The organism is Corynebacterium gottingense (genome assembly GCF_002285125.1).
GTDB lineage: Bacteria > Actinomycetota > Actinomycetes > Mycobacteriales > Mycobacteriaceae > Corynebacterium > Corynebacterium gottingense.
This window is the reverse complement of record NZ_NSGN01000004.1, coordinates 1-206,271: the sequence shown is the minus strand read 5'-3', so window position 1 is coordinate 206,271 and position 206,271 is coordinate 1. Positions and strand designations below refer to the sequence as shown.

The 206,271-nt window shown below is 64.3% G+C and carries 201 protein-coding genes, 10 tRNA genes, 1 rRNA gene and 1 pseudogene; 135 read left to right on the top strand and 78 right to left on the bottom strand.

What is annotated here, in order from left to right; all coding sequences use genetic code 11:
* Nucleotides 1-8 precede the first annotated feature (8 nt).
* A 5S ribosomal RNA gene (rrf, locus tag CKJ82_RS05965) occupies nt 9-126 on the top strand.
* Nucleotides 127-1,069: 943 nt separating this feature from the next.
* On the opposite strand, the gene CKJ82_RS05960 is transcribed toward rrf, so the two are convergent.
* From CKJ82_RS05960 to CKJ82_RS05950, 3 genes are read right to left on the bottom strand one after another with little or no spacing between them, the layout of a single operon-like run.
* Complete coding sequence (locus tag CKJ82_RS05960) at nt 1,070-1,423, bottom strand: FluC/FEX family fluoride channel (protein WP_095537403.1); 354 nt, start codon at nt 1,421-1,423, stop codon at nt 1,070-1,072.
* A gap of 2 nt (nt 1,424-1,425) precedes the next feature.
* Nucleotides 1,426-1,773, bottom strand: coding sequence for a CrcB family protein (locus CKJ82_RS05955; RefSeq protein WP_095537402.1), 348 nt, complete (start codon nt 1,771-1,773; stop codon nt 1,426-1,428).
* 20 nt (nt 1,774-1,793) lie between these two features.
* Nucleotides 1,794-3,212: an alanine/glycine:cation symporter family protein gene (locus CKJ82_RS05950; RefSeq protein ID WP_095537401.1), complete on the bottom strand. Its 1,419-nt coding sequence runs from the start codon at nt 3,210-3,212 to the stop codon at nt 1,794-1,796.
* A gap of 208 nt (nt 3,213-3,420) precedes the next feature.
* Here CKJ82_RS05950 and pgm point away from each other — a divergent pair, with 208 nt between their 5' ends.
* Nucleotides 3,421-5,079: a phosphoglucomutase (alpha-D-glucose-1,6-bisphosphate-dependent) gene (gene pgm / locus CKJ82_RS05945; RefSeq protein ID WP_095537400.1), complete on the top strand. Its 1,659-nt coding sequence runs from the start codon at nt 3,421-3,423 to the stop codon at nt 5,077-5,079.
* 111 nt (nt 5,080-5,190) lie between these two features.
* On the opposite strand, the gene CKJ82_RS05940 is transcribed toward pgm, so the two are convergent.
* Together CKJ82_RS05940 and CKJ82_RS05935 are read right to left on the bottom strand one after the other, a co-directional pair.
* On the bottom strand, nt 5,191-5,868 hold the full coding sequence (locus tag CKJ82_RS05940) for a DUF3800 domain-containing protein (protein WP_095537399.1): 678 nt from the start codon (nt 5,866-5,868) through the stop codon (nt 5,191-5,193).
* Nucleotides 5,869-5,895: 27 nt separating this feature from the next.
* Nucleotides 5,896-6,492 carry a class I SAM-dependent DNA methyltransferase gene (locus CKJ82_RS05935; RefSeq protein ID WP_095537398.1) on the bottom strand — a complete coding sequence of 199 codons (597 nt, stop codon included), beginning with the start codon at nt 6,490-6,492 and terminating at the stop codon, nt 5,896-5,898.
* 88 nt (nt 6,493-6,580) lie between these two features.
* On the opposite strand from CKJ82_RS05935, the gene CKJ82_RS05930 reads away from it, so the two are divergent.
* From CKJ82_RS05930 to CKJ82_RS05915, 4 genes are all read left to right on the top strand, one after another.
* Nucleotides 6,581-7,084 (top strand): MauE/DoxX family redox-associated membrane protein, encoded by a 504-nt coding sequence (locus CKJ82_RS05930; protein ID WP_267208563.1) that lies wholly within the window; start codon nt 6,581-6,583, stop codon nt 7,082-7,084.
* A gap of 114 nt (nt 7,085-7,198) precedes the next feature.
* The gene (locus CKJ82_RS05925) at nt 7,199-7,963 is read left to right on the top strand and encodes a DsbA family protein (RefSeq protein WP_095536529.1); all 765 of its coding nucleotides are present in this window, start codon (nt 7,199-7,201) and stop codon (nt 7,961-7,963) included.
* Nucleotides 7,964-8,104: 141 nt separating this feature from the next.
* A tRNA-Ala gene (locus CKJ82_RS05920) sits at nt 8,105-8,177 on the top strand.
* A 25-nt stretch (nt 8,178-8,202) separates the two neighbouring features.
* Nucleotides 8,203-8,275: transfer RNA gene (locus CKJ82_RS05915), tRNA-Ala, on the top strand.
* Nucleotides 8,276-8,453: 178 nt separating this feature from the next.
* Here CKJ82_RS05915 and CKJ82_RS05910 read toward each other — a convergent pair.
* Nucleotides 8,454-9,137 (bottom strand): hypothetical protein, encoded by a 684-nt coding sequence (locus CKJ82_RS05910; RefSeq protein ID WP_133064025.1) that lies wholly within the window; start codon nt 9,135-9,137, stop codon nt 8,454-8,456.
* A gap of 62 nt (nt 9,138-9,199) precedes the next feature.
* Between CKJ82_RS05910 and CKJ82_RS05905 the strand changes: the two genes are divergently transcribed.
* Both CKJ82_RS05905 and CKJ82_RS05900 read left to right on the top strand, forming a co-directional pair.
* Nucleotides 9,200-9,679 carry a methylated-DNA--[protein]-cysteine S-methyltransferase gene (locus CKJ82_RS05905; protein ID WP_095537395.1) on the top strand — a complete coding sequence of 160 codons (480 nt, stop codon included), beginning with the start codon at nt 9,200-9,202 and terminating at the stop codon, nt 9,677-9,679.
* The gene (locus tag CKJ82_RS05900) at nt 9,672-10,463 is read left to right on the top strand and encodes a fructosamine kinase family protein (RefSeq protein ID WP_095537394.1); all 792 of its coding nucleotides are present in this window, start codon (nt 9,672-9,674) and stop codon (nt 10,461-10,463) included. The genes CKJ82_RS05905 and CKJ82_RS05900 overlap by 8 nt, the downstream gene beginning before the upstream one ends.
* Here the strand turns inward: CKJ82_RS05900 and nadE are convergent.
* On the bottom strand, nt 10,460-11,305 hold the full coding sequence (gene nadE / locus CKJ82_RS05895; RefSeq protein WP_095537393.1) for an NAD(+) synthase: 846 nt from the start codon (nt 11,303-11,305) through the stop codon (nt 10,460-10,462). The genes CKJ82_RS05900 and nadE overlap by 4 nt on opposite strands.
* A 26-nt stretch (nt 11,306-11,331) precedes the next feature.
* Here nadE and CKJ82_RS05890 point away from each other — a divergent pair, with 26 nt between their 5' ends.
* The 5 genes from CKJ82_RS05890 to nrdE all read left to right on the top strand — a co-directional run bounded on the left by CKJ82_RS05890 (nt 11,332) and on the right by nrdE (nt 16,361).
* The gene (locus CKJ82_RS05890; RefSeq protein ID WP_095537392.1) at nt 11,332-12,708 is read left to right on the top strand and encodes a sugar porter family MFS transporter; all 1,377 of its coding nucleotides are present in this window, start codon (nt 11,332-11,334) and stop codon (nt 12,706-12,708) included.
* Nucleotides 12,709-12,815: 107 nt separating this feature from the next.
* Nucleotides 12,816-12,938, top strand: coding sequence for a type B 50S ribosomal protein L36 (gene ykgO, locus CKJ82_RS05885; protein WP_005511141.1), 123 nt, complete (start codon nt 12,816-12,818; stop codon nt 12,936-12,938).
* Between the two features lie 311 nt (nt 12,939-13,249).
* On the top strand, nt 13,250-13,480 hold the full coding sequence (nrdH, locus tag CKJ82_RS05880) for a glutaredoxin-like protein NrdH (RefSeq protein ID WP_095275361.1): 231 nt from the start codon (nt 13,250-13,252) through the stop codon (nt 13,478-13,480).
* 81 nt (nt 13,481-13,561) lie between these two features.
* Nucleotides 13,562-14,101: a class Ib ribonucleoside-diphosphate reductase assembly flavoprotein NrdI gene (gene nrdI / locus CKJ82_RS05875; RefSeq protein ID WP_095537391.1), complete on the top strand. Its 540-nt coding sequence runs from the start codon at nt 13,562-13,564 to the stop codon at nt 14,099-14,101.
* A 79-nt stretch (nt 14,102-14,180) separates the two neighbouring features.
* Nucleotides 14,181-16,361 carry a class 1b ribonucleoside-diphosphate reductase subunit alpha gene (gene nrdE, locus CKJ82_RS05870; protein WP_420838550.1) on the top strand — a complete coding sequence of 727 codons (2,181 nt, stop codon included), beginning with the start codon at nt 14,181-14,183 and terminating at the stop codon, nt 16,359-16,361.
* 103 nt (nt 16,362-16,464) lie between these two features.
* On the opposite strand, the gene CKJ82_RS05865 is transcribed toward nrdE, so the two are convergent.
* Complete coding sequence (locus CKJ82_RS05865; RefSeq protein ID WP_095537390.1) at nt 16,465-17,178, bottom strand: FadR/GntR family transcriptional regulator; 714 nt, start codon at nt 17,176-17,178, stop codon at nt 16,465-16,467.
* Nucleotides 17,179-17,305: 127 nt separating this feature from the next.
* Here CKJ82_RS05865 and nrdF point away from each other — a divergent pair, with 127 nt between their 5' ends.
* The 4 genes from nrdF to CKJ82_RS05845 all read left to right on the top strand — a co-directional run bounded on the left by nrdF (nt 17,306) and on the right by CKJ82_RS05845 (nt 22,483).
* A complete protein-coding gene (nrdF, locus tag CKJ82_RS05860) occupies nt 17,306-18,295 on the top strand; it encodes a class 1b ribonucleoside-diphosphate reductase subunit beta (RefSeq protein WP_095275364.1) in 990 nt (329 codons plus the stop codon).
* Nucleotides 18,296-18,651: 356 nt separating this feature from the next.
* Nucleotides 18,652-20,409 carry an aa3-type cytochrome oxidase subunit I gene (ctaD, locus tag CKJ82_RS05855; protein ID WP_095537389.1) on the top strand — a complete coding sequence of 586 codons (1,758 nt, stop codon included), beginning with the start codon at nt 18,652-18,654 and terminating at the stop codon, nt 20,407-20,409.
* 80 nt (nt 20,410-20,489) lie between these two features.
* Complete coding sequence (gene serB, locus CKJ82_RS05850; RefSeq protein WP_095537388.1) at nt 20,490-21,749, top strand: phosphoserine phosphatase SerB; 1,260 nt, start codon at nt 20,490-20,492, stop codon at nt 21,747-21,749.
* The gene (locus tag CKJ82_RS05845; protein ID WP_240510704.1) at nt 21,746-22,483 is read left to right on the top strand and encodes an aminoacyl-tRNA hydrolase; all 738 of its coding nucleotides are present in this window, start codon (nt 21,746-21,748) and stop codon (nt 22,481-22,483) included. The genes serB and CKJ82_RS05845 overlap by 4 nt, the downstream gene beginning before the upstream one ends.
* Here CKJ82_RS05845 and CKJ82_RS05840 read toward each other — a convergent pair.
* The 3 genes from CKJ82_RS05840 to CKJ82_RS05830 all read right to left on the bottom strand — a co-directional run bounded on the left by CKJ82_RS05840 (nt 22,461) and on the right by CKJ82_RS05830 (nt 26,418).
* The gene (locus CKJ82_RS05840) at nt 22,461-24,449 is read right to left on the bottom strand and encodes an ATP-dependent DNA helicase (protein WP_276291590.1); all 1,989 of its coding nucleotides are present in this window, start codon (nt 24,447-24,449) and stop codon (nt 22,461-22,463) included. The two genes, CKJ82_RS05845 and CKJ82_RS05840, sit on opposite strands and share 23 nt — an antisense overlap.
* Nucleotides 24,450-24,475: 26 nt before the next feature.
* Nucleotides 24,476-25,816: a nicotinate phosphoribosyltransferase gene (locus CKJ82_RS05835; protein ID WP_095537387.1), complete on the bottom strand. Its 1,341-nt coding sequence runs from the start codon at nt 25,814-25,816 to the stop codon at nt 24,476-24,478.
* Between the two features lie 65 nt (nt 25,817-25,881).
* A complete protein-coding gene (locus CKJ82_RS05830) occupies nt 25,882-26,418 on the bottom strand; it encodes a CAP domain-containing protein (RefSeq protein WP_095537386.1) in 537 nt (178 codons plus the stop codon).
* 156 nt (nt 26,419-26,574) lie between these two features.
* Here CKJ82_RS05830 and clpS point away from each other — a divergent pair, with 156 nt between their 5' ends.
* Genes clpS through CKJ82_RS05785 form a run of 9 tightly spaced genes read left to right on the top strand, consistent with a single transcriptional unit; the run spans nt 26,575 to nt 32,807 of the window.
* Entirely contained in the window at nt 26,575-26,874 is a 300-nt protein-coding gene (gene clpS / locus CKJ82_RS05825; RefSeq protein WP_173783196.1) for an ATP-dependent Clp protease adapter ClpS, read from the top strand.
* Between the two features lie 4 nt (nt 26,875-26,878).
* A complete protein-coding gene (locus tag CKJ82_RS05820; protein ID WP_095537385.1) occupies nt 26,879-27,418 on the top strand; it encodes a DUF2017 domain-containing protein in 540 nt (179 codons plus the stop codon).
* 4 nt (nt 27,419-27,422) lie between these two features.
* Nucleotides 27,423-28,466 (top strand): P1 family peptidase, encoded by a 1,044-nt coding sequence (locus CKJ82_RS05815; protein WP_095537384.1) that lies wholly within the window; start codon nt 27,423-27,425, stop codon nt 28,464-28,466.
* Nucleotides 28,467-28,511: 45 nt separating this feature from the next.
* A complete protein-coding gene (locus CKJ82_RS05810; protein ID WP_095537383.1) occupies nt 28,512-29,312 on the top strand; it encodes a rhomboid family intramembrane serine protease in 801 nt (266 codons plus the stop codon).
* A 30-nt stretch (nt 29,313-29,342) separates the two neighbouring features.
* The gene (gene murI / locus CKJ82_RS05805) at nt 29,343-30,206 is read left to right on the top strand and encodes a glutamate racemase (RefSeq protein WP_095537382.1); all 864 of its coding nucleotides are present in this window, start codon (nt 29,343-29,345) and stop codon (nt 30,204-30,206) included.
* A gap of 54 nt (nt 30,207-30,260) precedes the next feature.
* Nucleotides 30,261-31,025, top strand: coding sequence for an MBL fold metallo-hydrolase (locus CKJ82_RS05800; RefSeq protein ID WP_095535358.1), 765 nt, complete (start codon nt 30,261-30,263; stop codon nt 31,023-31,025).
* Nucleotides 31,026-31,054: 29 nt separating this feature from the next.
* Entirely contained in the window at nt 31,055-31,783 is a 729-nt protein-coding gene (rph, locus tag CKJ82_RS05795) for a ribonuclease PH (protein ID WP_095537381.1), read from the top strand.
* Nucleotides 31,777-32,406 carry an RdgB/HAM1 family non-canonical purine NTP pyrophosphatase gene (gene rdgB / locus CKJ82_RS05790; protein ID WP_095537380.1) on the top strand — a complete coding sequence of 210 codons (630 nt, stop codon included), beginning with the start codon at nt 31,777-31,779 and terminating at the stop codon, nt 32,404-32,406. Before rph ends, rdgB begins: the two co-directional genes overlap by 7 nt.
* Nucleotides 32,407-32,429: 23 nt before the next feature.
* Nucleotides 32,430-32,807, top strand: a complete 378-nt coding sequence (locus CKJ82_RS05785; RefSeq protein ID WP_095275375.1) for a hypothetical protein — start codon at nt 32,430-32,432, stop codon at nt 32,805-32,807.
* 37 nt (nt 32,808-32,844) lie between these two features.
* On the opposite strand, the gene CKJ82_RS05780 is transcribed toward CKJ82_RS05785, so the two are convergent.
* Both CKJ82_RS05780 and CKJ82_RS05775 read right to left on the bottom strand, forming a co-directional pair.
* Complete coding sequence (locus CKJ82_RS05780; protein ID WP_095537379.1) at nt 32,845-33,210, bottom strand: DUF3817 domain-containing protein; 366 nt, start codon at nt 33,208-33,210, stop codon at nt 32,845-32,847.
* Entirely contained in the window at nt 33,207-33,662 is a 456-nt protein-coding gene (locus CKJ82_RS05775; protein ID WP_095535360.1) for a hypothetical protein, read from the bottom strand. Before CKJ82_RS05775 ends, CKJ82_RS05780 begins: the two co-directional genes overlap by 4 nt.
* A 112-nt stretch (nt 33,663-33,774) precedes the next feature.
* On the opposite strand from CKJ82_RS05775, the gene CKJ82_RS05770 reads away from it, so the two are divergent.
* Nucleotides 33,775-33,856, top strand: a tRNA-Leu gene (locus CKJ82_RS05770).
* 64 nt (nt 33,857-33,920) lie between these two features.
* On the opposite strand, the gene CKJ82_RS05765 is transcribed toward CKJ82_RS05770, so the two are convergent.
* Nucleotides 33,921-34,478, bottom strand: coding sequence for an Ltp family lipoprotein (locus CKJ82_RS05765; RefSeq protein WP_095537378.1), 558 nt, complete (start codon nt 34,476-34,478; stop codon nt 33,921-33,923).
* A 169-nt stretch (nt 34,479-34,647) separates the two neighbouring features.
* The gene (gene bcp, locus CKJ82_RS05760; protein ID WP_095275379.1) at nt 34,648-35,133 is read right to left on the bottom strand and encodes a thioredoxin-dependent thiol peroxidase; all 486 of its coding nucleotides are present in this window, start codon (nt 35,131-35,133) and stop codon (nt 34,648-34,650) included.
* A gap of 76 nt (nt 35,134-35,209) precedes the next feature.
* Here bcp and CKJ82_RS05755 point away from each other — a divergent pair, with 76 nt between their 5' ends.
* Nucleotides 35,210-35,485: a DUF3618 domain-containing protein gene (locus CKJ82_RS05755; RefSeq protein ID WP_095535501.1), complete on the top strand. Its 276-nt coding sequence runs from the start codon at nt 35,210-35,212 to the stop codon at nt 35,483-35,485.
* A 96-nt stretch (nt 35,486-35,581) separates the two neighbouring features.
* Here the strand turns inward: CKJ82_RS05755 and CKJ82_RS05750 are convergent, their stop codons facing one another.
* Entirely contained in the window at nt 35,582-36,148 is a 567-nt protein-coding gene (locus tag CKJ82_RS05750) for an isochorismatase family protein (RefSeq protein WP_095537377.1), read from the bottom strand.
* Nucleotides 36,149-36,403: 255 nt separating this feature from the next.
* Nucleotides 36,404-36,476, bottom strand: a tRNA-Lys gene (locus tag CKJ82_RS05745).
* Nucleotides 36,477-36,682: 206 nt separating this feature from the next.
* Between CKJ82_RS05745 and CKJ82_RS05740 the strand changes: the two genes are divergently transcribed.
* From CKJ82_RS05740 to CKJ82_RS05730, 3 genes and pseudogenes are all read left to right on the top strand, one after another.
* Nucleotides 36,683-37,885, top strand: coding sequence for a L,D-transpeptidase (locus tag CKJ82_RS05740; RefSeq protein WP_095537376.1), 1,203 nt, complete (start codon nt 36,683-36,685; stop codon nt 37,883-37,885).
* 110 nt (nt 37,886-37,995) lie between these two features.
* Nucleotides 37,996-38,260 (top strand): annotated as a pseudogene (locus CKJ82_RS05735) (ammonium transporter); the annotation flags it as partial.
* A gap of 38 nt (nt 38,261-38,298) precedes the next feature.
* On the top strand, nt 38,299-38,472 hold the full coding sequence (locus CKJ82_RS05730; RefSeq protein WP_095537375.1) for a P-II family nitrogen regulator: 174 nt from the start codon (nt 38,299-38,301) through the stop codon (nt 38,470-38,472).
* A 63-nt stretch (nt 38,473-38,535) separates the two neighbouring features.
* Here CKJ82_RS05730 and CKJ82_RS05725 read toward each other — a convergent pair.
* The 7 genes from CKJ82_RS05725 to CKJ82_RS05695 all read right to left on the bottom strand — a co-directional run bounded on the left by CKJ82_RS05725 (nt 38,536) and on the right by CKJ82_RS05695 (nt 42,167).
* Nucleotides 38,536-38,611: transfer RNA gene (locus CKJ82_RS05725), tRNA-His, on the bottom strand.
* Nucleotides 38,612-38,661: 50 nt separating this feature from the next.
* Nucleotides 38,662-39,291 (bottom strand): oligoribonuclease, encoded by a 630-nt coding sequence (gene orn / locus CKJ82_RS05720; protein ID WP_255395997.1) that lies wholly within the window; start codon nt 39,289-39,291, stop codon nt 38,662-38,664.
* Nucleotides 39,292-39,293: 2 nt separating this feature from the next.
* On the bottom strand, nt 39,294-40,100 hold the full coding sequence (gene cmrA / locus CKJ82_RS05715) for a mycolate reductase (RefSeq protein ID WP_095275402.1): 807 nt from the start codon (nt 40,098-40,100) through the stop codon (nt 39,294-39,296).
* 19 nt (nt 40,101-40,119) lie between these two features.
* Nucleotides 40,120-40,446 carry a transcriptional regulator gene (locus CKJ82_RS05710; RefSeq protein ID WP_095537374.1) on the bottom strand — a complete coding sequence of 109 codons (327 nt, stop codon included), beginning with the start codon at nt 40,444-40,446 and terminating at the stop codon, nt 40,120-40,122.
* Entirely contained in the window at nt 40,439-40,921 is a 483-nt protein-coding gene (locus CKJ82_RS05705; protein ID WP_133064024.1) for a hypothetical protein, read from the bottom strand. Before CKJ82_RS05705 ends, CKJ82_RS05710 begins: the two co-directional genes overlap by 8 nt.
* A gap of 41 nt (nt 40,922-40,962) precedes the next feature.
* Nucleotides 40,963-41,520, bottom strand: a complete 558-nt coding sequence (locus CKJ82_RS05700; protein ID WP_233125578.1) for a roadblock/LC7 domain-containing protein — start codon at nt 41,518-41,520, stop codon at nt 40,963-40,965.
* Nucleotides 41,517-42,167 carry a hypothetical protein gene (locus CKJ82_RS05695; protein ID WP_095537372.1) on the bottom strand — a complete coding sequence of 217 codons (651 nt, stop codon included), beginning with the start codon at nt 42,165-42,167 and terminating at the stop codon, nt 41,517-41,519. Before CKJ82_RS05695 ends, CKJ82_RS05700 begins: the two co-directional genes overlap by 4 nt.
* Before the next feature lie 182 nt (nt 42,168-42,349).
* Here CKJ82_RS05695 and CKJ82_RS05690 point away from each other — a divergent pair, with 182 nt between their 5' ends.
* The 3 genes from CKJ82_RS05690 to CKJ82_RS05680 are packed head-to-tail and all read left to right on the top strand — an operon-like array spanning nt 42,350 to nt 43,540.
* Entirely contained in the window at nt 42,350-42,724 is a 375-nt protein-coding gene (locus tag CKJ82_RS05690) for a hypothetical protein (RefSeq protein WP_095275406.1), read from the top strand.
* Nucleotides 42,725-42,730: 6 nt separating this feature from the next.
* Nucleotides 42,731-42,982 (top strand): hypothetical protein, encoded by a 252-nt coding sequence (locus tag CKJ82_RS05685; protein WP_095537371.1) that lies wholly within the window; start codon nt 42,731-42,733, stop codon nt 42,980-42,982.
* Between the two features lie 9 nt (nt 42,983-42,991).
* Nucleotides 42,992-43,540 (top strand): LURP-one-related/scramblase family protein, encoded by a 549-nt coding sequence (locus tag CKJ82_RS05680; protein ID WP_095275408.1) that lies wholly within the window; start codon nt 42,992-42,994, stop codon nt 43,538-43,540.
* 25 nt (nt 43,541-43,565) lie between these two features.
* Here CKJ82_RS05680 and CKJ82_RS05675 read toward each other — a convergent pair.
* Nucleotides 43,566-43,639, bottom strand: a tRNA-Arg gene (locus tag CKJ82_RS05675).
* Nucleotides 43,640-43,743: 104 nt separating this feature from the next.
* On the opposite strand from CKJ82_RS05675, the gene CKJ82_RS05670 reads away from it, so the two are divergent.
* From CKJ82_RS05670 to CKJ82_RS05650, 5 genes are all read left to right on the top strand, one after another.
* Nucleotides 43,744-45,735, top strand: a complete 1,992-nt coding sequence (locus CKJ82_RS05670) for a bifunctional copper resistance protein CopD/cytochrome c oxidase assembly protein (RefSeq protein ID WP_095537370.1) — start codon at nt 43,744-43,746, stop codon at nt 45,733-45,735.
* A gap of 140 nt (nt 45,736-45,875) precedes the next feature.
* On the top strand, nt 45,876-46,529 hold the full coding sequence (locus CKJ82_RS05665; RefSeq protein WP_095537369.1) for a single-stranded DNA-binding protein: 654 nt from the start codon (nt 45,876-45,878) through the stop codon (nt 46,527-46,529).
* Between the two features lie 157 nt (nt 46,530-46,686).
* Nucleotides 46,687-48,357 (top strand): energy-dependent translational throttle protein EttA, encoded by a 1,671-nt coding sequence (gene ettA / locus CKJ82_RS05660; protein WP_095275411.1) that lies wholly within the window; start codon nt 46,687-46,689, stop codon nt 48,355-48,357.
* A 147-nt stretch (nt 48,358-48,504) separates the two neighbouring features.
* Nucleotides 48,505-48,975 carry an acyl-CoA thioesterase gene (locus CKJ82_RS05655; RefSeq protein WP_095275412.1) on the top strand — a complete coding sequence of 157 codons (471 nt, stop codon included), beginning with the start codon at nt 48,505-48,507 and terminating at the stop codon, nt 48,973-48,975.
* Nucleotides 48,976-49,608 (top strand): DUF8185 domain-containing protein, encoded by a 633-nt coding sequence (locus tag CKJ82_RS05650; RefSeq protein WP_095537368.1) that lies wholly within the window; start codon nt 48,976-48,978, stop codon nt 49,606-49,608. It abuts the gene before it with no gap.
* A 10-nt stretch (nt 49,609-49,618) separates the two neighbouring features.
* Here the strand turns inward: CKJ82_RS05650 and CKJ82_RS05645 are convergent, their stop codons facing one another.
* Together CKJ82_RS05645 and CKJ82_RS05640 are read right to left on the bottom strand one after the other, a co-directional pair.
* On the bottom strand, nt 49,619-50,026 hold the full coding sequence (locus CKJ82_RS05645) for a globin (protein WP_095537367.1): 408 nt from the start codon (nt 50,024-50,026) through the stop codon (nt 49,619-49,621).
* Nucleotides 50,016-51,032, bottom strand: coding sequence for a mechanosensitive ion channel family protein (locus CKJ82_RS05640; RefSeq protein WP_095275415.1), 1,017 nt, complete (start codon nt 51,030-51,032; stop codon nt 50,016-50,018). The genes CKJ82_RS05645 and CKJ82_RS05640 overlap by 11 nt, the downstream gene beginning before the upstream one ends.
* 180 nt (nt 51,033-51,212) lie before the next feature.
* Here CKJ82_RS05640 and CKJ82_RS05635 point away from each other — a divergent pair, with 180 nt between their 5' ends.
* A complete protein-coding gene (locus tag CKJ82_RS05635) occupies nt 51,213-52,349 on the top strand; it encodes a cystathionine gamma-synthase (RefSeq protein WP_095537366.1) in 1,137 nt (378 codons plus the stop codon).
* A 441-nt stretch (nt 52,350-52,790) separates the two neighbouring features.
* Entirely contained in the window at nt 52,791-53,516 is a 726-nt protein-coding gene (locus tag CKJ82_RS05630) for a GntR family transcriptional regulator (protein ID WP_095275417.1), read from the top strand.
* Between the two features lie 9 nt (nt 53,517-53,525).
* Here CKJ82_RS05630 and pepN read toward each other — a convergent pair whose 3' ends face one another.
* Entirely contained in the window at nt 53,526-55,934 is a 2,409-nt protein-coding gene (pepN, locus tag CKJ82_RS05625; RefSeq protein ID WP_095537365.1) for an aminopeptidase N, read from the bottom strand.
* A 69-nt stretch (nt 55,935-56,003) separates the two neighbouring features.
* Between pepN and CKJ82_RS05620 the strand changes: the two genes are divergently transcribed.
* The 3 genes from CKJ82_RS05620 to CKJ82_RS05610 are packed head-to-tail and all read left to right on the top strand — an operon-like array spanning nt 56,004 to nt 57,984.
* A complete protein-coding gene (locus CKJ82_RS05620) occupies nt 56,004-56,630 on the top strand; it encodes a mycothiol-dependent nitroreductase Rv2466c family protein (protein ID WP_095535388.1) in 627 nt (208 codons plus the stop codon).
* 39 nt (nt 56,631-56,669) lie between these two features.
* Nucleotides 56,670-57,155: a ribose-5-phosphate isomerase gene (locus CKJ82_RS05615; protein ID WP_095537364.1), complete on the top strand. Its 486-nt coding sequence runs from the start codon at nt 56,670-56,672 to the stop codon at nt 57,153-57,155.
* A gap of 22 nt (nt 57,156-57,177) precedes the next feature.
* Nucleotides 57,178-57,984: an N-formylglutamate amidohydrolase gene (locus tag CKJ82_RS05610; protein WP_095275420.1), complete on the top strand. Its 807-nt coding sequence runs from the start codon at nt 57,178-57,180 to the stop codon at nt 57,982-57,984.
* Between the two features lie 6 nt (nt 57,985-57,990).
* Here CKJ82_RS05610 and bioD read toward each other — a convergent pair whose 3' ends face one another.
* The gene (bioD, locus tag CKJ82_RS05605) at nt 57,991-58,665 is read right to left on the bottom strand and encodes a dethiobiotin synthase (protein ID WP_095537363.1); all 675 of its coding nucleotides are present in this window, start codon (nt 58,663-58,665) and stop codon (nt 57,991-57,993) included.
* Entirely contained in the window at nt 58,662-59,969 is a 1,308-nt protein-coding gene (locus CKJ82_RS05600) for an adenosylmethionine--8-amino-7-oxononanoate transaminase (RefSeq protein WP_095537362.1), read from the bottom strand. Before CKJ82_RS05600 ends, bioD begins: the two co-directional genes overlap by 4 nt.
* Nucleotides 59,970-60,039: 70 nt before the next feature.
* On the opposite strand from CKJ82_RS05600, the gene CKJ82_RS05595 reads away from it, so the two are divergent.
* Entirely contained in the window at nt 60,040-60,768 is a 729-nt protein-coding gene (locus CKJ82_RS05595; RefSeq protein ID WP_095537361.1) for a 6-carboxyhexanoate--CoA ligase, read from the top strand.
* Nucleotides 60,765-61,994: an aminotransferase class I/II-fold pyridoxal phosphate-dependent enzyme gene (locus CKJ82_RS05590; RefSeq protein WP_095537360.1), complete on the top strand. Its 1,230-nt coding sequence runs from the start codon at nt 60,765-60,767 to the stop codon at nt 61,992-61,994. The genes CKJ82_RS05595 and CKJ82_RS05590 overlap by 4 nt, the downstream gene beginning before the upstream one ends.
* Here the strand turns inward: CKJ82_RS05590 and CKJ82_RS05585 are convergent.
* The 5 genes from CKJ82_RS05585 to CKJ82_RS05565 all read right to left on the bottom strand — a co-directional run bounded on the left by CKJ82_RS05585 (nt 61,979) and on the right by CKJ82_RS05565 (nt 67,070).
* Nucleotides 61,979-62,818, bottom strand: coding sequence for an aldo/keto reductase (locus tag CKJ82_RS05585; protein ID WP_095537359.1), 840 nt, complete (start codon nt 62,816-62,818; stop codon nt 61,979-61,981). The genes CKJ82_RS05590 and CKJ82_RS05585 overlap by 16 nt on opposite strands.
* Nucleotides 62,819-62,870: 52 nt before the next feature.
* Nucleotides 62,871-64,349 (bottom strand): cytochrome b/b6 domain-containing protein, encoded by a 1,479-nt coding sequence (locus CKJ82_RS05580; RefSeq protein ID WP_095537358.1) that lies wholly within the window; start codon nt 64,347-64,349, stop codon nt 62,871-62,873.
* Between the two features lie 7 nt (nt 64,350-64,356).
* Nucleotides 64,357-65,295, bottom strand: coding sequence for an electron transfer flavoprotein subunit alpha/FixB family protein (locus CKJ82_RS05575; protein WP_095537357.1), 939 nt, complete (start codon nt 65,293-65,295; stop codon nt 64,357-64,359).
* A 13-nt stretch (nt 65,296-65,308) separates the two neighbouring features.
* On the bottom strand, nt 65,309-66,088 hold the full coding sequence (locus CKJ82_RS05570; protein ID WP_095535395.1) for an electron transfer flavoprotein subunit beta/FixA family protein: 780 nt from the start codon (nt 66,086-66,088) through the stop codon (nt 65,309-65,311).
* Between the two features lie 88 nt (nt 66,089-66,176).
* A complete protein-coding gene (locus tag CKJ82_RS05565; protein ID WP_240510703.1) occupies nt 66,177-67,070 on the bottom strand; it encodes a DUF1542 domain-containing protein in 894 nt (297 codons plus the stop codon).
* 115 nt (nt 67,071-67,185) lie between these two features.
* On the opposite strand from CKJ82_RS05565, the gene CKJ82_RS05555 reads away from it, so the two are divergent.
* Nucleotides 67,186-67,260 (top strand) — tRNA-Gly (locus CKJ82_RS05555).
* Nucleotides 67,261-67,299: 39 nt separating this feature from the next.
* On the opposite strand, the gene CKJ82_RS05550 is transcribed toward CKJ82_RS05555, so the two are convergent.
* Nucleotides 67,300-67,755: a hypothetical protein gene (locus CKJ82_RS05550; RefSeq protein WP_095537354.1), complete on the bottom strand. Its 456-nt coding sequence runs from the start codon at nt 67,753-67,755 to the stop codon at nt 67,300-67,302.
* A gap of 168 nt (nt 67,756-67,923) precedes the next feature.
* On the opposite strand from CKJ82_RS05550, the gene CKJ82_RS05545 reads away from it, so the two are divergent.
* From CKJ82_RS05545 to CKJ82_RS05530, 4 genes are all read left to right on the top strand, one after another.
* Nucleotides 67,924-67,997 (top strand) — tRNA-Pro (locus tag CKJ82_RS05545).
* Nucleotides 67,998-68,076: 79 nt separating this feature from the next.
* Nucleotides 68,077-69,474 (top strand): trigger factor, encoded by a 1,398-nt coding sequence (gene tig / locus CKJ82_RS05540; protein WP_095537353.1) that lies wholly within the window; start codon nt 68,077-68,079, stop codon nt 69,472-69,474.
* 198 nt (nt 69,475-69,672) lie between these two features.
* Nucleotides 69,673-70,263: an ATP-dependent Clp protease proteolytic subunit gene (locus CKJ82_RS05535; RefSeq protein WP_095275432.1), complete on the top strand. Its 591-nt coding sequence runs from the start codon at nt 69,673-69,675 to the stop codon at nt 70,261-70,263.
* A 33-nt stretch (nt 70,264-70,296) separates the two neighbouring features.
* Nucleotides 70,297-70,917 (top strand): ATP-dependent Clp protease proteolytic subunit, encoded by a 621-nt coding sequence (locus tag CKJ82_RS05530; RefSeq protein WP_095275433.1) that lies wholly within the window; start codon nt 70,297-70,299, stop codon nt 70,915-70,917.
* Nucleotides 70,918-71,006: 89 nt separating this feature from the next.
* Here CKJ82_RS05530 and CKJ82_RS11625 read toward each other — a convergent pair whose 3' ends face one another.
* Nucleotides 71,007-71,651 carry a hypothetical protein gene (locus tag CKJ82_RS11625; protein ID WP_133064023.1) on the bottom strand — a complete coding sequence of 215 codons (645 nt, stop codon included), beginning with the start codon at nt 71,649-71,651 and terminating at the stop codon, nt 71,007-71,009.
* Nucleotides 71,652-71,702: 51 nt separating this feature from the next.
* A complete protein-coding gene (locus CKJ82_RS05515) occupies nt 71,703-72,467 on the bottom strand; it encodes an alpha/beta fold hydrolase (protein ID WP_095537351.1) in 765 nt (254 codons plus the stop codon).
* A 197-nt stretch (nt 72,468-72,664) separates the two neighbouring features.
* On the opposite strand from CKJ82_RS05515, the gene clpX reads away from it, so the two are divergent.
* Nucleotides 72,665-73,942 (top strand): ATP-dependent Clp protease ATP-binding subunit ClpX, encoded by a 1,278-nt coding sequence (clpX, locus tag CKJ82_RS05510; protein WP_095537350.1) that lies wholly within the window; start codon nt 72,665-72,667, stop codon nt 73,940-73,942.
* A gap of 30 nt (nt 73,943-73,972) precedes the next feature.
* On the opposite strand, the gene CKJ82_RS05505 is transcribed toward clpX, so the two are convergent.
* Nucleotides 73,973-74,812, bottom strand: a complete 840-nt coding sequence (locus CKJ82_RS05505; RefSeq protein WP_095537349.1) for a TetR/AcrR family transcriptional regulator — start codon at nt 74,810-74,812, stop codon at nt 73,973-73,975.
* Between the two features lie 230 nt (nt 74,813-75,042).
* Between CKJ82_RS05505 and CKJ82_RS05500 the strand changes: the two genes are divergently transcribed.
* From CKJ82_RS05500 to CKJ82_RS05480, 5 genes are all read left to right on the top strand, one after another.
* Entirely contained in the window at nt 75,043-76,032 is a 990-nt protein-coding gene (locus CKJ82_RS05500; RefSeq protein ID WP_420838549.1) for a malate dehydrogenase, read from the top strand.
* Nucleotides 76,033-76,054: 22 nt separating this feature from the next.
* Nucleotides 76,055-78,796, top strand: a complete 2,742-nt coding sequence (locus CKJ82_RS05495; protein ID WP_095537347.1) for a valine--tRNA ligase — start codon at nt 76,055-76,057, stop codon at nt 78,794-78,796.
* Between the two features lie 10 nt (nt 78,797-78,806).
* Nucleotides 78,807-80,504, top strand: coding sequence for a bifunctional folylpolyglutamate synthase/dihydrofolate synthase (locus CKJ82_RS05490; RefSeq protein ID WP_233125581.1), 1,698 nt, complete (start codon nt 78,807-78,809; stop codon nt 80,502-80,504).
* A gap of 4 nt (nt 80,505-80,508) precedes the next feature.
* Complete coding sequence (locus tag CKJ82_RS05485) at nt 80,509-81,378, top strand: ATP-grasp domain-containing protein (RefSeq protein ID WP_165765394.1); 870 nt, start codon at nt 80,509-80,511, stop codon at nt 81,376-81,378.
* 68 nt (nt 81,379-81,446) lie between these two features.
* Nucleotides 81,447-81,926, top strand: a complete 480-nt coding sequence (locus CKJ82_RS05480) for a DUF4233 domain-containing protein (protein ID WP_095535399.1) — start codon at nt 81,447-81,449, stop codon at nt 81,924-81,926.
* Here the strand turns inward: CKJ82_RS05480 and CKJ82_RS05475 are convergent.
* A complete protein-coding gene (locus CKJ82_RS05475) occupies nt 81,923-83,362 on the bottom strand; it encodes a class I adenylate-forming enzyme family protein (protein ID WP_165765393.1) in 1,440 nt (479 codons plus the stop codon). The genes CKJ82_RS05480 and CKJ82_RS05475 overlap by 4 nt on opposite strands.
* A gap of 28 nt (nt 83,363-83,390) precedes the next feature.
* Between CKJ82_RS05475 and CKJ82_RS11790 the strand changes: the two genes are divergently transcribed.
* The 6 genes from CKJ82_RS11790 (at nt 83,391) to rpmA (ending at nt 89,540) form a co-directional block, all read left to right on the top strand.
* Nucleotides 83,391-83,714 carry a hypothetical protein gene (locus tag CKJ82_RS11790; RefSeq protein ID WP_165765392.1) on the top strand — a complete coding sequence of 108 codons (324 nt, stop codon included), beginning with the start codon at nt 83,391-83,393 and terminating at the stop codon, nt 83,712-83,714.
* Nucleotides 83,711-84,121, top strand: a complete 411-nt coding sequence (gene ndk, locus CKJ82_RS05470; RefSeq protein WP_095535401.1) for a nucleoside-diphosphate kinase — start codon at nt 83,711-83,713, stop codon at nt 84,119-84,121. The genes CKJ82_RS11790 and ndk overlap by 4 nt, the downstream gene beginning before the upstream one ends.
* A gap of 195 nt (nt 84,122-84,316) precedes the next feature.
* Nucleotides 84,317-84,913 carry a TetR/AcrR family transcriptional regulator gene (locus CKJ82_RS05465; RefSeq protein WP_158221619.1) on the top strand — a complete coding sequence of 199 codons (597 nt, stop codon included), beginning with the start codon at nt 84,317-84,319 and terminating at the stop codon, nt 84,911-84,913.
* Between the two features lie 266 nt (nt 84,914-85,179).
* Entirely contained in the window at nt 85,180-88,662 is a 3,483-nt protein-coding gene (locus CKJ82_RS05460; RefSeq protein WP_240510702.1) for a translation initiation factor IF-2 N-terminal domain-containing protein, read from the top strand.
* Between the two features lie 220 nt (nt 88,663-88,882).
* Complete coding sequence (gene rplU / locus CKJ82_RS05455; RefSeq protein WP_095275446.1) at nt 88,883-89,188, top strand: 50S ribosomal protein L21; 306 nt, start codon at nt 88,883-88,885, stop codon at nt 89,186-89,188.
* Nucleotides 89,189-89,213: 25 nt separating this feature from the next.
* Nucleotides 89,214-89,540, top strand: coding sequence for a 50S ribosomal protein L27 (gene rpmA, locus CKJ82_RS05450; RefSeq protein WP_095275447.1), 327 nt, complete (start codon nt 89,214-89,216; stop codon nt 89,538-89,540).
* 45 nt (nt 89,541-89,585) lie between these two features.
* Here rpmA and CKJ82_RS11620 read toward each other — a convergent pair whose 3' ends face one another.
* Nucleotides 89,586-90,380 carry a hypothetical protein gene (locus tag CKJ82_RS11620; RefSeq protein ID WP_133064022.1) on the bottom strand — a complete coding sequence of 265 codons (795 nt, stop codon included), beginning with the start codon at nt 90,378-90,380 and terminating at the stop codon, nt 89,586-89,588.
* Nucleotides 90,381-90,497: 117 nt separating this feature from the next.
* Here CKJ82_RS11620 and CKJ82_RS05445 point away from each other — a divergent pair, with 117 nt between their 5' ends.
* From CKJ82_RS05445 to CKJ82_RS05375, 15 genes are all read left to right on the top strand, one after another.
* Nucleotides 90,498-93,812: an AAA family ATPase gene (locus CKJ82_RS05445; protein WP_095537344.1), complete on the top strand. Its 3,315-nt coding sequence runs from the start codon at nt 90,498-90,500 to the stop codon at nt 93,810-93,812.
* A gap of 63 nt (nt 93,813-93,875) precedes the next feature.
* Complete coding sequence (obgE, locus tag CKJ82_RS05440) at nt 93,876-95,417, top strand: GTPase ObgE (protein ID WP_095537343.1); 1,542 nt, start codon at nt 93,876-93,878, stop codon at nt 95,415-95,417.
* Nucleotides 95,418-95,423: 6 nt separating this feature from the next.
* Nucleotides 95,424-96,548 carry a glutamate 5-kinase gene (gene proB / locus CKJ82_RS05435; protein ID WP_095535405.1) on the top strand — a complete coding sequence of 375 codons (1,125 nt, stop codon included), beginning with the start codon at nt 95,424-95,426 and terminating at the stop codon, nt 96,546-96,548.
* A 16-nt stretch (nt 96,549-96,564) separates the two neighbouring features.
* Nucleotides 96,565-97,494, top strand: a complete 930-nt coding sequence (locus CKJ82_RS05430) for a D-isomer specific 2-hydroxyacid dehydrogenase family protein (protein ID WP_095537342.1) — start codon at nt 96,565-96,567, stop codon at nt 97,492-97,494.
* Nucleotide 97,495: 1 nt separating this feature from the next.
* Nucleotides 97,496-98,797 carry a glutamate-5-semialdehyde dehydrogenase gene (locus CKJ82_RS05425; RefSeq protein ID WP_095537341.1) on the top strand — a complete coding sequence of 434 codons (1,302 nt, stop codon included), beginning with the start codon at nt 97,496-97,498 and terminating at the stop codon, nt 98,795-98,797.
* A gap of 16 nt (nt 98,798-98,813) precedes the next feature.
* Nucleotides 98,814-99,776, top strand: coding sequence for a cutinase family protein (locus CKJ82_RS05420; RefSeq protein WP_240510701.1), 963 nt, complete (start codon nt 98,814-98,816; stop codon nt 99,774-99,776).
* 75 nt (nt 99,777-99,851) lie between these two features.
* Entirely contained in the window at nt 99,852-100,472 is a 621-nt protein-coding gene (gene nadD, locus CKJ82_RS05415) for a nicotinate-nucleotide adenylyltransferase (RefSeq protein ID WP_095537340.1), read from the top strand.
* 70 nt (nt 100,473-100,542) lie between these two features.
* Nucleotides 100,543-100,998: a ribosome silencing factor gene (gene rsfS, locus CKJ82_RS05410; protein WP_095275455.1), complete on the top strand. Its 456-nt coding sequence runs from the start codon at nt 100,543-100,545 to the stop codon at nt 100,996-100,998.
* Nucleotides 100,999-101,084: 86 nt separating this feature from the next.
* Complete coding sequence (locus CKJ82_RS05405) at nt 101,085-101,726, top strand: histidine phosphatase family protein (RefSeq protein WP_095537339.1); 642 nt, start codon at nt 101,085-101,087, stop codon at nt 101,724-101,726.
* A complete protein-coding gene (locus tag CKJ82_RS05400) occupies nt 101,723-102,526 on the top strand; it encodes a DegV family protein (protein ID WP_095537338.1) in 804 nt (267 codons plus the stop codon). The genes CKJ82_RS05405 and CKJ82_RS05400 overlap by 4 nt, the downstream gene beginning before the upstream one ends.
* A gap of 114 nt (nt 102,527-102,640) precedes the next feature.
* On the top strand, nt 102,641-103,315 hold the full coding sequence (locus CKJ82_RS05395) for a ComEA family DNA-binding protein (protein WP_095537337.1): 675 nt from the start codon (nt 102,641-102,643) through the stop codon (nt 103,313-103,315).
* Between the two features lie 2 nt (nt 103,316-103,317).
* The gene (locus CKJ82_RS05390) at nt 103,318-104,973 is read left to right on the top strand and encodes a ComEC/Rec2 family competence protein (protein WP_095537336.1); all 1,656 of its coding nucleotides are present in this window, start codon (nt 103,318-103,320) and stop codon (nt 104,971-104,973) included.
* Nucleotide 104,974: 1 nt separating this feature from the next.
* Nucleotides 104,975-105,910: a DNA polymerase III subunit delta gene (holA, locus tag CKJ82_RS05385; RefSeq protein ID WP_095537335.1), complete on the top strand. Its 936-nt coding sequence runs from the start codon at nt 104,975-104,977 to the stop codon at nt 105,908-105,910.
* 12 nt (nt 105,911-105,922) lie between these two features.
* Nucleotides 105,923-106,339, top strand: a complete 417-nt coding sequence (locus CKJ82_RS05380) for an ankyrin repeat domain-containing protein (protein WP_095537334.1) — start codon at nt 105,923-105,925, stop codon at nt 106,337-106,339.
* Nucleotides 106,336-106,986, top strand: a complete 651-nt coding sequence (locus tag CKJ82_RS05375) for a LysE family translocator (protein WP_095275462.1) — start codon at nt 106,336-106,338, stop codon at nt 106,984-106,986. The genes CKJ82_RS05380 and CKJ82_RS05375 overlap by 4 nt, the downstream gene beginning before the upstream one ends.
* 47 nt (nt 106,987-107,033) lie before the next feature.
* Here the strand turns inward: CKJ82_RS05375 and CKJ82_RS05370 are convergent, their stop codons facing one another.
* From CKJ82_RS05370 to CKJ82_RS11520, 3 genes are all read right to left on the bottom strand, one after another.
* Nucleotides 107,034-108,119 (bottom strand): CE1 family esterase, encoded by a 1,086-nt coding sequence (locus CKJ82_RS05370; protein ID WP_240510700.1) that lies wholly within the window; start codon nt 108,117-108,119, stop codon nt 107,034-107,036.
* A gap of 191 nt (nt 108,120-108,310) precedes the next feature.
* Complete coding sequence (gene rpsT / locus CKJ82_RS05365; RefSeq protein WP_095275464.1) at nt 108,311-108,574, bottom strand: 30S ribosomal protein S20; 264 nt, start codon at nt 108,572-108,574, stop codon at nt 108,311-108,313.
* Between the two features lie 222 nt (nt 108,575-108,796).
* Nucleotides 108,797-109,408 carry a type II toxin-antitoxin system PemK/MazF family toxin gene (locus CKJ82_RS11520; RefSeq protein ID WP_240510699.1) on the bottom strand — a complete coding sequence of 204 codons (612 nt, stop codon included), beginning with the start codon at nt 109,406-109,408 and terminating at the stop codon, nt 108,797-108,799.
* 100 nt (nt 109,409-109,508) lie between these two features.
* Between CKJ82_RS11520 and lepA the strand changes: the two genes are divergently transcribed.
* Nucleotides 109,509-111,365 (top strand): translation elongation factor 4, encoded by a 1,857-nt coding sequence (gene lepA, locus CKJ82_RS05355; RefSeq protein ID WP_095537332.1) that lies wholly within the window; start codon nt 109,509-109,511, stop codon nt 111,363-111,365.
* On the opposite strand, the gene CKJ82_RS05350 is transcribed toward lepA, so the two are convergent.
* Entirely contained in the window at nt 111,349-112,140 is a 792-nt protein-coding gene (locus CKJ82_RS05350) for a CPBP family intramembrane glutamic endopeptidase (protein WP_095537331.1), read from the bottom strand. The two genes, lepA and CKJ82_RS05350, sit on opposite strands and share 17 nt — an antisense overlap.
* On the bottom strand, nt 112,137-113,705 hold the full coding sequence (locus CKJ82_RS05345; protein ID WP_095537330.1) for an aldose epimerase family protein: 1,569 nt from the start codon (nt 113,703-113,705) through the stop codon (nt 112,137-112,139). The genes CKJ82_RS05350 and CKJ82_RS05345 overlap by 4 nt, the downstream gene beginning before the upstream one ends.
* On the opposite strand from CKJ82_RS05345, the gene CKJ82_RS05340 reads away from it, so the two are divergent.
* Entirely contained in the window at nt 113,704-114,912 is a 1,209-nt protein-coding gene (locus CKJ82_RS05340) for an alpha/beta fold hydrolase (protein WP_240510698.1), read from the top strand. The genes CKJ82_RS05345 and CKJ82_RS05340 overlap by 2 nt on opposite strands.
* 180 nt (nt 114,913-115,092) lie before the next feature.
* Here the strand turns inward: CKJ82_RS05340 and CKJ82_RS05335 are convergent, their stop codons facing one another.
* The 8 genes from CKJ82_RS05335 to brnQ all read right to left on the bottom strand — a co-directional run bounded on the left by CKJ82_RS05335 (nt 115,093) and on the right by brnQ (nt 124,068).
* Nucleotides 115,093-116,058 carry a ribokinase gene (locus tag CKJ82_RS05335; protein WP_095537328.1) on the bottom strand — a complete coding sequence of 322 codons (966 nt, stop codon included), beginning with the start codon at nt 116,056-116,058 and terminating at the stop codon, nt 115,093-115,095.
* Nucleotides 116,055-117,497: an ATP-binding cassette domain-containing protein gene (locus CKJ82_RS05330; protein ID WP_240510483.1), complete on the bottom strand. Its 1,443-nt coding sequence runs from the start codon at nt 117,495-117,497 to the stop codon at nt 116,055-116,057. Before CKJ82_RS05330 ends, CKJ82_RS05335 begins: the two co-directional genes overlap by 4 nt.
* Complete coding sequence (locus CKJ82_RS05325) at nt 117,494-118,306, bottom strand: ABC transporter permease (RefSeq protein ID WP_420838547.1); 813 nt, start codon at nt 118,304-118,306, stop codon at nt 117,494-117,496. Before CKJ82_RS05325 ends, CKJ82_RS05330 begins: the two co-directional genes overlap by 4 nt.
* 2 nt (nt 118,307-118,308) lie before the next feature.
* Nucleotides 118,309-119,223 (bottom strand): ABC transporter permease, encoded by a 915-nt coding sequence (locus CKJ82_RS05320; RefSeq protein WP_205691388.1) that lies wholly within the window; start codon nt 119,221-119,223, stop codon nt 118,309-118,311.
* A gap of 92 nt (nt 119,224-119,315) precedes the next feature.
* Nucleotides 119,316-120,791 carry an ABC transporter substrate-binding protein gene (locus CKJ82_RS05315; RefSeq protein WP_095537326.1) on the bottom strand — a complete coding sequence of 492 codons (1,476 nt, stop codon included), beginning with the start codon at nt 120,789-120,791 and terminating at the stop codon, nt 119,316-119,318.
* A 30-nt stretch (nt 120,792-120,821) separates the two neighbouring features.
* Nucleotides 120,822-121,583 carry a GntR family transcriptional regulator gene (locus CKJ82_RS05310; protein ID WP_095537325.1) on the bottom strand — a complete coding sequence of 254 codons (762 nt, stop codon included), beginning with the start codon at nt 121,581-121,583 and terminating at the stop codon, nt 120,822-120,824.
* Nucleotides 121,584-121,668: 85 nt separating this feature from the next.
* On the bottom strand, nt 121,669-122,661 hold the full coding sequence (locus CKJ82_RS05305) for an LLM class flavin-dependent oxidoreductase (RefSeq protein WP_095537324.1): 993 nt from the start codon (nt 122,659-122,661) through the stop codon (nt 121,669-121,671).
* Between the two features lie 9 nt (nt 122,662-122,670).
* Nucleotides 122,671-124,068, bottom strand: coding sequence for a branched-chain amino acid transport system II carrier protein (gene brnQ / locus CKJ82_RS05300; RefSeq protein WP_095537323.1), 1,398 nt, complete (start codon nt 124,066-124,068; stop codon nt 122,671-122,673).
* A gap of 394 nt (nt 124,069-124,462) precedes the next feature.
* Here brnQ and CKJ82_RS05295 point away from each other — a divergent pair, with 394 nt between their 5' ends.
* The 3 genes from CKJ82_RS05295 to efeB are packed head-to-tail and all read left to right on the top strand — an operon-like array spanning nt 124,463 to nt 128,898.
* Nucleotides 124,463-126,406 carry a phospholipase C gene (locus tag CKJ82_RS05295; RefSeq protein ID WP_095537322.1) on the top strand — a complete coding sequence of 648 codons (1,944 nt, stop codon included), beginning with the start codon at nt 124,463-124,465 and terminating at the stop codon, nt 126,404-126,406.
* Nucleotides 126,407-126,421: 15 nt separating this feature from the next.
* Nucleotides 126,422-127,651, top strand: a complete 1,230-nt coding sequence (locus CKJ82_RS05290) for an EfeM/EfeO family lipoprotein (protein WP_240510697.1) — start codon at nt 126,422-126,424, stop codon at nt 127,649-127,651.
* On the top strand, nt 127,651-128,898 hold the full coding sequence (efeB, locus tag CKJ82_RS05285; protein ID WP_095537321.1) for an iron uptake transporter deferrochelatase/peroxidase subunit: 1,248 nt from the start codon (nt 127,651-127,653) through the stop codon (nt 128,896-128,898). The genes CKJ82_RS05290 and efeB overlap by 1 nt, the downstream gene beginning before the upstream one ends.
* 7 nt (nt 128,899-128,905) lie before the next feature.
* On the opposite strand, the gene CKJ82_RS05280 is transcribed toward efeB, so the two are convergent.
* The 4 genes from CKJ82_RS05280 to CKJ82_RS05265 are packed head-to-tail and all read right to left on the bottom strand — an operon-like array spanning nt 128,906 to nt 134,930.
* Nucleotides 128,906-130,072 (bottom strand): phosphotransferase, encoded by a 1,167-nt coding sequence (locus CKJ82_RS05280; protein WP_095537320.1) that lies wholly within the window; start codon nt 130,070-130,072, stop codon nt 128,906-128,908.
* Nucleotides 130,073-130,082: 10 nt separating this feature from the next.
* Nucleotides 130,083-131,837 carry a maltose alpha-D-glucosyltransferase gene (treS, locus tag CKJ82_RS05275; protein WP_095537412.1) on the bottom strand — a complete coding sequence of 585 codons (1,755 nt, stop codon included), beginning with the start codon at nt 131,835-131,837 and terminating at the stop codon, nt 130,083-130,085.
* A 6-nt stretch (nt 131,838-131,843) separates the two neighbouring features.
* The gene (locus CKJ82_RS05270) at nt 131,844-132,965 is read right to left on the bottom strand and encodes a MalY/PatB family protein (RefSeq protein WP_095537411.1); all 1,122 of its coding nucleotides are present in this window, start codon (nt 132,963-132,965) and stop codon (nt 131,844-131,846) included.
* A gap of 54 nt (nt 132,966-133,019) precedes the next feature.
* Nucleotides 133,020-134,930 carry an ABC transporter ATP-binding protein gene (locus CKJ82_RS05265; protein WP_095537319.1) on the bottom strand — a complete coding sequence of 637 codons (1,911 nt, stop codon included), beginning with the start codon at nt 134,928-134,930 and terminating at the stop codon, nt 133,020-133,022.
* A gap of 100 nt (nt 134,931-135,030) precedes the next feature.
* Between CKJ82_RS05265 and CKJ82_RS05260 the strand changes: the two genes are divergently transcribed.
* Together CKJ82_RS05260 and idi are read left to right on the top strand one after the other, a co-directional pair.
* Entirely contained in the window at nt 135,031-135,576 is a 546-nt protein-coding gene (locus tag CKJ82_RS05260) for a hypothetical protein (RefSeq protein WP_095537318.1), read from the top strand.
* Complete coding sequence (gene idi / locus CKJ82_RS05255; protein WP_095537317.1) at nt 135,576-136,127, top strand: isopentenyl-diphosphate Delta-isomerase; 552 nt, start codon at nt 135,576-135,578, stop codon at nt 136,125-136,127. Before CKJ82_RS05260 ends, idi begins: the two co-directional genes overlap by 1 nt.
* Here idi and CKJ82_RS05250 read toward each other — a convergent pair.
* Nucleotides 136,124-137,434 (bottom strand): carboxylesterase family protein, encoded by a 1,311-nt coding sequence (locus CKJ82_RS05250; RefSeq protein WP_095537316.1) that lies wholly within the window; start codon nt 137,432-137,434, stop codon nt 136,124-136,126. The genes idi and CKJ82_RS05250 overlap by 4 nt on opposite strands.
* Nucleotides 137,435-137,453: 19 nt before the next feature.
* On the opposite strand from CKJ82_RS05250, the gene CKJ82_RS05245 reads away from it, so the two are divergent.
* The 3 genes from CKJ82_RS05245 to CKJ82_RS11785 are packed head-to-tail and all read left to right on the top strand — an operon-like array spanning nt 137,454 to nt 139,853.
* Nucleotides 137,454-139,478 (top strand): M3 family metallopeptidase, encoded by a 2,025-nt coding sequence (locus CKJ82_RS05245; protein WP_476728489.1) that lies wholly within the window; start codon nt 137,454-137,456, stop codon nt 139,476-139,478.
* A 23-nt stretch (nt 139,479-139,501) separates the two neighbouring features.
* Entirely contained in the window at nt 139,502-139,705 is a 204-nt protein-coding gene (locus CKJ82_RS05240) for a hypothetical protein (RefSeq protein WP_095537315.1), read from the top strand.
* Nucleotides 139,706-139,709: 4 nt separating this feature from the next.
* Nucleotides 139,710-139,853, top strand: coding sequence for a hypothetical protein (locus CKJ82_RS11785; RefSeq protein ID WP_095275485.1), 144 nt, complete (start codon nt 139,710-139,712; stop codon nt 139,851-139,853).
* A 66-nt stretch (nt 139,854-139,919) separates the two neighbouring features.
* Here CKJ82_RS11785 and malQ read toward each other — a convergent pair whose 3' ends face one another.
* The gene (malQ, locus tag CKJ82_RS05230; RefSeq protein ID WP_240510696.1) at nt 139,920-142,064 is read right to left on the bottom strand and encodes a 4-alpha-glucanotransferase; all 2,145 of its coding nucleotides are present in this window, start codon (nt 142,062-142,064) and stop codon (nt 139,920-139,922) included.
* Between the two features lie 91 nt (nt 142,065-142,155).
* Here malQ and CKJ82_RS05225 point away from each other — a divergent pair, with 91 nt between their 5' ends.
* The 12 genes from CKJ82_RS05225 to pdxY (CKJ82_RS05170) all read left to right on the top strand — a co-directional run bounded on the left by CKJ82_RS05225 (nt 142,156) and on the right by pdxY (CKJ82_RS05170) (nt 154,792).
* Complete coding sequence (locus tag CKJ82_RS05225; RefSeq protein ID WP_095537314.1) at nt 142,156-143,994, top strand: AMP-dependent synthetase/ligase; 1,839 nt, start codon at nt 142,156-142,158, stop codon at nt 143,992-143,994.
* A gap of 129 nt (nt 143,995-144,123) precedes the next feature.
* Entirely contained in the window at nt 144,124-144,792 is a 669-nt protein-coding gene (locus CKJ82_RS05220; RefSeq protein ID WP_095275579.1) for a hypothetical protein, read from the top strand.
* A gap of 9 nt (nt 144,793-144,801) precedes the next feature.
* Nucleotides 144,802-145,953, top strand: coding sequence for a radical SAM family heme chaperone HemW (gene hemW / locus CKJ82_RS05215; RefSeq protein WP_095537313.1), 1,152 nt, complete (start codon nt 144,802-144,804; stop codon nt 145,951-145,953).
* A gap of 31 nt (nt 145,954-145,984) precedes the next feature.
* Nucleotides 145,985-147,004, top strand: a complete 1,020-nt coding sequence (gene hrcA, locus CKJ82_RS05210) for a heat-inducible transcriptional repressor HrcA (protein WP_095537312.1) — start codon at nt 145,985-145,987, stop codon at nt 147,002-147,004.
* 62 nt (nt 147,005-147,066) lie between these two features.
* Nucleotides 147,067-148,206 (top strand): molecular chaperone DnaJ, encoded by a 1,140-nt coding sequence (gene dnaJ, locus CKJ82_RS05205; RefSeq protein WP_095537311.1) that lies wholly within the window; start codon nt 147,067-147,069, stop codon nt 148,204-148,206.
* Nucleotides 148,206-148,904, top strand: coding sequence for a 16S rRNA (uracil(1498)-N(3))-methyltransferase (locus CKJ82_RS05200; RefSeq protein ID WP_095537310.1), 699 nt, complete (start codon nt 148,206-148,208; stop codon nt 148,902-148,904). Before dnaJ ends, CKJ82_RS05200 begins: the two co-directional genes overlap by 1 nt.
* Nucleotides 148,905-148,918: 14 nt before the next feature.
* Nucleotides 148,919-149,941, top strand: a complete 1,023-nt coding sequence (locus CKJ82_RS05195) for a PhoH family protein (RefSeq protein ID WP_095537309.1) — start codon at nt 148,919-148,921, stop codon at nt 149,939-149,941.
* Nucleotides 149,938-150,573, top strand: coding sequence for an rRNA maturation RNase YbeY (ybeY, locus tag CKJ82_RS05190; protein ID WP_095537308.1), 636 nt, complete (start codon nt 149,938-149,940; stop codon nt 150,571-150,573). Before CKJ82_RS05195 ends, ybeY begins: the two co-directional genes overlap by 4 nt.
* Before the next feature lie 7 nt (nt 150,574-150,580).
* Complete coding sequence (locus CKJ82_RS05185) at nt 150,581-151,909, top strand: hemolysin family protein (RefSeq protein ID WP_095537307.1); 1,329 nt, start codon at nt 150,581-150,583, stop codon at nt 151,907-151,909.
* Between the two features lie 41 nt (nt 151,910-151,950).
* A complete protein-coding gene (locus CKJ82_RS05180; protein WP_095537306.1) occupies nt 151,951-153,015 on the top strand; it encodes a 2,3-butanediol dehydrogenase in 1,065 nt (354 codons plus the stop codon).
* A gap of 80 nt (nt 153,016-153,095) precedes the next feature.
* A complete protein-coding gene (gene pdxY, locus CKJ82_RS05175) occupies nt 153,096-153,947 on the top strand; it encodes a pyridoxal kinase PdxY (RefSeq protein WP_095537305.1) in 852 nt (283 codons plus the stop codon).
* Nucleotides 153,947-154,792: a pyridoxal kinase gene (gene pdxY / locus CKJ82_RS05170; RefSeq protein WP_095537304.1), complete on the top strand. Its 846-nt coding sequence runs from the start codon at nt 153,947-153,949 to the stop codon at nt 154,790-154,792. Before pdxY (CKJ82_RS05175) ends, pdxY (CKJ82_RS05170) begins: the two co-directional genes overlap by 1 nt.
* Here the strand turns inward: pdxY (CKJ82_RS05170) and fmdA are convergent.
* On the bottom strand, nt 154,789-156,042 hold the full coding sequence (gene fmdA, locus CKJ82_RS05165) for a formamidase (protein WP_095537303.1): 1,254 nt from the start codon (nt 156,040-156,042) through the stop codon (nt 154,789-154,791). The genes pdxY (CKJ82_RS05170) and fmdA overlap by 4 nt on opposite strands.
* An 8-nt stretch (nt 156,043-156,050) precedes the next feature.
* Nucleotides 156,051-156,338, bottom strand: a complete 288-nt coding sequence (locus CKJ82_RS05160; protein WP_095537302.1) for an FmdB family zinc ribbon protein — start codon at nt 156,336-156,338, stop codon at nt 156,051-156,053.
* 129 nt (nt 156,339-156,467) lie between these two features.
* Between CKJ82_RS05160 and CKJ82_RS05155 the strand changes: the two genes are divergently transcribed.
* Genes CKJ82_RS05155 through CKJ82_RS05140 form a run of 4 tightly spaced genes read left to right on the top strand, consistent with a single transcriptional unit; the run spans nt 156,468 to nt 160,791 of the window.
* Nucleotides 156,468-158,243 (top strand): ABC-ATPase domain-containing protein, encoded by a 1,776-nt coding sequence (locus CKJ82_RS05155; protein ID WP_276291589.1) that lies wholly within the window; start codon nt 156,468-156,470, stop codon nt 158,241-158,243.
* An 11-nt stretch (nt 158,244-158,254) separates the two neighbouring features.
* Nucleotides 158,255-159,265, top strand: coding sequence for a GTPase Era (gene era, locus CKJ82_RS05150; RefSeq protein WP_095537301.1), 1,011 nt, complete (start codon nt 158,255-158,257; stop codon nt 159,263-159,265).
* Nucleotides 159,255-160,037: a DNA repair protein RecO gene (recO, locus tag CKJ82_RS05145; RefSeq protein WP_240510695.1), complete on the top strand. Its 783-nt coding sequence runs from the start codon at nt 159,255-159,257 to the stop codon at nt 160,035-160,037. The genes era and recO overlap by 11 nt, the downstream gene beginning before the upstream one ends.
* Before the next feature lie 7 nt (nt 160,038-160,044).
* The gene (locus CKJ82_RS05140; protein ID WP_095275501.1) at nt 160,045-160,791 is read left to right on the top strand and encodes an isoprenyl transferase; all 747 of its coding nucleotides are present in this window, start codon (nt 160,045-160,047) and stop codon (nt 160,789-160,791) included.
* Nucleotides 160,792-160,793: 2 nt separating this feature from the next.
* On the opposite strand, the gene CKJ82_RS05135 is transcribed toward CKJ82_RS05140, so the two are convergent.
* Complete coding sequence (locus CKJ82_RS05135; RefSeq protein WP_095537300.1) at nt 160,794-161,246, bottom strand: Fur family transcriptional regulator; 453 nt, start codon at nt 161,244-161,246, stop codon at nt 160,794-160,796.
* Nucleotides 161,247-161,266: 20 nt separating this feature from the next.
* Nucleotides 161,267-161,782 (bottom strand): ArsR/SmtB family transcription factor, encoded by a 516-nt coding sequence (locus CKJ82_RS05130; RefSeq protein WP_240510694.1) that lies wholly within the window; start codon nt 161,780-161,782, stop codon nt 161,267-161,269.
* A gap of 199 nt (nt 161,783-161,981) precedes the next feature.
* Between CKJ82_RS05130 and CKJ82_RS05125 the strand changes: the two genes are divergently transcribed.
* The 3 genes from CKJ82_RS05125 to CKJ82_RS05115 are packed head-to-tail and all read left to right on the top strand — an operon-like array spanning nt 161,982 to nt 164,301.
* Nucleotides 161,982-163,364, top strand: a complete 1,383-nt coding sequence (locus tag CKJ82_RS05125) for a glycine--tRNA ligase (RefSeq protein ID WP_095535447.1) — start codon at nt 161,982-161,984, stop codon at nt 163,362-163,364.
* Nucleotides 163,365-163,369: 5 nt separating this feature from the next.
* Entirely contained in the window at nt 163,370-163,876 is a 507-nt protein-coding gene (locus CKJ82_RS05120; protein ID WP_095275504.1) for a hypothetical protein, read from the top strand.
* Nucleotides 163,873-164,301 (top strand): hypothetical protein, encoded by a 429-nt coding sequence (locus CKJ82_RS05115; protein WP_095537299.1) that lies wholly within the window; start codon nt 163,873-163,875, stop codon nt 164,299-164,301. Before CKJ82_RS05120 ends, CKJ82_RS05115 begins: the two co-directional genes overlap by 4 nt.
* A 7-nt stretch (nt 164,302-164,308) precedes the next feature.
* On the opposite strand, the gene CKJ82_RS11780 is transcribed toward CKJ82_RS05115, so the two are convergent.
* Together CKJ82_RS11780 and CKJ82_RS05110 are read right to left on the bottom strand one after the other, a co-directional pair.
* Entirely contained in the window at nt 164,309-164,476 is a 168-nt protein-coding gene (locus CKJ82_RS11780) for a hypothetical protein (RefSeq protein ID WP_165765391.1), read from the bottom strand.
* 140 nt (nt 164,477-164,616) lie between these two features.
* Complete coding sequence (locus CKJ82_RS05110; RefSeq protein WP_095537298.1) at nt 164,617-166,644, bottom strand: TPM domain-containing protein; 2,028 nt, start codon at nt 166,642-166,644, stop codon at nt 164,617-164,619.
* Between the two features lie 56 nt (nt 166,645-166,700).
* On the opposite strand from CKJ82_RS05110, the gene CKJ82_RS05105 reads away from it, so the two are divergent.
* On the top strand, nt 166,701-167,972 hold the full coding sequence (locus CKJ82_RS05105; RefSeq protein ID WP_095537297.1) for a deoxyguanosinetriphosphate triphosphohydrolase: 1,272 nt from the start codon (nt 166,701-166,703) through the stop codon (nt 167,970-167,972).
* A gap of 6 nt (nt 167,973-167,978) precedes the next feature.
* Here CKJ82_RS05105 and CKJ82_RS05100 read toward each other — a convergent pair whose 3' ends face one another.
* The 4 genes from CKJ82_RS05100 to CKJ82_RS05085 all read right to left on the bottom strand — a co-directional run bounded on the left by CKJ82_RS05100 (nt 167,979) and on the right by CKJ82_RS05085 (nt 172,170).
* Nucleotides 167,979-168,908, bottom strand: a complete 930-nt coding sequence (locus tag CKJ82_RS05100; RefSeq protein ID WP_205691386.1) for an ArsA family ATPase — start codon at nt 168,906-168,908, stop codon at nt 167,979-167,981.
* Nucleotides 168,899-169,153 (bottom strand): cory-CC-star protein, encoded by a 255-nt coding sequence (locus CKJ82_RS05095; protein WP_095275508.1) that lies wholly within the window; start codon nt 169,151-169,153, stop codon nt 168,899-168,901. The genes CKJ82_RS05100 and CKJ82_RS05095 overlap by 10 nt, the downstream gene beginning before the upstream one ends.
* A complete protein-coding gene (locus tag CKJ82_RS05090) occupies nt 169,140-170,825 on the bottom strand; it encodes a carbon starvation CstA family protein (protein WP_095537296.1) in 1,686 nt (561 codons plus the stop codon). Before CKJ82_RS05090 ends, CKJ82_RS05095 begins: the two co-directional genes overlap by 14 nt.
* Before the next feature lie 109 nt (nt 170,826-170,934).
* The gene (locus CKJ82_RS05085; RefSeq protein WP_095537295.1) at nt 170,935-172,170 is read right to left on the bottom strand and encodes an esterase-like activity of phytase family protein; all 1,236 of its coding nucleotides are present in this window, start codon (nt 172,168-172,170) and stop codon (nt 170,935-170,937) included.
* Nucleotides 172,171-172,314: 144 nt separating this feature from the next.
* On the opposite strand from CKJ82_RS05085, the gene CKJ82_RS05080 reads away from it, so the two are divergent.
* Nucleotides 172,315-173,160 carry a hypothetical protein gene (locus tag CKJ82_RS05080; protein ID WP_095537294.1) on the top strand — a complete coding sequence of 282 codons (846 nt, stop codon included), beginning with the start codon at nt 172,315-172,317 and terminating at the stop codon, nt 173,158-173,160.
* Here CKJ82_RS05080 and CKJ82_RS05075 read toward each other — a convergent pair whose 3' ends face one another.
* Nucleotides 173,161-173,424, bottom strand: coding sequence for a hypothetical protein (locus CKJ82_RS05075; RefSeq protein WP_095537293.1), 264 nt, complete (start codon nt 173,422-173,424; stop codon nt 173,161-173,163). It abuts the gene before it with no gap.
* The gene (locus CKJ82_RS05070) at nt 173,417-173,818 is read right to left on the bottom strand and encodes a guanyl-specific ribonuclease (protein WP_095537292.1); all 402 of its coding nucleotides are present in this window, start codon (nt 173,816-173,818) and stop codon (nt 173,417-173,419) included. Before CKJ82_RS05070 ends, CKJ82_RS05075 begins: the two co-directional genes overlap by 8 nt.
* A gap of 23 nt (nt 173,819-173,841) precedes the next feature.
* On the opposite strand from CKJ82_RS05070, the gene dnaG reads away from it, so the two are divergent.
* The 3 genes from dnaG (at nt 173,842) to CKJ82_RS05055 (ending at nt 177,486) form a co-directional block, all read left to right on the top strand.
* Entirely contained in the window at nt 173,842-175,734 is a 1,893-nt protein-coding gene (dnaG, locus tag CKJ82_RS05065; RefSeq protein WP_095537291.1) for a DNA primase, read from the top strand.
* 108 nt (nt 175,735-175,842) lie between these two features.
* A complete protein-coding gene (locus tag CKJ82_RS05060) occupies nt 175,843-176,901 on the top strand; it encodes an HNH endonuclease signature motif containing protein (protein WP_095537290.1) in 1,059 nt (352 codons plus the stop codon).
* Nucleotides 176,902-177,003: 102 nt separating this feature from the next.
* On the top strand, nt 177,004-177,486 hold the full coding sequence (locus tag CKJ82_RS05055) for a hypothetical protein (protein WP_095537289.1): 483 nt from the start codon (nt 177,004-177,006) through the stop codon (nt 177,484-177,486).
* A 70-nt stretch (nt 177,487-177,556) separates the two neighbouring features.
* On the opposite strand, the gene CKJ82_RS05050 is transcribed toward CKJ82_RS05055, so the two are convergent.
* Entirely contained in the window at nt 177,557-178,192 is a 636-nt protein-coding gene (locus CKJ82_RS05050) for an 8-oxoguanine DNA glycosylase OGG fold protein (protein ID WP_095537288.1), read from the bottom strand.
* A 43-nt stretch (nt 178,193-178,235) separates the two neighbouring features.
* Between CKJ82_RS05050 and CKJ82_RS05045 the strand changes: the two genes are divergently transcribed.
* Entirely contained in the window at nt 178,236-178,838 is a 603-nt protein-coding gene (locus CKJ82_RS05045; RefSeq protein WP_095537287.1) for a MazG nucleotide pyrophosphohydrolase domain-containing protein, read from the top strand.
* Nucleotides 178,839-178,844: 6 nt separating this feature from the next.
* On the opposite strand, the gene CKJ82_RS05040 is transcribed toward CKJ82_RS05045, so the two are convergent.
* Complete coding sequence (locus tag CKJ82_RS05040) at nt 178,845-179,282, bottom strand: hypothetical protein (protein WP_240510693.1); 438 nt, start codon at nt 179,280-179,282, stop codon at nt 178,845-178,847.
* A gap of 161 nt (nt 179,283-179,443) precedes the next feature.
* Here CKJ82_RS05040 and CKJ82_RS05035 point away from each other — a divergent pair, with 161 nt between their 5' ends.
* From CKJ82_RS05035 to CKJ82_RS05005, 7 genes are all read left to right on the top strand, one after another.
* Nucleotides 179,444-180,256 (top strand): lytic transglycosylase domain-containing protein, encoded by an 813-nt coding sequence (locus tag CKJ82_RS05035; protein ID WP_240510692.1) that lies wholly within the window; start codon nt 179,444-179,446, stop codon nt 180,254-180,256.
* 132 nt (nt 180,257-180,388) lie between these two features.
* Nucleotides 180,389-181,666 carry a phosphopyruvate hydratase gene (gene eno / locus CKJ82_RS05030; RefSeq protein WP_095537285.1) on the top strand — a complete coding sequence of 426 codons (1,278 nt, stop codon included), beginning with the start codon at nt 180,389-180,391 and terminating at the stop codon, nt 181,664-181,666.
* A gap of 161 nt (nt 181,667-181,827) precedes the next feature.
* Nucleotides 181,828-183,876, top strand: a complete 2,049-nt coding sequence (locus CKJ82_RS05025; RefSeq protein WP_095537284.1) for a CAP domain-containing protein — start codon at nt 181,828-181,830, stop codon at nt 183,874-183,876.
* A gap of 100 nt (nt 183,877-183,976) precedes the next feature.
* Nucleotides 183,977-184,588 carry a hypothetical protein gene (locus CKJ82_RS05020; protein ID WP_095537283.1) on the top strand — a complete coding sequence of 204 codons (612 nt, stop codon included), beginning with the start codon at nt 183,977-183,979 and terminating at the stop codon, nt 184,586-184,588.
* 54 nt (nt 184,589-184,642) lie between these two features.
* On the top strand, nt 184,643-185,239 hold the full coding sequence (locus CKJ82_RS05015) for an FtsB family cell division protein (protein WP_095537282.1): 597 nt from the start codon (nt 184,643-184,645) through the stop codon (nt 185,237-185,239).
* A 203-nt stretch (nt 185,240-185,442) separates the two neighbouring features.
* Nucleotides 185,443-186,597, top strand: a complete 1,155-nt coding sequence (locus CKJ82_RS05010) for an ImmA/IrrE family metallo-endopeptidase (protein WP_095537281.1) — start codon at nt 185,443-185,445, stop codon at nt 186,595-186,597.
* A 3-nt stretch (nt 186,598-186,600) separates the two neighbouring features.
* Nucleotides 186,601-187,083: a DUF4411 family protein gene (locus CKJ82_RS05005; RefSeq protein WP_095537280.1), complete on the top strand. Its 483-nt coding sequence runs from the start codon at nt 186,601-186,603 to the stop codon at nt 187,081-187,083.
* Between the two features lie 199 nt (nt 187,084-187,282).
* Here the strand turns inward: CKJ82_RS05005 and CKJ82_RS05000 are convergent, their stop codons facing one another.
* A complete protein-coding gene (locus CKJ82_RS05000) occupies nt 187,283-188,143 on the bottom strand; it encodes a hypothetical protein (protein WP_095537279.1) in 861 nt (286 codons plus the stop codon).
* Nucleotides 188,144-188,229: 86 nt separating this feature from the next.
* Here CKJ82_RS05000 and CKJ82_RS04995 point away from each other — a divergent pair, with 86 nt between their 5' ends.
* Nucleotides 188,230-188,796 carry a DUF501 domain-containing protein gene (locus CKJ82_RS04995; protein ID WP_095537278.1) on the top strand — a complete coding sequence of 189 codons (567 nt, stop codon included), beginning with the start codon at nt 188,230-188,232 and terminating at the stop codon, nt 188,794-188,796.
* On the top strand, nt 188,793-189,749 hold the full coding sequence (locus CKJ82_RS04990; RefSeq protein ID WP_420838545.1) for a Ppx/GppA phosphatase family protein: 957 nt from the start codon (nt 188,793-188,795) through the stop codon (nt 189,747-189,749). The genes CKJ82_RS04995 and CKJ82_RS04990 overlap by 4 nt, the downstream gene beginning before the upstream one ends.
* Before the next feature lie 6 nt (nt 189,750-189,755).
* Here CKJ82_RS04990 and CKJ82_RS04985 read toward each other — a convergent pair whose 3' ends face one another.
* Entirely contained in the window at nt 189,756-190,028 is a 273-nt protein-coding gene (locus tag CKJ82_RS04985; RefSeq protein WP_095537277.1) for a hypothetical protein, read from the bottom strand.
* A gap of 125 nt (nt 190,029-190,153) precedes the next feature.
* Here CKJ82_RS04985 and wecB point away from each other — a divergent pair, with 125 nt between their 5' ends.
* The 11 genes from wecB to wecC all read left to right on the top strand — a co-directional run bounded on the left by wecB (nt 190,154) and on the right by wecC (nt 204,321).
* The gene (gene wecB / locus CKJ82_RS04980; RefSeq protein ID WP_095537276.1) at nt 190,154-191,302 is read left to right on the top strand and encodes a non-hydrolyzing UDP-N-acetylglucosamine 2-epimerase; all 1,149 of its coding nucleotides are present in this window, start codon (nt 190,154-190,156) and stop codon (nt 191,300-191,302) included.
* 368 nt (nt 191,303-191,670) lie between these two features.
* Nucleotides 191,671-192,969: a glycosyltransferase family 4 protein gene (locus CKJ82_RS04975; RefSeq protein ID WP_095537275.1), complete on the top strand. Its 1,299-nt coding sequence runs from the start codon at nt 191,671-191,673 to the stop codon at nt 192,967-192,969.
* A 4-nt stretch (nt 192,970-192,973) separates the two neighbouring features.
* Nucleotides 192,974-194,542, top strand: a complete 1,569-nt coding sequence (locus CKJ82_RS04970; RefSeq protein WP_133064021.1) for a glycosyltransferase — start codon at nt 192,974-192,976, stop codon at nt 194,540-194,542.
* 92 nt (nt 194,543-194,634) lie between these two features.
* Nucleotides 194,635-194,964, top strand: coding sequence for a hypothetical protein (locus tag CKJ82_RS11615; protein ID WP_133064020.1), 330 nt, complete (start codon nt 194,635-194,637; stop codon nt 194,962-194,964).
* Nucleotides 194,965-194,968: 4 nt separating this feature from the next.
* Nucleotides 194,969-197,611: a glycosyltransferase gene (locus CKJ82_RS04965; RefSeq protein WP_095537273.1), complete on the top strand. Its 2,643-nt coding sequence runs from the start codon at nt 194,969-194,971 to the stop codon at nt 197,609-197,611.
* A complete protein-coding gene (locus tag CKJ82_RS11610) occupies nt 197,604-198,470 on the top strand; it encodes a hypothetical protein (RefSeq protein WP_165765390.1) in 867 nt (288 codons plus the stop codon). Before CKJ82_RS04965 ends, CKJ82_RS11610 begins: the two co-directional genes overlap by 8 nt.
* Nucleotides 198,463-199,419, top strand: a complete 957-nt coding sequence (locus CKJ82_RS11605) for a hypothetical protein (protein ID WP_133064018.1) — start codon at nt 198,463-198,465, stop codon at nt 199,417-199,419. Before CKJ82_RS11610 ends, CKJ82_RS11605 begins: the two co-directional genes overlap by 8 nt.
* Nucleotides 199,420-199,422: 3 nt before the next feature.
* Nucleotides 199,423-201,066 carry a heparinase II/III domain-containing protein gene (locus tag CKJ82_RS04955; protein WP_095537271.1) on the top strand — a complete coding sequence of 548 codons (1,644 nt, stop codon included), beginning with the start codon at nt 199,423-199,425 and terminating at the stop codon, nt 201,064-201,066.
* A gap of 169 nt (nt 201,067-201,235) precedes the next feature.
* The gene (locus CKJ82_RS04950) at nt 201,236-202,183 is read left to right on the top strand and encodes an ABC transporter permease (protein ID WP_095537270.1); all 948 of its coding nucleotides are present in this window, start codon (nt 201,236-201,238) and stop codon (nt 202,181-202,183) included.
* Nucleotides 202,167-202,979, top strand: coding sequence for an ABC transporter ATP-binding protein (locus CKJ82_RS04945; RefSeq protein ID WP_165765389.1), 813 nt, complete (start codon nt 202,167-202,169; stop codon nt 202,977-202,979). The genes CKJ82_RS04950 and CKJ82_RS04945 overlap by 17 nt, the downstream gene beginning before the upstream one ends.
* 103 nt (nt 202,980-203,082) lie before the next feature.
* Nucleotides 203,083-204,321: a UDP-N-acetyl-D-mannosamine dehydrogenase gene (wecC, locus tag CKJ82_RS04940; protein ID WP_095537268.1), complete on the top strand. Its 1,239-nt coding sequence runs from the start codon at nt 203,083-203,085 to the stop codon at nt 204,319-204,321.
* A gap of 220 nt (nt 204,322-204,541) precedes the next feature.
* Here wecC and CKJ82_RS04935 read toward each other — a convergent pair.
* A tRNA-Asn gene (locus CKJ82_RS04935) sits at nt 204,542-204,617 on the bottom strand.
* 123 nt (nt 204,618-204,740) lie between these two features.
* Between CKJ82_RS04935 and CKJ82_RS04930 the strand changes: the two genes are divergently transcribed.
* Nucleotides 204,741-204,814, top strand: a tRNA-Ile gene (locus CKJ82_RS04930).
* A gap of 63 nt (nt 204,815-204,877) precedes the next feature.
* Here CKJ82_RS04930 and CKJ82_RS04925 read toward each other — a convergent pair.
* Nucleotides 204,878-205,315 (bottom strand): hypothetical protein, encoded by a 438-nt coding sequence (locus tag CKJ82_RS04925; RefSeq protein WP_095537267.1) that lies wholly within the window; start codon nt 205,313-205,315, stop codon nt 204,878-204,880.
* 204 nt (nt 205,316-205,519) lie between these two features.
* Between CKJ82_RS04925 and CKJ82_RS04920 the strand changes: the two genes are divergently transcribed.
* On the top strand, nt 205,520-206,271 hold a 752-nt coding region (locus tag CKJ82_RS04920), incomplete at its 3' end, for a DDE-type integrase/transposase/recombinase (RefSeq protein ID WP_165765388.1).

Genomic DNA, 206,271 nt, shown 5'->3' with positions numbered 1-206,271 from the left:
TTGGGTGTGTCGGTGGTTGATGGCGGCGGGGAAACGCCCGGTCCCATTCCGAACCCGGAAGCTAAGCCCGCCCGCGCTGATGGTACTGCACTCGGGAGGGTGTGGGAGAGTAGGTTACCGCCGACCCTAAACATGAGAGATAATTGAATAATTGTTTGTGCGCCCCGGCCCCGGGGGTGGTGGGATCATGTCTTGATCCGCACCGCCCTTTGTGGCCGGGGCGCTTCTTCGTGTGTGCGTAGCAGGGTGGGGGGGGGAGCCTGGCCCGCAGAGACGCGTAACCTGCCACCGGGGAGTAGCCGTTGTCAGCTGCCGTCTGTGACGGGCATCAATGGCGACGTCTCGGCCGACCCACGAGGCGTGCGCACATGGCGCTAGCTCCATCTACACCGACCGGACACATACGACCTGGGCTTTTACCGGTGAGCCGAGCGCGCATGGCGCTAGCTCCATTTGCGGCTACCAGTCGGATGCGACCAGGGCATTTTCCGGCGCCACCGTCCAAATGGAGCTAGCTCCATATAACGCAGCCCGCGCCGAAGCTGCACAACCATCGCAGAGCAAGCTGTGGCCGTGCCGGGGGCTTTACTCTGCCACCGCAGAGTAAATGGGGAGCGTGGACCGCCGTGGTGCCTACGCTGTCGTCGCAGAGTGCAACCCGGTTGAACACCCGTGCAAAGGCTTCGCGGTTATCCTCACCGCATGATCGCCCGGCGTTGCTGTTGCCACCCGGTTCACGCGTGCTGGCGCACCGCCCAGCCCCGCGTGCAGCCAGTTAGGCGGCTATTTGACGAGATCTCCTTGACGAAGATGCGAGACGAGGTCCGTGAGATCGTCACCCCCTTCTCGTCAAACACACACAGCTGCCATCAAACACATGGTCTTCTCGTCAAACACCCGACACCACACCCCACCGAAACACCGAGCCAGACGAAGGCCACCCCGAGCCGGCAACCACACCGGCGGCGCCCACCCCACCCACCCCGCCATAGCAAGGTCGACCGCCCTACCGAGCAGCCGTGGAGTTAGGAACCCGACGGCCCCGCGTCACGTCGAGGAGGGCCCAGTCCTACCCGAATGCGAGAGCGCCCCAGCGGAGCCCGAAACCGGCGGCGACGAGGCTCAGCACTGCCGTCGCTAAGGCGTAGCGGACCAGCTCGGACCAATTGTGGTCACGGATGAGCTGGCCGAGCTCCTTGGCCAGGGTGGACCAGGTGGAGAGGGCGCCGGCGAAGCCCGTGCCGATGGCCATCGCGACCAAGCCACCGTGGCCGGAGACGAAGCCGAGGATGGAGCAAGCGACCATATTCGCGGCCCACGTACCAACTCGAGGTGCGGGGATACGCGCTAGCGCCCACCGGGAAACGCCGCCGGCGAAGGCTCCCGCGAAGATGGCAACCGTGGTCCAGATCAGCAAAGCCATGCTCAGGGCCTTGCCTGTGTGCGGTAGGGGTGGGGGGACGTGGCGTCGGCAAGCAACCAAGCTCCGACGCAGACGATAAAACTAACCGCGACGATGCCGAGCGCCCAGATCGCGCTGGACGTGGCTGCGGCGACCGTCATCGCGGAAAAGGTGGTGAAGCCGCCGAGGGCACCGGTGCCAAGGAACGGTCCGGGCTTGAAGTAGCCCATGGCGAAGGATCCGGCGGCGTTGATGCCCAGCGTGGCAAGGGCAGCGGAGCCTGGGATGGCGGCGACAAGGGCGGCGCGCAAAAGCGCCCCCAGTGCGGCGCCGAGGCCGACGAGGAGCGCTTCTTTGAGTGGACCCTGCATGCCGCCAGTGTAGCAGGCGGCTAGCGCCAGTCCATGCGTTGCTGCTGGACGAAGCGGGCGACGTCCTCAGGCGACTTCTTGAGCTTGGGGTCGAACCTGAGGTATTCGCGGGTGTCGCGGGCGACGAGCCCAGAGAGGATGAGTAGGCCGATGAGGTTCGGGATGGCCATGAGCCCGTTGGCGAGGTCGGAGAAGGTCCACGCGAGTTCGAGCTCGGAGGTCGCGCCGACGAACGAGAGCGCGGTGAAGAACATGCGGTATGGCACGCTGATCCACTGGCCAAACAGCGCCACGATGGAGCGCTCGCCGTAGTAGGACCAGCCCAAGATGGTGGAGAACGCGAAGAAAATGAGGGAGATCGAGACGATCGTCCCTCCCCAGTGGCCGGGCAGCCCCTCGGTGAAGCCGGCCGCGGTCATCACCGCTGCCTCGTCGCGCCCCATCTGCCACGTACCAGAGGTGACGATGACCAGGCCGGTGATGGTGACAACGATGATGGTGTCAATGAACGTCTGGGTCATGGACACGAGGCCCTGACGCACGGGGTGCTCCGTCTTCGCGGCGGCGGCCGCGATGGCGGCGGAACCCATGCCCGACTCGTTGGAAAAGATGCCGCGAGCCACGCCGAACTGGATGGCCAGCATGATCCCGGAGCCGACGAAACCGCCAGCGGCGGCGGAGCCGGAGAACGCCCCGGTGAAAATCGCGCTCAGCGCCGCCGGGATCTGGTCGGCCATGGTGATGAGCACCGCGATACCGCCAACCACGTAAATGACGATCATCAGCGGTACGAACGCGGCCGTGATCTTGCCAATGCCCTCAATGCCGCCGAGTACGGCGGCGCCCACGCAGAGGAAGATGAGGATGCCGGAGACGACCGGGTCGACGCCGAACGCGTCCTCCATGCCGGCGGCAATAGAGTTGCCCTGGGCCAGGTTGCCGATGCCAAAGGACGCGAAAATGGTAAACAGCATGAATGCTGCCGCGAGCACTTTGCCCAGGCCACCGGGAATCCCGCGGCGCAGATAGGTCTGGGGTCCGCCCTGCTGCTTGCCGTGCTTGTCGGTCGTGCGGAAGCGAACGCCCAGGTAGGCCTCGCTGTACTTGGTGGCCATGCCGACGAGTCCGGTCACCCAGATCCAGAACAGCGACCCCGGACCGCCGATGGACAGCGCGGTGGCAACGCCAACGATGTTGCCCGTGCCCACCGTCGCGGCGAGCGCCGTGGTGAGTGCCTGGTAGTTGGAGATGTCGCCGGCGCCCTCGCTGCTCGTATCAATAAACGCGTGGCGCGTGGCGCGCCCAAGCGTGCGGAACTGGATGCCGCCGAGCCGGATGGTGAGGTATAGGCCGGTGCCGAGCAGCAGCGGCATGAGGACGAAGGGCCCCCAGACGACGGTGGACACCGCGCTGAGGACGTCATTCAACGATGAGGTCATAACTCCACGTTTCGGGCAGGAATTGAGGATAGGCTCACGCCGCAGTCGCGCTGCCGTGCGCAATGCGAACGGAACTTTGGACGTCAGAATAACCTGTCGAGTGATAAAAATACGAATCCTGGCAGAAATCGGTTGGAGCATGGAAGATGGGGGTGAGCAGGGGGCGTCGAGAAGCGGCGCGCCTGACGGAGACACAAGGAGCACGCACATGGCACACGAACGCGCTGGTCAACTCGCCCAGCCCGGAGACCTGATCGACATCGCCGCGCTAGTCACGGCTTATTACACGCGCGACATCGACGCGGAGGACCCCGACCAGCAGGTCAGCTTCGGCACCTCCGGGCACCGCGGGTCCGCGCTGGACAACGCGTTCAACGAGCCGCACATCCTGGCCACCACGCAGGCCATCGTGGATTACCGCCGCGCCAACTCCATCGGCGGCCCCGTCTACATCGGCCGCGACACTCACGCCCTCTCCGAGCCGGCGATGGTCACCGCGCTCGAGGTCCTCATTGCCAACGAGGTGCCAGTGCTTGTCGACGCCGCGGGGCGCTACACCCCCACCCCCGCAGTCTCGCACGCGATTCTGGCGCACAATGCCAAGCTCACCGGCGGCGTGACCGGCACGGACCCGCAGCGCGCGGACGGCATCGTGATCACGCCCTCGCACAACCCGCCGCGCGACGGCGGCTTCAAGTACAACCCGCCCAGCGGCGGCCCTGCTGGTGCGGACGCCACAGACTGGATCGCCGAGCGCGCCAACCAGTACCTCGCCCGCGGCCTGGAGGGTGTGCGCCGAGTCAACGTCACCGGCGTGCTGGATGACCGCGCCGAACGCTTCGACTTCCTGGGCAACTACGTCGACGATCTGCCGAATGTGGTGGACATCGACGCAATCCGCGGCTCCGGACTGAGCATCGGCGCGGACCCGATGGGCGGCGCGTCGGTGGACTACTGGGGCGCAATCGCCGAGCGTCACGGCCTGAACATGCAGGTAGTCAACCCGAACGTGGACGCCACCTGGCGGTTCATGACGCTGGATACCGACGGCAAGATCCGCATGGACTGCTCCAGCCCGAACTCCATGGCGTCGCTCGTGCACAACCGCGATAAGTACGGCATCGCTACCGGCAACGACGCGGACGCGGACCGCCACGGCATTGTTACCCCGGACGCCGGGCTGATGAACCCGAACCACTACCTGGCCGTGGCCATCGAGTACCTGTTCAGCCACCGCGACGGCTGGGCCGATGGCACCGCAGTGGGGAAGACGCTCGTGTCATCCTCCATGATCGACCGCGTTGTGGAGTCGCTTGGCCGCACGCTCGTCGAGGTCCCCGTCGGCTTCAAGTGGTTCGTGCCCGAGCTTATCGACGGGCAGATCGGCTTCGGCGGCGAAGAGTCCGCCGGCGCCTCCTTCCTGCGCAAAGACGGCACGGTCTGGTCCACCGACAAGGACGGCCTGATCATGGACCTGCTCGCCGCAGAGATCACCGCGGTGACTGGCAAGACCCCGTCGCAGCGCTACGCGGAGTTGGCCGAAAAGTTCGGGGCACCCGCCTACGCGCGTATCGACGCCCCCGCCAACCGCGAGCAGAAAGCGACCCTCAAGGCGCTCTCGCCGGACCAAGTCAGCGCGACCGAGCTCGCCGGCGAGCCGATTACCGCGAAACTCACCGAGGCGCCCGGCAACGGCGCTGCCATCGGTGGGCTCAAGGTGACCACGGAAAACGCCTGGTTTGCCGCGCGCCCGTCCGGCACCGAGGACAAGTACAAGATTTACGCGGAGTCCTTCAAGGGCGAAGAGCACCTCAAGCAGGTGCAGGAGGCGGCGAAGGCCGTTGTCGCCGACGTGCTGGGGGAGTAGGGGCTACACAGGGGTTGCCGTAGTCGAAGCTGCGCGACTAAGCTGTGGGTGAAACCGGCGATAAGTCCTCCAGGGGAGGACTTCCCACCTTCACAGGCGGGATAGCCGGTTTCAGTGATTTTCAGGCCGGCCCCAGGGGGTAAATAGCGTGGAGAGCGTTGGTTTAATACAAGGCTCGAACCATGTACATTTCTTGCCCTCGAGATGACGCTGAACTGCCCAAAGACCGTAATCCGCCACCTGGAGACCCCAAGAGGATTGCGCAGTCCATACGCAAAGTGTGATGTTTCTGTTGATCTGGTCGCAGACCTCTGCTACCGCTTCGGACGCAGCTTTCCGTATCTGTTTGGTGCCAAATTCTGCGACGACGACGTAGAGCTCATCGTCTGGCCGGGATACCTGTAGGGCGATTTTCTTAAGATGAAGAAACCACGCCATTTTGTAGAGTCGCAATGGTCCGTCGGCTTTGACGTATGGATATGCGTTCGCTTTGTATAAAAAAGTCGTGTCGAAACGTGGCGCTTGGCTCTTGATAAGTGAAAACATTTCGTTTCGAGTCTTGGCGGAATCGTCGACAGCGTGGAAACCCCTTGCGAGAGATATGCCTTCCTTGGAGCGACTCGCCCTTAGATGAAGGCCTTCGATGAGATCATCTCCGTGACGCGCCGTATCGAAGGTAGCTGTCCCGAAGCCGAAATACGTTGACGCGCCACCGCCTTTCGGGTTTGGGGAGCCTTTGTAGTCAAGGTTTCCAGTTTCGTCTGCGTAGAGGTATATGCGTCGAGACATTGAAGAAAATTGTGTAATGGTGCAGGGCTACTGTCCAGATGCTGGGCGCGCGAGCTGGGCAACCAAGAACGCCGAGTCCTGGGTGAACGGCTGGAGGTCCCAGCTCTCGTAGCAGTACTGGACCGCGAAGCCGGCTTCCTTGGCGGTGGCGAGGAAGTCGTCGAAGCTCCAGCCGCGGCCCGCGCCGAAGCCGACGAAGAGGCGGCCACCGGGGCGCAGGGCGCGGAAGATGTTTTCCAGCGCCGGCGCTCGGCCGGCGGGGTCAAGGAAGCCCATCACGTTGCCGGCGCACACGGCGACGTCGATGTCGCGGGCGGGGATCTCGTCCTCGGAGAGGTCGCCGACCAGCCAGGTGGCGTCGGGGAAGTCCTCCTTCGCGTGGCCGATGAGGATCGGGTCGAGGTCGGTGCCAATCACCTCATGTCCGCGCTGGGCGAGGTAGCCGCCGACGCGGCCGGTGCCGCAGCCTGCGTCGAGGATGCGTGCGTGGCGGGGCACGGTGGCGTCGATAAGCCTGGCCTCGCCGTCGATGTCTTTGCCTTGGGCGACGAATGCTTTCCATCGCTGTGCATAATTTTCGGAGTGGGCGGGATTCGCGGTGGTGATGTCTTTCCAGGTAGGCATGGTGCCGAGTATAGGCGAGTCACAGATCACACCATTAATCGGAGTGGAGGCTTCCCGCGGTATGCAGCGCTGCGCTACGCTGCTGGTTGTGACGACAATAGATGCAACGGACGCGCCCACTGAGCAGGTGGAGGCGAAGCGCAGCACGCGCGCGCTCGTGCTCGACGTGCTCTCGGCGGCGGCTCGCTTTTTCATGGCCTACGTGTGGATTAAGGCGGCGATCCCGAAAATCGGCGCTGTGCTGGACGTGACGCAAACCATCGCCGCGTACGAGATTTTTACGCGCGACTGGTCCTACCTACTCGCGCACATCATCGGCCCCCTCGAACTCGCGGGCGGACTCCTCCTGCTCCTGGGGATCAAGCTGCGGCCCGCGGGCTGGGTCTCCATCGGCGTGCTGAGCCTGTTTATTATCGGCATGCTCTCCGCGTGGCAGCGCGGCCTGATCATTGACTGCGGCTGCTTCGACCCCAACACTGAGGGCACCGAGGGGACAAACCTCCTGGCCACCGTGGGGCGCGACGTTATCTACATCGCGATCACGCTGTTCATGATCTATCGCCCGTTCAAGAAATTCGCCATCTACCCCTAGGGCCAGGTCGTGCCGTATAATCCGCGGGGTAGAGCGGCGCTTATCGACGCTACCGAAACCCGCGTGGCAGCGCCGACCGGCCACAACCGCTTCTGATATTGAGGAGAACCTACATTGACCACTCGTAAGGTCCAGAACCCGAACGCGAAGGGTGGCGCCGGCTTCATTTGGGCCATCGTCGCCGTCATTGCGATCGCCGCGATTGTGATTGGCATCATCGTCTTCAACGGTAAGAAGGACCGCAAGGACGCGATTGCCGAGGAGATGATTGACACGACCGGTATCACCTCTACCTGGGAGGAAGGGTCCGACGTGATCCACCTCGCCGCCGAGGGCGCGGAGGACGCTCCGGAGGCTGACCTGTTCGAAGACTTCTCCTGTTCCCACTGTGCCGAGCTGGAGGAAGCGACGGGTGATCAGGCGCTCGAGGCACTGAAGGCTGGCGAGATCCAGATTGAGCTGCGCCCAATGGTGGCGTTGGATGGCCGTGGCGACGCGTACTCGCCGGATCACTCCACCCGCACCCTGGCGGCGGAGCTGGCACTGTTCGCGCACAACGACACGAACGCCGCGCTCAACCTGCGCTACTACCTGTTTGGGAACCAGCAGGACGTGTACAAGAAGCTCGAGGCTGAAGACTTGGCCAAGCTGGCCGAGGACTACGGCGCATCCGGGGATGCCGTGCAGGAGATTCGCGACGGCAAGTACATGGACACCGCGAAGGAGGTCTCCGACGCGAACATTAAGCTGCAGGAGGACCGCACCAAGGACGCCCCGGCCGACCAGCAGGGCGCTTGGACTCCGCGCGTGATGGTCGACGGCAAGGACATCGAGGGCGACCGCGACGCTTGGGTGGAGACCCTGAAGAACAGCAAGTAGCCCTTGCGCACCCCGCCCGGTCCCGCTGGGTGGAGTTGCCCGAATTCGCGCCCGCAGGCGATTTGGTTCGCCAGCGGGCGCGCGTGTATATTGAGCAAAGTGCTTCGGGCCGGTCGCTGTCGGTCCATGCAATCCCAAACTGGGGCTATGGCGCAGTTGGTAGCGCACCACACTGGCAGTGTGGGGGTCACGGGTTCGAATCCCGTTAGCTCCACTCCTACAATTACATATTCACCTACGGGGCTATGGCGCAGTTGGTAGCGCACCACACTGGCAGTGTGGGGGTCACGGGTTCGAATCCCGTTAGCTCCACTTTGGCACGCTGCCCGGCTGACTCAGTGAGTTGGCCGGGCAGTTTTTCGTTGGCGCGGGGCGGAACGTGCCTGGCTCTGGCCGTGGTTGGCGGCGAGGTGCGGCCTGTTTGACGAGGACCGGATGACGAAGATGCGGGGGTGGGCGCGGCCCGGCGTAATCCCCACTGCCGGGCTGCCTACTGCGCAGCCTGGCGCATGCCCTCGAAGTGGGCGCTGCCGTCGGCCCCGGTGTAGCATGCGCTCGAGTCCACCGGCCAGAGGCTGCGCGCCTGCTCGCACGTCCACTCGGAGGCGTAGGGACCCATGGTGGCCCACTCCATGCTCGGCCCGCCCTGCTGCGGCGCGGGCTGGGCAGGAGCCTGTTGAACAGGAGCCTGCTGCGCTGGCGCCTCCTGCTGCGGAGCTTCTTGTACCGGCGCGGGTGCCGGCTCCGGTTCGGGCGCCTGCTGCTGGTTGCGCGCTTCCGCTGCGGCTGCCTCAGACGCTGCCGCCGCTGAATGCTCGGCCTCTTCGCGCGCCTGCGCGGAGCGGGACGCCTCTGCGGCTGCAGACTCGGAAGCTGCCGCTGCCGCGCTCGATTCGGACGCCGCTTGCTCCGCGGATTCCTTATCCATTCGGTCGCGTGCCGCGTCGAGCTCTTCCTGGTCAATAACGCCGTCGCCGTTCGCGTCGTCGGCATCCACCAGCTTGTGGCTCAAGTCGCGCATGTCGGATTCGCAGCCGGCGTCGCCGTCGCACACGGTGGCGTCGATAGGCGGGTTTGTCCCCGCGATCGTGTCGGAAGAGGAATCGCTGCACCCCACGAGCGCCGCGGCTGATGCAACGAGGAGAAGAGAAATGCTTGCAAGTTTCTTGGGCATAGCTTGGAGTGTATCGAATGCGCCCCCGGCGAGCAGGCCGTTTGCAGGTTACGGTGGGGCCCATGGACACGCTGCAGTTCCACCAGATCGATTCCCCAATTGGCCGCCTGGGCCTCGTCGTGACACCGAAGGGGTTGGCCAAGGTCCTCTTCGAGTGCGACGACATCGACGCCGAGCGCGACCGCGCCGACCGCCCCGCCGAAGTGCCGCTGGCCGCCCAACAGCTCACGGAGTACTTCGCGGGCCACCGCACGAGCTTCACGCTCCCGCTGGACTTTCGCTTTGCGTCGGGGTTTCGCACCGAGGTCCTCCGGGAGCTCGCCCGCGTCCCCTTCGGCGCCACCACCACCTACAAGCAGCTCGCCGGGCAGGTGGGAAACCCCAACGCCGTGCGCGCGGTCGGCGGCGCCTGCGCGCACAACCCGCTGCCCATCGTCGTGCCCTGTCACCGGGTGCTGCGCGCAGACGGCGGTCTCGGCGGCTACCGTGGCGGCACCGACGCGAAACGTTACCTGCTGGACAAGGAGGGCATTGATGTGTAAGGGCTTTACCAAGCACGGCAGCGCGCCGGGGTCCGCCGCCTCCGAGGCGGCGGGGCTTCGCTGGCTGCGCGAGGGGTCGCAGGCCGTGGTCGAGGTCTTTTCGCTTCACGACGCCACGAACACCCTCACCATCGAATCCGTCGAGCCCGCACGCCCAACTCGAGACGCCGCGCTCCGCGCCGGCCGCGAGTTGGCTGCGATCCACGCCGCGGGTGCCCCGGCGTTCGGCGCCCCGCCGACCGGGTGGGAGGGGCCGAACTTCATCGGTCGTCTCGAGCAGGACTGCGTGCCGGCGGACCGCTGGGCCGAGTTTTACGTCAACCAACGCGTGCTGCCGTTCGCGCGCTCGGCGCACGCCGTGGGCAACCTGGACGCGCACGGGCTCGTCGAGGTTGAGCGTGCCTGCGACGCGCTCCTGGCCGAGGACGAGGACGCCCCGCTCGCGCGCATCCACGGCGACCTGTGGGCGGGCAACCTCCTGTTTAGCCCGGAGGGGCCGAGGATCATCGACCCGGCCGCCCACGGCGGGCACCCACTGACGGACATCGCCATGCTGGAGCTCTTCGGTGCTCCGTACTTCGACGCGATCGTGGACGGGTACCTCGGCGCGGGCGGCACGCTTGGGTCAGGCTGGCGCGCCCGCATCCCGTTTCACCAGCTGCACCCGCTCGCGGTCCACGCCACCACCCACGGCCCGAGCTACGGCTCGGCGCTGGTTCGCGCCGCCCTCGACACCCTCGACGCCCTCGGCCCCCTCGGCACAGGGGCCGGAAAGAGCAGCTAGCGCCACCAGTTCTCGGTCGGCCCCGGCGGCAGGTGGCGCTTGTGTTGGCCGACGCGCCAGAGGTGTTCCAGGCGCGCTGCGGCGTCGGCGGGCACCTGCTTGCCTTCCAGGTAATCGTCGATAAGCGAATAGCTCACGCCGAGCGCCTCCTCATCGGGCAGCGCCGGGCGATCCTCCTCCAAGTCCGCGGTGGGCACCTTCTCCCACAGGCGCGGGGTGGCGCCGAGGTGCTGGAGCAGCGCGGCGCCCTGGCGCTTGTTCAGGCCGGCGAGCGGGAGGAGGTCGGCCGCGCCGTCGCCGAACTTGGTGAAGAAGCCGGTGATGTTCTCCGCCGCGTGGTCGGTGCCAATGACCAGGAAGCCGCGCTCGCCGGCGATGGCGTACTGCGCCACCATGCGCAGCCGGGCTTTTACGTTGCCCTTGTTGAAGTCGCCGAGGCCGTCCACCCCAATGGCGGAGGCAACCTGCGCGTTGAGCGCGTCGGTGGCGGGCTTGATGTCCACGGTGACGGTCTCGTCGGGGCGGATGAACTGGAGCGCGAGCTGCGCGTCGTCCTCGTCGGCCTGCACGCCGTGCGGGAGGCGGACCGCGACGAACGTGGCCTCGGCGCCCTCGGCGCGACGCCGCTCCACCGCGAGCTGGGCGAGCCTGCCCGCAAGGGTGGAGTCCTGCCCGCCGGAGATGCCCAGTACGAAGCCGTTCGCGCCCGTGGCTGCGAGGTAGTCAACCAGGAAGTCAACGCGGCGCGACACCTCCTCCTCTGAATCGATCAAGGGGCGCACACCCAGGGCTTTTATGATGTCTTGCTGCAGGTTTTCGTCGTGTTCAGACATGACATCCATCGTAGCCGTCAGCCATATTGGGGGACATGGTTCACAACACTCGGGCACCACGTTACGTGCGCACCGTCGCCGCCACGGCCGCGCTCGGCGGCCTCCTGTTCGGCTACGACACCGGCGTGATGAGCGGCGCGCTGCTCTTTATCACCCCTGAGTTCAGCATGTCTCCGGGGCAGGAGGGGCTGGTGACGTCCATGCTGCTCGTCGGCGCCGCCATTGGCGCCCTCGGCGGCGGTGCGGTTGCTGACGCGCTCGGCCGCCGCCGCACACTCATCGTCGGCGGCGCCCTCTTCGTCCTCGGCTCCGTCTGGTGCGCACTGGCCGGCGGCGTCGGAGCCCTCGCGGCGGCGCGCACCTTTCTCGGGGTAGCGGTCGGCGGTGTCTCCATCGTCACGCCCATGTACATCGCGGAGATGTCGCCGGCGAAGTTCCGCGGCAAGCTCGTCTCACTGAACACGCTCATGATCGTGGTCGGCCAGCTCCTCGCGTACCTGGTCAACTCGGTGCTCGCGCACACGGGCAGCTGGCAGTGGATGCTCGGCCTCGCCGCCGTCCCGGGCGCCGCGCTGGCGATCGGCATGTTCCTGCTGCCGGAAACCCCGCTGTGGCAGGCGCGTCGCGGGGCGCGTCGGCAGGCGGAGGAGACTGCGGCGCGCGTCGGCATGGACTCGGATGAGCTCGAGGAGCTGTTGCTTGACGACGCCCAGACGCGCCAGGCTGCCAGCGCCGGGGAATGGCGCACCCTCCGCCGTACCCCTTGGCTGCGCTCCACAGTCCTCGTCGCCGCGCTACTCGGTGTGACGCAGCAGGTCACCGGCGTCAACGCGATCGTCTACTTCGCGCCCACCATGATGGAGACCGTCGGGCTCTCCACCGAAAACGCCGTCTACACCTCCATCGTCATTGGACTGGTGTCCGTGGTCGCCTGCTGGGTTGGCTTGCAGGTGGTGGACCGGATCGGCCGCACGCGCCTGCTGCTCATCGGTCTGGCGGGCAACGTGGTCTTCCTCGTCGCGCTCGCCGTGATGTTCCGTGCCGCGGAGGGGAATGCGGCCCTGGCGTGGGTGGCGCTCGCCTGCATGGCGGGGTTCATCGCTTCGCAACAGGCCGCGGTCTCGCCGACGACGTGGCTGCTCATCTCCGAGCTGGTGCCCCCACAGGTCCGCGGCGTGGGGATGGGCCTGGTCGGGCTCGCGCTGTGGGTGATGAATTGGGTGGTCGCCCAGTTCTTCCTCCCGCTTGTCGACGCCACCTCTGCCACCTTCACCTTCTGCCTCTTTGCGATCTGCGGCGTGGTCGCCTCCGTCTTCGTGGCGCGCCGGGTCCCGGAGACGATGGGGCGCAGTCTTGACGACGTCGCCGCGGAGATGCGCCAGCGTTTTGGTGCTGGGCAGAAGAACGTGTAACCTTAACCGACGTGTCGCGACCCGGCACCGCGCAGCATGCTGGTAGCGTGCTGCGGCTGGGCATGAGGTCGCAGGTCAATGAAACCTCGAGAAGAAAGGAGCGCCCGATGAAGGTCCGCAAGTCGCTTCGGTCGCTGAAGAACAAGCCGGGCGCCCAGGTTGTACGCCGCCGCGGCAAGGTCTACGTGATCAACAAGAAGGAGCCGCGCTTCAAGGCTCGCCAGGGCTAGTTCACCGCCCGCCCAAACACCCCGCCACCAACCGGATTTCCGTCCGGCCGGTGGCGGGGTGTTGGCTTTTGTGAAATTAAATTGCACGGATGTAACCCGTTTGCTGGTGCGGGAGTGGTTATAGCGGACTACATGTGGGTAATTCCTGGGGCCTATCCTGGGAATACCAGCCCTGTAACTACTACATGTAGTATCACTTGCCAGAAATTGCCCCAAGGTATAGTGTTTCTTGGTGTTGCGCTGAGGTAGGAATCAGCGCCGAGGAAACCCCGTCATCTTCCCGTAAACGCGACAGAAAAGAGCTACAGGTTATGTCCATCACCGTGTACACGAAGCCCGCTTGCATGCAGTGCAAGGCAACCACCAAGGCCCTCGACAAGGCTGGCCTGGAGTACTCCCTCGTCGACATCTCGGTGGACGAGGAGGCTCGTGATTACGTCATGGCGCTCGGCTACCTGCAGGCACCCATCGTCGAGGTGGACGGTGAGCACTGGTCCGGCTTCCGCCCGGATCGCATCCGCGGCCTGAAGCCCGCCGCCTAAGCGGCTCCGCGTGAGCCACACGGCGCGCCCTAAGCGGAGCGCGCACCCCACCACCTGCACAATTCAACACCTGGAGCGAGCATGCTTGTCGTGTACTTTTCCTCGACGACGGAGAATACGAAACGTTTCGTGGAAAAGGTCGGGTTGCCCAGCGCGCGGATCCCGCTGCGCAGGGCGGAGGCGCCGCTCGAGGTGGACGAGCCCTTTGTGCTGGTGTGTCCGACGTACGGGGGAGGGGCGTCGATAAGCAATGCTCAATCACGGCCCGTGCCCAAGCAAGTCATCCGCTTCCTCAACAACCCGCGCAACCGGTCGCAGCTGCGCGGTGTGATCGCGGGTGGCAATTCGAACTTCGGCCCAGACTACTGCGTGGCCGGCGACATCATCGCGCGCAAGTGCAACGTGCCCTACCTCTACCGCTTCGAGCTGATGGGGACGTGGGACGACGTGGCGCACGTGCGCGGCGCGCTGATCCGCAACGCGGTGGCACTCGGGCTCGCGCCGTTGAGCGAAAGGCAACAGACGGCGCTGCAGCCGCTTCCCGCGGATAATGGGGACCGGCTCGACGCGCTGCGCGCCAAGTACCAGGCGAAATACCGGCGCGATCCGCGCAGCGCCTAGAGCGCGCCCTGCGCCCGAGCGCAAGAAACCTCAAACTTGTAACCTAGAGATCCGACAAACGTGAATGAAAGGCTCTGCTGTGTCCACCTACGCTTCTGCTTCGGATAAGCACGGGAAAGTCGTCCCGGAACCGGTGAATACCACCGACCAGTTGGATTATCACGCGCTCAACGCGCTGCTGAACCTCTACGATGAGGACGGCCACATCCAGTTTGATAAGGACCGGGAAGCGGCCAATCAGTTCTTCCTCCAGCACGTGAACCAGAACACCGTGTACTTCCACGACCTGGAAGAGAAGATGAAGTACCTGGTGGACAACAAGTACTACGAGCCGCACGTCGTGGACGCCTACGACTGGGAATTTGTGAAGGAGACGTTCAAGCGCGCCTACGGTTTCAAGTTCCGCTTTAAGTCCTTCCTCGGCGCGTACAAGTACTACACCTCCTACACCCTGAAGACGTTTGACGGCCGCCGCTACCTCGAGCGCTTTGAGGATCGCGTGGCGATGACGGCGCTCTTCCTCGCCGACGGCAATGAGGAGCTCGCGTCCGCGCTCGTGGACGAGATCATGACCGGCCGCTTCCAGCCCGCCACCCCGACCTTCCTCAACGCCGGCAAGGCGCAGCGCGGCGAGCTCGTCTCCTGCTTCCTCCTGCGCATCGAGGACAACATGGAGTCCATCGGCCGCGCCATCAACTCCTCGCTGCAGCTGTCCAAGCGCGGCGGCGGCGTCGCCCTGCTGCTGAGCAACATCCGCGAGTCCGGCGCGCCCATCAAGCACATTGAGAACCAGTCTTCCGGGGTCATCCCCGTGATGAAGCTGCTGGAGGACTCCTTCTCCTACGCCAACCAGCTCGGTGCGCGCCAGGGCGCGGGCGCGGTGTACCTGAATGCGCACCACCCGGACATCATGAAGTTCCTGGACACCAAGCGCGAGAACGCGGACGAGAAGATCCGCATCAAGACCCTCTCGCTCGGCGTGGTCATCCCGGACATCACCTTCGAGCTGGCCAAGCGCAACGACGACATGTACCTGTTCAGCCCGTACGACGTCGAGCGCGTCTACGGCAAGCCCTTCGCCGACATCTCCGTGACCGAGAAGTACGAGGAGATGGTGGAGGACCCGCGCATCCGCAAGTCCAAGATCAACGCCCGCCAGTTCTTCCAGACGCTGGCGGAGATCCAGTTCGAGTCCGGCTACCCGTACATCATGTTCGAGGACACCGCGAACCGCGCGAACCCGGTGAAGACCGGCCGCATCAACATGTCCAACCTGTGCTCCGAGATCCTCCAGGTCAACTCCGCCTCCGAGCTCAATGAGGACCTGACCTACCAGGAGGTCGGCCACGACATTTCCTGCAACCTGGGCTCGCTGAACATCGCGATGACGATGGATTCGGACAACTTTGCCCGCACCATCGAGACCGCCATCCGCGGGCTGACCGCCGTGGCGGACAAGACGGCCATCAACTCCGTGCCGTCCGTGCGCGAGGGCAACGACGCCTCGCACGCCATCGGCCTGGGCCAGATGAACCTGCACGGCTACCTCGGCCGCGAGCACATCCACTACGGCTCCGAGGAGGCACTCGACTTCACCAACGCCTACTTCGCCGCCGTGATGTTCCAGGCCATCCGCGCGTCCCACAAGATCGCGGTGGAAAAGGGCCAGGCGTTCGCTGACTTTGACAAGTCCGAGTACGCCACCGGCGAATTCTTCGACCGCTACGACCCGGCCGACTTCCAGCCCAAGACCGACAAGGTCAAGGCGCTTTTCGACGCTTCCAACATCGCCGCACCAACCGCGGAGGAGTGGCAGCAGCTGAAGCAGGACGTGGCGCGCGACGGCATCTACAACCGCTACCTGCAGGCGGTGCCGCCGACCGGCTCCATCTCCTACATCAACAACTCCACCTCGTCGATCCACCCGATCGCCTCCAAGATTGAGATCCGCAAGGAAGGCAAGATCGGCCGCGTCTACTACCCGGCGCCGCACATGGACAACGAGAACCTGGAGTTCTTCGAGGACGCGTACGAGATTGGCTACAAGGCCATCGTGGACACCTACTCGGTGGCGACCCGCTACGTGGACCAGGGCCTGTCGCTGACCATGTTCTTCAAGGACACGGTCACCACCCGCGACCTGAACCGCGCGCAGATCTACGCATGGACCAAGGGCATCAAGTCCCTGTACTACATCCGCCTGCGCCAGATGGCGCTGGAAGGCACCGAGGTCGAGGGCTGCGTGTCCTGCATGCTGTAGTCGGCAGAGCTGCAAGAGGTGCCAGTGGCACACGCCCGGGCCTTGACCCGAAAGGGGCCTGCACACCGACTTCGGCGGGCAGGCCCCTTTTTGTACCTCTTTATTAGATCGCCAGGAAGGTTTTGATCCCGGTGAGCAGGTCGCGGGAGGCGGCTTCGGAGGCGGAGGCGTCGCCGTCGCTAATTGCCTTTGCCAGGTCGACATGGATGCGCATTGCGGGCACTGAGGGATCGTCCGGCATGATGCCGTAGCGCGTGCGACCTTCGAGCACGTGCATGATCGGTTCCGCCAGGGTGGAAAACATCTCGTTGCCAGATGCATGCAGGATCAGCGTGTGGAACTCCTTGTCCGCGTCGAGGAACTCCTGCGTGTTGCCGGCGCCCGCCTCGGAAAGGTTGACCAGCAGCTCCCCGAGCTCGAGCAGGCGGGCCGATTGCGCAGACGTTGCGTGGCTGGCGGCCAGCAGCGCGGCGACCGGCTCGACGGCGGTGCGCAGCTCGTTGAGCGACGTAATCTGCGCGGGGCGCTGCTCGGCGCACGAGAGGCGCCACTTGATCACGGACTGATCGAACACCGCCCAGTGCTCGGGCGGCAGTACCTTAATGCCTACGCGGCGTGATGAGGAAACGAGCCCCATCTGCTCGAGCGCGCGCATGACCTCGCGGGCGACGGTGCGAGAGATGCCGAACCTGGAGGATAAGTCCTGCAATGTAAAGGTGTATCCGGGTTCGAGGGCGCCGGAAATGATTTGCTCGCCGAGGGTGTCAAGGATCGACGTGAGCAGGGGCTCCGCCGAAGGTTCCTGGGGTGCGGCCATGGAATTCAACCTCATATGGTGGGAAAACGAGAAATAGAACTACCATTATCCTAGTCCTCAACGGGGGTAAACAAAATCGCGTGACGCGCGGTGCGGGGGAAGAAGGCAATTGGTTAGGATGTGAGCCATGAGCGAGGAATATCAGGCATACCTGGATAGCCACCCGAACCCGATTAAGGCGATCAACTGGAATGAGATTCCGGATGATAAGGACCAGGAGGTGTGGGACCGCCTCACCGGCAATTTCTGGCTGCCGGAAAAGATTCCGGTGTCCAACGACATCCCGAGCTGGAACACGCTCAATGACGCGGAGCAGCTCGCCACTATGCGCGTGTTTGCGAACCTGACTCTGCTGGACACCATCCAGGGCACGGTCGGCGCGGTGTCGCTGATCCCGGATTCGCGGACCCTGCACGAGGAGGCCGTGTATACCAACATCGCCTTCATGGAGTCCGTGCACGCGAAGTCGTACAGCAATATCTATATGACGCTGGCGTCCACGCCGCAGATTAATGACGCATTCCGTTGGACCGAGGAAAACGCCCAGGTGCAGCGCAAGGCGAAGATCGTCAAGTCCTACTACCGCGGCGACGACCCGCTGAAGAAGAAGATCGCTTCCGTGATGCTGGAGTCCTTCCTCTTCTACTCCGGGTTCTACCTGCCGCTGAACTGGTCGGTGCACTCCAAGCTGACCAACACCGCCGACATCATCCGCCTCATCATCCGTGATGAGGCCGTGCACGGCTACTACATCGGCTACAAGTACCAGGTCGCGCTGCGCGAGGAGTCCCCGGAGCGCCAGGAGGAGCTGAAGGAGTACACCTTCGATCTGCTCTACGACCTCTACGAGAACGAGCAGCAGTACACCGAGGACATCTACGACCCGCTCGGCTGGACCGAGGACGTCAAGCGCTTCCTGCGCTACAACGCCAACAAGGCGCTGAACAACCTCGGCTACGAGGGGCTCTTCCCGGCGGATGAGACCAAGGTGTCGCCGGCGATCCTCGCGTCGCTGTCGCCGAACGCGGATGAGAACCATGACTTCTTCTCCGGCTCCGGCTCGTCCTACGTCATCGGCAAGGCGGAGGACACCGCCGATGAGGATTGGGACTTTTAGGGGCACGCTTATCGACGACCACGTGAGCGTCGATAAGCCTCAACCTTTCGTTTGATATACAACGGGGGAACTTAACGCGGGGTTGACCACGAATGGGGTCAACCGGCAATCTGTCGAGGTGTTTGGGCGTGTCGCGCCCACCTCGGCGGGGGAGTGGGCGCGCACGCGGGGCAATCCCGGCGGATCGCGCGTGGTGCTTTCGGACCGACGCGCACGATGTGACGCAAGGGCCTATTGTTTAACCTGTAGCTGGCCTGGGAGGGCTGGCAATTTCATGAGCCGATCACATATGATGATTCGGTATCTAACAAGGCCTCGCCGCCATTGCGGTGGCGAGCCGAAGTCAGGAGGATCGAATGACCGCTGTGGCGCCAAGGCTGGACAATCATGTCCCGCCGACACGTCCGGAGCCGACGGGACACGCTCGCCGTGGCTCCAAAATCTACATGCAGCTGACCACGACCGACCACAAAGAACTGGGCATCATGTACATCATCATGTCCTTCGTCTGGTTCTTCCTCGGCGGTTTCATGGCGCTGCTTATCCGTGCTGAGCTGTTCCACCCGGGCATGCAGTTCCTGTCCAACGAGCAGTTCAACCAGCTGTTCACCATGCACGGCACGGTGATGCTGCTGGCCTTTGGTACCCCAATCGTGTGGGGCTTTGCTAACTACATCCTGCCGCTGCAGATCGGCGCACCGGACGTGGCCTTCCCGCGCCTGAACGCCTTCGGTTTCTGGATCACCACCGTCGGCGTTGTCGCCATGCTCTCCGGCTTCATCACGCCGGGTGGTGCGGCCGACTTCGGCTGGACCATGTACATGCCGCTGGCTGACGCTGTCCACACCCCGTCCGTCTCCGCGAACCTCTGGATCGTCGGCGTGGGCGCAACCGGTGTTGGTACCGTCGCCTCCGCGATCAACATGCTCACCACCGTGCTGACCATGCGCGCACCGGGCATGACTATGTTCCGCCTGCCGGTCTTCACCTGGACCGTGTTCGTCACCTCCATCATCGTGCTGATGATCTTCCCGCTGCTGCTCGCCGCGGCACTGGGCGTGCTGTACGACCGCCTGCTCGGCGGCCACATCTACGACACCGCTAATGGCGGCTCCGTCCTGTGGCAGCACCTGTTCTGGTTCTTCGGCCACCCGGAGGTGTACGTCCTGGCGCTGCCGTTCTTCGGCATCATCTCCGAGATCGTCCCGGTCTTCTCCCGTAAGCCGATCTTCGGTTACATCGGTCTCGTCTTCGCAACGCTGGCCATCGCGGGCCTGTCCATGGCCGTGTGGGCGCACCACATGTTCGCCACCGGCGCGATCCTGCTGCCGTTCTTCTCCTTCATGACCTTCCTCATCGCCGTGCCGACCGGCGTGAAGTTCTTCAACTGGGTCGGCACCATGTGGAACGGCCACATCACCTTCGAGTCCCCGATGATGTGGGCGATGGGCTTCCTGTTCACCTTCCTCTTCGGTGGCCTGACCGGCATCATGCTGGCGTCCCCGCCGCTGGACTTCCACCTGCACGACTCCTACTTCGTCGTCGCGCACTTCCACTACACCCTGTTCGGTACCGTGGTGTTCTCCGCAATCGCCGGCGTCCACTTCTGGTTCCCGAAGATGACGGGTCGCATGCTGGACGAGCGCCTGGCAAAGCTGTCCTTCTGGCTGGTCTTCATCGGCTTCAACATGACCTTCCTGGTCCAGCACTGGCTGGGCAACATGGGCATGCCGCGCCGCTACGCCGACTACCTGGACACCGACGGCTTCACTTTCCTGAACCAGGTCTCCACCGTCGGCGCCCTGATCCTGGGCATCGGTATGCTGCCGTTCATCTGGAACGTGTTCAAGTCCTGGCGCTACGGCGAGGTCGTCACGGTGGACGACCCGTGGGGCTACGGCAACTCCCTCGAGTGGGCAACCTCTTGCCCGCCGCCGCGCCACAACTTCACCGCGCTGCCGCGCATCCGCTCCGAGCGCCCGGCGTTCGAGCTGCACTACCCGCACATGGTGGAGACCCTGCGCCGCGAGGCGCACGCCGGCCACCACGCAGACGGCCCGGCAACCTGGAAGGGCGAGTCCGCGACCACCGGTTCTACCGCTGTGACCAAGTAATTCGCTTGGCGCGAACCCCCTGACAGTAATTACCCCTCACCGCCTCGGTGAGGGGTTTTGCTGTGCTATCGTCCTGGTTTGTGACCAACCAGCCAGCCTTCCAAGTCGAACTGCAACCGGGTCTCAAGCCCGCGGTGATTTCCACCTCGGGCCCGGACCGCCCCGGCGTTTCCGCCGAGTTTTTCACCGTCCTCGCTCGGCACGGGGTGCAGCTGCTCGACGTCTCCCAGACAGACTTCCGCGGACGCATGATGCTCGCGGCCCTGGTAGGCATGGATCCCCACTCGCTCACGCAGGTTGAGCGAGAGCTTCGCGACGGGCTGTGGGAGTACGGCCAGCGCGTGAACATCGAGACACACGCGGAAGCCCGCGCGGTGTCGCGCCCCCGCTCGACGCACGTGCTCGTGGCCCTGGGCAACCCGGTCAGCGCGGAGGCCATCTCTCGCCTCGGCGCGGAGCTCGCCGCCGTGGGCGCGAACATCGACGCCATCCGCGGCGTTGCCCAGTACCCGGTAACCGGGCTGGAATTCCGCATCACCATGCCGGACTACACACCTGGCGATGCCCAGGAGCTGCGCAAGCGTTTGGCCGAGCTCTCCGGCGAACTCGGCGTGGACGTGGCGATGGAGCACGCAGGCCTGCACCGGCGCGCGAAGCGCCTCGTCTGCTTCGACTGCGACTCAACGCTGATCACCGGCGAGGTGATCGAGATGCTCGCCGCCCACGCCGGCCGCGAAGCGGAGGTGGCCGAGGTAACGGCGCGCGCGATGCGCGGCGAGCTGGACTTCGAGGAGTCGCTGCGCGAGCGCGTGAAGGCACTGGCTGGGCTCGACGCCTCCGTCATCGACCGTGTCGCCGCCGACATCGAGCTCACCCCGGGCGCCCGCACCACCATCCGCACGCTTAACTCGTTGGGTTACCGCACGGCGGTCGTCTCCGGCGGATTCATCCAGGTGCTCGAGGACCTCGCCGCGGACCTCGAGCTGGACTACGTGCGCGCCAACACGCTGGAGATTGAGGACGGCAAGCTCACCGGCCGGGTCATCGGCAAGGTGGTGGACCGCAAGGCCAAGGCGGACTTCCTCGCCGAGTTCGCCGCGGACTCCGGGCTGGCGCTTTCGCAGACGGTCGCGGTGGGCGACGGCGCCAACGACATCGACATGATCTCCCGCGCCGGCCTCGGCATTGCGTTCAACGCCAAGCCCGCCCTCAAGGAGGTCGCGGACGCGTCGGTGAACTTCCCGTTCTTGGACGAGGTCCTCTACATCCTGGGCATTCCCCGCGAGGAGATCGACTCCTCCGACGCGGCCGCGGGCATCGACACCAGGCGCCCGCTGTGACGGCGTCGGCGCACGGGTTGCTCGCGGCGTCGATAGGCGCAGGCTCCGGCGACCCCGACGACCCCGCGGCGGTGCAGGCGATGCAAATGGCCATCAATCTGCCGAAGCAGGACCCGCCCGCCCGCAACGCCATGCTTATCGACGCCGCACGTGCCGCCCTCCTCGTCTGCCTCGACGAGCGGGCCGAGCGCGACGGGTTTTGGCGCGAGCGGCTCGAGGCGTGGTACTCCCGCAGGATCCGGAAGGTGGCGCGGCGCGCCCGCAACAAGGCGTGGGACGACGTCCAGGCGCTGCCCGGCGTGACCGTCGGCAGCGTGCGTGCGTTCGTGCCCTCCGCGGTGTCCGAGGTGCCGCACGAGCTGGCGAAGCTGCAGATCCGCGGCACGGACCTGCCAGCCGACGAGGGCCCGCTCCCGTTCGACCCGACCGCGCCGACGATCGCGGTGGACGCGTCCCTCGAGATGACGGCCGGGAAGGCGGCGGCGCAGGTGGGGCACGCGTCGATGCTCTACGCGGCTGCGCGCCCGGAGGGCGAGGTGCGTAAGTGGGCTGCCGCCGGGTGCCCGCTAAACGTGCGCGAGGTGCCTGCGGACGTGTTCGCCGCTTGCGCGGCGCACCCGGGCGCGGTGCCGGTGCGTGATGCGGGCTTTACCGAGGTCGCGCCCGGCTCGATGACGGTGCTCACGCTGCCGCCGGGCGCGTTCGACCCGGCTAGCGGGCGACCAGGCGCTTGAGTGCCCCGGTGACTACGTCGAGCCGGTCGGTTTGCCAGAAGGGCGGCAGCGAACGCAGGAGGAATGCGCCGTAGCGCTTGGTGACTAAGCGGTTGTCCAGCACGGCGACGACGCCGCGGTCGTCCACCGAGCGCAGCAGGCGGCCGGCCCCCTGCGCCATCAGGAGTGCCGCGTGGGTTGCGGAGACCTCCATGAACCCGGAGCGGCCAGCGGCGTCCGCGGCGTTGGAGCGCGCCTGGAGGAGCGGGTCGTCGGGGCGGGGGAAGGGGATGCGGTCAATGAGCACGAGCGAGAGGGAACTGCCGGGCACGTCCACGCCCTGCCAGAGCGACAGGGTGCCAAACAGACACGAGTTTTCCGCGTTGGCAAAGGCGGTCACGAGCGCGCCGGTGGAGTCCTCGCCCTGCACAAAGATGTCAAAGGGGAGTCGCGCGCGCATCGCCTCCGCGGCCTGTTCGGCGGCGCGGCGCGAGGAGAACAGCCCGAGGGTGCGCCCGCCCGCGGCAGTGATGAGGGTGGCGATCTCGTCCAGGGTCTCGCGGCTCAGCCCGTCCCGGCCGGGGGCTGGGAGGTGGCGGGCGGTGTAGAGGATGCCGGCTTTCGCCGGGTCGAATGGGGTGCCCGCGTCCAGACTGTCCCAGGACCCGGACGGCAGGCCCCACGCGGCGGCCATCGCGTCGAAGTTGCCGCCGACCGTGAGCGTCGCGGAGGTGAGCACGACGGTTTGCTCGCCGAACAGGTTCTCGCGTAGCAGGGCCGCCACGGACAGGGGCGCGACGGCGACGGAATCTCCGAAGCGCTCGTTGCGGGTCAGCCACACCACGTCCGTGTGCTTGGCGGGGTCGTCCTCGTCAAACACGCCCAGGATGCGTACGACCGCGTCGTGCAGGTCGCCGAGGTGGTTCTTCAGGTTCGTGCGCTCGGCAAACTTCTCCGGGTTGTTCTCCGATTCGCCCTCGGGGCTGTCCGCGATGCTGGTGCGGGTGGCCCAGAGCGCGTCGCGCAGCGCGGCGAACGCGCCGCGGGCTGGGTCGGAGATGCGCTCCCAGCGGCCGGGCTGCTCCAGGTCGAGCACCGCGGTGAAGTCGTCCTTGACCTCCTCGAGCTTGTCACCGTCGCCGCCGATCTTGTCCGCGCGCCGCGCCGCGAGCGTGAGCGCTCGGGCGGAGATCTCGTTCGTGGCCACCGAGGTGATGCGCGCGTCCAGCTCGTGGGCCTCGTCGATGAGCACGGCCTCGTGCTCGGGCAGGATGTTGGAATCCGCGAGCGCGTCGATGGCCAGGAGCGCGTGGTTGGTCACCACGACGTCCACGTCGCGCGTCTTCTCTCGCGCGAGCTCGGCGAAGCACTCCTCGCCGTGCGGGCAGCGGGCCGCACCGAGGCACTCGTTGGAGGTCACGGAGACCTGCCGCCACGCCAGGTCCGGCACGCCGGGGGAGAGGTCGTCGCGGTCGCCGGTCTCGGTCTCCTGCGCCCACTCGGCCACGCGCTTGACGTGGCGGCCGGTCCAGGAGAGCTCGGATTCGTCGATAAGCGATCCCTCTGGCTCGTCCTGCGCGAGCTTGTTCAGGCAGACGTAGTTGTTGCGGCCTTTTTGAATTGCAAAGGTGGGGCGGTGCGACAAGTGCGGCTCGAGCGCGTCCGCAAGGCGCGGCAGGTCGCGCTGCACCAGCTGGCGCTGCAGCGCGAGCGTGGCGGTGGAGACGACCACCGTGGTGTCGTTGGCCTGCGCGTAGCGCACCGCGGGCACGAGGTAGGCGAAGGACTTGCCGGTACCTGTGCCGGCCTGCACCGCGAGGTGGCGCTCCGTGTCCAGTGCGCGCGCCACGGCCTCAGCCATGCGTTGCTGCCCCTCGCGCGTTGCACCCCCAAGCTTATCGACGACAGCGCCCAACAATTCCAGCGTCTCCCCGCTCAGGGGAACGTCGCCGGTGGTGGTGCCTTCTTCTTCCTCGCGCGTGCTCACACCGTGAAAGTGTAGCGGGGTCGGTGTTAGTCCAGCGGGTCGGGGAAGCCGACGAATCGCGTCGGGATGGCGGCGTCGCCGCGCGAGAGCGCGAGGCCCTCCCACGGCAGGGTGCCGCGCGCCGCGTCGTGCAGGGTGCGGGCCTGCTCTAGGCTGCCGTGCTGCTCGTCGTACTCGGGGAGGCGCTTGCCGCCGCGCACCATTGGCACCACGATCTCGTGGTAATCCAGGTTGGGCTTGCGGGTGATCTCCGCGTCGAGCGGGTAGACGATCTCGGCGACAGCGACGCCTGACGCGCGGTAGCCGCGTAGCGCCGTCTTCGCGCCGCCGTAGGTCTGCTTGCCCGACGAGCGCTTAGCCACCGGGTGGCCCTCCACCTCGACGAGCTTGTACACGAGCCCGGCGGTGGGGGCGCCGGAGCCGGTGACCACGGAGGTGCCCACGCCGAACCCGTCGACCGGGTCGCCGCGCAGCCCGGCGATGGCGAACTCGTCGAGGTCGGAGGAGACGATGATGCGGGTGTTAAACGCGCCGGCCTTGTCCAGCTGTTGGCGCACGCGGCGCGACACGATGCCCAGATCGCCCGAGTCGATGCGCACCGCGCCGAGCTCCGTGCCCGCGACCTCGATGGCGTTGGCCACGCCCTTGGTGATGTCGAAGGTGTCCACCAACAGCGTGGTATCTACGCCCAGCTGGTCAATCTGCGCCTTGAACGCCGCCTTCTCGTCCGGCGTGCCGTCCTCGTCCACGTGCAGCAGCGTCCAGGAGTGCGCGGCGGTGCCTGACGGCGGGATGCCGTAGCGCAGCGACGCCTCCATATTGGAGGTGGCCTCGAACCCGGCGATGTAGGCGGCGCGGGCGGCGGTCACGGCGGACTGCTCGTGGGTGCGGCGCGAGCCCATCTCAATGATCGGGCGGCCGTCTGCCGCCGAGACCATGCGGGAGGCGGCGGAGGCGACAGCGGAGTCCGAGTTCAGGATGGAGAGGATGACTGTTTCCAGGATGACGCACTCGGCGAAGGTGCCGCGCAGCGTCATGATGGGGGAGTAGGGGAAGTAGATGTCGCCTTCGCGGTAGCCGTCGATGTCGCCCGAGAACCGGTAGTTGGCCAGGTAGTCCTTGGCCTCGTCGGACAGGAAGTCGGCCGCGTCGATCTGGTCTTGCGTGAAGCGGAACTTTTCTACCGCGTCGATCACACGCGAGGTGCCGGCGACCACACCGTAGCGGCGCTCGCCGGGCAGGCGCCGGGTAAATACCTCGAACGCGCATTGGCGGTGCGCGGTGCCGTCCTTCAGTGCGGCGTCGAGCATGGTGAGCTCGTACATGTCGGTCAGAAACGCTGTAGAGTCCGGCGTGGAGTTCGTCATGGTCTTACAGACTACGCCCTGGTCGCGCGCGTCGCGTTTATTTGCGCGGAAGGGGCTCTTCGGGGCTATCCCGCAAACGCCACGACGACCCACACATCGCCGCGCCCGTAGGCCACGCCGATGCCCACGTCGCGGTGGCGATCATCCAGCAGCACCTCCATGTGCTCGGGCGAGTGGGTGAACAGCTCGAAGAACTCGTAGCCGGAGGCCTGCTCTACCGGGAGGTGGGCGGAGACCTGCGCGGTCTTCTCGCCGGCATCCAACGGTGGCTGCTCACCGGTGACCGCGTTGCCCTCTGCTTGGGCTTGGGCGGTGCGCTGCAATTCGGGGTCGAGGCTGACTGGGGGCAGTGTGTCGTCGATACGCAACTGGGCGATGGCGGTGAAGAAGTCGGTGCGGATCTCCTCGAGCTGCTGCCCGGTGTCAAAGTCGGGATCGACGTAGCTGTCGCCGCGCCCGTCCGCGTGCGAGGAGCCGTCGGAGTGCTGCGCGCTGACCACGGTGAGGGCGACCGCGCTGACGATGCCGAGGACGGCAAGCACGGCACGCAGCAACTGCTCGGTGGAGACAGGCAGCTCCTGGAGGCTGGGGATGTTCCGCATGGGCCCTGATCCTAGCAACCTCCCGGGGCACACGTGCGGGAAACAACCGGTAGGCTGGTCCGCATGAATTGCGAATTCACGCGCGAGGACATGGGCCAGGACATGAGCCCGGACATGAGCCCGGAAGCGAGTTCAGCCGCGAGCCGAGTGCCGCAGATGAGCTCGCCGATGGCTACCCCGGACCTTGAGGAGGACCTGAAGGTTGAGGTCGCGGCCGGAGAGAACCTGCCATGGATGTGCATTGTGTGGGACGACCCGGTCAACCTGATGAGCTACGTCACCTACGTGTTCCAGACGGTGCTGGGCTACGACCGCAAGCGCGCGAATGAGCTGATGATGCAGGTACACACCGAGGGTAAGGCCGTGGTCTCCTCGGGTGAGAAGGACAAGGTCGAGGGCGACGTGAAGAAGCTGCACACCGCCGGCCTGTGGGCGACGATGCAGCAGGCGGGGTAGAGCTATGCAACCGTGGCGTAAGAAGAAAGGCCTGATGCGTTCAGGCGTGAAGTTCACTACCAAGTTCGATCCGTTGGAACGCGAGGTGATCGGCGACCTCACCGCGACCGTGTCGGAGGCGCTCATCTCGCGCGCGCAGTCCGCGCCGAAGGACGAGTTTGCAGAGATGGTCGGCATGTCCACGGGCCACACCGAGGCACCGGAGGACCCAAAGCTGGCCCGCCTGCTGCCCGATTTCGAGCGCGAGGGCGACGAGGAGTTCGACGGCGACAACGGCCTGCTCCGCAGCCTGCACGAGAACGACATCATCCGTGCGAAGCTGATGAACATGCAGGTGATCAATGACATGCTGGGCCCCAACGGCGGCGTGGAGGTGAGCATCGACGAGCAAGAGGCCCACCAGTTCGTCGCCGCGCTCAATGACATGCGCCTCTACGTGTCCGCGGATGATCGCGGCGGCGAGGGCCAGGCCCAGGATCGCGAGCGCCTCATGGAGTGGCTCGCGTTCTGCCAGGACTCCCTCGTCGACGTGCTCTGCGAGTAAACAGATGCTTGTCGACGCCACCGTGGCCCCAATCCTTCCCGCGGCCCATCTCTCCCTGGGCGACACCGGTGTGACCGCGTTCGTCGCCGCCGACCCGCGCGGGATGCGCGCCGCCGTCGACGTGCGCGGCGGCGGGCCGGGCACTCGCGAGACCGACCTGCTCGCCCCGCACAACACGGTCGAGCGAGTCCACGCCATCCTGCTGTGCGGCGGTTCCGCGTTCGGCCTGGCCGCCGCCGACGGAGCGATGCGCGAGCTGGAGTCGCGCGGGCGGGGGTTCCCAGTCTTCGGCGAGGGCGTGCCGGGCCCGCGCGTGCCCATCGTCCCCGCAGCCGTCATTTTCGACCTTGCCGTCGGTGATCCGTCGCACCGCCCAACTGCGAGTGACGGGGCCGCGGCCGTGGCGGCAGCGCTGGAGGACACCGCGGGCGAGCCGTTGGCGTCGGGCAGTGTCGGTGCCGGCTGCGGCGCGACCGCCGGCGTCCTGCGCGGCGGTTTCGGCATCGCGTCCCGCGCGGTGGAACTTCCCGGGGCGCGCAGGAGCGCGACGGTGACCGCCGCGGTGGTGGCAAACCCGGTGGGCTCCGTGGTTGACCCCGCGACGGGGTTGCTGTTTGGCGATGCCTCGAAGCCCGCCGTGGACCTCGAGCGGTACCGCACCCTGCAGCGGCCCGCCCCTGGCAGCGGCGCGCCGGACCCGCGGCTGAACACCACCATCGGCGTGGTGGCCACCGACGTGGACCTCCCGGTGCCGCAGCTGCAGCGCCTGGCCATGACGGGGCACGACGGCATCGCCCGCGCGATCCGCCCCGCCCACTCGCCGCTGGACGGCGACACCCTCTTCGCCGTCTCCGTCCCGAAAGATGATGGTCAAGACGCGGGTGGGCAGGGCGACGCCGGTCAGCCGCTGGCACCGGAAGCGCTCGCGCACCTTTGCGGTGCCGCGGCGGACGCGGTGGAGGCAGCGATCGTGGACGCGGTGTGCAGTGCCACGGGTGGTTTCGGGGTGACGGCGTGGTCGGACGTGGTTGCTGGTGGGCGTCGATAAGCGTGCTCAGCGCGCCGGGGAGCGCCCCGGCTACACTTATTAGCGATGACACACAATCCTTACGGAACCTGCGGCCCGACCCCGTCCAGTAGCCCGTACCAGGGCGCGGGCTGGGGCTACGGCCAGACCCACCAGCCCGGCTACGGCAAGCCGTTCCAGCGGCCGTTCTCGCACCCGGAGACGCAGCTGCCCGCGTTCCCAGACGGCGTGCAGCCGGAAGATAAACGGACCAAGCGCAAGAAGCAGCGGCGCACGGGGTTCACATTCGCCATCGGCTACCTGGTGGTGATCTGGGCGGTGTTTCTGCTCAACGAGGGGCTGTTCGGAGGGCTCCTGCAGTACTGGGGCATCCACCCGCTCGACCTGGTGAGCATCTGGCACATTTTCACCGCCCCGCTGCTGCACGCCAACCTCGAGCACATCGTGGGTAACTCGGTCACCGGCGCGATTTTCGCGTTTCTCATCGGCTACTCGGGCAAGCGCGTCTTCTGGGAGGTCACGACGTTTGCCACGGTATTCAGCGGGCTGGGCACCTGGCTGTTCGGCGGGATTGGTACCAACCACCTCGGCGCCTCGGGTGTCATTTACGGCTGGCTGATCTACCTGCTGGTGCGCGGCATCTTCAACCGATCCGGGACGCAGATCGCGCTGGGCCTCGTGCTCGCGTTCTTCTACTCCGGGCTGATCCTGGGCGTGCTGCCGGGCACGCCCGGCGTGAGCTGGCAGGCGCACCTCTTCGGCGCCATCGGCGGGTTCTTCGCCGGCATGATCATCACCTCGGACGACCCGCCGGAGCTGGTGGCCAAGCGCGAGGCGAAGAAGGCTCGGAAACAGGCGGGCTACTAGCGCGGCGACACGGGTGGCACAATGGCACCCATGGAACAGCACAGTGGGAGTAGCAACGGAACCAGCGGGGGAAATACCGCCCCGATCGGCATCTTCGACTCAGGCGTGGGAGGGCTGACCGTCGCGCGCGCCGTGATGGATCAGCTGCCCGATGAAGCAATCATCTACATCGGCGATACGGGCCACAGTCCGTACGGTCCGCAGTCGATCGCAGACGTGCGCGCGCACGCGCAGCGCATCGGCGACCAGCTCGTAGACCAGGGCTGCAAGATGCTCGTCATTGCCTGCAACACCGCCACCGCCGCATTCCTGCACGATGCGCGCGAGCGGTACGACATCCCCGTCATCGAGGTCATCCAGCCCGCCGTGCGCCGCGCGATCGCGACGACCCGGAACAACAAGGTAGGCGTCATCGGCACCGCGGGCACCATCAAGTCGGGGGCGTACCAGGACCTCTTTTCGCTCAAGTCCGACCTGCAGGTCACCGCGGCGGCGTGCCCGGCCTTTGTGGAGTTTGTGGAGCGCGGTATTACCTCCGGCCGCCAGATCCTCGGCGTGGCGCAGGGGTACCTCGAACCGCTGCAGGCCGCAGGCGTGGACACGCTGGTGCTGGGCTGCACGCACTACCCGCTGCTCTCGGGCGTGATTCAGCTGGCCATCGGCGAGCAGGTCACGCTTGTCTCTTCGGCGGAGGAGACGTCGAAGGACGTGCTGCGCGTGCTCACGGAGCGCGACATGCTCGCCCCGCCGCAGGCCGAGAGCGGCCGCGCGCCCGAGCGGGTGTTTGCGTCGACGGGCGACCCGGCGGTGTTCGACCGGCTGGCCGCGCGCTTCCTGGGGCCGCAGGTGCGGGCAGTGGGGGAGAAAAACTTGGGGGCTGTGGGGCGTCGATAAGCAAAAATGCCCCGAAGTTTAGAATTCCCCGCAGATTCGTGGCACAGTAAGCGCATGAAGTTGACCATCCTCGGCTGCTCCGGGAGCCTGGCCGCGCCAGGCAACCCCGGCTCCTCCTACGTAGTGAGCGCGCCCGGGCACAGCGACATTCTGTTGGATTTCGGCCCCGGCGCCCTTGCTGCCATGCAGGAACACTTCGACCCGGCGGACGCGCACGTGTGCTTCAGCCACCTGCACGCGGACCACTGCTCCGACATCGCCTCGCTGCTGGTGTGGCGCCGCTACCACCCAGAAAAGCCGGCGGTGTCGCGCCACCGCATGTTCGGCCCGAGTTACACGCCGGAGCATGTCGGCCGGATGAGCGCGGACGGCCCGGACCAGATCGACGACATCGCCGACACCTTCGATTTCGCAGCGTGGCGCGCCGGGCAGGCCGAAACCCTTGGCGGGGTGACCGTGACACCGTTCGAGGTCGTGCACCCGGCTGCGGAGTCGCACGCGCTGCGCATCGAGGATGGCTCGCACGCAATCGCCTATTCCGGGGATAGCGCGTGGACGCCCGCGCTTATCGACGCCGCCCGCAACGCCGACCTCTTCCTCTGCGAAGCCGCCTGGGGCCCGACCTCGGAGGGGATGGCGCCGGGGATGCACCTTTCCGGCGCAGAGGCCGGTCGCATCGCCCGCGAGGCTGGGGTGAAGACGCTGGTGCTCGTGCACATCCAGCCGTGGACTAGCACGCAGGCCACGCTCGAGGCTGCGCGAGCCGAGTTTGATGGCGAGATCGTGGTTGGCTCCGCGGGGGACGTCTTCGAGCTGTAGGGCGCGCGGCGTGCGTTAGGCTGGGGCGCATGACTGATTTCAAACGCGCAGACGGCCGCGGACTCAACGAAATGCGCCCGGTGCGCATCACCCGCGCCTTTACTTCCAACCCAGCTGGCAGCGTGCTTGTCGAGTTTGGCAACACCCGCGTGATGTGCACCGCCTCCGTGGAGGAGGGCGTGCCGCGCTTTAAGCGGGATTCCGGCGAAGGCTGGCTCACCGCGGAGTACGCGATGCTCCCGTCGGCCACCCACGACCGCATGCCGCGCGAATCCATGAAGGGCAAGGTCAAGGGCCGCACCCACGAGATTTCCCGCCTGGTGGGTCGCTCTCTGCGCGCTGCGGTGGACCTGTCCGAGCTGGGCGAAAACACCATCCAGCTCGATTGCGATGTGCTGCAAGCCGATGGCGGGACGCGCACCGCGTCCATCACGGGTGCGTACGTAGCGCTGGCGGACGCGATCGAGGTGCTCAAGGAGCGCGGCGTGGTCCCGGGTGAGCCGCTGCTCAAGCCGGTTGCGGCGGTGTCCGTTGGCATTATCGACGGCCGCGTGAGCCTCGACCTGCCGTACGAGGAAGATTCCCGCGCGGAGGTTGACCTCAACGTGGTGATGCAGGAGGGCGGCAACTTCGTGGAGATCCAGGGCACCGGCGAGCACGGCCTCTTCGGCCGCAGCGAGCTCAACGAGATGCTCGATGTTGCCGAGGTCGGGCTCAACGAGCTCATCGGCGCCCAGAAGGCGGCCCTGGGATGGTAAAAGTCCTCGTTGCTTCGAACAACCCCGGGAAGCTCCGCGAGCTCGAAGAGGTGCTGCGCGAGCTGGACATCGCCGGTGTTGAGCTGGTGTCACTGCGCGACGTCGAACCCTACCCGGAGCCGAAAGAGGACGGGCTGACCTTCGAGGACAACGCGTTGATCAAGGCTCGCGCAGGCGCCGCGCGCACCGGGCTGCCCTGCGTCGCCGACGACTCGGGCCTTGCCGTCACTGCGCTCAATGGGATGCCTGGCGTGCTCTCCGCGCGTTGGTCCGGCGACCACGACGCAGACGACGCCGACTCCGCGAACAACCGGTTGTTGCTCGCGCAGATGCAGGACATCGAGCTTCGCGACGCCGCGTTTATCTCCTGCTGCGCCCTCGTCACCCCCGCCGGCGACGAGTTCACGGCGACGGGCCGCTGGCCGGGCCAGCTGCTCCGCGAGCCGCAGGGCGAGGGCGGGTTCGGCTACGACCCGCTGTTCGCCCCGGACGACGCGCAGCCAGCCGACGCGACGCGTCCGGTCTCCTCGGCGGAGTTGACGCCAGAGGAGAAGAACGCCCGGTCGCACCGTGGGCAGGCGCTGCGCGCGCTCGCCCCGGACATCGCGCGCCTGCTGGGATAGGCCAGTTTGGCTAGGGTAGTGGCATGAAGAAAACGCTTGCACTCTCAGCCACTGTCATGATCGCCGGAACCGCGCTCGTCGGCTGCGGCTCGTCCTCCGATTGGGACGGCTCCTGGTCCGGCGATGTCACCTCCACGGACGCCAGCCAGCCCGGCGGCGCCGCGACCCTCACCATCGACGGCGGTGACTGCCACTGGGAGCTCACCGAGCCGGACGGCCAAACCAACGACGCCCGTTGCGAGCAGGACGACGAGGAATTTAAGCTCGCCGACCCGCTTTCCGGGCGCGACCTGGAGTACAAGGGCAAGATCAACGGCGACACGCTGACGTTGAGCCCGGACAATGACCGCGCCGAGGACATCGGCGTGATGGTCCTGACCCGGGCTGGGGAAGAAAAGTAATTGGTTCGGGGCGCGTACCGGCGCCCGACCGCCCTGGTTAGCCGAGCTGGAACGTCTCGGTGACTTCCTTGCGTCGCTTCGCTTCGACGATGAAGGACATGAACGGCACGATGCCGGAAACCGCGGTGAGCACCCACGTCACCGATGACCAGCGGGCCTTAAGCCCCAGGTTCAGCGAGGCGACGAGGAAGAACATAAACGCGAAGCCGTGGACGCGAGCCACCCACGAGAGCAGGGACACGTCCATGTCCAGGCCGTACTGCATCACCATGCGGGTGATGAGCAAGAGGAAAAGTACGCCCGTGATCCACGCCGTGATGGAGAAGAGGCGCAGCGCGGTGCGCACGCGGCGCTGACGCTCCGGGTGGATCTTCGGGGTGGCAGCGGGGGTTTGCTCGGTCATGCGTCCTTCTCCTCGGAATTGTGCTGGTGTGGGGTTTGCCTACGCGGCGTGAGCATGTCGTTGTACTCCTGGACGTCCATCTGCGGCCGCGATGGGAGGAAGTCTTCGCTGATAGTTTTCGGTTGCGATGGGTCCGCACCGTACTTGGCCAGGTCCGCCTCGTACAGGCTGTCCATTTGCTCGCCGGCGTTGATCGCGTCGATCTTCTCGTTTTCCATGCGGATGCCCGCCCGGTAGGCGTAAACAAAAAACGCCCCGAAGAACGGCCACTGGAGGGCGTACCCAAGGTTTTGGAACGTGCCCGTGCCGGACTGGAAGCGGGTCCACTGCCACCACGCCAGCAGGCAGCAGGTGATGACGGCGGCGATAAGCAGCAGGATATGCCACGCGCGCACCTTCACGCGGGAGCGCTTCTCCGGTGCAGGGGCCTCTGTTTCGCCGAACTCACTCACAAGCGGACAGTTTACCAACTCCACACCTGCAACCAAACTAAAGTTTGATGGGGTGAGTGGGGGCTTACCGGTTTCGGGCGGGCGCGTCGCGCCGTGTAGCATGATGGTCACCGCGCCCGTGGCGGAATTGGCAGACGCGCTGGATTTAGGTTCCAGTGTCTACGGACGTGAGAGTTCAAGTCTCTCCGGGCGCACACGAGAAAGCACCTGGGGCATCAAGGCCCCAGGTGCTTTGTGCTCGCGCGAGTTCCGGCTGCGTTAGAGGTGCTCGACGGCGAACTCCGCCTGCTCGCGGGTGAAGTGCTCGGGCCCTTCGGTCAGGGCCTTGGTGAGCTCGCCGCGGCTCGTGCCGTCTTCTTCCATCTGCTGCGCTACCTGGAGGGCGAGCTGGTTGAAGTCCGCGTCGAGGTGGTCGACGGCGTAGCTCGCGGTTTCACGGTCGAAACCATCGGTGTCGCGCAGCAGGGTGTACAGGTTTTCCTCAGACATTGCCTGACCGTTCAGGTGCACCTCCGCCGCCTTGAGTGCCTCTGCCTGCGCGCCGGTGGCGTTGGCACCGGCCGCAGCGTTGGCGCTCACGGGGGTGTCCGTCGCCGGGGCGGTCTCGTCATCGTTGTCGCTGAGCAGCAACCAGCCGAGGAGCCCGAAGCCGATGAGGGCGAGGACGACTACGGTCGCCCACTGGGCGGTGGTGGAGCGGGGACGTGCGTCCGCTTCGTCGTCGTGCGTGCTCTGCAGCGGGTACGGGCTGGACGGGCGCGCGGCACCGGCGGTGTCGTCGGCGCGGGAATCGCTGGGATTGATTGGACTAGACATGAGGCCTCACTTCGTCGCGGCAGGTCAACGCCGCATCAAATCGGTGGGGGACAAAATTTCACTGATATGACCATTATGCCTGTGCGTGGCGTGAATAAGCAAAAAGTTCTCGCGAAACACGGCGAAGATCACACCTGGGTGGCGCTATTTGCCCGGGCCTTCAACGCTGCTAAATATCCCAGTCGCGCAGGATCCGATCGACATGCCCCGAGGCGCGGACGTTGTACTTGGCCTCCTCGATGGTGCCGGTGCCGTCCTCGGCCACGTTCACCAGGAAGGTGGAGCGGATGACGCCCTCCGTCACCTTGCCGTACATCTTCTTCTCCCCAAACGCACCGTACGCGATGAGGGTGTCCTTCGATTCATCACCAAGCAACTCGATGCCCAGGTCGTGCTTCGCGCGGAAGTCCGCGAGCTTGTCGGTGGGGTCCGGGCTGATGCCCAGCACGGTCACGGAGGCGTTATTGAAATCCTCGAGCTTTTCCGTGAAGTCGCACGCCTCGGTTGTGCAGCCCGGGGTGTTCGCCCGTGGGTAGAAGTACACGATGACGCGCTTTCCGGCGAAATCGGACAGGGAGACCTGCTCGCCCTTGTCGTTGGTCAGGGTGAAGGCTGGGGCGGTGTCGCCCTTTTCCAGTCTGATCTGATCATTCATACTTCACCGTTTTACACGTTTTACACTACTGTGGTCACAAGAACTGACAAACGAGTACAACGTAGGAGAATTGAACGTGGCACGAGACATTCACGACATTGAGCGCGACATCTCCCGCACCCGCAGCCAGCTCGCCAGCACCCTGGACGAGCTCGCGGATCGCGCGAACCCGTCCACCCTCGCGGGGGGCGCGAAGGACGGCGCTCTGGAGTGGCTGAAGGACGAGACGGTGCAGAAGGTCCTCGCCGGTATCGGCGTCGGTATCGCCGCGCTCGTCGGCATCAAGGTGCTCAACGGCCGCAAGCGCAAGAAGGAGCTCAACGAGCTGCAGAAGCTGCTGTCGCGCAACTAGCGTCAGACCGCTTCGGAACAACGAAAAACCGTCCACACCACCGATTGGTGGGTGGACGGTTTTTGCTGCGCTGCAGCGTCGATAAACGCCTCGGCGTTAGGCGATCTCCGCGCCGGCGTCCATCATCTCCTGGAGGGCCCGGGCGCCCGCCGCGTCATCGACGGGGGCAACCATGCCGCGCAGCACCCGGACCTTGAACCCCTGCTTCAGCGCGTCGAGCACCGTGGCGCGAACGCAGTGGTCTGTGGCGATGCCGCAGACATCGAGCTCGTTGATGTCGTGCTCGCGCAGCCAATCGCCCAGCAGCATGCCGTTGTCGTCGTGGCCCTCGAAACCGGAGTACGCGGCCGAGTGCTCGCCCTTGTGGAAGAAGTGGTCGATCAGCGAGGTGTCGATCGGCCCGCGGATCTTCGCGCCGTAGGTGTCCGCGACGCAGTGCGGCGGCCACGAGTCCTGGAAGTCGGGGTTCTCAGAGAAGTGCTCGCCCGGGTCGATGTGCCAATCCTGGGTGGCGATGATGTGCGCGTACTCGCGCGTCCGGTTGTCCTCGGTGCTGAGGAACTGGGCAATTTTCGACGCCACCTCATCCCCACGAGCCGTTGCGAGCGGTCCGCCGGGGCAGAAGTCATTTTGGACGTCTACAAGCAGGAGTGCCGTATTCATAGTAGCAACCTTAACTGATTCTCAGGCGACGGGCAAATGTATGCGCATTTGGTTACAGATAAAGTGGGAGACGCGCTAAATCTGCAGGATATAAAAGGGGTGACCTATTCCTGTATTAAGAAAGTCTCTCAGGTTTTGAGGCTGGGAAGGGGGCGTGCTGGATTGTCATGGGTGATACGTTCTAGGGACTAGCGTACCGAAAGAGAAAACCCCCTCGCGGAGTACCATTCGGTATCTCCGCGAGGGGGTGAACTGTGCGCCATCAGGGAATCGAACCCCGAACCCACTGATTAAGAGTCAGTTGCTCTACCAATTGAGCTAATGGCGCGTATTTTGTTTTTCTCTCTGTCGCTCTCGGCGACGTTGAAAACAATAACACCTTTCCTTGCAGGGGGTGAAATCGCCTGGTCACGAGCCTTTTTCGTAGTGTTCAAATTGTAATCTATTTAAAGCGAAATGAAGTAGCGTTTGGGTACTTTTGGCAGATAGGGTAATTGCAATGCACAACGCGATATTGGAGGTAGGAAAGCGTTCATGCGTGTAGGGAAAGTGGTGCGCCGGGCAGCTGGCGTCGTTGCGGCGGCCGCGATGGCCACCACGCTGGTGTCGTGCACGATCGGTGAGACGGACGAGGCTGAAACACAGCACGTTGCCAAGACCGAGGAGCAGGAAGCGGCAGAGGAACCGAAGCCGGATCCGCCGGAATTCTCTTTCGAGGACGGCGCTGAAGATGCCGAGCCTGGTGAGCCAGTCACCGTTACCTCGGATGAGGGGCTGTCGTCTGTGGTGATGACCAACGAAGACGGCAAAGTTGTCAGGGCGAAGATGAACGATGAAAAGACTGAGTGGGAAACGGCGGAGCCGCTCGGTTACGGTCGCACGTACACGGTGAAGGCTGAAGACGCTGCGGGCCAGAAGGTGAAGCAGAGTTTTACCACGGTGGTTCCGGCGGCTGAGACCAACGTGTACCTGGGTCCCCTTGACGGTGACAACGTCGGTGTGGGGCAGGCAATCACGTTCCGCTTCGACGTGCCGATTCAGGACACGAAGGCCGTTGAGGAGCTCATCGACGTGGAGACCTCCAATGACACCGAGGGTGGATTTTTCTGGCTCGATCCCTACGAGCTGCGCTGGCGTCCGAAGGATCTGTGGGAGCCTGGCACCGAGGTCACTGTCTCTGCCAACGTGTACGGCAAGGACATGGGCGGCGGGGTCTACGGCGTCGAAGACGTCGAGCACAGCTTTACCATTGGTGACAAGGTCGAGGCTGTGGTGGACAACGCGGATAAGATGCTGAAGTTCTACCGAAATGACGAACTGGTGAAGTCCTTCCCGGTATCAATGGGTAGCGATAACTCGCGTGATACGCCAAACGGCACCTACATTGTGGGCGACATGCACAACTCGTTGGTGATGGATTCGCGCACCTACGGTCTCGGCCTCGAGCAGGGTGGCTACGTCACCCCGGTGTCGTACGCGACCCAGCTGTCCTACTCCGGCATCTACCTCCATGCCGCGCCGTGGGCGATGTGGGCGCTCGGCAACACGAACCAATCGCACGGTTGCATTAACGCGTCGATGGCGGACGCGCAGTGGTTCCAGGAGAACGTGAAGCGCGGTGATGTGGTGACTGTACAGAACACATACGGTGGCACGCTCACGCCGTACGACGGGCTCGGCTACTGGAACATGGACTGGGAGATGCGCTCGGGTGGAACCGAGGATCCCAATGCGTAAGGTTGGTGGCGCGTAGGCGTCGACAAGCGATCTGCTCCAGGCACTGATTGTGCTTGGAGCGTTTTTATTTGCCTTCTCGCTTGTTGGCGGCGTCAGGGAACTCCGCGTGGATGCTCATGAGCGCCTCCCTGGTGTTGCTCATGACGCCCGGACTCGCGCTGTTCTACGGAGGGATGGCGGGTCGGCAGAACGTGCTGATCATGATGGTGACGTCCTTCGCCGCGATGGCGGTCGTCCCCGTCGTCTACGTGTTGTGGGGATGGTCGGCGTCGTACGCTGGAGACGACATCGCCGGGATCGTGGCCACCCCGCTGCAGGCATTTGGGGTCAGGGGGCCAGATCGCTGATTCCGCGGGCAACTTCGTGGCGGGCGCGGCGAGGTCTACCGCGGCGCAGAGGTTGCAGCGGACTTCGTGCCGAAACTGAAGCTCGAGATTGTCACAGGGGAGGGGCTGGCCGACCGGGCGGTGGACGCCATCCTTCGGGCGGCATCCACGGGGACGTTTGGCGACGGCAAGATTTGGATCTCTCCGGTCGACGACGTGATCCGCGTGCGTACCGGCGAGTGTGGCGAGCAGGCGCTGTAGGGCGCGGCCGACCGAGAAAGCAATGTACCCCGTCACCTGTTTGTACAGGTCACGGGGTAACTTTGGGGTGGCTGACGGGACTCGAACCCGCGACACCCAGGATCACAACCTGGTGCTCTACCAGCTGAACTACAGCCACCATCGCTGCGTTTTCAGCAGCGGCAACTACCTTAGTACGCGGTCTCTAAATCACAAAAACGGCTGGTAGGCGCTATTGGCAGCGTCCCTTGCGTGCTCAGCTTCCGGGGTCTCCGGGCCGGGAGATTCCACGAACACGGAGCGGCGGTAGTAGTCCAGTTCGCGAATGGATTCCACGATGTCCGCGAGCGCGCGGTGCGCCATGCCTTTCTCGGGCTGGTTGAAGTACGCACGCGGGAACCAGCGGCGGGTGAGCTCCTTGACGGTGGAGACGTCGATCATGCGGTAGTGCAGGGCCGAGTCGAGGCGTGGCATCTGCTCGCGGATAAAGGCGCGGTCGGTGGCAATTGAGTTGCCCGCCAGGGGAGCGGGGTGCGCCTTATCGCAGTGCTTGTCCAGCAGTGCCAGGACGGCGTCCTCGGCCTCCTTCATGGTGACGGTCGACGCCTTGATCTCGTCGAGCAGCCCGTTATCTGTGTGCATCTTGGTGACAAAGTCATCCATCTCAGCGAGCTCGGCCTCGGTCGCTCCGATGACGATGTCCAGGCCTTCGTCCAAAATGTTGAGCTCGGCATCGGTCACCAGTGCCGCCACCTCGACGATCACGTGGCGGTGCGTATCCAGCCCGGTCATCTCCAAGTCGACCCAAACGATCCGGTTGTCTTTTGCGTGGATGTCCACGGTTACTCTTCTCCCATCTTTGCGTAAAAGCTGCCTACGAGCGGGGCGATCACGCCGCGCGGCCCGTAGGTGGAAACCACGTCCATCGCCTTGGACAGCGGGCCGGGGACCACGCGGCGCTTGTTTGCGCGCATGGCCCGCAGCGTGTCGCGGGCGCACGAGTCGTAGGTGGTCCACAGGAAATCCGGTACGACCTTGTCCACGATGGACTGCTCCTCTTCCGGAATGTACGCGTCGCGCACGGGGCCCGGTGCAAGCAGGGTGCAGTGCACGCCCGAATCTTTGAGCTCGAAGTGCAGGGCCTCGGTAAACGCGTTCACGCCAGCCTTGGTGAACACGTAGGTGGCGTTGTTGGGAATGGGGATGTTGCCTGCTGCCGAGCCGACGTTGCACAGCGCCCCCTCGCCCCGCGGCACCATCTGGTCCAGCACGGCCTTGGTGATGCGGAACACGGCGGTGGAGTTCAGGTTGTACTGGTTCGTCTCGTAGCCCCAGTCCTGGCGCATGAATGGGCCGAAGCTGGCGATGCCCGCCGAGTTCACGCATAGCGTCACCTTGCGCGTCGCAATGTGCGCGAGCAGCGCGTCCACGTCGCGCTCCTTGGCCAGGTCGGCGGCCACGACCTCGACGTTGACGCCGTGCGCGTCGCTCAGTTCGTGGGCGAGCTCCATGAGCACGTTTTCGCGACGGGCGACGATGATCAGGTTGTAGCCGGCGGCGGCGAGGTCGCGCGCCATCGCCTCGCCAATGCCCTGTGACGCGCCGGTCACCAGGGCATAAGAGTCAATTTCGGGGGCTGGAAAAGTCATGGTCTACAGGGTACCTGGGCTAGTGCTTCTCGACGCCCACCTCACCCCTCGCCAGCGCCTCCAACGCCTCCATGTGTGCCTGGAAGGCTTCGCGCCCCTCCCTGGTGAGCGTGACCCACACCGTGTCCTTCGCCCGAGTTGAGCCGTACTCGCGGAACCGGGTCACAAAACCGGCTTCCTCCAGGGCGTTGAGTTGTTTGGACAGCGTGGCGTCGGAAAGCTGGGTGGCGTTACGAAGCGTGCTGAAGCGCATTTCGTAGCGCGTCTCGCCTTCGATGGCGCCGCCGGCGTTGAGCGCCGCGCAAATCTTCAAACGGTTGATGGGGTGGATGACGGGGTTAGTCATGGTACTTGTTCCAGGTCAGGCCGTAGGCGGCGATCATGCCAATTGTTGTGGCTGCCGCGACGATGGCACAGGCCACTGTGCCGATTCCTTCAGCGAGCGTCATGAGGGGGTATGCGAGCAGAGGAATGACGACAGCTTTCCAATTGAGCTTCGGATCCTCGCGGACCTCTTGCTTCATCGCGGTGCGCACCCCGCGTTTGGCGGAAAGCTCGATCCAGATGATGCCCACCACACCAGCGAGGAGGATGAGCAAACCCCAGGCGTGCCCAACGAGGGTGAAGTACATGCCGGCGCCGAAACAGAGGCTGGTCGCCACGATGCTCAGCCACGGCACGGGTTGGGATGCCTTGGTGCGCGCTTCGGTGCTGCGGATGGCCTCGAGTGCTTCGCGGGCGGAGGCGGCTGTGTCCTTGTCTCTGTCTCTGGCGTGCTGATTTGTCGTAGTTTGCCGACCCTGCATCTCCATGTTTTCCATGGTGGAAAGTGTATCAGAATGCGGGGCATCGTCAAGCGGGATTACTCCTCGTCCAGCCACTCCGAGAGCGCCTGCGCGGAGGTGCGCGCGTGGTGGACCACCATGCCCAGCTGTACATCGCGGGCAAAAACAGCCAGGACCAGGTGGCCGACGGGCGGGTGCGCCACTTTTGCCAGTGCGATGACCTCGTCGTTTGGCAGCGATACGCTAACGATTGCGTCGCGTCCTTCGCCTTTCGCCTCATTGGGGTCGCGGGAGGGGTCCACAATCGCGGCCTGCGCCCCGGCGGTGCCAAACATCGATGAGTTTAGGGCGCTGATCCGGGCGGCGTCGAGCGCGTCGCCGAGGCCGATCGAGCAGACGTGGGTGCCGTCGCCGGTGCCGAGGACGACTGCGTAGATTCCCGGTACCTGGTGGCGCATGCGCGACATGTATGGCAGAGCGGCGGCAGCCAGGTCGTTCGTAGCGAAATCGGTGCCGCGCACCCGGCGGTGGCGCCCAATCTGAGCTTTGACGTCATCTTTCATGGCTTCTGACAATCCGCCCTCCAGGCCGTCTGTGGCCAACGTGGTCGTCGTGTTTTCAAGCGTCGCGGTCACAGGTAATCCTCCAGTCTGGTCAGGGCGAGGTCAATAACGCGCGCCACGTCGTCGTGCACGCGCGGGTCGGCCGCCACCACGGGAATGTCGGAGTGGCCGGCCGTGGAAAGGAAATCGCGCAGGATCGGGAGCGGGTCGGGCCCATCCGGGTCGATGAAGTTCACCGCGAAGGTGGTGCGGTGATAGGCGTCCAAGCTCCCGATGGTCTCCAGCCAGTGCACGACCTGCTGTTCCAGGAGCTGCGGGAGCCCGAAGAGCCAGACCACGAGCGCTGCGGCCGGATTGCGGGCGGGGGTGCGCGCATCATCAAACTGGTCTTGGCCCGCGGTGCCGAAGACGGCGACGCGCGTGGTGTCGGCGCGGTCCCAGACGCCGAAGTCGATCCCCACGGTGGTCGTTGTCTTGGTCTGCGCGATGAAGTCGTCGGAAGCGTTGGCGTGCGCCTCAGTATTGATGGGTGTCACCGTCGAGATGGTCGCGACTCCCGTCGTCTTACCAACCCCAACCGGGCCGACAAAGACGACCTCGGAATCTGAGTACGCGCCAATGATGGCGTCCGAGGGCATTGTCAGGTGTGGGTCCAGGTCATCGTCGGTGATGTCCTCGGCCTTTCCGTGGCGCCGCCCAGTGGCGGGCGTTTGAGTCATATCATTTCCTCAGGTTCAGTTTGGGGAGTGACACCCAAATTATCAGACTTTTCTTTCCATTTGTCTAATATTGCGGTATTCTGTGGTGGCAATCCGGGCCAGCGTGCACTTCCACCGTCCCAAACGGGCGCGTACCTGTGCGCCGTGACCAGCAATTACACGAGAATACGAAAAGGAATCGAATGTCCCAGCAGGAGAATCTCAACAACTTCCTCAACGCCGTCTCTGAGGACCTCAGCGGCTTCATTGGCGCATCTGTCGTCGACATCAACACCGGTATGTCCCTGGTGTCCACCTCCCGTTACCCGGACTTCGACCTGGACATCGCGGCTGCGTACAACTCTGAGATGGTGAAGGCCAAGTTCAAGACCATGGAGGCGCTGGGCATCCAGGGTGGCCTGCAGGACATGCTGCTTACCCTGACCGACCAGTTCCACTTGATCAAGATTCTGGAAAATGACTTGTTCATCTACGTGGCAGTCGACTCCTCCCGGACCAACCTGGCGCTCCTGCGTACGGCCGTGAACGCGAACGTGAAGAAGTTCGGCCTGGCATGAACGCAAGTGCGGCGTGACGTCACTGACGGCGCTGACGCCGCCGACGCCACCGACGGCACTGACGCCGAGCTGGTAGAAGCACCTGACGCACCGGATGCGCCGGAAGCGGAGGAGTACCACGGGGCCCACGAGCTAAGGGAAGACCGGGAAGACGTAGTCGTCGAGAAGCCTGAGGCGACTCCGGAGGTCGACGAAGAGAAGCCTGAGACGCGGCACGCGCCGCCGCATCGGAAAGCGTGGTGGCTGCCGTGGCGGTAGTCTGGCGTCATGCTTGATCGCGATGAACTGATTTTCAGCCAGACCAAGGCACTTGGTACCGACGAATTTGAAATCACCGACGGGCAGGGCCAGCTCGTCGGCACGGCGCGGCAAACGCTGCAGCTCGCCGATATGTTCCGTGGCTCGCGCGGGGTGGAGGTGCGCGACGCCCAAGGCACCCTCGTGCTTGGCGTAACCGACCCGGCGAATTTCCTCCGGGACTCCTACGAGGTGCGCCTGGCGGAGCCCGACATGGTGCTCGCCACACTGCGCAGCAAGTTTTCCCTGCTGCGCACCAAGCTCGACCTTGAGATCGCCGGCTTTCCCAGCGTGCAGATTGATGGCAAGCTGCTCGCCCTCAACTTTGACCTGACCAGCAACGGACAGCCGATCGCGAGCATCAATGCAGAGTACACGGGCATGGGGCGCGCGTTTATGGGTAAGACCTCGTACCGGATCAGTTTCCAGCCGGGCCTGGATCAGCGTCAGCACGCGGCAATCCTCGGCACCGCGGTGGCGGTGGACATGCTGCGACGGAAGCGCCGAAACTCCTCCTAGCAGCGGTTTTCGCCCCAACGAAAAGCGCCCCCAGCAGGACTCGAACCCGCGACCAGCCGGGTAGAAACCGGATGCTCTAATCCACTGAGCTATGGGGGCAGCGCTCACGAGGGCACCCGTACGCCCGGGCGCTCCGTGCAGCCCGCCTATTGTAGCGCAAGGCCAGTTAGGCACCCCAATCAATCAAAAGTAGGGTAGGGGGCATGTCTGAAGTGGGAGTTCGCAAGCGGGCAGTGCGGCCCGCCTGGCCGGTGTACGTTGCAGCCTGCGTGATCGCCGCGGTGGTGGCGGGTGCGGTGGCGCAATCGTTCGCGGGGGCGTCGTTAAGTGCCCTCGGCATCCCTGATCCCGGTGCGTTGACCACTGCCGGCCTGCCCGCGTTGCGCGGCGTCGCCTGGCTGCTGTTTGCGCTGTCGTTAGGGTCGTTTTTCCTCACCGCGTGGCTGATCCCGCCGACGCGGCGCGGCGAGGGCGCGGATCTGAACGGCGCGCAGCTCACCGTCGACGGGATCATCGCATCGCGGACCGGCGGCTGGGCGCAGCTTGGCATCGCGCTTATCGGGTTGACGATGATTCCGCTCGTGCTTTCCGACGTCTCCGGCGAACCGCTCGGGGAGGTCTTCTTCCAGCTCAGTGCCTGGTCCGTCGCGCTGGAGCAGGTTGCCGACGCGAAGGTGTGGCTGGTCACCGCCATCATCGCCGCGGTCGTTGGCGTGTGCGGACTCCTGGCGCGCAGCTGGTTTTCCCAGGTGGCGCTGTGTGGGGGCGCGTTGGCGTCGATAATGCCACTGGCGCTGACGGGTCACTCGGCGTCGGGCGGAAGCCACGACTTTGGCACGAACTCGCTGATCTGGCACCTGGTGTTCATGCTCATCTGGGTCGGCGGACTCATGGCGCTGGTGGCGCACGGCCGCAGGCTGGGCCCCAACCTGGAGGGGGCGGCGCGGCGGTATTCCGCGGTTGCCCTGTTCGCGCTGCTGGTCATGCTGGTATCTGGGCTGACCAATGCGCTCATCCGGGTGCGGCTGTCCGACTTGCTCGACTACGCCTACGGCTGGGTGCTGGTGATCAAGTTCGCGGGCATCCTCCTGCTTGGCCTGATGGGGTTCGCGCACCGCCAGCTCACGCTGCCGCAGCTGGGGTCACGCCCCGGCGCGTTTACCCGCTTCGCCCTCGTGGAGGTCGTGGTCATGGCGGCAATTGCGGGCCTGTCGGTCACACTCGGGCGCACCCCGCCCCCGCCGCCGCTGGACCCCGACCTGACCGCGATGCAGGTGGCGCTGGGCTACAACCTTGCCGAGCCGCTCACGTGGGGCAACTGGCTGACGCAGTGGCGCCCGGAGCTGCTGTACAGCGTTATCGCGCTGCTGCTTGCCGTGTACTACCTCTACCTGGTGCGCCGCGTGCCCGGGTGGCGCGCGTCTCGCACGGCGTGGTGGCTGCTCGGCTGCGCCACGGTGGTGGTCACGCTGAGCTCCGGGCTGGGGATGCACATGGCGGCCGCGTACTCCACGCACATGACAGTGCACATGATCCTCTCGATGGGCGCTCCCGTCTTCTTCGTGCTCGGCGCGCCGCTCACGCTGGTCCGCGAGGCCTACCCGGCCGGCGAGTTCAACCCGCGCCTGTGGGCGGAGAGCTTCCAGCACTCGCGCCTCGTCCGCGTGATCACCTACCCGCCGGTGTCCGCGGTGCAGTTCCTCGTGCTTTTCTACGTCATGTACGTCTTCCCCTCGCTGTATGAGCTGATGATCTCGGAGCACGCGGGCCATGTGATCATGAACGCCGTGTTCCTTGTTTCCGGCTATTTCTACTTCTGGGAACTTATTGGGCCGGACGAGCTGCCCGCGCGCCACTCGGCGAAAGTCCGCCTGGCGTGGCTGTGGATCGCCATGCCGTTCCACCTCTTTATGGGCGTGTACCTGATGCAGCTCAACTTCGTGCTGGGCGAGGATTTCTACCAGTCGCTGCAGCTCCCGTGGGATCCGGACTTGCTTGATGATCAAAAGGTGGGCGGCGGTATCGGCTGGGCGGCCGGCTCGTTCCCGCTGGTCATCGTGTTTGCGCAGCTGTTCCGCGCGTGGTTTGCGGAGGACAACCGGGAGGCGATCGAATCCGACCGCAAGGCAGAAGAAACAGACGACGAGGAATGGCGCCAATACAACGAGATGCTCGCGCAATACAATCGACTCTAGCTGCCATTTTTGGAAAATTGTCCGCCACCCCTTCCCATTTCGTACGTTTCGTGTAAAAATACCCCTAACGGAGCAAGCGCTTGTCGACGCCCCGTTGCACGAAACAAACGTCAAAGTTTAGGAAAGGGGGTGGCTCTCCCATGAGCCACTTGCACACTCACATCCACGGCAACCTGATTGATAACCCAGACCTCCGCGTGTTTAAGGACACCGATTCGGTGCTGTGCAAATTTCGCCTCGCCACCTCGCGCCGTCGCCCGACGGAGGAAAAGGATTCCTCCGGGAAGGTGCTGTGGGAGGACGTGGATCAGCTGTATATCGATGTCGAATGCTGGGGGCAGCTCGCCACCAACGTGGCGGCGTCGCTGAAGCGGGGACTACCGGTTTCCGTCTGCGGCAAGTTGGTGACGGAAACGTGGCTGGTTGACGCGCCGGAGGGTGCCGAGCAGGAGAAGCTCAAGCGCTCAAAGATCGTGCTGAAGGCGACCCAAGTTGCGTTCGACCTGGCCCGCCACCAGGTCAGCTCGGTGCGTAGCGAGCCCGTTGGCAACACGCTGGCCGGGCAGGAACCGCTTCGGGCGAAGACAACGGAGGAACTGACGCGCGACAGTCGCGGGGACGTTACTGACCGGCTGATGAGTGAGGAAGACGCCATCGGGCACGCGAAGCGCGCCAAAGAGCGCGAGCCCGTGTTGGTCGGCGCGGCCGCCGGCGGTGGCGGCGCGGGTGGCGCAAACGCAGCAGATTCCGCAGACTCTGCGGATTCCGCGGACGCCGAGGGGGTGCCGTTCTAAACCGTCACTTCACCCAACGCTGATCTGTCGCTGCTTCCCCGCGCGCGATGCTTGGTCTGGTGCAGGCAGTCAGGCCATGTGGAGGCCCCGAAATGATGTAGTCTGTGGAAAGCATTTACGCCAATTTCGCAGTCGAATTCACAAAAGGGGACTTCACGTGGCTGAATTCATCTACACGATGAAAAACGTTCGCAGGGCCATCGGTGACAAGGTCATTCTGGACAACGTCACTATGGCTTTCTACCCCGGCGCCAAGATCGGTGTCGTGGGCCCCAACGGCGCTGGTAAGTCGTCGTTGCTCAAGATCATGGCGGGAATTGACCAGCCGAACAACGGCGAGGCATTTCTCCAGCCCGGCGCGTCGGTGGGCATCCTGCTGCAGGAGCCGCCGCTGAACGAGGAGAAGACGGTCCGCGAGAACGTCGAGGAGGGCCTCGGCGACATTTTTGAAAAGAAGGCCCGCTTCGAGCAGATCGCCGAAGAGATGGCGACCAACTACTCCGACGAGCTCATGGAGGAAATGGGCAAGCTCCAGGAGGAGCTCGACGCGGCCGACGCGTGGGAGGTCGACTCCAAGATCGAGCAGGCGATGGAAGCGCTGCGCTGCCCGCCGTCGGATTCCCCGGTGACCAACCTGTCGGGTGGTGAGCGCCGTCGAGTGGCGCTGGCGAAGCTGCTGCTGTCCGAGCCCGACCTGCTCCTGCTGGACGAGCCGACCAACCACCTCGACGCGGAGAGCGTGCTGTGGCTGGAGCGCCACCTGCAGGACTACCCGGGTGCCGTCCTCGCCGTGACGCACGACCGCTACTTCCTGGACAACGTCGCGGAGTGGATCTGTGAGGTTGACCGTGGCCAGCTCTACCCGTACGAGGGTAACTACTCCACCTACCTGGAGAAGAAGCAGGAGCGCCTCCAGGTCGCGGGCAAGAAGGACCAGAAGCTGCAGAAGCGCCTGAAGAAGGAGCTGGACTGGGTTCGCTCCTCGCCGAAGGCTCGCCAAGCAAAGAACAAGGCCCGCCTGGAGCGTTACGAAGAGATGGCGGCAGAGGCGGAGAAGTACAAGAAGCTGGACTTTGAGGAGATCCAGATCCCGACCCCGCAGCGCCTGGGCAATAAGGTCGTCGAGGTGGAAAACCTGAACAAGGGCTTCGACGGGCGCACGCTGATCAAGGACCTCTCGTTCACCCTGCCGCGCAACGGCATCGTTGGCGTGATCGGCCCGAACGGCGTGGGTAAGACCACCCTGTTCAAGACCATCGTGGGTCTCGAGGACCCGGATTCCGGCGACGTTGAGGTGGGCTCGACAGTCGAGCTGTCCTACGTGGACCAGAACCGCGCCAACATCGACCCGGAGAAGACGGTGTGGGAGGTCGTCTCGGACGGCCTGGACTACATCCACGTTGGCCAGAACGAGATGCCCTCGCGCGCGTACCTGTCCGCCTTCGGCTTCAAGGGTGCTGACCAGCAGAAGCCGTCCAAGGTCCTCTCCGGTGGTGAGCGCAACCGCCTCAACCTGGCGCTCACGCTGAAGCAGGGCGGCAACCTGATCCTGCTCGATGAGCCCACCAACGACCTCGACGTGGAAACCCTGGGTTCGTTGGAAAACGCGCTGCAGGCATTCCCGGGCTGCGCCGTGGTCATCTCGCACGACCGCTGGTTCCTGGACCGCACCTGCACCCACATCCTCGCCTGGGAAGGCAACGTTGAGGAAGGCCAGTGGTACTGGTTCGAAGGTAACTTCGGCGACTACGAGAAGAACAAGGTCGAGCGACTGGGCGAAGAGGCCGCAAAGCCGTCCCGCGTCACGCACCGCAAGCTGACGCGCTAGGCACACGCTTCTCGACGCCACCCGGCCTCCCGCTTAACGCCCCGCACCGAGAGCCAGCTCACACTGGTTCCGTGGCGGGGCGTTGATTGTGGGGTAGCATGTCGGCAGTACGTGCACCGCATACCCGCGAAGTTTGGAGTGGAGAATATGGCTGAGCAACCAGGACACGGCGAGACCGCAGGCGCGAACGGCGCCGGGGCCCCGCATACTCACAAGGTTTCGCTGCGCTGGGGCGACTTTGACCGGTACGGCCACGTCACTAACTCCGCCTACATCGAGCTCGCCCAGGAGGCGCGCCTGGCGTTCGCGCAGCAGTTCTTCGAGGCGCAGGGCCACGAGTTTGTCGTGTTTGTCCGCCGCGTTGACGCGGACTACATCCGCCCGCTGCTGCCCAACACCACTGAGGTCACCGTGGACACCGAGGTAGTGCGGCTGGGCAACACCTCCTTCACCACGCGCCAGGAGATTAAGGACGCGCAAGGCCACATCTGCTGCGTGGTGGAAACCGTGCAGGTCACCGTGGACACCGCGACGACGTCCCCGCGCCAGATCACCCAGAAGGAAATCGGCATCCTTACCCGCGTTGCCTCGAGCATCGACGAAGCTGGCGAGGAGTAAATGGAGTCCCTCCGCATTACGGACGGCGCTCCGGGGCTGACAGCGCTGATCGGCCGGGCCACCGGCCTCGACGCCTCCGCGTCGGCCCGGTTCCAGTCGCTCGACGCAGACGCCCCCGCGGTCGACGTCTACGTCACCACCCCCTTCGACTGCATCGCGTCGCGCCGGGTGAGCGGCGAGGCCTCGCGCGATGGGGCAGTGGTGGCGGCGAGCGATCTGCTGGCTGCGTTGCAGGCTGGCCGCGCCGAAGTCGGTGCGGCGCGGGACCCCAACTGGCCCGGCGCGCTGCCCCCGCGCGAGGGCTTCACGGTGCGTGACGAGGTGCCAGTTTCGGTGGCGCGCCAGCTCGCCGACAAGGGCCGAGAACTCGCCCGCCAGTTTTCCGGGCCGATGGGGCCGCCGAAGTCGCTGTTGGACTCGACGGTGCTGACCGCCGACGCGGAGTCTGCAAGCCCGGTGGAGATCCCCATGCGAATGATTTTTACCTGCACGTCGCTGGGGATCATCCCCGGCTTCGCTGCCCCCATTGACATCCCGCGCCATCTGCGGGTGTCCACCGCGGGGCGCTGGGTGCGTCTCGACGCCCCGTTTGGGTCCGTTTACCACTCAACGGGACTCGGGCTGTTCGTCTAAGCGCCCTCGTTTAGTACGCGCGCGGACCCTGGTTGATCATCATGTAGGCGACGCGCTGCATGTGGTTCCACAGGGCGAAGCGGTACGCCTCGGGGAGCTCCTCGTCCGAAAACTGGTTCAGCGAATTTTCCATGAGGTGCAGCCACCGGTCCGCCTCTGGCTCGCCGATGGGGAAGGGGAAGTGGCGGCGCCGCAGCATGGGGTTGCCGCGCTTTTCCTGGTAGGTCCGGGGACCGCCCCAGTACTGCACGAGGAACCAACGGAGCCGGTCCTGCGCGCCGTCCCAGTCCTGGTCCGGGTACATCGGACCGATGAGGTCGTCTTCTTTGACCTGGTTGTAAAAGCCTTCGACGAGGCGTTGGAAAAAGTCGGTGCCAAGGGCGTCGTAAAGCGAATGCTCCTGCGGGTTACTGGTCATTGGAGGGCCCTCTTTCGGTGATCTTGTCGCGCGGGTCATTGCGCACGAGGGTGGGTTCGGAGCCCGGCAGGCGGACGTCGGCTTCCTGCATTGCCTCGAGGATCTGCTCGTACATGAAGCGACTCACGCCCCACTGCTCGCCGGGCATGGTGTTTACGGTAACGCGGTAGGTGAGGTGGTCGGTAGTGAAGCTGGATACGCCGAGGAGCTCGGGCTCGCCGATGATGTTGCGGCGGACGCGCTCGTTCTGGGCAGCGGCGCGGGCGGCATCCAGGATCACGTCTGCGGCCTTCGATGGGTCGGCGAACAGGGAGACGGGGACTTCCATGCGGGCGACCGAGAAGCGGTCTGAGTTGTTGCCAACCTGCTCGATGTCGCCGTTGCGGATGTACCAGAGCGTGCCGTCGATGTCGCGCAGCGTGGTGATGCGCATGGTCATGTCCTCCACAGTGCCCTCGACGTCATTGACGGCGATGACGTCGCCCACACCGTACTGGTTCTCAAGCAGAATGAACATGCCGGACAAGAAGTCTTTGACCAGCGACTGCGCGCCGAAGCCGAGAGCGACACCGACGATGCCTGCAGAGGCCACGAGTGGGGCGACGTTCACGCCGAGCTGGTCCAGGATCGCCATGATGGCCCAGACCCAGATGACAATGGCCACCGCAGAGCGACCCACGTTGGACAGCGTGCGGATGCGTGCCTGCCGGCGCTGCTCCTGCGAGCGCGCCTGTGGCGAATCAACGTCGCGCTCCCCGCGCCGAAAGGGCACGCCGCTGCCAGGGTTCTTGATTGCGTTTTCGGCACCGCGGCGGATCAGGCGGTTGAGCACCCACTGCAGCACGGAGGCCACGAGGATGATCAGGAGGATCCACAAGGGGCGGGTGACAAAGTTTTGCTGCGTGTCGGGGTCGTTCCACCAGGTGGAGAGGCCGGAGACGGCGCTGTCAACGCGCGCCTCGGTGCCGTTCGATGCTGCTGCGAGAAGTGTTGTTGTATAGCTCATCACGTGCAATCTTAACCAGCTGGATGCGCCAGAGCTGGCCAGACGGAACGAACGTCCTGTGCATAAAATTCGCCCATTCCGCACCCAAAATGAACCGCTTGGTCTACACTTCGGGGAAACTTCCCCTCGCTGCACGGATGCGTCGCACGGAGGGGCCGCGACGACAAGAAAGGTACCGCGATGACCTCTGGGTTCTCCACAGATTCAATTCACGCTGGGTACGAGCCTGACAGCCTGTACGGACCGATCAATGCGCCGATCTACGCCTCCACCACATTCGCGCAGGACGGGTTGGCCAAGCTTCGCGGTGGGTACGAGTACACGCGCGTGGGCAACCCGACCGTGACCGCACTGGAGAAGACCGTCGCCGCGCTGGAGGGGGCGGACTACGGCGTGGCGTTCGCCTCCGGAATGGCGGTGATCGACTCCCTGCTCCGCATCCTGCTCAAGCCCGGGGACCACATCGTCATTGGGAACGACGCCTACGGCGGCACCTACCGCCTCATCCAACAGGTCTTCACGCTGTGGGGCGTGGAGAACTCGGTGGTGGACATTACGGACACCGACGCGGTCGCTGCGGCGATCCAGCCCAACACCAAGGTGATTTGGGTGGAGACTCCGACGAACCCGCTGCTGAACATCGCGGACATCACGGCAATCAGTAAGGCTAAAGGCGCAGCAACCCTCGTCGTAGACAACACGTTCGCCTCTCCCTACCTGCAAAAGCCATTCGAGCTGGGCGCGGACGTGGTGCTGCACTCCACCACCAAGTACATCGGTGGCCACTCTGACGTCGTTGGTGGCATCGTGTGTGGCAAGGATGCGAAGCTGGAGGAGGACCTGCGCTTCTTCTTCGGCTGGGTCGGCGCGATCCCGTCGCCGTTTGATACCTACCTCACTGCCCGCGGCCTGAAGACGCTTGCGGTGCGCATGGACCGCCACTGCGATAATGCCGAGGCGGTCGCCGATTTCCTCCAGCGCCAGGACTGTGTGGCCAAGGTCCACTACCCGGGGCTCGCTTCGCACCCCAACCACGAGGTGGCGAAGCGCCAGATGACGCGCTTCGGCGGCATGGTGTCCGTCGAATTCCAGACCGAGGAGCAGGCGAAGGCATTTTGCTTGTCCACGAAGCTGTTCTGCCTCGCAGAATCGCTCGGTGGAGTAGAGAGTCTGGTCGAGCACCCGGCGACCATGACGCACCTGGCGGTTAACGGGTCGGCGCTCGAGGTCCCGCCGGAGTTGGTTCGCATCTCGGTGGGCATCGAGGACGTGGACGATCTCATCGCCGACCTCGAGCAAGCCGTGGCGGCGTTGTAAGCCGGACGCTAGGAAGCTCGGTGCGGCGAGTTCGCCTGGTGACCTCGTTATACCTGCGGGTGCATAAATTGCATCGAAGTTAGACCCCTAATAGGGGGTAATTTCAAGGTTTTTCATGCATGGCATGCATGTCCGGTCGGAATGTACCTTTTGGGGGTGATCGGGGGGAGGTGTGCACCCGTTTGGGTGTGTGCTGCCGGGGTCGGAAAGGGCGACGTTCGTCCAAATTTAGACCATTGATTTGACAACAACTGTCGGTTGGGCGCGTAGAAAGAATGCAGGGTAACTGCATCCTTTGTTGATTAACGTTGATCGAAGAGAAATTTACACAGCCGTTTTCAATAATTTTGACGGCTGCGTGTAAATGAACGTAAATCAACGGCCGAATTGCTCGTCTTGGGAGTTTTCCCATTGCGCGAGGGAGGGCGAGGGAAGGTATCTATGGCGACGAAACCGGCGTATCTCCGTATCGCGGAGACGCTGCGCACCAGGATTGAGTCTCACGAACTCAAGCCCGGTGACAAGCTCCCACCCGAGCGCGAGCTAGTCGACCAGTTCAACGTCGCCCGGATGACAGTGCGGCACGCGCTTGATGTGTTGCAGCTTGAAGGCATCATTGAGCGCAAGCGCGGCCGAGCCGGGGGCACGTTTGTGCGCGCGCTGCCGCCCGTCGTGGACCTCAATGGGGCGACCGGGTTGGCGGCGCAGCTGGAGGAGAAAGGGGTGGATATCGTCTCCAAACTGCTGTTTTCCGGACGCATCACCCCTCCTCGGGTTGTTGCCGCGGCCTTTGGAGATGCCGAAACCGACGCCGAGCTCGGCGACGGGGCGAGCGACAAGGTGTATGCGGAGGAGCGTGTGCACTATGCCGACGGGGCCCCGGCGTTTTCGGAGACGCTTTACGTGCGCCCAGGATACGAGGAAGGCTACGCCGTGAGCAGCCTGACTTTGACGGCGGACAGGCGGCCGGAGGCGGCAACGCTGCGCGAGGACGTGGTCACCCCCGGCGTGGCTACAGACGTGGAGCGCGGCCGGCTCCAGATGGCGGCGAATGCGCCACTGCAACGCGTGACCCGCAAGCTGTACGAGGGGAGCCTCGTCGTCGCCTACGCCACCATCGTCGTCCGGCCGGACGTGGCGCAGCTCCGCGCGGTCACGCGCTTCTAGCGCCGCGCCTTAGCTGACCTTGCCAGTGCCTGCAGTGCCTTCAGCGTCCGCAGCGCGGTTGCGCACGGCGCGCGCGACTCGGTCCTGGCCCTCGGCGAGGATGCGCTTGAGGCCGGCGGGCACGGAGGCGTCGTCAAGCAATGCGTCCGCCTTGCGCACGGCCTCCTCGGAGATCGCCCAGGTCGGGTACATGCCCTCGAGGGTGCGCTGCGCCATCTCATTGGTCAGGCGGTCCCATAGCGCCGGCGCGACGCGGAAGTACTCGTCGGTGAACGCGTCGAGCTCGTCACCGTTGAACTTCAGCCCGTCCATGAGGTAGCGCGCCTCCAGGTTGGTCAGATCCTCGTTGACCAGCGTGTCCCACGCCCATCGCTTTTCGACGGTCGCGCGGCACCGCAGCCGCGAAATCACACCCTCGGACGAGGTGTCCTCTTCCTTATCCGCGTCCTCGAGCGGCGCCTCGCCGGCGGCGATGAGGCTGGTCAGGGCCAGCCAGCGCACCTCCTGATTGTCCGAGCGCTCGAGCAGCTGCTTGAGGTAGTCCACCGTCTCCGGCGTCGGGGCGAGGCGGGCAAGTGCGCGGTCGAAAATTGCGGCCGGCTCGGCGCCGCGGAAGGCGTCGTTGAGCAGGCGGAAGCCCTCGGCCTGCCAGGCGGGGTCGACGTACTGCTTAACCGCCAGGGTGGCCTGGGCGAGCAGGCGCTCCTGCACGCTCGGCTGGTCCTCGGCGGCGCCGTGCTTGGCCACCAGGCGGACGAACTCGCGGGCCGGGAGCTGGCCGTCGCGCACGGACTCCCACAGCGACGACCACACCAGGGTGCGCGCCAGCGGGTCGGTGATCTCGCCCAGGTGGTCCAGGGCGAAGCGCTGGTGCTCGGGGGTCAGGCCCATCTTGCAGTAGGTGAGGTCCTCGTCGTTGACCAGAGCCAGGTCGTGGTCGACTCCGGCGAGCTCCGGCACCTCGGTGCGCGCACCGTCGACGTCGAGGGTGACGTGGTGGGTGCGGGTGACGGAGCCGTCGATAAGCGAATAGAGCCCCACGGTAACCCGGTGGGTGCGCATGACGTCGGATTCCTGCACGACGGCGAAGGAGTCCTCGGTGATTTCCGGGCGCAGCGCGGAGACACCGGTGGTGCGCAGCCACTGCTCGGACCAGCTCGACAGGTCGCGGCCCGAGGACTTCTCCAGCGCGGAGAGCAGGTCAGCGAAGGTGGCGTTGGCGTGAGCGTGGTTGGTGAAGTGCTCGTGGACGCCGGCGAAAAACTCGTCGCGGCCCACATAGGCCTGCAGCTGCTTGAGCACGGACGCGCCCTTGGCGTAGGTGATGCCGTCGAAATTCTGCTCCGCGGTCTCGATGTCGGGCGCGTCCGCCGCGATCGGGTGCGTGGTGGGCAGCTGATCCTGCTGGTAAGCCCACGCCTTCTCCACGGCGGCGAAAGTGGTCCAGGCGTCCGGGTACTCGCCGATCTCGGTCTGCGCGATGGCGGCGGACCAGGTGGCGAAGGACTCGTTGAGCCACAGGTTGTCCCACCACTGCATGGTGACCAGGTCGCCGAACCACATGTGCGCCATCTCGTGCAGGATGGTGTCGTTGCGGCGCTCCAGGCGGTACGGGGTGGGCTCGGAGGTGAACACGTACTCGTCGCGGAAGGTCACCGCGCCGGCGTTTTCCATCGCGCCCATGTTGTACTCGGGGCAGAAGATCTGGTCGTACTTGCCAAAGGGGTAGGCCACGCCGAAGTTCTTGTGGTAGTAGGCGAAGCCGTCCTTGGTCTGGCGGAACAGGCGCTCGGCGTCCAGGTGCTCCATGAGGGAGGCGCGGGCGTAGATACCCAGGGGGATCTCGCCGTGCTCGTCGGAGTAGGTGTCGGTGACGTGCTCGTACTCGCCGGCGATCACGGCGATGAGGTAGGTGGACAGGGGGTAGTCCACGGTGGCGGACCAGGTGTTGCCCTCGCGCGTGGTCGGCGCATTGAGGACCACGGTGTAGGACTCCGGTGCGGTCACCGCGATGTCGTAGGAGGCCTTGATGTCCGGCTGGTCGAAGCAGGCGAAGACCTTCATCGCCATCGCGGGCTCGAACTGGGTGTAGAGGTAGTCCTTGTTGTCCACCGGGTCGGTGAATTTATGCAGGCCCTCGCCGGTGCGGTTGTAGGTGATGGTGGCGTCGACGCTGAGGGTGTGTTGGCCGTCGGTAAGCGAAAGCTCGCGGCCCTCGACGGGCGAGCCGTCCAGGGTGGCCGTGAACGAGTCCGCGACCAGGTCGAAGGAAGTTTCGCCGGCACGGGAATCGAAGGTGACCGTGGTGCGCGAGCGGAACTGCTCGGCGCCAGTAACGTCGAGCTCGATGGAGTAGTGGACGTTGGAAATGAGGGCGGCGCGGTGCTGCGCGTCGGCCCGAGTCAGATTTGTTTTCATGGCCCCAACATACTCGGACGCACGAAGTGGCTACTGTGGGGGCCAACCGCTCACACGAAGGAGAATGTAATGACCCAACAAGTCACTTTTTGGTTCGATGTTTCTTGCCCATTTTGCTGGCTGACCTCCCGCTGGATCAAGGAGGTCGAGCAGGTGCGCGACATCGAGGTCGAGTGGGTGCCGATGTCCCTGAGCGTGCTCAATGACGGCCGCGACCTCTCGGAGACCTACGCCCGCATGATGGAGGCGAACTGGGGCCCGGCCCGCGTGTTCACCAAGGTGAAGGACGAATTCCCCGACAAGATCGACGAGCTGTACACGATGATGGGCACGCTCGTGCACACCGAGGGCCAGGGCGGCAAGCAAGGCTTTGGCGGCTACGACGAGATCATCGGTGTGGCCCTCGACGCGGTCGGTCTGCCGCCGCAGCTGGCGGATGTGGCCAACTCCGAGGTCGTCGACGACCAGCTGCGCGCCTACCACCAGCAGGCCATGGACAACGTCGGCGACGAGGTCGGCACGCCCGTGGTCAAGCTCGGCGACACCGCCTTCTTCGGCCCAGTGATCACCCGCGTGCCCAAGGGCGAGGAGGCGGGCAAGCTTTTCGACGCCTCCGTGTCCCTCGCCTCCTTCCCCTACTTCTTCGAGTTGAAGCGCTCGCGCACTGAGGACCCGCAGGTCCGCGAACAGGCGTAGGGGCCCTAACCGGGCCGGGCGGCAGGTAGGCTTGTGCGCATGCGAATTTACTTTGGAGCAGACCACGCCGGTTTCGAGCGAAAGAACCAGATCAAAGCCCACCTGGAGCACGCAGGCCACGAGGTCATCGATTGCGGCGCCCACGAGTACGACGCCGCCGATGATTACCCGGCGTTTTGCATCGCCGCCGCTGAAGCAGTGGTGGCGAACCCGGGCTCGCTCGGCATCGTGCTGGGCGGCTCCGGCAACGGCGAGCAGATCGCCGCGAACAAGGTGAAGGGCGCGCGCTGCGCCCTGGCCTGGTCCGAGGAGACGGCGAAGCTGGCGCGCGAGCACAACAACGCCCAGCTCATCGGCATCGGTGGGCGCATGCACACCGAGGAGGAGGCGCTGAAGATCGTCGACGCCTTCGTCGCCCAGCCATGGAGCGAGGAGGAGCGCCACCAGCGCCGCATTGACATCCTGGCGAAGTACGAAGAGACCGGTGTGGCTCCGGAGGTGCCGGGTAACCCAGCGCAATCCTAAAATCCCGGTTACGCTTCTGTGCATGAGCGCACAGCCCGAGCACTACATCATTACGCAGGGCGGGGCCGCATGCCCCGTGATCATCCACGTCCCGCACTCCTCGCGCGAGATCCCCGAGGAGGTGGCCGCTGACTTCGTCGCCACCGACGCGCAGCTGGCGCAGGAGCTCGACCGCGTGACGGACGACGGCACGCTTGAGCTCGCCACCGCCGCCCGCGAGCAGTCCGGGGTGGACGCGTGGATGATCGTGAACAACCTGTCGCGCCTGGTGGCGGACCCGGGGCGGTTCTCCAACGAGCGCGACTCGATGGACGCCTCGGGCCGCGGCGCGGTCTACATGAAGCTTGGCGACGGCAACCTGCTGCGCCCCGCGGGCTTTGACACCACCGAACTGCGCGCGAAGTACTACGAGCCCTACGCAGAGGCCGTCACCGAGCTCACCCGCGGTCGCCTGGACGCCCTCGACGGCGCGGTGATCGTGGACGTGCACTCCTACTCCAACCAGCCCGACGAGTACCAGATCCACCCCGGCACGCTGCTGCCGGACATCTGCATCGGCACCCACTCGATCCATACCCCGGCGCTGCTTGCGGACGTGACCGACCGCGAGTTCACCGCCGCCGGGTTCAACGTGGAGCGCAATACCCCGTTCACCGGCGTGTACATCCCCGTCGAGTTCACCCAGAACATGAAAGTGCTGGGCGTGATGATCGAGGTGCGCAAGGACATCCTGAGCGGCGAGCGGGCGGCCGACGTCGCGGCGGCGCTGGCCAAGGTGATCCGCCACGCGGAGGAGATCGCGCAATCCGAGGTCGGCCGCCCGCTCTAGACCGAGCTACCGCGGCGGCGCGGGAACGCCGAGTGCCCCGGCCATCCGCGCAAACGCATCGCGCTCCAGCGCGCCAGAGCCGGCGGGGATACTTGCCCAGACGTTCACGCCCGTGACCACGGGCAGCTCCTCAAGGTTGAGCCGCGTCGCCAGGTCCGGCTCCGCGGGCAGCATGCCGCCGATAAGCCCGGCGACGCGCACACCGCGGCGCGTCGCCTCGCGCACCGTCAGTTCCGCGGCGTTGAGGCTGCCCAAGCCCAGCGAGGTCACGACAACGACGGGTGCGTCCAGCTCGGCGGCGATGTCGGCGATGGTGTAGTCGTCTGCAAGCCGCACCAGCAGGCCGCCCGCGCCCTCCACGAGGGTGACGCCGCGGCCGCCGTCCTCGGCGTCGAGCGCCCGGATCCAATCGCAGACCTCGCCCAGCGGCGGGACCTGCATGCCGGCGCGCCGGGCCGACAAGTTGGGGGCGAGCGGCTCGGGGAAGCGGACGTACTCGTGCGTGGCCACGCCGGTGAGACGGTCGACCGTGTTGGCGTCGCCGGAGCCGTCCGGCTCTCCGGTCTGCAGCGGTTTGGCCACGCGCACGGCCGTCCCATCCGCCTGCCACGCCGATGCGAGCGCCGCGGTGGCGATGGTCTTGCCCACGTCGGTGTTTGTACCGGTGATGACAACAATCATTGGTCCTGCTCCTTTGTGTCCTTGTGTGTGGCTGCGGCCGCGTCAGCCGCCGCGACCACGGCTCGACCGATCTGCCTGACCTGGTCCTCGGTGCATACAAACGGCGGCATGGTGTAGATGTTGCGCCCGAACGGCCTGATCCACACGCCCTGGTCTACCGCGGCCTGCGTGGTGGCGGCCATGTCCACGTCGAACGCCATCTCCACCACGCCGATCGCGCCGAGAACCCGCACGTCGGCGACGCCGTCGATGTCGCGCGCGGGCGCAAGTGCCTGGGTAAGCCAGGTTTCGATGTTGCGAGTCTGCTCGCGCCAGTCGCCCTCGGCGATGATGTCGGTCGCCTCGGCGGCCACGGCGCAGGCGAGCGGGTTGCCCATGAACGTTGGCCCGTGCATGATCGCCGACGGCTCCATGCCGGCTGCGACCTCGTCGGTGGTGAGCACCGCGGCGAGCGTCATGAACCCGCCCGTGATCGCCTTGCCCACGCACAGGATGTCGGGGACCACGCCGTTGTCGAGGGTGGTGAAGAGCTGACCGGTGCGCCCGAAGCCGGTGGCAATCTCGTCTGCAAGCAGGAGTACACCGTGCTTCGTGCACAGCTCGCGCACGCCACGGACCAGCTCAGCGTCGTGGAAGCGCATGCCGCCGGCGCCTTGGACGACGGGCTCGATCACCACTGCGGCAATGTCGTCGGTGATGAGCTGCTCAAACTCGGCGAGGTACGCGGCGCGTGCGTCCTCGCTCGCGCCGCGTACCGGCGGGGCGGGGGCGAAGCGCTGCTCGGCGAGCACGCCCTTCCACATGGAGTGCATGCCACCGTCGGGGTCGCACACGCTCATCGCGGCGAAGGTGTCGCCGTGGTAGCCGGAGCGCCACGTGAGCAGCCGGTTGCGCTCCGGGTGTCCGGTGCCGCGGGCGTACTGCAGCGCCATCTTGATGGCCACCTCCACCGACACCGAGCCGGAGTCAGCGAGGAAGACGCGACTGTAGTTTGGTCCGTCGGCGCCGCCGGTAAGCGCTAGCAGGTTGCGAGTCAGACGCGCAGCCGGTTCGTGGGTGAGCCCGCCGAACATCACGTGTGCCATGCGGTCGATCTGTTCGTGTGCGGCGCGGACAAGGCGGGGGTGTCCGTGTCCGTGGGCTGCGGCCCACCAGGACGACATGGCGTCGATAAGCGTGCGCCCGTCGGCGAGCTCGAGGGAGACGCCGTGGGTCCGGACGACGGGGAGGTTGCCGGAGCCGGGCGCGGCGTAGGGGTGCCAGATGTGCGCGGTGTCGATCGCGGTGATCTCGTCGGGCGTCATGGGAGCCTTTCATTGCTGCAGCTGGTGGCGATATTGAACACTGTACAAGGCGGCGTGTAGGTTGGGTCACATGACCTACTTTTCGGTGCGCATGCGCGCGAGCTCCAACGGCCGACACATCTCTGGCGCGGAGCGCATCGTGCCCGCAGAGCGCGTGTCGTCCACCTGCGCGCAGCTTGCGCAGCGCGCGCTGGACCACCCCAAGGGCGTGGCCGCCGAAACGCACCTCACGGTGGAAGCACTCGACCCCGAAGCGATCCGGCGCGTCCCCGCGCTCGCCGTGGAGGTGGCGGAGTGCGCCCACCCAGGTGAGGCGCAGCAGGTGATCCGCGCGCTGCTCGCGCCGCTGACCCCGCACGCCGACGCCCTGGTCCGCGACACGTTCGCCGCACGGGACATGCGCGGCGCCATGCTCGTGTGCGCGGGCACCGGCGCGCGGCTGGAACCCGACCGCGAGCGCGGTGTGCGCGTCAGCCACGTCGATGGCGCAGCTGCAGTCGACACCACGGCCGCGCCCGGCAAGGACGCCGCCCGCGAGGCGCTCGTCCTCAGCAGCAAGGTCGCCGCGCACCCCGACGTACTCGCGGAGCTGTGCATCTCCGACGACCCCGACTACACCACCGGCTACGTCGCCCACGCCGGCACGTACACGCGCATCCCCAACATCAAGCCGGCAGGTTCGCCCGCTGGTGCGCGCGCCTTCCTCGTCCGCGAGGGTGCCGACATCGCCGCGCTCATCCGCTACCTGGAGCGAGAACCGGTGCTGGTGCGCGTACCGTCGCAGGAGGACGCGCAGTGACCCCCGGCCAGCCACCGCAGGCCGAGACGCTTGCCGACATCGCCGCCGCCAGCCTCGACGACTGGCGCGCCCGCGGCCTGTGGCGCAGCCCGTCCGTCTTCGCCACCGCCCAGCGCGCCGAGGCGAGCCTCCGGGACGGGGCACACCGCACCGACGCCGCCCTGTTCAGCTCTTCCAACTACCTGGGTTTAGCGGAGGATCCGCGCCTGGCCGACGCCGCCAGCGCCGCGATCCGCACCTATGGTGCGGGCTCGGGCGGCTCCCGCCTCACCACCGGTACCAACGAGCTCCACCTGGCCGCCGAGGCCGCGTGCGCGCGCCTGACCGGCTACGACGACGCGGTACTCTTCGCCACCGGCTACCAGGCCAACGTGTCCACCCTCCAAGCCCTCGCTGCCGCGTGCGCGAGCGCGGGCGGCCTCACGATCGTCTCGGACGCGCGCAACCACGCCAGTATCATCGACGGCTGCCGCCTAGCCAAAGCCAGCGGCGCCGAGGTCCGCGTCACCCCGCATCGCGACGTCGGGGCCGTCGCCCGCGCCCTGTCCCAGCGCACGACCGCCCACGCGCTCGTGGTCACCGACGGCCTGTTCTCCATGGACGGCGTCTGCGCGCCGCTGCCCGCACTGCTCGAGGTCTGCCGGGAACACGGTGCCTGGAGCATGCTTGACGACGCCCACGCCATCGGCACCATCGGCGCCACCGGCCGCGGCCTACCCGAGTACTTCGGTGTGCGCCCCGACATCCAGCTCATGACCGCCAGCAAGGCGCTCGGAGCGGAGGGCGCCGCCGTGGCGACCAACGCGCCGGTTGCCCAACTCCTGTGCCAGCAAGCGCGCTCCTTCGTCTTTTCCACTTCACCGGCGCCGGCGACCTGCGCAGCGATCACCGCCGCGGTCGAGGTCCTCGAATCCGATCCCAAGCCGGTGCAGCGCCTGCACGCCAACATCGCCCGCTGGTACGCCAACCGCGGCGAAGGCGCGATCGATCCCGCGGGCGCCGGCCCCATCATCCCGGTCCACGTGGGCGACGAGGCCGCCGCGATGCGGGCGTCCGCCCAGCTGCTCGAGCGCGGGTTCATCGTGCCCGCCATCCGCTGGCCCACCGTGGCCCGCGGGCAAGCGATCCTGCGCGTCACCCTCATGGCGACGCACACGTCAGCGCAGATCGATGCCCTGTGCGCCGAGCTCGCGGCGCTGGGAATTGAAGGCTACATGTCCGAGTAGTGCGCGGGGTGCGGCCCGAATCGTCCGAACTCCTCCTCGTCAAGCGCAATCATGGCGGCCATCTCGTCGTGGCTGAGCTCGAAGTCGAAGATGTCCAGGTTCTCCGCCATGCGCTCCGGCGAGTTGGTTTTGGGGAAGACGATTACCCGGTTCTGCAGGTGCCAGCGCAGCACCACCTGGGCGGGCGTCTTCCCGTGCGCCTCGGCGGCGTCGGTGATCTCCGGGTAGTCGGAAAGGTCCAGGTTGCCGCCGCCCAGCGGCGCCCACCCCTCGATGGCCACCCCGTGCACCCGCATCGCGTCGAGTTCCTTCCACCGCTGGAACAGCGGGTGCAGCTCGACCTGGTTGACCGCCGGGGTGACATCGGTAGCCATCTCCAGGTCGTGGATGTGACTGGGGAGGAAGTTCGAGACGCCGATGGAGGTGGTCAACCCCTGCTCGCGCAGCTGGACCATGGATTTCCACGCGTCCACGTAGGCACCCTCCGAGGGGACCGGCCAGTGGATCAGGTACAGGTCCACGTGGTCCAACTCCAGACGCTCGAGGGACTCGGACAGCGCCGCCTCGGCGTCGCGGTGCCGGTCGTTCCACAGTTTCGTGGTCACGTACAGCTCGTCGCGTGGCACGCCGGAGGCGGCAATGGCGCGGCCAACGCCCTCCTCGTTGTGGTAGATGAAGGCGGTGTCCAGGTGCCTGTACCCGGCCTCAAGCGCGGCGAGGGTGAGTTCCTCAGCGCGGGCCGGGTCGACGCGGTGCAGCCCGTAGCCGAGTTGGGGGATCAGGGTGCCGTCGTTGAGCTTGAGCTCGGGAATCGTTTCCGTCATGGCCGACATCGTAGTCGGACGGGGGGACGGGGGCGTCGATAAGCGAATGCCCCTAGCGCTGCGTCACGTTGCCGGTGCGTGCCGCGATGGGCGCGACGAACATCGGCCGGGCGAGCGCCCAACCGCCCGCGATGACCGCGATGGCGATGACGAAGAGGATCGTGCCCGTCCACCCGGTCGGGTCGTCGGTGGCGGCGAACATCGCGTTGAGGTTGCCGCGCACGCCTGTGGTGAATACGAGCGCGACGTGGATGATCACGAACAGGACGAAGAACAGCATGGTGGGGAAGTGGAGCGCGCGAGCCACGCGCATGGAAATGAAGTTCCACTGCCTCGGCCACAGCGGGCTCATGCGCGCACCCGAGATGATCGCCAGCGGCGACGCCACGAACACCACCAGGAAATACGACAGCTCCTGCAGGGAGTTGTAAAACACCCACGGGTTCTCGTTCGGCCAATCCAGGCTCAGGTATTGGATGCCCGCCGACACCGCGTTGGGGAAGGTCTCCCAGCTCGTGGGCACGATGCGCACCCACTGGCCCGTGGTGAACAGAAGGACATAAAAGATCGCGCCAAGCACGACCCACGCCACGTCCAGTACGACGTGCAGCCACAGGTTCACCGAAATCTTCTCGCGCGGCCTGCTCCGCGGCGCCCAGTACGCCTCCGGCTTCTTCTCGCGACGCTGCGTCAGACCAGTCTTGATGATCATGGCCATGAGGAACATGTTGAAGAAGTGCGACCACGTCAGCCACGCGGGGAAGCCCTCCGGCGCGCTTTCCGGCAGCGGCTGCGCGCCGCTGTAGCGCGCAATGAAGTCCGCGCCCGTGTCCGTCCCGACGAACCAGCGCGCAGCCAGCACACCAATCGCCGCAAGCACGACGAGGATACCGCCCCAAATCCAGGGTTTAGTGCTGTGCGGAGTGCTTTTCGACGCCTCCGTGCCACCCCCCGCACGCTTCGCCGTCGACCCGGCGGCAGCGGCAGGAGTTGCGGGTGTGGCAGGTGTTGCGGGTGCCGCCGGGGTGACGTGCGCTGCCGGCTCTTCTGACTCTGCCGGCGCTGCCGGCTCTTTGGCCGCAGAATTATCCGCGTCCGGTGCAGGTGCTTCCGCCTGTGCGGAAATTTTCGGTGCTGGGACCTGGGCGGTTTCCGCTGCGGGCCAGGGTTGGCCGCCCGGGGTGTGGGGCAGACCGCGTCGCAGCGGGACGGTGACGTACTCTGCGACCGCAGAGTGATCCGCCTCCGGTGCCGGTGCTTCCGCCTGTGCGGGAATTTTCGGTGCTGGGACCTGGGCGGTTTCCGCTGCGGGCCAGGGTTGGCCGCCCGGGGTGCGGGGCAGTCCGCGTCGCAGCGGGGCGGTGACGTACTTTGCGGCCGCAGAGTGAGCTGGGTTCGGTGCCGGGTCTTCCGCCTGTGCGGAATGTGTCGACGCGCCGCCCTTGGGCTCCGGCACCTCCGCAACTTCCACCGGCGGCCACGGTGCCCCGCCGGAAACGCGGGGCAGGCCCTGACGTACGGGTACCTGCATAGAGCGCCTACTTCCTGGACTCGATCTCGGAGATGATCTCGGGCACCACATCGAAGAGGTCGCCGATGATGCCAAAGTCGGCGATCTCAAAGATGGGGGCGTCTTCGTCATTATTGATGGCAACGATGGTGCCGGAGGTCTGCATACCCACCAGGTGCTGCACGGCGCCGGAGATGCCCACGCCGATGTATAGCTTCGGGGACACCAGCACACCGGTCTGACCGATCTGCGCCTCGTAGGGGACTTGGTCCTCGTCCACCGCGGAACGGGTCGCGCCGACGGCGGCGCCCAGGGCGTCCGCGAGGCCGCCGACGAGCTCCTCGAACATGTCGGCGTCGCCAAGCGAGACGCCGCCGGCGACGACCTTGTCCGCCGTGGTCAGCTCCGGGCGGGACGAGGTGCGCTCCACCGGGGTCGACTCGACGACCTCGGCAACGCGGCGCTCGCGCGCGTCACCGGTCACCTCGATGACGTCCGCGCTCGTGGCTTCCGCGCGCGTGTCGACGCTGCCCAGACGCAGCGTGACCACCGGCGCGGAGTGGGTGGCGGCAGCGACGGCGGTGAAGGCGCCGCCGTAGTTGGAGTGGTCGGTGACGATGCCCTGGTCGTCGCGCCGGACGTTCGTAGCGTCGGTGAGCAGCGCGCGTCCGGCGCGGATGGCCACGCGGGCGGCCAGGTCGCGGCCGCGCACGTCGTGGGCGGTGAGAATGGCCTGGGGGTTGAAGGTGTCGATGGCGGCCACGGTGGCGTCGATAAGCGAAAGCTCCGAGGTCGCGACCTTGGTCGCCCCGAGCCCACCGAGGGCCTCCGCGTGGTCGGCGCTGCGGGCGAGGACAACCGGGTCGCCGAGCGTGCTGGCGGCGCCGATGAGCTCTGCGGCTGCGGGGTCGGGCTGGCCGTCGAGCGTGTCGGGCAAGACGACGAGAACCGGATCTGTGGTGGTCATGGTGGGCTCCTAACTAGATAAGGTTCTGAGACTCGAGGAAATCGACCAGCTTGGCGGCGGACGAGCTCGACGCGTCGATGATTTCACCCTGCTCGCGCGGCGGGCGGCGGTCAATGCTCACCATGATGGCGCGGGCCGGAGTGTAATCCTCGGCGTCAACCCCAAGGTCATCGAGCGTGAGCGTGGTGAGCTCCTTCTTCTTCGCCGCCATGAGGCCCTTGAAGTTGGGGAAGCGCGCGTCCGCGAACTCGTCGGAAACCGCGACAACTGCGGGCAGCTGCGCGCGCAGCGTCGACGTCGCGTGATCGCCCGCCTGCGTCGCGGTGACGGTGTCACCGTCCACATCGAGCGAGGTGAGATTGGTCAGCGCGGGCCAGTTCAGCAGCTCGCCCAGCATCGGGGCGATCACGCCCGAGCCGCCGTCCGAGCTCATCGTGCCCGCAACGACGAGGTCGTAGTCGCCGCGCTCGATCAGCTTTGCCAGCACCGTCGCCGTCATCGTCGTGTCTGCGCCGACGAGGCGGTCATCCGTCACCATCGTCGCTTCCTGCGCGCCCATCGCGATCCCCCGGCGCACGGACTCCGCCGCCTGTGCGGGGCCGACCGAAAGAACCTCGACTTGGACGTCGTCTTTCCCCAGCTTCTCCGCAATGCGCAGCGCGGCCTCCACCGCGCGCTCGCCAACCTCGTCGGCGGCGACGTCCCCCGAGCGGTCGGTGAGACCGGTCTCCAGGTTCATGTCGCGGTCGCTGTAGGTGTCCGGGACTTCTTTCAGCAACACTGCAATGCGCACTGCGGCTCCTTATATATAGGGCGGTTGAACGTCAAGCAGTTTATCGCACACAGCCCACTGGTCGGGCAGGGCTTTGGCTATCTGCGTGTTAGTCCCCGCCACCGTCGCCGCCCCCGTCACCGCCGTCTCCGCCGAAGAAGCCGCCGAACCAGCCGCCCCCGCCGCTGTCGCCGTCACTTTCGTCGTCGCCGCGCTCCCGGTTGTCGTCGACGTCGAACCTGCCGCCCCTGCTTTCGTTGTCAAAGGTGGCGTTGCCGGAGGATGGGGTGCTCGACCAGTCACCACTGCTATCTCCGTTGCCTCCGGTGCCAGATGCGGACTCCATCTTCTTGCGGGGATCTTCCTCGGCCTCCGCGTACACGGAGGAGGAGAGTGCCGCAGCACCCGCGGCCCACGTGCCCGCGACGAGCGCCTGCTTCCACCACGGATCGGAGTACCAGCCGGCCGGCACCGGGCGACCCGCGACCGCGCCGCCGGGGTAGAAGTGCGGAGTGCTTACCGACGGCATGGGCGACGCCAGTAGCATCGGCCCGTCCTCCTGCCGGATCATCCGTTCTTCGCCCACTCTCCCCGCCTCGAGTTGGCCCCGGAGCTTCGGGAGGGGCGACTCCGTCGCCATGCCCATGATCTCGCGTGCGGCGTTGAGGTAGTGCATGCCCTCCAGCGCCGCGTTGCGGGCGGCGCGTACCTCGTCAGGTGCTTGGGCGTACGCGAGTGCTTTTTGCGCCGCGTCGTGCCGCTCGTTCGCGTCCGCCAGCGCCTGCCGCGACGCCTCGTCCTTGCCCGTGAGCCCCGACAATTGCGTGCCCAGGTGGTCCGTCCAGCGTTTTGCATCGGACACGGCGGCGTCGAAAAGCACGCGCTCGCGCGGGTCGTTGCCACTGCGGTTCACGATGAAGGCGCACAGTGCGATGCCGACGAACAAGAAAACAAACGGCCACAACACGAACGTCACATCCTTGGGGAGGTCGAGGTTTGTCACCACCGAGAGTATGCATGCCGGGATGATCGCGCAGCAGCGTATGCGGCGCGGGTTTGGTTTCGCCCAGGCTCTGCGCTACACTTTCCACAGCGATTTCGCGCTGATTTCGCGTTTTGGGAATGTCGTATAGTGGCTAATACCTCAGCCTTCCAAGCTGAAGACGCGGGTTCGATTCCCGTCATTCCCTCCACTTTCTCCCGGTGAAACCGGTTGTGCGGGAAACCGCCCATCAACGCTCGAGCACCCTCACCTCGCGTTGGTCAATCCCGGAAGATGACCCGGAGTATTCCACCTTTTCCACGTGTGTGTGAAGCTCCGCGCCCGGGTCGAGCTCGGTCCCAGACTCAATTCCGTTTCCGCAGGCGTTGATCTCTTCCGGCTCGAACCATTCGACGGAGGAGCTTCCATCCGTAAAGATGAGCCCGATGCCGGTGCGGGTTTCCCATGCGCTCGGGTTGCGGTTGATGCTGAAGAAGTCTTGCTCGTCAAAGCCGAGCGCCGCTGCCTGCGACGCGTCGTGGTAAGGGCACCACGCGAACGCCCGATCGACGGTTTTGCCGGTCGACTCGCGGGCGACGTCTGCGAGGGTGAATGGGGCGTCGTGAAGCAAGTGCTCCCGCAGGTCCTGGCTGGGCGCGCACGCAGCGAGGGGGAGTAGTGCAACGAGCGCGACAGTGCGTTTCATGGCTGTCTCCTTTTTGTTTTGCCATGGTAATTGCTTGTCGACGCCACCGCACCCGGTTTAACGGGGCCTTAATTCCATATCGCGTACGCTGCACGCTACAATTGCTTGGCGTGAGTTGGTAGGGTGCCCCACCATCCTGCTTTACCGCAGCTCATGCCGTAAAAATTGCGGGGCGTGGCGCAGCTTGGTAGCGCACCTGCTTTGGGAGCAGGGGGTCGCAGGTTCAAATCCTGTCGCCCCGACAAGAGCAAGCCCGCTCCTCGTGAGCGGGCTTGCTGCACATACGAATCTTTTTCAATCAACTAGTACAGGAGTTACTTCGTGAAGACTTCCGTCGATAAGCTCAGTGAGACTCGCGTCAAGCTGAACGTGAGCGTCCCCTTCGACGAGCTCGGTAAGGAAATTGACCAGGCTTACAAGTCCATTGCACAGCAGGTCAACATCCCGGGCTTCCGTCGTGGCAAGGCTCCGCGCCAGCTTATCGACGCGCGCTTTGGCCGCGGCCCCATCCTCGAGCAGGTTGTCAACGACATGGTGCCGCAGCGCTACGAGCAGGCCATCGCGGAGAACGAGCTGACCCCGCTGGCCCAGCCGGAGCTGGAGATCACCAAGATCGAGGACAACGACGTCGTCGAGTTCACCGCTGAGGTTGACGTCCGCCCGGAGATCACCGTGCCGGACTTCTCCAAGATCGCTGTGACCGTCCCGGCCATCAAGGTCGACGACGAGGCCGTCGAGGCAGAGCTGGACAACCTGCGCTCCCGCTTCGGCGAGCTCAAGGACACCAAGCGCAAGATGAAGACCGATGACTTTGCCATCATCGACCTCGAGGCAACCGTCAACGGCGAGAAGCTCGAGGACGCTTCCTCCGAAGGCCTGACCTACCAGATCGGCAGCGACGACCTGGTCAAGGGCCTGGACACCGCGCTGCGCGGCATGAAGACCGGCGAGGACGCCGAGTTTACCGCCACCATCGAGCAGGGCGAGCACAAGGGCGAGGAGGCCACCTTCAAGGTCCACGTCCAGCAGTCCAAGGAGCGCAAGCTCCCCGAGCTTGACGACGATTTCGTGCAGGAAGCTTCCGCATACGACACCGTCGACGAACTGCGCGAGGTTACCAAGTCCCAGCTGGAAGAGGACACCAAGACGAAGCAGGCCGCGGACATCCGCGATGAGGTCCTCAAGGCCGCGCTCTCCGAGTCCACCTTCGAGCTGCCGGACTCCGTTGTTGAGGAGCAGGCGCACAACCAGCTGCACCAGCTGCTCGGCCAGATGGCGCACGACGAGAACGCGCTGGCTCAGCTGCTCGAGGCGCAGGGCACCACCCGCGAGGAGTTTGACAAGCAGACCCGCGAGCAGGCAGAGGAGTCTGTGCGCACCCAGCTGTTCCTCGACGCCGTCGCTGAGGAGGAGAAGCCGGAGGTTTCCCAGGAAGAGCTCACCGACCACATCCTGTTCACCGCGCAGTCCTACGGCATGGACCCGAACCAGTTCGTGGCCCAGCTGCAGCAGTCCGGCCAGATTGGCAACCTGTTCGCAGACGTGCGTCGCGGCAAGGCCCTCGCCGCAGCCATCTGCCGCACCTCCGTCACCGACGAGGACGGCAACACCATCGACCCGAACGAGTACTTCGGCGAGATCGAGGATGAGGATGAGGCTGCAGAGTCCACTGAAGCTGCAGAGTCCAACGAGTCCGCTGAGGCGACCGAAGAGAAGTAAGCGGTCACGGGGGCGTCGATACGCTGCCCCTGCCCAGTGAAGCCACTGCCCCACGTGCGGGCGGTGGCTTTTTTCGTGCGCGGGCGGCGCGAATCGGACGGCGCGTACGCCGGTAGCGAACAGGGTCCACATTGCGCGCGGCCCCGAGTAGGGTAGGGGCATTGACTCAACGGAAACGAAGGATTAAAGGAGCGTCATATGACATCCCCAGCTAACGGCATGAACCTCGGAGACTCCGTCTACGAGCGCCTGCTGCGTGAGCGCATCATCTTCCTCGGTCAGCAGGTTGATGATGAGATTGCGAACAAGCTTTGCGCGCAGATCCTGCTGCTGTCCGCGGAGGACCCCACGCGCGACATTTCGCTGTACATTAACTCTCCCGGCGGCTCCGTGACGGCCGGCATGGCGATCTATGACACGATGAAGTACGCGCCGTGCGACGTGGCTACGTACGGCATGGGCCTCGCCGCGTCGATGGGCCAGTTCCTGCTCTCCGGCGGGACGAAGGGCAAGCGCTACGCGCTGCCGCACGCGCGCATCATGATGCACCAGCCGTCCGCAGGCGTCGGCGGCACCGCGGCCGACATCGCGATCCAGGCGGAGCAGTTCGCGCAGACCAAGCGTGAGATGGCTGAGTTGATCGCCGAGCACACCGGCCAGACCTTCGAGCAGATCACCAAGGACTCGGACCGTGACCGCTGGTTCACCGCCCAGCAGGCGTTGGAGTACGGCATCGTCGACCACGTCATTGAGAACGTTGCGCAGACCGACGGCCCAGTTGGTAACTAACCCGGAACACCCTCAACGCAAAGGACTGAACTTATGACTTTCCAGATGCCGAACTCCCGCTACGTCCTGCCGCAGTTCCTGGAGGAAACCTCCTTTGGCACCAAGCAGATCGACCCGTACGGCAAGCTCTTTGAAGAGCGCATCGTCTTCCTGGGCACCCAGGTGGATGACACCTCCGCCAATGACATCATGGCGCAGCTGCTGGTCCTCGAGTCGCAGGACCCGGACCGCGACATCACCATGTACATCAACTCGCCGGGCGGCTCGTTCACCGCACTGATGGCGATTTACGACACGATGCAGTACGTCCGCCCCGATGTGCAGACCGTCTGCCTCGGGCAGGCCGCGTCCGCAGCTGCCGTGATCCTCGCCGCCGGCGCCCCGGGAAAGCGCGCTGCGCTGCCCAACTCCCGCGTGCTCATCCACCAGCCGGCCACCCAGGGCACCCAGGGGCAGGTCTCTGACCTGGAGATCCAGGCCAACGAGATCGAGCGCATGCGCCGCCTCATGGAGGACACGCTGGCCCGCCACACGGGCCGCACCGCGGAGCAGGTCCGCGAGGACACCGACCGCGATAAGATCCTCACCGCCCAGGAATCGGTGGAATACGGGATCATCGACCAGGTCTTTGACTACCGCAAGCTCAACGCGTAACGCTTCGCGCGGGTGCTTCCCGCGCTGCACACAACAACGCCACCCGGCAGTGAACCGGGTGGCGTTGTTCGCGCGCGGACTATCCCGTATTACGCGCAGAACGGCACAGCGTTCTTCACGGCCTCAGGCGCTTGCGCAAACGGCTCGCGGGCCCAGCACACGCCGTTCTCATTCGACCCAGTCGGGTCCACGCTGGTCCAGGTTCCGCCTTCGGAAGTCCAGAAGTACTCCTGCTCGTTTTCAGGCGTGATGGTGCGCGCCCAGGTGCCGTCGCAGAACGTGCTGTACTCCTGGTTGCCGCTGCCCTCGCCCTGCGCCGGCCACGCGCACCCATTCGAGCCGTCATCCACCGGCACCGTCTCAGTGATCACCTGCTCTTCCACCTCGTCCTTTGCAGCTCGGCGGGTGCTGGTCTTGCGCGTGCTCGTGGACTTCTCGGAGGTCTTCTTCGTCGAGGTCTTCTTTTCCGAGCTGGACTTTTCAGAGGTCTTCGACGAGCTCGTCGACGACGACTTCGTCGTTTCCTCCTCGTCGTCCTCGTCCGCACTCGCGCTCTTCGATGTAGAGGTGGACGTGGACTTCGACGTCGTCGGCGACGCCGTCGTGCTCGTCGCGGGGAAGTCGATCACCGGCTCCGCCAGGCGAGCTTCGTCGCCCTCGGAAGACGAGCAACCCGCCAATACCGTTGCAGCAACGAGCGCTGCGAGAACAGACTGGGTACGGGTGCGTTTCACGAGCAGATCCTTTCCGGCGACGATGAACGCTACTAGCGTAGCCGATGCGGCCTAGAGAAACGCGGTCAAGGCCCGGTTGAATTCCTCGGGGCGCTCGATGCCAACCTGGTGCGAACCAGGGTCGATCACCACCGACTTCACCGGCCCCGCGACGCCGCGCGCGATCTTCTCCAACTCTGCGGGAGGCGTTGACGGGTCCTGTGCTCCGGCGATCGTTAGCACCGGGCAGGTGATCTCGCCCAGCCGGTCGGCAAAGTCCCACTTGGCCAGGGCGTCACCGTTTTGTGCGTAGCCTTCACCATCGATGCCGGACACCATGTCATGGATACGCTGCACCTCGTCCGGGTGCGATTTCCGGAACCCGTCGGTGAACCAGTTGCCCATCATCCCGTCGGCCAGCGCCGCTGTGCCCTGCTCGCGGGTGAGGGCGGTGCGCTCGGACCACTTGTCCTGCCCGCCAAGGTAGGTGGCGGTGCAGGCGAACACAGCCTTGTCCACGCGGCCGCTGGTGGCGGCGATGTACTGCGCCAGCGCCCCGCCGAGCGAAAGTCCGACGATGCTGAAGCGGTCCACGCCCGCCTCGTCGAGGGCGTGGAGGATGTCGGACGCGAGGTCGTCGATAAGCGATGCCCCGGGCGCAACCCGAGCCTTGTCGGACTTGCCGTGACCGCGGTGATCCACGGTGACGACATAGAAGGCGCCCTCGAGGGCGGGGATCTGTTTGGACCAGGCCTCGTGCGTCGTGGCAATTGAGCTAAGCAGCACCACCGTCGGGCGAGTCGGATCCCCATGTTCGGTGACGTGAAGGTGAGTCATTGTCTGCGTCCTTTCCGCTGAAATGCAGGTCCGACAACCATTGTTGCGCAAAACGGGAACCTGCGCGGGCGTGCGCCCGTTGGTTTGACGTAGGAACTACACTTGAAATCTAACCTTTTGGTCAGTCCGTGGCGGGGGCACGTATATTGCACGGAAAGACCGCACGGCGATTGCACGAACGGGAGTAAATAGCGCACATGGCAGCAACACACGACGGATCGGATCTGCTCAAGTGCTCGTTTTGCGGAAAGAGCCAGAAGCAGGTCCGCAAGCTCATCGCAGGTGGCGGTGTGTACATCTGCGATGAGTGCATTGAACTCTGCAACGAGATCATCGAAGAGGAGCTCGCGAGCTCGCAGCAGGGGCAGGCTGGTGACCCGGAGCGGCTCCCGCGGCCGTCCGAAATCACGGCGTTTTTGGACCAGTACGTCATTGGGCAGGACCAGGCGAAGCGGACGCTCGCCGTTGCGGTGTACAACCACTACAAGCGCATCAGGGCAGAGTCGCTTGCATCGACGGCGCGCCGCCGCGAGGAGGACGTGGAGATCTCCAAGTCCAACATTCTTCTGCTCGGCCCGACCGGCTCCGGTAAGACGTACCTTGCGCAAACGCTGGCGCGAATGCTCAACGTCCCGTTTGCTATCGCCGACGCGACAAGCCTGACCGAAGCTGGGTACGTGGGCGAGGACGTGGAGAACATCCTGCTGAAGCTGCTGCAGGCGGCGGACTTTGACGTCAACCGCGCGCAGACCGGGATCATCTACGTCGACGAGGTAGACAAGATCTCGCGCAAGTCGGAGAACCCGTCGATCACGCGTGACGTCTCCGGCGAGGGCGTGCAGCAGGCGCTGCTGAAGATCCTGGAGGGCACGGTCGCGTCGGTCCCGCCGCAGGGCGGGCGCAAGCACCCGAATCAGGAATTCATCCAGCTTGATACCACGAACATCCTGTTCATCGTGGCCGGCGCCTTCGCCGGTCTGGACAAGGTTATTGCGGAGCGCGTGGGCAAGAAGGGGATCGGCTTCGGTGCAGAGATCGACTCGAAGGCGGAGCGCGACGAGGCGAACCTGCTTTCCCAGGTGCAGCCGGCCGACCTGGTGAAGTTCGGACTGATCCCCGAGTTCATCGGCCGTCTGCCGGTGCTGGCCAGCGTGGAGGACCTGGACCGCGACGCGATGGTGCGTGTGCTCACGGAGCCGAAGAACTCCCTGGTGAAGCAGTATCAGCGCCTGTTCGCCATGGACGGTGCCGAGCTTGAGCTGGATGGCGAGGCGCTCGGGCTCATTGCAGACAAGGCGGCGGAACGCAAGACCGGCGCTCGCGGACTGCGCGGGATCATGGAGGAGCTGTTGGTGCCCATCATGTACGACCTTCCCGACCGTGAGGGCGTGAACCGCGTGGTCATCTCCGCGGACGTGGTGCGGGGCGAGGCCGAGCCGCAGTACCTGACGGACGAAGAGCAGCGCTCGGCCTAAGCGCGCCCTGCGCGCGGGCCGCGGCGCACCTTAGTAAATGCGCGTCTCCGGGTCATCCAGGTAATCGGCGCTCACATCCGCGATGGTGTGGACTTCGGGTAAGTCCGCCGCGTCCGCCGCAGGCGTCGGTTCCAAGTAGCTGTCGTACCCGGACGGGGAAATGTTGGTGGTCAGGAACGCGATGACCGCGTCGATGACCATCCTGCGCAGGCCAGTGTTGTTGCGCTCGGAGCGAAAGTTTATGTTGCGCAGCCCCTCCGCGACGTCGCCCAAAGCGGTGGGGAAGAAGCTGAGCGAGACGAGCAACACCAGTACGTCATCGGCCGAGATTCCGGGGCGGAACGCGCCCGAGTCCTGACCGATGAGCAGGAGGCGTTCCAGGTGCAGCGCGACGGTGTCGGTGCGCTGGGTGAGTGCCGACGTGGTGCCGTCAAGCACCGGGTCCAACTCCTCGCGCAGCAGGATGCCTGCGGAATCGGGGTTATTCTTGACGGCCGTGTAGAGCGCGTCGATGAACTTGCGCATCCCCTCGACGGGTACGGCGTAGGAGCGATTCAACACGTGCTCGGGTGGGGTGAGGCGCTCGAGGGCGCGCAGCGTCGCCCGCGTATACAGTCCTTTTTTGTCCCCGAAGTTGTAGTGGATCTTGCGCTTGGACATACCGGATTCCTTGGCAATCGCTTCCAGCTTCGTATCGTGGAACCCGTCCGCGGCAAACATTCGCAGCGCGGTATCGATGACCGCGTCCAGCGAGTCGGAAGATGCGGCGCCGGAGTCGGCCCGCGCTTCGCCCGTATCTGAGGTCTGGGCAGCCCCGTCAATTGCGTCAACTGCGTCAGCTGCGTCACTGCTCTTGTGCTGTTGCGTCACAGGGTCTCCTTCGGGTCATGCAGGGCGGGCAGGGGTCGGTGCGCGTCAACGCCGAGGTCATACGTTTCCATCGTGCACCACATGCGCCCCCGATGTCCCCATTCGAAGCGAAAACCACAGAAGCTGGCCAAAGTTGTGCCCAAATGGGGGGAGATGCGCGAGAACCCACCGGCGTCGCGTTTCTATACTCGTCGGGTAAACGATCGAGCACACATCCGAGCCAAGGAGTCATGATGACGAAATCCCCGGTACAGCCCGTCAACGTTGTGGTCACTGGAGCCGCAGGCAACATTGCGTACTCGCTGCTCTGGCGTGTCGCCTCCGGCGACGTCTTTGGCAAGGACCAGCCGGTCAACCTCACGCTGCTGGAGATCCCGGCTGCCGTGCGCGCCGCGGAGGGGACCGCGATGGAACTCGCCGATTCTGCACTCCCGCTGCTCAACACCACCACTGTCGCGGACAACGCAGCCAAGGCGTTCGAGGGAGCGAACGCGGCGTTCCTGGTCGGTGCCAAGCCGCGCGGAAAGGGCGAGTCTCGCGCCGACATGCTCGCGGCCAACGGCAAGATTTTCATCGAGCAGGGCAAGGCGCTGAACGACGCCGCAGCGCAGGACATCCGCGTCCTCGTCGTGGGCAACCCCGCCAACACTAACGCCTACATCGCTTCGAAGTCGGCCCCGGACATTCCGGGCGATCGCTTCAACGCGATGATGCGCTTGGACCACAACCGCGCGCTGTCCATGCTGGCGCAGCACCTCGACGTGCCCTCCACCGCGCTCGAGCGGGTGGTGGTGTGGGGTAACCACGCCGACACGCAGTTCCCAGACATCTCCTACGCCACCGTGAACGGCGAGCCGCTGGCTAACGAGGTGGACCGGGACTGGTACGTCGACGAGTTCATCCCGCGCGTGGCCAAGCGCGGCGGCGAGATCATCGAGGTGCGCGGGAAATCCTCCGCGGCGTCGGCGGCGTCTGCCGCCGTGGACCATATGCGGGACTGGGTGCAGGGGACCGATGGGCGTTGGGTGACGGTGGCGCAGGCGTCGACAAGCGAATACGGCGTCGACGCTGGCCTGGTCTTCGGCGTGCCGGCAGTAGGGACCGGCGGGACGTGGGAGCCCGTCGCAGGGCTGGAGGTGAGCGACTTCCAGCGCGAGCGCATCCAGGCGAACGTGGACGCGCTCAAGCACGAAGCCGAAGTGGCTGACGCGCTGTTCTGAGCGGGGGCTATGATGGGCAACCGTGAGTGAAGCGACGAATGATTTAGTAGGCAAGAACCGCGCGGACGCCCTTCCCAAGAGCTGGGAGCCGCAGGACCACGAGTCCACGCTGTACGAGAAGTGGGTGGACAAGGGCTACTTCACGGCGGACCCCGCATCCGATAAGCCCGCCTACTCCATCATGCTGCCGCCGCCGAACGTGACCGGCCAGCTGCACATGGGCCATGCGCTCGACCACACGCTGATGGATTCCCTCGTGCGCCGCAAGCGAATGCAAGGCTACGAGGTGCTGTGGCTGCCCGGCATGGACCACGCCGGCATTGCTACGCAGACCAAGGTGGAGGCGAAGCTCAAGGCTGAGGAAGGGAAGGACCGCTACGACTACGGCCGCGAAGAGTTCATCGATCGCGTCTGGGAGTGGAAGCAACAGTACGGCGGCACGATCACCACGCAGATGCGTGCGATCGGCGATTCGGTCGACTGGTCGCGGGAGCGCTTTACGCTGGATGATGGGCTGTCCAAGGCGGTGCAGACCATCTTCAAGCAGCTGTACGACCAGGGCATGGTGTACCGCGACTACCGCCTGGTGAACTGGTCGCCGGTGCTCGAGACCGCGGTGTCGGACATTGAGGTCGTGTACAAGGACGTCGAGGGCGAGTTCGTCTCTATCCGGTACGGCTCGCTTGACGACGATGCGCTGCACCTTGTCGTAGCCACCACCCGTGTCGAAACCATGCTGGGCGACGTGGCGATCGCCGTCCACCCCGACGACGAGCGTTACGCGCACCTCATCGGCGAGGAGTTCGCCCACCCGCTGCGCGACGACCTCAAGGTCAAGGTCATCGCCGACGACTACGTGGATATGGAGCTGGGCACGGGCGCGGTGAAGATCACGCCGGCGCACGACCCGAACGATTACGAGATGGGCCTGCGCCACAACCTGGACATGCCGATCATCATGGATGAGCAGGCCCGCATTGCGAACACTGGCACCCGCTTCGACGGTTTGAGCCGCGAGGAGGCGCGCGTCGCCGTGCGCGAGGCGCTCGCGGAGCAGGGCCGCATTGTCAAGGAGATCCGCCCCTACGTGCACTCCGTGGGCCACTCGGAGCGCTCCGGCGAGCCGATCGAGCCGCGCCTGTCGCTGCAGTGGTTTGTCAAGGTGGATGAGATGGCTAAGATGTCCGGCGACGCCGTGCGCAACGGCGACACGGTGATCCACCCGCAGTCGATGGAGAAGCGCTACTTCGACTGGGTAGACAACATGCACGACTGGACCATCTCGCGCCAGCTGTGGTGGGGGCACCGCATCCCGATCTGGTACGGGCCGGAAGACGAAAACGGCGAGCGCGACGTGGTGTGCGTCGGCCCCGACGAGGAAGCGCCCGCCGGCTACGAGCAGGACCCGGACGTGTTGGACACCTGGTTCTCCTCCGCGCTGTGGCCGTTCTCCACGATGGGCTGGCCCGAGAAGACGCCTGAGCTGGACAAGTTCTACCCGACCTCCGTCCTCGTCACCGCGTACGACATCCTGTTCTTCTGGGTGGCGCGCATGATGATGTTTGGCACCTTTGCCGGTAAGTTCACCCCGGAGATCCTCGGCGAGGGCAAGGGTGGCCGGCCGCAGGTGCCCTTCACGGACCTCTACCTGCACGGCCTGGTGCGCGACGAAAAGGGCCGCAAGATGTCGAAGTCCCTGGGCAACGGCATCGATCCGATGGACTGGGTCGGCCGCTTCGGTGCGGATGCGCTGCGCTTTGCCCTGGCCCGCGGCGCGAACCCGGGCGTGGACCTGCCCATCGGCGACGACCACGCCGTGGCCGCCCGCAATTTTGCTACCAAGCTGTACAACGCCACGAAGTTCGCGCTGATGAACGGCGCCGGGGTCGGCGAGCTGCCGCAGCGCCAAGCGCTTACCGACGCCGACCGCTGGATCCTCGACCGCGCCGAGGAACTCCGCAAGCGCGTCGACGCCTACCTGGACGACTACCAGTTTGCAAAGGCCAACGAGGCGCTCTACCACTTCGCCTGGGACGAGCTGTGCGACTGGTACCTCGAGATTGCCAAGACCCAGATCCCGCGTACTGATGCTGACGTGTCAGCGGAAGAACAGGAACGGGGCCGCAACACCCAGATCGTGCTGGGCCGTGTCCTCGACGTGGTCCTGCGCCTGCTGCACCCGACCATGCCGTTTATTACCGAGGTCCTGTGGACTGCGCTGACCGGTGAGGAGACCGTAACCACGGCTGCGTGGCCGACCGCAGACGACACCAACGGTGGTGTGGAGACGGACCTCGACGCGCGCCGTCGCGTCGAGGACTCCATCAAGCTCATCACCGAGCTGCGCCGTTTCCGCGCCGACCAGGGCGTGAAGCCGTCACAGAAGGTGCCGGCGCGCTTGGACTTCGCGTCCGCGGATCTGGCTGGCCAGGAGGACATGGTGCGCCAGATCGCTCGAGTAGAGGCGCCGGGTGAGGATTTTGCAGCGTCGGCAAGCATCGAGATGCGCCTGAGCCAGGTCAACCTCGACGTGGCGCTGGATACCTCCGGCACGGTCGACGTGGCTGCCGAGCGCAAGCGCCTGGAGAAGGAGCTCGCCGCCGCGCAGAAGGAGCTGGACACCACCGGTGCGAAGCTGTCCAACGAGCAGTTCCTGACCAACGCGCCGGAGCAGGTCGTGGAGAAGATCAAGGTGCGGCAGAAGGTTGCGCAAGAGGAATTCGAGCGCGTGACCGCGCGACTGGAAACGCTGCCGGAGAAGTAGACTGGCTCGCATGAGCGAGCAGTACGACCACAGCGACAACACCACCCACGGCGACGAGCAGGAACGTGACGAGCTCACGCCGGTGCGTGAGCGCGACACGGAGTTCGGCCGTATCTCCATGACGGACAGTGGCATGACGCTGAATCTGGGTGGTACTCGGGATCTGGGTGATACTCGGGCCGCCGACAGCGTCGAGCCCGACGGGTCTCCGGAAGGCTCGGAGAACGACGAGCTTGCGCGCCTCGCTGGGCTGGTGGGGATGCGCGTTGGGCAGCTGGCGAGCGACGACGGCGAGCCGATCAGTCGGGTTCCTGAGTACTCCGGGGATAGCGCTGCACTCACGCGGGTCAGCGAGAAGCTTGATGCTCGCGCCGGTGCTGCCGACCCGAACCCGAGCCTTGACCGCGTTGCCGCATTGATGGATTTACTCGGTTCGCCCGAGCGCACGCTGAAGGTGATCCAGGTCGCGGGCACGAACGGGAAGACGTCGACCGCGCGGATGACCGAGTCGTTGCTGCGCGCACTGGGACACCGCGTGGGGCTGTTCACCAGCCCTGAGCTCACGCGGGTGACCGAGACGATGCTCATCGACGGCGCCGAGATCGCGCCGGAACGCTTCGCGGAAATCTTTGACGAGCTCGAGCCCTTCGTGGAAATGGTCGACGCGCAGTTTGCCACCCCGCTGAGCCGCTTTGAGGTGCTCGTAGCCATGGCGTTCGTGGCGTTTGCGGACGCGCCCGTCGACGTCGCCGTCCTGGAGGTCGGCATGGGCGGGACCTGGGACGCGACGAATGTGGTGGACGCCGATGTCGCCGTGATTACCCCGATCGGGCTTGACCACCAAGCGTTCCTTGGCCAGACCATTGCCGCGATCGCGGCACAGAAGGCCGGGATTATTAAGCCCCGCGAGGCGGACGCGTTGAGCGCGTTGAGCCCGGCGGAAAACATTGCGGTGGTCGCCGAGCAGGAGCCGGACGCAATGCACGCGATTCTCGAGCGTGCGGTGGACACAGAGGCAATCGTTGCTCGGAGCGGCAGCGAGTTCTCGGTAGGGAAGTCCACGGTTGCCGTCGGCGGCCAACAGCTCACGCTGCGCGGACTCGGTGGAGAGTACGACGGCATCTTCCTCCCACTCGCGGGCGCCCACCAGGCGGCGAATGCGTCGCTTGCGCTCGCCGCGGTGGAGGCGTTCTTCGGCGTGACCCGCGAGCACCCGCTTGATGCCGACGCCGTTCGCGCGGGATTTGACCAGGTGACGGTCCCGGGGCGGATTGAGCGGTTTGGTAAGGACCCGGTCGTGCTTATCGACGCCGCCCATAACCCCCACGGCGCCCGCACCCTCGCCTCCGCACTCGAGCGGGACTTCAACTACACGGGTCTGATCGGCGTGGTGTCGATTTTTGGGGACAAAGACGCACGCCAGATGCTGACAGCGCTGGAGCCCGAGCTGCGCGAGGTAGTGATTACTCAGAACTCATCCCCACGTGCGATGGACGTCGACGAGCTGGCGGAGGTGGCGTACGACGTGTTCGGTGACGACCGCGTTCGGATCGAGGCGCATCTGCCGGCGGCGGTGGAACTGGCGCGCGAGGTCGCCGAAGAGTCTGGCGAAGACGGCATGGGCGTGTTGGTCACCGGGTCCATCGCCACCGCCGGTGATGCCCGCACCTACCTCACTGCGCTGGACGCGCAGGAGCCCGAGGCGTAGTGCGGTGGGCTGCGACGCTGCCTGGCTGGTGACCAACCGCTGGCTGCACTGGGACAAGTTTGAGTGGCAGTTCGGCGCTCTTGCGCGTGCGGCCGGCGCGGTCGGGCTTGATTTGCGGCGAGTGAGTACCGATGAGGTTGTCGCCGCGATGGGCACCGGTCCGCTGCCGCGCGTCGCGCTTATCCAGGACAAAGACGTTGCCGTCGTCGCACAGCTCGAAGCGCTGGGGGTGCGCACCATCAACACCGCGACCGCGATCGCTGCGTGCGATAACAAGGCGTACACGCACGCGGTGCTTTCTCACGCCGGCATTGCGCACCCGTGTACGTTGACTGCGCCGCTGGCGTACCGGAACTTATCGGCCGCGGAATGGGAGGAGAGCGAATTTCTCGCTGCCGTAGACCTTCAGTTGGGCTACCCGGTCGTGGCGAAACGTGCAATCGGCTCGTGGGGGCAGGGGGTCGAGCTGATCCACGCCCCCGCGGAGCTGGTCGCGTTCCTCCGCGCCGCTCATCCCGCGCCCGTGATCGTGGAGGAATACATCGCTGAATCCCACGGCCACGACGCCCGCATCTTCATGGTTGGTGAGACCCCAGTTGCTGCGATGCAAAGGTTCGGCCAGGGAGGTGACTTCCGCGCCAACGTGACCGGTGGCGGTCGCGCGGTGCCGTGGGATCCGCCCGCGGACTTCGTGGACACTGCACGCACAGCGATGGGCGCGCTCGGCCTGGATATTGGCTCGGTCGATTTCCTCCATGCGTCCAGTCCGCTTGTCGGCGAGGTGAACTCGAACGCCCAATTTGCCTCCCTCACGGAGGTGACGGGAATCGACGTCGCCGCTCGAGTAATTGAGTACTGCGTCCAGGCGCGTTGATCGAAGCGCTTGTCGACGCCACCGCGCACCAGTTATGGCCCAACCGTTCTCAGCGATACGATGAGGGCATGGCTGACCAGAACAACACCCGGCGCTCGCGCCGCGGCGCGCGTCGCGAGCCGGATATGAGCCCCCTCGGCCCGGGCAAGGCCCCGGTCAAAGACCCGATGGCAGGCCTGACCGGCGTACTCTCCGGCACGCTCGTGATGGAAGCGATCACGATCTTCCTCATCCTCACCGTGATTCTCAAGGTTGAGAACGGGGAGCTCTGGACCACGTTTAACTGGGTCTACGTCACCGTCATCGGCCTCGCGCACGTGGTCGTTGCGTTCTTCCAGAAGAAGCCGGTGATGCTGTGGGTGGACCTGGCGCTCCAGATTCCGCTCATCTTCGGGTTTTTCATCCACTGGTCCGTCACTGCCGTCGGCATCACGTTCGGCGTGGTGTGGTTCTTCATCATCAAGCTGCGCTCGGAGATGCTGCAGCGTATGCGCGCCGGGTACCTAGTTACCCAGCACCTGGGCACTGCAGAAGACCCGGCGCGCTAGTCTGCGTGCGGCAGGTCGCGCAGCTGGGTGCGGAGGATTTTCCCGGCTGCGCTACGGGGGATCTCTTCGACAAAATCTACGACGCGCACCTTCTTGTACGGCGCGACCCGGTCAGCCACGAACCGCATGACACCGTCGGCTGTGAGGCGGGCAGACGTGGCTGCCGGTGAGGGTGCGGGCACGACGAAGGCGCGGGGGACCTCGGTGCCATTGAGCACAAAGGGGGTGACGGCGGCGTCGACAATTGCTTCATGCTCTAGCAGCGTGGCCTCCAGCTCGGCCGGAGCGATCTGGTAGCCCTTGTATTTGATCGTGTCTTTGGCGCGTCCGATGATGTAGAGCTCGCCGTGCGTTCCCACGCGCGCGAGGTCCCCGGTTTGAAACCATTCACCGATCGGCTCTTGCCCGAGGTAGCCGCGCATGAGCTGTGGCCCGGCGACGGATAATTCACCGTCGGAACCGATGCGGAAGCGGGTATCGGGGAGCGGGAACCCCACAGAGTCCGGAGGCGTTTCGCCGCGCACGCCAACAAAGGTGACCGGCGACGTCTCGGTCATTCCGTACCCCTGGATCACGCTCGCGCCCAGTCGCGACTCCACCGTTCGTGCCACCGTGGGGTCGAGTCGATCCGCGCCGCTGATGATCAGTTCGAGTGCGTTGAAGGCATCGGCCGGGGCGGTATCGAGGACGCGCGCGAGCGGCGGGGCGATGAATGTGAGCTGCACGGCGAAATCGCGGTGCGCGCTCACAAAGCGCTCCGGATCAAAGCGCTGCATCGTGAGCACGTGATGCCCCAGCATGAGCGGGGTGAGCAGCAGCGCGGTCAAGCCATAGATGTGTGAGAAGGGCAGCGGCGACATCGTTGGGGTGTGAGTACCCACCCCACTTCGTGCAATCGCTGCAGCAAACTGGGTCATGTTTGCGCTTACCGACGCCCCCGTCAACCCCACCGCCTTCTGCATCCCCGTGGTGCCCGACGAGTACGGAACGAAGGCGAGCTCTTGTGCATTCGCAGCACTGACTGCGGGCGTGTGGTTAGCAGCGTCGCGGCGTGGCCAACCGGCGGGAGTCGTGCCGCGTATCAGCGCTTGCGCCTGCTCCATCCGGATGAGGCCGAGTTGTGGGTCTGCGCCGGCGAGCTCGGCGAGATGTCTCGCTTCATGGTTGCGAAGTAGCGGGCCGATCAGACTGGACGCTGCACCCGCCTGGGCGATGCCGAGGATCACGGCCGCAAACTCCACCGAGTTTGGGAGTTGGACCGCGATGACGGGGGAGGGTGATGTTGTGGCGTGGGCCAGTACGTGCGAGACGTTGTTAGCGAGTGTGCGGAGCTCGCGGTAGGTCACCGTCGTGCTCGTGGACAGGTCTGTCAACGCGGGTGCGTCAGGAAGGCCTTGGCTAAGCGCGAGCTCATGGAGCGGAACATGCTGGTACATCCCCCTAAACCTTAGTAGCTTGGAGGGCATGCGATTCTTCCTGCTGGTGCTTGCTGCGGTGATGTCGCTTGTCGCCGTTGGTGCGTCGTTGTTTGCGTGGCCGAGTTGGGTCGGCGCCGCTGCGATCGTGATCGCGGGCGGTGCTTTGGCATTTGCGCTGTACATGAAGTATCAGGACATGGGTGCCCCGGATCTTTCGCTTGACCCGGAACAGCGTACGACAATTATGCGGATGATCCGTGAAGGAAATGAAGATGGAGCGGTTCGGCAGGTGCAGTTGTGGAAGCGTGACGCGACGCCCGCAGATGCATCGCGCATCGTGCGAGAGGTTTCGGTAGAGTCTGGTCCATGACCGAACGTACTTTGATTCTTATTAAGCCGGACGGCGTTGCCCACGGGCACGTCGGTGAAATCATTTCCCGCATCGAGCGCAAGGGCTTGAAGCTGGTGGAGATGGATCTGCGTACCGCGGACCGCGAGACCGCCGAGAAGCACTACGAAGAGCACAAGGATAAGCCGTTCTTCGGTGACCTCGTAGACTTCATCACCTCTGCGCCGCTGGTTGCTGGCATCGTTGAGGGCGAGTCTGCGATCGCTGCCTGGCGCCAGCTGGCAGGCGGCACCCACCCGGTGGAGAAGGCGACCCCGGGTACCATCCGTGGCGACTTCGCGCTGACCGTCGGTGAGAACGTGGTGCACGGTTCCGATTCCCCGGAATCTGCAGAGCGTGAGATCGCCATCTGGTTCCCCAACAAGTAACCAACCACACCAAACTTTCGACAACGCTACCCCCGGAAGAGCGCATCCTGGGGTAGCGTTTTTCTATGCTTTCCTGGGCAAAACTCGTAAATCATTCAGTTGATTTATTGCGACTCAATACATATGTCACAATGCATAGGAAAGCGTCACGCTGCGATGAGTCCATCGTATGCTTTATCGGAGAAAGGCTCGGAGATGGTCAACGACAAGCCAGAGCAAGAACGTGCAAAAGCGAAGCGCGCGTCTATTGAAAAGGCCACGATTGATCTTCTCCTGCAGGAGGGAATGTCCTCAGTCACTCATCGGCACGTGGCCGCGCGTGCTGGGGTGCCGGTTGGCTCGATTGGTTACTACTACGAGAGCCGTGAGAAGCTCATCCAGACGTGCTTTGAGCGATTCCACGCCGTACAGGCGGCGATCCTCGAGGAGGCGCTGAAGGACCCCAAGATTCGAGAAGATCGGCGTGAGCTCGCTGCAGCGACGCTGGATCTTGTGACCTGTGGGCACCGAGACTGGGTGCGCGGGATTATTTCCGCAACCGTCGATGCCGAGCGCGAGGCGCCCGCGTTGCAGGAGATGGTCAAAGAGCAGTTTTACGAGGCAGTCAACGCCATCGACGCACTGCTCAAGTACGCGGGCGTTACCAACGCGGACGGCGAAGCAATTCTCGGAGCAATTGTTGGGTCATCCCTTGTTGTTGCGGGTTGGGATAAACCAGTCGTCGAAACAACTATTGGCGGAGTTGTGCGCTTCCTCGAGCTTGCGGAGGGGCCGCAGAGCGAGAACCACTAGCGGTTGGTCAAGAGGACTGACCGTGGACAGGGCGGGGTAAACGCGCGGGGCGGGGGCCTGTGCCACAATAGATGGCAAGCATCGCGTCGTTGACGTCCTTGACGATATTCACGTTGTTGACGTTGTTGACGCCGCGCGTGCTGACAAACTTTGACATTGAAGTCCCGCGCATTCGCGCGGCACTGTGCGGCGGCGGCAGGAAGTGCCAGCGCCCGGTGCCCGGCGCAGAAGCTGTGCGGGCAGACGCATAACAGGAGAATAGGTTCGTGGCACAGAACGAGGAATCCACGCCAAAGAAGCGCCGCAGCACGAAGGCGACGGCGAAGAAGTCGACAAAGCCGGCCAAGAAATCGACAAAGAAGTCAACAAAGAAGGCTCCTGCGAAGCGCGAACAGCCAGCCAATGAGCCAACGGTCAACCCCTACGCGACGTTTGACCGCTCTCGCCTCAAGGACAAGATGCGCGTCTTCCAGTTGGCCAAAGAGCTCAACGTGCCTTCGAAAGACCTGGTCGTTGCGCTGTCGGACATGGGAGTAGTCAAGGTAGCGCAGTCCTCGCTCACTCGCGCGGAGAGCGAGCAGCTTCTCGACGCACTGTCTCCCGACACCAACGCACCCCAATCAAGCGACGCTGGGGACGAGTCTTCCGACGCGGACGAGAAGATCCGACACCGCGTACGCAAAGACGTAGAGAACGAGATCCACCAAATTGAGGACAAGGTCAATGCCGAGTTGGCCACCGCAGATGAACCGGGCACGGATCCGAGCGGCGATGCTTCCGACGAGCCGCTTACTGACGTGGAACCTGACGTGACGCCGGCGCCAGAGGACGAGTCGGTCACCGAGTACGCTCCGCTGTTCAAGGCTCCGACTCGTTCGCAGCGTCGACGCGCTCGTCGTGCAGCGCAAGCTGCCCGTGCCGCTGACCGCGAGGTGGCAGAAGGATCCGACGGACTGGATGACTCGGACGCCTCATCTTCTGATTCTGGGGACGGTACCTTGCGCACAGCGGAAGGAAGCTCTGCGGACTCCGCGCGCAGCGAGCGGCAGAAACGGAACCGCGGCAACGCAAAGGCGAGCAAGGCCAGCGATTCACGTGGGCAGGAAACCGCTGATGGTGCAGAGCGTGGCGTCGATACGCAAGAGGCTGAGCAGATAGACGAACCGAAGGCGATCAAGGGATCGGCTCGTCTGGAAGCGAAGCGACGTCGCCGCAGTGAGCGGAGCGCGGAGGAGCGTAAGCGCTCGCGCATCGTCAGCCAGGCAGAGTTTCTTGCGCGCCGCGAATCCGTTCAGCGCACCATGGTGGTGCGGGACCGCGAGCGGCACTATGGCACGGGAATGGTGACACAGGTCGGGGTGCTCGAGGACGGCCTGCTTGTTGAGCACTTTGTTGACACAGAAGACCAGGTCACCATGGTTGGCAACATCTACCTTGGGCGCGTGCAAAACGTGCTGCCCAGCATGGAAGCCGCGTTTATTGACTACGGACAAGGCCGAAACGGTGTGCTGTACGCGGGCGAAATCGACTGGAAGTCTGCTGGACTCGGGGGTCGCGCGCGACGAATTGAAAACGCGCTGAAGTCCGGCGACCAGGTCGTTGTTCAGGTCACCAAAGACCCGGTTGGGCATAAGGGCGCCCGTCTGACGACCCAAATTTCGTTGGCGGGGCGGTTCCTTGTCTATGTTCCGGGAGGACGGACAGCCGGGATCTCCCGCAAACTTCCGGCCCCGGAGCGTAAGCGCTTGAAGGAGATCCTCCACAAGGTTGTACCCGGGGAGGGTGGGGCGATCATCCGCACCGCTGCCGAAAACATCACTGAGGAAGCTATTGCGGCGGACGTGCAGCGCCTTCACAGCCAGTGGGAGGAGATCAAGGAACTCGCCGAACGTGAGAAGAAGTCTCATGGCGCGAAGCCGGTGACCCTTTATGAGGAGCCGGCACTATTGATCAAGGTCGTGCGGGATCTTTTTAACGAGGACTTCAATAAACTCATCGTTGACGGCAAGAAGTCGTACAAAACTATTCGCGCGTACGTTGAATCCGTCGCGCCTGACTTGCTCGGACGCGTCAAGAAGTACCGCAGCAAGAAGCACGATGGACGCGATGCTTTTGAGACGTACCGCGTGGATGAGCAACTCGAAAAGGCTTTGGCTCGGAAGGTGTGGCTGCCGTCCGGTGGCACCTTGATCATCGAACACACCGAGGCACTGACGGTTATCGACGTCAACACCGGCAAGTACACCGGATCCGGCGGAAACCTCGAGGAAACGGTGACGAAAAACAACCTCGAAGCAGCCGAGGAGATTGTTCGCCAAATCCGCCTGCGCGACATCGGCGGCATGATCATCATCGACTTCATCGACATGATCCTGCCGGAGAACCAAGAATTGGTTGTTCGACGTCTCAAGGAATCACTGGGGCGCGACCGCACCCGCCACAATGTCTCCGAGGTAACTTCTCTGGGTTTGGTACAGCTCACTAGAAAGCGTCTTGGGAATGGTCTTCTTGAGACGTTCTCCGTACCCTGCCATTGCTGCGACGGTCGAGGCATTCTGCTGACCGAAGATCCAGTTGTTGAAGAGAAGCGAGCGCGATACGGGCGCGTCGATTCCAGGCGACTCCCGACCGGGCAGCACCCTGCGGCCAGAGCGATGCATCCTGCGCTCTCCGAGGCACCGAAACCCGTAGAGAAGGCGCTGGATGACGAGGCCATCGACGAATTGGCGGATGCCGTTGTGGCGGCAGAAAAGGAGAAGGAGGACGAGCCGAAGACTTCGTCGAGGCGACGCGGTCGTCGCGGCTCCGGTCGAGGTCGTGGCCGAAATCGTTCGCAAGCGCCTGAGCAGAACGCACTAGGTGCCGGGGAGCACCAAGATCAGCGCGGCAGTGAGGAAAACACTGTTCTTAGCTCGGAGCCAACAGAGAACGCCGGCGTCAACGAGGGCGGTAGTGAAACCACGCAGTCCGAAAGTGGCAATGAGCGTGGTGGACGCAACAGGCGCAGGCGACGTCAAGCGCAGCGAAAGAATGCGAAGGCCGAGCACTCGAAGACAGTTGGGGCGTCGGGCGGAGCTTCCGGGGATGCCGGCGACAACAACGACCACGAAGACGCGCCGGCGCAGCGAACCTCGCGAGCAGGGCGATCCAAAAGGCGTCGCAGCGCTCGGAGAGCAGCGACCCGTAGCACCTCGAGCGAGACTGAAGCTCCTGCGCACGGAGAAAACGAGAACACTGGGAACTCGCGGCAGAGCTTTGAAGATGCAATGGCGGACTTTGAGAAGTCACCGCGTCGTCGACGGAAGACCCGGGGCAACTCTCGCTCCGATCAACGGCCGCAACGCAACGAGTGGGACGACGATTCGCAGGCGAGTGAAGCCCAGCAACCTGTAAGGCGAGGCACGACAGATCAGTCTGGAACGCGAGACCGAGGGGCGAGCGCCGATGAATTGACGGGGAATCGTGGGAGCGCCGAAACTTCCCGTGATGCCTCTGGAGGCCGTCGTCGCCGTCGAGCGGTACGGCGGACGAATCGGAGTGTGTCGTCCGAGGATGGTTCCGCGCCCGACCCCCGACAAGATGGCGGGCTTAACGCTCGCAATGCCGGCGCCCATGGGGACACCAGCCGCCAACGCGGCACCCGTGGACACGAAGGTAAGGACAAGGACTCGGAGCAGCATGGTGAGGAGGCAGGACGCCAGCGAAGCCGGCGCGGCCGCCGACGGGCCGCACGCAAGCGCCGCTCCTAGCGCCCGAGGTCGTTGAGGCACAGCGCCCCAGGTCGCGGTTTGGAGAAACGCCCCGGTTCGGTGTAGTCTTTGGCAGTCGTTGTTTTTGGGGCGTGCCGCCTCGTTGCCCAAGCATGCGGGCACGGCGGATCGATCAGGTCCTGAAGCACTGAAATGAAGTTCCATGCGTCCACCGAAGCATGCCGGCGGATGCGCGAGTAGAGATAAGGGGTAACCCTCTATGTACGCGATCGTCAAGACCGGCGGCAAGCAGTACAAGGTTGCCGAAGGCGACCTCGTCAAGGTCGAGAAGCTGGAGGGTGAAGCAGGCGACAAGGTTGCACTCACCCCGATCCTTCTCGTTGATGGCGCAGACGTCACCTCCGGCGCAGATGCACTGTCCAAGGTCAATGTTGAGGCTGAGATCGTCGAGCACGGCAAGGGCAAGAAGATCGACATCCTCAAGTACAAGAACAAGACCGGTTACAAGGTCCGCCAGGGCCACCGCCAGCAGCTGACCACGGTCAAGATCACTGGTATCAAGTAAGACTTAATTTTAAGGAGATAGACAAATGGCACACAAGAAGGGTGCATCCAGCTCCTCGAACGGTCGTGACTCTGAGTCCAAGCGCCTCGGCGTGAAGCGCTTTGGTGGCCAGCAGGTCAAGGCCGGCGAGATCCTCGTCCGTCAGCGCGGTACCAAGTTCCACCCGGGCGACAACGTCGGCCGTGGCGGGGACGATACCCTGTTCGCACTGAAGCCGGGCGCTGTCCAGTTCGGCATCAAGCGTAAGCGTCGCATCGTGAACATCATCCCGGCCGATGGTGAGGGCGTTGCCTCCGAGGTCCTGGAGCAGGCAGAGGCTGCAGGCGTCGTTGAGGACGAAGCCACCGCGTAAGCCAAAGTTGGCAACACGCTAGGCCGTGTGGCCCCGATTTCGGGGCTACGCGGCTTTTTGCATGCCTGGAGAATCTGCCGGAACGGTGGTGTGACCTGGAGGGCCATATCCCTCGGCTACAAGCGTAATGCGGCCTAATGAGATCAACTCGCGGTCGGCGAAATCGGATCCGTGAACTACTGATCCATCCGCGAGCCGCACCCCGGTGGAACAGGCGCTTCCTTTCATAATGGCCTGCAAGTCACTCATCGGCATAACCGCGTGCGCGCGATCTTCTGCCGAGTGATCCTGCCTTTTTCCGCACAGCCAAAGAATTGGATCAAGTGGATCACCGGTTTTATTGGTGCCGCTCCTGAGCGTATTGACGACATCCTCTAGAGCGCTGGAATCGCCTGTAAACGTCACAGTCGTCTTCGCGCCGGAGCGCCTTACTCGCACCCCGTCCTGGGGGCTCTGGGTCGGTTGATATGCCTTCTTGATTCTCCGCGCTGTGCGACGGACAACGTCTGTGTCACCTGCAGTATTGCAGAGTTCTACGCGGAATTTCCACCGCTGTGTCGGATCTTTAATACTGCGAGAAGCACGGAAAATGAGCGCTAAAGTTTCGACGCAATGTTGGTTGTTCGCTGCGTACTTTCGGCACCGTTTCTGGTATCTCGTGTGCACTACCGGGCGAAAGAGCAGCTCCGCGAGGTCGAGCACATCCATCGCGTAGTCCTCTGGCATCCCTAGTTGAACGAGCTCGCCGAGTGTTTTATTTGATCTGGCAACCCACTCGGCGAGTTTGATGCCATTGCGACGGAACATAAAGTATTTGCTAATTTCGTTTGAGTAGTCCATACGGCGAAACTACCGAAACGTTGTGCGGGTTGTCAAGGGGTTGCGAAAATGCATAGTGGGCGCACAAGCATGCGGGGCTGACGTAAAGTGGAGCAGAATTCGCGAAAAGGAGTGTAGATGCAGGCAACCACGCACGATGATCTCGCAACCCTACTTGAGCAGCTTCCTTTGGGTGGAACACTGACGGTAACACCTGGGGAGTACTCAGTCGGAACACTTCGCGTTGTGGGGCGCACCGTGCAGGCGAGTGGTCGGGGTGTAATCTTCCACGGTCGCGTCGTACTTGCCGATGGTGCGGCATTAGTTGGTGTGAGCGTGATGGGGCCGAATGAGGCTAACGCCGTCATTTGTAACCGTGGACAAGCAACCCTGAGCTACTGCACTGTGCGAATCCCGGCAGTTTCGACGTACCCTGCTGTCGGGGCCAAAGATGCGCAGCTCAACGTGGTGAATTCTGATGTACGTGGCAGCGACGCTAAGAAGGCGATCCTTGGCGCGCAAAATGCTCAAATCGCAGTTGAACGATCCCACACCGACGCGCTCGAAATTCTTTCAAATGTGAGTGCAACGATCGCTTCGTCCACAGTGGGGACCCTCATCATTAATAAGGGCGGACGTGCCCACCTCGGCGAAGGCGTAGCCATCAAGACTCCGGCAGGTAAGAGAATTGCAGCTGTCGCTGGCGGAGGTGTGCTCGAGGGGCAGCGCGCGCACGTCGATACGAGCCGCCCCGAGATCTTTGTGAAGGACGCTACGGTCCGGATTCCGCAGATGAGCAGCCAAACTGGAGAGCGCATTACCGTCAAGGCTTCCGGTGGCGCGACGGTTGATGTTGATCAGAGCTCATGCGTCGTGGAGCGGGAGAGCGCTGACGAAACAGAAGTTCGGTGGAGTGCTTCCGAAGGTGCGGACTTTGACCGCGTTGTAGCCCCAAGGCTTGCGCCAGAGGCGACGGTGATTCTTGAAGCCGGGGAGTACCGGATGCAGTCGGTGCCGGAAAAGATGCGGCACTTCACAATTCGAGGGGCTGGTCGCGACGAAACCACGATCGCGGTCACCGGCGCGCTTTGCGCGAAAAACGGCGGCACCGTGCGCATTGAGGACGCAACGATTCTGCAGGCAGATGGGCAAAACTGCTTCAACGTGTTTGACCAGTCGTTTGGCGAGCTAGTTCGTACGCGTGTCGTCACCGCGCAACGGTCGAGCAATATGCCCGCCATTTTTGCCAGGGGCAGAAGGCTCTTGCTTGAGGATGCGATTGTTGAATCTCCCGCGGGTGTAACAAATGCGACGCTCTCGGTGAGCGGAGGGGAACTTGTGGCCAAGCGGTCATTTCTCGGGTGGTCGCAGATTCTCGACGGTGTGCTGGCCGTATTTGAAAACACGCGAGCGTTCTCGATCATGGCTGAAAACTCGCGGCTATCTGGTTCCTTGGTGCTCCACCCGTCGATGGCAAACTTCCGCCAGCTCGTCCTCCAAAACGGCAGTCGAGGCGAGTTCGATGAGCTCACTCTCTTTGCCTCCTACGGTGAGTTTCTGGTCAATGGCTCCGTGCTCAGCGTCGAAGATACAAAGCTCACGCAGGGCGCGCAGATTGCAATCTACTCCCAAAATGGCAGCCAGGTGGACGTCGACGTTGCTGCCGTATTCGAAAGCGTCGATGGACAATGGAAGCAGGTCCAGGCGCCCACGCCGGTTAACGGGCCCACGTCAGCAAACTCGGGGAAGAGCGGTCAAGTCAGCGGAAGTTCCCAAGGAAGCGGCGCTGCTGGGGCTGTCGCCTCGGCACCTGGCGATCCGATGGCGCAGATCAACGAGCTCATCGGCCTTGCGAGCGTGAAGCGGCAGATCGCCTCCTTTATGGACCGCGTGAAATTCAATCAGCGCCGCAATGAGCTTGGCCTCGCGTCCGAGCCTGTGGTTATGCACTCCATGTTCCTCGGTAATCCGGGTACAGGTAAAACGACCGTCGCTCGCCTTCTTGGCCAGGCGCTGTACAGCGCAGGAGCGGTGCGCACGAACACTTTCGTCGAGGTTGGACGTGCGGACCTCGTTGCGGAGCACATTGGTGGCACCGCCCAGAAGACGAACAAAGTGCTTGAAGAAGCCCGCGGCGGCGTCCTTTTTGTGGACGAGGCCTACGACCTTCACTCTGAGGGAGGCAATGACTTTGGTAAGGAAGCCGTGAATGCGATCCTGACATTTATGGAGAACAACCGCGAAGACATCGTGATTATCTTTGCAGGTTACACAGACAAAATGCAGGACTTCCTCTCAATGAACCCCGGTTTGAAGTCCCGCATTCCGAACCGGTTTGACTTTGAGGACTACTCCGCCGACGAGCTTGCACAGATCGGTGCGGCGAGCTTGGCAAAGAAGGGCTACACCTTTGATGAGGAAGCGTTGCATTCGGCGATCCGCCGTCAGTATCGACGTTCCGGCGACGGTTCGAATGGCCGTTGGGCGAGAAACTTCGAGGATAAGCTCATCAGCTCCATTAGTAGTCGACTTGCACGCGAATACGCGGGTGATCTGTCGAAGGTGACGAATGAGGAAATTACGAGCGTGACTGACGCCGATATTCGCGCGGTTTCGGGCGGAGAATCGAGTGGTCAGCGTGTCGAAGAGCTGTTGGATCAGCTGGAGAGCCTGATTGGCCTCGAAGAGGTCAAGCAGTGGGCGGCCGAATTGGTGCGCGTTGCGGAAACGAATCAGCGCCTCGAAGCGCAAGGTCTGCAGACGTCGTCGCCGACCTACCACATGGTCTTTTCTGGCAACCCGGGTACTGGCAAGACGACCGTTGCGCGTATCGTGGCGGAAATTTTCCACGCACTCGGCATTCTGGAATCCCCCACTGTCAAGGAAGTCACGCGGTCTGACCTCGTCGGATCGGTGATTGGCGCGACTGAAAAGCAGACCACCCGTGCGCTGGATGAAGCGCTCGGCGGCGTCCTGTTCATCGACGAGGCCTACCAGCTCACCGCAGCAGGCGGCGCTAACGATTTCGGCCTGCAAGCCGTGGAGACACTGCTTCCTCGCCTGGAGAATGACCGGAGCAAGTTCATCGCCATTCTTGCCGGTTACACCAAGGAGATGGACGAGTTCATGAATGCAAACCCAGGCTTGCGTTCGCGTATCCCGAACTCCATTGAGTTCCCCGATTACTCGCCCGTCGATGTCGCGCGCATTGTGGAAGCAAGCATCACCGGCAGGGGCTGGCTTGTCGACGCTGACTTGCTCACCGCTACTGTCGTCGCAGCCTACGAAGCACTTCCGCCCGTGGAGCGAAGCAATGGTCGCTGGGCCCGCAATTTTGCGGACCGGCTAGAGCACCAGCACAAGCTGTGGATCAGTCAGAACAATGTGTCCGGTGAGGAGCTTCGTCGAATTTCAGACGACACCGTTCGCGCGGTGGCGGGTATCGGCGAGTAGTCGATCCCCGACCCGGTACCCTGCAAGTGAGAAGCACGAAATCACGGAAAGGCGGGCGTAACCATGGCGCAGTTTGTTGATCGTGCGGTTCTGCACCTGCAAGCGGGCGACGGCGGGCACGGTTGTGTCTCCGTGCACCGCGAAAAGTTCAAGCCACTCGGTGGGCCGGACGGCGGCAACGGTGGACACGGTGGGGACATTGTCCTCGAGGTGTCGACCCAGGTGCACACGCTGCTCGACTTTCAGTACCGGCCGCATGTGAAGGCTGAACGTGGTGCAAACGGCGAGGGTGATCACCGCAATGGTGCCCGGGGCGAAGACCTCATCCTCCATGTGCCCGTCGGCACTGTCGTACGCAGTGAAGATGGCGAGATACTTGCCGACCTCACCGTTCCGGGGACGAAGTTTATTGCCGCAGAAGGCGGTTTTGGCGGGCTAGGTAATGCAGCACTGGCCACCGCGAAGAGGAAGGCCCCGGGGTTCGCACTGAAGGGGGAACCTGGTGAAGCGCATGATCTCATTCTTGAGCTGAAGTCTGTCGCAGATGTGGGCTTGGTGGGTTTCCCATCGGCCGGTAAGTCATCCCTCATTTCAGTACTGTCCGCTGCGAAGCCGAAAATTGCGGACTACCCGTTCACCACACTTGCGCCCAATCTCGGCGTGGTCGACGTCGGCGACGACACGTTTACCATCGCCGACGTGCCGGGACTTATTCCGGGTGCCAGCGAAGGGAAGGGGCTCGGTCTTGATTTCCTTCGCCACATCGAGCGAACCGCCGTGCTCATTCACGTGGTCGATGTTGCGTCACTTGAGCCTGGGCGCGATCCGATCTCGGATATTGAAGCACTCGAGGCTGAGCTTGATAGCTACGCCGAGGCACTCGACCACGATTCCGGGCTCGGGGACCTTCGCCAACGGCCAAGGGTCATCGTGCTGAACAAGTTGGATATTCCCGACGCGGCGGAGCTTGCAGAGTTCCTGCTCAGTGACATCAAGGACAAGTTTGATTGGCCGGTGTACTTCGTGTCCACAGTGACTCGCGCGGGGCTCGAAGAGCTGAAGTGGGCGATGTGGGACGTTGTGAAGAAGTCGCGTGACGCGCAGCGTAAAGCAGCTCGAAAGGCCGCCGGTGCGAGCGGCAACGCACTGGGCGCGGAGCCGCAGATCATCCGACCACGCGCAGTGGGGAGAAATGGGCGGTCCGGTTCCGGCATCACTGTCGAGCGCGATCCGCTGTACCCCGAGGGCTGGATTGTTACGGGCGAGAAAGCTGAGCGATGGATCCGGCAAACCGACTTTGACAACGACGAGGCAGTGGGCTATCTCTCCGACCGTCTGGAAAAGGCTGGTGTTGAGGACGAGCTCCGTCGGATCGGCGCCAAGGAGGGCGATACGGTCACGATCGGTGAAATCTCGTTTGATTGGGAACCGATGCGTGGCGGCGACCCGACACTTGCTGGCCGCGGTGGCGACGCTCGCCTCTACGACACGAATCGCGTCTCCGCGGCAGAACGCAAGCGTGCCTCGCAGGCTCGCCGTGGCCTGATCGATGAGTTTGATTACGGCGACGGTGAAGAAGCCGAGCGGAAGCGCTGGGAGGGCTAGCAACCCATGGCCTCTGAATCCCAGCTGCGTGCACAAATTGCTGCGGCGCGCCGGGTCGTGGTGAAGATTGGTTCGAGTTCCTTAGTCAATGAGGATTCGGCAGTCAGCACTGCGAAAATCGACGCGCTCGTGGATGCAATGCATGCACGTATGAGCACGGGAACAGACATCATCGTCGTCTCGTCTGGTGCTGTTGCGGCCGGCTGCAAGCCGCTGGGTCTGCACCAGCGTCCGCGCGATCTGGCGACCAAGCAGGCCGCCTCAGCAGTGGGACAAGTCCATCTTGCTCAGGCTTGGGGGTCGTCTTTTGCACGCTACGGGCGAACCACCGGCCAGGTGCTGCTGACGCAAGCAGACGCAGGGGCACGCGAGCGTGCGCGCAACGCGCAGCGGACCATTGACCGGCTGCGGCAGCTTGGCACGGTGCCAATCGTGAACGAGAACGATACGGTCGCCACGACAGAAATGCGATTTGGTGATAACGACAGGCTCTCGGCCATCGTAGCCACGCTGACTTCGTCGGACGCACTCGTGCTCTTGTCCGACGTCGACGGGTTGTATGACCGAAACCCCTCCGACCCCAATGCAACGTTCATCAGTGAGGTTCGCAGTGGCCGCGACCTTGAGGGAGTCGCTGCGGGCGACGGAGGCGCGTTCGGAACCGGGGGTATGGCGGCCAAAGTGTCGGCGGCACGGCTCGCGGCGCGGGGTGGGGTACCGGTGTTGTTGACGTCGGCAAGCAATATTGACCAGGCGCTCGGTCCGGCCGATTGCGGGACGGTATTCCATACACGACCGGAATCGCAGTTACGGGCGTGGAAGTTCTGGGCGCTCTATGCTGCAGACGCAGAGGGCGTGCTGCGCTTGGACGCCGGCGCGGTTGACGCGGTGACTCGGGGTGGGACGAGTTTGCTCGCGGTGGGTATTACTGATGTCGAGGGCGATTTTCACGCAGGCGACATTGTAGAGATCCTCGGCCCTGACTCCGAGGTCGTTGGGCGCGGTGAAGTTGCATTTGATGCTGCAGAACTCCATGGGATGTTGGGCAAGCACACTACCGAGCTGGAAGAAAACAAGCGTCGGCCGGTAGTGCATGCGGACTACCTTTCTCAGTACGCGAGCCGCCTGTAGCGATTACTGTGGGGGCATGAAGTACGCATTTTTGCCCTCACCGTGGAAAGAGTCCGCGGACCACCTGCGCGCAGCTGGTCATGAAATGGTCGACCTTTCGGAGAACCCTGACTTGCTAATCTTCCGCGGCGGAGCGTCGGATTTCCCCGCTGAACTGCCGGAAAGCGTCAAGGTCGTGCAGATTGGTTACGCGGGTGTTGAGCAGCTGCTTGAAGTTGGAATTCTTGCCCGCCACGCTGGGTGCGGTGTCCGTTTCGCCAACGCAGCTGGAATCTACGACGACACGGTTGCAGAAGCGACGCTGGCACTGCTCCTCGCTGTGCTCCACCGCCACAAGGCAGTGTCTCGCGAGTGGAACCAGGAGCAACTCTTTGGCGAAACTGAGTACCTTTTTGACGCGAAGAAGGTCGCGATCATCGGCGCGGGTGGCATCGGGAAGAAGCTCATCGAATTTACCGCGCCGTTCGGCGTCGAAATTACCGCGGTGAATCGGTCAGGCCGTGACGTCAGTGGGGCTGATCGCACCGTTGCCATGGGGGATGTCGAAGCGATGGAAGTTGTGTGGTCCGAATCCGACTGTGTCGTTCTCCTGGCGCCACTGACTCCGGAAACTCGGCACTTGGTTGATGCCACGGTGCTGGCGAAGATGCGGAACAACGCGGTGATCGTCAACGTAGGGAGGGGAGCGCTGATTGATACGGAGGCGCTGACAACAGCCCTGCAAGACGGCGCTATTGCGGGTGCCGGCTTGGATGTGACGGACCCCGAACCGCTGCCTGCAGACCATCCGCTCTGGGAGATGGATAATGTGGTGATTACACCCCACACTGCGAACATTCCGCGCTTCATGGCCCGCCGGGTTGGCGCGCTTGCGGCCAGAAACTGGGAGTTATTTGCCGCGGGCGAATCGATGAGCACCGAAGTCGACGTCGAGGCGGGATACTAGGATGAGTGGAAACACAACAGCGGATGGCACTGCCCAATCCGGTTACGAAACGGTGTCCGTGGAGGAGCTTGCGCGTGAAGCGAAGCGGGTCGCGCCGCTGCTTGCGAAAGTATCGACCGCGGTGAAGAACCGCGTTCTCATTGCTGCCGCGGGTGCTCTGGTAGAGCGAGTGGACGAAATCCTGGCCGCCAACGAGAAGGACATCGAGGCGGCGCGCGCCAACGGTACGTCAGAGGCCATGGTGGACCGCCTGGCGCTCAGCCAACAGCGTGTCGAGGCGATGGCTGCCGGCCTGGAGCAGGTGGCGAACCTCAGCGATCCCATCGGCGAGGTGCTCCGAGGGCATACGATGCCTAACGGCATCCGCATGCGACAGGTTCGCGTTCCACTCGGGGTGATGGGCGTGGTCTACGAAGCGCGGCCCAACGTCACCGTTGACGCATTCGGGTTGGCGTTGAAGGCAGGCAACGCTGCGCTTTTGCGGGGCTCGAAGTCGGCGGTTCATTCCAACTCCGCCTTGGTGAACATTATCCAGGACGCCCTCCACCAGTTCGACCTTCCGCGCGAAACGGTGCAACTCCTGCCGTGTGAAAGCCACGATTCGGTGCAGGAGCTCATCACCGCGCGCGGTCTGGTGGACGTTGTCATTCCGCGCGGTAGCGTGGCGCTTATCGATGCAGTCGTTCAAAACGCCACTGTTCCGACTATTGAGACCGGTACCGGCAATTGTCACTTTTACATTGACCGTGACGCCCAACTCGACGACGCCATCGCAATGCTTCTGAATGGCAAAACCCGCCGGTGCTCCGTATGTAACGCGACGGAGACAGTGCTTATCGACGCCGCGCTCCCGGATGCAGACAAACTCCGAATCGTCCAATCATTGCAGGAAGCGGGGGTGACGGTGCACGGCGACGTCGAAAAGCTTGGCGCGTTTCAGGCGCAAGGAATTATTGAGGCTACCGAGGCTGATTGGGCTGAGGAGTACCTTTCGATGGACATTGCGTGCGCCGTGGTTGAGAGCGTCGACGGTGCGATTCAGCACATCGCTGCGTACAGCAGCGGGCACACCGAGGCGATCGCGTCGCTGAACGCGTCGACGCTGCAGCAGTTTGCCGATTCGGTCGATGCTGCGGCAGTCGTGCTGAACGCTTCGACTGCCTTTACTGATGGCTTTGAATACGGAATGGGCGCAGAGATTGGTATCTCGACCCAGAAGTTGCACGCGCGCGGACCGATGGCACTTCCCGAGCTGACCAGCACAAAGTGGATCTTGGAGGGGGCTGGTCAGACCCGCCCGTGATCGTAATGAGACATTGGTGGCAACTGGCTATATGCTCATTGGCGTGTTAAATTCTCATGCCAATCTCCGCGCTCGCCTCTGCGCGATTGTCATCGCCCTGGTTGCCGCAATTACCGTTGTCGCGAGTCCGCTGAGCCCGACCCCAAAGGCCGAAGCGCAGCACCGATGCCCAGCCGTCGCCTTTGTTGCCGCACGCGGGTCCGGACAAAACGACCAGATTTTCCGCACAAGCTACTCCCCGCAGGCGCCGTGGGTGTCGAACGGCTGGGAAGGGCAGACGATCCGTGCCTTCCTCCGCCACGCTGAGGGGCGTTACGCGGCCACGCACGGCGGCAATTCCCTGATGAAGGACGTCGAAGTACTCGGCCTTGAGCCTCGTTTCTACCCGGCTGTGTACCCCGAGTATGAGGTCCCCAACGTCATTGCACCGACGACAGCGCTGCAGGCGTTTAGCCTCGCAATGCAATACTCCGTCCCCGTGCTCCGCATGGCGATGCGCGCCGGGAACGAGTTCCTCGACTCTGTGCAGGTTGGTCGCACTGGCGTGATGGCCATGATCAACGGGTACGAAGCCACGACGGGCTGCCACCCGCAGTACATCCTGTCGGGATACTCCCAGGGCGCGATGATCATGCTTGAGCACGAGCGTGAGCTCGCGCGGCGCGGCCAGCTCGCCGGTGTGGTCTACTTTGGCAATCCGAATACCGCTGCCGGTGACCCGTCCACCGTTGGCGTGCCGGGCGGTGGCGCGGGTGGCATTCTCGGATTCCTGCCGTTTAACTCCCGCACGGCCGCTGGCACTGGCAACCGCGTGAACTACTGCCTGCCCCTCGATGGTGTCTGCGACCTTTCCGTGCAAACGCTGCGCGCTTCTCAGGGAAACGGCGGGAATCACGGGCGCTACTTCATCTGGGGCTCCCGGTGGGACAACCAGGTATCGGACTCGTTCGGCAGGTTCGTGGACCAAGTCCGCTACTAGGCCAGTTGCCGCGGTCCGGTCAGAAAAGCTGAGTCGTGGCATCATGCGAGCGACGTCCCGCGTACGCTAAGCGGCATGGACGACGTTTTTGCAGACTCGTTGGATGATGCCGCGCGCATTGGCATCATGGGCGGCACTTTCGACCCCATCCACCATGGGCACCTCGTCGCCGCGAGTGAGGTCGCGGACCGCTTCCAGCTCGACGAGGTGGTGTTTGTGCCCACAGGTAACCCGTGGCAGAAGGCGGGACGCACAATTACTGCCGCTGAAGACAGGTATTTGATGACGGTGATCGCCACAGCGTCAAATCCGCGGTTCTCTGTCTCTCGCGTCGACATTGACCGGGGAGGGCCCACCTACACGATGGACACGCTGCGTGATCTCCGCGAGCAGTTTCCCAACGCGCAGCTGTACTTCATCACGGGAGCGGACGCGCTGAGCTCGATTATGTCGTGGCGCGACTGGGAGCACATGTTTGAGCTCGCGGAATTTGTCGGCGTGACGCGCCCCGGTTACGAGCTCAGCGAGGACATGTTTCCGGAGGAAATTCAGCGGCGCGTGCATCTGATTGAGATTCCAGCAATGGCGATTTCATCGACCGACTGCCGGGAACGGTCAGGACAGGGGAGGCCAGTCTGGTATCTGGTTCCCGACGGCGTCGTGCAATACATCGGGAAGAACCAGCTCTACCAGTAAGTGGCACTTTGCGCGCTCATCGTGGGAGAATGGGGGCGCATTATTGTTATCAGCGAAAAGGAATTGCTTCTTGAGTGCAGCGCAGGTCTCCATCGATCAAGCCACGATTGCCGCAAAGGCGGCCGACGAAAAGCTTGGCACGAACATTGCCGTCCTTGATGTCTCCCAGGTCATGGGCATCACGGACATTTTTGTAGTCGTCTCTGCAAGCAGTGAGCGGCAGGTCGCTTCCATTGTCGATGAGGTCGAGTCTGAGCTCACTGCGGCTGGACTCGAGCCGAAGCGTCGGGAAGGGAACCGTGAGTTCAGGTGGGTGCTGCTTGACTACGGAAACTTTGTGGTGCACGTGCAGCGCGAAGCGGAGCGCGAGTTTTACGGCTTGGACCGGTTGTATGCCGATTGCCCGGCGATCTCGGTTGAGGGCATCGCGCCGTATGAGCGCCCGAGCGACTTCGGAGACGTTCGCGAGGTCGAAACCTTGGAAGACCTGCCGCTTGCCGGTGAGGTCGCGGAGGACGAAGACTAACGCTTGACGACGCCCACCCCGTCAGCAACCAACGTCGTTGATCCCCTTTTCAACGCGCCACATTGATTACGAGCAAAGGAGCGCCGATGCAGCGCCGGCTAATTCTGCTGCGGCACGGGCAAACTACATATAACGCGACCAACAGGATGCAGGGACACCTAGACTCCCCGCTTTCGGAGACCGGTTTGGCGCAGGCGCGGTCGGCTGCGGAATTGGTGGCCAAGCTCGGAGTGTCAAAGATTGTTGCTTCCGATCTCCAGCGTGCGGCAAATACTGCGCAGATCATCGCGGATCGGCTGGGGCTTCCCGTGTCGACTGATGCTCGGCTCCGAGAGACCCACCTCGGCGAGTGGCAGGGCAAGTCGCACGCAGAAGTCGATGCGGCCCACCCAGGTGCGCGGGCTCGCTGGCGCAACGATGCCGCGTGGGCACCACCAGAAGGGGAAAGCCGCGTCGAAGTTGCGCAGCGCGCGCGTCCGGTTGTTGAGGAGCTACTTGCAGAATACGACGCGTGGGATGACTCCGCGGTGCTCCTGGTTGCGCACGGAGGGACGATCTCGGCGCTGACAGCGAACCTGCTGGGACTTGACGTGTCACAATTCCCATTATTTAAGAGCCTAGGCAATACAAATACAGCGCGCCTGTACGCGATGCCTGCCTACAGTGAGCCCGATGCCGGAATGCAGTGGTACCTCGAAGCCTGGAACCAAGGGCTGGTCGTGCCATGACGGTGCGCGTAGTCGTTGATTCTGCAGCGGGACTCTCGGAGGAGCTCCTGCGAGAGTTGGATATTGCCGTGGTTGACCTCCACGTGATGGACGGGGACGAGGGGGCGTCGACAAGCGGACTCACCGCTATCGAGCTTGCTGCGTGCTACGGCCGCCAACTCGAGCGTGGAGGCGACGACGGCGTCGTCGCCTTGCATCTGTCGAAATCGTTTTCTTCAACGTGGTCCGCGGCTGTCCAGGCGGCGGGAGTCTTTCCTGGAAACGTGCGAGTGGTGGACACAAACGCTGCCGGTATGGCAGTTGGAGCCGCCGCGATGGCGGCGGCAACGATTGCACGTGAGGGAGCTGATTTGGACGAATGCGAGGAGATGGCACGGTCCACGATCGAGCGCTCCGAAACGTGGTTGTACTTGAGCCAGCTTGATGACCTTCGTAAGAGCGGGCGGCTTTCAACTGGCACGGCGGTGCTGTCTGCAGCACTGTTGGCAACGAAGCCCATTCTTCGGTTGCACGAGGGAAAATTCGAGCTGGCGGGGAAGACGAGGACGCAGACGAAGGCGTTTGCCAAGCTGGCAGAACTTGTGATGGAGCGCGCTGAGGACCTCCCTGTGTTTGCTGCGGTCCAACACGCCGAATGCGAGGACGCTGCTGAGCAGTTGGCGGAAACACTCAGAGAGGTGCTGCCAAACGGGTCACGCGTACTTGTCGCGCCTCTGGTGGATGTGCTCGCAGTTCACACCGGTAGTGGGGCTATTGGACTTTCGGTCGTCTTCTCTTCGCAGGGGCGGCCTGCGGCGTAATTCGCCTGCGTGATCTTCGTCGGTGCCCCACGGGCCAGATTCACTTACTTGCGATGTTGAGTGAATAGTGCGTTTCCTCTTCCGAATTATTCGAATATTGCGTATTATCGCGATATGGAATCTTTAGCAAGAATTAAAGAACTCACTCGTCCGACGGGGGAAGAGGATCTCCTCAACGTAAAATATCCGCCGCCCCGCATCCAGGTGGCTCCAAAATATGCCATCAGCGCGGTGGTGCTCGTATTTCTGGCGGTCGGTGGGTGGGCCATCACCCGCCCACCCTCTCACAGCGAATCTGTGCCCCAGTGGGAATCGACTGCAACTGAAGCAGAATCCAGTGGCCAAATCGTGGTTTCCGTGATCGGGCAAGTGGAAAACCAGGGGCTTGTCACGCTGCAAGACGGAGCCCGAATCGCGGATGCCGTTAACGTGGCACGGCCAACCGGTGACGCGGACATCTACCAGCTCAACCAAGCGCAGTTGCTCGTCGACGGCCAACAGATCCTTGTGCCAAGCAAAGGCGCGCCGCCGGTTCCTCACGAGCTCGGAGCTGGCGGTGCCCAGTCGGGCGGTGCGCCTCCGGCGGGTGGCGCAGGTGGGCTCGTTTCACTCAACTTCGCTACAGCAGAAGAGCTGACCAGTCTTTCAGGTGTTGGTGACGCCACAGCGGCGGCAATTGTTGCCCACCGGGAGTCAAACGGCCCGTTTGCCAAGCTGGAGGACCTCATGGACGTCAAGGGGATCGGCCCAGCCAAATTTGACGCCCTCAAAGACCAGATCACGCTTTAGCTATGCAGGAACTCCGACTCGCTCCGGCAGCCCTCGTCGTGTGGGGAGCAACCATCTGCTGCCTGCTCATCGGCCTGCTCCCCGCAGGCTTCTTTGTAGTGGCGACAGCATTGGTGTTCTTCTGTGCGCGGCAAAAGGGGCAGGCGATCCTGGTCGCCGGACTTGGCGCTGCATCCCTTATTGGTACGTCTCTGCGTATCCGTATTGCAACATCCTTTGCACTGAGCCACGAGGTTGGTCGCAGTGCAGAATTCCCCGCTACGGTGCTTGGCCAGCCTAAGCCGTTGAGCTCGGGCGGGTTCCTTACAAACGTGAGCCTTGATGGCTACCCAGCGAAGATTCCAGTCTTCGCACCGGAGTTGGATGACTCTGTCGTTTCAGGCGCAAGCGTAGCGGTATCTGGCCAGGTACGGGAGTCCACGTTTCCTGGGATCGGGACGGTGACAGTAAACGGCGAAGTGGACACTGTTGCTGCGCCGCGCGGTTTTGCCGCGTTTGCGCACCATGTCCGTGCGACATTTGGACAATCTGTGCAGGCAAATGTTGGGGATGCTGCGGGAGGCCTCATCCCGGGAATGGTACTTGGAGATACGCAATATCAAACCGAGGCTGAGCAACAGGCATACATTGATACGGGGCTGAGCCATCTGTCTGCGGTGTCCGGCGCGAACGTAGCGATTGTGACAACGTTTGCGATCGTCGTCGCATCGCTTGTAGGCCTTGGATTGCGGGGGCGCCTCATTGCCGCGGCGATAGCACTGTCGCTCTTTGCCGCGCTGATTGGTCCGGATCCGAGTGTGCTGCGTGCGTCCGTGACCGGACTGGTCGGTGTTGTGGCGGTGGTGGCGTCGGCAAGAGTCGAGCCCATTCACGCGTTGTGTTTGTCGGTGATCGTCTTGATTTTTATCGACCCAGACCTGGCGGTGCATTTCGGTTTTGCGCTGTCCGTCGCGGCTACTGCCGGGATTGTCGCGCTCAACCCACTGCTTTACCGCGCCCTTGCAGTTACCGGGTGGCCGGACATTGTGGTTCGAGCGCTGGCTGTAGCAATTGCTGCTGACCTTGCGACGATACCAATCATTGCGCTGATGTCGGGACAGGTCTCGCTTGTCTCGGTGGCTGCGAATGTCCTCGTCGCCCCAGTGGTTCCCCTCATCACGGTCCTCGGCTTGATCGCGGTGGTTCTCGCGTTGCTGCCAGGAGGCCTCGAGGTGGTGCTCCTGCGCGCAATAGAACCGTTCGCGTGGTGGGTCCACAAGGTCGCAACATGGGGATCGGAGATGCCTTTTGCGCTTATCGACGCCACGCCAGCGTCCGCACTCGTCGCCTACGGATGGATCGTCGCGGGCCTGGTCGCGGGACGCCCGAGACTGACGTTAGCCACGATTGTGTCGTTGATCCTCGTGATGCAGGCCCCCTTTTCCGGACATGGTCGCACGCTTGATCCGGGGCAGCTTACTGCACACGTCGTAGAAAGCAAGGAAGACGTCGAACCAATTCCGGCAGGAACCCAGGTTGTGGTGGTGCTTGAATCCGGGCGGCCACACTCGCGGCCGGTGCAAACGGCATCCGGTATCCCGGTGCTGTTTCCCAACCGCGATGGTCCCGTGCGACTCTACGCCGATGGCACGCAGGAGCTTCGCGGTTCCGGCCCCTAAGATGGTGGACATGCTCAACCCCGTGCACCTCGTACTCGGTGAAGAGGCGTTTCTTTCGGAGCGCATCACCAACGAGATCATCGACCAGATTGGCCCTGCTGCGGAGGTCTCCACGCTGCGTGCAGGCGACGTCACCGAAGGCGAAATCGCGATGGCAACAAGCCCATCCCTCTTCGCCGAAGAACGTGTCGTGGTGGTGAAAAAAGCAGAAATAGCGGGAAAAGAGCCCACCCAGGTGCTCTTGAACGCATGCGTGGATCCTGCCCCGGGCATGACGCTCATCATCGAGCACACCGGCGGTGGGCGCCAAAAAGCGATGGTGAAGAAATTTCAGAAAATCGCTGAAGTACATCCTGCAAATCCGGTTGGCCCTCGAGACCGACCCGCATGGGTTACGTCCGAGTTTCGTCGTCACGGCGTTCGCCCGCATCAGGACGTCGTCGCCGCGCTGCTTGAATCTGTGGGATCTGACTTGCGGGAGCTGGCGTCCGCTGTCAGTCAGCTCGTGGCGGACACAAACGGCGAAGTCACGGTCGAAGCAGTCCGTCAGTATTACACGGGCGTTGCAGAAGTAGCCGGGTTCGATATTGCGGAACTCGCGCTGCAGGGCCGTGCGGACAAAGCGCTGGCGTCAACGCGCCGGGCGTTGCAATTGGGCACGGACCCTGTAGCTATTGCAGCGGCGTTGGCGTATAAGGTCGGCGACCTCGCAAAGTTGCAAGGGGAGCGTGGGGACCCAAATCAGCTTGCCAGGGTCGTCGGTATGCCACCGTATGGGGTGAAGAAGACCATGCAGCTCGCACGACGGTGGTCTTCTGAGGCAGTGTCGCAGGCCGTGATCATCGTGGCAGACCTGGACGCAGAGGTGAAAGGCAATGGCGGTATTCCCGAGTTTGCGGTGGAGAACGCTGTCCGCCGTCTCGCACAGCTCGCGTGATAGTTTTTCGGTATGACCATTGAGCGCACGAGCAATCCTGCCCACCAAGACGAGAAACTTCCCGAGGAAGTGCGGGAATTTGCCACCAAGATGTTCAACTTGGCACGTTCCGGCGACGTATCGCTCTTGGATTACGTTGACGCCGGAGTGGATGTGAATCTGTCCAATCAGGACGGCAATAGCTTGCTCATGCTCGCCGCCTATTCAGGGCATGTTGATGTGGTCCGTGGGTTGCTCGGCCGTGGCGCAGATGTTGAACGCCTCAACTCCCGCGGCCAGAGCATCCTCGCCGGTGCGGTGTTTAAAGGCGACGAGGACATGGTGAGCGTGCTGCTTGCTGCCGACGCGAGCCCAGAGGCAGGGCAGCCTTCAGCGCGGGAAACTGCGCGTATGTTTGGCCGCGAAGATCTGCTGGGACCGACCGCATGATCGGGTTCGGGGACCTGGCTGTCATCGTCGGCCTGAACTTGCTCGGTGCGGCATCACCGGGGCCGGACATTATTCTGGTTACGCGGACAGGGACTCGGTCGCGCACCCATGCGTGGGCCACGACCCTGGGGACCCAAACTGGGGTGCTGTTGTGGTGCACGTTGACAGTGATCGGTGCGACTGCGCTCCTCAACGCATTTCCGTGGGCGCTCGAGGCCGTGCAGGTATTGGGCGGCGCTTTCTTGGCATGGATGGGGATCGGCAACGTACGTAGCGGTTGGGCAGAGAGGAGGAAGCCTCCTCCAAATACGGTTGAGGCTGCACGCCGACTCGGCACGCCACGGGCCAGCTACATTCGAGGGCTGACCACGAACCTGGCGAACCCGAAAATTGTTCTCGGCCTCTCAGCGATGATCGCCCCGCTACTGCCAGCGCACCCTTCGGCGCTGACGGCGGTTGTCGTTATCTTGGCGCTGTGGCTGAGCTCATTCGCGTTGTTTGCGGCGTATACCCAGGTCATTTCTACAGATCGCGTCCGGCGCCGGATGCTAGGGGCAGGCCCCTTCATCGACATCGGCGCTGGCTGCTTCTTTTTCGTCGTCGGTGTTGTGCTCTTTCTACGCGGCGCACTCGCATTGGGGCAGTAACGTGCAAGGCTGCGGCATAGTCCCCGCAGCACCGCTTTGGCGCCGCGTTAGAGCTCGTTGAGGACGAAATTGACGGACTCCGTCGTCGCGTCTGGGTTGGTAAACCACGTGTGGCCGCCACCGTCGACGCGCTCAAGCCGAGTGGGCGTGAGACAACTCGTGGGCTCAAAACTGGTGGAAAACGCTCCGGGGGTTTCAATGAGCTGCGTCGAGCAACCGTTCTTCCGGCCAAACGTAGCAAACACACGGTCGACGGGTTGAAAGTGCGCGCCGTGTCGGGTTCCGCCGAAATACCCCACGACGTCGTCGTTCGTCCCGTGCAGCAGGAGCGTCGCCACGTCGCCGGACGTGCAGTTGCTCACGGTCGGGTCGTAGTACGCACCGGCAGCCGAAGCAACTGCTTTGACCAATTCTGGTGCGTGGCACGCCAACGCGACAGCCATGCCACCGCCGTTGGATAGCCCGATCGCAGCAACGTGGTCCCGCTCGCCACCGAAGTTGGTCGCAACATCGTCGATCGCGGCACGGACGAAGTCGATGTCGTTGTCCACAGTCGTGTCAGCGTATGGTGCGCCGCCCCAAGCATTGTTGATTCCTTGCGCATAGATAATGATTGCGTCACGAGCGACCGATTCCAGTCGCATGTATTCACGCGAGCGCTCAGCAGAATGCTGCCAACCGCCAAAGGCGATGATGACCGGGTAGGCATCGCCTTGGTGATAGTGGGCGGGCAGTACGACGTTGAACTCGCGGGTTCTACCGCCTGCCTGCACGGTGCGACGTCGGAGCGACCCTCCGCCTTCATAGTCACCGTCGGGAGCAGCGTTCTTCGACGACCCCTCGGTGCCCACAATCGGAAGCGCAACGCCCAGTACCGCGATGAGTGCGATGAGGACGCCAATGCGCTGCGCCACCACCGGATCTACCCCGGGAAGCTGAGGGAAAGCTCCGTTCAGGCCGCGTGGCCGGCTCTTGAGAAGCTCTTCTGCGAGCGACGCATTCGTGGCAGGCAGGACGCCGACCGAGGCGTCCTGCGGGCGGCTCTCCGCAGGGGTATCCGCAGAGGCGACGGCAGGGAAGCCGTCCTCCTCGCTGAATGCAACCGCGGTGCTGAGGGCGAGTGCAGTGGTCAATGCGGCCGCACTCATCGTTCGTCGCCACGATCGTGGCAGGCGCGGCGCTCGGGGATTGGACGATTGGGAAATGATCACCCGGCAATCGTAATCCAACCTGGGAGCAAGTATTGCGTCTCCCGTGGGCGAATATGAAAAAGCTCCCACGCCGACCTCGCGGCCGGGGCGGGAGCGACGACGCTCAGCGTCAGTTACGCCATCTTGTTCAGGGCGGTAGCCATGTTGGACTTCTTGTTCGCCGCGCTGTTGCGGTGGTAGACGCCCTTGGTCACAGCCTTGTCAAGCTTGCGGGAAGCCACGCGGAGCTGAGCCTCTGCGGCAGCCTTGTCGCCGGACTCGACAGCCTCGCGGAACTTGCGGATCTCGGTGCGAGTGGCGGAACGGATGGACTTGTTGCGCAGACGACGCTTCTCGTTGGTGAGAACGCGCTTCTTCTGCTGCTTGATGTTTGCCATGATGTACCTCTTGGTCTTTCGTCAAAACGGATCGGTTCGTGTCGATCTCCCGGAAGCGGGGAAGAAACTGCCTGGCTGTAGCGACCCTCGTCGGCGTGCGCCGTGCGTTGGTCTACGCGGACCCAAGGTCCTGACCGCGTCGTCAAGCAAGCCCCGAAATGCCCCGGGCTGAAACAACCACTCAAACCTAGCAGCTCAGCAGGAGAAACCCCAAAACGTGCGCTACTCCCAGTCAAACCTGTCGCGTAGGCGGTTTGCCACACGCTCAAATCGGCGCTGCGGGATGATGGTGCCGGAACGGTGCAGGTCACTTTCCGGCACAATCATTGTCTTGTCCAGGCGCACCCAACAGGGCTTTCCAGAGGCGTTCCATTCGCCGGCACCGATGCCCAGCCAGCGTTCGTCGCTGGCGTGCTCGGCTTCGGAGGAGATGAGCAAGCCGAGAACTTCGCCGCGTTCGCGGCCGACGACCAGCATCGAGCGTTGCCGTGGCGGGTGTGAGGGGACGGTGACCCAGACAACCTCGCCGGGTTCGGCGTTGCCGTCCATATCGGGTGCGTAGTAAATGTTGCGCGGCAGGTGCGCCGTCGGCCTCACCGTGACGTAGGTGGCGGTGCGGGGCTCGTGCGCCGGGTTGCGGGTCCCCAGGCGCTCGTTGAGTAACGCGAGCCCCTGGTCCAGCGAACCTACGCGGTGCTCGTCTTTGCTCCCGTGGTTGCGCCTGATCAGCCTGGACGTTGTCGCCTTGATCTTGTTCAGCGGTTGAAAGCTTCTGGGCATCTTGCCCAGGCGCGGCTTGTCGCCCTGAGGGGTGGGGTCTCCGTGTGATTCCACGCTGCTGAACCTTCCGTTCGTGTTGCTGGACACTCTAGGCGTTCTCAGTGGGCGGGACAAGTGGTTTCGCGTGGGTTGTGCCCGGTAGGATGGTGAAACTATGGCTGCCACTACGAATAATTTTGCGGAAGAGACGTTTACTTCGCCCGAGCGGATCCGAAACTTCTGCATTATCGCTCACATTGACCACGGCAAATCTACGCTCGCTGACCGGATTTTGCAGTTGTCAAACGTGGTGGCTGCGCGCGAGATGCGCGATCAGTACCTAGACAACATGGATATTGAGCGCGAGCGTGGCATCACGATCAAGGCGCAGAATGTGCGTCTTCCCTGGACGCCGACGACCGGTGAGTACGCCGGCCAGGACACGGTGCTGCAGATGATCGATACCCCCGGCCACGTGGACTTTTCCTATGAGGTTTCGCGTTCCCTCGACGCGTGTGAGGGCGCAATCTTGCTTGTCGACGCAGCGCAGGGGATCGAGGCCCAAACCTTGGCCAATCTGTACATGGCCATGGAGAATGACCTGGAAATCATCCCCGTACTGAATAAAATCGATCTGCCCGCCGCAGATCCGGACAAGTACGCGGGGGAGATTGCCAACATTATCGGTTGCGAGCCGGAGGACGTGCTGCGCGTCTCCGGGAAGACCGGCGAAGGCGTGGCGGAGCTGCTGGACAAGGTTGTCGAGCTCGTTCCGCCGCCGACGTCGGAACACGGTCCGGATGCGCCTGCGCGCGCCTTGATTTTCGATTCGGTCTACGACACCTACCGCGGTGTGGTCACGTACGTGCGCATGATGGACGGCAGGCTCGAGCCGAACCAAAAGGTGCAAATGATGAATACCGGCACCACCCTGGAGATCCTCGAGATCGGCGTCGTCTCTCCAACCATGAAGAAAACGAAGGGGCTGGGTCCGGGCGAGGTCGGCTACCTGATCACCGGTGTGAAAGACGTGCGCGAGACGCGCGTGGGTGACACGGTGACCTGGGCGCAGAAGGGCGCCACCGAAGCGCTGGAAGGCTTCGAAGACGTCAAGCCGATGGTCTACTCGGGCCTGTTCCCGGTCAGCCAGGAGGATTTTCCGACATTGCGTGAGAGCCTGGAGAAGCTCCAGCTCAACGACGCCTCCTTGACTTGGGAGCCCGAAACGTCGGTGGCGCTGGGCTTCGGCTTCCGCTGCGGATTCCTCGGCCTCCTGCACATGGAGATCACCCGCGACCGCCTCGAGCGCGAGTTTGACCTGGACTTGATTTCCACGGCACCGTCGGTCACCTACCGCGTGATCGCCGAGGACGGCACTGAGCACCTCGTGCACAATCCGTCGGATTGGCCGGGTGGCAAGTTGCAGCAGGTCTTCGAGCCGGTGGTCAACATGACGATCATCGTGCCGCAGGAGTTTGTCGGCTCCACGATGGAGCTGTGCCAGTCCAAGCGCGGTCAGATGAAGAACATGGAGTACCTGTCCGAGGACCGCGTGGAGCTGCGCTACATCATCCCGCTCGGCGAGATTATTTTTGACTTCTTCGATATGCTCAAGTCGCGCACGAAGGGCTACGCCTCGCTCAACTACGAGGAGGCAGGTTGGCAGGAGTCGGACCTGGTGAAGGTAGACATCCTCCTGCAGGGCGATCCCGTGGATGCGTTCTCCGCGATCGTGCACCGCGATTCCGCCCAGTGGTATGGCAACAAGATGACGAAGAAGCTCAAGGAGCTCATCCCACGCCAGCAGTTTGAGGTGCCGGTGCAGGCGGCGATTGGTTCGAAGATCATCGCCCGCGAAAACATTCGCGCGATGCGCAAGGACGTCCTGTCGAAGTGCTACGGCGGCGACATCTCGCGTAAGCGCAAGCTGCTGGAGAAGCAGAAGGCAGGTAAGAAGCGCATGAAGGCGATCGGGTCCGTGACGGTGCCACAGGAGGCATTCGTCGCGGCCCTGTCTACCGACGAGGGGTAAACGCGGCAATCAGCGCCGCGGACGCCACCGTCGCTACCGTGCCCAGGGGGCCGGAGCTTATCGACGCCCCCATCACCCACACGTTTCCTACCAGGTGCAAAGCCCACGCGGCCTCGATTCCGTCGGTGCGCCAGGTCAGCCACGCCGCGCAGGCGGCAAACACGGCGACGTCGACAATCGTGCCGGTCCCGCCCGTGTGCAGCGCAACGAACGCGAGCGCGGGCATGCCGTAGGCGATAGCAGGGTGTGTGCACCAGCGTCCGAATGCGCCTGAGCCAATGATCTGGGGGAGCGCGGCGCGGAACACGAGCTCTTCTGCTGCCGATTGCAGCGTGATCACGGCGCACAGCGCACACACCATCGCAACCGAGCGCGTTTCGCTCACCGGGGCGGGCTCCCCGCTGACGCGTGCCCACACGACGGCGCCTGCCGTGGCGGCAGCGTAGAGACCAACCGCGAGGGCGAGGGCACGCCCCGCTACGGGCCACCTGATGCGCCGCGTAGTTGACACCAGTGACGCGGGGTGGCGTCCGGTGCACGCGGCGGCGAGGGGAGCCGCCGGCAGCGTCGCTGCGAGAATCAGCAGCGGCTCAAAGAGTGCTCGCTGCGCGGGGTCGTCGAGCAGGATCCCGCGCGAGCTGCACAACTGGATGGCGAGCGCGGCGGCGACGCCGAAGGCGGTGGCAAACGCCGCGAGCAGCGCGAGCTCTGCTGCGCGAACCCACGTGCTGCGCCCGGGGCGCGCGTCGGCGGTGCGATGGAGCGGTACCGTCATGCGCGCACGCTACCGCCAGCAGTCGCAGTGACTGTCAGCGAGAGTTCTGCAGACGCACCCGGGGCGAGCTCAACACCTTCACGGTTCTCGCCCAGGAGCGCGGGTTCGACGCAGACGAAGCGGGTCCAGTCGTCCGCGCGCAGCCCGTCGGCGGCGGCACATTCCTCGGGGCCTGGGTTCCACACCACGACGTGGTCGGTGCCCTGGGTGCGGAAGGTGAGGGCGCGGTGGTCGTCGATAAGCATGCAGTCATTGGTGGTGCGAACGACGCTGTCGACCTCCCGGCCGAACGCGAGATCGCCGTCAATCCTGCGCGCTTCACCCGCGACCTTGTCAAAGTAGGGCTGGTCGGCGAGACCGGTGACGCGTGCGCGCGCGGTGTCAACGGCCCAGTAAGGGTGGAGCGCGAGCTGAATACGGCGAGACTCCTCGTCCTCATTGACCGCACGCAGCGTGAACGTGGGCTCGGGGCCGCGGCGGACGGTGTAGATCAGGCGGAGGCGATCGTTGCTGAGTTCCGCAGTGGTGGTCTCGCCAGTCTCCTCGGTGATGACCCACGGCAGGGCGCGCGCCCACCCGTGCATCTGCGGGCCCAGCGTTTGTGCGAACCACGGCGCAACCACGGGGACGCCGCCGTGCTCGGGCCCGGCGGACGAGTTGAACAGGAGGTCGCCGGTGGGGTGAGGGAGGGTACGCAGGTGGGCATCGGTGGTTGGCATGGGGGCAACCTTACTGCCGATGATCGGCAGCGCGATGAGTGCGAGGGCGAACGCGCCAAGTTGGCCGACGATGGGCAGCAGGACGCGCGCCGATTCCAGATCAATAAGACCGGAGAACCTTGCGTACGAGACAGTGATGTTATTGACAATGTGCAGCGCCACCGAAAGCTCGATCCCGCCCGAGCGGTGGACTAGCAGCGAGGCAATCAGCGCGAAGACCACAATGGTGACCATGCCGCCGCCGCCCGCAGTGTGCCCCACGACGAAGATTGGCAGGGCCAGTAGGTATGTGAGCCACGGCGAGCGCATCCACGCACCGAAGCTTTGCACAACCACGCCACGAAAAAGGAGCTCCTCAGCGAGACACTGCAGCGGCACCAGGCTGAGCACGATGGCGACGCTCCAGAAGAAGGTCGGGTCCAACGGGGTGGGAGGCGCGCCGTATATGACGATGTCTGCAGCGAGCGTGAGCAGGCCGGGCGCGGCAAACACTGCGAGCCCGGGCAGGAAGTAGTGCCACCGGAACCGCCGCTCGACCGACCACAGCGCGCGCACGTCGCGCCCTGAGGCCCACGCCGCCACGAACGCGGCCGGGACCGTCATCGCGAGCGCGCCGAAGCCAACCAGCATCGATGTGGGTGTGCCGTCCGCAATACGACCGATACTCTCTTTGCCGTTGATGAGAATGAACGCGACCACCCACACTGCCTGGAGCGCGACGAACAATACGGCGGCAACTGCGATCTCAACCAGCGGGCGCCACCACCGGTACGGGCGGATGCGGTCGCGGCGTGCGAGGCGGTGGAAGGCGGGGATCATGCGGGAAGTGTCTACGATCGCAGGCATGGAGTCAACTGTAGAGGTCACCCGAGGCCAATGGTCCGTCTTCGCTCGCGTGTTGGGAGACACCGACGCCCCAGCGTTGCTGTTCTTGCAGGGAGGGCCGGGCTCGCCCGCGCCGCGCGAGCGATTCGCGTGGATCGAAGAGGCGCTGCGCCGCGGTTATCGAGTCGTGCTGCTGGACCAACGCGGCACGGGCCGGTCGACGCGCGTCGACGCCGCCACACCCGAGCTCATCAACGCCGATACGTTGGCGCAGCTGCGTGCGCCGGAGATCATCAAAGACGCGGAGGCGATCCGAGAGGAGCTCGGCATCGAGCGCTGGGACGTACTTGGGCAGTCCTTTGGCGGGTTCTGTTTGCTGCACTACCTGTCGTTCGCGCCGGAACATATCGGGGTGGCGATGTTTACGGGCGGGTTGGCGTCGATAAGCGAGGGCCCCGACGCGGTGTACGAGGCGACGTTTGCGAAGCTGCGCGCCCGCCACCGCGCGTTCAACCGCAGCTACCCGGAGGCAGAGCGCACGATGCGCGAGGTGTGCCGCCACCTTGAGGCTGCCGAGGAAACGCTGCCGACAGGGGAGCGGCTCACCGCGCGCCGCTTCCGCACCGTCGGCATTGAGCTTGGGCGCGAGGGCGGCTTTGCGACGCTCGCGAGCCTCCTCGAATCACCCTTCCACCCCAACGGCCGACTGCGCACCGACTTCCTCGCCAACGTCGGCCAACGAGTTAGCTTCGCGGCCAACCCGCTCTATGCCGCTATCCACGAATCCATCTACGGCGGCACCGTGCCGGGGGCGACGAACTGGTCTGCCGAGCGGGTCTCGCGCACCATCGCGGGCTTCGCCCCGGACGCTTCGCCGGACGACGACGAGTTCTACCTCACCGGCGAACACATCTTCCCCTTCCAGTTCGACGAGGATCCCGCGTTGCGCCCGTTCAAGGGTGCGGCGAACGCGCTCGCCGCCAAGGACGACTGGGGCAACCAGTACGCGGGCGTCATCGACGGCGCGGCGGCGCACGAGGCTGCGGGCGGCAGACGCGTTGCAGCCGTCTACACCGACGACATCTTCGTACCTCGCGAGCTGTCGCTGGCCACCGCGGACGCGCTGGGAGTGAGCGTGTGGGAGACCGCAACGTACCAACACGACGGCCTTCGGCGACACGGGACGGAGGTCATTGGGCGGCTGCTGGAGATGGCTGCGCAGCGGTAGTGCGTGTGGGGTGCACGCGCGGTTGCGCGCGGGCTATGATCGGGGCATGCAACGACCGGTTCCCCGCGAGCAAGTGCAGTTGAGTCCTGCCGAGGCGCACGAATTTGAGGACCTCACGGCCGTGTTTGAGCGAGTTGAGGAGCACCTGCTGAGTTGGTCTCTAGTGCCCCGCATCCGCGACTAGCGCGCAGCCCCCGGCAGCTCGTCACCGGAGTTTGGGTACGACGGCTGGGCGCCTGGACGCTGGACCGAAAACGCGCCGACGCGCGCCGCGTAGGCGGCCGCGTCATCCAGCGAGTCGCCGGCGACGAGCCGGAAGCACAGGGCGCCAGCGAACGAGTCCCCGGCACCGACAGTATCTACCGCCGTCACGCGCGGGCTCGCGATGTCGCGCAGGCCGTCAGCATCGGCGACGAGCGCGCCCGCCGCACCAAGCGTGAGGACGACCGACGCAACCCCCGCGTCGAGCAAGCGCTGCGCCAGTTCGGGCGGGGTTCCCGAGCCGTCGAGGCCAAGCTGCGCCAGGATCAGGCCGGCCTCGTGTTCGTTGGCGAGCAGCGGATCGGCCGTGAGCAGCGCGTCGCGCGGTACGTCGACAACGGGCGCAAGGTTAATCACCACCCGCCCGTGAGCCAGCTTGACGGCCTCGGCGAACCCGTCCGCCGGAATTTCGCCCTGCAACAAGACCAGCGGCGCCTGTTCGATGGGGGCACGGTGCGCGCGCACGAACGTTGCGTCGACCAAAGCGTTTGCGCCGGGGATGACCAGGACGGTGTTTTCGCCGTCGGCGGCGACGGTAATCACGGCGAGCCCGGTGACGTCGTCGACGTCCTCGAGGTGGTCGAGGTTCACTCCAGCTTCGCGCATGAGCGCGGTCGCTGGCGTGGCGTTCGCGTCGCGTCCGACGGCGCCGACGAGCGCCACGCGCCCGCCAAGCTTGGCTGCCGCGCACGCCTGGTTCGCGCCCTTGCCACCGGCGGTGATGCCACCGCCACTGCCCAGCAGCGTCTCTCCGGGCTCGGGGTGCCGCGGCACGTTCACGGTCAGGTCAGCGTTGACGGAGCCGACGACAACAATGTCGGCTGTGGCTGTGGTGTTCGCTGTGTTGCTCGTTGCGGCGGGACGGGGTGCGCTGTGTTGGCTCATAGGTCCTCATCGTACGGAAGATCGGTCGGGGTCTCGTAGGGGATGATTGCGTCGAGGAGCTGGTGGGTGTACTCGTGCTGCGGGTCGGCCCAGATTTTTTCGGTCGCTCCGTGCTCGACGATGCGCCCGCGGTGCATGACCGCCAGCCGTGGGCACAGCTCGCGGGCAACCTGTAAGTCGTGGGTGACAAAGATGAGCGTGCCGTCGCCGACGGTGGAGCGAAGCAGGTCGAGCACCTGGTGCTGCACGGATGCGTCGAGGGCGGAGACGGGCTCGTCGGCAAGCAAGAGCCCGGGGCGCGGCGCTGCGGCGCGGGCGATCGAGATGCGCTGGCGCTGCCCGCCGGAAAACTCGCTCGGCAGCCGCGATCCCGTCCCACCGAGCTCGACGGCCTCAAGCATCGCGTCGGCGCGCTCGGCGTCGACGCCGGCCTCGCGGATGGAATCGCGCACGCGCATGCGGGGGTCCAGCGACGAGTACGGGTCCTGGAACACCATGTGCAATCGCTTGGAAACACTCACCTCTCCGGAATCCGGGGCCAAAAGCCCCGCGATGACGTGCAGGAGCGTGGTCTTGCCGGAGCCGGACCCGCCGACGATGGCCACGCGGTCGCCCTCACGCACGGTGAGGCTGACACGGTCGAGTGCCCGCGTTGCCCCGCGGGTCAGTGTGACGTCGGCAAGCTCGACCACGGGTTGGCGCAGCTCACGGTCGTGCGTATGAGGATCTGCCGCGGGCGGGCCCGGCTGCGCGGCGCGTGCGAGGGACCGGGCGTACTCCCCGTCGGATTCCTCGATGCGCCCGCGGTGGAAGACAAGGGTGCGGTCAGTCATATGGTGCACGACCGCGAGGTCGTGGGAGATGAACAGCAGCCCCATGCCTCGCTCGGTGACGAGCGAGTCGATGAGGTCGAGGACCTCCGTTTGCGTCGTTGCATCGAGCGCGGTGGTCGGCTCGTCGCAGATGAGCACGTCGGGGTCCTGCGAGAGGGCGAGCGCAATGAGGACGCGCTGGCGCTGTCCGCCCGACAACTGGTGTGGGTACGCGTCCGGGCGATCCACGCCGACCTGGCGCAACAGGTCGCGGGGGACGAGCCGCCCAATCCTGGTCAGGGGATCCAGCGCCGTCATCGGTTCTTGGAACACCATGGCGACGCGTTGCCCGCGTACCTTTCGGCGGGTCCTGTCGCGGGTCCCCACCATCTCGATGCCGTCGACGGTGACCGAGCCTGAGGCCGGCGGAAGTCCAGGCTGGTCGGCGAGCCCCATGATGGACAAGGCGGTGAGCGACTTGCCCGAGCCGGATTCACCAATGATGCCGACCCGCTCGCCGCGTTCGAGGGTAAAGCTGACGTGGTCGAGGACGCCGGGGATGGTCAGCCCGTCGACGGTGATGAACGGTGCCGACGAGCCGTCAGCGGTGCTATTCGCCAAAATCACTGTGCCCTCCGTTCGGTTCCGGTGCCGAGCAGGTTAAACCCGAGCACGGTCAGCGCGATGGCCAACCCGGGCCACAGCGCTAGGTGCGGGGACGTGGCCAAGAACGGCTGCGACGCCTGCAGCATGCGCCCCCACGACGCGTACGGCGCCGGGGTACCCAGGCCGAGGAAAGAAAGCCCTGCCTCCGCGAGGATTGCGAGCGCGAACGCGACTGACACCTGCACCGTAATAATGGGTGCGATGTTGGGGAGGACGTGCCGCAGCGCGATGCGCCACCCAGCAACGCCAGAGATGCGTGCGGCGAGCACGTAATCCTGGTGCATGACTTGCATAGTGCCGACCCTGGCGACGCGGATGAATCCGGGCACGCCGGCAATGCCGACAGCGAGGATGACCACCCACATCGACGCACCGAACACGGCGGTAAAGACGATGGCCAGCAGCAGCGCGGGGAACGCCAGCAGCAGGTCCGCGCCCGCCATGACCACGCCGCCGCCACGACCTGCCGCGCCCCGCATGCCGGCGAGGACGCCCAGTGGCACACCGACCAGGGCGGAACCGGCGACGGCGGCAAGCGAGACCGCAAGCGTGAGGCGTGCGCCGTCCATGATGCGAGACAGAATGTCGCGGCCGAGCTCGTCGGTCCCCATCCAGTGCTGCCAGCTGGAGCCGACCAGGCGAGCGGCAGGGTCGGCGTGCAGCGGGTCGTACGGAGTCCATACCAGGGAGAGCAGCGCGGCGAGCACTGCCACCGCGACGAGCACGAGCCCGAAGGTGCGCCCCGCTCCGAAGCGTTTACGCGTTGTCACCATTATGCGAACCTCCCCGGCCGCCCAGCTTGTCTCGTTCGCGGATCGATCGCGGCGTAGCTGACGTCCACCGCGAGGTTGACCGCGAGCGTAAACGCGACGATGCACATCATCACCGTTTGGACCGCGGTGAGATCGCGGGTCGACACGGCGTCGATAAGCATGCTCCCGAGGCCAGGCACCGCAAACACGCGCTCAATCACCACAGCGCCAACGATGAGGGTGGACAGTTGCACGCCCGTCACCGTCAGTACCGGCAGCGCGGCGTTGCGTAGCGCGTGGCGAGCCAGGGCAGTGCTTACCGACGCCCCGCTCGCCCTTGCCGTGCGCACATAGTCTTTCGTGAGCTCCTCCGAAATCGCGGCGCGCACGTAGCGGGTGAGGATCGATGCCTGCACCAACGTCAGCGCGAACACCGGCAGCACGATGTGCGACGGCGTGCCCCACCCGTTCGCGGGAAGCCAACCCAGTCGGACGGAGAAGCACGCGACGGCGAGGATGCCCACCAGGAATGAGGGGACCACGATGCCGACCTGGGTCAGCGCGTTGATGAGCGCGGCGTCGGCGTGGCCGCGGCGGCGCGCCAGGTAGGTGCCCGCCGGCACCGCGATGGCCAGCGAGCACACCATCGCGATGACGGTCAGCGTGAGCGACGCGCCTGCGCGCTCCGCCACGACGGGGGCGAGCTCAGTGCCGCTGGCCATGGAGATGCCGAAGTTTCCGGTGAGCATCCCACCTACCCAGTCCAGGTACTGGACCACGAGCGGACGGTCGGTGCCCAGCCGGTGGGAGAGCTCCGCGACCGCCTCGTCGGTTGCGCTCACGCCGAGGGCGACGCGCGCCGGGTCGCCGGGGACGGCGCGGAGCAACACGAAGATGATGACGCTGGCGGCGAAGAGTAATAGGACAAAGCGCAGGAGCGCGCGGCCGAGGCGCGCCGCGAACGCGGAGGCACCACCCCTGGCTCTGACGGTGCTGTCCGCACGGTGCTCGCGCGAAAGGAGCTTGCTCACCGTTCTACCTCCTTTAACGGTAGCGAGTCGGTGACGACGTTGGGGTTCAGACCGTGCACGCCCGGGGCGTAGAGGACGACGTTTGGGGCGTTGACCAGGGTGAGCGCGCCGGCGTCTGCCATGATCGTGTCCACGGCGTGCACGCGGTCGCCGCTGCCGAGCGCGGCGCGCGCTGCCTCGGAGTCGTAGCCGAGGTAGTAGTCGGGGTCGCCAAACAGCACACCCAGGTCACGCGGTTCCACGTGCGCGACCAGCGACGCCTGGTAGTCGTGCCCCTTGAGCACGTCTGCGAGCCAGACCGCGGGGAACTCGACCGTTTCAAGGTGAACGCGGAATCCGACGTCGGTGAGCTGGGAGTAGATAAGTTCGCTGGCCGTTTGCGCGTACGGCAGGTTCGGCACGGTGATGGTGATTTCCGGAGCGCGCCCGCCGAGAAGCTCTCGCGCGCGTTCCGGATCGTAGGGGTAGTAATTCTCGCCCGTATACCAGGGGTCGGTCGGCGGCACGGGTGCGCCGCCGGTGTCGGTGGCGAGTCCGTTGTACACGACGCTATTCACCGCCTCGCGGTCGATGGCGAAGGCAGCAGCGCGGCGGACGTCGGGGTCATCAAACGGAGCGCGCTTGTTGTTCATGGAAAACAGGACCTCGCCGTTGGTGGTGCCGATGTCCACCGTGATGTCGTCGGGGAGCGCGTCGATGAGCTGCGGCGCCTGCATCGCCCACACCACGTCGGCGTCGCCAGTGCGCAGCGCGTTGACAGCGGCAATCGAATCGTCGAAGTAGCGGATTTTGGCGTCGTGCTCGGCGGGCTCGCCCCAGTAATCCTCACGCGCACGAAATTCAATGGCCTCGCCGACGCGGAAGTTGTCCACCACGTAGGGGCCGGTCCCGAGCGGATCCGTGGCGAGCCGGTCCACGCTCGCCGGCGCCATCATCGCACCGGTCAGCGTGCCCATGGACCATAACCAGTCCGGGCTCGGGGAGTCGAGCGTGACGCGGAGCGTGTGCTTATCGACGCTCACCGCTTCCCGCACCGGCGCCATCTGGCTCTTTAGCCCGTTCGTCCACTGGTCGTTGACGTAGTTGATGGAAAACGCGGCGGTGTCGGCGTCGAAGGGGGTACCGTCGGCAAATGCGACGTCGTCACGCAGGTGGAAGGTGTATTCGGTGCCGTCGGTGCTTTCCTCCCAGCTGGTGGCGAGGAACGGCTGCGGTTTACCCGATTCGTCGATCCGGACCAGGGTTTCGTAGACGTTGCCCATCATCGCCTGGGGGACGGCCGCGCCGCCGGTGGTGGTGAAATCCAGGCTGGCGGGTGCCGCTTGCGTGGCGACGACGACTTCTCCGCGGGCATGCTCGGGGGCCGCGTCCGTGTCTCCTCCGCTGCCGCACGCGGCGGTGGTCAGTAGCGCGCAGGACGCGGCAAGCGCCCCGGCGAGCCGGGGAAGGTGGGAACCAGCTATGGAAGCCATGGGCAGAGTGTAACGGGGCCCACGCGGCGACTACGAATCGATTTCAAACCATAGGGGGGACGAGTGCCCCCGCACATTGTTTAGCCCGATGGTGATCATGTCGGCGCGGTACGTTTGCACCGCGAGCTCGACGGGGCTGCCTGAGTGGTCGAAGACGCGCATCTCCACCTGAATCACCGGTGTACCTGGGGCGATGTCGAGCGCGTCCGCCTCGTTGTCGGTCGCGGCGTGGACCGTCAGCGCGCGGGAGAGGTTGTTGAAGTCGATCCCGCTGCTCACGAGGCGTCGGTGAATGGAATCGTGCTCCGGATCAACCCCGTCTAGGGCGTTGGTCACACTGGGGTGGAAGTAGAGAGACTCGATCACCAGCGGGGCGCCGTCGGCGGTGCGGGTGCGCTGCACGGTCACCGCCTCGTCGCCGACGGGGACGCGCAGTACGTCCGCGGCGTGCTGCGGCAGCGGGGCCAGGCCGTAGTGCTCCAGGACCTGGCCGGGAGCCTTGCCCAGGTTCACAATCCAGGCCGTGTTGGACAGGATCTCTTCGAACGACTCGGTGCGAATGTTGGAGAGCACGAGCGAGCGCCGCCCACGGCCGGAGGAGATGAGTCCCTCGGCCCGCAGGGTTGCCATCGCCTGGCGGACGGGGCCGCGGGACGAATTGAACTGCTCGCACAGGTCTGCCTCAGAGGGGAGTGGTTCGCCCGCGGGGATCCGGCCCGTGAAGATTTCATCGCGCAGGTGCGCCGCGATTTCCTCGTGTTGTTGCGGGGGCCGAAGCGGCGAAACGGACATGACACTCTCCCAGCTATAGCGCGCCTAAAAGTATGAACTCGGCTAGACCCTATACCAGGATCCTGAGTGTTCACGCATCGGTGAATTAATGTTTCCAGTGGCTTGCGAGGATGTCCATGGAGGCGAGTACTTCCTCGTGGCTGGGTGCCTGCAGCGAAATCATGAGCTCGTCCGCGCCCGCGTGCTGTGCAAACCAGTCGAGGTACTCGACGACTTGCTCGCCGGTGCCTGTTGCGGTGTACCGCAGCATGTCAATGATCTGCCGGCCCTGGTAGGAGTCGACGACGGCGTCCAGTTGGGCGTCGTCAAGCACCTGGCCCCTCCGGCCCAACATCGCGCGCACGCGGTTGCGGTGCACCAGCCCGGTCTGCCGCTCCGCGTCCTCCTCGGTCTCCGCGGCGGTGACGTTGACGGCGGCCACACAGTACGGCTCGGGGTAGCGCTCGGAGGGTTCGTAGTGCTCGCGGTAGTAGGCGGTGGCCTGCTCCAGGTGTTGCGGCGCGAAGTGGGACGCGAACGCGTAGGGCAGGCCCAGCTTGGCGGCCAGGGACGCGCCGAACATGGACGAGCCGAGGATGATCAGCGGCACGTTGGTGTTGAAGCCGGGGACGGCGGTGACGCCCGGGAGCGGCGACTCGTTGGACAGCCATGCCTGGAGCTCGAGGACATCCTGCGGGAAGTTTTCGGCGGCGCGGGGGTCGCGTCGCAACGCGCGGCCCAGTGTTTGCTGGTCGGTGCCGGGGGCGCGGCCCAGGCCCAGATCAATGCGTCCGGGGTAGAGCTCCTCGAGCATGCCGAACTGCTCGGCGATGACGTAGGGGGAGTGGTTGGGCAGCATCACGCCACCGGAGCCCAGGCGGATGCGCTCAGTCTTCGCGCCGATGTGGGCGATGAGCACCGCGGGCGTGGAGGAGACAATCGAGCTCATGTTGTGGTGCTCGGAGTACCAGATACGCGAATACCCCAACGACTCCGCGTGCTGAGCGAAGGCTACGGAGCGCTCCATGGCCTCGCCGACGGATTCGTCGGGGTAGCGGGTGCAAAAATCAATGAGTGACAGTGGGGCACGCGTATTCATGCCCCCACACTACGCGGTGACTACGTCACCGTCGACGGTCTCGTTGGTGCCCACCGCCATCGGCGTCTTGGGGTGTGCCCAGTCGATGGCCAGGCCGATGAGGAAGGCGATGACAACCGGGACGATCCACCCCAGTCCCTCGGCGTGCAGCGGCAGCCAGGACACCAGCGGCGTGAGCGCGTCCGCGCCCCACCCCTGGGAAATGCAGGTCTCGATCGCCGAGTAGATCACAGCGACCCAGATGGGCAGGAAGAACGCCCAGGTAAAACGGGTGCGCTTGGCAAACGCCGGCTCGACCAGCGTTACCAAGATCAGGGAGATGGCGGGCGGGTACAGGAAGCCGATGACCGGGGCCGCAATCGTCATGACGAAGTCGAGGCCCTGCGTTGCGATGACCATCGACGTGACGGTGAATACGACGGCCCAGATCTTGTAGGAGCCCGGGAACTGCGAGGAGAAGTACTCGGCGGTCGCGGTGATCAGACCGACCGACGTGGTCAAGCATGCGAGCAGGACGATCAGCGCGAAGATGATCTGGCCCGCCATGCCCATGGTCAGGTTGGAAGCGTCTGCAAGCAGGCCCGCGCCGTTGTCGTACTGGGTGGGGTTGGGGATGACGCGGCCGATGGTGCCCAGGCCGAGGTAGATGGCGCCCAGCATGATGCCCGCGCCAACGCCGGCGAGGATCGTGCCGCGGACAATTTCCTTGCCCTCCTTGAACCCTTTGAACTGCAGCGTGGAGATGACCACGATCGAGAACGCCAACGCGGCGATGGAGTCCATGGTGAGGTAGCCCTCGAGCAGGCCGGAGGTGAACGGGCCGTCGGCGTAGGTCTCACTCGGGGCGGAAGGCTCCGCGTCCCACTTGACAATGGACACGGAGATCATGATGATCAGCAGGACCACCAGGGCAGGCACGAGGAATTTGCCCAGGGTTTCCATAATGCGGGTGGGGTTCCACGCCAGCGCCAGGGAGACTCCGAAGAAGATCACGTTAAAGACGCCGGAGGCGAACAACCCGTCCCACCCAAACAGCGGCGTGATCGCCGTTTCCATGGACACGGCGCCGGTGCGGGGCAACGCGTAGAAGGCGCCGATAGACAGGTAAGCGAGCACCGGGAAGACGACGCCGAAGACGGAACCGGCGCGCTGCGCAAGGTCGCGAACGTTTGCTCCGGACATGGCGATCGCGATCACCGCGAGCACTGGCAGGAGTGCGCCGGTGCCCAGGAAGCCGAGAATGGCGGGCCAGAAGTTGTCGCCGGCCGAGACCGCCAGCATCGGCGGAAAAATCAGGTTGCCAGCACCGAAAAACATGGAAAACAGTGCGAGCGCGGTGATGACGATCGTTTTCGTCTGGCCGCCGGTGCTGCCCGAGGCTCCGGTGGACGTTGCTGTGGAACTCATTGAAACCCTCCTTGTGGGTGTTGGGTGGCTTTCAGCGTACATCGAAGATTCCATTTTTGGAAACATTGTCCCAAATAGTGGAAAATTTGGGGAATGTAACTAATTTGCCAGCGGGTTTGCGTCGATAAGCGATCGGCGCGAGCGGAGCGAGAAAGTGGAAAGTTAGGCAAACTGTTGGTGAATTTTGCGTCAACAGTAGGTGTGATCGGGCGAGAATTTCACTGTTGTTCCAGCTCACAGGCTTGAACACGCGGGAAATGGATGGATTGACAGGCTTTGCAAAGTGACCTGGCGGGAATTTAAATAGGCGCTGAAAGGATACGGTCCTCGCGCAGGGGTGCCGCAGCTTTCGTCGTTACCGCAGTATCCGCTTACTTCAAGATTGGACTTCGCCATGAAGCTTCGTCACCGCGCTATCGCCGCGTGCGCCGCAGTCGCCGCGACCACTGCAATCGTCCCGGGTGTGGCCCAGGCCGACACTAAGACCCCGATCGAGCACGTCGTGGTCATTTACTCGGAGAACATCTCCTTCGATCACTACTTCGGCACCTACCCCAACGCCGCAAACCTTGACGGCGAGAAAATGCAGGGCTCGGGCAACGACGCCCCGAAGTTCACCGCCAAGAAGGACACCCCGAAGGTCAACAACCTGGAAAACAACGACCTGCTCGGCGAGAAGAACCCGAACTCCACGAAGCCGTTCCGCCTCACTCCGGGCCAGGCCGTGACTACGGACCAGAACCACCACTACGGTGACGAGCAGAAGGCCTACAACGGCGGCAAGATGGACAAGTTCGCAGAGACCGTGTCCACCGATGTGGACAAGTACGGCGAGGGTTCCTTCGCCACTGTCGGCACGACCATGGGCTACTACGACGGCAACACCGTCACCGGCCTGTGGAACTACGCGCAGAACTTCGCCATGAACGACAACTCGTTCTCCACCATCTTCGGCCCGTCCACCCCGGGTGCGCTCAACCTGATTTCCGGCACCGTGGCCGACGCCACCATGCACGACCCGGCGACCGGCGAGCAGCAGAAGATCGTCGACGGCCAGAACCACGCCCTCGCCGGCGTCTCCGAGGACGGCAAGACCGCGACCGTCGTCGGCGACCCGGACCCGCTGTTCGACGACTGCTCCAACTCCTCCTCCGCGGGCACCAACCAGGTCACCGCGATGCACTCCAAGAACATCGGTGACCAGCTCAACGAGAAGGACGTCACCTGGGGCTGGTTCCAGGGTGGATTCCGCCCGACCGAAGAGGCAACCGATTCCTCCCGTGCACGCTGCGGCGCCGCGCACAAGACGCTGACCGGCCAGGATAAGACGGACTACAACCCGCACCACCAGCCGTTCCAGTACTACGCATCCACCGCGAACCCGCACCACTTCGCGCCGTCCAGCGACGAGATGATTGGTAAGACCGACCGCGCGAACCACCAGTACGACCTGACCGACTTTGACAAGGTCATCGAGCAGGGCAACCTGCCGGCCGTTTCCTTCCTCAAGGCCGCGAACTACCAGGACGGCCACGCCGGTTACTCCAACCCGTACGACGAGCAGGCCTTCATTACCCACTACATCAACGAGCTGCAGAACTCGCCGGAGTGGGACTCCACCGCGGTCGTCATCGCCTACGACGACTCCGACGGCTGGTACGACCACCAGGCACCGAAGATCCTCAACGGCTCCAACGATCCGCACCAGGACGCGGAGATCTGCACCGCGGCAGCCAAGAAGGTCGGCGTCGCGGGCGACAAGCACGGCCAGTGCGGCCCGGGTACCCGTCAGCCGCTGCTGATCGTCTCCCCGTACGCAAAGACCAACTTTGTCGACTCCACCTACACCGAGCAGACCTCCATCACTAAGTTCATCCAGGACAACTGGGGTCTGGGCCGCCTGGGCGGCATCGCTTTCGACGAGCGCGCCGGCGAGCTGAACAACATGTTCGATTTCGACGGTGAGAAGGCGCCGAAGCTGTTCCTCAATGAGACCGACGGCACCGTGGCCAAGGATTACGCCTCGATTGAGAAGGTGGACAACACCTCCCGCGAGATCTCTAACCTCAAGCCGGTCGCAGAAGGCATGAACAACCCGCTGGTCACCGAGAACGGTGTCGCCGAGGTGGCCAAGATGGTCAACCGCGACGCGCAGCCGGGTGCGCAGCAGCCGGGCAAGGGTGATCCCGCCGGCGAGCAGGACGGATCCTCCACCGGCGGCATCATCGCCGCGGTCGTCGCCGTCCTTGCTGTCCTGGGTGGCATCGGCGCTTGGGCCATGAACGGCATGCCGGGGCTGCCCGCGAACATCAAGGGCTCCATCAAGCTCCCGTTCTAAGGCACGCGCTCAGTAATGCAGGAAAACATCCAATACGCTCTGGCGGCGCTGGCTGCACTCATCGCAGTCATCGTCGGCATCGTGCACATCCCGGGAATCTCAAGCTCGAGTGGCACGGAAGGCTCGAGTGGCACGGAAGGCTCGAGTGGCTCCTCGTCGCAATCGCAGGGCCAGCCTTCCACGCAGCCCTCCGCGCAGCCCGCACCGAGTGACAATCCCGACCAGCTCACGCTGCACGTGCGCGACGTGTACAACTGCCCATCCCCCGGGGATGTGCAGGACCAGGCGAATTGGAATGTCTACAACACCTCAGGCCTGGCCCTCACCGTCTACGTATCGGACGATGACGGCTACGCCTACCAGGTCCTCGAGCGCGTCGGCTTCCCCGCCGAGCGCGCCTGGACCCCCAAACTTCAAAACGGCACGTACCACCTGACGTGCGTGTTTCACAGTGATTCCGCGGTGAAGTCCGAACCGTTCCAGGTCACCGGATCCCCCATCACGGACGCCCCGAAGATGGTGCCCATCACGGACCGAGAAGTCGCCGCCGTCTCCTCCGCCCACGCCGCCGCGCAGAAACAGCGCGTCCCCGAGCTGCAGGCCAACGCGCAGGCGCTTGTCGACGCCACCCGCTCCGGTAACCGCAGCGAGGCGCAGGCCTCCTACCTGGCATACCTGGAGACGTACCGCTCCTTCGACGACGCGTCCGAGATGTGGCCGGGCGCGGCACTTGGCGGGTACGAGGACGTCGAAAAGCTGCTCTTCTCCGAGGCACCGGTGCAGGACGCGGTGGCGCCCGCGGAGGTGCTGGCCGACGCCGTCGACAAGGCGGCGCACGCGCTTCAGACCACGCACTTTGCCATCCCGGCACCTGATTATGGGCTGCGCACGCACGAGGTGATGGAGGAGTTCGAGCGTTTTGACATGCGCGGCGAGCGGGACTTCGGCGCACACGCGCTGCCCACGGCGCTGCGCGGAAACGTGACCTCGACCCGAGCGACGATGGACCCGGTGCGCGACCTCGTGGAGGGGCGCGGCCTGGACACCACCCCGATTTATGACCAGCTGGACGCGCTCGAGCAGCTCGCCAACGAGATGGACGCGAAGTACGGCGCCGGCGGCACGCCGACGGCCTACGACGACTGGGAGCAAGACGACCGGCTGAGGCTACAAGCCGAGGTCGCCCGCGCGAATGAGCTGCTGGCCACGGTGGCCACCATGACTGTGATCCGGAGGATGAACTAGTGACCTGCCCGTTCCGCTTCAACCGACGCACGTTCCTCGCCGGCGCCGCCACGGCCACGGCGGCGCTTGGGGTCCAGGCGACGACGCAGGCGCAGCAGGCAGACTCGCCCCGCGGCGACGGCACGCCGCGCTCCGACAACGCGACCGTGAACAACCCGGAGGCGCGCCTGGAATTCCACGGCGAGCACCAGCAGGGCATCATCAACCAGCCGCAGAAGTACGCGGAAATCGTCGCCCTGGACATCCAGCAGGGGGACCGCGCCCGCCTGGAGCAGCTCCTGCGCACGATCACCGAGCGCTCCCGTGCGCTCACGGCCGGGGGCGCGACCGCCGTCGACGGCATCGCGTTCCCCGCCAGCGACTCGGGCGAGCTTGGCCCGGACCTGCCCACCGACAACCTGTCCATCACCCTCGCGGTGGGCGAGTCCCTCTTCGACTCCCGCTTCGGGCTCGCAAACCGCAAGCCCGCCCGCCTGCGCGCGATGGAGGCGTTCGCGGACGACACGCTCAACCCCGATCTCTGCCACGGCGACCTGGTGCTGCAGATCTGCGCCGACCAGCACGACACCGTGACCCACGCGCTGCGCGACATCTTGCGCCACACCCGCGGCGACGTTGCCGTGCGCTGGCGCCAGAACGGCTATATGAACGAGCCCCGGCCGACCGGCACGCAGCGCAACCACCTCGGTTTTAAAGATGGCATCGTCAACCCCTCGCCGAAGCAGTTCGACGACCTGGTGTGGGTGGGCGACGGCGAGCCCGACTGGACCGCGGGCGGCAGCTACATGGTCGTGCGCCTGATCGCCATGTATACGGAGTTTTGGGACCGCATCTCCATCGCGGAGCAGGAGCAGATCTTCGGCCGCGACCGCGCCACCGGCGGGCCGCTTTCCGGCGGCGACGAGTACGCCGCCCCGGACTACCTCGACGACGCGAACGGCGACGTGATCCCCACCGACGCACACATCCGCCTGGCCAACCCGCGCACCCCGGAGACCGCGGGCCAGCTCATGCTGCGCCGCGCCTACAACTACGACAACGGCGTGCGCGACAATGGCACCCTCGACGTCGGCCTGCTCTTCGTCTGCTTCCAGCAGGACTTGGAGCGCCAGTTCGTCACCGTGCAGAAGCGCCTGGAGGGCGAGCCGCTCGCGGACTACATCCGCCCCTACGGCGGCGGCTACTTCTTCGCCCTGCCCGGCGTCGCCGACCAGGACGACTACTTCGGCAGCGCCCTACTGGCCTAATCCGCTCCTACACCAGGTCGCGGATCGCGTCGAGGGGGATGTCCACCCAGTCCGGGCGGTTGTTCGCCTCGTAAATCACCTCGTATGCGGCCTTGTCCACGATGTAGGCGGCGAGCAGCGCGTCGCGTTCGGCGCCGTACCCCGCGAGCAGCTTTTCGACGCCGCCGCGCTCCCATTCCACGTCAAACCTGCCGACGGCGCGGGCGTAGCCGTACGAGCGCACCATCCCGGCCACGTCACGCAGCCGATGGTCCGGGCGGCGCCGCTGCGCAAGAGGCCGCGCCGGCTCGCCCTCGAAGTCGATGAGGTACCACCGCTCGGGGGTCTTGAGCGTCTGCCCTAGGTGCAGGTCGCCGTGAACCCGCTGCACCGGCACGGTTGACTCGGTTGACTCGGTTGACTCGGTTGACGCGGTGTTGCCGAGCTCCGCGTAGAGCGCGCGAATCCGCGGGGCGAAATCGGCGAGCATCGGTGCGCGGCGCACGTATGCATCCAGGTTTGCGGTGAGCGTGTCGGCGATCGAGCGCGTCGGCCGTTCCTGGACGCCGAATGCGTGGGCAAGCGCCTCGTGCACGGTCCGCATCGCGCGCCCGAGCGACTCCGCCTGCGCGGCGACTTCGGCCTCCGGCAGGGTCCCCTCGGCGGAGCCCCCGGTAGTGAGCACGAACCCGTCGATGCCGCCGCGGATGAATTCCTGCTGCATCGCCAGCGTCTGCTCGCCGCGGTTGACGTAGGCGTTCACGGCGGCGACGTGCGGGCAGTCGCCGATGCGGGTGAGCAGTTCGACGTCCGGGTTGAGGCCGTCCTCGAGGTGGCGGAACACCTTCACGATCGTGTTGCCGACGACGAGGTTGCTGTTGGACTGCTCGGCACCCAGTGGGGTAGCGGCGCCGGTGATCAGGTCGCCGTGGACCTCGCCGAGCTCGGGGAGCGCGGCCACGTAGGCCGTGGCCCCGGAGTCGGTGCTCAGAATGTCCTGCGTCTCGCCGCTTTCCGACTCCGCAAGGAGGACCTGGTAGGTGTCCGAGTCGGTGCCGCGTGTGACGTCGAGAAGCTGCCACTGCGCCGTGGCTCCGCAACCAGCGACGGCGACCGGTCGCGCGGCGCCGACGGTGATCGCGTCGATGGTGTCTGACTTTGCGCCGTAGAAGCGTTGCGAGGCGAGATCGAACATGCCGCCCTCCCTAGGAGATGTCGAACCAGAAGAAGCCGTGCGGCGCGAGCGTGACCAACCAGGGCAGCTCGCCGATGGCGGGGAACTCCAGGCCGCCGGACAGCTCGCGGGGAACGACGCCGGCGTACTGCGAAAGGTGCATCTCCACCGCTTGCGGGCGCGAGCTCATGTTGTGCACGCACAGGATTCGCTCGACCCCGCCGCCGGGGGTCCCGTCCGCGGAAGCGTCGTACTCGCGGATGAAGGCCAGCACCTGCTCGTTGCCGTGGTCCACCTCTATATACGAGCCGCGCCCGAACGCCTTGTACTGCTTGCGGATGTGCACCTGCGTGCGCACCCACTGCAGCAGCGAGTTCTCGCGGTTCATCTGGGATTCCACGTTCACGATGTGGTAGCCGTACTGGTCGTTGCGCACCGGGGGCAGGTAGAGCCGTTCCGGTTCGGCCTTGGAAAACCCGCCGTTGCGGTCGTTTGACCACTGCATGGGGGTGCGCACGCCGTCGCGGTCGGGCAGCCAAATGTTGTCGCCCATGCCGATCTCGTCGCCGTAGTACAGGAATGGGGAGCCGGGCAGGCTGAGCAGCAGGGCGTGCGCGAGCTCCAAGCGGTCGCGGTGCCCGCCGAGCAGTGGGGCGAGGCGGCGGCGGATGCCCACGTTGGCACGCATGCGCGGGTCGGATGCGTAGTGTTTGTACATGTAGTCGCGCTCTTCCTCCGACACCATCTCGAGGGTGAGCTCGTCGTGGTTGCGCAGGAAGATGCCCCACTGGGCGGACGCCGGGATCGCCGGGGTTGCGCGCAAGATGTCAATGATGGGCGTCGCCGATTCCTGGTGGATGCCCATGAAAATACGCGGCATGACGGGGAAGTGGAACGCCATCTGGCACTCATCGCCGGAGCCGTCGGGGTTGCCGTGCTCGTCGGTGCCGCCGTCGCCGAAGTACTCCACCACCTCGTCGGGGAGCTGGTTGGCCTCGGCGAGCAGGAAGCGGCCGGGGTATTCCTCGTCAAAGAGTGCGCGCACGCGCTTGATAAAGCCGTGCGTCTCCGGCAGGTTTTCCGACGAGGTGCCCTCGCGCTCGAAGAGGTAGGGGATGGCGTCGAGGCGGATGCCGTCCATGCCCAGGTCGAGCCAGAAGCGGATGATGTCCAGGATCTCCTCCTGCACAGCCGGGTTGTCGTAGTTCAGGTCCGGCTGGTGGGAGAAGAAGCGGTGCCAGAAGTACTGCTTGCGCACCGGGTCCCAGGTCCAGTTGGATTCCTCGGTGTCGATGAAGATGATGCGGGTGCCGTCGTACTGGGTGTTGTCGTCGGTCCACACGTAGTAGTCGCCGTACGGCCCATCCGGGTCCTGCCGGGACGCCTGGAACCAGGCGTGGGAGTCGGAGGTGTGGTTGATGGGAAAGTCCGTGATGATGCGGATGCCGCGTTTATGCGCGGCGTCGATAAGCGAAATGAAGTCCTCGACGGTGCCGAACTCGGGCAGGACCTTGCGGAAGTCGCGGATGTCGTAGCCGCCGTCGCGCAGCGGGGAGTCGTAGAACGGCGGGATCCACAGGCAATCCACCCCCAACCACTGCAGGTAATCGAGCTTCTCCTCCAGCCCCTTGAGCGTGCCCAACCCCGTGCCGTCCGGGTCGTAGAAGGCGCGGACGAGGACTTCGTAGAATACGGCGTCCTTGTACCACTCGGGGTCGGGCCGCTCCCAGGGCTGTTCCGGGGGTGCGGGGGGTAGGTAATCTGAGGCCTGCGGGGTCTGCTCCATGCCCACCTACAGTAGGCGAATTGCCCCCGCCATGCGCTCGACTGCCTTCCGCAGGATCGCGGGGCTGGTGGCAAAATTCAGGCGCGCCTTGTGCCGGCCACCGGGGCCGAAGCTCATGCCCTCGTTCATGGCCACCTTCGCGTGCGTGCGCAACCAAGTGGCCGGCTTTTCCGTGGTCAACTTGGTATTCCGGAAGTCCAGGAGCATGAGGTAGGTGGCCTGCGGGACCTCGACCTCGATGCCGGGAATTTCGCGGGGAAGGGTTTCCACGAGCCAGTCGCGGTTCTCGCGCAGCTGCGCAATTTCACCGTCGAGGAAGTCACCCCCGTCCCGGTAGCACGCCTCGGCGGCGACGATGCCGAGGGTGCCCGTGCCGTCTTTCGCCACACCGCTGAGTCCCTGCCAGGTCTTGACATCGGCGTCGTTGGAGAAGATCAGCTGCGCGCACTTCAGGCCCGCCACGTTCCAGGCCTTCGACGCCGCCGTAATAGTGATGCACACGTCCGCATTGTTCGCGGCCGCGCACGTGTGGACGCCGTCGTAGACCAGCGGCGCGTGGATCTCATCGACGATCACGCGCGCGCCGTGGCGGCGGGCAAGGGCACAGATCTCATCGAGCCGCTCGGGCGTAAAGGTCCACCCGCCGGGGTTGTACGGGTTGGTGAGCACGAGCGAGCCCGCGCCGCGGGCAAACGCCGCGTCCAGTTCGTCCAGGTCCAACCCTGGCACGGCGCGCACGTTGATGCGCACGCGTCCGGCGGTCCCCGCCACCTCCAAGAACGGGTGGTAGGCGGGCACCGGCACGATGACCGGGCCCTCGGTGAAGTGCTGGATGGATAGCAACACGCCGCGCACCACGTCGGGGATGGGGAAGATGCGCGCGGGGTCCGGCCGCCAGCCGTAGCGCGCGTCGTAGAAGTCGGCCACCAGCCCTGGCAGCTGCTGCGCGCTCGGGGCGGGGGTGTAGCCGAACATCTCGCGCTCGACGGCGTCGGCGATCGCCGCGCGCACGGGCTCGGCGGTGGTGAAGTCGCTCTCGGCGATGAACAGCGGCAGTACATCGTCGTCGTACTGGGTCCATTTGCGGGTTCCGCGTGCGCGGAGTTGCTCAAGCTCGGGGAAATCCATGGCCCCAAGCTTAACGACGCCCACCCGCCCCCTCCGCCACGCCGCCCCGCGGGATCAGGCGTTGTGGGGCTGCGCGGCGCCCTCCGCGTCCGCGGCGTCCTCGTCCTCGGCGTCGTATTCGCCGTCTAGCTGGAAGCCGAAGGACTTCAGGCGCGCCCGGTCCGCGGCGGACGAGGACGCGGTGAGCGTGAGCAGCTCTGAATAAATACCGCCGGAGGCAGCGAGCTCCGCCGGCGAGCCGATCTCATCGATCCGGCCGTTGTCCAGGGTGATGATGGTGTCCACGTCAGCGATGGTGGAGAGGCGGTGCGCGATCATGATGGTCGTGCGGTCCTTCATCAGCTCGTCCAGGCCGGCCTGCACGGCGCGCTCCGCCTTGGTATCCAGGGCCGAGGTGGCTTCGTCGAGGACCAGGATGGGCGCGTCCTTAAGCATCGCGCGCGCGACGGCGACGCGCTGTTTCTGCCCGCCGGACAGCCGCAGGCCGCGCTCGCCGATGACGGTGTCGTAGCCGTCCTTGAACCGGGTGATGAAGTCGTGGGCGTTCGCGCGCTTGGCCACGTCGATGACCTCCTCGCGCGTCGCGCCGGGCTTACCGTAGGCGATGTTTTCCGCCACGGTGCCGGAAAACAGCGCGGGTTCCTGGAAGACCACGCCGGAAGACGCGCGCAGTTCCTCCACGCTCAAGTCCTCGAGGTTGCGGCCGCAGATGGTGAGCGTGCCGTCGTGAAGCGGGTAGAGCCCCAGCAACAGGTTGACGATGGTGGACTTGCCGCCACCAGACTCGCCCACCAGCGCGATCTTTTCGCCCTCGCGCGCGGAAAAGGTCAGGCCCTCCAGGACGGGCTCGCCCGGGTTGTACGCGAAGGAGACGTCGTCGAACGCGATGACCGGCTCGCGCACCTCGAGCGGTGCGTGCGTCACCTGCGTCAGCTCCGGCACGCCGGTGGACTGGGTCGCGGCGACGAGCTCGCGGTTGGCGGTGGGCTCGTTCGGCTCGTCCATTACCTTGAAGTAATCGCGCGAACCAGCGATGGCGCGCTGCGCGGCGTCGACGATCCAGCTCATCATCTGCGCAGGCTGGCGAGCCATGGTGACCATCTGGATGAGCATGACCATCTCGCCGATGGTGAAGTCGCCGTGGAGCGTGCGCACGAACAGGATCAGGTAGATGCCCAAAAAGACCGCCGTCATGGCGATGCCGCGCACCGTGTCCATGCTGTGCCACCAGCGCGACTGCGGGCGCGTGATGTCCACGGTGTTGTTGTAGTGGGTGCCAAACTTGTCCAGCTCGCGCACTTCCGCCACGAAGGACTTGGTCACCTTGACCTGGCCGATCACCTCGGCGAAGCGGCCGTTGCCCTCGTCGATGTTGGCGTTTTTCTCCTTTTCAAACCGCTGCCACCGCTTCGACGTGAGCGCCGTGAGCCACATGTACAGCGGGAACAACAGCGCCAGGAGGATGGTGAGTGGCCAGTAGTAGTACGCCGTGATCGCCAGGATCGCCACGACCTGCAATAGCATCGGCAGGAAGTTGTTGGCAAAGGACTGGATGAACTGGGTGACGTTTGCAATCGAGCGGTCCAGGCGGGCGATGATCGTGCCCGTGACCTGGTTGTCAAAGTAGCGCTGCGGCAGCGCGAGCAGCTTGGCAAAGTAGCGCGTGGACATGATCTGTCGGATGCGCGCCACCATCACGTCGCCCAGGTAGCCGGCGACGTTGCGCAGCAGCGCGGCGGCGGACTCGGCGGCAAACAGCGCGATGGCCAGCCACACGACAGCGCGCACCGGCGACGGTCCCTCGCTGCCACCGCTGACGTATCCGACGATGGTGTCGGTGGCCTCCCGGATGATGAAGGGGGAGACCAACCCCAGTGCTGCGACACCGGAGGAAATGATCACGACGGCGAGGTAGTAGGGCCACAGCGCAGAGGCGCTGCGGAGGACACGCAACAATGACTGCATAGTTTGGCTAGGGTACTAGGGCTGTACAGTGAGGAAGAATTGGAAAGCGCCTGATCGGCGCATTTCAGTGCAGTGCCACAACGAGGTAAAAGAGGCGTTTATGTCACACCGTTCGCAGTTCACCGCCGTGCTGCTTGCCGCCACGTCCGTCTTTGCGTTGTCCGCGTGCGTGAGCGGCAACGAGAGCGAGGAGGCGAAGGAATCTGAAATCGAGATCACGACGCCGACTGGCGCCCCCGCCCCGGAGTTCAAGGCGGAGGAGACCGACCCGCTGATCAGCGACGAGATCACGGGCGAGCGCGTGAAGGACCCGGCGATGGACCTCTCCTACAAGTGGCAGGGCACCAGCGCTGCGCCCGGTGGCGGCACCGTGGTCGTCGTAGCTGTGACCAACGAGAGCGAGGTCCCGATGCCCGCGGACACCCTCACCCCGAAGCTGCGCTACAACTCCGGCAACAACAACATGCAAAACGCCGACCCGATGAGCGGCGAGAACGCCGGCGTGGAGATCGTCGGCGTGGACCTGCCGCTCGGCCCCGGCGCCACCACGAACGCGAAGTACGCCTTCAACGTGTCCACCGGCAATCTGTGGGACGCCGAGTTCACCATCGGTAATGTCACCTTCAAGGGGAATCTGAACAACTAATGCGCGAGCAAGTAGTGCTTGTCGACGCCACGCGGACCCCAATCGGCACCGCCGACAAAGCCACGGTGCACACCACCGACACCCCGCTGCACCTCGCGTTCTCCTGCTGGCTGCGCAACGCCGACGGCGAGGTGCTGCTCACGCGCCGCGCGCTCTCCAAGATTGCGTGGCCAGGGGTGTGGACGAACTCCTTTTGCGGCCACCCGGGCCCGGGCGAAGCGGTAGCCGACGCGGTGCGCCGCCGCGCCGCCGAGGAGCTGGGCATTGGCGCGATCGACGGGCTGACGGAGATCCTGCCGGACTTCCGCTACCGCGCCGTCGATTCCTCCGGCATCGTGGAAAACGAGTGCTGCCCGGTCTACGTTGCCCGTCTCGCGCCGGGCGCGGCGCTGGACGCCAACCCGGACGAGGTCGACTCCTGGGACTGGGTCGCGTCGGAGGCGCTCATCCGTGCCGTCGACGCCACCCCGTTCGTGTTCTCGCCGTGGCTCGTTGATGAGCTCGCGGACCCGCGCCTGCGCCGCGCGCTCACCCAGACCGGTTCGCACTAAAGCTCGTGGGCCACGGGGCTGAACGCGCCCCGCAGGTAGCCGAGCGGATCCGTCACCTCCTGCGCCCCCGAGCCGTCCAGCGCCACGCGCAGCGCGGTCCGCCCCGTCCCCGCGCGCGTGCCGCCGCTGTAGGGCTCCCACCCGACGTCGCCGCCGCGCACAAATTGGGTGAGCCACCGGTTGAGCCCGGTGCCGTAGGCGCCATCGGCGCCGAACGCGGGGGCGAGGTCGGCGGCGTGGTGCGCCGGGAGGTCGGCGCTGGCGACGAGCTCCGCCTGCCACACCGTTCCCGGCGCGCCCTCAGCAATGTCGTCGACCCAGCGGCGGCACATGGCGTCGGAAATCAGGCGCCCCACCACGTGGCCCGGGTCCATGCGCGACGCCGCGCCGAGGTACTCGCCGACGCGCCCCTTGGCCAGCCCCATGTGCCGGCCCAACGCCCGCGCCACGGGGGTGGCCAGGGCGGTGCCGTCCGCAAACGCCCCGTTGGGGAAGAACTCGTCGCGGGTAGAGGTGACCACCAGGGGGACGCGAGCGAGCTTCGCGGGCTCCAGCGGGAACGGGCCGAGCGCGATGTCGGTGCAGTACTGCGTGCGGAAGCGGCGGTAGGCGCGGTCGAGCCGCTGCGGCGACCGGTCGTAGAGCGGGTTGAGCTCCTCGCGCAGCAGCGCCCGCCCGAGCGCGCCGCGCGCCGCCCACCGGCGCGAGTCCATCCCGCGGCGCGGGAACACCGGCGACGCCGCCACCGCGCGACGGAACTCGCCCTTGTAGTGGTCGCGCCGGCACAGCCAGACGGCGATGTCCGCTCCGGCGCTTTGGCCCGCGACGGTGACGTTGGTGGGGTCCCCGCCGAACGCCTCGATGTTGCGCTGCACCCAGCTCAGCGCCGCCGCGCAGTCCTGCACGGCCCGGTACTGGCCGGGGGCGTCACCGCCCACCGGCAGCATCCCCGGAAACTTCAGCCGGTACCCCACCTGCACCAGGATGATCCCGTCGCGGGCGAAGGCGGGGCCGTTGGCGCGGTCATCGGCGTGGGTGCCCTCCTCGAACCGGCCGCCGTGGATCCACACCAGCACCGGCAGGTCGTCGTTTCTGCGAGCGCCCTCCGGGGCGGTGATGCTCAGGCGGGTGGCGTGGGGTAGGGGAGTAGTGGCGTCGATAAGCATGCCCGTGGGCGCTGGAGCGGGAGGGTCGAACGCGGCGGTGAAGCGCGCGTACGGGATCGAGTGGAACTCGCGGACTGCTCCGTCGCTGGTGCCGACGATAGCGCCGGCGGGGCAAGTGACCTGAGTTTCGCGCGTAGCCATGCCGCAATCGTAACCGCCTATGATGGCCGCCATGACCAACCCACTGCTTGCCCCGTCGGAGCTGCCGTACCAGCTGCCGGACTTTGCCCACATCAGGCTCGCGCACGTCGAGCCCGCGTTTGCGGAAGCGCTTGCGCGCCACGACGCGGAGATCGCGGAAATCTGCGCGCAGGAGTCGCCGAACTGGGAGAACACCGTCGAGGCGCTCGAGCTCGCGGGGCAGGACCTATCGCGCGTGCTCGCCTGGTTCTTCAACCTGCAGGGGACTGACGCCACCGCGGAGTTTGACGCCGTAGCCGACCGCATCGTCCCGCAGCTGTCCGCTCACACGGACGCGATCTACCAAAACGCGGAGCTGTATTCCCGGCTGCGCGCGGTGGCGGTGCCCGATGACGAGGAGTCGCGGCGCCTGCACGAGCTGCTCGTGCGCCGCTTCGTCCGCCGCGGCGCGGACTTGGACGCGAACGGCAAGGCGCGCCTGGCGGCTATCAACGGGCGGCTGTCCGAACTCTCGGAGCAGTTCGGCCGCAACCTGCTCGCCGACACGAAGCGCCTCGCCGTGCGGTTCTCACGCGACGAGCTCGCGGGACTGAGCGAGGACCAGCTGGACGCGTTCGCGGCGGACGACGGGAGCGGCGAGTACATCGTGCCCCTCGAACTTCCCACGACCCAGTCGCTGCAGGCCGAGCTGGAGGACCCCGCGGCGCGGCGCGCGCTTTTCGACGCCTCCCAGCAGCGCGGTGCCGAGTCGAACGTTGACATCGTAGTGGAGACGGTCACGCTGCGGCAGGAGCGCGCCAAGCTCCTGGGGTACGACACGCACGCGGACTACGTGATTGCGGAGGAAACCGCGGGCACCGCCGACGCGGCCCGCTCGTTGATCGCGGACCTGGCTCCGGCTGCCGCGGCGAACGCGGAGGCGGAACGCAAGCTCGCCGGCGAGCTCGCGCGGTCGCGCGGCGCGGAGCTTGGGGGCCCCGATGGCCCCGACGGTGCGGACTGGCCGTACTGGGCGGCGCAGCGCCGCGCCGAGGAACTCAACTTGGACGAGGCCGAGCTGCGCAACTACTTCCCGCTCTGGCAGGTGCTGCAGGACGGCGTGTTTTACGCGGCGAACCTGCTCTACGGCGTCACCGTCACGCGCCGCGAGGACCTGCGCGGCTACCGCGACGACGTGCAGGTGTGGGAGGTCAAGGAAGAAGATGGCACCGGCCTCGGCCTGCTGCTCACGGACTACTCGGCGCGCGAGACCAAGCGCGGCGGGGCGTGGATGAGCTCGTTCATGGACCAGTCCCGGCTCGCCGGCACGGCACCGGTGGTGGTCAACGTCATGAGTGTGAATAGCGAACTGCTCACCATCGACGAGGTCACCACCGTCTTCCACGAGTTCGGCCACGCGCTGCACGGTCTGCTCTCCAACGTGCGCTATCCGTCGCTGTCCGGCACTAATGTCCCGAGGGACTGGGTGGAATTCCCCTCGCAGATCAACGAGAACTACGCGTTCGCGCCCGAAATCGTGCGCAACTACGCCCGCCACGTGGACACCGGCGCGCCGATCCCGCCCGCGTTGCTCGAGTCCGTCCGCGCCGCGCGCCAGTTTGGCCAGGGCTTTGCCACCGCCGAGTACCTCGCCGCCAGCGCCATCGACCTTGAGTGGCATTCGCTTACCGACGCCACCCCGGCCGACATCGACGCCTTCGAAGAGGACGTCCTGCGGCGCTACCACCTCGACGTTCCCGGGCTCACGCCCCGGTACCGCTCGACGTGGTTCAACCACATCTTCGCCGGCGGCTACTCCGCCGGGTACTACTCCTATCTGTGGGCCGAAGCACTGGACGCGGACGGGTACGACCTGGTGCAGGAGGGAGGCATCAACCGGGCGACCGGCGCGAAGTTCCGCGACGCTATCCTGTCGCGCGGCGCTGCGCGCGACTACACCGAGGCGTACACGGCGTTCCGCGGCCGCGAGAAAGATACGCGCCCGCTGCTCGTGCGGCGTGGGCTCGAGGGCACCGACATCGCGCCCAACACTGGGCGCGTGTAGGCGTACACGGAGGAGGGACCTTCATGTTTGCACTGAGCCCCTGGCTCCAGCTCCCGATCGTGCTTGCCGTCGCGCTGCCGGCGGCCGGGCTCGCCGCGTGGGCGATGCTGCACGTGGCGGATTGGCTGGCGTTCTTGCGCGACAGAACTCGTGGGGCCAAAAGCGCCCAAGAGACCGGAAGCGCACACGGCGAAGTTTCGGCCGCGGCGGACGGGGAAGTACACTAGCGCCATGGCAAACCCGGAAGAATTGCGCAAGCAGGATCAGCGCCTGCCACGGCAGCAACGCAAGTACCCGCAGTCGCGGGTGACGCAGGCACTGTACGTGATGCTCGCGCTCGTCGTTATTGCGGCGATCGTCGGTAGCCTGGTGTAGCAGGCCGAGCCGGTCGAGCCCGCACCTGCGCGGGACCTGCGCCGGCGGCGCCGCACAGCGGCCGAGTTAGCGCTGCGGCCGCCGCGACGCCTCTGCGACCCGGTGGAAGAGGGGGTTGGACGGCAGGGCGTCGATAAGCACTGGCTTCCCTGCGGCATCGGTGAGGGGGATACACCAGTTTGCGTACTGGTGCGCGTTGGTGCCCGGCTGGTTTTGGATGCGGCGGTCGCCCACCATGTCCACGAGGTTCGTGCACGTCATCGCGGACGGGGTCGAGGCGATGAAGCGGGTGAGTCCGACAAGCAGGTCATCCAGCGAGCCCGCGCTGTCGAACTCGCCGAGGTCGTACTGGGTAAAGTCGGTGTCCGCGAACGCCGTGCCCGCGAACGCGCCCTCGGCGCGCACCTGGTTGAGCACGCGGCCGATCCACACGCCGTCCTCGGCGTTGAGCTCTTCGAGCGACTCCGCGACCAGGCCCAGGCGGGAGCGCAGCTCGTTGTGCACGCCCTCCATGTAGCCGGCGGTCGGCGGCAGGTCGTGCGTGCCAACGGCGGACAGCGCCAGCGCCCGGTACTGGTCGGCCGGGCGTGGGTCGTCGGAATCGGTCGCCTCGAACCACAGGACCGTCGTGCCGAACACACCGGTGTCGCGCAGCACGTCCTGCACCCACGGCTCGAAGGTGCCCAGGTCCTCGCCGATCACCACGGCGCCTGCGCGCTGCGCCTCAAGCAGGAGGATGCCCACCATCGCCCGGTAGTCGTAGTTCATGTACAGGCCGTCAGCCGGCTTGTCCTCGCGCGGCATCCAGAACAGGCGGAACAGACCCAGGATGTGGTCGACGCGGATGCCGCCGGAGTGGCGCAGCACCGTGCGCAGCAAGTCGCGCCACGGGCCGTACCCCTGCTGGGCGAGTGCCTCCGGGTTCCACGGCGGTTGGGACCAGTCCTGCCCCTGCTGGGAGTACATGTCCGGCGGCGCGCCAACCGAGGCGTCGGCGACCAGCACATCAGCCAGCGTGTGAGCGTCCGCGCCGTCCGGGTGAATGCCCACGGCGAGGTCCGTCATGATGCCGATGCGCATGCCGGCGGCCAGCGCGCGGTCCTGGGCGACGCGGCGCTGCTCGTCCGCGATGAACTGCAGCCACATGTAGAACTGGATCGTTTCCTCGTCGGCGGCCTTCGCCGCGTGCTGGCCGTGCTCGACCGCGTCGGCCTGGACGGCGCACCACTCGCCGAACTCGCGCAGGCCCTCGCCCTCGTCCAGGGTGTACAGCTCGAAGTCGTGCGAGCGCCCCGGGTCCTGCTGGGACAGGTAGAACAGCTCGCGCAGGACCGCGAGCTTCACCTCAAACACGGCGTTGCGGTCCAGCGGGTCGGCGGTGTGGTTCATCGCTTTCAGCGGGCTGACCAGCTGGTTGACCTCCGCGCGCGTTTCCACGCCCAGCTTGGTGAACTCGGGGACCGCCTCGACGGAAATGTAAATGGGATTGACAAAGCGGCGCGAGGCGGGGAGGTACGGGGAGTCCTCCACCGGCGGGACGGGCTGCGCAGCGTGCACCGGGTTGATCAACAGGTAGTCCGCGCCTTCGGCGGCGACAGCCTCGGCGATGCGCGCGAGGTCTTCAAAGTCGCCGATGCCCCAGGACTGCGTGGAGCGCACGGAGTAGAGCTGCGCCATCACGCCGTACGCGGGCCGGCGCTCGAGCGCCTCGTTGGTGGTCAGGCGGGCCGGCACAACAATGAGCGGGCAGACCTCGTCCAGGTCGTCGGACTCCAGGTGCAGCTCGTGCCAACCTTCGGGCAGGTCGCCGGGGACGTGGAAGGTCGCCTCGCCCCAGACGGTGCCGTCGGCGGCGGTGGTCGGCGGCGCCCAGTTCTCGTCCTGGTAGGCGTCGCGCGAGGACCCGTCCTCCAGGCGGATCCAGCAGTGCGCGTAGTGGCCGTCCTTGACGTGGACGTTGAAGTGCTGTTCCTCGCCCGCGGTGGCGACCACGGTGAGGGGCAGCGGCCGGGTCGCGAGGGCGGTCGCGCGGGCGTCGATAAGCTCTTGGAGCTCCTGGTCTGAGGGGGATTCAGACAGCGGCACGCCGATTGCGCGCAGCAGTTTCATGAAGGACTGCGCCGGCGGCGTAACAAGTTTCCCAACGTCGGAGCGGTAGGAGGTGCCAAAGCCGTACGACCGGGCGAGTGACAGCAGGAGTTCTTCATTCATCACAGTGAACACAACGAACATTGTGCCAAACGCGCCGCGCGCTCGCCCGGAGCGGGGCCGAGCAGCTGTTAACGCGGTAGGGTGAGGGCTTATGTCACAGAATTCTTTCACCACGGACCTCGGTTTCGAGCTCGACGCGTCGGAAAACTGCCTGAGCCAGCTGATCACGCTGTGCACGGAGCACCCGCACACCGTGCTGTTTTCCCGCCCGCGTAACTACGACTGGGTGAACGTGACCGCCGGCGAGTTCCTTGAGGAAGTCTACGAGGCCGCGAAGGGCCTGGTCGCTGCGGGTGTTGAGCCCGGCGATCGCGTGGCCATCCTGTCGGCGACCCGCTACGAGTGGTCGCTGATGGACTTTGCCATCTGGGCGGCCGGGGCGGCGTCGGTGCCGATCTACCCGTCGAGCTCCATGTCGCAGATCCAGTGGATTCTGGAGGATTCCGGCGCGAAGCTGGCGCTGACGGAGACGCGTGATCATACGCAGCTGATCAGCTCGTTCGTGCTGCAGGAGGATGGCACGCCGCGGCTAGCTGGCTCCACGTCCCAGCTGCGCAAGGTCTATGAATTTAATGCCTCGGGCGTGGAGACGCTCAAGTTCGAGGGGCGCGAGGTGGAGCAGTCGCTCATCGACGCCCGCGTGGCCGCCATCACCCACGACGACATCGGCTCGATCGTCTACACCTCGGGCACCACCGGCCGGCCGAAGGGCGTGGAGCTCACGCACGGCAACTGGGCCTACCAGACGTGGGCGCTGATTAAGAACGAGATTGGCGAGGTCGCCGTTCCCGGCAAGCGCGTCGTCACCTTCCTGCCGCTCGCGCACGTGCTGCAGCGCGCGGTGTCGCTGGCGCTGACGATGGCGGGCGCGACCCAGTCGCACTGGTCCGACACCTCCACCCTCACGGTGGAGCTGCAGCGTGCCCGGCCGAACATGGTGCTCGGCGTGCCGCGCGTGTTTGAGAAGGTGCGCAACGCCGCCTACAACAAGGCCGCTGACGGCTCCGCCGTGGGCAAGCGCGTCTTCCTCGAGGCCGAGCGCGCCGCCATCGAGTACTCCAAGGCGCTGGATACGCCGGAGGGGCCGAACCGCGTGCAGAAGGCGAAGCGGAAGGTGTTTGAAAAGCTCGTCTACTCCAAGCTCAAGGACGCCATGGGTGGCGCCGTGACCTACGGAATCACGGGCGGTTCCGCGATGAGCGCCGAGCTGTCGCACTTCTTCCGCGGCATGGGCGTGCCCATCTACGAGGGATACGGGCTGACCGAGACCTGCGCCGCGGCGTGTGTGAACAACAAGGCCGGGCAGAAGATCGGCACCGTCGGCCCACCGGTCAACGGCTACTCCGTGCGCATCAACGACGACGGCGAGATCGAGTTCTCCGGCCCCGGCGTGTTCAAGCAGTACTGGAACAACCCGGACGCCACGGCCGAGGCGTTCGACGAAGGCTGGTTCAACACCGGCGACCTGGGCGAGGTGGACGCCGAGGGCTTCGTGCGCATCACTGGCCGCAAGAAGGACCTCATTGTCACCGCGGGCGGCAAGAACGTTTCGCCCGGGCCGATGGAGGAGATCATCCGTCAGGACCCGCTCATTTCGAACGCGCTCATTGTCGGCGACGGCAAGCCATTTATCGGCGTGCTGGTCACGCTGGACGAGGACGAGCTGGCCCGCTGGAAGGCCACCCACAACATCCCGGAGCAGAAGAAGCTCGCGGAGCTCGCCCAGGACGCGAGCCTTCGCGCGGAGGTACAGGACGCGATCAACATGGCCAACGCGACCGTTTCGCACGCCGAGGCGATTAAGAAGTTCCGCATCCTGGACCGCGACCTCTCCGAGCGCGACAACGAGATGACGCCAACGATGAAGGTCAAGCGCAACGTGGTCTTCCAGCGCTTCCGCGAGGACATTGACAAGCTCTACGAGCGCTAGCGTGCGTCGGTGGCGGGGTGGGTGCGGCGTAGCTTCGGCGCGCCTTCCGCGCCGGGGCGCGCCCGTGCCTTAGCATTGCTCCCAGCAAATCCGTAACTCGTCCTGAGCAATACAAAAGGGGGCTTGTCCGTGCACAAGACGGCTGCAATGCTGCGGCACCGCGAGCTCACGCAGGAGATTTACAACATCGGCGACGAGGTCGCCGAGTACATCGAGCACATTGCAGAGGCCGTCGCGGACTACGACGGCGAGCTCACGGACGACTGCCTCGCCGAGTTTGTGGAGATCGCCGACGACGCCCGCGTGGACGCGCGCCGGGTGGTCGGCGAGCTCATCGGCCTGCGCCAGGCACTGACCTCGGGGATGCGCGCGGGCGTCCTGTCCGCCTCCGCCTGCCCCGAGGAGAAGGTCCCCGAGCCGGAGCTTCTCGACGCCACCGGGCTGGAAGAGCTCTTCCCGCTTTCCGCGCCGTTTTCCGTGCAGACGATGGAGGACGCGCTCACCGGCCGCACCGACCTCACTGTCCAGCACCTCACCGAGATTGTCGCCTACACCCTTGAGCAGACCGACATGGTCGCCCGCGAGCTCGGCGCGGTGAGCCTACCGCACCTTTACGCCACAGTCTCAGAGCTGGTCGAGGCCGCCGTCGAGGGGTGGGTGGAGACTGTGTGCGTTGACCATCCGGCGTTCGTGCGCACTATGCGCGGGACCAACCCGCCGGAGTTTTTGGACGAGCGCGCCCGCATCAACCGGATCGTGGAGAAGGTCGCGGCGAAGCGCTCCCGGCGCGGTGCCTAAACTGGCCGCATGGCTGAACACGACTCTTTTGGCGTCTACCTTCACGTCCCGTTCTGCGCGACCCGTTGTGGCTACTGCGACTTCAATACGTACACGCCCACCGAGGTAGCGTCCTCGCACGCGGAGTACCTGGACGCGATCGAGCGCGAGCTGGAGCTCGCCGCCGCGCGCACCGCCGCCGCGCGGGGCGAGCGCACCCCGCCGCGCGCGGACACTGTGTTCGTGGGCGGGGGCACCCCGTCGCTGCTCGGCGCAGACGGGCTGTCGCGCCTGCTGGGTGCCGTCCGCAACACCTTCGGCCTCGCGCCGAACGCCGAGGTCACCACGGAGTCGAACCCGGAGTCCACCAGCCCCGGCTACTTCGCGGGGCTGCGCGAGGCAGGTTTTACTCGTGTGTCGCTCGGGATGCAGTCCGCCTCCACGCCCGTACTCAAGGTGCTGGACCGCGCGCACACGCCGGGGCGCGCTGTCGCCGCTGCCCGCGAGGCGCTTGCCGCCGGGTTTGACCACGTCAACCTGGACATGATCTACGGCACCCCGACGGAGACGGACGATGACGTGCGCGCCACGCTCGACGCGATCCTTTCCACGGGAGTGGACCACGTGTCCGCGTACTCGCTCATCGTGGAGGACGGCACCGCGATGGCGCGCAAGGTGCGCCGCGGTGAGCTGCCGGCGCCCGAGGAGGAGGTGTACGCGCGCCGCTACGAGTTGATCGCCGAGGCGCTCGAGGCCGCGGGGTTCGGCTGGTACGAGGTGTCCAACTGGTCGAAGCCGGGCGGGGAGTGTCGGCACAACCTGCTGTACTGGCGCGATGGCCAGTGGTGGGGCGCGGGTCCGGGGGCGCACTCTTATATCGGCCGCGAGCGCTTCGCAAACGTGAAGCGCCCAGAGCGCTACGCCGACATCCTGCGGGGCGGCGAGCTGCCGATCGGGTTCACGGAGACGGTGACGGATGCGGAGCACCACGACGAGCAGGTGATGCTCGGCCTGCGCCTGAAGGAGGGTGTCCCTGCCGGCTCGGTTGGGGCAGGGGCGCGCGAGGTCGTCGACAAGCATGTGCGCGGCGGCCTGCTCACCGCGGGCGAGCGCATCGCGGTGACGGATGCGGGCCGATTGCTTGCAGACGGCATCGTGACCGATATTCTGGCCGCCGAGTAGGATAGCTGGCAGTCGATGAGAGGGAGTGCTAATGAGTGCTGCTGATGACCGCCGCAAGGCGGTGCTGCGCGCAATCGTTGCAGACTACATCGCGCAGCAAGAACCAGTCGGATCGAAGGCACTGGTGGAGCGCCACGGGCTCGGCGTGAGCTCGGCGACCATCAGGAACGACATGAGCGTGCTGGAGCAACAGGGCTACATCAGCCAAACCCACACCTCCTCCGGCCGCATCCCCACGCAGGCCGGGTACCGCGCGTTCGTGGACGCGCTGCACGACGACGTCAAGCCGCTCTCCGTCGCTGAGCGCCACGCCATCCTGGACTTTCTCGAGCACGGCGTGGACCTCGAGGACGTGCTGCGCCGCAGCGTCCAGCTGCTCGCCCAGCTGACCAACCAAGCCGCGGTGGTGCAGCTGCCTAACCTCGACCTGTCGCGCGTGAAGCACTGCGAGGTCGTCTCGCTCACGCCGACGCGCTTGCTGCTGGTGGTCATCACCGACACCGGGCGCGTTGACCAGCGCAATGTCGAGCTCAAGGGGCCGCTTGTCGACGCCCACGTGCCCGTCCTCCGCGACCTCCTTAACGACGTCCTCGTCGGCCGGACGATGCGCGAGGCCGCCGCCGGGCTGTCCACCCTGCACGCGCGCGCCCCGCGCGCACTCGCCGACGCCGTCGGGCGCTGCGCCGCCGTCCTCGTGGACACGCTGGTGGACACGACCGCGGACCGCCTGCTCATCGCCGGCGCGGGCAACCTGACCGTGCACCGGCTGGCGGACCTGCACAGCGTGATCGAGGCCCTGGAGCAGCAGGTCGTCGTGCTGAAGCTCCTGGCCAGCGCGCAGGATCTGGAGCGGGTGTCCGTGCGGATCGGGCGGGAGAACGAGAACGAGGAATTTTCCCAGGCCGCGATTGTTACAACTGCATATGGCGCGGGCGACGAGGCGCTTGGCGGACTCGGGGTGGTCGGTCCGACGTACATGGACTACCCCGGTACGATTCAAAAGGTTGCCACCGTGGCCCAATACATTAGCCGCATCCTGCGGGGCGAATAGCAGCCGCGACCAGCGGGCGAAGCACTTCCTCACACTTCTATAAATCTGAAAGGGTAAATACTTTGGCACGAGACTACTACGGCATTCTCGGCGTCGACCGGGAAGCCACGGAGCAAGAGATTAAGAAGGCGTACCGCAAGCTCGCCCGCAAGTACCACCCGGACGTGAACCCGTCCGAGGAGGCTGCGGAGAAGTTCGCGGACATCTCGCTGGCGCAGGAGGTCCTGCTGGACCCGAAGAAGCGCAGCATTGTGGACCGCGGCGGAGACCCAATGGAGCAGGGCGGCGCGGCCGGGCCCGGCGGCGGCTTCGGTGGATTCGGCGGTGTCGGCGACATTTTCGAGGCGTTCTTCGGCGGGGGCGGCGCGGGCCGCGAGCCGCGTTCGCGCGTGCAGCCGGGCAACGACGCCCTGCTGCGCACCCAGATCACGCTGGAAGAAGCGTTTGCGGGCGTGAAGAAGGACGTCACCGTGGACACCGCCGTGTTGTGCAACAAGTGCCAGGGCTCCGGCTCCGAGTCGGGCGCCAAGCCGGAAACCTGCGACTACTGCCAGGGTCAGGGCGCGGTGCAGGAGATGCAGCAGTCCTTCCTGGGCAACGTGATGACCACCCACGAGTGCCCGAAGTGCCACGGCTACGGCGAGATTATTAAGGACCCGTGCCGTCAGTGCGCCGGCGACGGCCGCGTGCGCACCACCCGCGACCTCACCGTAAACGTCCCGGCCGGCATCGCGTCCGGCATGCGCATCCGCATGGCCAACCAGGGCGAGGTCGGCCACGGCGGCGGCCCGGCGGGCGACCTCTACGTGGAGGTCCACACCGCCCCGCACGCCGTCTTCGCCCGTGAGGGCAACGACCTGCACCTGCAGCTGCGCGTGCCAATGTATGACGCTGCGCTTGGCACCGATCTGGCCGTGGAGAACTTGGCCGGCGAGCAGACCACTATCCAGGTCCCGGCCGGCGTGCAGCCAGATGAGGAGATCGTCCTGCACGGCGAGGGCATGCCGCGCCTGCGCGCCGAGGGCGCGGGCGACATGGTCGCGCACGTGAAGGTGGTCGTGCCGACCGACCTGAGCAAGGACGAGCGCGCCGCGCTGGAGCAGCTGCGCGAGTCTCACGACGACGAGGCGCGCGTGCACTCCAGCGAGGAGTCCGGCGGGGAAAGCTTCTTCTCTCGCATGCGTGGTAAGTTCCGCCGCTGATGAGCCTGCCGTACTTTTACGCCGCGCAGCCAAACTCCGGCGAGCTCGACGGCGCCGAAGCGAAACACGCCCACGTCAAGCGCATCGGCCCGGGGGAGCACATCATGCTTGTCGACGGCCACGGCAACGCCGCCGAAGTCGTCGTCCGCGACTGCTCGCGCGACCGTGTCGTCGGCGACGTGGTGGCCGAACACACCGAAGCCGCGCCCACGCCGCGCGTCACGCTCGTGCAAGCGGTGCCGAAGTCGGAGCGCGCCGAGCTGGCCGTCGACCTCGCCGTGCAGGGCGGCGCGGACGCCATCATTCCCTGGATCTCGCACCGCACCATCGCGCGGTGGGGGAACGACAAGCAGGCGAAGCAGGTGCAGAAGTGGCAAAACCAGGCTGCCGCCTCCGCGAAGCAGTCGCGCCGGGCGTGGCTGCCTAAGGTCCACGACGCGATGACAACCAACCAACTCAAGGACCTCATCGCCGGCAAGCCCGCGGTCGTGCTGCACGAAGATGCGACCGACTCCATCAAGGACCTTAACTTCGGCGAAGAGGTCTTCCTCATCGTCGGCCCGGAGGGCGGCATTAGCCAGGATGAGTTAGATTTGCTCGGAGCCCACCCCGTGCGGATGGGGCCGCAAGTCCTGCGCACAGCGAGCGCCGGGTTCGCGGCACTTTGCGCCATCGGCGCGTTGACGTCTCGCTGGTAGTGTTGAGGAGCAGCATGCAAAATCCAGTTACCCGCAAACTCGAATTGGACTCCGCCTACGCCCAGGCCGTCCTCGGAGTCAACGACGGCAACCTGCGGGTCCTCAACCGGCAGCTCGCCGCTGACATCCACGCGCGAGGCACGACGCTGACGCTGCGCGGTGCCGAGGCGGACGTGGCCTACGCGGCGCGCGTCGTCGATGAGCTTGAGTCCATGGCGCGCCGTGGCGTGCCGGTGGACCCGGACTCCGTCGTCCACGCCGCCCGCATTATGGAGACGGACACGCCAGAATCCGCGTCCGAGATCCTCGGCGCAGAGATCGTCGCCCGCCGCGGCAAGGTGATCCGCCCCAAGACGGCGGGCCAGCGCCAGTACGTCGACGCGATCGACGAGCACACGATTACGTTCGGTATCGGCCCCGCCGGCTCCGGCAAGACCTACCTGGCCGTGGCGAAGGCGGTGCAGGCGCTGCAGGCCAAGGAAGTCAAGCGCATTATCCTCACCCGCCCCGCCGTGGAAGCGGGCGAGAAACTCGGCTTCCTCCCGGGCACGCTGAATGACAAGATCGACCCGTACCTGCGCCCGCTCTACGACGCGCTGCGGGACATGTTGGACCCGGAGATGATCCCCAAGCTCGTCGACGCCAACATCATCGAGGTCGCCCCGCTCGCCTACATGCGCGGTCGCACCCTGTCGGATGCGTTCGTGATCCTGGACGAGGCACAGAACACCACCGGTGCGCAGATGAAGATGTTCCTCACCCGCCTGGGCTTCCGCTCGAAGATGGTGGTCACCGGCGACATCTCGCAGGTGGACCTGCCGCGCGGCACCGTGTCCGGCCTGCGCGTTGCCCGGCGCATTCTGTCCAACATCGATGACATCGCGTTCCAGGAGATGCGCGGCGAGGACGTCGTGCGCCACCACCTGATCTCCCGCATCGTCGCCGCGTACGACCGGCACGATGCCCAGAATTCGATGCGCTACGAAAAGCGCCAGCAGGAGCTTGAGCGCGAGCGCGAGGAGGAAGCCAGCCAGTGAGCATTGAAGTTCTCAACGAGTCCGGCGAGGCCGACGTCAACGAGCAAATGCTTATCGACGTTTGCTCGTTCGCCCTCCAAACCATGGACGTCCACCCGGACACCGAGGCCACGATCACGCTCGTGGATGAGCCGACGATGGCGGATCTCCACGTCCGCTGGATGGACCTCGAGGGCCCGACCGACGTGATGAGCTTCCCTATGGATGAGCTCACTCCCGGTGGCGGGCGCCCGGACGCGACCCCGTTCGGCGCGTCGATGCTGGGCGACATCATCCTGTGCCCGGCGTTCGACCGCAAGCAGGCGGAGATGGCGGGCCACGACTTGGCGCATGAGCTCGCACTGCTCACCGTCCACGGAGTCCTGCACCTGCTTGGCTACGACCACATTCAGCCCGCCGACGAGCGCGAGATGTTCGCGCTGCAGAACGAGATCCTCGCCGACTGGTACGACTCCATGACCGCGCGCGGGGTGGAGTACCAGCCGAAGCCGACCGGGGCGCACGCGTTCCCCTCCGCCGCTGACCGCGAGGAGCTCGACCGTCTGATGCGTGAGCGCGAGGCGCAGCACGCAGACCCCCACAGCCCCCACGGCACCCGCGGCCCCAACGCACCGACCCAGAACGAGAACTAACACCTCAATGCACAACACCATTTTCTACGGCATCATCGCGCTCGCGGCGATGCTGTTGTCCGGCCTTCTTGGCTCCGTCGAATCCGCCCTGACCCCGGTCTCCCGGGCGCGTGTGGAAAACATGGTGAAGGACGAGGTCGCCGGCGCGCCGGCGCTGCTGCGCGTGGTCAACGCGCGCGCGAACCACGTCAACATGCTCGTGCTGCTGTCTACCACGCTGGACATCACGGCGGCGGTGTTCGCGGCGATCACAGCCATGGACCTCATTGACGCGGAAGGCTGGGCGATCACCGCGGCGATCGTGGCGGTAGCGCTGCTGCAGTTCAGCATCATCGGCGTCTTCGCCCGCACGGCTGGCAAGCGCAACCCGTACACCATCTCGCTGAAGGCGGCCCAGTGGCTCGTGGTGTTCCACGCGGTGCTGGGCCCGGTGTCCCGTTTCCTGATCAAGCTGGGCAACCTGTTCCACCCGGGCGCGGACTTCCGCGACGGCCCGTACGCCACCGAAGTGGAGCTGCGCGAGGCCGTTGACATTGCGCAGGAGAAGGGCGTGGTGGAGACCACCGAGGGCCGCATGATCCAGAACATCTTCGACCTCGCGTCCACTCACGCCCGCCAGGTGATGGTGCCGCGCCCGGAGATGATCTGGATCGAGAGCGAAAAGACGGCGCGCCAGGCCACGAGCCTGATGGTTCGCTCGGGTCACTCGCGCGTTCCGCTCATCGGCGAGAGCGTCGACGAGATCGTCGGCGTGGCTTACCTCAAGGACATGTTCGGCGACAACGGTGCCCCGGTCGACGCGTCGACGCAGCTGACCGGGCTGATGCGCGAACCGCTGTTCGTGCCGGAGTCGAAGCCGCTGGACGAGCTGCTCAAGCAGATGCAGCAGCAAAACACGCACATCGCGATCGTCATTGACGAGTTCGGCAACGTAGCCGGCCTCCTCACCATGGAGGACCTGTTGGAGGAAATCGTCGGCGAGATCACCGACGAGTTCGACGAGGACGAGGACGCTCCGGTCGAGCAGATCGGCGAGCGCCAGTTCCGCGCCCAGTCCCGCCTGCCGCTCGATGACTTGGTGGACTACCTCGAGGACCACTTCGACTACGAGGTCGAGTTCGATGACGAGCTCACCGACTCTGTGGACACCCTCGCCGGCCTACTGTCCTATCAGCTTGGCCGCGTCCCGCTCCCGGGTTCGTCGACGGTGATCGACGGCGTGCGCTACACCGCCGAGGGCGGCTTCGACCGCCGCGGCCGCATCAAGACGAGGACAGTGCTTATCGACGTCCCCGAACCCCCCGAAGAGCCGCTGCCGACTGACGAAACGCGCTAAGATAGTACTTGTCAGTTTTCCTCTTGAAAGGGGCTTTTCCAATGCGTGCAGTGCGCTACTACGGTCAGAAAGACATCCGCGTCGAAGAGATTGACGCGCCGGAGGCAGGCAAGGGCGAAGTGCTCATCGACATCGCCTGGTGCGGCATCTGCGGCACCGACCTGCACGAGTACCTGGAGGGGCCGATCTTCTGCCCGAAGCCGGGCCACCCGCACCCGATCACGGGCGAAGAGCCGCCGGTCACCCTCGGCCATGAGTTCTCCGGCGTGATCTCCGCGCTGGGCGAGGGCGTGGACGACCTGGAGGTCGGCCAGCACGTCGTCGTCGAGCCGTACGTCCTGCCGGATGACGTCGACCCGAAGAAGCCGGGCCCGTACAACCTGCACCCGGACGTCAACTTCATTGGCCTGGCCGGCGGTGGCGGCGGCCTCTCCGAGAAGATTGCGGTCCAGCGCCGCTGGGTCCACACGATCTCCAACGACATCCCGCTGGATGAGGCCGCCCTGATCGAGCCCCTTTCCGTTGCCCACCACGGCTTCTCCGCCGCGGACGCGAAGGAAGGCGACGTGGCGCTGATCGGCGGCGCCGGCCCGATCGGCGTGCTCACTGCCGCGGTGGCGAAGGCATACGGCTGCACCGTGGTCATCTCCGAGCTCTCCGAGCTGCGTCGCCAGAAGGCGCTCGACGCCGGCGTGGTCGACTACGCCATCGACCCGAGCAGCCAGGACCTCAAGGAAGAGATCATGAAGATCACAGACGGCAAGGGCGCGGACATCGCTTTCGAGGCCACCTCCGTGAACGTTGTGCTGGACCAGCTGGTGGACTGCCTGAAGCTCAAGGGCACCCTGGTCGTGGAGTCCATCTGGTCCAAGAAGGCATCGCTGGACATCCACAGCGTCGTCATGAAGGAGCTGACGCTGCGCGGCATCATCGGCTACGCACACGACCACGAGCAGACCATCAAGCTCGTCGAGTCCGGCAAGATCGACCTCAAGCCGTTCATCACCGGCAAGATCGGTTTCGACGGCGTGGTCGACGAGGGCTTTGACACCCTGATCAACCGCAACGAGACCGCGGTGAAGATCCTCGTCTCCCCAGAGCTGTAGAGAAAATTAGGAAATTCTCGGGGCTGCGTTTGTGGCCCCTGACGCCCCCGTCGCAAAGCGGCGGGGGCACAATAGGTGGTATGAGTAACATTCTCTCCATCCAATCGGCAGTTGCGTACGGGCACGTGGGCAACTCGGCCGCCGTCTTTCCCCTGCAACGCATCGGCCACGAGGTGTGGCCGGTGTACACCGTCAACTTTTCCAACCACACCGGTTACGGTCACTGGACCGGCCCGATGATCCCGGCCTCGGATGTCGCGGACATCATCAAGGGCATGGATGAGCGCGGCGCCCTCGAGCGTGTCGACGCGGTGCTTTCCGGCTACCAGGGCGGCGACGACATCGCCGACGTGATCGTGGAGGCTGTCGCGCAGGTCAAGGCCAAGAACCCGAACGCCATCTACGCGTGCGACCCGGTGATGGGCAACGCCAAGTCCGGGTGCCACGTCTCCGACAACATCCCGCCGCTGCTGCGCGACAAGGTCGTGCCGGCCGCCGACCTGATCACCCCGAACCAGTTCGAGCTGGGCTACCTCACCGAGCGGGACGTCAACGATCTGGATTCGACGTTGGCAGCCGTGGACGCCGCCCGCGAGATGGGGCCGTCGACCGTGCTGGTCACCTCCGTCGAGCGCCCCGACGCGCCGGAGGACGTCATGGAGATGATCGCCGTGGACGACAAGGGCAAGTGGATCGTGCGCACCCCGCGCCTGCCGTTTAAGCGCAACGGCTCCGGCGACGTCACCGCCGCTCTGTTCACTGGCCACTACCTGCGCGGCGGCGACGCGGCGAACGCGCTGGCTCGTACCGCAAGCTCCGTGTACGACATGTTGCGCCTCACCCACGAGGCGGACTCGCAGGAGCTCAAGCTTGTGGAGGCGCAGGACTACTACGCCAACCCGCAGCTGCAGTTCAACGTGGAAGCGCTGTAGTGGACATCGTTTCGCTGCAGTCGGCGGTGGCGTACGGGCACGTGGGCAACTCGGCCGCCGTGTTCCCCATGCAACGCCTCGGCCACGAGGTGTGGCCGGTGCACACCGTCAACTTTTCCAACCACACGGAGTACCCCACGTGGCGCGGTCCGGTACTCGGCGCTGACAACGTGCGCGAGATCCTACGCGGCATGGAGTTCGCGTTCCCGCAGGTGGACCTGTTTGTCAGCGGGTACCTCGGCACCGCCGAGATGGCGGAGGTGGTGCGCGACGCCGTCGTGGCCATCAAGGAGGCCAACCCGCAGGCGCGCTACGTGTGCGACCCGGTGATTGGTAACTCGGAGGTCGGCTCGTTTGTCCGCGAGGACATCCCCGACGTGTATACGGAGACGCTCATCCCGCTTGCCGACGCCATCACGCCCAACCAGTGGGAGCTCTCGCTGCTGACCGGCCGGCGCCTCGACCCGGGCGACGCTGCGTACGCCGCGGACGCCTCAGACGCGGAGTACACCGAGGCGCTCGCGGACGCCGCGCGGTCGCTGTGCAGCAACGCACTCATCACCTCGGTGGAGACGGGCAACCCGGAGACGATTGGGATGGTCGACGTGGCGTCGACAAGCGTCCTGCGCACGGACGCCCCGCGGCTCGGCGGCAACATTGTTGGTGCGGGTGACCTGGCGACGGCGCTGTACGCCGCGCTCATCGACGTCGCGCCGCAGCAGCGCCTCGACCACCTCGCCGGGACGATGGGCGCGATGGTGCGCGCGGTGCGCGAGCGCGGGCTCGACGAGCTGCCGCTCGTTGAGCTGCAGGAGTGCATCGTCGACCCCGCACGTACCGCCTAGGCGAAGGACGAGCGCGGCGCGCCGATGCCCGGGTCGATACGCGGCGGCTCGCCGGCGCCGGGGCGGATGTCAATGTCAAAGATTTCCGTCGGCAGGTACACCGTGGCGCACGCGTTCGGAATGTCCACCACACCGGAGAAGCGGCCCTCGATCGGCGCCGCGCCCAGCAGCAGGTAGGCCTGCTCCGGAGACCAGCCGAACGTGGTGAGGTAATCGATGGCGTGGAGGCACGCGCGCTGGTACGCCAACTGGGAATCCAGGTAGCGCTGCTCGCCCTCGAGCGTGACGGAGGTGCCGGAGAACGCGAGCCACTGGCTGTACTGCGGCTCGACGTTGCCCGGCATGAAGATGGCGTTTTCGGTCACGCCGTACTTGGCCATGCCGTCCTTGATCACGTCGACGTGGAAGTCGATGAAGCCGCCCATCTCGATGCCGCCGCAGAACGTGATCTCGCCGTCGCCCTGGGAGAAGTGCAGGTCGCCGACGGAGAAGTTCGCGCCGTCGACATACACGGGGTAGAACACGCGCGTGCCCTTGGACAGGTTCTTGATGTCCTGGTTGCCGCCGTTTTCGCGCGGCGGGGCGGTGCGGGCGCCCTCGCCGGCGACGCGGTCGAAGTCAGCGCCGGTGAGCGAGCCGAGGATGGCGTGGTCCGGCTCCGGCGGCAGCGCGAGCGGAGGGACGCGCTCCGGGTCGGTGGCGATGAGCGCGGCCTCGCGCTGGTTCCACTTGCCCAGCAGCTCGTGGGACGGGGCGGTGCCCATGAGGCCCGGGTGGATGATGCCGGTGAAGCTCACGCCCGGGATGTGGCGCGAGGTCGCGGTCTGGCCGGTGAAGTCCCACACGGCCTTGTACGCGTCGGGGAACTGGTCGGTGAGGAAGCTGCCGCCGTTCTTCTTGGCAAAGATGCCGGTGTAGCCCCAGCCCTGGCCGGCGAGCGGGCCCTCCTCCTGCGGGATCGGCCCCACGTCCAGGATGTCCACAACCAGCAGGTCGCCCGGCTTCGCGCCTTCGATGCGGAACGGGCCGGACAGCGCGTGGACCTTGTTCAGCGGCGCGTCGCGGATGTCGTCGGCGCTGTCGTCGTTGTGGATGTCGCCGTCGAACCACTCGCGGCAGTCAACGCGGAAGGTGTCACCGGGCTGCACCGTCTGGATCGCCGGGATGTCGGGGTGCCAGCGGTTGTGGCCGACGGTCTCCTGATCCGGGAACGGCTTGGTGGAATCGAGTGGGAAAAGATTCTTCGGCATGCTGCCTCCTAAGGCTTCGGAAGTTTGGCGTGTTGCGGGTTGTGCGAGACCGGGGTGGCGCGCCGGTTGCCGGCACGCGGGACCGAGTTCACGACCGCGGGTTCGTATGCGCTCTTCTGCGTTGCCTCCACCAGCTGGGCCTTTCGCTTATCGACGCTTCCCACAGCCGGTGCACTAATCACCCTCGTCGCCTCCTCGCCGCAGTCCTTGCAGTCCGTCGTACGCGACTCGGAGGACATGGGAAGAAGCCGCTCGGTGGTGTGGCCGGTTGGGCAACGAAATTCATAGAAAGGCATCTGCTTCACTTTCTTTTTCAGCAGTGGGTGCAATCACAAAAGCACGGCCAGTGTAACGCATACCGAGTAGGGGTACGCGGATGCCGGCCGCCGATCGGGGGTGGCGCGCCCCCGACTACGGTGGCGGGCATGGCACAGCAACGCAGACACCGGGACCACCGAACCGACGCGCGGAGCTCGCGCCCCGCACAGCGGCGCGGCACCATCGACCAGCTGGATCGGATGTGCCGCGACATCGACGGCGCCGGCTACGGCGCGTACAAGAAGCTCGCGGGCGAGTACGAGACCGGCGAGGTCCGCCTGGTGGTGGACAAGGTGCAGTCAGACCCGTTCGCGTCGCCGTCGAAAATCCGCGTCATCGTGCCGCGCGATGCGCTCGATTTGGGTGGCGAGTTCACCGCGACGCGCGGCGACCGCATCGCCGTCGCCGACGTGCTGGCGCGCGAGGCTGCGGCACTCCTACGCTCCGGCGGCGCGCCCGGCCGCGGAGGGGGAAGCGGCAAATCCAACACCATCAGCATCGGGGCGCTCGGCCAGGAGGTCCTCGAGCGCACCAACGTGCTGGTGGGGGAGCGCGATGTGGAATTCCGCCTGCTCGTCGGGCTGCCCGCGCGCGGGCGGCGGGTGCTGGGCAAACAGGCGGCGCAGCTGCTCACGCAGGACGTCCCCCAGCTCGCGCAGCGGGCGGCGGCGGTGTCGCGCCAAGCCCTGGAAGACGCGGTGTGGCTGCTCCGGGACCAGGAGGCGCTCCGCGCCGAACTGCCGGGCCGCGGGCTCGTCGCGTTCGTCGCCGACGGCGCGAACCTCCCGCGCGCATCGGGCGCGAGCGACCTGCCGCTCAGCGGCGGCGTCCCGTTCCGCAGCCCCGAGCCGCTGCGCGTCACGTTCGACCTGCCTAGCGGCCGCACCGTCACCGGGATGGGCGTCCCGGAGGGGCTCACCGTCATCGTCGGCGGCGGCTACCACGGCAAGTCCACGCTGCTGCGCGCACTTGAGCGCGGCGTGTACCCGCACACGCTCGGCGACGGCCGCGAGTTTGCCATCACCCGCGCCGACGCCGTGACGGTGCGTGCGGAGGACGGCCGCCCGGTGACGTCGCAGGACATCTCCGCGTTCATTGCCAACCTGCCCAACGGCGCCGACACCGCGCACTTTTCCACCGCCAACGCCTCCGGCTCCACGTCCCAAGCAGCCAACGTTATCGAGGCTCTCCAGGCGAGCGCGAGCACGTTGCTTATCGACGAAGACACCTCCGCCACCAACTTCATGATCAGAGACACCGTGATGGCGGAGCTCATCGCCGCCGACCGCGAACCGATCACGCCGTTCAGCGCGCGCGTCCGCGGGCTCTACGAGGAGCTCGGCGTGTCGACGGTGCTGGTCGCCGGCAGCTCCGGCGCGTACCTGGGGCTCGCGGACACCGTGATCGCCCTGGACGCCTACGTGCCGAGCGACGTGACAGAACGGGCCCACGCGGTCGGGCGCGGGCACGAGCCCGCGCAGCTGCCGGTCACACCGGAGATGTTCGCGCCGGATGCGCGCACGCTGTCGGGCCCGACCTTTGTCTCCGTCGGCTCAGGCGGCGGGCGGCGCCGCGGGCCGAAGGCGCGGGGGCAGGACACCATCAGCGTGGGCAAGAGCGACATCGACATGTCCTTCCTGCCGCAGCTGGCCGGGGCGCCGCAGACGGCGGCGATCGCCGCCGCGCTGGAGCGGCTGGATGAGTTGTGTGGCCGCGGCGGGGCACCGGTGGCGGTGGGCGTCGAGAAGCTGCTCGGCGAGCTCGAGTCCGGCGGGCTCGCGGCACTCGTGCCGGGGCGCGCGCACCCGGGGCACCTCACGGCGCCGCGCCGGTTTGAGATCCTGGCCGCGGTGAACAGGTACCGGGGGCTTCGCACCGGGTAGGATTACGCGCCATGAGCACTTTCTTCCCCGACGAGGCCGACCTGCCAGACGACGCGCGCGCCGATGCCACCGGCGGCACGGACGCGGCGCCCCGCCCGACCGTGCCCGGCTTCACCGACACGCCGGAGGGCTTCCGCTCCGGGTTCGTCAGCTTTGTGGGCCGGCCCAACACCGGCAAGTCCACGCTGACCAACGCGCTCGTGGGCGAGAAGGTGGCCATCATGGCGGACCAGCCGGAGACGACGCGCCGGCCGATCCGCGGCATCGTGAACCGGGAGGACGCGCAGGTCATCATCGTGGACACGCCCGGCATGCACCGCCCGCGGACGCTGCTCGGCGAGCGGCTCAACGACGTGGTCAAGGACACCTTCGCAGACGTCGACGTCATCGGGTTCACGGTGCCCGCGGACGAGAAGATCGGCCCCGGCGACCGCTTCATTCTGGACCAGATCCGCCGCATCAAACCGAACACGCCGATCGTTGGCATCGTGACCAAGCTGGACAAGGCTTCGCGCGATATGGTCGGCGAGCGCCTGCTCGCGCTGCACGAGCTGCTCGGCGGCGACTGCGAGGTGGTGCCGGTCTCCGCCACGGACGGCGTGCAGACGGACGTGCTCATGGACATCCTGGTTGGCCAGCTGCCGGAGGGCCCGCGCTTCTACCCGGTCGGCGACGTCACCGACGAGGACCTCGAGGCGCGCATCGCCGAGCTGATCCGCGAGGAGGCGCTGCAGGGGCTTCGCGACGAACTGCCGCACTCCGTGGCCGTCCAGATCGATGAGATGGTGCCGGACCCGGAGAACCCGAACCGCACCATGATCTACGCCGTGATCTACCTCGAGCGCCCCGGTCAGCGCCGGATCCTGGAGGGGCCGAACGGCCGCCGCCTGTCCGGGATCACCCACCGCTCGCGCCAGCAGATCATGGACCTGGTAGGCCACAACGTGTACCTTGACCTGCGCCTGAAGGTGCTGAAGAACTGGCAGCAGGACCCGAAGGCGCTGGGCCGCCTTGGCTTCTAAGGCGATTCGGACTACTCGGTCTTCGAGGCCTTCGCGCCCGGGCCGCCCGTCCTGGCGCGACCGCGCGTTCGTCGTCCGCACTTACGACTTCGGCGAGGCCGACCGCGTCGTTGTCCTGCTCACGCGCTCCCACGGCTTGGTCCGCGGCGTGGCCAAGGGCGTGCGCAAGGCGCGCTCCCGGTTCGGCTCCCGCCTGCAGCCCTTCATCGACTTGGACGTGCAGATCTACCCGGGTAAGAGCCTGTCCACGATCACCGCCGCTGACACCGTGGCCTACCACGGCGCGCGCATCATCGAGGACTTCGAGCGCTACGCCGCGGCGTGCGCGATCCTGGAGGCGGCGGAAAAACTCGCGTACGAGGAGGCGGACCCCGAGCTGTTCGACCTGGTCAAGGACGGCATCCGCCAGCTACAGATGACGGAGGCGCCGACGCAGGTCCTCGACGCGTTCATCCTGCGCGCCACCGACCACGCCGGCTGGGGGCTGTCGCTGTACAACTGCGCGAACTGCGAGAAGCCTGGCCCGCACCGGGCGTTCAACGCCGCCGTGGGCGGGGCGGTGTGCACGAACTGCCGCCCGCCGGGGTCAATGACTGTGGCGGAGGAAACCCTGCACGCGATGTGGCTGCTCGCGCGAGGCTATGAGTACACGCCAGACTCGGCGACAGGGGAGTCGACAGTGGAGGCGCAGGTGCACCGCGCGGCGACCGCGCACCTGCAGTACCACCTGGAGTCCGGGTTGAAGAGTTTGCGAATGATGGAACAGGCATAATAAGGGCATGACTTTGCGCCAGATCGACCCGGAATTCATCCCCCGCCATATCGCACTCGTGATGGACGGCAACGGCCGTTGGGCGCAGCAGCGCGGCATGAAGCGCACTGAGGGGCACAAGCGCGGCGAGGCAGTGCTCATGGACTGTGTCGATGCCTGCATCGAGATGGGCACGATCGAGTGGCTGTCGGCCTACGCGTTTTCCACGGAAAACTGGCGCCGCGCGGCGTCCGAGGTCCGCTTCATCCTCGGTTTTTCCCGCGACGTGCTGCACCGCCAGCGCGACGAGCTGAACGAGAAAAACGTCCGCATCGTCTGGGCCGGTCGGCGCCCGCGCCTGTGGCGCTCGGTGCTCCGCGAGCTGGAAGCGGCCGAGGAGCTCACCCAGGACAACACCGGACTGACGCTCGCGATGTGCATCAATTACGGCGGCAGGGCAGAGATTATCGACGGCGCACGCCAGCTCGCCACCGACGCCCGCGACGGCAAGATCCGCCCACAGGACATCAACGAGCAGACGTTTTCCAAGTACCTCTACCGTCCCGACATGCCGGACGTGGACTTGTTCCTGCGCCCCAGCGGCGAGCAGCGCACCTCGAACTTCCTGCTCTGGCAGTCGGCCTACGCGGAGATGGTCTACCAGGACAAGCTGTTCCCGGACTTTACCAAGGACGACCTGTTCGAGGCGGTCTACGAGTACGCCAAGCGCGACCGGCGCTTCGGCGGCGCGGTGGATAAGTTCGCGGAGAAGTAAGGTTACGCGTTGGCGTCGAGAAGCTTCCTGCACTCGGCGCAGATGCCGTAGATCTCGGCGTCGTGGGCGACGAGCTGGTAGCCAAACGAGTTCGCGGTTTCGCGCGCCCAGGCCTCGATGGGCCCGCCGTCGATCTCCTCGCTGCAGCCGCACTTCGTGCACACGAGGTGATGGTGGTGGTGCTCGGTGATGCAGTGGCGGAAGAGCGTCTCGCCGTCGGCGTTCTGGAGCACGTCGACGGCGTCGATCTCCGCGAGCGACTGCAGCGTGCGATACACGGTGGTCAGGCCGACCTTCTCTCCACGCGCATCCAGCTCGGCGTGGATTTCTTTGGCGGTGGCGAACTTATCGACGTCGCGCAGCGTCTCCACCACCGCCGTGCGCTGGCGCGTCATGCGCGCTCCGAGTTTGGGGATGGGCTCCTTCGGCGTCCTCTGGTGTCGCTGCTGTGCCATACCTACCTACGGTAGCGCGGCTACTCCACCGGCTGCCGCGGGGTCTGCGGAACGACCCCGGGGTCCGCGGTGGGAGCCACGGTGGGGGACATCGTTGGTGGGGCCACGATCGCCGCGCCCATGCCGGCGCCCACGCCGGGGGAGGTAGGCGCGTCGCTGTCCCCGCCGTGCTCGCGTTCGCTGCGCTTCGCGGCCAGATCGTCGCGCTCGGCGTCCGCTTCCTCCGCCACCTTGGTCACCCGGGTGGCGGCCCGGGAGAGCGCGAAGATGACCTCTCCGGCCTCCGGGACCACAAGGCTGTAGGCCACCTCTCGGCCGGAGCGCGAGGAGGTGACCAGTCCGGCGGACTTGAGCACGCGGAGGTGCTGTGAAATTAGCGGCTGCGACTTTTTCAGGTCGGCCACCAGCTCGTGGACCACGTGATCGCCGTTGTACAGCATGAGCAAAATCTGCAGACGCAGCTCGGAGTTCAGCGCGCTGATGAGCTCCGCGGTTGCGTCGAGGTTTGCTGGGGCGCTTCGTTTACGTCGTGCCAAGGCGCCGCCCCTTTCTAATCGCTGTGGGCGTTCTCAGAATTCTCAGTTTAGGAAATTCGCGGGGCTTTTGCCAGTTTCTTGCCCACCGGTTTGAGCGGGCGCGGGGCAATCGCGCGGTGCGCGCCCCATGCGCATACGCCGGGCGTGCCCTGGGCTACACTGGCACCGTTACCCGAAACCGGATTACAGGAGGCTATCCGTGCCCGCCAGCAAGATCGATACCGTTGTCAACCTCTGCAAACGCCGTGGACTCGTGTTCCCCGCGGGCGAGATTTACGGCGGTACGCGCTCGGCATGGGACTACGGCCCGCTGGGCGTAGAGCTGAAGGAAAACATTAAGCGCCAGTGGTGGCGCCACATGGTGCAGTCCCGCGACGACGTCGTGGGCGTGGACACGTCCGTGATCCAGCCGCGCCAGGTGTGGGTGTCTTCCGGCCACGTCGAGGTCTTCACGGACCCGCTGGTGGAGTCCCGCCACACCGGCAAGCGCTACCGCGCCGATCACCTCATCGAGGCGTACGAGGAGAAGCACGGCCACGAGCCGGAGAACGGCCTGGCAGACATCAACGACCCGGAGACCGGCCAGCCCGGCGACTGGACCGAGCCGAAGGCGTTCTCCGGCCTGCTCAAGACCTTCCTGGGCCCGGTGGATGATGAGCAGGGCCTGCACTACCTGCGCCCCGAGACCGCCCAGGGCATCTTTGTCAACTTCAAAAACGTGATGACCTCGTCGCGCATGAAGCCGCCGTTCGGCATCGCCAACATCGGCAAGTCCTTCCGCAACGAGATCACCCCGGGCAACTTCATCTTCCGCACCCGAGAGTTCGAGCAGATGGAGATGGAGTTCTTTGTCAAGCCGGGCGAGGACGAAGAGTGGCACCAGTACTGGATTGATGACCGCTACAACTGGTACGTCGACCTAGGCATCAAGGAAGAAAACCTCCGCCTCTACGAGCACCCGAAGGAGAAGCTGTCGCACTACTCCAAGCGCACCGTCGACGTGGAGTACGCCTTCGGCTTCAAGGGCTCCAAGTGGGGCGAGCTGGAGGGCGTGGCCAACCGCACGGACTACGACCTCTCGGTGCACGCGAAGGGCTCCGGCGAGGACCTGTCCTACTACGACCAGGCCAACGAAGAACGCTGGATCCCCTACGTCATCGAGCCGGCCGCCGGCCTGGGCCGTTCCATGATGGCCTTCCTGGTGGACGCGTACGACGAGGAGGAGGCGCCAAACGCCAAGGGCGGCACCGACAAGCGCGTCGTTCTGCGCCTGGACCGCCGCCTGGCTCCGGTGAAGGTGGCAGTGCTGCCGCTGTCCAAGAAGGAGGAGCTGTCCGTCCCCGCCCGCGAGCTGTCGAACACGCTGCGCAAGCACTGGAATGTCGACTTTGACACCTCCGGCGCGATCGGCCGCCGCTACCGCCGCCAGGACGAGATCGGTACGCCGTTCTGCGTCACCTACGACTTCGACACCCTGGAGGACAACGCGGTCACTGTCCGCGAGCGCGACACGATGGAGCAGGAGCGCGTGAAGATCGACGAGCTCGAGGCCTACCTCGCCGCCCGCCTGATCGGGGCATAGGCGCGATGCACTACGTCAGCTGGGACCGCTCGGATCGGGACAACCTGAAGTTGCTCGCCGAGGCAGGCCCCGAAGTGCTCGGCGAGTTCACGCACGACCGCGCCGTCGTGGCGGGGCAGCAGTGGGAACTGCTCGCGTCGCCGGAGTCGGGTGCGGTGGCGTCGCGAGGCGGCAGCGAGTTCGTGCGCGCGCACGATTCGCTGAAGCGCGCGAAGCAGATCCGCGTCGACGTGGAGGGCCGCACCTACCAGATGGTCGCGGAGACCTCGAAGAACTGGATCGTCGACGATGCCTCCGGCACGAAGGTCGCCCAGTTCACCTCCGATCACAACGGCGTGCGCAAGGCCATCCTGGAGTTCGAGGGCGAGACCGAGCTTTCGCTTCTCGACGTCGCCGCGCTCGCCTGGGTATCCCGCGAAATCTTGGAGGCGCGCAAGATCGTCTCCTCCAACGTGCTGATCGCAACGCTCCTGCTCTTCTCGCTTGTTGCCGTGCTAGTGTTCGTGCTGTGATTTGGCGCGACAACCTGCTGATCCGCGAGGACGATGACCCGCCCGCCGAGGGCGGCGCGCGCCTCGCGGCGGTGGAGGACGGCACGCTGCGCTTCGGCGCCACGCCCCTCCGCTTCACCAGCGGCAACCCGGCTGACCTGCGCGCTGAGGGCGCGCACGGCGAGCAGTTCGCGGTCCGCAAAACGTCGTTCACCGTCGCGCGCTACGCCGCGGACTGCAACGGCGCCGCATACGAGCTCAACCGGACAGGGCTGCGCCCGCGCCGCGAGATCGTTGACGCCCAGGGGAACATCGTCGCGCTGACCGCCGCGCGCGCGAACGGCGATCTCGCGGTCACCGTCCCGCGGGAGATCACCTTGGACATCGTGTTCATGACGTGGTGCCTGACGCTTATCGACGCCCCCGTGCGCCGCACCCGCTACTAATCCACCCCTACTCGGCGTCGTCCGGCGAGCCGACGTAGATGCTCTCGCCCTGGCGCAACGCCGACACGAGCTGCGCCAGTGTTTCGCGCGCCGCAGCCGAACTGGAGCAGCGGCGGAGCGCGTCGAGCTCGTTGAGGTCTTCGGGGGTGAGTTGCGTGGTGATAAGCGCCCTCATCGTGAAAACCTCCCGCTTCCGCTCGTGGTGGCTGGCTGATGTTTGCCAACCAAAGCTTATGTGGATCTAATGTATCGCAGCTGTGATTCAGACACTACGGAACCCCGGCCGTTCTAGCAACGGGACACCTGTCTGTGCTGCTAGAACGTGCCGCCGCGGCTAATGTTGCCGCCTCCGCCACCGCCGGAGAAGCCTCCTCCACCGCCACCGCCACCGCCGCCAAAGCCGCCGCTGAGAATCGCGCCCCACATGGCTGCGCGCGCGATGTCGCCGGCGGTCTGGCGGTTCTGCTGGGAGCGGTAGTGGTCCACGTCGTCCTTGGCCGCCTGGTAGGCGCGCCGCGCGGTGTCCGTGGCGGCGCGGGCGAAGTCGATCGCGCCGCGGGTGTCGCTGGTCCGCCGCTGGTGTGCCTCGGCGTACTGGCGCTGGGACTCGGCGAGCAGGGAGCGTGGGTGCGAGCCGATGATGCGGCCGCGGGAGCGGATGAGGTCTTCGGCCGACTGGATCTGGGTCGTGGCCACCTGCATCTGCTGGGTAAACAGCTGGAGGGCGCGGGACTGGTCGTTGGCAACACCCTTGGCGCGGTCCAGCTCGGCGTCGATGCGCCCATCCAGGTCCGTCAGCTCGGTGTAGAGGGCGAGCGGGTCGGTCTCAGCGCGGTCGCCCATCTGTGACAGGGCCTCGCGGGCCTGCGCGGCGATGGCGTCCAGGGATGCGACGTCGATACGCGCGCCCTGCTGCGTGGAGTCCTTAACCTGGTCGATTTCGCGCAGCTCGCCCTCGATCTCCTTGATCAGCGCGGGCAGGTTGTGCTGCGCCTTGGCCAGGTTGTCCTCGGCGTGCTCGATGGCGGCGAGGTTGGTGTCGGCGACCTTGACGGCTTGGGTGGCGGTGGCGAGGACGTCGATAAGCGCGCCCTGCTGGCCCGCTGGCTTCGCGGCGAGCGCGCTGGCCTCGCTCAGCTGTTTCTCGGCTTCCGCGAGTGAGGACTCGGCGACGTCGACGTTTTCATCGATCGAGTGCAGCATCCCCTCGTTGTGGCGGCTGCGCAGCTCCTCCAGCGTCGCCTTCGCCGGCTCGATGCGCGCGCGGATGTCGATGGTGCGGGCGCGAAGCGCGTTCACCTCTTCGTCGGCGCGCATGAGCGTGCCGCGCATGGCGTTGAACTCATCCGTCTTCGCCTTGAGCGCCTCCTCGGCCTTGCCGCAGCTGGAGATGATGTCAATGAGCATGGCGCGCTTTTCCGGCTCGGTCTCCGGGATGGCGTCGTAGAGCTTCTGGTGGGTGTGAAACGCGCGCTGCAGCGTGGAGGTCGCCTGGTTCATCGCCGAGGTGAACGGGCGCACGCGCTCGGCGCCGAACTCCGCGGACGCCACCTGCAGCTCCTCCTTGCCCTGCGTGATCGACTCGTCGGCGGCGACGAGGGCGTCGCGCGCCACCTGCTCGAGCGTCGGCGTGGGCAGGCGGCCGAGCGAATCGGTGTCGCCGGGCGTGAGCGCCTTGGCGGACTCGAGTTGCTTCGCGTTCTGCTTCTTGGTGTTGCGGCGCGACGCTACGTAGGCGCCGCCGCCGGCGAGCGCGAGCACGCCGACGCCGCCCGCGGCCCAGCCGGCGCCCGAGCCGCCATCGGAACCGCCGCTCCCGGAACCGCCCTTGCCGCTGATTGCGGCCTCAGCCGCAGCGGTGCCGACGCCCGCCCAGTCCTTGGCCGACAGCTTCTCATAGGCAGCAGCGTCCATCGCGTCGATGTCCTTCTGCGTCCAGTCGTTGCCGCCGAAGACGCCGTAGGCGCGCTCGTCCGGCGCGACGACCAGCACGGCGGTGTTCGCGCCGTTCGCGGCGGCGGCCTGCTCCGCCCACTGCGGGCCGGTCAGGTTGCCCAGCGAGCTCGTGTACACCACGCGCAGCGAGAGGTGCTTCTCCTGGCTCACCTTCGACACGGCGTCCTTGACGCTGGCCAGCTCTGCCTCGGAGAGCACACCCGCCTCGTCCGTGACGGGCTGCGCGAGCTTGCCCGGCGCCGTCGCGGTGTCCACGGCCTGCGCGAGGACGGCCGGTGCGTCGGGGGTTGGCGGGGTGGCGTGGGCGGCGGTCATGGGGGCGTCGATAAGCAATGCCCCGGCGATGAGCGGCGCGGTTGCCACGATGCGTAGATAGCGCGAATTCATGCCAACTAGGGTAGTCGCAACCGGGGAACGCGCGCTGCAGCCTTTACGCTTGGGGCGTGTACACCTATACAACTGAGGATTTCGCCCGCCGCGCGCCGGAGGCCCCGAAGCAGGCGCAGATCGCGCCCGAGCAGGACACGCGCGACGCCTTCGCGCGCGACCGGGCCCGCGTGCTGCACTCCGCCGCGCTGCGCCGGCTTGCGGATAAGACGCAGGTGGTGGGCCCCCGCGACGGCGACACCCCGCGCACGCGCCTGACGCACTCGCTGGAGGTCGCGCAGATCGCGCGCGGGATTGGCAGCCGCCTCGGCCTGCACCCCGACCTGTGCGAGATGGCCGGCCTAACCCACGACATCGGCCACCCGCCCTACGGCCACAACGGGGAAAACGCGCTCAACGCCGTCGCACCCTGCGGCTTCGAGGGCAACGCGCAGACCCTGCGCATCCTCGCGCGCCTCGAGCCCAAAGTGCTTATCGACGCCACCTCATACGGACTCAACCTCACCCGGGCCTCCCTCGACGCCGCCGTGAAGTACCCGCGCACCCGCACCAACGCGGACGGAACCGTGAACCGCAAGTACTCGGCCTACGACGAGGACGCGGACGTGCTCGCGTGGGCGCGCGCCGGCCACACCGACGACCGGCCGCCCATGGAAGCCCAGGTCATGGACTTCTCCGACGACATCGCCTACTCCGTCCACGACGTGGAGGACGGCATCGTCTCCGGCCGCGTCTCGCTGCAGGTCCTGTGGGACTTCGTGGAGCTTGCTGCGCTGGCGCAGAAGGGCGCGGACGCCTTCGGCGGCACGGCAGACCAGCTCATCGACGCCGCCGATCGCCTCCGCTCCCTGCCCGCCATCGCCGCGGCCGCGGACTTCGACTTCACGCTGCGGTCTTGGACGGGGCTGAAGTCCCTGACCTCGCAGCTGGTGGGGCGCTACGTCGGCGCGGTCACGGAGGCCACGCTTGCGAGTCCAGCGAACCAGGAGCTCACCACGGGGCTCGGCCGGGCGCACGGCGACCTCGTCGTCCCGCCCGACGCGGAGGCCGAGGTCCGCCTGCTCAAGACGGTCGCCGTCCTCTACGTGATGGACCTGCCCGCCCACATCGCGCGCCAGGACCGGCAGCGCGAGCGCATCTTCCGCGTCCACGAGTATCTGCGCGCCGGCGCGCCCGGCACGCTGGACACCGTGTTCCGCGCCTGGTTCGAGGCCGCGGACACGGACCTGGAGCGCGAGCGGGTGATCGTGGATCAGATCGCATCCATGACGGAGTCGCGCCTGGAGCGCGTGGCGGACAAGGCGGCCGCGTTCGACGGATTCCTGTAGCCCCGCCTAGAGCCGCTCGGCGATCTGTCCGAGCGCCTCGCGCGTGCCGATTTCGCCCGGGAGCCACGGCAGCTCCACCACCGGCACCGGTAAGTCCAAGAGCGCGAGCGCCTGTTGTTCCACGTCCCGCCGTCCCTCCAGAAACGCCCCCGCCTCATCCGGCGCGCGCCGGTTCACAATCGCGCTTCCCACGTGCACCCCGTTCGCGGTGAGCTCCTCGTAGAACTCCATCGACTCCATCACGGGAAGGCGCTCGGCGGTGAGCACGATGTGGAAGACGCATTTGGCGGGATCGGTGAGCACGGCGCGCAGGCGCTCGAACTTGCGGCGACGGGCGAGCAGTGTGGAGCGGATCTGCTGGTTGCGGCGGTCGACGGGCGACCCGCCGCTAGAATCGCCGCCCATGCCGCGGACGAGGTCGCTGAACTTGTCCGACTTGTCGCGCCGCTCGAGCAGCCCGTCGGTGTAGGCGGCCATGAGCTCCGGCAGCGCCACGAGCCGGGAGGTGTGGCCGGAGGGGGCGGTGTCGAAGATGAGGTTGTCGTATTCGGACCCAGCAACCAGGTCGGCGATGCGCTCGAGCAGCGCCGCCTCGTGCATGCCGGGGGAGTGGCGCGACATTTCCAGGTGCCGGTCCACTTCGCGGTGGAGGCGCTCCGGCATCATCGCGCGCATGGAGTCGCCGACGGCGCGCAGGTGCTGCTGCGTGATGGCGGCCGGGTCGAGCTCGATGGCGTCGAGGCGTGGCTCGAGGGTGATGGGGGCGTCGTGAAGCGCCTCGCCCCAGATGTGGCCGAGGTTGTGGGCGGGGTCGGTGGAGACGAGCAAGACGCGGCGACCGCGCGCGGCGAGGCGCACGGCGGTGGCGGCGGAGATGGTGGTTTTGCCCACGCCGCCTTTGCCGCCGAAGAACATGACTGGTGCGTCTAGCAGCATGAGATCCCGTCGAGTGGTGAGCGTTCCATGCCCATGCGGGTGTGCCAGGCGTGGAAGTCGTCGTACAGCAGCGGCAGCAGCTCGAGCGTGTAGTAGCTGGCCGGGTTGGGGATGCCGAGCGTTTCCGACGCCACGAGCAGCGTAAACAGGTCGTCCTCCTCGCGGGCGGCGCGGGCGAACTCGCGGCGGTACGGCGCCTGGTAGAACTCGCTGAGGCCCGCCCCGAGGCGCTTAAGCAGTTGCATACTCGTCGTCCCAGGTCATCGCGGGCTCGCGGCGCGCCTTGCTAATCGACGCCACCGCCTCAACCACCACCCACACGGCCGCAACAATGATGATGACGTCGATGCCCAGCAGCAGCCAGTTGCCGGCCTCGAAGAGCGTGCGCAGCTGCAGCACGGCGGCCCAGAGCGACATGAGGGTGACAAACACCAGCGGGATGAGCAGCGGCAGGGTGGGGCGGCGCAGCTTGGTCAGGATGACTACCAGGACGGACAGGGTGAGGCCGGCCATGAGCTGGTTGGTGGTGCCGAACAGCGGCCAGATGATCATGCCGCCGGAGCCGTCCATGCCGGTGGAGAACGTCAGGCCCAGTGCGGCGCCGACGGCGATGATGGTGGCGACCAGGCCGGAGAGCTTCACGCCCATGATCTCGGCGATCTCGCCGACGACCATGCGCTGCAGTCGCACGCCGGAGTCCATGGTGGTGGCGGCGAACAGGACGGCCATGGTGGCCAGGATGGTGGCGGACAGGGAGGTCGGGATGCCGAGGCCCTCGTTCATGAGCGCGCCGCCGCCCTCGACGAAGGCGTTGACGCCGCCGGCGTTCCACTCGTTGTACACGCTCTCCCAGTCGGCGAGCGTCTTGTAGCCGGCGGTGGTGGCGACGATGGTGCCCAGGGAGAGCAGGCCCTCGCCGACGGCGCCGAAGTAGCCGACGAAGCGCGCGTCCGTCTCCTTGTCCAGCTGCTTGGCTGACGTGCCCGAGGCGACGATGCCGTGGAAGCCGGAGACCGCGCCGCACGCAATGGTGACGAACAGGAGCGGGAAGATGCTCGGGGTGCCGGCGGGGACGGCGTCATTGAGCGTCGGCGCGACGATCTCCGGGCGGACGATGAAGAACGAGCCGTACAGGATGATGAGGCCGACGAACAGCTGCAGGCCGTTGATGTAGTCGCGCGGCTGCAGCAGCACCCACACCGGCAGCAGCGAGGCGATGAAGGCGTAGACAAACAGCAGGATGATCCACACGCCTCGGTCCGGGATGCCCATGACCGTTTCGGGCAGGGCGACGGGGAAGCGGTCGCCGAGCACGATGAGCGCGTAGAGCGCGGCCACGCCGACCAGCGAGACCAGCGGCAGGTTCCACTTGAGGCGGTAAATTGCCTGGCCGATCAGGACGGCGACGATAATCGCGCCCCACGTGGGGATGACCGCCGACGGCGTGGCGATGAGCAGGTTCGAAATCACCACGGCGAACGCGGTGTTCACCATGAGCAGCAGCAGGAAAATGACCACGAGGAAGAGGTTGCGCCCGCGCGCACCGATGTAGCGCCCGGACAGCGTGCCAATCGACTGGCCCTTGTGCCTTTGCGACGCCCACAGCGCCCCCAAGTCGTGCATCCCCGCAAAGAACACGGTGCCGAGTGTGACCCACAGAAACGCCGGTAGCCACCCCCAGATCACGGCGACGGCCGGTCCGATGATCGGCGCCGCGCCCGCCACGGAGGTGAAGTGGTGGCCCCACAGGACGTACTTGTTGGTGGGCACGTAGTCCACGCCGTCCTCCATGGTGTGCGCCGGCGTGCGGAACGTGTCCGATAGCTTGAACACGCTGCGGCCGAGGAACCTGGAGTACAGCAGGTAGCCGGCCACCATCATGGCGAGTCCGATGATGACGAGGAGTAGCGAGTTCATACGCCAACTTTCTTTCCGTGGTTCGTGTCACAACTGTGAGAAGTATGCCACACATCACACGGCGTGGTGCAAAGTGGGGGGCGTTGCTTATCGACGCTCCCCCGCCCCCTTACGGCACAAGAACTGTGTGAAATAGTGTTGACTGTGTGTCGTTGAAATTGTCGTCGACAGCAATGTGGAGGGTACGGCGGCCGTCATCCAGCATTGGCCCCCATGAAAGTGCCTCGACGTTGTCGGGCTGCGGTGGGTTGTCGGCGAAGTCGTACACCAATTCTTTAGTTGCGAGCTGCTCAGTCCCGTCGAGCGTGTCCTTGCCGAGAACATCGTCCGCGCCGCTGAGTGTGAGTCGGTAAATCTCTCCGCGGACTTCGCCGCTTTTTCCCAGCTCAGGGTAGAACCCGCGCTCAAGGACATAGAGCGACCCGTCTTCTGCCTCGAGCACGGATGTGATTCCGCGACCGGGGTTCGCGCGTACCGCGTACTCGTGAGTGGCGTTTCCGTTGGCCAGGTTATATTCGGTGATGCGATTGACTGAGCTGTGCTTCGGATCGTTGCTGGTCCCGTCTTGCGCGAGCGCATTCTCATTGATTGTCAGCGCGGTTGTACCACCATCCGCCAATGTCATTGCTTCCGGTCCGTTGTTGTGGTGGATGCCCTTCGTGTCGTGTCCATCGGGGAAGTGGTATGCGGGTGGATTGATTCGGCGGACTTCGCGACCAGCAGCGGTCGACTCAATCAGTTGCGGTGGAGCGACCTGTCCCTCGCGCGCGTCTCCCTCGGTGGTCCACAACAAGTTGCCATTGGGCAGCTGGCGAATCTCTTCCGCGTCGATGAATTCGGTGTAGTCGGAGCCGTCAGGAAGCGTGAGGCGCACCTCACCTTCATGCGCGAACCTGCGATGATCCTGAGTAGTGAAGATGTATGCGCGGATAGGGCCGTGTTCATGCTTGTCATCGGAAATTGCGATGTATCGCCCATCCTCGAGCTGATCCATGCCGCTGAGCCCGCCGATCGCGGGGTCATGCTCAGTCGCACTGAAGTCAAAACGACTGACGTACTCTGCACTTGGGAGATCGCTGGATGACACTCCCTCTTCGTTCTTCTCTGCCCCTGCGGCCAGAAGCACCTGAATGGCTACAGTGAGCGCGCCGCCTATGAGCACGCCGATACCGGCAACGGCGGCGACAGCCGCCGTAACCGGCACCGTTACTTCGCCTACGTGAAGCGAAGTGCCGTTCTGGCCGACCGTGACCGGAACCGCAGCACTCGGGTCTGCAGTGGCTGTGACTGGCGAGAGCGCGATCGAAGCTGAGACCCCTAACGCGATGACGGTACGACTACGCATGCGTGACTCCTTTGAGAGATACAAATGTAATATCTCACATCTTAAAACCGTCCCTGGAACATGCAACTTGGCCACAGCCACCGTTACGCTCCTACCGCAACTCCCGATACAACAAGTAGACGGCTCACAGAAAGGACACGCACCATGCGCACTTCATACCTCCCCGCCTTCTCCGCCGCGGCCCTCGCCGCCGCAGCCCTTGTCGCCCCGCACGCCACGGCCGCGGAGCTCGCGCCCAAGGGCGAGGCGTCCTGCACGCTCACGATGACCGCCGCCGAGCGCGCCTACGCCGACTCCTTCAAGAGCGAGGAAAAGGACCTGGGCGGCAAGCGGATCGCCGGCACGTGGGTCCGCGCCATCGAGGACGTCTACCCCGAGGCCAGCGCCTACAACGACCTCGACCTCCTGCAGAAGGTCATGCCCCGCAGCCTGGCGGAGCACTACCTGGCGGTGCGCGGGTCCGAAGCCGCCGCCGACGTCCCGTTCGGCCCGACCGCCGAGGCGGTCGCGGGCCTGGGCGCCGTCAACGTCGCCGACAGCACTGCCGCCGCGGGGAACCGCGAAAACGAGCGCTCGCTGACGCAGCAGCTGCAGGCCGCGTTCCCCGGGCTGGCCAAGGAAAAGGCGGATTCGCTGGCGTACGTGCTGCAAAATGACGCCACCGGCAAGTACTTCAACGACCGCCTGGCCTACCACCAGGCGCTCGAGCAGGCGGAGCTGCGCTGCCACAACCTGCTTGCCGGTAGCGCGAAGCTGGCTAACGTCGACCTGCCCACCGCGGATCCCGTGCAGAGCGCGCCCGCGCCGGGCAGCTCGCAGCCGCACCGGGGCGAGGCGTCGTCGGCAGGCGCGACCGCAGGCGTCGTCGTCTTCTCGCTGCTTGCGGCGCTCGGCGTGTCGCTCGCGATCGTGGCCGCGGTGGGTCCCCAGCTCGGCATCGCGCTGCCGGAGTTCCCGGACCTCTCGGACCTCGCGAATATCCAGGTCTAGCTAGCGCACCAGCTCGACGCGGTTGTCGCGGAAGACGGCCGTGACCTTGCGCGTCTCGTCCGCCGGCAGGTGCCAGTCGCAGGCGACGACGCGCGCCGGCCGCGCCTCGCGCAGCAGGTCGGCGAGGCCGTCGAGGTTGCGCGGCGCCGGGCGGTCGGGCCCGAACACCGCGACGGAGATCGCCCCGGCGACGTCCGCGACCGTGTGCACCGGCGCGGTGAGCAGCACCGGGTTTCGGTTCCGTCCGTGTCCTGTCCTATACATCTTGAACCTCCTCCACCTGGCAGAAGCTCTCGTAGTGGTCGGCGGTGTAGTACCACACCTCGGGGGTCTCGTCGCCGGCGCCGCCGTCGTTGTCGCGGCTTCCGGTGATGATGCGCCGCGCGCCGCGGTGCGACACGCCCGGGGTGTCCACGGTGAACTCGCGGTAGAAGCCTAAGTCCTCGTCGGGGAGTACGCCCTCGTAGTTGCCAAAGCGGGCGTTGTCGTTGTCGGGGTAGAGGAACGGCCCGCCACGCTGCACGAGCGAGATCGTCTCGCGGGCCTCTTGCGGGAGGTTTTCGCAGGTTGGGATGGTGGGGGACGCGGGGGCGTCGATAAGCGAGCATGCGCTGAGCACGCCCGCGAGTGCGACGACAAGCTTTTTCACGCCACGCATTGTTGCACACTACGATTGGGCGCATGGCAAGGGGCAGGATTCCGGAAAGCGACATCGAGGCGATCCGCGAGCGCGCGGCGATCGAAGAGATCGTCGGCGAGTATGTCCAGCTCAAACCGGCGGGCCACGACTCGCTGAAGGGCCTGAGCCCCTTTAAGGACGAGAAGACGCCGAGTTTCCACGTCCGCCCCGCGCGCGGCTACTACCACTGCTTTTCCACCGGCAAGGGCGGCGACGTCTTCAACTTCCTCATGGAGCTGGAGCAGCTCACGTTCCCCGAGGCCGTCGAGGCGGTCGCGGACACGATCGGCTACCACATCAACTACCAGGGCGGATCCACAGGCGCGCGCGACGTCAAGCCCGGCACCCGCCAGCGCCTCCTGGCCGCGAACAAGGCGGCGCACGAGTTCTACCGCGAGCAGCTCGAGGCCCCGGAGGCTGAGCCGGGCCGCAAATTCCTGCTCGAGCGTGGCTTTGACAAGGAGCTCATCTACCGCTTCGAGTGCGGCTACGCGCCCGACGGCTGGGACACCCTGACCAAGCACCTGCTCCGCCGCGGCTTCGAGGTGCAGGAGCTTATCGACGCCGGCATTTCCTCCATGGGCCGCCGCGGACCCATCGACAAGTTCCGCCGCCGCCTCATCTGGCCGATCAAGGACGCCGCCGGCAACACCATCGGCTTCGGCGCCCGCAAGCTCTTCGACGACGACCCGATGGGCAAGTATATGAACACGCAGGACACGCTCCTGTACCACAAATCGAAGGTCCTGTTCGGCCTGGACCTGGCCAAGCGCGACATCTCGGAGCGGCACCAGACCGTGATCGTGGAGGGCTACACGGACGTCATGGCCATGCACGCGGCGGGCGTGACCACCGCCGTGGCGGCGTGCGGCACGGCGTTCGGCGCGGACCACCTCTCCGCGATCCGCCGCCACATGCTGGACGACAGCTACTTCCGCGGCGAGCTCATCTACACCTTCGACGGCGACGAGGCCGGCCAGAAGGCGGCCATGCGCGCCTTCGAGGGCAACCAGCAGTTCACGGGGCAGTCCTTCGTCTCCGTCGCGCCGGACGGGATGGATCCGTGCGACCTGCGCCTGGCCCGCGGCGACGTGGCGCTGCGCGACCTGGTGGCCAAGCGCGTGCCCATGTTCGAGTTCGTCATCGAATCTCTGCTCGCCGACTACTCGCTCGACTCCGCCGAGGGCCGCGTGCAGGCGCTGCGCCGCACCGTCCCCGTCGTCGCCTCCATCAAGGACACCGTCCTGCAGCAGGAGTACGCGCGCCGCCTCGCGGGCTGGGTCGGCTGGCCCAACCCGGACGAGGTGCTCGACCAGGTGCGGAGTGCTTCTCGACGCCCCCAGAAACCCAACCGACGCCCCCGCCCCACCCCCTCCGCCTCCGAACCGGCCCCCGGCCAGCCCCCGGCCCTGCAACCGCCGAACCCGCAGGACCCGCTCCTGTGGCCGCAACGCGAGGCGCTGAAGATCGCGCTGCAATACCCGGACAAGGCGGGCACCTACTTCGAGGGCATCAACCCGGACGCGTTCACCAACGACGCCTACCGCCAGGTCCGCGAGGCCATCGCCAGCGCGGGCGGCGTCGCCTCCGCCACCGAGCACGGCGCAAACTTCCTCGCCGCCGTCGCCGCGGAGATGCGCGACCTGGCCGGCCGCAACTTCGTCTCCGAGCTCGCCGTCGAGCCGATCCACGCCGACGACATGGACCGCTACGTCGACTCCGTGCTCTCACGCCTGCAGGAGACGCGCGTGGGTGACCAGATCGCGCAGCTGAAGTCCCAGCTCCAGCGCATGCGCCCCTCCGAGGAGCCAGAGGCCTACAACGCCCTGTTCTCGGACCTCGTGGCGCTGGAGCAGGCGCGCCGCGAGCTCAACGACCGCGCCTCGCGCGCCTAACCCCTTTTAGACGCAGCGAACACCGCCTCGGTTCCCTTTCGGCGGCAAAGTCGGAGAAGAATCACAAACCCTTGTGACCTGCCCCGATGGGACCATAATGTGGTCGGCATGGACACCTTGACAGACATCGACGCGCTCATCGACCTGGACCGCCGCGCCATCGCGCTCGCGGGCCTCGTCGCGGGCATGACCGCCGCGGAGCTCACCGCGCGCGGCATGGAGGCGGATCGCGCCGAGCAGTTTGTCACCGTCGCCACCACCTTCTACGGCCCGACCTCCCACAGCGCCTACCAGCGCCGCTGCCGCGACAAAGCGCTGGAGAACGGCCACCGCCTGGATACCCTCGCGTACATCGCCCGCGCGTCGCGCACGATCACCGACCCCACGGAGCGCTGGCAGTTCCGCGAGGCGTTGTGCGCGACGTCTGGCGACGGGGCGGAGGTGCGTCGTCAAGCGCGAGCCCTCAAACGCACACCCACGCCGCCGCCCGCGCACGGCTACCGCGTGGCGCGGTACGCCGACGGCACGATGCGGCTCTCCTTCGTCGGGCCCTCGGCGCAGCTCCAGGACGTCGTCGACTCGATGGAGGCCGACGCGCAAAGCGATTCGCTTTTCGACGCCACCGCCTGGCTCCTCAGCCGCAAACCCGTCGCCGAAACCACGGCCGTCGCCAACGTTGTGCTCACCGTGACCGACTACGTCCGGATCCTCACCGGCGACGGCGACGACATCCGGGTCGAGATGTCCAACGGCGCCGTGCTCACGGGCGCGGAACTGCTCGAGCGCAAGCTGCAGGGCAACGGCTACATCACGCTTGTCTCGCCGATGGAGGGGCCGCTCAACACGTATCGGGCGCGATTTGCCCACGACAAGCACCGGCGGATGATCGACACCGACGGCGCCCGGTGCTGCTGGCCGGACTGCCGCGCGCCGGCCGCGAAGGCGCAGGCGCACCACATCCACGAATACCGCGACGGCGGCGAGACGCACGCCGGGAACCTGTGCTGGCTGTGCTCGTTCCACAACGGAGTCAACGGATTGCCGCAGTTCGGACGGGTGGAGCGGCGCGCCGGGCGGATCGTGTGGATCAGCCCGGGCGGCCACGTCGTACCGACGGGGCGCGCCTACTCCGCGGTGGACGGGGAGCCGCCACCGACGTCCCCGTAAACGCTCACACCAAGGCGCGCCGGTGAGGCGGCGCCGCTTTGGCGTGCCAAAAAACTTCCGAACAGCTGTAACGCGCACCGCATACACGTAGATTAAATGAGTATGAGCACACAGCACCGCGCGGCCCGCGTCGCCGCCCTCTCCGCAGTCCTGACCCTGTCCGCAACCTCCGTCATCAACGCCGCCCCCGCGTCCGCAGAAGAGCCGTTCGAAGGCAAAGACTGGACCGGCGGCTACTACGTTCCCGAAGAGGAGTTCCCGTCTGACCCCGGCTACGCCACCACGTGGCGCAGCTACGACGTCATCCGCTTCGGCGCCCCCGGCTTCTTCGACTACGGCACCAACGGCGTCCGCGTCCTTGGCAAGTTCGAAGGCGACCGCATCCTCTGTCTCTCCAACGCGAAGGCCGGCATGCAGTCCTGCGAGGTCGAGGGCCAGAAGATCACTGAGTTCCAGGGACTTCCGAAGACCATCACCACGGACCCGACCGTCGCGATGCTCGCGCCGGTCGTCGGCATCGTCCTGGCGCTCGGCTACAGGTTCAGCAACCTCGGCCTCACCGGCATCAGCGGCCTGAGCAGCTAACGCCCAATACAACAAACGGCGCCCGTCCCCGAAACGTTGGGGGACGGGCGCCGTCTGCGTTGCGCGGGCGTTAGGCGTCGGCGTGCTTGCGGAGCGCGTACTCCACCGCGTCGAGCGGCAGGGAGGAGTCGTGGGCGTCGCGGGCCTCGCGAAGCGCCGTGAGGTACTCGGCGTAGTCATCGGCGGTCCAGTCGGCGTCCTTGGACAGCCCGGCGCCGGCGGCGCGCTTGGAGCAGATGATCACCGGCTTCTCGTCGCCGGCCTCCTGCGGCCCGGCGAGGAAATAGGCCACGTGCGACGCGAACTTCGGTGCCAGCCCGGTTTCAACGAGCGACGCGTAGGCGTCCACCGCGGACTTACCGCCGATGTTGCGGATCGCCTGCAGCAGCTGGTTGGCCTTGTGCTTGTTGCGCAAGAACTGCTGCAGCTGCATGACCTGGTTCGACTGGCCGGCCGCGAACGCGAAGGCGGCGCCGAGGAAGTCGATGATCTGGTCGCGGTTGTAGTCCGAGTCGACCACGTCCTGAGCGAAGAGGAACACGTCGCGGCGGGTCAGCGACGCGGTGGCGTCGTCGCGGAACGGCGGGACGCGGCGGAGGTGGTGCGGCCATCCGGTTTTCCAGCGGATGGGGGAGAAGGTCGAGGAGTCTGCGGCGACGTCCTCGGGGGTTGGGGTGGCGTCGTGAAGCGCTTCTGCGATTGTCATGCGTCCATCCTTGCATGTCCGGGTGGCCGCTACAATGCGCGGTATGACTGTGTTGGTGCTTGATGCTCGGTGGCCGCAGATGGTGCCGGTGGACGTGGTGCAGCGGCTGGTTGGGCCGCTGGCGTTCACCGCGGAGGTGCCGGTGTCGGTGCGGTGGTCGCTGAGCGCGCCGTCGACGGTGGGCGAGCCGTGGCTGGTCACGACGGATCCCGCCGACCCCGAGGTGCGCGAGCGCGCCGCGGCCGGCGAGGACGTCGTGCGCGTGCCGTCGCTTGAGGACCCGATCGCGGAGGCCCGCCGCGTCATGCGCGACGCCCGTCGCCGCGGCGAGTGGGAGCGGCAGATGACGCACGTGAGCCTGCTGCCGTTTCTTCGCGAGGAATCAGCCGAGCTGGCGGAGGCGATCGAGCAGGGCGCGGGTGATGAGGCGTTGAAGCATGAGCTTGCCGACGTCCTCCTGCAAGTCCTCTTCCACGCCGAAATCGCCGACGAGCGCGGCGCATTCGATTTCGGCGACGTCGCTGCGGCGTTCGTGGCGAAGATGCGCTCGCGGGCCCCGTATTTCTTCGACGGGTCGACGGGGCTCGTGGATCAGGCGACGCAGGACCGCCTCTGGGCGGAGGGCAAAGCCCGCGAGGCGGACTAGCCGCGGTTACTGCGCGGCGACGGCGGGCAGCAAGTTGCGGATCTCCGGCAGGCCGGCCTGCGAGGACATCTGCGAGCTCATCGCGATGGCCTGGTTGAGCGGGGTGGCCTGGTCCGGCTTGACCACGCCGCACTCGAGGGCGCGGTCGCCGAGCGTGTTCACGGTGGGGGCGGCGACGAGGCGCAGGGCTGCGTCCTCGCCGACGGCCTTGTTGACGTTGCCGACGAACTGGGAGCGGGTGGTGTTTTCGTCGGCAAGCCCGGTGCCGCGGACGACGGTGCGCAGGGCGTTGCAGTCCATCGTCTTGACGTTGCCGTTGAGGACGCGGACCAGCTCGACGTAGTTGGTGTCGGCGCCGGCGGTGGCGGGGGAGATGAGCGACGTGGCGACGAGCACGCCCGCGGCGGCGAGGGCGGTGCGGCGCAGGGCAGCGATTGCGGTCATGGGGGTTCCTTCCGGGAAGCAAGAATTTTCGGGTACGTGGCGTGGGCCGTTCGGCCGTCCGCGCAACAGCCTACACGTTACGCAAGTGACGCGTGTGACTCGTGTGACTCACGGCCTGCCCGTTCCTGTCTGGCACCGCGGGGCCGGTATGCTCGGCAGCTATGGCAAATTCGACTCACGCCCGTCGCGCCGCCCGTGGCTGCGGCTGCGTCGGCCTCCTCGTCATGACGCTCGCCGTCGTGCTGGCCATCTCCGTGGTGGCGTGGGTCCTCTCGTTCCTGGGGCAGCCGATCCCGCGCCAGACCCGCACCCCGGTCCCCGACACGATCCCCCCGGCGGCCGCCGAGGCGCCCCCGCTCATCAACGTCCACGCCCCCGGCCGCACCTCCGACCAGCTCGCCGAGTGGGCCGCCCCGATCGCGGAGCAGACGGGCGTCGACGCGCAGGCGGTGCGCGCCTACGGCAACGCGGCCCTTATCGCGGCGGAGGCGTGGCCGGCCTGCCACCTGAACTGGAATACGCTCGCCGGCATCGGCTGGGTGGAGACGCGTCACGGCACGTATACGGGGCACACGTTTGATTCTGCCCGGTTGGGTGAGGATGGGGTGGCGGTGCCGTCGATAATCGGCCCCCAGCTTGACGGCAGCGAATCCTTCGCGGTGGTCCACGACACGGACGGCGGCGAGTTCGATGGCGACACGACGTTTGACCGCGCGCTCGGGCCCATGCAGTTTATCCCGGAGTCGTGGCAGCGCTACGGGCGCGACGCGAACGGCGACGGCTACCCGGATCCGCAGCAGATTGACGACGCCGCCCTCGGCACCGCCAACCTCCTGTGCGCGAACGGGCGCGACCTGGACACGGAGGACGGATGGTACGACGCGGTGCACGCCTACAACCAGTCCAACGAGTACGTGCGTAAGGTGCGCAACGCGGCGGCGAACTACGCGCTGAACCAGTCGGCGCCCCGCTAACACCACACGACCGGGCGTATCCAAACACAAACGGGGCTACCGATTCCCCGTCGGGGCGAGCATTCTCGGCAAAACTCTGGAAGAATTGGGAGGCGGAAACTTCAATGTCCACTCTCAAGGAGTTGAGCCCCAATGGCTATCATTATCCACGCCTTCGCCCGCGAGATTCTTGATTCCCGCGGCAACCCCACCGTCGAGGCAGAGGTGCTGCTCGACGATATGTCCAGCGGCGTCGCTGGCGTTCCCTCCGGCGCGTCCACTGGTGTGCACGAGGCCCACGAGCTGCGTGACGGCGGCGACCGTTACAACGGCAAGGGCGTGCAGAAGGCCGTGGAGAACGTCAACGAGGAGATCGCTGACGCTGTGGCCGGCATCGATGCTGATGACCAGCGCCTGATTGATAAGGCCATGATTGACCTGGACGGCACCGACAACAAGTCCCGCCTGGGCGCCAACGCCATCCTGGGTGTGTCCATCGCCGCCGCGAAGGCCGCTGCGGAGTCCGCCGGCCTGCCGCTGTACCGCTACATCGGCGGCCCGAACGCGCATATCCTGCCGGTCCCGATGATGAACATCGTTAACGGCGGCGCTCACGCTGACTCCGGCGTGGACGTCCAGGAGTTCATGATCGCCCCGATCGGCGCCGAGTCCTTCGCCGAGGCGCTGCGCATGGGCGCCGAGGTCTACCACGCGCTGAAGTCCGTGATCAAGGCCAAGGGCCTGTCCACCGGCCTGGGCGACGAGGGCGGCTTCGCCCCGTCCGTCGACTCCACCAAGGCTGCGCTCGACCTCATCGTCGAGGCCATTGAGAAGGCCGGCCTGAAGCCGGGCGAGGACATAGCCCTGGCGCTCGACGTCGCGTCCTCCGAGTTCTTCGAGGACGGCGTGTACAAGTTCGAGGGCGGCGAGCACTCCGCCGAGGAGATGGCGAAGGTCTACGAGGAGCTCATTGAGCAGTACCCGATCGTCTCCATCGAGGATCCGCTGCAGGAGGACGACTGGGAGGGCTACACCAAGCTCACCGCCGCGATCGGCGACAAGGTCCAGATCGTCGGCGACGACTTCTTCGTCACCAACCCGGACCGCCTGGCGCGCGGCATCGAGGAGAAGGCTGCGAACGCCCTGCTGGTGAAGGTTAACCAGATCGGTACCCTCACCGAGACCTTCGACGCAGTCGACCTGGCTCACCGCAACGGCTACCGCACCATGATGTCCCACCGCTCCGGCGAGACCGAGGACACCACCATCGCGGACCTCGCCGTCGCCCTGGGCTGCGGCCAGATCAAGACCGGTGCCCCGGCCCGTTCCGAGCGCGTTGCCAAGTACAACCAGCTGCTGCGCATCGAGCAGGAGCTTGACGACGCCGCCGTGTACGCCGGCCGCTCCGCGTTCCCGCGCTTTAAGAAGTAAGCGCTTTTCGACGCCCCCTTGCACCCCGCCCAACGCGGGCAGCAAGGGGGTTTCGCGTGCGCGCATATTCTTCCAATTTTCTTGGGTAATGCTTGGGGCTTTCTGTGTACGGGCGGATAGGGTTGTGTCTGCGACTTCCCGTGCCGAGAAAGGCCGTTCCCGTGTATTCCCGTACTTTCGTCGCCGTTGCTGCGGCGATCTCACTTTCCCTTGCCCTCGTCCAGGCGCCGGCGGCGCTCGCCGCTGTCTCCGACACCGCCAGCGCTACGATCGCCACCACCGCTGATCCTGCAAACCAGTACCAGGCTGACCTGGCCACCTGGAAGCAGGAACTCGCCGACGCCGAGCAGGCCGTGGCGGACGCCGAGGAGGCGCGCACCGCCGCGGAGTCGGACGCTGAGGCGCAGCAGGCAAAGGCCGACGCTGCGCAGGCGGACCTGGACGCCGCCACGACACAGTACGAGCAGGCGAAGGCCGACCTAGCCGACCTCGACGTGACCGCGCTGGAGCGGGACGTCCAGCAGGCGAAGGACGCGCTCGCTGCTGCGGAGGCCGCCGCGTCGGCAGCCGCCCAGTCTGCCCAGGACGCCGCGGCCGCGGAAGCTGAGGCGGCAAAGCGCCTCGGCGAAGCGGAACTGCGGCGCGATGCGCAGGCGGACGTTGTCGCGGAGCTCGAGCGCACGAGCGACGAGGCGGATGATCAGCTGTACTCCGTCGGCGCGGAGCTCGACGACCTTGAACGCCGCGACATCTCCGGTTCGGATTACTCCGTCCAGGACTGGAAGCGCCTTGCCTCCCAGTCCATCGAGGAAATGATCAATGAGTACCGCGAGGCCCACGGCCTCCACCCGCTGACGGTGCACCCCGTCTTTACCGAGCAAGCCGAGGCCTGGTCCGAAGTGATGGCGCGTGACTACGACGAGTCCGGCGACCTCGACGCCGCGTTCCGCCACTCGGATATGGACGGGTGGGGCCATTCCGGAGAGAACATCATCTTTGATTACAACTCGGGCCGTGGCAAAGAGGTCGACGCGTGGACGCGCCAGACTTGGGAGTCGGTCCCGTACATGTTCTTTGACAGGTGGCGCCACTCACCTGGGCACAACCGGAACATGCTCGCACCGCATGTGCAGCGCATGGGCGTGGGCATCGCGACCGACAGCAAAGGCGGAATTTTTGGCACAACGATGTTCTTCATCGAAGACGCGCGCACTGATACTGGTAGCTACGGCCTCGACGAGATGACCCGCAAGGCGTTGGAAAGCGGCGAGCCGTTCTACCTCCCCGCGGGCGCGACCGACTTCATGCGAGCAGAATCCCTGGCCAACCCAGAATTCAACCCCGGCGACGAACGAGATTACGGCGATCTAATCCTCGACGGCTTGGACAAGTCCGAGTACACCGATGCAGGACTGGATCCGTCAGTTGAACCGGTTGACCTTACCGAGGCAATCGAGTCCTTCACCCAGCAGTACATCGCGCTGGAGCATCGCTCCACCCAGGCCGCGGAAGAGGCGGCTGCGGCTTCCGCGGAGCTGGACCGCCTCACCGGCCAGTTCGACGAGGCCAAGGCCGCGCACGAGGACGCCACCGCGGCACGGGAGAAGGCTGAAAAGGCGGAGGTGGACGCAAACGTCGACGTCGTCAGCACGAATTCCCGCTTGACCTCCGCATCCACAGCGCTGGAGCGCAAGCGCGCAATCCCGCGCGAGCCGTATGAGCAGTCGCTTGCCGACGCCACCGTCACCCTCGACCACGCCAAGTCCACCCTCGAAGCGGAACGCGCAGCAGCCGCCGAGCTCTCGGAGGCACAAGGCCCTGTGCGCGACGCCGTCGAATCCGCCCGCGCTGCCCTCGCACAGGTGCGCGCCCGGGAACCGCAGCCACCGGCTCCCGCTCCGGCTCCTGCACCAACGTCGGAGGACGTGACACCGGCCGAGACAACCATCACGGCGGCCACGCCGGCCGAGACGACCACGGCGGCCGAGACGACTACGGCAGCGACGCCGGCCGAGACGATCACCACCGCGGCCACGCCGGCCGAGGCGGCCACCACCGCGGCCCATGCACCCGCGGAGCCCGGGGGCAGCAGCACGGCTGGGACCGCCATCGCGGTCGTCGCCAGCCTGCTGGCAATCCTCGCCGCGGGGATCGCGTTCGCCCCGCAACTGGGTATCGACCTCTCCCAGTTCGGTATCCAGCTGCCCTGACACTAGGGGAGGGGCGCAGTACCCGCCCGCCTTGGGACAAACTGTGGGCGGGCGCTTAGGCTTGTGCGTGTCATCCTCATGCTCGTAGAAAGGCCACCCCGTGTCTTCCCGCTCCGCGCGCGCCCTCGCCGTCGCCACGGCCGGCTCCGTCATGCTGGCGCTCGCACCTGATGCCGCTGCATCCGCCCACGCCACCCAACTCGCCGCCGCCGAGCAGGCCGTGACCGACGCGAAGGCCGCGCTCGCGGAGGCGAAGCAGGCGGTTGAGGCGCAGCAGGCCAAGGTTGACGCCGCGCAGGTGACGCTGGGTCAGAAGGTGGAGGCGCGCAACGTCGCAAAGCGCAAGCTCGAGGCGCTCGATGCGGACGCCGCTGACGAGCAAGCGCTTGCCGACGCCACCGACGCAGTCAACGACGCTAACATCGACGCCGAAACCGAACGCGTCGAACTCTCCGTGCGCACACAGGCCGTGGAGGACGCGCGGGAGGAGCTGCGGCGCGCCACCGTCGCGCTGGCCAAGGCACAAGCGGACAAGCCGGCGGAGAAGGATGCCCCGGCGATACCTGCCGCAGGCACCGGTACCGATGGCAGCACTACCGCGGACACGGCCGTCGCAGTGGTCCTGGGCGTCCTCGCCGCCCTGGGAGCCGGTGTGGCGCTCGCGCCGCGGCTGGGAATCGACCTCTCCCAGTACGGCATCCAGCTGCCGTAGTCGCCCGCGCGCCTTCACACGCGCCCGGCCCGGAGGGCTACACTTCCAATCACTATGTCCTCACGCGTAACGCAGGAGCCCGGCCGGAGACGCGGGCGCAACAAAGCACCCCGAAGGGTGCCGGTGGCTTCGCGCGAGCGCGAGCAGCGCCGCCGCGCCGAAGAGGCCGCCGCTGGCGTGAAGAAGCGCCGCCTGCCCGCGCTGTTCCAGCAGGACATCACCAGCATGGCCATCCTCATCGCGCTCGTGATCGCGGTCCTTATCGCCATCGCGGTCCCGCTGCGCAACTACTACGAGGGTCGCGCCGAGATCGCCCGTGCGCAGTCCTCCATCGAGCAGCTGGAGCGCCGGAAAGCGCAGTTGGAAGAGGACATCGCGAAGTACGACGACCCCGCCTACGTGGAGCAGGAGACACGCCGCCGCCTGGGCGTGATGGCGGAGGGGGAGTCCGCCTGGCGCATCATCGACCCGCGCATGTCCCACAGCCCCTCCATCACCACCGATGAGCTTCCCGACGAGCGCTCCTGGCCCGCCGTCATGTGGGATTCGCTCCGCGAGCTCCCGGAAGCCCCCGAGTCCGCGGAGCCCCCGGAGTCCGTGGAGCCCCCGGCAGCGGAGGCGCCTGATGAGCTCGAAGCGCCTGCTGAATAAACGCGGCTTAGACTGCAGGCCTTTCGAATAGTGGCTTGCAGATGCCACTCTTCATTTTGAAGAGCGACCGGATATAGGTATTGAAAACCGTGGTCGAACTGGAATATTCTGGCTCTTGTTTGAATTTAATCATGTGAGACAGCCAAAACTACGTCCAGCTGTGACCACTAACGTGCCAAAGCGAGATTGAAGGGAGGGCAATAATGGGGACTCTGCGCATTGAAATTAACAAAGATGTTCTGGACTGGGCACTGCAACGTACAGGCCTAAATGAAGAAAAGCTCCTCGAGGAGTTTCCTAAACTCAACGATTGGCGCAAAGGCGACGTTGCCCCCACGTTTAAGCAGGCGAAGTCCCTGGCGGAGAAAGCTCACATCCCGTTTGGCCGCCTCCTTCTTGATGAACCTACGGGCGAAAGGACTGATGTCCCAGACTTTCGTACCGTAGGAAATCAGCGACTCGGTGGGATGAGCCCTGACCTCCAGGAGGTGATTCACTTAGCTGAGGGTCGTTTGGCTTGGTACGCGGAGTACGCCGCAGAGGTGGGGATTCCTGGTCCTCAAATTCTCCGACTCGTTCAGGAGGAACTCACTCCGAGCGCAGCCGCGCATCGGACCAGGCTTGCCCTGGGGTTCGACGCGGATTCCCCAATCCCAGGGCGAGACAAGGTCGGGGCCCTGGTGACCCAAATGGAGGATGCCGGAATGCTTGTGTCTCGGAACTCCGTTGTCGGAAACTCCACGAGCCGTCCCCTCGACGTTGATGAATTTCGGGGGTTTACCTTGATCAGTGGTACTTACTGTCTGGTGTTCATTAATACTCGAGATGCAAAGACAGCCCAGCTGTTTAGTCTTGCCCACGAACTGGCACACGTGGCTTTGGGGAAGGCCGGTATTTCAAATCATAGTGAGCACCACAAAGTCGAGCGTTGGTGTAACTCGTTTGCATCAGCATTTCTCGCTCCCGAGGTGTCAGTGAAGTCACGGTACGTCAAGGGAAAACCTCTCCTAGAGAACATTGCATCGCTGGCAGCTGAGTTTGGCATGAGCCGCGAGGCGGTGCTTTGGAGGTTACGGGAGATCGGCCTCATCGATGCTGAAGCGGCCAGCAAGGTACTGGCACTTGTCCGCGCAAATACAGAGGCGAAAACCCCTAAAGTTAGCAGTACGGGTGGTCCAGCGTTCCATATTCTGGTGCGGTCTCGCGTGGGCGGACGGTTTTATGAGACGGTTACCCTGGCGGCCCAGTCAGGAGAGATAGACGAGAGAGATGCCGCACGGTACCTTGGAGCTGCCTCGTACGAGTCGCTTAGAAAATTGATTCAGAATAGCGCTTGGGCGACCCAGGAGGTTGTATAACCAGTGTTTTTGGTTGATACGAACTTCCTGGGCACTGCTGAAACCCTTTATCCGGAGGATGTCTTCCCAACATTTTGGCGCGAGCTTGAACGTACGCTTTTCACTGGTGATGTGTTTTTCCACAGTAGTGTCGACACGGAGCTGAAAAAGTGGAGTCACCCGCGATTGAATTGGTACTTGAAGAACGTGGATCAACCAAAGCAAATTCTTCACCCAGATGGCGACGAAATCAATGCCTATCGCGAGGTCACGGAGTGGGCCGACAATCACCCGACGTACAATCATTCGGCTGCAACGACCTTCCTTAACGCGGCTGACTCGTGGCTCGTGGCTTCGGGCGCACGTTACGGGTACACAATCGTGTCCAATGAGAAGCCAGCTCCTAATTCAGTGAGCAAAATTAAGATTCCGGATGCGGCAGATGCATTCCAGGTGGAGTGTGTGACGCTTCTCGAATTTTTGAGGGTCCGCCGGATCAAGGTGTGACACTTTATCCGCTGGATACGACTTGACTCGTCCTCGGTGTTTACCCCACCTTGCGGGATTCACTCCGCGAGCTCCCGGGACCGGATAAACCAGCGCCCGATCCCGCAGAACTACCTGAGCAATCCGCGCACCAGGCACCAGAAGCACCGTAGAACGCCGAACCGCCCGCCGACGCCCCGAACCCGGACCCGGCGCAGCACTAACCCGATTCGCCGAGAAGCCGCAGCCCGAGCCGGAATTCGTCGTCGCACATGAGCGCGGCCCAGTCCCCGCCGAACGACAAGGCGTACTCCAGCACGGCTGACTGCACAAACGAGGGCGGTGCCGCGTGCCCGTCGCCCCAGTCGCCCGGCATTGCGCACCAGTCCACGCCGTACCTGTCGCTCAATGCATCGGCCCACGGGCGGTAGTGGTTCCGAATGTGGAACGCGTCGTCACGATTTTGCAAGTAGAGCACCTTGTTTGGCATCGCTGCCGAATACGCCGCAACCAAGTCTGTGGTCACATCATCCGCGCCTCCCGGCCAGCACGTGTCCACGTATTCGCGCACCCGCTGCCGGTTGTACTTCATAATGTCCGTCTGCGGGTTCATCGCCACTGCCAGCGACCCCGGCAACTGCAGCGAGTAGTACAGCGCCGCAAACCCGCCGGCTGAGGATCCCTGGCACACGACCACCTCGGCACCAAGCTCCTCCACCACGTGCTCAATCACGCGCACCAGATCTCGTTGGAGTGGCCGCTCCCGGTCTCCCGCGAACCAGCCGATGGACAGCCCCAATTCCAGCGACGGGTCTGATACGAACAGCACGGAGGCGTCGAGATCCTGCGTCACCTTCTGGCCCGTAAACACTGGAAGCGTGGCAGAAGACAGGTCAACCGCTGCGTGGAACGCCACCACGAGCGCGTTGCTCGAGCGTCGCACCAGCCGCACCTCCAACGCCCCAGCGCCGTAGCTGATGGCATGGATCCCGCTCGGCACGTTCCTCGCCGCAAACTCGTCGAGGCTCCCGTACGCGTACACGTCGCCCGCGTACCGCGAGTAGTCGCGCTCAGGATGCACGGTTCCTCCAATCGTGGCCAGACAACTGCATCCAACCTACCCGCCGCGCCCAGTGCCCCGTGCGCACGCTATGCGACAATAGCCCCATGCAACACGAAACCCCCACGCAGGACGACCTCGCCACCGTCGCCGAGCAGCTCGGCCGCGCGCCCCGCGGCGTCCTCGCCATCGCCTACCGCACGCCCGACGCCCAGCCAGCTGTGCTCAAGACCGCGCCAAAGCTTGACGACGGCACGCCCTTCCCAACCCTCTACTACCTCACAGACCCACGCCTGACCGCCGAAGCGTCCCGGCTCGAGGTCGCCCAGGTGATGAAGTGGATGGAGTCCCGCCTAAACGAGGAGTCCGGCAACGGCGAGGCGCTGCGCAAGGACTACCTCGCCGCGCACGAGCACTACCTCGCCGAGCGCAACGCCATCGAGGACCTGGGCACGGACTTCTCCGGCGGCGGCATGCCGGAGCGCATCAAGTGCCTCCACGTGCTCATCGCCTACGCGCTTGCGGAGGGCCCAGGCCGCGTCCGCTTCGGCGACGAGGCCGTCGCCCTCGCCGCAGAGCACGGCAACCTTCGCGGCTCCGCGGTCCCCGCGGATTGGCCCACGCTCGAAGACCTGGGCATCACCCTCGACGAGGCAGGGGAGGGGCTCGCATGACCACCCCACAGCAGGCACCGATGACCGTCGCCGCGGTCGACTGTGGCACCAACTCCATCCGCCTCCTCATCACGCGCCGCGACGACGACGGCACGCTTACCGAGGTCACCCGCGAGAACACCATCGTTCGCCTCGGCCAGGGTGTGGACGAAACCGGTCGTTTCAACCCGGAGGCCATCGAGCGCACCCGCCAGGCGCTTGCCGGCTACACCGAGCGCATGCGCGCCGAGGGCGTGCAGCGCGTCCGCATGGTCGCCACCTCCGCCACCCGCGACGCCTCGAACCGCGAGGACTTCTTCGCCATGAGCCGCGAACTCCTCGGCCAGATTCAGCCGGGTGCGCAGGCTGAAGTCATTTCCGGCGACGAGGAAGCGCGCCTGTCGTTCCGCGGCGCCACGGCGGACATCGACCCCGCCCGCGGGCCCTTCTGCGTCATCGACCTCGGCGGCGGTTCCACCGAGTTCGTCATGGACCAGGGCGCGCGCTCCACCCAAATGGGGTGTGTCCGCATCACCGAGCGCTTCATGCGCACAGACCCGCCGACCGCCAAAGAAACCGAGTCCGCGCGCGCCTACATCCGCGATCGCATCGCCGAGGCCGCCGAGGTCGTCCCCTTCGCCCAGGCCCGCACGTTCGTGGGCTGTGCGGGCACCTTTACGACGCTTTCTGCACTCGCCCAGGACCTCGACTCCTACGACCCCGCGCGCATCCATATGTCGGAGATCCCCTTCGAGCGTATGCGGGAGGTCACCGCGGACCTGCGTGCTCGCACCTCGTCGCAGCGCCTCGAGTACGGCCCGATGCACCCCGGCCGCGCCGACGTCATCGGCTCCGGCTCCACCGTCGTAGAGGAGATGATGGATGCATTTGCCGGCAAGGCCGACGCCTCCTCCTTCATCATCAGCGAAAAGGACATTCTCGACGGCATCGTGTCCGGCCTACTGGCCGACTAGCGCAAGCTAGTCCTCGTCCGGCTCGAGGATCTGGTCCTCGAGCTCCGGGTTCTTCTTCCCCCGCAGCCTGCGACCCTTGCGCAGGTCCTTGACCTCGCGCATGCGCGGCTCGGGGTCAATCTTGTTCGCGATGGCCTTACGGGTGGACTCCACCACCTGCTTGGTTACTGGCGAGTTCACCGCTGCCTGGGTGGCGTTGACAATCTGGTGGTAGCGCTTGCGGCCGGCCTTCGTGCCGAATACGTACCCGGCGGCTGCTCCGACAACGAATTGATACATGGCCCCCACCTTACTTGTGGGGCACGCCAAGGCAACGTTGTTATGCCGGATACGGTATTTTGAGTAGGAGTACCTAGAACTAGACCCGGCTGCGAGGAATTGTGTCTTCTCAACAACCTAAAGTTATGACCGTTTACGGCACCCGCCCAGAGGCGATCAAGGTAGCCCCAGTTATCAAGGCACTGGAGGAAGATGACAGATTTGAGTCTGTCGTTGTGTCGACCGGCCAACATCGAGAGATGCTCGAGCAGGTGAACAAGCGCTTCGGGATCGAGCCTGATCACGACATGGGACTGATGAAGCCGGGACAGTCCCTCAATGAGCTCGTCTCTCGGGCAATTCAGGGTCTTGATCCAATCATTAAGTCCGAAGCCCCCGACGTCATCATCTCTCAGGGCGACACCTCGACGGCAATGGCTGCTGCTCTCGCAGGCTTCCACAGTGGGGTTAAGATCGTTCACCTCGAAGCGGGGCTGCGTACCGGCAATATTTTCTCCCCGTTCCCGGAGGAAGCAAACCGCAAAATTATTGGCCAGCTCGCCAGCCTCCATCTCGCGCCGACCGAGCAGTCCAAGGAAAACCTTCGCCGTGAGAACTTCCGCAGCAAGGACATCGTGGTCACGGGCAACACGGTGATCGACGCCCTCTTGGCTGCCAAGGAATGGGACGTCGCATTTGATGACGAGCGCCTCCAGACCCTGCAGGACAATGATCAGAAGGTCGTGCTGGTGACCACCCACCGTCGCGAGAACCTCGACGCGATGACCGAAATCGGAGGTGCGGTGCAGGACCTTGCGAAGGCATACCCCGATTACGCGTTCGCACTCCCGCTCCACCTGAATCCGAAGGTCCGCGATGCGGTGCTTCCTGAGGTTGAGGATCTGCCAAACGTGATCATCACAGATCCGCTCCCGTATGACCAGTTCACTGCACTACTGAATCGTGCGTACCTCGTGCTCACCGACTCGGGCGGTGTGCAGGAAGAAGCGCCCTCGCTCGGTAAGCCGGTTCTGGTCATGCGCGAGAACACTGAACGCCCTGAAGCTGTGGTCGCTGGCACAGTGAAGCTCGTGGGAACAGATCGCGAACGAATTGTGGCGGAGTCGAAAAACCTTCTCGATCAGGACGCTGCCTATGAAGCGATGGCGAATGCGATTAACCCTTACGGAGATGGACAAGCAGCTCAACGATCTGTTGCAGCGGTGGCAGAGATGCTTGAAGTTGGAAAACGGCTGGCGGATTTCATGCCGACGGAGCTTCCAAAATCAGTTTGAACAGATCACGACTTATTCGATAGAGCACAATAGGAAACTGTGAACCTGTCTGGTGCCGAACTACCAGAGATTTCGCTCCTTCTGTTGTTATTAGAATCACCAACAGGTGGGTTTTTCAAAATGCTCGTCTATTAGGAACATAAGCTAGTAGGTTGCGACTTGCCTGGTGTTCTGTCCGCAAATTGAGTCAAGACCGGCAATCGTATTCTGCCCGCCAAGAAGTAGAAGCCTCCAAGCCACGAATCGGCAATGAAAATGGCCCACCGGAGCGACAGGGGGCGAACCTCGATGCCGGGCGCGTGAGGGTAGACTTGAGGAAGTTGGTTAGTACGTTTATTCAACTTATTAGTATCTAAAAGGAGCTCGATTTGAAGATACTCGTGTTTTCTCAATATTGGGCGCCTGAAAACGGGGTTCCGCAACGCCGTTGGCAATGGCTGACGGAGCTCTTGATTGGTGAGGGGCACGAACTTTTAGTAGTAGCTCCGCCACCCCACTACCTTCGAAAAGTTCAGCTCGGGGATTGGATTAAGCAGAGGAAGAGCTACCGAGTAGGTCGTATCGACAGAGGCGTACACGGTGAGCAAATCTTGAGAAGTGGTTTCTTGCCTGCGGGGAACTCGGTGACTGAAAAAATAGTAAATCAGGCCTCGGTGGCCGTCGGCATGTCGTTAGAGTTGGTTAAATCTCGTGAAACACTAACGAGATTTAATCCAGATCTAATCGTTGGTACCGTACCTGCAATCCCGACCGCGTTAGTAGCTTTTTTGGCTTCAAGAGTGATGAGAACGCCGTACGCTATCGACTTGCGCGACGCATGGCCGGACCTTCTAGACCAATCGAGTGAGTGGAATCGTGGTTTGGGTAAGAAGTCATTCAAGGAGCTGCTCTTAAGCAGGGGGCCCCTGCAGATCCTGCAATTTACTGTGCGGAAAGTGCTTGATATGGTCCTTGAACGAGCAGATGGATTGATCGTTACGTCTGGCTATTTGGAGAGGCAGCTCAGCAGGAAGTTTGAAACTTCCGCTAAGAGGCCAATCACTACCATACGAAACGTCTTCCCTTCACACTCGACCGCCCAAGAAAGCTCAGTCGAGATGCGGTCTCGTAGTGAACTCAACGTTCTCTATGCTGGGACTCTTGGCCGCGCGCAGCACCTTCAAAATGTAGTTCAGGCGGCAAGAATCGCGCGCGATTTGGGTCTAGTAGTATCCCTCCGATTTGTCGGCGCAGGTTCTGCAAAAAAGACTCTCATTAAGGATGCTGAAGAGGGAGGGGTATCCATTGAATTCGTGTCACAGCATCCGTCAGATGAATTGTCGAATTTTTATGATTGGGCGGATACCGCGCTAGTTCACCTAACGGATTGGGAACCACTTAGGCGCGCGGTTCCATCAAAAACATATGAACTGATGGAAGTAGGAAAACACATCAGTGGCGTCGTCGAAGGGGAGGCTGCAGACCTCATTCGTGAGCTAGGTGCCGGACATGTTGTTAAGCCTGAGGATCCTTACGCGCTTGCTCAGCTTTGGCTTTCTCTAGCTCGGGACCGCAAACTCCTTCAGGTAGATCGTAAAGCATCGCAATGGGTACGACACGAGAGAGAGTCGGTCGTACCGAGCCGGTTAAATAGCTTTCTCTCGGCTTTGGGCGGTGAAGGGGTCTAGGCTCATGCGGAAACTTCGTGGCACCGTCTTTTTAGCTGGATTCTTGTTTTTTCAAATGGTAATCAGCCCGTCGGAGCTCGTAGGGAAGGCTAGCGAGTGGTCCCGCAAGAAGGGAAAGCGGAATCTCCATCGTTGCATCGAGCTTTTTTGGTCAGCGTTCGGGGCGAGTTCCAAACAAAAGATATGGAACTATTCGGATTTCCTATCATCATATGAGTCGCTCCCGTTTCTTCAAAAACTACGAAATACTGGTCGTTTCTTGCAGGTAAAGCGAGAAATGACTCTTTTTACTATTGATCCGACAGCGAGATCGATTGACAATACACAAACCTTTCAATCCGAGCATTGCGTATTAATTATTGCAACAAATTCCTTACCGTATACGCAATCGGGTTATACCCTTCGCACGCACGAAACGGCAAAAGCGCTTGTAGCCAGTGGAATGGAAGTGCAGGTGGTTACACGATACGGCTATCCCCTGGTGATAGGTGAACGGCCGGTGCAGGACAGCGAAGTGGTAGACGGGATTCGATATTGGCGTGTGCTTCCTCGAGCGTTTCATCCTGGTGTGATGCAGCAGATTGACTTCGCCGTAGACCGGGCTAGCACAATTGCCCAAAGCTTTCACGCAAATATTGTTCTCACTACCACGGACTTTCACAATGCAATTGTCGCGCAGCGGGTCGCAGCGCGATTGGGGGTTCCGTGGATTTACGAGATGCGTGGGGAGCAAGAGAAAACTTGGTTGAGTAAGCTTCCTGCTGCCGACCGACAGCTTGCGCGCAATTCTGACAAATATCTGTGGACGGTCCGTCAAGAGGCTAAATTCGCCCAAGATGCGGACGCTGTTGTGACTTTGGCTAGCACGCTTTCGGATGTTGCAATAAGTAGAGGGGTCTCCGAAGCTAAAATTTTTGAAATACCAAATGCTATCGGCGATACCATCTTTGACATCAAGCTGAACAAGCAAGACGCGCGCCGTCAGTGTGGACTGCCAGACGAAAACATCATCGGGTACGTCGGGTCCATAGTTCGATACGAAGGCTTGGAACTTTTGCTATATATGGTGGCCTTGGATAGAAGCGTTCGTGTACTGATAGTAGGGGATGGGGAAGATTTGCCGAGGTTGATGCGTTTGGCGCAAGCGCTAGGCGTCGAAGGCCGCGTGCATTTTGTTGGGTGGAAGCGACCCGAGGAAGTCGCCATCTGGTACAAGTGTCTAGATATGTTTGTAGTTCCCCGCGAGGACTGGGATGTATGTCGAAGTGTTCCTCCGCTCAAGGTTCTCACTGCCATGGCGTTGGGGGTGCCAATTCTGAGCGCTGACCTACCAGCGCTTAGGTATATAACTGGGAATTTGGGAACCTATGTGAAGGGCAGATCTGCCGACAAGTACCTGGATAAAATGCAAAAACTTCTTGAGGCTCCACCGGATCCTGAGCCACTAATCCAATGGGCTAAGTCGCACACCTGGAGTCGCAATGCTGTGGAATATGAGGTAATATTCAATCGTCTTAAGCGGAGAAATAGTTCAAAAATCAAGGTGCTAAAACCCGAAAATCGGGCAAAGTAGGGTCTACCTTTTACCTATAGATGAACTGTGTGGTTAGGCAGATTTGAAACGGTAGACCGCTGGTCTTGAATTGTCGGAGTATGGAGAGACGAATGGCGCAGGAAAGCTTACGACTGCGAGCGCAGAATTCTCGCAGCGGAGACGCGGATACAAACTATGCTGGGGTGACCCATTTTGTAGGTGAGTTGATTGATGAGCTTGATGGGGTTTATGCCAAGTTAGCGTATGAAGCGGATCGAGATGAACGTCTCTTGAAAGGCATCTCAAAGCGGGAACGGGAAATCGAACTGCTGAAGAGTCGAATTTCGAGCCTCGAGACAAGAGAAAAGCAATTGGAAGCAGAGTTGCAGCGGTTGAAGAATACGAAGGGTTATAGATTGCAACAACGCTATTGGCGACTTCGTAAAGCTGCAGGGAAGTGAAAAAATGAAAAGTAGTGCAATATCTAATCAGCTGAAACGAATTGATGCCCTGCGGGTTACGGTGCAGAGGGCGAAAAAAGACCTCAAGAAGCTCAAGCGTTATTCCTCGAACCTAGTATTTCGAGACGCAGTTGAAGGCGAGCACGACTTCTTTCGTCCGTCCACTGGCAGACAGGAATATATGAAGCGGTGGGATCACTATCGTCCCCAAGTCGAATCCAGAATCTCATCTTTGCTGGCGGAGTCGGCTGAGCTGCCGGCCTCTGAAGCGCAACGTTGGGACAGAAGACGCAATGTAAATATCGGCATCGTCGCAGATCCCTTCCTATTTGAATCTCTCGAACCAGCCGCAAACTTTATTCCGGTCACACCGCTTAACTACGAGGAGGTGGTTGCTAAAATTGACCTTCTTCTAGTTGTTTCAACGTGGCGTGGATTGGACGGAGAATGGCACGGAGCTTCGCAGAAGGCTTCATCGAAGCGAAAGCTCCTGGAATTGAAGGTTATTCCTCTTGCCAAAGAAAGAGGTGTCCCAGTTGCATTTTATTCGAAAGAAGATCCGCCAAATTACGAAACGTTCCTAAGCACTGCTAAGCGTGCTGATGTGGTTTTCACTTCTTCAATAGAAAAAGTGAAAGCATACAAGAAGGATCTTGGGGAATCGGTACCGGTATTCCCGATCCGGTTCGGCGTCAACTACAAGAAGCACAACCCTCTAGGGTGTATGAGGCACGAGGGTCGGGAATTAGTTTTTGCCGGCTCGTGGATGGCTCATAAGTACAAGACTCGTGCGCGAGACGCAAAGCGAATTTTTGACGGGGTAAATGAATCATCGTCCAGCCTCACGATTGTGGATCGAAATCTCGATTTGGATCCGGAGAAGTTCTCGGATCCTGACCGATACCTTTATCCCGAGGACTTTCTTCCAAACCTTCACGGTCCACTCGACCATGATGAGGTCCTCCGTCTGCAGAAGTTGCTGCCTCTAGCGATTAATTTGAATTCGGTAGTGGGAAGCCAAACGATGTTTGCTAACCGCGTAGTTGAGCTCTTGGCGATGGGAACGTTGGTTATCTCGAACTACAGTGCTGGCGTCAATTCACTCTATCCCTCGGTTGCGTTGTTGCATTCAGAGCTAGACACAAAGAATTTCATCGACACCCTATCTCCCGCGTATATCAGATACTGTCAGGCTGAAGGTATTCGTGAGGTTTTTAACAATGACACGGCATTTGACCGGGTGGACCAGATCCTCGACGCTGTTGGGGTGGACTACGCCCGACAGGATCACAGAATTCTAGTTGTCGCGGCATCGCGCACTCAGTTTGAGAAGTTCTGTGAAAGCCAAGAGACTGAACGTCCTCTGACGTACGTATCCGCCGAAGAGTGGGACTCTCTGGTCGGTGGCGTCGACGGCGACGTAGTAATTCGCCTGGATCGTCTCACGGTGTCGGGTCCAGACATCGTGAATGATGTTGTCGCGACCTTCAGGTATTCGGATGTGGCGTCTCTGAAATTGCTGCCTTTTGATACCGAAGAGTTGGCGTATGAACCTGAAAACGTCGACTACCCTGCGAACCAGTGTGAGGTGTTCTGGCTAGAGCAAGGTCAAAAGGCTGCTGAGACGCGCGTCGCATCCTCTTTGGCGATTCTGACGAGTTGCTCAACATTTAAAGTTCGTGAGGAAAAGAACTCTTATGACTTAACTGTCATTGTGCCGACCTACAATAACGGCAAGCACCTCATTCACAAGTGCTTCAATTCTCTTTATCGGGGAAGTGCCTTTGAACGAACAAAGGTTTTAATAGTCGACGATGGATCAACCAGTCGAAAGACACGTGCTTGCGTCGAACTGCTAGAGCAGCGGTTTCCAAACGTTGAAGTTTACCGATTCCCTGAGGGAGGCTCAGGAAGCGCCTCACGTCCTAGAAACAAGGGACTGGAACTCACTACCACGCCGTATGTGACTTATCTGGATCCTGATAACGAGCAAGTACGTGATTCGTATGCGACCCTATTGAATGCTTGTAGAAGTCAAGATGTCGACTTTGCAATTGGCAATATGCTTCGTTTCAAAGGAAACGTTGTCACGGTAAACAACGCGAAGGTTTTGAGGGCAGCTAAGGCTAAGAGTGCGCCATTAGACGGCTATAACAAAGATCTCATCCAAAAAATGAACTTTCAGCCGATGAGTATTCAGGCTCTTGTAGCGTCTACTGAGTGGCTAAAATCACTCGGACTTGAGCAGCCGGTCGGTGCCGTAGGGCAAGATTCGTATTTCTTCCAGCAGATGATTTTCTATGCGCGTTCTATCACGATCACTACGCGCCCGATCCACGCATACTACGCAGCGGTTACGAACTCGACGGTGAATTCGATCTCTCCAAACTTTTACAGGAAGTATGTAAGCCTGGAGGAAGCTCGAAGTTCATGGCTGAAGTCGGTTGGGCTGTACGATGAGTATGGAAAGACAAGATTTAAGAAATTCCTCGAGGGATGGTATTTCGGCAAGCTCAACCAGGTTGCGCCCGCCGAACGTGCCGAGTGCTTGTCAATTCTAAGAGAAATTACAGCGTTGTATGGGGAAAGCGTAGTGAACGATCCAGACGTTATCGCGTTGTTCGCCGACGCTGATGCGGATGTCTAATGCTTTTGAGGAATGGCCGTGCGTTCACCCCGAAACGAGCCCGACCGCAATCTCAGCGTCAAGCGGGCGATTTAAGTTTCTTTTCAACGGTTACGCTGTTCCGTGTAACTTTGTGAAGAGCGAAAAATCGTCATCTCGTCTACTGGTTACTCTAAACGGAGCTGTAAAGCGGGAGGCTGACAAAGATCCGCGCGAGATTTTCCAACGTAGAACTTGGTCGGATGAGTTTGAGTCCAATGTGCTGATGATTTCGGATGCTACGCTGCACCCGTCCAACAATATCCAAATTGGATGGGCGCAGGGGAACGGTACTGATGCACTGATCTCGGGAATGGCGAAGAGCGTTGAGTTTGTTCGTGATTCACTCGGAGCGAGGAATGAGGACATAGTATTTTTCGGTAGCTCTGCCGGAGGCTTCCAAGCAGTAGCGCTACATAGCTGGTTTCCAGGATCTAGGTTCTTGGTCAACAATGCCCAGTTTGATTGGACCCTTTATCATCCGACTCACTCTAAAAGGATCGCTGCTCACTCTTATGGGGGGCTCGATATTCGCCATGTTCGAAAGTTGTATCCCAACATGTGCAACGTGTTTTCTCGATTTGTAAATGACCGCTTACCTATCGCTGGTCGCTACTTGGTAAACGTCGCCAGTCCGGCTGATTTCGGTAAGCAACTCCCCGTGCTCACTTCTTTTATGTCGGCTCGAGCCAAGTTACAGCCTAGTATTGGTATGGATATTTCGGTTGGTTATTATGCCGATCCCAAAGCCGGTCATATGCCTTTGAATCGAAAGGCGACATTAAGGGAAGTTGCCTCTCTGCTAGAAGGGGTAAGTGTAGAGGGAGCGAGCGTTGACTGACCTCAATTACATACTCGACGTAGCGCGACGGTTTTCCGACCGCGCTGAGCTATCCGTTGGGCGGAGCAAACAGTCTTCAACAATCGCAAAGTTGTTATTCGATGCGGCTGAGTCGAATCTTGCGAAGCGGATGCTAATGCAGCTTGCTCTGTGGGATGGTTCTAGGGTTCGCAGCCGTTTCGTGACAGACGTTTTGTGCCAACAAGCCTGTGAGTGGGCGGCTCTGCCGTTCGCGGGTCACGGAATTACCGATTCTAAGAAGGGGTGGCAGTTAAGGCGGCTTCGTTCCGTTCACGACTCCGTGCGTCCACCAGCTACGCGGGCTAAAGCCGGCTTGTTCTATGTACATCCAATTGGCGATGCTCTGTTCGTAAAATGTGAAGGGCAGCAGGGTACAGGCAGCCGGTTGGCGTTGGAAGATGGAGTGGAAAGCCTCCTGCGAGTTGTATTCAATAACGATTTGAAGTTTTGCAATGAGACGTTGCTTTTCGACGCGGATTCGTTCAACGAAATTTCCGTTGAGAGCTTCGTTGAACTTCTGGGTTCCTTGTCGGTCCTCTGGCCCATCAACATCGTGGGCATCGGCAAGGAGGAGTCGATAAAGTCTGTTTGGGAAAGGGATTTGTCGACTCCGGAGAACATTTTTTGGCTGTTGCGAGAGAACGAAAGGCTTGTTCCTCTCGGATGTGCTGGGCAGCCGATCAGTAAGCTGCAAGCGGGATGGCCCAACTGCGAACTGACTTTGGATGAGTTCCTGATTGTTCTGCAGTTTGCAAAAGCTGAAGTCCTACTACAATTAATCCCTGACAAGGCCTCGCGGGACCGTTTCACTTGTGAGTATATCGAGGAACTCTCGATCGGACGAAACGACCTCGCCAATCTTTCGCTACCGGCTAATTTTCAGACCGTTCAAAAACAGATTTTGGAACTAATTGAGATGGGAAAATAGGATATGTTCGACGCAAAATGTGTTTTGCCCCTTATCGGAGGATCTCAAAGCAAGCCATCCGCGGTTCAAAGGCGAATAGCGGACAAAGCTTTGGAAAACATTATCGAGCCATTTCCGAATTACGCCGACATTAAGTTTGGGCCCAATTTTGATTGGGAACACAAAGAACCTGGAATTGAGACGTCCTTTCAGCTTTACCTCCAAAATCTGAGGGTGGTCGGTACGTTGCTCGCTGAATTTAGCAGGTCGCAGAACATCGCATATTTGGAGAAATCAGAGGAGATTGTCCTTAGCTGGGTCGAGTACGTGGAGGCCGGAAACGCTACAGAGATGACCTGGTATGACCATGCTGTAGGCGCACGGTCGAGGGTTTTGATGCAATTCCTCGCTTGCATGGATGAAGCGGGGCGGGATTATGATCACGCGCGCTTCCGTGCGCTGCTCGAGCGCCATGCGAACCTGCTGATGGATGATTCACTGCATCGGATGAATAACCATGGTTTGATGATGGACATGGCCTTGATTTCAATGGGCCTCGGGCTTGAGCGCATGGACTACGTTTACCACGGACTTGGTCGAGCGGAAAGTATCTTCTGGCAAACCTTCAGCGAAACTGGAATGCATCAGGAAAACTCTCCCGAGTATCACAATATGGTGTCCAGGATGTACCGCGAGCTCGAGCACTTTTTGATGCAAAATGGAATGTCATTTGGTTCAGGTGTTCTCCGCAAACTTGAGTTCTCAAGTCGGCATATGAATCGACTAGCTAAGCCAGATGGAAAAATTCCCGCTATTGGTGACACCGGCAGCCAACGGGCGGTGAAATCCTTCAACTGGGATAGTTTTCATGATTCCATGAGCGGCTTTTCTATCCTCAAGAGCGAGGAATGTCGAGCTTATTTGGCATTTATTTGTGGATATTCGGCGAAAGCTCATAAGCATGCTGATGACTTAAGCATCTTACTCAACTTCCAGGGTGAGGATTTTTTTGTAGACTCTGGCAAATATAACTATGGGAAAAACAAATTCCGGAGTTATGTAGTGTCTTACAAGGCGCATTCGTCTTTTACTCCAAACCGTGCTTACGCTCGCCCGGAAGACAATAGGTACTCGCGCGTCATAGCAACGGATCATTACCTGGATTCGTCAGAGTTTAAACTAGCTTCTGGGCACAATCGGGGGTTTAAAGGTGCAAGATTGCGACGCTCCGTTTATATGGTTCCAGGTCACTCAGCGATTGTGATTAATGATTTGGGGCAATCGTCAAGTAATGAGGCTTGGGTTCACCGTTTTGTCTTGTCACCTAAAGTTGAAGTCTCTGATGTCGGGCCCGGACGTGCGACGCTAAAGGCCGGCGAGGCTGAAGTGACTCTCGAGTGGTTGGGTTCAGAAATGCCAAATCCATCTATCGAGAGCGGTGCAATCGGAAAGAACTCTGTAAAAGCTGTGATTTCACAAGCGACCAACCGCGTCGCAAAAACCAAACATCTCGTGTTTACAAGCAAGAGAGGAAAGGCTGTCGATGCGAGCCTTGTAATCCACCTCGGTCCCGGATCCTCTACTCGTGTGGATGATTGTGGCACCTATTTTGCTGTGTCAAGCCAAAATTCGCACGGAACGGTCCAGCTACCGAAGTTTCAGATCTGAGATTGTGATCTTCAATGCAACGTAACCGTCGAGCGCTCTTTGCTTCATTGTTGCGGAGTTCCCGGTCCAAGTTCAGCTCGTGTTTGATTGGCGCGGTAGCAGAAGAGTACATTTGACGTCCTGTGTACTATTTTGAGATTGCATAACGCATGCGCAGGAGGAAGACGAAGTGGCCAAGCACCTGAAAAAAATGGGCGCTAAAGGTGGAAGCGGGGTGTTTTCAACTCCATCGATTCAGGACGAGGTCGACGACGCTACCTCAACATCTGATCTGCTGAGAATTGATACTTCCGGCCTTAAGGAGCTAAATTGTAGACCGAGCCTCGTGCGGTATGTTCGTGATCTTCACGACTGGCGACACTTTATTTTCGCGGACGCAAGAAGTAAAGCCCTGAATTCTGGCCGTGGAATGTTTTTGGGGCGTGCCTGGCTTGTTCTGCAGCCTCTTTTTGATGTCTCTGTGTATGCAGTAATTTTCGGTTTGATTCTCCACGTATCCCGAGGAATCGAAAATTACATAGGCTACCTTGTGATCGGCGTCGTGTTCTTTCGCTACATTTCGAGAGGGATCTCCTCAGGGGCTGGTTTGGTTCAATCATCGCGGTCACTTATAGCATCATTTACTTTCCCTCGAGCTGCGGTTGTCTTTTCGGCGGTGATACGACAGTTTCTGGACAACCTCATTCCCCTGGTCGTTGCGTTGACCCTCGCGTTCGCCTATCAATTTCCCGCCGGGCCGAGCTGGACACTTGTTCTTCTTCCTCCTCTTTACGTCTTAGTGCACGTGTTCATCCTCGGGTTGATGCTTTTCATATCGAGGGTGACCGCTTTCATCCCGGACATTAAGCCGCTCATCGGGCTTTTTAATAGGGCCCTGTTTTTCACCTCGGGAATCTTCTATTCGCTAGAGCGTTTTGATGGACACCCTGTCATGGCGGCAATCATGCAGGGCAACCCTGTCTACCAATTTCTTACCGCTGCTCGGGACATCACTATTTACGGGGTGGTGCCACCATCGACAACGGTTCTGGCTTTGTTGGCTTGGACCGCAACGCTCTTTCTGCTGGGATTGATCTATTTCTGGAATGCGGAGGAGCGCTATGCAACAGTCGGCTAAGCCAACTGTGGTTGTCCAAAATGTATCGAAGAACTACACGCTAAACGCTCAAGGTTCGGACAAGTTCATTCTTCAACGTCGTACTCGTACGGTACCGGCAGTGAAACCCCTGAGCTTTGTTGCCTACTCCGGAGAGTCCATAGGCGTCTTGGGTAAGAATGGCTCGGGGAAATCCACATTGCTCCGGTTGATTGCCGGCACCGAGAGTCCTACCACTGGTCGCATACTGGTTTCTGAACGGCCAACTCTTCTGGGAGTGTCGGCGGCATTGCAGCAGAACCTTTCCGGTCGGCAAAATATTAAGCTCGGTCTTTTGGCCATGGGACTGCCTCCAGAGAGGGTTCGGACTTTGGAATCGGAGATCATAGAATGGGCCGACCTTACCGACGCAATAGATCGACCTTTGAAAACGTATTCATCAGGGATGGGTGCTCGACTCAAGTTTGCAATTGCCACCGCCGTGAGAGCTGACATCCTGTTGGTCGATGAGGCGCTCTCTACCGGAGATAGCACATTTGCGGCAAAGGCGCAGAAGAGGATGGATGGATTTCTAGACGCTTCCGGAACGGTCTTTTTGGTGTCGCATTCAGCATCGACTATTGAAAAAAATTGTGATCGCGCAATCTGGTTGCATCAAGGTGAACTTGTCACTGACGGAACGCCGAAGTGGGTTGTCACGCTATACCGCCGCTGGAGTAAGGCGGTTGCATCAGGCCGAGCTAAGCAAGCCGAAGCGATTTTAGAGTATACAAAAAAGAAGTACGTGCCCGTGAGAATAGAAACTCATTCGGTATAGGACCATCAGCCATCAGATTGAAGAGTTTTGGGTCTGCTAGGATCTGAGACGTAGCCGATTCGGTCCAGAATGGGCTAAAAGATTCCGATTAGTGGGAGATTCTATGCACGTCGCCTTTGTAGGATTAGGTTATATTGGTTTGCCAACCGCGGTTGTTTTGGCGAACAGCGGTGTGAATGTCACGGGTGTTGATGTAAACGCCGGAAATGTGGAGCGGATTAACCGCGGAGAAGTGACAATTGTTGAGCCCGGCCTCGAGGAGGAATTGAAACAGGCTCTAGACAGCGGACGGTTCACTGCAGCTACAGAACAGCCCCATGCAGACGCATATATTATTGCCGTTCCTACGCCGTTCCTGCCGGATCACTCGGTGGACATGAAGTTCATCTACTCGGCAGCGCAAGCGATCGCACCGAAGTTGGAGGGAGGTGAGATCGTGATTCTGGAATCCACTTCTCCGCCGCTGACTACGGAAAAGATGGCAGCAAAGATCCTCGAGCTTCGGCCAGATCTTGTGGCAGACGGTGCCGAGAACCCGGATGCGAAGTCGGTGGTCTTCTTTGCACATTGCCCCGAAAGAATTCTGCCTGGTCGAGCGATGGAAGAACTCCGCACCAACGATCGTATTATTGGTGGCATGAGTGCGGAGGCTACTCGACGGGCTACAGAAATTTATGGTAGCTTCTGCAAGGGCGAACTGCTTCAGTCAGATGCAAAGACTGCAGAGCTGGCAAAATTGACCGAGAATTCTTTCCGCGATGTAAATATTGCGTTCGCAAACGAGCTTTCGCTTATCGCAGACGATTTAGGAATTGACGTTTGGGAGCTCATTGAGCTGGCCAACCATCACCCGCGTGTAAACATCCTGCAGCCGGGTCCCGGTGTGGGCGGCCACTGCATCGCCGTAGACCCTTGGTTCATTGTTTCCGCTGATCCTGAGAATGCAAAACTCATCAAATTGGCCCGTGACGTAAACGACGGAAAGCCTAGCTGGGTTGTTGATAAGGTTAAGCAAGCGGTAGATGGTGATGTTGCTATTGCGGTACTTGGTCTTGCATTTAAAGCTAATATTGATGACCTGAGGGAGTCTCCTTCCCTCGAAATCGCCGCGGATATTGCAAGACAGCTTACAGCTAATAAAGTACTTGCAGTTGAGCCAAACATTGAGACACTTCCTAACAGCCTTGCTGAAATTGGGAATGTTGAACTCGCGAGTCTGGACGACGCGGTGGAAAAGGCAGATGTGGTTGTTTTGCTCGTGGACCACGATGAATTCAAGCAATTTGATCGCGAACGCCTGGCTGGGAAAAAGGTCGTTGATACCAAGGGCGTTTGGCGGTAGCGAAATTGTCGCAGCAAAGGGCCTTTCCATTTTGAACGGTAGACGGGGCCCGAATCTACTACTGAGTCCGTAGGCATACTGACGCGTCATACGGGCTCAGATTTGGTTCTTAAACTCTGACTTGTTTATGACAGCAAAGTAGGACTCGGCTAACCAGTTATAGTGAGCGTAACCCGATGCGCAACCGAGCAAAGCCCGGGGATGCGGAAACCCCGGGCCTTGGCTCCTCCAACTGGGCTCGAACCAGTGACCCTTCGATTAACAGTCGAATGCTCTGCCAACTGAGCTATGGAGGAATACCTTCTCAGTATATGGGGATACGACCGCGATGGGAAATCCGGCCGGATCTTGTCCGAGGCTGAAGGTCGCGTGCGATGTTGTGAAGGGTATAGTTTTTACAGCGCTTTTGCGTTGATCATGGGGCTATAGCTCAGTCGGTTAGAGCCGCGGACTCATAATCCGCTGGTCGCGGGTTCGAGCCCCGCTGGCCCCACACATAGCCGGTGGCCGGAACCATGATTGGTCCGGCCACCGGCGTTTTGGTGTCAATCCTTGATTAGAACCCGGGGAAGAGGACCCGGTTCTTCTTGCCCGCTTGGATCAGGGCCATCTTGATGGTGTCAAAGACGAAGAGGTCTCCGCCCGGTGCCGCGAAGACGGTGGCGCCGCCGCCGTTGCGAACAGACATCGGGCTGAGCTTCTCCGGGGGCTGGGTGAAGCCCTGGTTCCAACAAAGCTCGCCGACCCAGCCCTTTTCCACCTTGATGGCCGGAATGAGCTGCTGCGGCGGATTGCATTCCGGGTGAGCGGGGCGAGCGGCGTCGGAAACACACAGGGTGGTGTGGGAGGTGGGGTAGTCGTAAATCTCGCAGCGGACATCGCCGCCTTGGTTGGAGTAGGTGTGCGTGGAGGCTTGGGCGGCGGGTGCGGCGAAGGCCGCGGCGGCGAGGGTGGCGGCGCTGATGGCGAGGGCCGCGTGTGTACGGGATTTCATGGCTTGCTCCTAGTGCGTCGGCAGGTCGTGCGGATGTATGGCACGTGTCACTGAGGGTAGTTGTTGCGCGCGTGCATTTAGTAACACCGTGGTGAGTATCGGGTAACGCGATGGTGAGTATCGAGTAACACTGCAGTTTTCGGGGGAAGCTCTTTGGTGACCGCGTGACTTCAGGGCACGCGGCATTGCCAAAGGAGTCCGATTGTGACTGACTACAGGGCGGTGATGGACCTTGTGCTCAAAGGTTGGTCCGTTCGCCAGATCACAGCGGCGATGGGATGCTCGCATTCCACCGTGCAAAAAGTTCGTAAGATGCTGCAAGCAGAGCAGATCACGACCACGGCCCAGATTGCTGGGCTTAATGATGAAGCCGTAGCTGTGCTGTTTCATGACGGAAGATCCACAGGTCAGGGTGTGTTCGTCCCGATCGATTTCGATTCCGTGGTGAAAGCACGGACCGGAAGACATAAGACCACGCTGCAGGTCCTGTGGGGCAAGTACACCTCAAAGCCAGCGCTGCCGGGGCAGCGGTACTACAGCTACGAGCGGTTTCGCCAGCTTGTGGCGCAGCATGTTGATGCCACCGGGGTAACCGCCCGGATCGTGCACGCACCAGCTCACACTATGCAGGTGGACTGGGCAGGAACGAAGATGCGCTTGTTCGACCCCACCGGGGGACGTCCAAGCAAGCTCAGTGTGTTTGTCGCCTCGCTGCCGTATTCCGGGATGCTGTTTGCTTGTGCGTGTAACAACGAACGACAACAAGCGTGGCTGGACGCGCATATGCAGGCGTTTGAGTACTTCGGCGGGGTGGCAGAGGTCATCGTCCCGGATAACGCCTCGACGGCATCGAACGCGATCAGCGCCGCTGATCGCAATCGTCGTGTCAACACCACGTACGAGGAGTTTCTGGAGCACTACAACACCGCTGCGCTGCCAGCGCGGGCGAGACGGCC

Bases quoted from the DNA above. Each gene is read 5' to 3' on its own strand.
- CKJ82_RS05960 (WP_095537403.1), bottom strand. From the start codon at position 1,423: ATGGCTTTGCTGATCTGGACCACGGTTGCCATCTTCGCGGGAGCCTTC.
- CKJ82_RS05955 (WP_095537402.1), bottom strand. From the start codon at position 1,773: ATGCAGGGTCCACTCAAAGAAGCGCTCCTCGTCGGCCTCGGCGCCGCA.
- CKJ82_RS05950 (WP_095537401.1), bottom strand. From the start codon at position 3,212: ATGACCTCATCGTTGAATGACGTCCTCAGCGCGGTGTCCACCGTCGTC.
- pgm (WP_095537400.1), top strand. From the start codon at position 3,421: ATGGCACACGAACGCGCTGGTCAACTCGCCCAGCCCGGAGACCTGATC.
- CKJ82_RS05940 (WP_095537399.1), bottom strand. From the start codon at position 5,868: ATGTCTCGACGCATATACCTCTACGCAGACGAAACTGGAAACCTTGAC.
- CKJ82_RS05935 (WP_095537398.1), bottom strand. From the start codon at position 6,492: ATGCCTACCTGGAAAGACATCACCACCGCGAATCCCGCCCACTCCGAA.
- CKJ82_RS05910 (WP_133064025.1), bottom strand. From the start codon at position 9,137: ATGCCCAAGAAACTTGCAAGCATTTCTCTTCTCCTCGTTGCATCAGCC.
- CKJ82_RS05905 (WP_095537395.1), top strand. From the start codon at position 9,200: ATGGACACGCTGCAGTTCCACCAGATCGATTCCCCAATTGGCCGCCTG.
- CKJ82_RS05900 (WP_095537394.1), top strand. From the start codon at position 9,672: ATGTGTAAGGGCTTTACCAAGCACGGCAGCGCGCCGGGGTCCGCCGCC.
- nadE (WP_095537393.1), bottom strand. From the start codon at position 11,305: ATGGATGTCATGTCTGAACACGACGAAAACCTGCAGCAAGACATCATA.
- CKJ82_RS05890 (WP_095537392.1), top strand. From the start codon at position 11,332: ATGGTTCACAACACTCGGGCACCACGTTACGTGCGCACCGTCGCCGCC.
- ykgO (WP_005511141.1), top strand. From the start codon at position 12,816: ATGAAGGTCCGCAAGTCGCTTCGGTCGCTGAAGAACAAGCCGGGCGCC.
- nrdH (WP_095275361.1), top strand. From the start codon at position 13,250: ATGTCCATCACCGTGTACACGAAGCCCGCTTGCATGCAGTGCAAGGCA.
- nrdI (WP_095537391.1), top strand. From the start codon at position 13,562: ATGCTTGTCGTGTACTTTTCCTCGACGACGGAGAATACGAAACGTTTC.
- CKJ82_RS05865 (WP_095537390.1), bottom strand. From the start codon at position 17,178: ATGGCCGCACCCCAGGAACCTTCGGCGGAGCCCCTGCTCACGTCGATC.
- nrdF (WP_095275364.1), top strand. From the start codon at position 17,306: ATGAGCGAGGAATATCAGGCATACCTGGATAGCCACCCGAACCCGATT.
- ctaD (WP_095537389.1), top strand. From the start codon at position 18,652: ATGACCGCTGTGGCGCCAAGGCTGGACAATCATGTCCCGCCGACACGT.
- CKJ82_RS05835 (WP_095537387.1), bottom strand. From the start codon at position 25,816: ATGACGAACTCCACGCCGGACTCTACAGCGTTTCTGACCGACATGTAC.
- CKJ82_RS05830 (WP_095537386.1), bottom strand. From the start codon at position 26,418: ATGCGGAACATCCCCAGCCTCCAGGAGCTGCCTGTCTCCACCGAGCAG.
- clpS (WP_173783196.1), top strand. From the start codon at position 26,575: ATGAGCTCGCCGATGGCTACCCCGGACCTTGAGGAGGACCTGAAGGTT.
- CKJ82_RS05820 (WP_095537385.1), top strand. From the start codon at position 26,879: ATGCAACCGTGGCGTAAGAAGAAAGGCCTGATGCGTTCAGGCGTGAAG.
- CKJ82_RS05815 (WP_095537384.1), top strand. From the start codon at position 27,423: ATGCTTGTCGACGCCACCGTGGCCCCAATCCTTCCCGCGGCCCATCTC.
- CKJ82_RS05810 (WP_095537383.1), top strand. From the start codon at position 28,512: ATGACACACAATCCTTACGGAACCTGCGGCCCGACCCCGTCCAGTAGC.
- murI (WP_095537382.1), top strand. From the start codon at position 29,343: ATGGAACAGCACAGTGGGAGTAGCAACGGAACCAGCGGGGGAAATACC.
- CKJ82_RS05800 (WP_095535358.1), top strand. From the start codon at position 30,261: ATGAAGTTGACCATCCTCGGCTGCTCCGGGAGCCTGGCCGCGCCAGGC.
- rph (WP_095537381.1), top strand. From the start codon at position 31,055: ATGACTGATTTCAAACGCGCAGACGGCCGCGGACTCAACGAAATGCGC.
- rdgB (WP_095537380.1), top strand. From the start codon at position 31,777: ATGGTAAAAGTCCTCGTTGCTTCGAACAACCCCGGGAAGCTCCGCGAG.
- CKJ82_RS05785 (WP_095275375.1), top strand. From the start codon at position 32,430: ATGAAGAAAACGCTTGCACTCTCAGCCACTGTCATGATCGCCGGAACC.
- CKJ82_RS05780 (WP_095537379.1), bottom strand. From the start codon at position 33,210: ATGACCGAGCAAACCCCCGCTGCCACCCCGAAGATCCACCCGGAGCGT.
- CKJ82_RS05765 (WP_095537378.1), bottom strand. From the start codon at position 34,478: ATGTCTAGTCCAATCAATCCCAGCGATTCCCGCGCCGACGACACCGCC.
- bcp (WP_095275379.1), bottom strand. From the start codon at position 35,133: ATGAATGATCAGATCAGACTGGAAAAGGGCGACACCGCCCCAGCCTTC.
- CKJ82_RS05750 (WP_095537377.1), bottom strand. From the start codon at position 36,148: ATGAATACGGCACTCCTGCTTGTAGACGTCCAAAATGACTTCTGCCCC.
- CKJ82_RS05740 (WP_095537376.1), top strand. From the start codon at position 36,683: ATGCGTGTAGGGAAAGTGGTGCGCCGGGCAGCTGGCGTCGTTGCGGCG.
- cmrA (WP_095275402.1), bottom strand. From the start codon at position 40,100: ATGACTTTTCCAGCCCCCGAAATTGACTCTTATGCCCTGGTGACCGGC.
- CKJ82_RS05710 (WP_095537374.1), bottom strand. From the start codon at position 40,446: ATGACTAACCCCGTCATCCACCCCATCAACCGTTTGAAGATTTGCGCG.
- CKJ82_RS05705 (WP_133064024.1), bottom strand. From the start codon at position 40,921: ATGGAAAACATGGAGATGCAGGGTCGGCAAACTACGACAAATCAGCAC.
- CKJ82_RS05695 (WP_095537372.1), bottom strand. From the start codon at position 42,167: ATGACTCAAACGCCCGCCACTGGGCGGCGCCACGGAAAGGCCGAGGAC.
- CKJ82_RS05690 (WP_095275406.1), top strand. From the start codon at position 42,350: ATGTCCCAGCAGGAGAATCTCAACAACTTCCTCAACGCCGTCTCTGAG.
- CKJ82_RS05680 (WP_095275408.1), top strand. From the start codon at position 42,992: ATGCTTGATCGCGATGAACTGATTTTCAGCCAGACCAAGGCACTTGGT.
- CKJ82_RS05670 (WP_095537370.1), top strand. From the start codon at position 43,744: ATGTCTGAAGTGGGAGTTCGCAAGCGGGCAGTGCGGCCCGCCTGGCCG.
- CKJ82_RS05665 (WP_095537369.1), top strand. From the start codon at position 45,876: ATGAGCCACTTGCACACTCACATCCACGGCAACCTGATTGATAACCCA.
- CKJ82_RS05655 (WP_095275412.1), top strand. From the start codon at position 48,505: ATGGCTGAGCAACCAGGACACGGCGAGACCGCAGGCGCGAACGGCGCC.
- CKJ82_RS05650 (WP_095537368.1), top strand. From the start codon at position 48,976: ATGGAGTCCCTCCGCATTACGGACGGCGCTCCGGGGCTGACAGCGCTG.
- CKJ82_RS05645 (WP_095537367.1), bottom strand. From the start codon at position 50,026: ATGACCAGTAACCCGCAGGAGCATTCGCTTTACGACGCCCTTGGCACC.
- CKJ82_RS05640 (WP_095275415.1), bottom strand. From the start codon at position 51,032: ATGAGCTATACAACAACACTTCTCGCAGCAGCATCGAACGGCACCGAG.
- CKJ82_RS05635 (WP_095537366.1), top strand. From the start codon at position 51,213: ATGACCTCTGGGTTCTCCACAGATTCAATTCACGCTGGGTACGAGCCT.
- CKJ82_RS05630 (WP_095275417.1), top strand. From the start codon at position 52,791: ATGGCGACGAAACCGGCGTATCTCCGTATCGCGGAGACGCTGCGCACC.
- pepN (WP_095537365.1), bottom strand. From the start codon at position 55,934: ATGAAAACAAATCTGACTCGGGCCGACGCGCAGCACCGCGCCGCCCTC.
- CKJ82_RS05620 (WP_095535388.1), top strand. From the start codon at position 56,004: ATGACCCAACAAGTCACTTTTTGGTTCGATGTTTCTTGCCCATTTTGC.
- CKJ82_RS05615 (WP_095537364.1), top strand. From the start codon at position 56,670: ATGCGAATTTACTTTGGAGCAGACCACGCCGGTTTCGAGCGAAAGAAC.
- CKJ82_RS05610 (WP_095275420.1), top strand. From the start codon at position 57,178: ATGAGCGCACAGCCCGAGCACTACATCATTACGCAGGGCGGGGCCGCA.
- bioD (WP_095537363.1), bottom strand. From the start codon at position 58,665: ATGATTGTTGTCATCACCGGTACAAACACCGACGTGGGCAAGACCATC.
- CKJ82_RS05600 (WP_095537362.1), bottom strand. From the start codon at position 59,969: ATGACGCCCGACGAGATCACCGCGATCGACACCGCGCACATCTGGCAC.
- CKJ82_RS05595 (WP_095537361.1), top strand. From the start codon at position 60,040: ATGACCTACTTTTCGGTGCGCATGCGCGCGAGCTCCAACGGCCGACAC.
- CKJ82_RS05585 (WP_095537359.1), bottom strand. From the start codon at position 62,818: ATGACGGAAACGATTCCCGAGCTCAAGCTCAACGACGGCACCCTGATC.
- CKJ82_RS05580 (WP_095537358.1), bottom strand. From the start codon at position 64,349: ATGCAGGTACCCGTACGTCAGGGCCTGCCCCGCGTTTCCGGCGGGGCA.
- CKJ82_RS05575 (WP_095537357.1), bottom strand. From the start codon at position 65,295: ATGACCACCACAGATCCGGTTCTCGTCGTCTTGCCCGACACGCTCGAC.
- CKJ82_RS05550 (WP_095537354.1), bottom strand. From the start codon at position 67,755: ATGAAACGCACTGTCGCGCTCGTTGCACTACTCCCCCTCGCTGCGTGC.
- CKJ82_RS05535 (WP_095275432.1), top strand. From the start codon at position 69,673: ATGACATCCCCAGCTAACGGCATGAACCTCGGAGACTCCGTCTACGAG.
- CKJ82_RS05530 (WP_095275433.1), top strand. From the start codon at position 70,297: ATGACTTTCCAGATGCCGAACTCCCGCTACGTCCTGCCGCAGTTCCTG.
- CKJ82_RS05515 (WP_095537351.1), bottom strand. From the start codon at position 72,467: ATGACTCACCTTCACGTCACCGAACATGGGGATCCGACTCGCCCGACG.
- clpX (WP_095537350.1), top strand. From the start codon at position 72,665: ATGGCAGCAACACACGACGGATCGGATCTGCTCAAGTGCTCGTTTTGC.
- CKJ82_RS05500 (WP_420838549.1), top strand. From the start codon at position 75,043: ATGATGACGAAATCCCCGGTACAGCCCGTCAACGTTGTGGTCACTGGA.
- CKJ82_RS05490 (WP_233125581.1), top strand. From the start codon at position 78,807: ATGAGCGAGCAGTACGACCACAGCGACAACACCACCCACGGCGACGAG.
- CKJ82_RS05480 (WP_095535399.1), top strand. From the start codon at position 81,447: ATGGCTGACCAGAACAACACCCGGCGCTCGCGCCGCGGCGCGCGTCGC.
- CKJ82_RS05475 (WP_165765393.1), bottom strand. From the start codon at position 83,362: ATGTACCAGCATGTTCCGCTCCATGAGCTCGCGCTTAGCCAAGGCCTT.
- CKJ82_RS11790 (WP_165765392.1), top strand. From the start codon at position 83,391: ATGCGATTCTTCCTGCTGGTGCTTGCTGCGGTGATGTCGCTTGTCGCC.
- ndk (WP_095535401.1), top strand. From the start codon at position 83,711: ATGACCGAACGTACTTTGATTCTTATTAAGCCGGACGGCGTTGCCCAC.
- CKJ82_RS05465 (WP_158221619.1), top strand. From the start codon at position 84,317: ATGGTCAACGACAAGCCAGAGCAAGAACGTGCAAAAGCGAAGCGCGCG.
- rplU (WP_095275446.1), top strand. From the start codon at position 88,883: ATGTACGCGATCGTCAAGACCGGCGGCAAGCAGTACAAGGTTGCCGAA.
- rpmA (WP_095275447.1), top strand. From the start codon at position 89,214: ATGGCACACAAGAAGGGTGCATCCAGCTCCTCGAACGGTCGTGACTCT.
- CKJ82_RS11620 (WP_133064022.1), bottom strand. From the start codon at position 90,380: ATGGACTACTCAAACGAAATTAGCAAATACTTTATGTTCCGTCGCAAT.
- CKJ82_RS05445 (WP_095537344.1), top strand. From the start codon at position 90,498: ATGCAGGCAACCACGCACGATGATCTCGCAACCCTACTTGAGCAGCTT.
- obgE (WP_095537343.1), top strand. From the start codon at position 93,876: ATGGCGCAGTTTGTTGATCGTGCGGTTCTGCACCTGCAAGCGGGCGAC.
- proB (WP_095535405.1), top strand. From the start codon at position 95,424: ATGGCCTCTGAATCCCAGCTGCGTGCACAAATTGCTGCGGCGCGCCGG.
- CKJ82_RS05430 (WP_095537342.1), top strand. From the start codon at position 96,565: ATGAAGTACGCATTTTTGCCCTCACCGTGGAAAGAGTCCGCGGACCAC.
- CKJ82_RS05425 (WP_095537341.1), top strand. From the start codon at position 97,496: ATGAGTGGAAACACAACAGCGGATGGCACTGCCCAATCCGGTTACGAA.
- nadD (WP_095537340.1), top strand. From the start codon at position 99,852: ATGGACGACGTTTTTGCAGACTCGTTGGATGATGCCGCGCGCATTGGC.
- CKJ82_RS05405 (WP_095537339.1), top strand. From the start codon at position 101,085: ATGCAGCGCCGGCTAATTCTGCTGCGGCACGGGCAAACTACATATAAC.
- CKJ82_RS05400 (WP_095537338.1), top strand. From the start codon at position 101,723: ATGACGGTGCGCGTAGTCGTTGATTCTGCAGCGGGACTCTCGGAGGAG.
- CKJ82_RS05395 (WP_095537337.1), top strand. From the start codon at position 102,641: ATGGAATCTTTAGCAAGAATTAAAGAACTCACTCGTCCGACGGGGGAA.
- CKJ82_RS05390 (WP_095537336.1), top strand. From the start codon at position 103,318: ATGCAGGAACTCCGACTCGCTCCGGCAGCCCTCGTCGTGTGGGGAGCA.
- holA (WP_095537335.1), top strand. From the start codon at position 104,975: ATGGTGGACATGCTCAACCCCGTGCACCTCGTACTCGGTGAAGAGGCG.
- CKJ82_RS05380 (WP_095537334.1), top strand. From the start codon at position 105,923: ATGACCATTGAGCGCACGAGCAATCCTGCCCACCAAGACGAGAAACTT.
- CKJ82_RS05375 (WP_095275462.1), top strand. From the start codon at position 106,336: ATGATCGGGTTCGGGGACCTGGCTGTCATCGTCGGCCTGAACTTGCTC.
- rpsT (WP_095275464.1), bottom strand. From the start codon at position 108,574: ATGGCAAACATCAAGCAGCAGAAGAAGCGCGTTCTCACCAACGAGAAG.
- lepA (WP_095537332.1), top strand. From the start codon at position 109,509: ATGGCTGCCACTACGAATAATTTTGCGGAAGAGACGTTTACTTCGCCC.
- CKJ82_RS05350 (WP_095537331.1), bottom strand. From the start codon at position 112,140: ATGACGGTACCGCTCCATCGCACCGCCGACGCGCGCCCCGGGCGCAGC.
- CKJ82_RS05340 (WP_240510698.1), top strand. From the start codon at position 113,704: ATGGAGTCAACTGTAGAGGTCACCCGAGGCCAATGGTCCGTCTTCGCT.
- CKJ82_RS05345 (WP_095537330.1), bottom strand. From the start codon at position 113,705: ATGCCTGCGATCGTAGACACTTCCCGCATGATCCCCGCCTTCCACCGC.
- CKJ82_RS05335 (WP_095537328.1), bottom strand. From the start codon at position 116,058: ATGAGCCAACACAGCGCACCCCGTCCCGCCGCAACGAGCAACACAGCG.
- CKJ82_RS05315 (WP_095537326.1), bottom strand. From the start codon at position 120,791: ATGGCTTCCATAGCTGGTTCCCACCTTCCCCGGCTCGCCGGGGCGCTT.
- CKJ82_RS05310 (WP_095537325.1), bottom strand. From the start codon at position 121,583: ATGTCCGTTTCGCCGCTTCGGCCCCCGCAACAACACGAGGAAATCGCG.
- CKJ82_RS05305 (WP_095537324.1), bottom strand. From the start codon at position 122,661: ATGAATACGCGTGCCCCACTGTCACTCATTGATTTTTGCACCCGCTAC.
- brnQ (WP_095537323.1), bottom strand. From the start codon at position 124,068: ATGAGTTCCACAGCAACGTCCACCGGAGCCTCGGGCAGCACCGGCGGC.
- CKJ82_RS05295 (WP_095537322.1), top strand. From the start codon at position 124,463: ATGAAGCTTCGTCACCGCGCTATCGCCGCGTGCGCCGCAGTCGCCGCG.
- CKJ82_RS05290 (WP_240510697.1), top strand. From the start codon at position 126,422: ATGCAGGAAAACATCCAATACGCTCTGGCGGCGCTGGCTGCACTCATC.
- CKJ82_RS05280 (WP_095537320.1), bottom strand. From the start codon at position 130,072: ATGTTCGATCTCGCCTCGCAACGCTTCTACGGCGCAAAGTCAGACACC.
- treS (WP_095537412.1), bottom strand. From the start codon at position 131,837: ATGGAGCAGACCCCGCAGGCCTCAGATTACCTACCCCCCGCACCCCCG.
- CKJ82_RS05270 (WP_095537411.1), bottom strand. From the start codon at position 132,965: ATGGATTTCCCCGAGCTTGAGCAACTCCGCGCACGCGGAACCCGCAAA.
- CKJ82_RS05265 (WP_095537319.1), bottom strand. From the start codon at position 134,930: ATGCAGTCATTGTTGCGTGTCCTCCGCAGCGCCTCTGCGCTGTGGCCC.
- CKJ82_RS05260 (WP_095537318.1), top strand. From the start codon at position 135,031: ATGTCACACCGTTCGCAGTTCACCGCCGTGCTGCTTGCCGCCACGTCC.
- idi (WP_095537317.1), top strand. From the start codon at position 135,576: ATGCGCGAGCAAGTAGTGCTTGTCGACGCCACGCGGACCCCAATCGGC.
- CKJ82_RS05250 (WP_095537316.1), bottom strand. From the start codon at position 137,434: ATGGCTACGCGCGAAACTCAGGTCACTTGCCCCGCCGGCGCTATCGTC.
- CKJ82_RS05245 (WP_476728489.1), top strand. From the start codon at position 137,454: ATGATGGCCGCCATGACCAACCCACTGCTTGCCCCGTCGGAGCTGCCG.
- CKJ82_RS05240 (WP_095537315.1), top strand. From the start codon at position 139,502: ATGTTTGCACTGAGCCCCTGGCTCCAGCTCCCGATCGTGCTTGCCGTC.
- CKJ82_RS11785 (WP_095275485.1), top strand. From the start codon at position 139,710: ATGGCAAACCCGGAAGAATTGCGCAAGCAGGATCAGCGCCTGCCACGG.
- malQ (WP_240510696.1), bottom strand. From the start codon at position 142,064: ATGAATGAAGAACTCCTGCTGTCACTCGCCCGGTCGTACGGCTTTGGC.
- CKJ82_RS05225 (WP_095537314.1), top strand. From the start codon at position 142,156: ATGTCACAGAATTCTTTCACCACGGACCTCGGTTTCGAGCTCGACGCG.
- hemW (WP_095537313.1), top strand. From the start codon at position 144,802: ATGGCTGAACACGACTCTTTTGGCGTCTACCTTCACGTCCCGTTCTGC.
- hrcA (WP_095537312.1), top strand. From the start codon at position 145,985: ATGAGTGCTGCTGATGACCGCCGCAAGGCGGTGCTGCGCGCAATCGTT.
- CKJ82_RS05200 (WP_095537310.1), top strand. From the start codon at position 148,206: ATGAGCCTGCCGTACTTTTACGCCGCGCAGCCAAACTCCGGCGAGCTC.
- CKJ82_RS05195 (WP_095537309.1), top strand. From the start codon at position 148,919: ATGCAAAATCCAGTTACCCGCAAACTCGAATTGGACTCCGCCTACGCC.
- CKJ82_RS05185 (WP_095537307.1), top strand. From the start codon at position 150,581: ATGCACAACACCATTTTCTACGGCATCATCGCGCTCGCGGCGATGCTG.
- CKJ82_RS05180 (WP_095537306.1), top strand. From the start codon at position 151,951: ATGCGTGCAGTGCGCTACTACGGTCAGAAAGACATCCGCGTCGAAGAG.
- pdxY (WP_095537305.1), top strand. From the start codon at position 153,096: ATGAGTAACATTCTCTCCATCCAATCGGCAGTTGCGTACGGGCACGTG.
- fmdA (WP_095537303.1), bottom strand. From the start codon at position 156,042: ATGCCGAAGAATCTTTTCCCACTCGATTCCACCAAGCCGTTCCCGGAT.
- CKJ82_RS05160 (WP_095537302.1), bottom strand. From the start codon at position 156,338: ATGCCTTTCTATGAATTTCGTTGCCCAACCGGCCACACCACCGAGCGG.
- CKJ82_RS05155 (WP_276291589.1), top strand. From the start codon at position 156,468: ATGGCACAGCAACGCAGACACCGGGACCACCGAACCGACGCGCGGAGC.
- era (WP_095537301.1), top strand. From the start codon at position 158,255: ATGAGCACTTTCTTCCCCGACGAGGCCGACCTGCCAGACGACGCGCGC.
- CKJ82_RS05140 (WP_095275501.1), top strand. From the start codon at position 160,045: ATGACTTTGCGCCAGATCGACCCGGAATTCATCCCCCGCCATATCGCA.
- CKJ82_RS05135 (WP_095537300.1), bottom strand. From the start codon at position 161,246: ATGGCACAGCAGCGACACCAGAGGACGCCGAAGGAGCCCATCCCCAAA.
- CKJ82_RS05120 (WP_095275504.1), top strand. From the start codon at position 163,370: ATGCACTACGTCAGCTGGGACCGCTCGGATCGGGACAACCTGAAGTTG.
- CKJ82_RS11780 (WP_165765391.1), bottom strand. From the start codon at position 164,476: ATGAGGGCGCTTATCACCACGCAACTCACCCCCGAAGACCTCAACGAG.
- CKJ82_RS05110 (WP_095537298.1), bottom strand. From the start codon at position 166,644: ATGAATTCGCGCTATCTACGCATCGTGGCAACCGCGCCGCTCATCGCC.
- CKJ82_RS05100 (WP_205691386.1), bottom strand. From the start codon at position 168,908: ATGCTGCTAGACGCACCAGTCATGTTCTTCGGCGGCAAAGGCGGCGTG.
- CKJ82_RS05095 (WP_095275508.1), bottom strand. From the start codon at position 169,153: ATGCAACTGCTTAAGCGCCTCGGGGCGGGCCTCAGCGAGTTCTACCAG.
- CKJ82_RS05090 (WP_095537296.1), bottom strand. From the start codon at position 170,825: ATGAACTCGCTACTCCTCGTCATCATCGGACTCGCCATGATGGTGGCC.
- CKJ82_RS05085 (WP_095537295.1), bottom strand. From the start codon at position 172,170: ATGCGTAGTCGTACCGTCATCGCGTTAGGGGTCTCAGCTTCGATCGCG.
- CKJ82_RS05080 (WP_095537294.1), top strand. From the start codon at position 172,315: ATGCGCACTTCATACCTCCCCGCCTTCTCCGCCGCGGCCCTCGCCGCC.
- CKJ82_RS05075 (WP_095537293.1), bottom strand. From the start codon at position 173,424: ATGTATAGGACAGGACACGGACGGAACCGAAACCCGGTGCTGCTCACC.
- CKJ82_RS05070 (WP_095537292.1), bottom strand. From the start codon at position 173,818: ATGCGTGGCGTGAAAAAGCTTGTCGTCGCACTCGCGGGCGTGCTCAGC.
- dnaG (WP_095537291.1), top strand. From the start codon at position 173,842: ATGGCAAGGGGCAGGATTCCGGAAAGCGACATCGAGGCGATCCGCGAG.
- CKJ82_RS05060 (WP_095537290.1), top strand. From the start codon at position 175,843: ATGGACACCTTGACAGACATCGACGCGCTCATCGACCTGGACCGCCGC.
- CKJ82_RS05055 (WP_095537289.1), top strand. From the start codon at position 177,004: ATGAGCACACAGCACCGCGCGGCCCGCGTCGCCGCCCTCTCCGCAGTC.
- CKJ82_RS05050 (WP_095537288.1), bottom strand. From the start codon at position 178,192: ATGACAATCGCAGAAGCGCTTCACGACGCCACCCCAACCCCCGAGGAC.
- CKJ82_RS05045 (WP_095537287.1), top strand. From the start codon at position 178,236: ATGACTGTGTTGGTGCTTGATGCTCGGTGGCCGCAGATGGTGCCGGTG.
- CKJ82_RS05040 (WP_240510693.1), bottom strand. From the start codon at position 179,282: ATGACCGCAATCGCTGCCCTGCGCCGCACCGCCCTCGCCGCCGCGGGC.
- CKJ82_RS05035 (WP_240510692.1), top strand. From the start codon at position 179,444: ATGGCAAATTCGACTCACGCCCGTCGCGCCGCCCGTGGCTGCGGCTGC.
- eno (WP_095537285.1), top strand. From the start codon at position 180,389: ATGGCTATCATTATCCACGCCTTCGCCCGCGAGATTCTTGATTCCCGC.
- CKJ82_RS05015 (WP_095537282.1), top strand. From the start codon at position 184,643: ATGTCCTCACGCGTAACGCAGGAGCCCGGCCGGAGACGCGGGCGCAAC.
- CKJ82_RS05010 (WP_095537281.1), top strand. From the start codon at position 185,443: ATGGGGACTCTGCGCATTGAAATTAACAAAGATGTTCTGGACTGGGCA.
- CKJ82_RS04995 (WP_095537278.1), top strand. From the start codon at position 188,230: ATGCAACACGAAACCCCCACGCAGGACGACCTCGCCACCGTCGCCGAG.
- CKJ82_RS04990 (WP_420838545.1), top strand. From the start codon at position 188,793: ATGACCACCCCACAGCAGGCACCGATGACCGTCGCCGCGGTCGACTGT.
- CKJ82_RS04985 (WP_095537277.1), bottom strand. From the start codon at position 190,028: ATGTATCAATTCGTTGTCGGAGCAGCCGCCGGGTACGTATTCGGCACG.
- wecB (WP_095537276.1), top strand. From the start codon at position 190,154: ATGACCGTTTACGGCACCCGCCCAGAGGCGATCAAGGTAGCCCCAGTT.
- CKJ82_RS04970 (WP_133064021.1), top strand. From the start codon at position 192,974: ATGCGGAAACTTCGTGGCACCGTCTTTTTAGCTGGATTCTTGTTTTTT.
- CKJ82_RS11615 (WP_133064020.1), top strand. From the start codon at position 194,635: ATGGCGCAGGAAAGCTTACGACTGCGAGCGCAGAATTCTCGCAGCGGA.
- CKJ82_RS04965 (WP_095537273.1), top strand. From the start codon at position 194,969: ATGAAAAGTAGTGCAATATCTAATCAGCTGAAACGAATTGATGCCCTG.
- CKJ82_RS11610 (WP_165765390.1), top strand. From the start codon at position 197,604: ATGTCTAATGCTTTTGAGGAATGGCCGTGCGTTCACCCCGAAACGAGC.
- CKJ82_RS04955 (WP_095537271.1), top strand. From the start codon at position 199,423: ATGTTCGACGCAAAATGTGTTTTGCCCCTTATCGGAGGATCTCAAAGC.
- CKJ82_RS04945 (WP_165765389.1), top strand. From the start codon at position 202,167: ATGCAACAGTCGGCTAAGCCAACTGTGGTTGTCCAAAATGTATCGAAG.
- wecC (WP_095537268.1), top strand. From the start codon at position 203,083: ATGCACGTCGCCTTTGTAGGATTAGGTTATATTGGTTTGCCAACCGCG.
- CKJ82_RS04925 (WP_095537267.1), bottom strand. From the start codon at position 205,315: ATGAAATCCCGTACACACGCGGCCCTCGCCATCAGCGCCGCCACCCTC.